Genomic DNA, 228989 nt, shown 5'->3' with positions numbered 1-228989 from the left:
CACTGTTCGTGCCCTTTCAGTCGAAATGGAACAGGGCACGGGATGTGAGAAATTGCCTCCCTGCGCTGGCATGACCCAGATCAGGTTCGACGGTCGAGACTTGGAGAAGTCTCCTCTCAGCCCGGCTCACCGGACTCCCGTGTTCGCACTCAGTGTAGCCCCAGCCGGGACGACGCACGTCCCCGGCCGGCAGCGGAACCGCTCGCTACTTCTTGAGGGCGCGGATCACGCGCGACCACGCGTGACCGGCCACCCACACGAAGGGGATGCCGACCGCGAGCAGCGTGATCAGGTTCGGGCGGAAGCGCACGCCGAGCTCGTCCGAGATGTAGGCGCCGAACGGGATCGCGACACCGCCGCCGCCCGCGCCGCCGGGAGCGTCCTCATCCCCGGCGCCGCCCGCTCCGAAGCCGAACTGGACCGCGGCGACGGGCACGATCGTGGTGCCGTCGACGACGACGGGCTCGCCGTAGACCGACTTGATGCCGGAGCCGCTCACGGTCTCGGCGAGTTTCAGCGAGAAGTTCGTCATGAGGCCACGGTAGCGCTCCGCCGCCCGGGTGAACAGGGCGCGCGCTCAGTCGCTCACGTACTTCGGGTTGCGGCCGTCGCGCTCCTCCTCGTCGGCGTCGCGTGAGCGCCGCACCAGCGACGCCGGGCCGATGGCGCCGCGGCCGAATCGGGCACTCACCGCATCCAATGTCCGCTCGGTCTCGCGCCACTCCTCGTCCGGATCCCAGAGGGCGATCGCGTCGCCGCCGGCGTCGAGCAGCTGCTCCGCCCGGACGCCGATGAGCCGCAACGGCGTCTGCCGCACGTCCAGCCCGAGGAGGTCGAAGACGTCCCACGCCTCCTCGAACAGCCGCCGTCCCACGTTCGTCGGCTCCGCCAACGTGCGGGAGCGGGTGATGGTGCGGAAGTCGGCGAACCGCACCTTGATCGACACCGTGCGGGCCACCATCCCGTGCGTTCGCAGCCGCTCGCCGACGCGGCCCGAGAGCCGCAGGAACTCGCGGCGCAGCACATCCAGGTCGCCGACATCCGTGCCGAAGGTGTTCTCATGCCCGATGCTCTTCTCGCGCGACTCGGTGACGACCCGCCGCGGGTCGCGTCCGTTCGCGAGCTCGTGCAGGCGACGACCACTCGCGTCCCCGACGGCCTTCTGGAGCACGTGCAGCGGCGCGTCGGCGAGGTCGGCGACGGTGAGCAGCCCCATCCGCTCCAGCGACGACTGGGTGCTCGCCCCCACGCCCCACAGCGCGCCGACCGGGAGCGGACGCAGGAAGCTCAGCGTCTCGGACCGCGGGATCACCAGCAGTCCGTCCGGCTTGGCCCGCCCCGAGGCCAGCTTCGCCATGAACTTCGTGGCGGCGACGCCGACCGAGCAGGTGAGCCCCGTCTCCTCCTGCACGCGGGAGCGGATGAGCTCCGCGATCCGGCGTGGCGAGCCGAGCAGGCGGCGCGCCCCCGAGACGTCGAGGAACGCCTCGTCGATGCTCAACGGCTCCACCAGCGGCGTCACCTCGTGGAAGATCTCCATGACCTTCGCGGAGTACTCGGTGTACCGCTCGTAGTGCGGCGGCAGGATGATCGCGTTCGGGCAGAGACGAATCGCCTGCGACATCGGCATCGCGCTGCGGACGCCGTAGCGACGCGCCTCGTACGTGGCGCTCGTGACCACGCCGCGCCCGCCCGCGTGCCCGACGATCGCGGGCTTGCCGCGCGCGTCCGGACGCTCGAGCAGTTCGACCGAGGCGAAGAACGCATCCATGTCGACGTGCAGGATGGCGGCCTCCGAGTCGTCGACGTCGGCCGCGCTCACCTGCCGCTGGCTGCCGTCCGCTCGTCCCACACCCCCAGCTTCTCACCAGCCGCCGACATGCGCGCGAACGGGGATACGTTGGAGCAATGGAATTCAGGTACCTCGGCAACAGCGGACTCAAGATCTCGGAGATCATCTACGGCAACTGGCTCACCCACGGATCCCAGGTGGAGAACGACACCGCGACGCAGTCGGTGCGCGCGGCCCTCGACGCCGGCATCACGACCTTCGACACGGCCGACGCGTACGCCAACACCGTCGCCGAGCAGGTGCTCGGGGATGCGCTGAAGGGCGAGCGCCGCCAGTCCCTCGAGATCTTCACCAAGGTCTACTGGCCGACCGGCCCGAAGGGTCACAACGACGTCGGGCTGTCGCGGAAGCACATCCTGGAGTCGATCGACGGCTCGCTGCAGCGCCTCGGAACCGACTACGTCGACCTCTACCAGGCGCACCGCTACGACTCGGAGACGCCGCTGGAGGAGACCATGCAGGCCTTCGCGGACGTCGTCCGGCAGGGCAAGGCGCTCTACATCGGCGTGAGCGAGTGGACGGCCGACCAGCTGCGCGCCGGACACGCGCTCGCGAAGGAGCTCGGCATCCAGCTCATCTCGAACCAGCCGCAGTACTCGATGCTGTGGCGCGTGATCGAGAAGCAGGTCGTGCCCGCATCGGCCGAGCTCGGGATCTCGCAGATCGTCTGGTCGCCGGTCGCCCAGGGCGTGCTCACCGGCAAGTACAAGCCGGGACAGGAGGCGCCGGAGGGCAGCCGCGCCGCCGACGACAAGGGCGGGGCGGACGCGATCCGCAGCTTCCTGCGTGAGGACGTGCTCACGGCCGTGCAGGGGCTGCAGCCGATCGCGGACGAGCTCGGCATCACCATGGCGCAGCTCGCCGTCGCCTGGGTGCTGCAGAACCCGAACGTCGCGGGCGCGATCGTGGGCGCATCCCGCCCCGAGCAGGTGAAGTCGAACGCGGAGGCTGCCGGCGTCAGGCTGTCCGGCGACGTGCTCGCGCGCATCGACGAGGCGGTCGGCGACGTCGCGGAGACGGACCCGGCGCTCACGACGTCGCCGTCGAAGCGCCCCGCGTAACGCGGGGCGCGACGCGCGTCGCGCTGCGCTGCGCTGCGGCATCGAGTGGTGAGTGGATGCTCGAATCCGTGCGGGATTCGAGCATCTGCTCACCACTCGTGCTCTGCAGAGCTGGGTGGAGGCTCGCACGATCGTCGGAGAAAGGGTCCGGAATCTCCGACGCAACGAGAGCTCGGGGTCAGACGAGGGCGGCGACGAGGGGGCGCAGCCAGTCGCGGAAGGCGACCGAGTCGTCGCGCATCGTGGCGCTGATGGCGACCGTGTGGGGGCCGACGATCCAGGCGCCCTTCTCCGCGAGCGGCAGCACGTCGATGTCGAGGCGGAAGTACCCGGCCTGCCGCCGCAGTTCGTGCTCGCGCTCGTGCACCACGTCGACGATGTCCGCCGCCCGCTGCGCGTGGTTCTGCGCGCTCGACCGGACGTACTCGGCGTGCCGCTCGGCCGCCCATCCGGCGGCCGCGTCGTAGTGGGTGATGATCGCGTCCTGCAGGTCGATCGCCCGGTCGAAGGCCTCGAAGTGGGGAGGCTGCAGCAGCGGCGCCGTGAGCCGGCGGTGCCGGTCCGCCGCCACCTCGAACCACGCCTGCCACTGGCGCGCGAGCGGGTCGGACGCGTCCGTCCCCTCCGCAGGCTCGTCGCCGTGCGGCTGCGAGCGGGCCGGGCCGCCCAGCGGCACGGGTCGCGTCCGCATGCGGCGGTCGGGCCCCCCGGTACGCTGCGGCCGGAGCGCCGGCGAGACCGCCGGGTCGAGCGCCGGGAGGGTCGGGCGGACGCGGTCGGACAGTCCCGCGAGGTCGCGCACCGCGAGGGCCATCAGCAGGTCCCACGGGCAGTCCTCCGTGACCTGCCATCGAAGGGTGCCCTCGACGAACATGCCGACATTCTAGGTTCGCCCGGGCGGCGCAGGTAGTGGCAGCCGAACCGGCTCAGTCCCAGACGGCGCCTGGGGACGCCCAGGAGAAGTCCCGGAGCCGTCGCGCGGGTCCCCGGACGCGTCAGTCGCTCAGCGGCTCCTCCGCGACCAGCAGCGCCGCCGGGATCACGGCGCGCTCGAACGGACCGCGGCCGTCGCGCCGCCGCTGCGGCTCGAAGAACGAGACCGTCCACGTCGTGAAGCCGTCCGCCGGACCGTACACATTGCGCAGGTTGCGGTCGCCCGGCGCCACGATGACCCCGGTGGGCTCCCCCACCCAGTCGTCCGCCGCGGGCTGCTCCCGCTCGCGCACGTACACCTGCACGCCCACGCCGAGGCCCGGGATCCCGTCCGTCGACGGCCCGTCGGCAGGCCGCCCCTCCTTCGCTCCACGCTTCCGCATGGCTCCATGCTCGCACTCCGGCGCCTGAGGAAGCTCCGAGAGCACGCGGCACGACGGGTGGGCGTCAGTGCGACGTCGTCGGCCGCGCACTTCCCCCCGCGCCGCGGGCGGGGTCGAGGAGGCGGCGCAGCGTCCACCGCTCCGCGACCGTCCACGCCGTCGAGGTGAGGATGTACACCGCCGCCGCCAGCGGGACGAACGCCGCGAACAGCACCGTCACGTACGGCAGGAAGGACAGCGCGCGCACCATCCCGGCCGGCGCGGCCGACCCTTCGGGCTGCGGCAGCGTGAGCACGCGGCGCGACACCGTGGTCACGACCGCGATCAGGGCGAGGACGCCGACGTACACCAGCATGGCGGGCCAGACCCCTGCCCCCGCGCCGGTGAGCCCGACGAAGCTCGTACCGAGCGGAGCCCCGAACGCGTGCTCGCCCAGCAGCGCGTTGGCGTGCCCCGCGATCGTGGCGTGCGTGAAGATCGCGTAGACGAGCGTGACGACCGGGATCTGCGCGAGCAGCGGCAGCATCCCGGCGAACGGGGAGACCTGCTCGGCCCGGTACAGCTCCATCGTCTTCTGGGCGAGCGTCTCGCGGTCGCCGGAGTGGCGCCGCTGCAGCTCGGCCAGCTGCGGGGCGAGCCGGCGCCGCGCGTACTCGGCGCGCACCTGGCTGACGCCGACCGGGATGAGGAGGACGCGGACGAGGACGGTCAGCATCGCGACCGCGAGAAGTCCGGAGAGTGTGCCCGCGAACGGGGCGACGGTGGCCGAGAGGCCGGTGACGAGGCCGTAGGCGCCGTCGAGGATGGCCGCAATCGGCGGCCAGGAGAAGAAGTCCATGGTGTGAGTGATCCCTGCGAGTCGTCGGAGTGAGGACGCGTCTGGTCACGGGGGCGCCGTGGACCCGCAAGGGCCCGGCGCGCGCTACGCGACCGGCAGGGAGAAACCGGGTGCTCGGGGACGCGGCCGTCCGCCGGCCGCCGGATCCGACGGCCCTTCGGCGAGCCAGCCCGCGGCCGGCTCGACCGGCCGCGACCACACCGGCCGCACGCGCAGCGAGGCGGCGAGGGCCGCCACGGACCGCACCGCGGCCGCGGCGAGCACCGCGACGAGCCCGAGCGCACCCGCGACACCGGCCAGGGCGACGAAGCCGGCGGTGCTGCCGCCGACGTGCCCGAGGCCGAGCGAACCCACGCCGGACGCGAAGGCGCGTCCGAGGAGTTCGAGCAGGGCTGTCATGGTGACGACCGTAACAGAGCGCGGGCGCGCAGCCCAGAGCGTTCGCGCCCGGCGGACGCGTGTCGCACAGCCGTCGGCGCGCCGGCCGCCCCCTCGCGCCACGAGATCCGGGCGCGTGCGTCGGAGATTCGCGCGCGTGCGTCGGAGATCCGGCCGATCCTGCGCGGAATCTCCCGCTTCAGAGCGTTGCGTCGGAGATTCCGACACCACCTTCCGACGATCGCGCATGCCGCCATGCGCCCGCGGGAGCGGCGAGTCGTGAGCACATGCGCGAATCTCGCCCGGATTCGCGCATCCACTCACGACTCGGCGCCAGCTGGCCCCGGGGGCAGTGCGCCCACGGCGAGGCATGGCGGTGGAAGGATGGACGCATGACTCGAGTCGCGATCATCGGTGCCCATGGAAAAGTCGCCCAGCAGCTGATGCGGGTGCTCTACGACCTCGGCGACGACTTCGTCGGCGTCGTCCGGAACGACGAGCACGCCGACGACGTCTACCGCCTCGGCGGGGAGGGCGTCCTGCTCGACATCGAGCACTCCGACGCGGCAGCCCTCGCCGGCGCGATCGAGGGCTGCGATGCCGTCGTGTTCTCGGCGGGCGCCGGTCCGGGCTCCGGCATCGAGCGCAAGCGCACCGTCGACTTCGGCGGGTCGGTCCTCGCGCAGGAGGCCGCCCGCCAGGCGGGGGTCCGACGTTTCGTGCAGGTCTCCGCCTGGGGCGTCGACGCACCCGTCGACGACTCCGACCCGGTGTGGAAGGCCTACGTCGAGGCGAAGCGCGACGCGGATGCGGCGCTCCGCGACTCGGGGCTCGACTGGACCATCCTGCGCCCGGGCGGCCTCACCACCGACGAGGGCACCGGACGCATCACGCTCGACGACAGCGTCCCGCGCGGCAGCATCGCCCGCGAGGACGTCGCGCGCCTGATCGCCCTCGCACTCCACGAGCCGGCCACGATCGGACACCAGTGGGAGGTCGTCGGCGGCGACACCCCCATCGAGGATGCCGTGCGGGCGCTGGTCGCCTCCGCGTAGGCTTGCGGGCGTGACGAGCGACAGCGTGACGAGCGATCCGTCCCCGTACAGCGCGAAGCCGTGGGTGTCGGGCTATGCGCCCGGCGTCCCCGCCGAGGTGGAGGTGCCCGAGGGGTCCCTCTCGCACCTCATCGAGGAGTCCGTGAGCACCTACGGGCGGCATGTCGCGCTGGAGTTCTTCGGCGCGACCACCACCTACGCCGAGCTGGGCGACCAGATCTCGCGCGCGGCGGAGGGCCTCCGCAAGCTCGGCGTGTCGAAGGGCGACCGGGTCGCGCTCGTGCTGCCGAACTGCCCGCAGCACGTCGCCGCGTTCTACGCCGTGCTGCGCCTCGGTGCGGTGGTCGTGGAGCACAACCCGCTGTACACGCCGCGGGAGCTACGGCACCAGTTCGAGGACCACGGCGCGACGGTCGCGATCGTCTGGGACAAGGTCGCCGCGACCGTGCAGGAGCTCCCCGCCGATCTCGGCGTCACGACGATCGTCTCCGTGGATCTGACCCGTGCGATGCCCGCCTCCAAGCGGTTCGCCCTGCGGCTGCCGGTGCCGGCGGCGCGCAAGGCACGCGAACAGCTGACCGCGAAGGTGTCCGGAACGATCACATGGGACTCGCTGGTCGCCTCCCGCCGCATCAAGGCGTCGGTGCCCCGGCCCGAGCGCGACGACCTCGCGCTCATCCAGTACACCTCCGGCACGACGGGACGCCCGAAGGGCGCGATGCTGAGCCACGGCAACCTCACCGTGAACGCGGCGCAGTCCCGCGCCTGGGTGCCCACCATCGAGCGCGGCACCTCGGTGGTCTACGCCGTCCTCCCCCTGTTCCACGCCTACGGCCTGACCCTCTGCCTCACCTTCGCGATGAGCATGGGCGCGCGTCTCGTGCTCTTCCCCAAGTTCGACCCGGACCTGGTGCTGGATGTGGTGAAGAAGCATCCGGCGACCTTCCTGCCCGCGGTCCCGCCGATCTACGAGCGGCTGGTGCAGGCGGCCGACAAGCGGAAGGTCTCGCTGTCGGGCATCGAGATCGCGATCTCCGGGGCCATGAGCCTGCCGCAGGGCATCGTCGACCTCTGGGAGGAGAAGACCGGCGGGTACCTCGTCGAGGGCTACGGCCTGTCCGAGTGCTCCCCGGTCCTGATGGCGAACCCCGTCGGCGCCACCCGGCGTGAGGGCACGGTCGGACTGCCGCTGCCGAGCACCGAGCTGCGCGTGGCCGACCCGGACGCCCCGTCGTCGGACCGCCCCTTCGGCGAGGAGGGCGAGCTGCTGGCGCGCGGACCGCAGGTGTTCAGCGGCTACTGGCGCAAGCCGGACGAGACGGCGCAGGTGCTCACCCCGGACGGCTGGTTCCGGACGGGCGACATCGTGACGATGGATGAGGACGGCTTCGTCCGCATCGTTGACCGCATCAAGGAGCTGATCGTCACCGGCGGCTTCAACGTCTCCCCCACCGAGGTGGAGGACGCGCTGCGCTCCTTCCCCGGGGTCGAGGACGTCGCCGTGGTCGGGCTCCCGCACCGCCGCGGCGGCGAGGATGTCGTGGCCGCGGTCGTCATGGAGAAGGGCGCCTCGTTCGACGAGGAGGCCATCCGCGCCTACGGCCGGGACTGCCTCACGCCGTACAAGGTGCCGAAGCACGTCGTGCAGGTGGACGAGCTCCCCCGCTCGATCGTCGGCAAGGTGATCCGTCGCAAGGTCCGCGACCAGCTGCTCGCAATGCAGGCGAGCTGACACGCGACCGGACGGGCGCTCAGCCCCCGATCGGGAACACCAGCAGCGAACCCGTGGCGGTCGCGACCGTCTTGCCGGAGCCGTCGGTGATGACGCCGTCCGCGAAGGCGACCCGGTTGCCCGGCTTCGTGACCGTCGCCGTGCAGGTCAGCTGCCCGGTGTGCGCGTAGACCGGGCGCAGGTAATTGACCTTGATCTCGATGGAGGTGTAGGCCTGCCCCTGCGGCAGCGTCGTCTGCACCGCGCAGCCGAGCGCGGAGTCGAGCAGCGTGCACATCAGTCCCCCGTGCACCGTGCCGATCGGGTTGTAGTGCGACTCGTCGGGGTCGCACACGAACGTCGCCGTGCCGGGTTCCGCCGTGACGAGCGTCATGCGCATGAGCTCCGCGATGGGAGGCGACGGCAGCTCCCCGCGGATCATCGCCCGGAGGTAGTCCAGGCCGCTCATGGTGGGCATCACGGCGACGCCGGGCGCCGGGTCCTCCCAGACGACGGTGCGGGTGCGTTCGGTCAGGTCTTCCTGCATGAGGACATCCTGTCGCACCCGGTCAGGCTCCGGCGAGCCGTGCGAGCCGTCGGCGCGCCGCCAGCTCGGCCTGCGTCTGCGGGCCGAGCAGCACCCGCGCACCGCTGAGCACGGCGCCCGTCGCCGAGTGCAGCGGCAGCATCCGCTCGACCGGCGTGGATGGCAGCCCCAGCATGGCGCGGTGGCGCGGCTCCAGCGTCGACACCGCCGCCCGGAACAGGATGCGGTACGACGGCCGCAGCATGCGGCGGAGCGGCGCCCGGCGGATGAAGCGAACGATCTCCTCCACCTCGGGGCCGCCTCGCAGCTCCCCCGCATCGGTGATGGCGTCGATCTCGCCACGGAGCGCGGCGGCCGTTCGAGGCGCATCCTCGACGCCCATCAGCTCGGCCGCCGTGGCCCACTCGTCGACGTAGCCGTCGGCGCCGCCGGGCAGCTCGCCGCCCCACTGCTCGTGCGCGGTGAGGAAGGCGTCGGTGAAGGCGAGGTGCACCCACCGCGCCAGCTCCGGGTCGTTGGCGGAGTACGGACGCGTCACGCCGTGGCCGTCGACGAATGTACCGGTGACGCGGCGATGCAGGGAGCGCACCATCTCGGAGCCCGCCACGGCCTGGTCGCGGCTGCCGAAGGTGACGGTGTGGATCCACTGGATCGTGCCGGCCAGGCGCCCCAGCGGGTCCTCGCGATAGCGGGAGAAGTCGCGGACGCCGGCGAGAGCCCCGGGATGCAGCGCCTGAAGCAGCAGGGCCCGGACACCGGCCACGAGTGTGGGCATGCCGCCGTGCACGGCCCAGGATGCGCTCCCCGGTCCGAAGAAGCCCGCGTCCTCGCCCTCCTCCAGCCGGAGGATCCACGCGGGCACCTCGTCGGAGCGCCCGGCGAGCGTCTCGATCAGCCGGGAGCGCAGCGGGGTGAGCACCCGGTCGGCGGCCGTCCCGGTCATCGCGGCGGACGCTCCTCGGGCCCGCTCATACGGTCGCCTCCAGGCCGAGCCCGTCGATCAGCTGCGCTCCGGGCAGGTCGGCGAGGAGACTCCCGGGCAGCAGGATCTTCGAGCGCCGGACGCCCGAGCCGATGATGACGACGTCACGCTCGGCGACGCGGGAGTCCACCAGCACCGGCCAGCCGTCGGGCAGCCCGATCGGCGTGATGCCGCCGTACTCCATCCCGGTCAGCTCGACGGCGCGGTCCATCGGGAGGAAGGACGCCTTGCGCACGTCGAGCATCCGCTTCACGGTGTTGTTGACGTCGGCGCGTGTCGTGGAGAGCACGACGCAGGCGGCGATCCGCTCGACGCCCTCGCGCTTGCCGCCGACGACGACGCAGTTGGCGAGGTCTGCGGGATGCAGGCCGAACCGGTCGCGCGTCGCCGCCGTGTCTGAGACGTCGGGGTCGATCTCCACGACGCCCACCTCGTCCAGCCGGCCCAGCGCGTCGAGCGCCGCGAGCGTGGACGGTGCGAGCAGGTCGGGACGGGTGGATGCGGGGGCGGTGGTGAGCCCGCCGAGAGTGAAGGCGCCCATGCGCCTACTCTGCCCGCGCCGGCTGTGAGTCGGCGAAGAACGCGGTGGTGAGCCCGGCGGCGTGCGCCGCGCTCACCCGCGTCGTCCGTTCGACGACGAACCGCTGATCTTTACTCGGCGGGGGTCGCGCTCGCGCGCTCCAGCACCAGCTCGCGGACGCGGGCCGCGTCGGCCTGGCCGCGCATCGCCTTCATGACGGCTCCGATGACCGCACCGGCGGCCTGGACCTTGCCGTCGCGGATCTTCGCGAGGACATCAGGCTGGGCCGCCAGCGCCTCGTCGATCGCCGCGATCAGGGCGCCGTCGTCGGAGACCACGGCGAGGCCGCGGGCGTCGACGACCTGCTGCGGGTTGCCCTCGCCGGCGATGACACCCTCCAGGACCTGCCGGGCGAGACGGTCGGTCAGCGTGCCCGCGTCGATCAGCGCGGCCAGTTCGGCGACGTGCTGCGGGCTGACGAGCGTGCCGGCCGGGACGTTCTGCGCGTTGGCCAGGCGGGCGATCTCGCCGGTCCACCACTTGCGAGCGGCCGCGGGCGAGGCGCCGGCGGCGATGGTCGCCTCCACCTCGTCGAGCAGGTCGGCGTTGGCGACGTCCTGGAACTCGAGGGCGGTGAAGCCCCACTCGGCGGTCAGCCGCTTGCGGCGCAGCGACGGCTGCTCGGGGAGCGTGCCACGCAGCTCCTCGACCCACTCCCGGCTCGGGGCCACCGGCACGAGGTCGGGCTCCGGGAAGTACCGGTAGTCGTCGGCGTCCGACTTCGGGCGGCCGGCGCTGGTGGTGCCGGTGTCCTCGTGCCAGTGCCGGGTCTCCTGCACGATCGTGCCGCCGGCGTCGAGGATCGCCGCCTGGCGCTGGATCTCGTACCGCACGGCGCGCTCGATCGAGCGCAGCGAGTTGACGTTCTTGGTCTCGGTGCGGGTGCCGAGCTCCGTCGAGCCGCGGCGGCGGAGCGAGACGTTCGCGTCGCAGCGGACGTTGCCCTCCTCCATGCGCGCGTTGGAGACGCCGAGCGCCTTCACGATGTCGCGGATGGCGCGCACGTAGGTGCGTCCCACCTCTGGAGCGTCCGCCTCGGCGCCCTCGATGATCTTGGTGACGATCTCGACCAGCGGCACACCGCCGCGGTTGAAGTCGACCAGCGAGTAGTCGGCGCCCTGGATGCGGCCGGTGGCGCCGCCGACGTGCGTCAGCTTGCCCGCGTCCTCCTCCATGTGTGCGCGCTCGATCTCGATGGTGAGCTCGCGTCCGTTCTCCAGCTCGATCGTGATCGCGCCGTCGTGGGCGATGGGCTCGTCGTACTGCGAGGTCTGGAAGTCCTTCGCGAGATCCGGGTAGAAGTAGTTCTTGCGCGCGAACCGGCTCGACTCGGCGATGTCGCAGCCGAGGGCGAGACCGAGGCGGATGCTCGACTCGATCGCCTTCTCGTTCACCTGCGGCATGCCGCCGGGGAGGCCGAGGCAGGTCGGGCAGGTGTTCGTGTTAGCGCCGGAGCCGAACTCGTTGGCGCAGCCGCAGAACATCTTGGTCTTCGTGTTCAGCTCGACGTGGACCTCGAATCCGAGCACCGGCTCGAACAGCTCCAGAGCCTTCTCGTAGTCCATCAGCTTCTGCGCGGTGGCGTTCGCCATCAGACCGCTCCCTCTTCGCTCGCGAACATCTCGGTGGCGCTCAGATCGGGCGCCTGGCTGAGCAGCGTGCCGCCCCACTTCTCCTCCAGCAGGCGCTCCAGCGCCGCGCCGTAGGTGTAGAGGCGGGCGTCCGCGCGGGCGGGCGCCATCAGCTGCATGCCGACGGGCAGGCCGTCCTCGGGCGCGAGCCCGATCGGCAGGCCCATGCCCGGGACCCCGGCGAGGTTCGCCGGGATGGTGGTGATGTCGTTGAGGTACATCGCCATCGGGTCGTCGATCTTCTCGCCCAGCTTGAACGCGGTGGTGGGCGCGCTCGGGCTGACCAGCACATCCACCCTCTCGAAGGCGGCCTGGAAGTCGCGCTGGATGAGCGTGCGCACCTTCTGGGCGCTGCCGTAGTAGGCGTCGTAGTAGCCGGCGCTCAGCGCGTAGGTGCCGAGGATGATGCGGCGCTTGACCTCCGGGCCGAAGCCCGCGTCGCGCGTGGCCGCCATGACCCGCTCGACCGTGACCGGCGGGTCGGAGGGGTCGACGCGGAGGCCGAAGCGGACCGAGTCGAAGCGCGCCAGGTTGCTGGACGCCTCGGCCGGCAGGATCAGGTAGTAGGCCGACACGGCGTACTCGAAGCTGGGGGCGCTGACCTCGACGATCTCGGCGCCGGCGGACTCCAGCAGGGCCAGCGCCTCGTCGAAGCGCTGCTTCACCCCGGCCTGGAAGCCGTCGCCCGCGATCTCGCGGATGACGCCGACACGGACGCCGGAGAGGGCTCCGTCGCGGAAGCCGGCGCGCGCGGCGTCGGCCATCGACGGCCAGGTGTCCGAGAGCGACGTCGAGTCGAACGGGTCGTGCCCGGCGATCACGTCGTGCAGGAGGCCCGCGTCCAGCACCGAGCGGGACACCGGCCCGACCTGGTCGAGCGAGCTGGCCAGCGCGATCGCGCCGTACCGGCTGACGCCGCCGTAGGTCGGCTTCACGCCGACCGATCCGGTCACGGCTGCGGGCTGGCGGATCGAGCCGCCGGTGTCGGAGCCGAGGGCCAGCGGCGCCTCGAACGCGGACACCGCAGCGGCCGAGCCGCCGCCGGAGCCGCCCGGGATGCGCTCGAGGTCCCACGGGTTGCGCGTCGGGCCGTAGGCGGAGTGCTCGGTGGACGAGCCCATCGCGAACTCGTCCATGTTGGTCTTGCCGAGCGGCACGAGGTCGGCCTCGCGCAGCTTGCGGACGACGGTCGCGTCGTACGGCGGCAGCCAGCCCTCGAGGATCTTCGACCCGGCGGTGGACGGCATGTCCTGCGTGGCGAGCACGTCCTTGATCGCGATCGGGACGCCGGCGAGCGGGCCGAGCGGCTCGCCCGCCGCGCGGCGGGAGTCGATGTCGGCGGCGGTGCGCAGCGCGGCGTCGCCCGCGACGTGGAGGAAGGCGTGCACGTCGGCGTCGACGGACTCGATGCGGTCGAGGTGCGCGCGGACGGCCTCCACGGAGGAGACCTCGCCGGCGGCGAGGCGGGTCGCCAGCTCGGAGGCGGCGAGACGGGTGAGGTCGGTCATCGGGCGTTACTCCTCGTCCAGGATGGTCGCGACCTTGAAGCGGTCGCCCTCACGGGCCGGGGCGCCGGACAGCGCCTGCTCGACGGTCAGCGACGGGCGCACCTCGTCGCTGCGGAAGACGTTCGTGAGCGGCAGCGGGTGGCTGGTCGCGGGCACGTCGGGCCCTGCCACCTCCTGGACCTTGGCGACGGACTCGACGATCTGGCCGAGCTCCTTCGTGAGGCTCTCGAGCTCTTCCGGGCTGAGGTCGATCCTGGCGAGGTTCGCCAGGTGCGCGACCTGTTCGGCGCTGATGTCGCCTGCGCTGGTTTCAGACAAGGTGCGTCTCCGTGGGATTCGGTGAGATGGGGGCGCGCTCGCGATCGCGAGGCCGCCGTATCGATTCTAGGGCGAGGACTCTAGGACGAGCCGAACAGTCCGTGTCCCAGCCGGGCCACGGCCTGGTACGCCTCCTTGTAGGTGCGCGGCACGGATGCGCCGGGCTCGCCGTAGCGGGCCATGAGCAGGCCGACGAGGCCCACGCCGGGCGGGCTGAGCGGCCGGTCCTCGTCCTCGGGCGCGGGCGCGTCCGCCTCCGGGTTCGCGGGCAGGTACTGCGGATGCGTGTCCGGCCACGTGCCGGGCTGCCGCGGTGTGGTGCGGTTGATGGCGTTGTCGATGGTCCGCGCGCCGCGATCGCGCTCGGTGAGGTGCTTCATCCGGAACTTCCGGCACAGCGTCGCGATCACCGCGGCGTGGTGCATCTCCTCGTGGATGATCGTGTTGCGCTCGGTGTAGGCCGAGATCGCGATCGCCGGCACGCGGACGCCGAGCCGGTCGAACGCGAAGCCGTTCTCCCCCGGTCCGCTGTCGTCGGGCGGCGTCGCCGGCCCCGGCGGCACATGGTCGTACGTGCCGCCGTGCTCGTCGAAGGTGACCAGCAGCATCGTGTTGAGCGCGTTCGAGCCGGTCGCACTGCGGGAGGAGCGGATGGCCGAGTACACGCGGTGCAGCAGCAGGTCGCCGGCCCGGACGTCGGAGATCGCCCCGCCGACGACCTCGCCGCCGTCGACGTCCGCGGCGGTCATCGGGCCGCCCGGCGGGTGCATGTCGTTGTGGTCGTAGAGCAGCCGCGGCTCGACGAACGCGTAGTCCGGGAGGGTGCCCTCGGCCACATCCACGTAGAACTGCGACATGGTGCGGAAGTGCGACTTCCAGTACGGCTGCAGGGCGGGAGCGTGGATGAAGCCGGTCAGCGAGATGAGCTGGCGGTCGTCGTAGTAGACGCGCCAGCTGCGCCCCGCCTCCTCCAAGCGGTTGAAGATCGTGGGCGCGTCGTTCTTCGGGTCGAACCACTTGCGCAGGCCCTCCGCCCCGCCGTTGTCGACGTAGCCGTGCGAGGTGGACGCGTTGAAGAACGAGCGGTTGCAGAACGTCTGCGAGGGGACGGCGCAGTGCCAGTCGTCGTAGACGGCGAACTGGCGGGCCAACGTGGAGAAGACCGGCAGCATGTCCGGGCTGAACCCGCCCATCACCCGGCGGTAGTCGTCGAGCGCGGGCTCGCGGCCGGCGTCCTTGCGCAGCACACCGACGTAGTCGCGGACGAAGCCGCGCATGGTCGGGCGCGCGCCCGGTTTCGGCGCGTTGTAGGGCGGCTGCAGCTCGCGCAGCCGCTCGTCGGCGTTCGACGGCGGGTCGACGACCTCGTAGAGCTGCGTATTGACCCGCGGGTAGACCTCGCCCGGGTCGGGCGACGGCTGCCGCATCACGAAGTCCGTGGTCCCCTGGTACACGTGGGCCGGGATGTCGGGGCCGCCGGCCGGGTCCGGGTTGCTGTAGTCGCCGAAGGCGAGACCCTCGAACCGGGCGCCCCTCGGCAGCGTGTCCTCGTCGTAGAGGCGGCCGAGCAGGTTGTCGAAGGAACGGTTCTCGTACATGAGCACGACGAGGTGATCGAAGCCCGGTCCGCCGCCGCGCGGGGGCAGCGGCGGGTACTCCTCGCCGGACTCGTCCGCCGTCGGCGACGACGAGCCCGCGGCCGCGCCGAACGAGGCGCCCGCAGCGCCCCCGGCCGCGCCGCCCGCGACGGCGCCCGCCGCGACGAGACCCGCGCCCTTCAGGAACGCTCTACGGCTGGCGCCGCGCGCCGCAGCGCCACCTGCCGCAGCGTCACCCGTCGCAGCGCCGCGCGCCGCAGCGCCACGCGCCGCAGCGTCGTCGGCGACGTCGTCGTGCCCGGCACCCTGCTGAGCGCTCCGGTCGTCGTCCTGTCGCATCCCCTCCATTATGGGACGCGGCGCCGACACCGGCTCCGGCGCCCTGGGGCCAGGCTCAGCGGGCGGACGCGGTCTGAACGGTCGAGCCGCCCGATCCACCGCCCGTGAGCACGAGATCGCCGCGGTCGATGCCGATCATCGCGAGGTTGCGCATGCACTCCGTGCCCGCGGTGAAGTACTCGTTGTGACCGGACGATCCGGAGAGCGAGGCGCCGGTGAGGGGGTCCGTGGCGCCGTCCACGCCCATCCGCTGGGCGCCGTAGGCCGGCGACCCGGGGTCGCTCCCGAAGAAGGCGCTGTCGACGATCGGGTCGAGCGGCGCCTCGCCGACGAAGACGTTCCCGCCGGTGACCGACAGCCCGGCGACCGACTGCGCGGCGCTCCCCGGCGAGCCCATCAGCGCCAGCGCATCCACCGACACGCTGTGCCGTTCGAGAGCCATCAGCGCCGCGGTGGATCCGTACGAGTGGGCGAAGAGGCTCAGGTACGGCTGATCGGCTCCGCGGAGGGCGCGGATGCCCTCCAGGGTGCGCTCCAGGCTGTCGGCGCCCTGGGTGGCGAGCGCCGTGCCGCCGATGTTGGTGAGGACGGGCGTCTGGTAGCCGATCCAGGCGACGACGGCCACGCCGGGAGCGCCGCCGTTGCCGCGCGGGCCGAGGACCCGGCGCAGGAAGCCGGTCTGCAGGTCGTACTGCTCCTGTGCCACCTTCGCCCAGGCCTCGATCTGCTCGCCGACCGACATGTACATGCCCGGCACCAGCACGCTGACGTAGTGCGCCGTGCTGAGGTCGCCGACGACGATGGCCGCTTTGGCGTCGGGCGACGGGTCGAGCGAGACCAGCGTCCGCTTCACCCCGTCGTGCTTCGAGAGGGACTTCGAGACGTTGTCCAGCGTTTTCAGCTGGCGCTGGAGCGCGACGCGCTCGGTGCGGCCGTGCTCGGACTTCAGCGTCGACGTCACCCGCGAGATGGTCTGCGTGAGGTCGATGGTGTTGGCGCGGCCGCGGACGTCGTACGGAACCCCCTCGAGGTTGCCCACGACGTGCGGCGCCGCCTGGATGAGCATCTTCTGCTTGGCCGGGTCGATGAGCTTCCACAGCCTGCTCACGTCGGCGGGGGCCGGATGCTGCTTCAACAGGTTCTCGAGCTTCGCCCGGTTGGCGTCGATGAACGACGGCAGCGCCGACGCCTCGATGCCGCTGACGGCGGAGAGCACCGAGGCGGATGCGCCACCGCCCGTGGGGGCCGTCGGCACGTCGGACACCGAGCCGGAGACCGCGGCAGGAGCGGAGGACACCGCCGCCGTGATCGACATCGAGGGCGCGGGAGCGGCGTCCGCAGGCAGCACGAAGGCCCCGGTCAGTCCGGAGACTACCGAGGTAACAGTGAGTACAGCTGCAAAGCCGACCAGCACTCCGTCCGGGTCCCTCCGAGAGCGAGCGAGCTAAGCCCTATGCATGTGCGGCGCGTGCGCCCGGGGGAGCGCACGTCTTGACTCTACCCATGAATGGGTGGCGGACGGCGGGCCGTTCTACCCCCGATTCAGGGGGAGAATTCGAATCCTGTCCACAGGATGACGGACCGAGAGACTCATGCGTCGAGCGCTGCGGGCCCCTGCTCGACCAGGATGCGGAACTGAGCCGCATCGATCACCCGCACGCCGAGCTCCTCCGCCTTGGCCAGCTTGGAGCCCGCGCCCGGTCCGGCGGCGACGAAGTCCGTCTTCTTGGACACGCTGGATGCCGCCTTGCCGCCGGCCGCGATGATCGCCTCCTGGGCACCCTCGCGCGTGTAGCCGTCGAGCGAGCCGGTCGCCACGACGGTCAGGCCGGCGAGCACTCCCCCGGCCTCGTCGGCATGACCCGGTCCCGGGTGGCCGGGCGTCGCGAACTGCACGCCGTCCGCCGCCCATCTCTCCACGATCTCGCGGTGCCAGTCCACCTCGAACCAGGCCAGCACGGCGTCCGCGATGATGCCGCCGACACCATCCACCGCGGCCAGCTCATCGCGGGACGCGGACCGGATCGCGTCGAGCGACCCGAAGTGGTTGGCGAGGGCACGCGCCGCCACCGGCCCCACGTGCCGGATGTTCAGCGCGACCAGGATGCGCCACAGCGGCTTCTCCCGCGCCGTCGAGAGATTGCTCAACAGCTCGACGGCGCTCTTCGAGGGGACGTACAGCTCGTTCCCGGCGAAGACGTCGCCGTCCGGCTCGAACGGCCCGTCCTTCTTCTGCCGCCGACGGCGGAACGGGGTGTCTACCTTCTCCTCCCCCGAGTCGGTCAGTTTCGGCAGGCCCGTCTCCGAATCCCGCACCACGACCTCGATCGGGAACAGGTCGGCCAGGGTCAGCCCGAACAGCCCCGCCTCGGTCGGGAGCGGCGGCGTCTCCGGGAACCGCGGCTGCGTCAGCGCGGCGGCCGCGACCTCGCCGAGGGCCTCGATGTCGAGGGCGCCGCGGGAGCCGATGTGCTCGACGCGCCCGCGCACCTGCGCCGGGCAGAACTCGGCGTTCGGGCAGCGCAGGTCGATGTCGCCCTCTTTCGCCGGCGCGAGCTTGGTGCCGCACTCGGGGCAGTTCTCGGGCATGACGAACTCGCGCTCGGTTCCGTCGCGGAGCTCGACCACCGGGCCCAGCACCTCCGGGATCACGTCACCGGCCTTGCGCAGCACGACGGTGTCGCCGATCAGCACGCCCTTGGCCTTCACGACCTCCTGGTTGTGCAGGGTGGCCTGGCGAACCTCCGAGCCCGCGACCCGCACCTTCTCCATCACCGCGAACGGCGTCGCGCGGCCGGTGCGGCCCACGCTGACGACGATGTCGAGAAGCTTTGTGTTCACCTGCTCCGGCGGGTACTTGTAGGCGATGGCCCAGCGGGGTGCACGGCTGGTGGCGCCGAGCTCGTCGTGCAGCGCCAGCTCGTCCACCTTGATGACGATGCCGTCGATCTCGTGCTCGACCGCCCCGCGGTGCGCGCCGTAGTACTCGATGAACTCGTCGACCTTCTTGACGTCATCGACGACCCGGTAGTGCGTGGAGGTCGGAAGCCCCCAGCCCTTCAGCAGCTCGTAGATCTTCGACTGCGCGTCGACCGGCGGGTTCTGCCATGCCCCGATTCCGTGCACCAGCATGTGCAGGCGGCGCAGCCGGTTGCGCATCAGCTCGAGCTGCGCCGGGTTCTTGCCCTCGGCCTTCTGCCGGAGCGAACCGCTGGCAGCGTTGCGCGCGTTCGCGAACACGCGCTCGCCCGCCTCCTGCTGGTGCGCGTTCAGCTCCTCGAACTCCGCGACCGGGAAGAACACCTCGCCGCGGACCTCGACGAGCGCGGGCGGCTCGTCGGTGGCCAGCCGGTTCGGGATGGCGGGGATCCACCGGATGTTCTCCGTCACGTCCTCCCCCACGACCCCGTCGCCCCGGGTCGCGGCCGAGACCAGCACGCCGTTCTCGTAGCGGAGGTTGATGGCGAGGCCGTCGATCTTCAGCTCGCAGAGGTAGTCGACGCGACGGCCGGCGTCGCGCTCCACGCGCGCCGCCCACGCTTCGAACTCCTCCAGCGAGAAGACGTTGTCGAGGCTCAGCATCCGCTCGGCGTGCTCCACCGGTGCGAACAGCGTCGTCTGCGCCCGGCCGCCGACGGTCTGGGTGGGGCTGTCCTGCGACTGCACTTCGGGATGCAGCCGCTCCAGCTCTTCGAGGCGCCGCATCATGCGGTCGTACTCCTCGTCGCTGACGAGCACCGTGTCGCGCTCGTAGTACGCGTCGCGCAACTCCAGGATGCGCGTCGTCAGCTGCTGCGCCTCGGCCCGCGCGTCGGCGGACTGGTCGTCGGTCGTCGTCTCGATCGCCACATCCTCAAGCTTATTCGGGACCCCCGACGCCGGGAGGTCAGGCCGTCCGCACCCGCACCGGGATCGACCGCCGGCTGAGCACCGCCGCCACGAGGAAGCAGGCGGCGCCGAGGAACGTGCCCAGGTTCGCCCAGAGCAGGCTCACCGGGTCCCCGCTGTCCGGGATCGTGTACGCGCCGACGGCGGACAGCGCGAAGAGCACCGACCCGAACAGGTTGAGCCAGGTGCCGTGCCAGGTGCGCGCCCGTGGATCCCAGAGCCGCTCCCGGTCGACGGTCGCCGCGACGGCGAGGCCGCTGGCGATGAGGAAGCAGATGGACCCGAACGCGTCCGGCCGCCAGCCGTCGCCGACCCGCGCGGAACTGTTCGCCGCGACGATCAGCGCCTCGGTCGTGCTGACGTTGAAGAACAGGGTCCCGAGGAACTGCACGGCGGCCGCCCACCAGTCGTACCGGTCCGGCCTGCTGCCGCCGGTGCGGGGCGGTCGCCGGCCGCTCAGGGCGAGCTGGATGAACGCAGCGGCCGTGAAGAAGAGCGCACCGACGAAGAAGGTGAGATCGGTCGCGACCGCGCCGACGGCGAGCTGGTAGGCCGGGACGGCGCCGACGAGGAAGAACAGCGAGCCGATGGCGAAGCCCCACGCCTCGCGCCTCAGTCGGATCGCCTTCTCAACCGGCATGCTCGGAGCCTAGAGGCCGGAGCGGCTCGTGGGCAGGCAGGAGTTCGCGCGCAGTGCGCGGTGCAGCGGTCGCCGGGAGGTCAGACCGGGACGGCGGAGACCGTGCGGTCGATCGTGGTCTGGCCGAGCACGCGGGTGCCGACGTAGACGACCGCCGTCTGACCGGGCGCGACCCCGTTCAGCGGCACATCCGGCCGAACGACCAGCTCGCCGTCGCGCACCTGCGCCACCGCGGGCACCGGATCCGCGTGAGCGCGGACCTGCACCTCGCACGCGAACGGAGTCTCCGGCTGCGCGGGAGGAAGGCCGGCCCAGGTGAAACGCGAACCGGCGATCTCGGCGATGTCGAGCGCCTCCCGCGGACCCACCACGACCTCGTTCTCCTTCGGCCGCACCTCGAGTACGAACCGGGGACGACCGTCCGGCGACGGGTATCCCACGTTCAGCCCCTTGCGCTGACCGACCGTGTAGGCGTGCGCGCCCTCGTGGGTGCCGAGGCGGTTGCCCTCGCGGTCCACGATGTCGCCGGTCGCCGTGCCGACCCGCTCGGCCAGCCAGCCGCGGGTGTCGCCGTCCGGGATGAAGCAGATGTCGTGCGAGTCGGGCTTGTTCGCGACACTCAGGCCGCGCGCGGCCGCCTCGGCGCGCACCTCTGCCTTGGACGGCGTCGCGCCCAGCGGGAACATCGCGTGGGCCAGCTGCTCGGAGGTCAGCACGCCCAGAACGTACGACTGGTCCTTCGCCCAGGCGCTGGCCCGGTGCAGCTCGCGATTGCCGTCGGCGTCCGTGACGATCGCCGCGTAGTGGCCGGTGCAGACGGCGTCGAAACCGAGGTCGAGCGCCTTCTCGAGCAGCGCCGCGAACTTGATGCGCTCGTTGCAGCGCATGCACGGGTTGGGGGTGCGCCCGGCGGAGTACTCGGCGATGAAGTCGTCGACGACGTCGAGCTTGAAGCGCTCGGAGAAGTCCCACACGTAGTACGGGATGCCGATGATGTTCGCCGCGCGCTGCGCATCCATCGAGTCCTCGATCGTGCAGCAGCCGCGGCTGCCGGTGCGCAGCGTCCCCGGCATGCGCGAGAGCGCCAGGTGCACGCCGACGACGTCGTGCCCCGCCTCGACGGCGCGCGCCGCCGCCACCGCGGAGTCCACTCCCCCGCTCATCGCCGCCAGAACCTTCACCCCGCGATTCTACCCGGCGCTCGCGGCACGCTCCGCGGCCCCTACATTCGTGCCGAATGCAGGCTCAGCGCGCGCGGAAGGCGACATTCGTGCCGAATGTCCGCCCACCGTCTCCCACGACATTCGTGCCGAATGCAGACTCAGGACGCGCCGAAGGCGACATTCGTGCCGAATGTGCGGGCGCTAGCGCCCCAGGCGCGGCGCGCGCTCGGCGAGGCCGGCGCGCGACGCTTGCTCGTAGGCGGCGGGGAGCGCCGCGAGCAGCGCATCCACGTCGGCCTCGGTGGAGGTCCGGCCCAGCGTGAACCGCAGTGCCCCGCGCGCCTCGTCCTCGCCGCGGCCCATCGCGAGCAGCACGTGCGACGGCTCCGGGATGCCCGCCTGGCAGGCCGACCCCGTGGAGACCGAAACACCCGCCATGTCGAGCAGGAACAGCAGCGAATCGCCCTGCGCGCCCGGGAACACGAAGTGCGCGTTCCCCGCCACACGTTCCGGCCCCGGCTCCGGCCCGGACAGCACCGCTTCCGGCACCGCTGCGCGCACGCCGCGGATCAGCCGGTCGCGCAACGCGGACACCCGCGCGGTCTCGACGGACAGCTCCGCGGCCGCCGCCTGCGCCGCGACGGCGAACGCCACCGCGGCCGCCACGTCCTGCGTCCCGCTGCGCACCTGGCGCTGCTGCCCGCCGCCGTGGATGAGCGGAACCACGGTGGATGTACGGCTCAGCACGAGCGCGCCGATACCGACCGGTCCGCCGATCTTGTGGGCCGAGACGCTCAGCGCATCCACCCCCATGCCCGCGAAGTCGATCGGCAGGTGCCCGTAGGCGGCGACCGCGTCGACGTGCACCGGGACGCCCGCATCCCGCGCCACCGCGGCGAGCGCCTCGACGGGCTGAACCGTCCCGACCTCGTTGTTGACCGAGAGGAACGTCAGCAGCGCCGCGTCCGCCGGCACGTGACCCGGCACGACGATGCGCCCGTCCGCGTCGAGCGTCAGCCAGGACGCCTGCGCCCCTTCCGCGCGCTCCAGCCACTCCACCGTGTCCACTGTGGCGTGGTGCTCGCCGCCCGGGACGAGGATGCGCGGGCGCGACACGCCGTCGTTGCGCGCCCAGAACATCCCCTTGACCGCGAGGTTGATCGCCTCGGTGCCGCCCGAGGTGAAGACGACCTCGATCGGGTCGGCCCCGAGCGTCTCCGCGACCCGCTCGCGCGCCTCCTCGAGCATCCGCCGCGCCTGCTGCCCCTGGCTGTGGATGCTGGAGGGGTTGCCGACGACGCCCATGGCCTCGGTGTAGGCGGCGATCGCCTCCGGGCGCATCGGCGTGGTGGCGGCGTGGTCCAGGTAGACCGGCACGGTGTCCTCCGAAGCTGAGTCCGAGCGTGTGTCACTACTCTAGATCGCATGACCTCGACCGATCCCCTGCGCAACCTGGGCGTCCGTGTCGGGCCGCACGGGGGTGAGCTCCGGGTCTTCTCCGCCAGTGCCGATGCGATGGAGCTGTGCCTCTTCGACGCGGCCGACCCGAACTGGATGGTCAAGGCGGTCCCGATGACCCGGGATGCGAACGGCGTGTGGGTGGGCCGCTCGCGGTCGCTGACGGTCGGCACCCGCTACGCCTTGCGTGTGTCGGGCCCGAACGCGCCCGCGAACTCGTTCGACCCGGAGGCTCTGCTCATCGACCCGTACGCGCGCGGTCTCGTGCGTGTCGGCTCGGACGGCTGGCGCTCGGTCGTCGTCGCCGACGGCTTCGACTGGGGCGAGGCGCGCAAGCCCGGCACGGAGCTCGACCGGACCGTGATCTACGAGGCGCACGTCAAGGGCATCAGCAAGCTGAACCCCGACATCCCGGAGGAGCTGCGCGGCAGTTATGCCGGGCTGGCCCACGAGTCCACGATTCGCTACCTCAAGGAGCTGGGCGTCACCGCCGTCGAGCTGCTCCCGGTGCACGCGTTCGTGTCCGAGCAGCGTCTCATCCAGGAGGGGCTCACCAACTACTGGGGCTACAACACCCTCAACTTCTTCACCCCGCACATCCCCTACGCCTCGCGCGCCGCGCAGGCCGCCGGGCCCGAGGCGGTGCTCGCCGAGTTCAAGGGCATGGTGAAGCTGCTGCACCTCGCGGGGATCGAGGTGATCCTCGACGTCGTCTACAACCACACGGCCGAGGAGGGCATGGAGGGTCCGCGCACCAGCTTCCGCGGCATCGACAACGCGACCTACTACCGGCACGACGACACCGGGGCGTACATCGACGTGACCGGATGCGGCAACACCGTCGACTTCGGGAACCCGGTCCCCCAGCGGCTCGTGCTCGACTCGCTGCGCTACTGGGCGAACGAGATGCAGATCGACGGGTTCCGGTTCGACCTCGCCGCGACGCTGGGCCGCGGGACCGACGCCTCGTTCCACCGCGACCATCCCCTGCTCGTCGCCGCGCAGTCGGACCCGGCGCTGCAGGGCGTCAAGCTGATCGCCGAGCCGTGGGATGTGGGGCTCGGCGGCTGGCAGACCGGCAACTTCCCGGGCCCGACCGGCGACCACGCCGGATGGTCCGAATGGAACGACCGCTACCGCGACCGCGTCCGCAACTTCTGGCTGGCCGACATCGCCGAGGCGCGCCGCAACGGGCAGGCGCCGGTCGGCATCGGCGGATTCGCGACCCGGCTCGCCGGGTCGTCGAACACGTTCTCGCCGGACCGCGGCCCGCTCGCCTCCGTCAACTTCGTGACCGCGCACGACGGCTTCACGATGGCCGACCTCACCGCCTACGACGTCAAGCACAACCTCGGCAACGGGGAAGGCAACCGGGACGGCACCGACAACAACCGGTCCTTCAACCACGGGGTGGAGGGTCCGACGCACGACGAGGGCATCCTGCTGGCGCGCGCCAAGGCCATCCGGAACCTGATGGGGACCCTGCTGCTCTCGGCCGGTGTGCCGATGATCACCGCAGGCGACGAGTACGGGCGCAGCCAGCGCGGCAACAACAACGCCTACTGCCAGGACAGCGAGCTGACCTGGCTGAGCTGGCTGCGCACGCGGGAGCAGCGGGAGTTGCACGAGACCACGAAGCGGCTGCTGCAGCTGCGACGCGAGAACCCGGCCCTGCGCCCCGTCCGCTACGCGGTCTCCGGCCAGACCACGCCGAACGCCAGCCACATGGACTGGTACGACGCCACCGGTCAGCGGATGGACGACGAGGACTGGAACTCGCCCGAGAACCGCACCCTGCAGTACCTCGCGGCGTCGACCCCGGTCACCGAGGAGTTCAACCGCATCCTGCTCATCGTGCACGGCGTGGAGGACGACGTGGAGGTGTCGCTGCCCCTGGCGCCCGGCGTCACCTCGTATCAGCTGCTGTGGGATTCGGCCACCGAGGTCCCGATCACGGAGGAGCCGACCGAGTTCGCCCCCGGCACCACACGGCTGGTCGGCGGCACGTCGATGCAGCTCTACCGGGCGAACGGCCCGCGGGTGGAGGAGCCGGAGGCGACGGTCTGATGGCGCGGCCGAAAGCGGCGGCGGGAACCCCGGCGACGGTCGCGCTGACCGCGGCGGGCATCCCGTTCACCGCGCATCCGTACGAGCACGACCCGGCGGCGCCGTCATTCGGCCTGGAGGCCGCCGAGGCGCTGGGCGTCGAGCCGGACCGGGTCTTCAAGACGCTGCTCGCCGACACGGACCTCGGGCTCGTGGTCGGCGTCGTGCCGGTCACCGGGATGCTCGACCTCAAGGCGCTCGCGGCATCCGTCGGCGCGAAGCGTGCGTCCATGGCGGACCCGGCCGTCGCGGAGCGCCGCACCGGCTACGTCGTCGGCGGCATCAGCCCGATCGGCCAGAAGACCCGGCACGTCACCGTGGTGGACGAGACGGCTCAGCTCTTCGACACCGTCTTCGTCTCGGGCGGAAAGCGGGGCTTCGACATCGAGCTCGCACCCGCCGACCTCCTCGCCGCGACGGGCGCCGCGTACGCGCCCATCGCCAAGTGACCGCCCCGGCCGCGGTGACCGTGCGGCGCGCGACGGTCGCCGACGCGCACGCGATCGCCGTCGTCCACATCGGCGCCTGGCGTGAGGCCTACGCCGGTCACATGCCCGCCGAGTTCCTGGCCCGGATGGACGTGGAGCAGAGTGCCCGGAACTGGACGGCCATCCTGCAGCGCGGCGACACGGACGCCTTCGTGGCCGAACGCGACGGCGAGGTGATCGGCTGGGCGACCGCCGGCTCCGGCCGCGACGACGACCCGCCGCGCCCCCGCGAACTCGAGGGCATCTACATCCTGGCGAAGGCCTACGGCACGGGAGCCGGTCAGCAGCTGCTCGACGCCGCCATCGGCGACGCGCCCGCCTACCTCTGGGTGCTCGACGGCAACCCCCGCGCCGAGGCCTTCTACCGCCGCAACGGCTTCACCCGGGACGGCGCGACGTCCTCCCACCCCGCCGGCTCCGCCACCCTCCCCACCGTCCGCCTGACCCGCTGACCCCGCACCCCGACGCGCCTCCGTCGAGTACACGAAAAGTGCACGCGACACGCCGGTTCAGCGTGCACTTTTCGTGTACTCGACGGAGGGGCGGGGGCGGGGGTCAGGAGGCGGCGGCGACGAGGCCGAGTTCGGCGGGAGTGAGCAGGAGGTCGTTGACCGGGACCACGCGGACCGTGTAGCCGAACGAACCGGCCCAGCCGAGACGGACCGTGCCGACGAACTCGTGCGGCACGGACGCGTCGTGGGTGCCCGGCACGCTGTCATCGACGGTGAGGGCCTGGCGGTGCACGTCGACCAGCTCGTCGCCGTCCTGGCTGCGGCCGTAGACGACCTGCACCTCGACGTCGCCGGGCTCCAGCCCGTTGAGGTTGACGAGGGCGCGGACGTGCAGCTCGTCTCCCACCTGCGGCACCGCATCCACCCCGCCCGCGTCGACGTGGGCGACGGCGACTCCCGGCCACGCCGCCTCCACGCGCTGCTTCCAGTCGGCCAGCGACCGGGCGTCGGCGAAGTCGTTCTCGGTGAGCCGGTTCTCGTAGCCGGCCGCGGGCAGGTAGAGCCGCTCGACGTACTCGCGCACCATCCGCTCGGCGGACAGCGGCGACGACAGGGTCGACAGCGTGTGACGGATGCGCGACACCCAGGCGGTCGGCACACCGTCGCCGTCGCGGTCGTAGAACCGCGGCGCGATCTGGTGCTCGATCAGGTCGTACATCGCCTCGGCCTCGAGCGCGTCGCGCTCCGCGCCGTCGCCGGCCGCGTCGGCGGACGGGATCGCCCAGCCGTTCTCGCCGTCGTAGAACTCGTTCCACCAGCCGTCGAGAATCGACAGGTTGAGCGCCCCGTTGAGCGCCGCCTTCATGCCCGACGTGCCGCAGGCTTCGAGCGGCCGCAGCGGGTTGTTCAGCCAGACGTCCGTGCCCGGGTAGAGCAGCTGCGCCATGCCGATGTCGTAGTCCGGGAGGAACACCATCCGCTCGCGGATGTCGGCCTCCGAGGCGAACTGCACCAGCTTCTGGATGAGGCGCTTGCCCTCGTCGTCGGCGGGATGCGACTTGCCCGCGATCACGAACTGCACGGGACGCGCGGGGTTGGTGAGGATCCTCCGCAGCCGCTCCGGGTCGTGCAGCATCAGCGTGAGCCGCTTGTAGGTGGGCACGCGCCGCGCGAAGCCGATGGTGAGGACGTTCGGGTCGAGCAGGTCGCTCATCCACGCCGGCGCGATCCCGCCCGGGTTCTGCTCCTCCCAGGCCGCGGCGAGCCGGCGCCGCGCATCCTGCACCAGCTGCTCGCGCATCCGGTTGCGGACGCCCCACAGGTCGATGTCGGTCACCGCCGACGAGTTCGCCCAGTCGGCGTGCGTGGTGTCCTCGGTGCCGAGCCGCTCGAGCGCGAGCGCGCGCAGCATCGGGTCGGTCCAGGTGGGCGCGTGGACGCCGTTGGTGACGGAGTCGATCGGCACCTCCTGCGGGTCGAATCCCGGGTACAGCCCGTTGAACATGTGCCGGGAGACGTCGCCGTGGAGCTTCGACACGCCGTTCGCGTGCTGGCCCAGCCGCAGTCCCATCACCGCCATGTTGAAGACGTCCGGCGACCCGCCCGGGTAGTCCTCCGCGCCGAGCGGGAGCACCTGGTCGGGCGTCACGCCCGGCAGCAGCGAGGTCGAGAAGTACCGCTGGACCAGCGACCGGTCGAACCGGTCGATGCCCGCGGGCACCGGCGTGTGCGTCGTGAACACCGTTCCCGCCCGCACCACCTGCAGCGCCTGGTCGAAGGTCAGGCCCTCGCCGATCAGGTCGGAGATGCGCTCGAGGCCCAGGAACCCGGCGTGCCCCTCGTTGGTGTGGAACACCTCCGCCTCCGGGGCGCCGGTGAGGTCGGTCCACGCCTTGACCGCGCGGACGCCGCCGATGCCGAGCAGCAGCTCCTGGAGGAGGCGGTGCTCGCCGCCGCCGCCGTACAGCCGGTCGGTGACCGAGCGCAGACGCTCCTCGTTGTCCGGGATGTCGGTGTCGAGCAGGAGCAGCTTGACGCGGCCGACCGCGGCCTGCCAGATGCGGGCATGCAGCACGCCGTCCGGGAGCGCGAGCGAGACCTGCACGGGCGTGCCGTCCGGGTTCCGGAGGACGCTCAGCGGCAGCCCGTCCGGGTCGAGGACCGGGTAGCTCTCCAGCTGCCAGCCGTCGGGCGTGATCGCCTGCGAGAAGTAGCCGGAGCGGTAGAACAGACCGGCGGCGACCAGCGGGACGCCGAGGTCGCTCGCCGCCTTGAGGTGGTCGCCGGCGAGGATGCCGAGACCGCCGGAGTACTGCGGCAGGGTCGCCGCGATGCCGAACTCGGGCGAGAAGTAGGCGATGGTCTGCGGCGCGCCGTCGCCGAGCGACTGGTACCAGCGCGGCTCGCTGAGGTACGAGTGCAGGTCGTCGCGGATGTGGTTCGCCCACTCGACGTATCCGGGATCCGCGGCGAGCTCGGCGAGCCGCGACGGCTCGACGGCGCCCAGGAGCGCGATCGGATCGTGCTTGACCTGCTGCCACAGTTCGGGCGAGATGCGGGCGAACAGCTCCTTGGTGGGCTCATGCCAGGACCAGCGGAGGTTGCCGGCGATCTCCTCCAATGCGGAGAGGTTTTCAGGGAGGACGGCTCGGACGGTAAATCGACGGATGGCCTTCACTCGGTCCACTGTAAACGAGCCTCATGACGCGCGGGTTAATGAGTGTACGTTCGGGAGCGTGGTGAAGAACGCAGCGACCAGGTCAGCAGCCGCCGCGCCCGAGGCGGCCACGGCGACATCCCCCCAGGCCGTGACGCCTGCGGCGGGCACGAAGTCACGGGGCAAGCAGGCGACCCCGCCGGCACCGGTGGCCCAGCCGCCTGCCGCCGCGGCGCCCAGCGAGAGCGAGCCGTACGAGCCCCTGCTCCCCCGCATCCCGATCCTGGAGCTCTCGCCCCAGGTCGACGAGGGGCTGTGGGCGGCGACGGCGTTCAGCGGGGAGGTGATCCCGTTCCGTGCGACCGCCTTCCGCGAGGGGCACGACAAGATCGGCGTGGACCTCCTGCTGCTCGACCCCTCCGGCCGGCAGACCGAGCACCACATGCGTCCGCTCACCCCCGGCACGGACCGCTGGGAGGTGGAGGTCCAGCTCGAGCAGACGGGGCTCTGGCGCTACCGCGTGCAGGCGTACGCCGACGAGTACGCCACCTGGCGGCACAACGCCGAGGTCAAGGTGCCCGCCGGGATCGACGTCGACCTGATGCTGCGGATGGGTCACGACCTGCTCGCGACCGCCTCCAAGGACAAGCGCCGCAGCACCGCAGAGCGGCGTCACCTCTCCGAGGCCGCCAAGGTCGTCGCGGACGAGAAGCGGACGGTCGACGAGCGGTTCCAGGCGTCGGTGGATGCGCGCATCCAGCAGGTGCTCACCGAGCGTCCCGTGGTCAGCCTGCCGTCGCTGTCGCCCACCCGGGCCATCCAGGTCGAGCGCACCCGCGCCGGTGTGGGCAGCTGGTACGAGTTCTTCCCGCGCTCCGAGGGCGCCAAGAAGCTGCCCGACGGGTCGTGGCAGTCCGGCACGTTCCGCACCGCGGCCAAGCGCCTCCCGGAGATCGCGGCGATGGGCTTCGACGTCGTCTACCTGCCCCCGATCCACCCGATCGGCCGCACCTTCCGCAAGGGTCCGAACAACACGCTCGACGCCGGCGAGAACGACCCCGGCTCGCCGTGGGCCATCGGCAGCGCCGAGGGCGGCCACGACGCCATCCACCCGGACCTCGGCACGGAGAAGGACTTCACGTTCTTCCTCGGCAAGGCGAAGCAGGCCGGTCTCGAGGTGGCCCTCGACCTCGCTCTGCAGGCGTCGCCCGACCACCCGTGGGTGACGACGCACCCGGAGTGGTTCACCACCCTCCCGGACGGCACGATCGCCTACGCGGAGAATCCGCCGAAGAAGTACCAGGACATCTACCCGATCAACTTCGACAACGACTACGAGGGGCTGCGCCAGGAGGTGCTGCGCATCGTGCGGCACTGGATGTCGCTCGGCGTCCGCATCTTCCGCGTCGACAACCCGCACACCAAGCCGCTGCACTTCTGGGAGTGGCTGATCCACACGGTCAACGCGACCGACCCGGATGTGGTCTTCCTCGCCGAGGCGTTCACGCGGCCGGCGCTCCTCCGCACCCTGGCGAAGGCCGGGTTCCAGCAGTCGTACACGTACTTCACGTGGCGGAACACCAAGGAGGAGCTGGAGGAGTTCCTCGACTCCCTCGCGCACGAGACCGCCGACTACCTGCGGCCGAACCTGTTCGTGAACACCCCGGACATCCTCACCGAGTACCTGCAGTTCGGCGGCCAGCCGGCCTTCAAGATCCGGGCGGCCATCGCGGCGACAGCGGCGCCCACCTGGGGCGTCTACTCGGGCTACGAGCTCTTCGAGAACGTCGCACGTCCGGGAGCCGAGGAATACATCGACAACGAGAAGTACGAGTACCGCCCGCGCGACTACGCCCGCGCCCAGTCGCAGGGCCGCTCGCTGGCCGGGTACCTGACCATGCTGAACAGCGCGCGCAGCGAGCACCCGGCCCTCCGGCAGCTGCGGAACCTCAGCATCCACTGGAGCGACGACGACAGCATCCTCGTGTACTCGAAATACCTCGACGGCCGCTTCACCCGGAGCGGCAAGGCGGATGCGGTGATCGTCGTGGCCAACGTCGACCCGCACTCGGTGCGGGAGACGATCGTCCACCTCGACCCGACCGCCTTCGGCATCCCCGTCGGCGCGCAGTTCGAGGTGAAGGACCGGGTGACGGGGCAGCGCTGGACGTGGGGCACGGACAACTACGTCCGGCTCGACGCCTTCACGGAGCCCGTCCACATCCTGTCCGTCCGCCCGCTCTGACCGCCCGAACGAGACTCACTGCCCGAACGAGACCCACCGCCCGAACGAGAACCGAGGAGTAGCACCATGTCCCCCATTCCCGAAGGCGCGGCCGCCGTCGACCTGCCGACGCTCGACGACACCCTGCTCGCCACCATCGCCGCAGGCAGCCACCACGACCCGCACTCCGTCCTGGGCCAGCACCAGGTCGCGGCTCCCGGCGTCGCCGACCCGGTGACCGTCATCCGGGCGCTCCGCCCGCTCGCCACCGAGGTCTTCGCGGTGCTCGCCAACGGCGCCCACGTCGAGCTCGGCCACCTCGGCCACGGCGTCTGGCAGGGCGTCGACATCACCGGCCCCGGCGCCTACGAGATCGAGGCCCGCTACGAGGACGGCAGCACCTGGACCGCGGACGACCCGTACCGGTTCCTGCCCACCATCGGCCAGCTCGACCTCCACCTGATCGGTGAGGGACGCCACGAGACGCTCTGGACGGCGCTCGGCGCCCACGTGCGCGACCTCGGCGGCGTTGTCGGCACCTCCTTCACCGTCTGGGCGCCGCACGCCCGCGCTGTCCGGGTGGTCGGGAACTTCAACGGCTGGGACGGCACGCTGTACGGGATGCGCAACATGGGCGCCTCCGGCGTCTGGGAGCTGTTCGTCCCCGGCATCGGCGAGGGCGAGATCTACAAGTTCGACCTGCTCGCGCAGGACGGCCGCTGGGTGCGGAAGATCGACCCTCTCGCCCAGTTCGCCGAGGTGCCGCCCGCGACCGCCTCCAAGATCACGGTGAGCCGCCACGACTGGGCGGACGACGAGTGGATGCAGCAGCGCGCGCAGACGGACCCGCACGCGGGCCCGATGAGCATCTACGAGCTCCACTTCGGCTCCTGGCGCCCCGGCCTCGGGTACCGCGAGGCGGCGGACCAGCTGATCGACTACGTCGGTGCCCTCGGCTATACGCACGTCGAGTTCCTGCCGCTCGCCGAGCATCCCTTCGGCGGGTCGTGGGGCTACCAGGTCACCGGCTACTACGCCCCGACCAGCCGGTTCGGCTCCCCCGACGACCTCAAGTACCTGATCGACCGGCTGCACCAGGCCGGCATCGGCGTCATCCTCGACTGGGTGCCCGGCCATTTCCCCAAGGACGACTGGGCGCTCGCCCGCTACGACGGGCAGCCGCTCTACGAGCACCCGGACCCGCGGCGTGGCGAGCACAAGGACTGGGGCACGTACATCTTCGACTACGGCAACTCGCAGGTGCGGAACTTCCTGGTCGCCAACGCGCTGTACTGGCTGGAGGAGTTCCACGTCGACGGCCTCCGCGTCGACGCCGTGGCCTCGATGCTCTACCTCGACTACTCGCGCAACGACGGCGAGTGGGAGCCGAACATCCACGGCGGCCGCGAGAACCTGGAGGCGATCGGGTTCCTGCAGGAGGTCACGGCCACCGCGTACAAGCGCAACCCCGGCACCGTGATGATCGCCGAGGAGTCCACCAGCTACCCCGGCGTCACCGCCCCCACCTCGTCCGGCGGCCTCGGCTTCGGTCTGAAGTGGAACATGGGCTGGATGCACGACGCCCTGCAGTACATCCACCAGGACCCGATGTACCGCGGCTACCACCACAGCGAGATCACGTTCTCGTTCGTGTACGCGTGGAGCGAGAACTTCCTCCTGCCGATCAGTCACGACGAGGTCGTCCACGGCAAGGGCTCGCTGCTGACCAAGATGCCCGGCGACCACTGGCAGCAGCTTGCGAACGTGCGGGCGTTCCTCGCGTTCATGTGGGCGCATCCCGGCAAGCAGCTGCTCTTCATGGGGCAGGAGTTCGGCCAGCCGTCGGAGTGGAGCGAGGAGCGCGGGCTCGACTGGTGGATCCTCGACCAGCCGGCCCACCAGGGCCTCTGGAACCTGGTCTCCCAGCTCAACGCCGTGTACCGCGACAACCCGCAGCTGTGGGCCCTGGACAACGACCCCGCCGGCTTCGAGTGGCTGGACGGCTCGGACGCCCAGGGCAACGTCATCGCGTTCCTGCGCAAGGACCGCGACGGCGAGCCGATCGCGATGCTGTTCAACTTCTCCGGCAACCCGCACAGCGGCTACCGGATGGGGCTGCCGTTCGCCGGCGAGTGGGAGGAACTGCTCAACACGGACGCCGAGGCGTACGGCGGTTCCGGCGTCGGCAACCTCGGTGCGGTCACCGCGGTGGACGAGCCGTGGATGGGCCGCCCGGCATCGGCGGTGCTGACGCTGCCGCCGCTCGGGGCGCTCTGGCTCAAGCCCCGGCGCTGACGCGCCCGCCGTCCACGGACCTCAGCCGCGCGAGTCGATCCAGGCCGCGTAGCCGAGGCCGTCGACGGCGTGCTCGGGAACCAGGTTGCGGCCCGCCCGCCAGGTGGATCCGAGCGCGCCGCCCAGCCGGACGGGGAGGATGTAGCGGCGGGTCCCGCTGGCCTGCTTCCACTGCTCGGCGAGCGAGCGGGCCGTCTCGACCTGCGGACCGCCGACGTGGATGACGCTGTCGGGCTCCCCCGTGCCCTCTGCGGCGTCGACCAGCACCCGGGCGACGTCGGTCACCGCGATCGGCTGGAAGCGGGTGCCGGTCGGTGCAAGCAGGGCACCCATCGGGCGTCCGCGGTCGAAGATGGCGGTGACGAAGTCGTGGAACTGGGTGGCGCGGACGATCCGCGTGTCGAGCGCCGAGTCCAGGTACGCCCGCTCCTGGGCCGCCTTCGCCCGGTAGTAGCCGTACGAGGAGTGGTCGACGCCCACGACGGAGAGCAGCACCGCCCGGTGCACGCCGAAGCGCGCGGCGGTGTGGACGAGGTTCTGCGCACCCGTCGCGAAGACGTGCGCGGCCTGCTTGCCGACCGCGTTGACGGTGTCGACGACGACGTCGACACCGTCGACCGCCTCCTCCAGCCCGTCGCCGGTGACCAGGTCGGCCGTGACGTAGGCGGCGCCGGCGACGTATTCGTCGGCGTCGTCGTCGGGCACGCGGCGGGCGGCAACGACGACCTCGTGCCCGCGGTCGATCGCTTCAGCGGTGACGGCGCGCCCGGCCAGGCCGGTGCCTCCGACGACGAGCACACGGGACATGCGCGATCACTCCTGAGCGAGAGTCGAGTGGGGGGGAGCCGCCGACCGCCGCCCGGAGAGCGGGCTCAGTACAGCAGCGAGGCCAGCCTAGCCCGCGCCTTGCCCACGCGGGGGTCGTCCACACCCACGATCTCGAAATACTCGAGCAGGCGCGTCCGCACCGCCTCCTTGCCCGCGGCGTCGAGCGACGGGAACACGGTGAGCAGGCGGTCGAACGCGTCGTCGACGTGCCCGCCGGAGATGTCGAGGTCGGCGACGCCGAGCTGGGCGTCCGCGTCGAGCGGCGCCTCCGCGGCGGCGCTCCGGAGCTCGTCGGCCGTGTGGCCGGCCAGGCGCGCGAGCAGGCTGACCTGCGCGAGACCCGCGGCCGCCATCGTGTCGCGGGGATCCTGCGCCAGAGCGGTCCGGTAGGCGCGGATCGCACCCTCGTAGTCGCCGCGCTCGATCGCGTCGTAGGCCTCCGCGTGCAGCGGCGGCAGCGGGGGCTCCGGCGCGGCCTCCGCGGCTCCGTCCGGCTGCTCGGCGGCATCCGCGCCGCCCTCGACGGCCACCGTGTCGGTGACGCCGTTCTGCGCGGCCAGCTGCAGCAGCTGCGCGAACACGTCGCGCAGCTGCTCCTCTGGGACGACGCCCGAGAACAGCTGCACCGGACGGCCCGCGATCAGGGCGGCCACAGTAGGCACCGCCTGCGCCTGGAACGCCTGGGTGAGCTGCGGGTTCGCGTCCACGTCGATGCGGACGACCACGAGCCGCCCGCCGAAACCGCCGACGACGCGGTCGATCACGGCGGAGAACTGCGCCGACTGCTCGGCGCGCGCGGTGACCAGGTCGACCACGACGGGGACGCGCATCGACAGGTCGATGAAGTCGTTGAAGTTCGCGTCCGTGCCCTCGAAGTAGAGGCTCGGCAGCGTCAGCTCGCCTCCCGCGGCCGGCTGACCGGACGCGCCGCCGTCCGCCGACGGCGCGGGCCGGTTGACGAGGGAACTCAGGTCGACGGCCCCGCGCAGGTTGGTGGGCGGGGGCGGGACGTTGCTCATTGATCCTCCTGACGTGCGTACTGCGGCACGAGAATCAAGGATACTCGCGAAGCGTCCGGCGGCTACGGGATCTGCTTGGCGGCGATCATGCCCTGGGCGAACCCGAGGAGCGTGATCTTCTCCTTGGAGCCCACCGGCGGGACGTAGAATGCGAGCTGGTAGCCGAAGGTCGACTCGATGCCCGTCTTCGACGACGCGACGCCGCTCAGGGCCGCCGACGTGTTGCCCGCGCTGACCTCGGCGCCGGCCTCCACGACCTTGAGCACCTGCGACTCCTGGAGGTCCGTCCAGACGATCGCGCCCGAGTCGTTGGTCGCCATCGCGACATCCGAGCCGCTTCCCGGAGCGGTGGTGAACGTCAGCGAAGCGGTCGCCGGCACGGCGGCCTTCTGCTTCGCCTTCCAGTCCGCGCCCACCTGGGTGCGCAGCGTGTCGCCCTCCGCGTTGAAGAGCGAGGCGTACTGGCTCTTGTCGCCGTTCATCAGGATGTCGCCGTACGCAGCGGACACCTTCTCCGGAGGGAGCGCGAGCAGCTTCGAGTCCGGCGGGACGACGGCGGAGCCGATGCTGGCGGGCGCGAGGTTCGGCACCTTCGCCTTCGGCTCCAGCGAGACCGCGTACTCGACCTGGTAGTTGTCGCGCGGCGTCTCCTGCACCATGGTGAGGGCGATCGGGGCCTGCGCGTTGCCCTTCGCATCCTTCGGGCTCTGGATCACCGCCGCGACGGTGCGCGGCCAGGTGTCCGTCGCCTGTGGCAGTGAGAGCACGATGGGGCTCGCCGGGATGGCCGGGAGCGCCGGCTCGTCCGACTTGTGTGCGCGGATGGCGTAGTTGGCCTCGCGGAGCTGGAGGGCCGGCCCCATGAACCGGACCTTGGCGAGATCCGCGCTGGCCTTCGCGTCCGCCTGGGCCGCCGACTCGGAGATGCGCTTCACGATGCGCTCGAGCTGCGGCACGGTCACGGCGGGCGGGAGCTGGTCCTTCGCGTTCGGCGCCTCCGTCGCGAGCGGCGTCGCGGTCTTCGACGGCGTCGTCGCGGCGTCCGTCCCGGCCGTGCAGCCGGTGAGGGCCAGGGCGCCGGCCAGGGCGACGGGCAGCATCACGCGGGCACGACGGGTGGAGCGGCGTCCGCGGGGCGTGGCCTCGACCATGGCGGTGGGCTTGTACTTCGGGGCCTTGGGCAGCTTGGGCATCTTCGGTCCGCTCTTCCGGCGGGGGCCGCGCGAGCGGCGGTGGGTGTAGAGGCCCCAGAGATAGAGGGCGATCCCGATCACCAGCAGGATGAGACCGCCGATGATCAGCGGGAACGCCCACGGCGTGCTCGAGTCGACCGGCCAGGTGACGCTGACGCGGGACGGCGCGGACTTCTGACCGTCCGACGCGACGATGACGCTCACGTCGTCCGGGATGTTCATCCGCGTGACCTGGGCGGCGTCGCCGTCGAACTCCTCGAGCCAGAGATCGCTCCCGGCCGGATTGGGGCCGGCGGCCGAGGACGTGGTCTCCGAGGAGCCGGAGCCGGCGGCCGCCGTTGCGGTGGGCGACGGCGTCGGGGCCGGCGTGGCGGTCGAACCGCTGCCGGAATCCGAACCGTCGGTGGCGGAGGTCGCCGGCTTCGCCGTCACGGCCTTCGTGGAGAGCTTCCCCGTGGCCTTCTGATAGCCGACCGCGACGTACTTCTGGCCGCTGAGCCAGGCCTTAACGTCCGCTGTACGGCCGTAAGCGACGACCTGCTTCGCGGCGTCGGGGGCACCGGTCACGGTGAGCGTCTGCTGTCCGGGATGCGCGTTCAGCACCGACCCGTCGATCACCAGGTAACGGGGGTCGCCGGACACGGTGGCGGCGGCCTGGATGCGGCTCGGCGGGGCGAAGACGGTCCGCTGCGCGATGCCGGCCACGATCATGACCGCGGCGACGACGAACGCGACGATGGCGAGTACGAAACGCAAGCAGAGCTCCTCATGTGCCGATTCGGGGGGCAGGCACAGTGACCTGACGATACCGGACGTGCCTGAAAGGCAGCTAACCCTTGTCTGGACGCTCGCGCATCCCCCCGTGCGGGCGCAGACCGCTGAATTGTAGGATCGACCCGGCGCGCGCGCAGCGGGTCCACCCGAAATCCCCAGGAGCAATCACAGTGGCGACCGACGATTCCACCTTCACCCAGGTCTTCCGAGGCTACGACAAGGACGAGGTCGACAAGGCCCTCCAGGAGCTGCGGCGCGAGCTGATCAAGTCGAACACCCAGGCGGCGGACTCCGTGAAGGAGATCAAGCGGCTTCAGGCGCGCATCGACGACCTCAACGCCGAGATCGAAGAGGTCGGCAGCCCGACGTACTCCGGACTCGGCACCAAGCTCGAGAACACGCTGCGGGTCGCCGAGGAGCAGTCGACCCGGCTGATCGCCCAGGCCGACATCGACGCCGAGAAGCTGCGCGCCGGCGTCGCCGCCGAGATCGACAAGATGAAGAAGGCGGCGGCCGCGCAGGCCGAGCGCATCCTCGCCGACGCCCAGGCCCGTGCCACCACGCTGCTCGAGGATTCGCAGATCGAGTCGGGCGAGCTGCTCACCAAGACCCGCGCCGACAAGGAGACGCTGCTCAACGACGCCATGCGCGAGGCCGCGGCGATCCGGGGCGCCGTGGCGACCGAGGCCGCCGAGCTGCGCGCCACCAGCAAACGCGAGGCCGCCGCCGTTCGCGCCGAGGCCGACCGGGAGGCCGCGGAGCTCAAGGCCGTCGCGTCCCGCGAGGCGGAGCGCGCCCGCGCCGAGGCCGCCGAGCTCGACCGCACCATCGCGGCACGCCGCTCGGAGCTCGAGACCGCTCTCGCCGAGGACCGCGCCGCCTTCGAGCGCGAAGCGGCCCAGACCCGCCTGGAGCTCGACCGCCGTGTCGCCGAGACGGCCGATCGCCTGGCCGCCGAAGAGGCCGAGACACGGAACGCGCTCGCCGCCGAGGCCGCTCAGGCGCGCGCGGACCTGGCCGGCGAGGTCGAGGAGCAGCGCGCCGAGCTGGCCGCATCCGTCGCGCAGACGCGCGCCGACCTGGAGCACGAGGAGAAGACCCGCCGGCTCGCCCTCGCCACCGAGGTCGAGCAGACGACGAAGGCCCTCGCCGCGGAGGTCGAGCAGACCAAGGCCGCCCTGGCGGCGGAGGTGGAGCAGGCCCGCTCGGCGCTGGACGCCGACGTCACCTCCACCCGCAGCGCGCTCGCCGACGAGGTCGAGCGCACCAAGGCCGAGCTGGCCGACGAGGTCACCCGCACCCGCTCCGCGCTGAACGAGGAGGTGACGCGCACCCGTTCGGAGCTCGAGACCCAGGTCACCACCACCCGCTCGGCGCTCGAGAACGAGGTCGCCTCGACCCGCGCAGCGCTCGAGAACGAGGTCACGACCACGAAGTCCGCCCTCGCCGAGGAAGTGGAGCGCACGACGAAGCAGCTGGAGGACGACCGGCTGCAGACGCGGACGACCCTCGAGAAGGAGACGACCGAGACCCGCGCCGCGCTCGAGGCCGACCGCGCCGAGACGGCCGCCCGCCTCGCGGCGGACCGCGAGCAGACCGCCAGCGAGCTCGCGGCGGAGGTCGAGCAGACCCGGGCACGCCTGGCCGCCGAGACCGACCGCCGCCGCCGTGAGCTCGACGCCGAGGCGACGGAGCTCCGCGCCGAGCTGGCCGCCGAGGTCGACGCCGCGCGCACCGCGCTCGCCGACGAGCTCAGCCGCGAGCGCAGCGCCCTGCAGGCCGAGCTCGCGTCCGAGCGTGCGCGGCTGGCCGCCGAGGTCGAGACGACGACCTCCGCGCTGACCGCCGAGGTCGAGCAGACGAAGTCGGCCCTCGAGACCGAGGTCACCACGACGAAGGCCGCCCTCGCCGCCGAGGTCGAGCAGACCAAGAAGGAGCTGGAGACCGAGGTCGCCACCACGAAGGCCGCCCTGGCCGACGAGGTCGAGCGGACGCGCGCCGAGCTCGCCGCCGAGGTCGAGCAGACCACGACCGAGCTGGCCGCCGAGGTCGAGCAGACGAAGTCGGCCCTCGAGACCGAGGTCACCACCACGAAGTCGGCCCTGGCGGCGGAGGTGGAGCAGACCAAGAAGGCCCTCGCCGCGGAGGTCGAGCAGACCACGAGCGCCCTGACCGCGGAGAAGGAGCAGACCCGTAGCCGGCTCGCCGAAGACGTCCGGAGCACCGCAGCCGAGCTCGCGGACCAGCGAGAGTCGACCGCCAACGAGCTCGCCGACCAGCGCGAGCAGCAGCGCCTCGAGCTGGAGCGGGAGGCCGAGCGGACGCGCGTCGCCCTGGCCGACGAGGCGCAGCAGACGCGCGCCGCGCTGGAGAAGGAGACCGCGGAGGCGCGGGCGGAGCTCGCCCGCGAGGTCGCCGAGGCGCGCACGGCCCAGGATGCCGAACTGGCCGAGAAGCTGGCCGCATTCGAGCAGGAGGCGGCGTCCTCCCGGGCGGCGCTGGAGGCGGAGCTCACCGCACTGCGCAACGCCACACTCGAAGAGGTCGAGAACCGGACCCGCGAGGTGGAGCAGGCGCGCATCGACCTCGACGTCGAGCTGCGCGCGCGCCGCGACGAGGCGGAGAAGGAGTACCTCGCCCGGCACCAGGAGGCGGTGGCGCAGACCCAGAAGTACCTGGACGAGGCGAACGTCCAGCTCGCCGACGCCGTGAAGCGCACCGCCCAGGCGCGCTCCGAGGCGGAGGCCTTCGAGACGGAGGCCCGCCGGACCGTCACCGAGGCGCGCAAGGAGGCGGAGGAGACCGCCTCCGCCGTCATCCGCGACGCCGAGGAGCGCGCGGCCGCCCTGCTCGCCGAGACCGAGGAGCGCACCGAACGCCTCGTGGCGGACGCGGAGGAGCGACTGGCGCAGATTAGGATTGAGCGCGAGGCCGTGGCCGGGTACTTCGAGAACCTCCGAGGCGTCCTCCAGCAGGCCGAGAAGGTGACCGCCGACCGCGACTGACCCCAGGGGGAACACGTGAAGATCCAGAACCCGTTCCGCCTCGGTCTCATCGGCACCCTGGGCGTCGGGCTCGGAATCCTCATCCTCAGCGCCGTCACCAGCCTGGCGACGATCATCACGTACATCGGCGCCGCGCTCTTCCTCGCGCTCGGCATCGAGCCGCTCATCTCGTTCCTCGAGCGGCGCCGGTTCCCGCGCTGGCTGGCCCTGGTGGTCGCGCTCGTCGTCATCATCGGCGCGTTCATCGGGCTCATCTGGGCGATCGTCCCGATCGCGGTCGACCAGGCCTCCCAGCTCGTGCAGAACACGATCTCCTGGGTCAACAGCGGCGCCGCCGAGAAGTGGTTCCTCAGCCTGCAGCACCAGTTCCCGTCGATCATCAACCAGCAGAACATCGACGCCGTCACCGAGTGGCTGCAGAAGAACCTCCCCGACATCACGTCCAAGGTGCTGCAGACCGGAGTGGGCATCATCCAGGGTGCGTTCGGCGTGATCATCGTCGTCATCCTGACGATCTACTTCACCGCATCCCTGCCCAGCATCAAGCGCTCCGCCTACCAGCTCGTCCCGGCCTCGCGCCGGGCCCGGTTCGCCGACCTGGGCGACCAGATCACCGACTCCGTCGGCAAGTACGTCATGGGCCAGGTCTCCCTCGCCCTCGTGAACGGCGTGCTCAGCGCGATCTTCCTGACGGTGATCGGGGCGAAGTTCCCGATCCTGCTCGCATCCATCGCCTTCTTCTTCTCGCTGATCCCGCTCGTCGGCACGATCACCGGCTCGGTGATCATCGTCGCGGTCTGCTTCCTCTCCGGACCCCCGACCGCCATCGCTGCCGCCATCTACTACCTGATCTACATGCAGGTGGAGGCGTACGTGCTCAGCCCGCGCATCATGAACCGCGCCGTGTCCGTGCCGGGCGCGCTCGTGGTCGTGGCGGCCCTCGCGGGCGGCACGCTGCTCGGCATCCTGGGCGCGCTGGTCGCCATCCCGTTCGCCGCGGCCATCCTGCTCATCGTCAAGCAGGTCGTCATCCCGCGCCAGAACGAGCTCTGAGACGCCCTCAGCGGCTCGCTAAGCGCCCGCGGGCCACTCCGTCGGCAGCGGGAGGGCCGACGGGTTCACGCGCTCCACGATCTCCGTGAGCACGCGACGGGTCTGGTTCTCCCCCACCCAGAGGTGCTTGCCGCCCTCCACGGTCACCAGTTCGATCTGCGGCAGCGGGGCGAACTTCTCCGCGGCCGCGGCCGGACGGAGGAAGTCGTCGTGCTCCGGGATGAGCGCCACCAGCGGTCGCTCGTCTCCCGCCCACGCCTCCAGATGCTCCGGCTTGGCGCGGTGGAGCGGCGGGGAGAGCAGGATGACGCCGTCGACCGGGCAGGCGCGGCCGTACATCAGGGCCAGCTCCGTGCCGAACGACCAGCCGACGAGCCAGGGATGCGGCAGGCCGCGGTCGCCGACGAAGGCCATCGCGGCCTCCAGGTCGTAGCGCTCCCCCACGCCGTCGCCGAACGACCCCTCGCTCCGTCCGCGCGGCGACGCGGTGCCCCGCGTGTTGAAGCGCAGGACGGCGATCCCGGCGAGTGCCGGGAGGCGGGCAGCCGCCTTGCGCAGGATGTGCGAATCCATGAAGCCGCCCGCCGTGGGCAGCGGGTGCAGCGTCACCAGGGTCGCGACCGGCTCACGGTCGAGCGGGGTGGCCAGCTCGCCCACCAGGGTCAGCCCGTCCTGCGTCCGGAACTCGACGTCCTCGCGGCGGGCGGGGAGCTCCACGCCGCCCCGGATCTCGATGGTCGTACCCTCGCTCGTCATGCGATCCTCCAGCAGGACTCGTGCCAGTGCCGTCGTGCGGCCAGGTCGGGGGCGTCGCCCAGCACGCCGTCGGCGCGCCAGGCGACCAGGTGCGACGTCCCCGGCGGGATATCACGGCCGCAGCCCGGGCAGACGTACGTCTTCTGCGCCTGCGCGGCCGACACCGGCTGCACGTTCCAGGTCACGCCGCGGCGCGTCTCGGTCCGTCGCCAGCCGGAGAGCAGACGCTCCAGGCTGTCCGGCTCCTCCGCCGGCCGGCCGCCGGAGCGGCCACGGGGACGGTTCGAGCGCGGCATGCGTCAAGTCTAGGCGGGTCCGCCCGGAGAGCGGTCAGTACCAGCCCTGGGACTGCCAGACGCCCCACGCACCGCACGGCGTGCCGTAGCGCCCGGACACGTAGCCGAGGCCCCACGAGATCTGCACCGATGCGTCGGTCTGCCAGCCGGGGCCCATCTTGCTGCCCGGGAGCGCCTGAGGGATGCCGTACGCGCCGCTCGGGTTGGAGGCGTTGACGCGCCAACCGGACTCGTGGTTCCACAGCTGGACCAGGCAGCCGTACTGGTCGTCGCCCCAGCCGCGGTCGTGCACCATCTGATAGGCGATCGCCTGCGCGGTGCCCGGCGACGGGATGGGCGCCGACGGCGCGCCGCCTCCGCCGCCGCTGGACGACTTCTTGGACGCCGTGGGCGTCGGGGTCGGCGTCGGAGTGGGCTTCGGCTTCTCCTTCACCGTCACCGCGTCGCGGGTGATGGTGAGGGCCGCCGAGTCCGGCGCGGTGAGGTTCTGGGCGGGAGCACCGTCGTAGCGCTCCGTCGTGGGGATCTGCTGCAGCGACTCCGCGTAGGCCGGCGTCGTCGTCGCGCCGGAGAAGGGATCCACCACGTTCACGAGCGCGAAACCGACGGCTGCGGTGAACGCGAAACCCCACACCGCTGCTCGCGACCGGATGTGCGGACGGCGGGACCGCTTGAATGCGACGCCGACCGGGTTGGCCGGAGTCAGCGGCACGATCTCTGCTGCTGCTGCTTCTCGTCTACCCACGATCACAGAACGATAACGGAGATCGTCGGAAAACCCAAGATTCCGCCCCCGCACTCAGCGAACCGCCAGCATCACGTCGGTCACGCTGTCGAGCAGCAGATCGACCTGCACCTCGCGGTATCCGCCCCGCTGCTCGCGGAACGTCACGGTGCGCACCTCCTCGACGCTCATCGGCCGTCCGTCCTGGAAGTAGCGCACCAAGCGGTTGGCGAACCGGTCGACGTCGTTGCGGTTGTAGCCGAGCGTGAGCAGGCTCACCCGGTCGAAACGCTGCCCGAGCGGCCGGTCGAGCCGATTCAGGATGACCTGCGCGGTCGTCCGCGCCTCCTCGAACCACGCGGCGTCGCCCTGGCGCGCTCGCGCGGCCTCGCGCTCACGGGCCGAGAACGCGTCCTCGAGCCGCTCGAGCGCCGCATCCACATGGGTCGTGGAGTAGCCGCCCTTCGTCATCGCGAACGCGGTGTGCCGGATGTCGGCCGCGGTCAGGTCCGGCGCCGACGCGTCTCCGTCGTAGGCACGGCGCGCCGTCGCGAGGAACTCGTCCACCTGTTCGACGTCGTAGCCCGGCTTCGACTTGGGGCTGCGGGGGAAGGTGCTCACTCCCCCATTCTGTCATCGGAAGATGAGGAACAGGACGTAGGTGGCCGCTGCCGACGGGAGGATGGAGTCCAGCCGGTCGAGGAATCCCCCGTGCCCCGGCAGCCACGAGCTCATGTCCTTGATGCCGAGGTCCCGCTTGATCAGCGACTCGGCGAGGTCTCCGGCGGTGGCCGTCAGGAGCAGGACGACGCCGAACACCACGCCGAACCACCACGGCTCCCCGAGCATGAACACCGAGAGCAGGATGCCCGCGATGATCGCAGCCGCTGCCGCGCCGGCGAAGCCCTCCCAGGTCTTCTTCGGACTGATCGTGGGCGCCATGGGGTGCTTGCCCCAGGAGAGTCCGCTCACGTAGGCGCCCGTGTCGACCGACACGACCAGGATCAGGAACGCGAGCACCCACCACTCGCCGCCGGGCTCCGCCAGCAGCAGGATGACGAAGCTGGCGAGCAGCGTGATGTACAGCTGCACGAACACCGACCACAGCAGGTCGCGCCCCAGTGCGGCCGACCCGCGCCGGGCGGCGGGGACCACCGCCTCCTCGATCAGCCGCCACACGACGACCAGGACGATCCCCGCGGACAGCGAGACCAGCTGGCCGCCCGAGTGCAGGAAGAACGAGACCGGGACGATCCCCGCGGCCGCCAGGATCGACGGGATGCGGGGCACGCGCCGCCCGGAGACGCGGAACGCCTGAACGAGTTCGAAGGTGGCGAAGCCGGCCATGGCCACGCCGAACACCAGGAAGAGCTCCTTGATGAAGATCAGGCTGACCAGGACGAGCGCGCCGACGCCCAGGCCGATGACGATCGCCAGGATCAGGTTGCGGCCCGTGCGCTCCGCGATCCGCTCCTGGGTCGCGTCGAGCTGAGCCTTGCGCGCCTGCACCTGACGCTCGAAGTCGGCGCGGGTGGCCTGCACCTGCGCCCGGAACTCCTCCCGGGATCGCGCCTTTCCGCGCGGTACCGGGTCCGGCGCGCCGGGACTGCTGTCGTCGCTCATCGGCTAGACCTCGAGCAGCTCGGCTTCCTTGCGCTTCAGAGCCTCGTCGACGGCCTCCACGTGGGTGCGGGTCAGCGTCTCGAGCTCCTTCTCGCCGCGCGCCACCTCGTCGTCCCCGACCTCGCCCTTCAGCGCGTCGAGGTCGTCCTTGGCCTTGCGGCGGATGTTGCGGAGCGCGACCTTGGCGTCCTCGCCCTTGCTGCGGACGATCTTCACGAACTCCTTGCGGCGGTCCTCGGTGAGCTCCGGGAGGGTGACGCGCACGATCTCGCCGTCGTTGCCCACGTTGGCCGACAGGTTCGGCATGTTGACGATGGCCTTCTCGATGTCCTTGAGCGCCGACTTGTCGTACGGCGTGACCAGCAGGACGCGGGCCTCGGGGTTCTGGAGGCCGGCCAGCTGGGCCAGCGGGGTCGGCGACCCGTAGTAGTCGACCAGCACCTTCTGGAACAGAGCCGGGTTGGCGCGGCCCGCGCTCACCGTGCCGAAGTCGTCCCTCGCAGCATCCACGGTCTTGCTCATGCGCTGGCGGGCATCGGAAATCACATCCGCGATCACGGTGTCTCCTTATACGTAGGTGGGTCGGTGTCTAGTCTATTGCGCGGCCACCCGGCGTCAGCCGAGCAGTGTCCCGATCTCCGCGCCGAGGAGGGCGGCGGTCACGTTGCCGGCGGGCTCGATCCCGAAGATGCGCATCGGCATCCCGTTGTCCATGCAGAGGCTCAGCGCCGTCGAGTCGACCGCCTTGAGGTTCTGCTGCAGAGCCTCCTGGTGACTGATCTGGTCGATCTTCCTCGCGTCCGGGTTCGTGCGCGGGTCGTCGTCGTACATCCCGTCGACACCGTTCTTGGCGACCAGCACGACGTCCGCGCTGATCTCGAGCGCCCGCTGGGCGGCCACCGTGTCGGTGGAGAAGTACGGCAGTCCGGCGCCGGCGCCGAAGATGACGACCCGGCCCTTCTCGAGGTGCCGTTCGGCCCGCCGCGGGATGTACGGCTCGGCCACCTGGGTCATGGAGATCGCCGACTGGACGCGCGTCTCGGCGCCCGCCTGCTCCAGGAAGTCCTGGAGGGCCAGCGAGTTCATCACCGTCCCGAGCATCCCCATGTAGTCCGCACGGCCGCGGTCCATGCCGCGCTGCGACAGCTCGGCTCCGCGGAAGAAGTTGCCGCCGCCGACGACGATGGCGATCTCGACGTCCTGCGCGGCCTGCGCGATCTCACGCGCGATGCTGCTGACGATGTCCGGGTTGACCCCCAGCTGGCCTCCGCCGAAGGCCTCGCCGGAGAGCTTCAGAAGGACTCTGCGCCGCTGTGAAGGATGTCTCTGAGTGGCTGCCGACATGCGTGATCAACGTCCTTCCGTCTGTGGTTCTGGTTAAAGCTAGTGGGTGCCGCGCACAGAAAAGGAGTCCGGATCGTTGTCACGATCCGGACTCCTTCATGGTCTGCTACGCGCCGACCTTGAACCGGGCGAAGCCGGACACGGTGAGACCCGAGTCCTTCAGCACCTGGCTGATGGTCAGCTTGTTGTCGCGGGCGTACTCCTGCTCGAGCAGGGCGACCTGCTTGAAGTAGGCGCCGAGGCGACCCTCGATGATCTTCGGGAGCGCGGCCTCGGGCTTGCCCTCATTGCGCGAGATCTCCTCGACGATGCGACGCTCGTTCTCGACCTCGTCGGCCGGGACGTCCTCACGGGAGAGGTAGGTCGGGTTCGCGAACGAGATGTGCTGCGCGATGCTGCGGGCGGTCTCCGCGTCGTCGCCGGCGTAGCCGAGCACGACACCGACCTGCGGGGGCAGGTCCTTGGAGGTCTTGTGCAGGTAGATCGCGAAGTGCTCGCCGTTCACGACGGCGATGCGGCGGAGCTCGACCTTCTCGCCGAGGATGGCGGCCTCGTCACCGATGAGCTCGGCGACGGTCTGGCTGCCGGCGGGGGCCGCGAGGGCCTCCTCGACGGTGGTCGCACCGGCCGCGGCCGCTGCGTCGAGCACCTTGTCGGCGAGGGCGATGAACTTGTCGCCCTTCGCGACGAAGTCGGTCTCGCACGCGAGCTCGATCATCGTGGCGGTGCCGTTGCCGTTGTCCTTGGCGGCGACGAGGCCCTCGCTGGTGGAGCGGTCCGCGCGCTTGGCGTTGCCCTTCGCGCCCTTCAGGCGCAGGATCTCGGTGGCCTTCTCGATGTCGCCATCGGCCTCCTCGAGCGCCTTCTTGGTGTCGACCATGCCGGTGCCGAGCTGCTCACGGAGAGCCTTGATGTCGGCGATGCTGATGTTTGCCATGTTCTGACTGGAACCTTCTTCTTCTCGAAGACTTCTGGTGGGGAGGATTACTCGGACTCGGGCGCAGCGGCGGCCTCGGCGGCCTCCGCGTCGGCCTCGCCCTCGGCGACGACCTCGGCCGAATCGGCCTTGGCCTCGGCCAGGTCGGCGTCAGCGGCCTTGGTGGTCTCGGCGCTGGACTGCACCTCGTCGGACGAGGTCTGCAGCAGCTCCTGCTCCCACTCGGCGAGCGGCTCGGCCGGCTCGGCGCCCTCCTCGGGCTTCTGGTGACGCTGGATGAGGCCCTCGGCGGCCGCGTCGGCCACGATGCGGGTCAGCAGCGTGACGGAGCGGATCGCGTCGTCGTTGCCCGGGATCGGGTACTGGACCTCGTCCGGGTCGCAGTTCGTGTCGAGGATGCCGATGACCGGGATGCCCAGCTTCTTGGCCTCGTCGATCGCGAGGTGCTCCTTCTTGGTGTCGACGACCCAGAGCGCGCTCGGGGTCTTCGACAGGTTGCGGATGCCGCCCAGCGACTTGTGGAGCTTGTCCAGCTCGCGCTTCTTGATCAGCAGCTCCTTCTTGGTGAAGCCGCTGGTGGTGCCCTCGAAGTCGAGCTCCTCGAGCTCCTTCATGCGCGCGAGGCGCTTGGACACGGTCTGGAAGTTGGTCAGCAGACCACCCAGCCAGCGCTGGTTCACGTAGGGCTGGCCGACGCGGGTCGCCTGCTCGGCGATCGCCTGCTGGGCCTGCTTCTTGGTGCCGACAAAGAGGATGGTGCCGCCGTGGGCGACGGTCTCGCGCACGAAGTCGTACGTCTTGTCGATGTACGCGAGGGACTGCTGCAGGTCGATGATGTAGCTGCCCGAGCGCTCGGTGAGGATGAAGCGCTTCATCTTCGGGTTCCAGCGGCGGGTCTGGTGTCCGAAGTGGACGCCGCTGTCGAGCAGCTGGCGCATGGTGACGACGGCCATTGCCGTTCTCCTTTTGGTTGCGGTTGTCTGCGACGGCCGGCGGCCGCCACTCCTGGTGCCCCGCGCGCATCCGCACCCGTCCCGCTCGCGCGGCGCTGCCGTTGAGGGAGATGGGAGACCAATGGATGCGCGTGCCGCCCTCAGCGAGGGCGTCCCGTGCAGGGTTGGTTCCTGCTCAGGATTGCGGGCACGCGTAGTCACCCCGACGAGCGGAGTGCTCCGAAGAGTCTAGCAGCAACCGGGACTAGGCGGAGTCTCCGCTGGAGCGCACCTGGACGCCGCGTCCACGGCCCCCGGAGTTCTTGAAGAGCGTCTCGGCCTGCTCGAGCGCCATGCCGTTCGTCTCCGGGATCTTGAAGAACACGAAGAAGAACGAGAGGGCGGCGAAGAGGGCGTACATGCCGTACGTGAACGGCAGCGAGAAGTCGGCCATCGGCGGGAACGAGATGGTCACCAGGAAGTTCGCGATCCACTGCGCCGCGGCCGCGACGCCCAGGGCCTTCCCGCGGATCCGGCTCGGGAAGATCTCGCCGAGGAGCACCCAGACGAGCGGACCCCACGAGGCGCCGAAGCACACCACGAAGATGTTCGCCGCGATGAGGGCAATCGGTCCCCACGGGTTCGGGAGGCTGACGGCGCCGTCGTGCTTGACCGCGAAGGTGAACGCGAGCGCCATCACGCCGAGCGACAGCGCCATGCCGACGGATCCCGTGAGCAGGATCGGGCGGCGGCCCACCCGGTCGACGAGGAGGATGGCGACGATGGTCACGACGACGTTCGTCACCGAGGTGATGACCGTGATGAGCAGCGAGTTCTTCTCGGTGAATCCGACCGCCTGCCAGAGGGTGGTCGAGTAGTAGAAGATCACGTTGATGCCGACGAACTGCTGGAACACCGACAGGATGATGCCGATCCAGACGATCGGTTTGAGGCCGAACCGGTTGCCCGCGAGCGTCGCCTTCGCGCCTTCGCGGTCCTCTTTGATCGCGTTCTCGATGTCGCCGATCTGACGGTCGAGGTCGCCCTCCGGCACGAGGGTCGCGAACACCGCGCGTGCATCGTCGCGGCGGCCGTTCGCCAGCAGGTAGCGCGGCGACTCGGGGAGCGTCAGGGCGAGGATGCCGTAGACCACCGACGGGATGACGCCCACCAGGAACATCCACCGCCACGCCTCGAGGCCGAGCCACAGCTCCTTGGACGCGGAGCCCGCGATTCCCGCGAGCAGCGCGTCGGAGAGCAGCGCGACGAAGATACCGATGGTGATGGCGAGCTGCTGGAGCGACGCCAGGCGGCCGCGCGACTGTCGCGGCGAGATCTCGGCGATGTAGGCCGGGGCCACGACGGACGCGATGCCGATGCCGAGACCGCCGACCACGCGCCAGAGGGCCAGGTCCCAGGCGGAGAAGGCGAGGCCGGCCCCGATCGAGCTGACCAGGAAGAGGACCGCGCCGAGCAGCATGACCTTGAGGCGACCCCAGCGGTCGGCGAGCCGGCCGGCGATGAACGCACCGACCGCGCAACCGAGCAGCGCGATGGCGACGATGAAGCCTGTGATGAAGGCGTTGAGCGCGAAGTTGTGCTGGATCGAGTCGACGGCGCCGTTGATCACCGAGGAGTCGAAGCCGAAGAGGAACCCGCCGACGGCGGCCGCGATCGCCAGGCCGGTGACCCTGCGCCGCATCTTCGCGGTGGGCTGCGGCACGTTCTCGTCGCTCGTGGTGCCTGTGTTCCTTCGTTGTTCAGACATGTCATCCCTTTTCGGTTGTCGTCGCCTCGCTGTCCGCGCCGTCCGAGGAGGGCGCGAGGGCGGAACTCACGGTACGCCCCGAATCGCTCCCGCAGAACCGTCGGCCCCGCGTGCGCTCACACCTGCACGGATGTGCGGGTTCTCCACAGATCCGCTTCCTGCGTCTCTCATGCGACCCGCCGAGCGGGAGAGTCGGTGAGCCGGGAGGTGCCCGGCGCGGATGCGTCGCGGGTGCGTCGCGGGTGCGGAGGGACGATGTCGAAGGGTGAGCAGCGGAGGGATGCGGTGGTCGAGCGGCTCCGTCGCCTGCCGGGTAGGGGTCGGCGGTGGATGGGCGCCCTGGTCTTCGTGGTGGTGGCACTCCTGCTCGGGAGCCTCGGTCGGGCGGCGGCCGCGTCGGACGCGGGCGCGCCAGGCGCAAGCGCGTCGTACGCGGGCGACCTCGTGCACGCGGGACGCTCCGCGGCCCGAGCCGCCGGCTCCTGGCCGTGGCCGGTCGAGCCGCACGCGGTGAGCGGCCCGTACGCCGCGCCTGCCACGCGGTACGCGGCCGGCCACCGGGGCATCGACCTGGAGGCGTCCTCCGGCGTCGTGGTGTCGGCTCCCGCCGACGCGGTGGTCCGGTTCTCCGGTGTGGTGGTGGACCGGCCCGTACTGACCCTGGACCACGGCGGCGGCGTGCTGTCCAGCTACGAGCCGGTCGCCTCCGAGCTGGTTCCGGGCACCTCGGTCGCCCGCGGTGCGATCATCGGCACGGTGGCGGCGGGTGGTCACTGCGCCGAGGCGTGCCTGCACGTCGGCGTCCGCGTGGACGGGGAGTACGTGTCCCCGCTGCTGTTCTTCGCCCGGGTGCCGCCCGCCGTGCTGCTCCCGCTCGGCGGTCCGTGAGCGGCGGGTGATCGCGCAGCGGTGGGCGGTCAGGCGCACCGTCGGCGATGAAGCGCGCGAGTGGGCGATCAGGCTCACCGGTAGGCGATCGAGCCCGCGTGTGGCGGTCAGGCGCGCGGGTGCGCGATCCGGTAGGCCTCTTTGAGCCGCTCGGTGGAGACGTGCGTGTAGATCTGGGTGGTGCCGAGGCTGGCATGGCCGAGCAGCTCCTGGACCGCACGGAGGTCGGCTCCCCCATCCAGCAGGTGCGTCGCCGCCGTGTGCCGGAGCGCGTGCGGGCCGGACGGGCCCCGGCCGGGCACATCCGCCAGCAGTCCGGCGACGAGTTCGTAGACAGCACGGCTGCCCAGCCGTGACCCGCGGCTGCCGAGGAACAAGGCGGGCCCCGACCGCGGCACCGCGAAGCGCGGCCGGCCGCCGTCGAGCCACGCCCGCACGGCCCGCAGGGCCGGCACCCCGAACGGGACCACCCGCTCCTTGGAACCCTTCCCGACCACGCGGAGCGTCAGCCGTTCGAGGTCGACGTCGTCGATGTCGAGTCCGGTGAGCTCGGACACGCGGATCCCCGCCGCGTACAGCACTTCGATCACCGCGACGTCCCGCAGGGCGCCGGGCTCCCCGTCGTCCGCACGTGCCGCCAGCTGCTCGAGGATCCCGTCCATCTGCTCGCGCGTGATCACCCGGGGAAGCGTCTTGTCGGCCTTCGGCGCCCGCAACCGCGCCGCGGCGTCCGCTCCTTCTGCGCCCTGGGCCGTGCCGGTCTCGCCGCCGGCCCGTGCCCACCAGGCGCTGAAGCCCCGCGCCGAGGCCGACCGCCGGGCGAGCGTCGCCTTTGCGAGCCCGCGCTGCGACCCCTCCCAGAGCCAGTCGCGGTAGAGGTCGAGCGTGAGACCGTCGGGCGACGAGACCTTCCGCGTCTCCGCGAACGCGGCGAGCGCCGTCAGGTCGGCCCGGTAGGCGCGGACCGTCTGCGGCGAGTAGCCGCGCTCCACCCGCAGGTGGCGCTCGTAGGCGTCGATCGCGTCGGACAGGTTCACCGTTCAAGCTTCGCCCTCCCGCCCGCCGCACGAGGTAGCGACGCGCTGGGCAGCGACGCCCTGCGTAACGACGCACGGTGTGCCCTCACCCGCTCCTCTCCCCCACCAGGACCCAGCCACCTCCGCTCTCCCGCGCCCTCCCTGCGAGGTCGAGGCGCCCGAGGACGGCAGCGACCGTGGCGAACGGAAGGGCCGCCCGGGCGGCGATCTCGTCGGCCGAGGCGCGGCGTGTCCGGGAGAGGTGCGCGACGATCGCCCCCTCCGACCCCTCAGCCGCGCCCTCTCCCGCTGGCGCCCCACCCTCCGGGTCGTCACGGGGTCCCGTGCCCAGTGGATCCGCCAACTCGGCCATCTCCTCCACCGTGGTCACGCAGGTCGCCGCGTACTCGCGGATCAACCGGTGGCATCCCGCCGACGCGGGCGAGAGGATGCTGCCGGGCACCGCGCCGAGCGGACGTCCCATCTGAGCCGCGTGCCCGGCCGTGTTCAGCGACCCCGAACGGTGTCCCGCCTCGACGACCACGGTCGCGCCAGCCGCGGCGGCGATGAGCCGGTTGCGCATCAGGAACCTCCAGCGGGTGGGGGCGGAGCCGGGCGGCAGCTCCGCGATCAGCAGTCCGTCGGCGGCGATCCGGCGCAGCAGCTCGCTGTTGCCGGCCGGGTAGAGCCGGTCGGCTCCCCCGGCGAGGAAGGCGACCGTGACCCCTCCACTGAGCAGCGCCGCCCGGTGCGCCGCGGCGTCGATCCCGTAGGCGCCGCCGGAGACGACGGCGAACCCGCGGTCGACGAGTCCGGCGGCGCTCTCCATCGCGACGTGCTCGCCGTACTGCGTGGACGCCCGCGCGCCGACCAGTGCGATCGACCGGTCGAGCGTCCGCAGTCGCCACGGGTCTCCTCTCACCCACACGGCGACGGGCGGTCCGTCGTCGAGGGCGTCGAAGCCGTCCGGCCAGAGCGGTGAGTCCGGCGTGATGAGCCGAGCGCCGATCTTCTGGGCGCGCTCCAGCGCCCGCCGGGCTTCGTCGAGCGACAGCCGCGGACGCCACCGTGACAGCGACTCCGCCAACCGCCTCTCTACGCGTGCGTCGAGCCCGCTCGCACCGGTCGCGTGGCTGCTGTCCTGTGGCCCGCGGTCGATGTCTGTGAACGGAACGGCCCGGATCTGCCCGTTGTGCGGGCCGACCGAGGCGCCCGACCCGTGCATCCGGTCGAGCAGCGTCCGCGCACCCTCCCCGTCGACGATCGCCCGAAGCAGCCCGAGCGCTCCGACGGCGTCGATCGCCCGGCCCGCGTCGAGGTCGCCCGGCTCGATCGCGGTGCTCAGCGCCGCACGGGCGAACCGTTCGACGAGTGCGTCGGAATCGAGTGCCTCGTCCTCGTGGTCGGGTCCGCCTCGCACGGGCCCCACCAGGCGCGCGAGTTCCGACGTGCCGATGCCGGGGATCCCGGACCGGGGGCCGCGGCGCAGCTCTCGCGTCGAGGCATCCGCCCCCGCCGGCGCGTCAGTCTCAGGCGGCGTCATCGGCTTCTCCACCGCGAGCTCCCGCATATGCTCCGCCACCGCGCACTCCTCGCATCCGCCGGTCATGCGCCGATCCCCCGCCGCAGGAAGAGCGCCCGTCCCACGTGGTCGACGTCGGGCGACGATGTTGCGTCCAGGTCGGCCAGTGTCCACGCCAGCCGCAGGGTCCGGTCGTATCCGCGCATCGTGATCGCACCCCGTTCCAGCGCGCGGTCGAGCGGCGCGATGGCGGAGGCGCCGAGGCGGTGATTCGCACGCAGCCAGCTCCCCGCCACCTCGGCGTTCCGCGCCCATTCCGTCCCGCGCAGACGTTCCGCGGCGCGCGCCCGCGCGGCTTCGACGCGTCGCCGCAGCTGCGCACTCGTCCGCCGGGTCGCTCCCTCATCGGACGCCGACCGGAGGACTGCCAGCCCCATGGTGCGGACGGTGAGCCGGATGTCGACGCGATCGAGCAGCGGACCGGAGAGCCGCGCGAGGTAGCGCCGGCGGGCCATCGGCGAACACGTGCACTCGGCATCCGACGATCCGTAGCGCCCGCACGGGCACGGGTTCGACGCGAGGACCAGCTGGAAGCGCGCCGGGAAGGACGCCGCTCCGCTCGCCCGGTGGATGGTGATCCTGCCGTTCTCGAGCGGCTGACGCAGCGCGTCGAGCACCGAGGGCGGGAATTCGGCCGCCTCGTCGAGGAACAGCACCCCGTGGGTGGCCCGCACGATCGCGCCGGGTGTGATCCGCCCGCTTCCGCCGCCGACCAGCGCCACCGCCGACGCCGTGTGGTGGGGCGCCTCGAACGGCGGACGCCGGACGAGGCGGCCCGCCGCACCCGGTCCGGCCAGGGACCGGATGCAGGTGGCCTCCAGCGCAGCGTCGTCCGAGAGGTCGGGCAGCAGAGAGGGCAGACGTTGCGCGAGCATGGTCTTGCCGGCCCCCGGCGGCCCCACCATCGACAGGTGATGGCCGCCGGCCGCAGCTGCCACCAGCGCCTCCACCGCCTCGTCGTTGCCGGCCACCTCGGCCATGTCGGGTTCGGGCGCCTCCGACACGGCGGCCGCCTTCGCGGCCACCGGCTCCTCGTCCACCGGCTCGAGGCCCGCTCCGTGCCGGATCGCCGCCGCCCTCAGGCTCGTGACGCCCACGACCTCCAGGCCGTCGACCAGGCGCGCCTCATCGAGGTTGCCCGCGGGGACCAGCACCGTCGCGAAGCCGGCGTCCCTCGCGGCCAGCACGGCCGGCAGGATGCCGGGCACCGGCCGTACGCGGCCGTCGAGGCCGAGTTCTCCGAGGTGCACGGCGCTCGCCGCCGCCTCGCGGGGCACCGCTCCGGCCGCGGCGAGGGCCGCGATGGCGATCGCCAGGTCGAAGCCTGACCCCTGCTTCGGCAGCGCCGCGGGCGACAGGTTCACGGTCAGCTTCTTCTGCGACAGCGGGCAGCCGGCGTTGACGGCCGCGGCGCCCACGCGTTTGCACGATTCGCCGAGCGCGGTGTCCGGCAGCCCGATCAGCACGAACGACGGCAGGCCGGCCGAGATGTCGGCCTCCACCTCGACGACGTGACCACGAACGCCGTCGAGTGCGATCGCGAAGGTGCGTGCGAGAGCCATCAGGCGATCCCGGTCAGGTGCTCGACCACCGGGCGCTCGCTCCACGCGTCGGTGACCGCGACGGCGTCGATCCGCACGCCGGTGGACCCGGGTTCGCGCTCGCGGCACCAGGCCGCGGCGAGCCGCCGGAGCCGGGCCGCCTTGCGAGCGGTGATCGCCTCGAAGGGATGCCCGAACTCCAGGGACGAACGCGTCTTCACCTCGGCGAAGACCATCGTCGATCCGTCGCGCAGGATCAGGTCGAGTTCACCCGACGGACATCGCCAGTTGCGGTCCACCAGGGTGTAGCCGCGCTCCTGCAGCCAGTCGGCGGCCACCTGCTCGCCGCGCCTGCCCAATTCGTCTTTCTGTGCCATGTGTACCTCCGCATCCAGCCTCGTGGGGCGGTGCGGCGGAGGGACGGCGGGCGGCGAATCTGTGGAGAAGAGGCGGCGGACCGTCGCTGTGAGCGAATCGGCCGCGACGACGACTACTCGTCGAGGGCGAGCTCCTTGGGCAGCTCGAACTCCTTGGAGGAGAGCTCCTCGATGTTGACGTCCTTGAACGTCAGGACGCGCACCGACTTCACGAACCGATCGGCGCGGTACACGTCCCACACCCAGACGTCGTTCATCGTCAGCTCGAAGTAGAAGTCGTGCTCGGTGTCCCGGCGCACGAACTCCACCTCGTTCGCGAGGTAGAAACGGCGCTCCGTCTCGATCACGTACTTGAACTGCGAGACGACGTCCCGGTACTCGCGATACAAAGCCAACTCGACCTCGCGGTCGTAGTCGTCGAACTCGTCTTCATCCATCGTCCGTCAAGTCTATGCCGGATGGGACGCGAGCGCTCCGGGGCGGCCGAACCCGGACATGCGCGCGGCCGGTCGGCCTACTCGGCGAGGTCGAGGAGGGCCGGCTGCTTGAGCCAGGTCAGCCGGTGCAGTGCGCTCGGCCCGAGCTCCGCGATCGCCGCGAAGTGCTCGGGCGACGAGTAGCCCTTGTTGCTCGCCCAGCCGTAGCCGGGGTACTCGAGGTCGTGCGCGATCATCATCCGGTCGCGGTGCACCTTCGCGATGACCGACGCCGCCGCGACCGAGGCGCAGTCGCGGTCGGCCTTGATGCGCGTCACGACTTTCGCCGGCCGCATCAGCGCCGGATTCAGGTAGTCGTAGTTGCCGTCCAGGATGAGGGTGCTCTCGTGGACGAGTGCGCCCTGCTCCTCGAGCTGCGCGAGCGCACGGGCGCCCGCGAGCCCCAGGCAGCGCATGATCCCCAGCGAGTCGACCTCTGCTGCGGTGGCGAGACCCACGGCGTGGTTCATCGCCCACTTGCGGCACAGCGGGTCGAGGGATTCGCGGACCGGCTCCGGCAGCAGCTTCGAGTCGCGCAGCCCCGGTGGGATGCGCTTCACCGCGGTGTCGATCACGACCATCCCGACGGCGACCGGGCCGGCGAGCGCACCGCGACCGACCTCGTCCACCGCGACGATCGAGGTGACCCCCTGGCGGTAGAGCGCCTTCTCGAACCGCAGCGACGGCGACACCGGGGTCATCATCCGCTCTTCACTCCTCCGCGCCGAACTCTCCGACCGTCCCAGGATAAGCGCTCGCACGCGCCGCGACGTCCACGAAACGACAGAGCTCCCGGTCCGAGGAACGGACCGGGAGCTCGTGAAGCCGTAGGGCGCGGAGACGCTCAGTTCTCGCGCTTCTCCTTGATCTTCGCCTTCTTGCCGCGCAGCTCGCGCAGGTAGTAGAGCTTGGCGCGACGGACGTCACCGCGGGTGACGACCTCGATCTTGTCGATGACCGGCGAGTGGACCGGGAACGTGCGCTCGACGCCGACCTGGAAGCTGACCTTGCGGACCGTGAAGGTCTCGCGGACGCCCTCGCCGGAGCGGCCGATCACGACGCCCTGGAAGACCTGGATACGAGAGCGGTTGCCCTCGATGATGTTCACGTGCACCTTGACGGTGTCGCCGGCGCGGAAGTCGGGGATGTCCTGCTTGAGGGACGCGGCGTCGACCTGGTCGAGGATGTGCATGGCTGTTCGCTCTCTGTACCCGCCACAGGTCGGGAACGGACTCGGGGCCGGCTCCGATCCGGAGCGTCGGCCGTCTGGGTTCGATAAGTGGGTGTCGCGAGAAGTGCTGGCTCCCCCGTGGCAGAGCGTGGCCGCGGCACAAGGATCAATTCTGCCATGCGGCGGCCCGCTTTACCAAAGCGGGCTGTTCCGCAGCCGGTTCACTCCCGGTCGCGGCGCTCCTCGATGACGATGTACTCCCCGTCGTCGACCACGTCGCGCGGCGTGTTCTCGGTCGGCCGCGGCTGCGCGATCCGCTCGTACGCGGCGAACGTCTGCTGCACGCGAGCACGCGTCTCGGTGAGCAGCTCCCAGACCGTGAGCCAGAAGATCGCGAGGAAGAGCAGCACGCCGACCACGGCGAGCCATCCGGTGGCGCCGGGCGGGAAGAAGCCGAAGCCGATGATCGAGAGGTGCCAGAGGGCGAAGAGCCCCGCATCCCACCAGGACACGGCCCGCCGTTCGCGTACGCTGCGCCGCGCCATGACGATGCCGCCGACGACGAGCATCGCGATGAAAAGGATGGGGCAAAGCACCAGCAGGCCGAGGAACGACCAGCCGCTCCCCTCGTGGAAGGCGGCCCAGCCGATCAGCACCCACACGGGGAGCACCACGGCGGAGGGGAAGAGCCACCAGTAGAACGCCTTGCGGATGATCACGGCATCAGCGTACTCGCGCGTGCCTGTGCCGCGGCTGCGGGTTTACCCCACGCTCACCTGCGAGACTGGAGCGGTACGACGTGGAAGGAGATCCCGTGATCGAGCTGAGGACGCCCGCCGAGATCGAGCAGATGCGCCCGGCCGGCGCGTTCGTCGCTGAGGTGCTGGCCGCGACGGCGGCGGCCGCACGCCTCGGCGTCAACCTGCTGGAGCTCGACGCGCTCGCCCACGACCTCATCCGCCGCCGGGGCGCCGAGTCCTGCTACATCGACTACCACCCGTCGTTCGGCGCCAGCCCGTTCGGCAAAGTGATCTGCACCTCGGTGAACGACGCCGTCCTCCACGGTCTCCCCCACGACTACCGCCTGCAGGACGGCGATCTGCTAACCCTCGACTTCGCCGCCGCGGTAGACGGCTGGGTCGCCGACTCCGCGGTGAGCCTCGTGGTCGGCACGCCGCGCGACGAGGACCTGCGCCTCATCGACACGACCCGCAGGGCACTGGCGGCGGGCATCCAGGCGGCTCAGCCGGGCGGCAGGATCGGCGACATCTCGGCCGCCATCGCCGCGGTCGCGCACGCCGAGGGGTACTCGATCAACACGCAGTTCGGCGGCCACGGCGTCGGGCGGACGATGCACGGCGACCCGCACATCTCGAACGACGGGCGTGCCGGACGCGGGTACCCCCTGCGCCCCGGACTCGTCATCGCGATCGAGCCCTGGTTCCTGGAGACGACGGACGAGATCTACACCGACCGCGACGGCTGGACGCTGCGCAGCGCGGACGGCTCGCGCGGCGCGCACTCCGAGCACACGGTGGCCATCACCGAGGACGGCCCGCTCGTCCTCACCGCCCCCTAGCCGACGCGATCAGGACAGCAGGTCGGGGCGGACGGCGCGCGTCCGCTCGAGCTGCTGCTCGTGCCTCCACGCGTCCACGGCGCCGTGGTTGCCCGAGAGGAGCACGGGAGGCACCTCCAGCCCCCGCCACACCGCCGGCTTGGTGTAGCTCGGGTACTCGAGCAGACCGTCCTCGTGCGATTCCTGCACCAGACTCTCGGGATTGCCCACCACGCCGGGGATCAGCCGGCCGATCGCCTCGATCATCGCCATCGTCGCGACCTCGCCGCCGTTCAGCACGTAGTCGCCGATGCTGATGAGGCGCACGCGCGCCCGGCTAGCCGCGTGGTCGAAGACGCGCTGGTCGATGCCCTCGTAGCGGCCGCAGCCGAACACGAGGTGCTGCTCCTGCGCGAGCTCGCGAGCCGTGCGCTGCGTGAACACCTCACCCGCCGGCGACGGGAACACGACGACGGGATCGTCGGCACCGTCGAGGATGGCGTCCAGCGCTTCTCCCCAGGGCTCCGGCTTCATGACCATGCCTGCCCCGCCGCCGTAGGGCGTGTCGTCGACCGTCCGGTGCCGGTCGTGGGTGAAGTCGCGCAGGTCGTGCACGCCCAGCTCGATGAGCCCGGACTGGCGGGCCTTGCCGAGGAGCGAGATGTCGAGCACATCGAAGAAGGTCGGGAAGATCGTGACGATGTCGATGCGCATCCCTGAATTCTAAGAGGTGGACCTCAAGCGGGGACGACGGCGAGCTCCCGGTCACGGGGCACGAGCGGCGTCGCGACGGCCGGGCAGAGGGCGACGACGGCGAAGGCGACCGGGAAGCCGACCCAGCCGATCAGCGCACCCACGGCCGGGCCGACCACCGAGGCGGCGAGGAACTGCCCGGTGTTCTGGGCGCCGAGCGCACGTCCCGACCAGAACGGGCCGGCGATCTCGGCGACGGACGTGTAGGCGAGCCCGTTGTCGGCCACCGTGACGATCGCGGCCACGACCAGGATGACCGCGGCGGCGGCCGAGCCGAGCGCCGATGCGGCGGCCATCAGCAGCATCACGCCCACCGCGCAGAGCGACACCCAGCGGAGCGGACGCAGGTGGCTGCCGACGCGGTCGCTGAGCACGCCGATCCCGATCCGCCCGATGGCGCCGGCGAACTGGCTGACGCCGATGACGATCCCGGCGGCGAGCGACGTGAAGTGGAGCTCGGCGACGAGCCACACCAGCCCGAACGTCGACACCGTGAACTGCGGCACCACCAGGAGCATCGAGACGCCGTGGATGCGCCACAGCAGCGACGTCTCGCGGTAGGGGCGCCAGACGGCCTGGGGATGCGCGTCGGCGCCGCCTGCCGCACTGCGCGGCGGACGCGGAGGATCGACGATCCCGACGGCGCACACGATGGCGGACACGCCGCACAGCACGGCAGGCACGACGAGGGCCGCAGCCACTCCCCCGTTCGCGGCCAGCAGTGGGACGCTCACGGCCGCGATCGCGACGCCGAGCGGCTGGCACATCTGACGGATGCCCATCGCCAGACCGCGGCGCTCCTTCGGGAACCAGCCGATCACGACCCGGCCGCTCGCTGCGTTGGGGCTGGCCGACGCCATGCCGCCCACCAGGAACAGCGCGCCGAGGGCGAGGTAGGAGTCGACGAACATCGCCGCCACGGCGGCCACCGCGGTGACGGCGAGGCCGGACGCGATCACCCAGCGCTCCCCGATCCGGTCGCTCAGCGCGCCCCACGCGATCAGTGTCAGCACGAGGCCGAGGGTCGGGGCAGAGGCGAGCAGTCCGGCCTGGGCGAGGCTGAGTCCGCGCTCCGTGTGCAGCAGCGGGATGAGGAACGCCGGGGTGGAGACGAACACCGTCGAGCTGGCCTGCGCGAGCACCCCGAAGCTCAGCATCCACCACGGGTGAGGACGGCGGGCGATTCGGCGATCCATGGGTATACCCTAGCGGTATACCGGCTTGGTATACCGAGAGGAGGATGCATGCCCGAGCAACCGCAGGTATACGCCACGCTGCGCGCGCAGATCCTCGACCTCGACCGCATCCCCGGCTCACGCCTGACCGAACGCGGCCTCGAGACGGAGCTCAGCGCGTCCCGGACTCCGCTCCGTGCTGCGCTCATGCGGCTGGAGTCCGAAGGCCTCGTCGTGCGCGAGGGCCGGGCTTGGGAGGTCTCCCCCATCGACCTCGGGGAGATCGCCCGGCTCAGCGAACTCCGGGATGCACTGGAGACGGGTGCGGTCCGGCTCAGCAGCTCCCGCGCGACGCATGACGAGATCGCCGCGCTCGCGGACGAACTGGACGCCTACGACACCGCCCTCCCCGCCGACGAGGCGGTGCGAGCCGGCACCGACTTCCACGTGCGGCTCGCCGCCCTGTCGGGCAACCACTTCTTCGCGGATGCGGTGGATGCGGCCATGACCCGGCTGGCGCGTGCCCGCTGGCTCGTCGCCCGGAGCGAGGAGGCGTGGCAGGAGCACCGGGAGATCGTGCGGGCGCTCGCCGCGCGCCGCCCGGACGACGCCGCAGAGCTCATCCATCGCCACATCGTCGCGACGCACGACGGCCTTGTCACCGCCCTGGATGCGCAGGCGCGCAGCCTGCGCGGCCGCGGACTGGCGATCGTGTCCTGACGCGCGGAATCGTCAGCAGACGCGAAGAAGGGCGACCCGGTCGGGTCGCCCTTCTTCAGCGTGCGGGTGTTGCGGTCAGTCCTCGTCGGAGGACGTCTCGGTCGTCTCGGCGTCGGACTCCGATTCCGCATCGGCCTCCGGCTCCGCCTCCGCGTCCGGCTCCGGCTCGTCGTCCGGCAGATCCTCGAACAGGCCCGCCGGAGGCGTCAGCGTGACGGTCCCCGCAGCGAGGTCGACCTCCGGCACGATCGCCTTGACGAACGGCACCAGGACCTCGCCATCGGCGGTGGCCACGGCCAGCAGATCCTGCGCCGGCAGGTGATCGACGCGGGCGACGCGTCCCACCGTGACGCCGTCGCGGACCGCGTCGAGCCCGACCAGCTGGTGGTCGTACCAGGCGTCCTCCTCCTCGGGCAGCTCCTTCACGTCCTGGCTGACCCACAGGATCGCCTTGACGAGGGTCTCGGCCTCGGTGCGGTCGTCGACCCCCTCGAAGAATCCGACCGGGTGGCCGTTGTACCAGCGGAGCTCGCGGAGCTCCAGAGTCTTGCCGTGCCACTTGGAGGCGGTGGGCACCTGCAGGGTGAACACCGCGCCCGGGACGAACCGCTTCTCCGGCTCGTCCGTGAACAGTTCCAGCTTGAGCGCGCCCTTGAGGCCGTGCGCCTTGGTCAGGCGCCCGACCCGCAGCTCGGTCTGACCGGGCCGGGGGGCGACCTCCTTGCGGGGCAGTTTGTGGTCGGCCACCTCAGTCGTCGACGACGTCGACACGGACGCGCCGGCCATCGGCCAGCGCGGCCACGAGCGTGCGGAGGGCCTTCGCCGTGCGGCCGGAGCGGCCGATCACCCGGCCGAGGTCCTCGGGATTCACGCGAATCTCGAGGACCTCGCCACGCGGGGAGCTCTTGGCCACGACGTGGACGTCGTCAGGGTGATCGACGATCCCCTTGACCAGGTGCGTGAGCGCGGGTGCGAGCAAGACGTCAGGCCTTCTCGTCGGACGCGTCGTCGGCGATCGCCTCGGCCTCGGCGACGACGTTGGCCTCGGCGGCCTCCTCGCGCTCGACCTCGGCCTCGACGACGGCCTCCGCCTCGGCGGTGACGTCGGCGGCCTTGTCGGCCTTGGGCTTGAGGACCGGCTTCTTCTTGTCGTCGGCGACGAACTCGGCCTTGCCCTCGGCGACCTTGACGGTGCTCACGGCGTTCTTGTCACCCTTGTAGCGACCCCAGTCGCCGGTCAGCTTCAGCAGGGCGAGGACCTGCTCGGTCGGCTGGGCGCCGACGCCGAGCCAGTACTGAGCGCGGTCGGAGTCGACCTCGATGCGCGAGGGCTCCTCGGTCGGGTGGTACAGACCGATCTCCTCGATCACACGACCATCGCGCTTGGTGCGCGAGTCGGCGACGACGATGCGGTAGTACGGAGCGCGGATCTTGCCCAGGCGCTTCAGACGGATTTTGACGGCCACGATTCTCCTGTGTGAGTGGATGAGTTGTGTCGAACTGACTGCCGTGGGCGTGGGGGCACACTCGGCAGGAGGTCTAATGTTCGTCCCACGCGCCGGATAGAGGGTCGGGCACGTCGAACTCAACTAGCTATTCTGTCAGATACTGCGCTGCTTTGAACAATCGGACGGACGGGACGACCGCATGCAGATCGAATTCTCGGAGTCCGAGCGCTCCACTGTCGGCATCGAGTGGGAGCTCGCGCTCGTGGATGCGTCCACCGGCGACCTGGTCCAGCTCGCCGACGAGGTGCTCCGGGAGCTGGGGACGCCGGACGGCCGCGAGCATCCGCAGATCACGCACGAGCTGCTGCTGAACACCGTCGAGCTGGTCAGCCGCGTCCACAACACCGTGCCGGCGGCGATCGCCGACCTGCAGGAGCTGATCGGGCTGGTCCGGGGGGTGACCGACCCGCTCGGCGTCGAGCTGATGTGCGCGGGGACGCATCCCTTCGCCCAGTGGTTCGACCAGAAGGTGACGCCGAACGAGCGCTACGACCGGCTGCTGGACCGTACGCAGTGGTGGGGCCGGCAGATGATGATCTGGGGCGTGCACGTCCACGTCGGCATCGACTCGGTCGACAAGGCGCTGCCGATCGTGAACGGGCTGCTCACCTATTACCCGCACCTGCAGGCCCTCAGCGCCTCCAGCCCGTTCTGGGCGGGAGCACGGACCGGGTACGCCTCCAACCGTGCGCTGATGTTCCAGCAGCTCCCGACCGCGGGGCTGCCCTGGCAGTTCGGCACGTGGGCGAACTACGAGGAGTACGTGCAGGACCTCGTGACCACGGGGGTGGTGGAGGACCACTCGGAGGTGCGCTGGGACATCCGTCCGTCGCCCAAGTGGGGAACGGTGGAGATGCGCGCCTGCGACGGACTGTCGACGGCGGACGAGGTGGGTGCCGTCTCGGCGCTGATCCACTGCCTCACCGACCGGATGTCCGGCCAGCTGGAGCAGGGCGTCGAACCGGTGACGCTGCAGCCGTGGTTCGTGCGCGAGAACAAGTGGCGCGCGGCACGGTACGGGCTGGATGCGGAGATCATGGTGGCGCCGGACGGCAGCGAGCGGCTCGTGTCCGACTCCCTGCGCGAGCTGGTCGACGAGCTCCAGCCGGAGGCCGAGCGGCTGGGATGCACGGACGAGCTGGCGACCGTGCTCACGATCCTCGACACCGGCGGCAGCTACCAGCGTCAGTTGGCCGTCGCGGAGGCGAACGGCGGCAGCCTGCAGGCCGTGGTGAGCTCGCTCACGCACGAGCTGCGCAGCGGGCTCGGCCGCTGACCGTACGGCTCCTGCTCATGGCGGCCAGAGCCCATCCATAGGATGCGCGCGTACGGTTTGTGCATGCTCGCCCGACGCCCCCTCGCGACCGCCGCGACGGCCCTGACCGCCGCTCTGGTGGCGCTCAGCGCGCTCTCGGGCTGCGCGAGTGCGAACAGCGGTGCGGGCCTGGTCACCGGACGCACGACCACCGCGTCGGCCACGCGGGTCGCGGTGATCGGCGACTCGATCGAGTCCGGTCTCGGGCTCGAGCCGGAGGAGGCCTGGCCCGCCCTCGTCGCGGCGGACCGGGGCTGGCGGCTCGACAACCTCAGCGTGCCCGGAGCGGGATTCGTGGCGCAGGGGTCCAACGGTGCGGACTTCTCCGCCCAGGTCGACACGGCCATCGCCTCCGACGCCGAACTGGTGCTGATCGGCGCCTCCGACAACGACCTCGGAACCGATGTCTCCGAGGTCGCGGCCGCGATGGAGAAGCAGGTCGCGCGCCTCCACTCGTCTCTCCCGGATGCCCACATCGTCGGGTTCAACGCCCTCTCCGGCGAGGCCGGCGACGACGAGCTCGCCCCCTTCGACGACGCTCTCCAGAAGGCGGTGGAGGGCGTCGGCGGCACCTGGCTCGACCTCGGCCAGCCGTACCGCGACGGTGCGGGGCTGGTGCAGGACGACGGCGAGCACCCGACCCTTCCCGAGCAGCAGGCGATCGCGGCCGTCGTCGAGACCAGGCTCGGGGCGTGAGCTTCCGCCCAGGCAGCTTCTCCTATCGTTGATCACGTGACGACCCGACGCTCACCCCTGGCCTCTGTCGCCGCGCTCCTGGCCGCCGCCCTCCTGGGCGTGTCGCTCGTCGGCTGCATGGCCGCGACCCAGGCCGCGCCGACGGCGGAGCCCGTCCCCGTACCCAGCCCGACGTCCACGCCGCGCCCGGTGATCGCCGCGGCGATCGGCGACTCGATCGCGATCGGCAACGGCGTCCCCGCCGAGGATGCGTGGCCGCTGCTGGTGGCGCAGCGGTTCGGCTGGACGCTGAGCGACTTCGGCGAGAGCGCAGCGGGGTTCACCGTGCCCGGGCTCAACACGCACACGTTCGACGACCAGGTCAGCGCCGCCATCCGCGTCCACCCCGACGTCGTCCTGGTGGGCGCGACGCGGAACGACCTCTTCGCGCCCACGAGCACCCTCAAGGCGGATGCCACGGCGGCCCTGCGCCGGCTGCGCACCGCTCTTCCGGACGCCCGGATCATCGGCGTCAGCGCGCTATGGGGCTCGGAGCCAGCGCCCGCGCAGGTGGCGGTCATCTCGGCGACCGTCCGCGACGCCGTGCTCGACGTCGGGGGGTCCTGGGTCTCGCTGGGCCAGCCGTTCAGCGGCCGCGACGAGCTGGTCCTCGCGGACCACGTGCATCCCACCGTCGCCGGTCAGCGGATGCTCGCCACGACGATCGCGAACAGCATCGCCGCGCAGACCTTCCCGCGGTGATCGCCGCTGAGGCGCTCGATCCCGCAGAGAGTTACCACCGTGCCGACACGCCGTGAAGCGAGTCACAGCTGGTTCGCAGCTTCCACCGTCTAGCCTCGCACCCGTGCGCATCCATACCCGACGCCGCCTCCGCACCCGCCTCGCCCTCGTCGCGCCCGCTGCGGTGACCGCAGCGCTGCTGGCCCTCGCGGGATGCTCGGCACTCCCGTCGGTGCGGCCGGTGGCGGGCCAGGTGCAGCCGGCGCAGGGCACTCGGCCCACCGCCGTCGCTGCAGCCGGGACGGGCGCTCGCCAGGGGACGACGGGGACCGTCGACGCGGTCGCGATCGGCGATTCGATCGCCTTCGGCAAGGGCGTCGCGCCCGATCAGGCGTGGCCCGCCCTCGTGTCCGCCGCGCACGGCTGGAAGCTCACCGACCTCGCCGTCTCGGGCTCCGGGTTCGTGAAGCCCGGCTGGAACGGGACCACGTACCGGCAGCAGGTCGACGCGGCGCTGCGCCTGCAGCCGCAGGTCATCCTCCTCGCCGCCACCCGCAACGACCGCGAGCAGGATCCCGCGGCCGTGACGGCCAACGCCGACCGGATGCTGCGCGAGCTGCGGGAGCGTTTCCCGCACGCCACCATCATCGGCATCACGGGCGTCTGGGGATCGGACCAGCCGCCGGCCACCATGACGCACGTCGACGAGATCGTGGGCGACGCCGTGCGCGACGTCGACGGCACCTGGCTCGACATCGGCTTCCCGCTCGTCGGGCACCCGCAGCTGCTCCAGGCGGACGGCATCCACCCGAACGCGGCGGGTCAGAAGATCGTGGCGCAGACGATCGAGTCGAAGCTGCGTCCGCTCAACCTCGCCCTCTGACGGCGACGAGCACCACCCCGGCGGGCGCGCGCGAGGCGGCCCGGGCGCCGGGAGTCAGCGGCCGAGGAACTTCTGCAGCGCGGCCATCTCCTCCTCCGAGGGTCCGCCCTGGGGAGTTGCTGCTCCCCCGCCGAGGCCGAAGCCGCTGCCGCCCGCCTGAGCGCCGGCGCCGGGCTTGACGCCGGCCGCGAGGGCGGCGTTCTCCGCCGCGCGCTTCGCCGGGTTGCCCGAACGCGAACCGCTCTTCTTCTTGTTCTTCTGCTGCTTGCGGCCGGCGTAGGACGCGCCGGGGATCGGGCCCATGCCGGGCACGTTCGGCACGCCGCCCTTCGCGACCGTCTTCATCATCTTGGCCGCCTGCTCGAACCGGGTGACCAGCTGGTTCACCTCGGTGACCGTACTGCCGGAGCCCTTCGCGATGCGCAGCCGGCGCGAACCGTTGAGCAGCTTGGGGTTGGTGCGCTCGGCCTTGGTCATCGACTGGATGATCGCCTCGGTGCGGACGATCTCCCGCTCGTCGAAGTTGTCCAGTTGCTGCTTCATCTGGCCGGCGCCGGGCAGCATCCCCATCATCTTCTTGATGGAGCCCATGTTGCGCAGCTGCTGCATCTGCTTGAGGAAGTCGTCGAGCGTGAACGAGTCGGTCGCGAACTTCTCGGCGACCTTGCGCGCCTCCTCCTCGTCGAAGGCCTCCTGGGCCTGCTCGATGAGGGTCAGGATGTCGCCGAGGTCGAGGATGCGCGACGCCATGCGGTCCGGGTGGAACGGCTCGAAGTCGTCGAGGTTCTCACCGGTCGACGCGAAGATGATCGGGCGGCCGGTCACCGAGGCGACCGAGAGGGCCGCACCACCGCGAGCGTCGCCGTCGAGCTTGGAGAGCACAACACCGGTGAAGTCGACGCCGTCCTGGAACGCCTTGGCGGTCGCCACGGCGTCCTGACCGATCATCGCGTCGATGACGAACAGCACCTCGTCGGGGTCGGTCGCTTTGCGGATGTCGGCCGCCTGCTTCATCAGCTCGGCGTCGACGCCCAGACGGCCGGCGGTGTCGATGACGACCGTGTCGTACTGCTTGGTCTCGGCGAACTTCAGCGCATCCTTCGCCACCTTGACCGGGTTGCCGACCCCGTTGCCGGGCTCCGGCGCGAACACCGGAACACCGGCCTGCTCGCCCACGATCTGCAGCTGCGTCACGGCGTTCGGGCGCTGGAGGTCGGCGGCGACCAGGAGCGGCGTGTGGCCGTCCTTGACCAGCCACTTGCCCAGCTTTCCGGCGAGCGTCGTCTTTCCGGCGCCCTGGAGGCCCGCGAGCATGATCACCGTCGGCGGGCGCTTCGCGAACTGCAGACGGCGCTGCTGGCCGCCCAGGATGGCGACGAGCTCCTCGTTGACGATCTGCACGACCTGCTGGGCCGGGTTGAGGGCCTTGTTGACCTCGTCGCTGAGGGCGCGCTCGCGCACCTTCGCCGTGAAGTCCTTGACCACCGGCAGGGCGACGTCCGCGTCGAGCAGTGCGCGGCGGATCTCGCGCACGGTGCCGTCGACGTCGGCCGGCGACAGCTTGCCCTTGGTGCGCAGGTTCTTGAAGGTGTCCGCAAGACGGTCGGAGAGCGAGCCGAAAGTAGCCATGATCCTGTCATTCTACCGGGCCGGGATGCGGCCTCGCCGCGTTACGGCTGGGTCTCGACCGAGACCACGTCGCCGCGCACGTCGAACGACACGGTGAGCAGCGCATCCGACTCGTCCGGGGCGATCGAGTAGTCGAACGTCGCGAAGACCTCGTCCTCGTCGGAGTGGTCCACCTGGATCACGACGCTCAACAGCTGGAGCGAGCGCAGCACATCGATGGCGATGTCGCCCGAGTTGTAGACCAGCAGGTCGAGGAGGCTCTCCCCCAGCTTGTCGACGTGCTCGTCGATGTAGCTGGTCGTCGCCGACTGCCGCGAACTGAGCTCGGCGACCAGCGCGTCCCGGGCGCGGGCGTCGAAGCCCTCGAGGGCCTGGATGAGCGCGGCCGCCGCATCCACCGCGAACTCCGGCACGGCGCTCTCGTCGTCGGCCAGCAGCTCGACCTCGACGGCCTGGTCGCCCATCTCCACCGTGTCGTCCCAGGCGAGGCCGCCGCTCGCGGTCTCGTCGATGATGCCGAAGAAGTCGTGCTCGATCGCCATGTCGCCGCCCCTATCCGACCAGCTGCTGCGCGAAGACGTGCGGGGTGAAGCCGGTGAGGTCGTTGATGCCCTCGCCCTGGCCGACCAGCTTGATCGGGATCCCGGTGCGCTCCTGAACGGCGAGCACGAAGCCGCCCTTGGCCGAGCCGTCGAGCTTGGTGAGCACCAGGCCGGTGACGCCCGCGTGCTCGAGGAAGGCCTCGGCCTGGGCGAGCCCGTTCTGGCCGGTGGTCGCGTCGAGGACGAGCAGCACCTCGGCGATCGGCGACTGCTTCTCGACCACGCGCTTGATCTTGGAGAGCTCGTCCATCAGGCCGCCCTTGGTCTGGAGCCGCCCCGCCGTGTCGATGATGACGATCTCGGTGCCGTCGCGCTTGGCCTTCTCGACCGTCTGGAAGGCCACGGACGCCGGGTCCTGGCCCTGCTGCTGCGGCCGGACGATTTCGGCGCCCGCGCGCTCCGCCCACGTCGCCAGCTGCTCGACGGCGGCGGCGCGGAACGTGTCGGCCGCGCCGACCACGACGGAGCGGTCGTAGGTGCGCAGGAACTTGGCGAACTTGCCGATGGTCGTCGTCTTGCCGACGCCGTTCACCCCGACCACCAGCACGATGGCCGGACGGTCGCTCAGCTTGAGCGTGGTGTCCAGCTTCGACAGGCGCTCCTCGAGCGTCTCCCGCAGCATCCGCTGCAGGTCGGCCGGGTCGGTGGTGTGGTACCGCTCGACCTTTGCCCGCAGGTCGTCGACCACGGCCTCGGTGACATCCGGACCGAAGTCGGCGGTGATCAGCGCCGTCTCGAGGTCGTCCCAGGTGTCGTCGTCGATGGTCTTCTTCGCGAACAGCCCGCGGAGGGCGCCCGACAGAGACCAGGGGGTGCGGTCAGCCATGACGATCAGCCTAGCCGCGCGGATGTACGGTGTGCTCATGTACGCGCTCGTGGAGGTCTCGGCGGAGCTGGCGGAGCAGCTGGTGGCGATCGAGACCGGCGGCGAGGATGCGGTGCACCAGGCCCGCACACGCGTCCGGCGGCTGCGCAGCATCCTCGCGGTGTTCCGGAAGGCGTTCGACGAGGAGGAGCAGCGCCGGATGCGCGCCCGGCTCAAGCGGCTGGGGCACCGGCTGGGCGATGTGCGCGACCTGGATGTGCGGGCCCGCGACCTCGAAGGACTCCTGAGCGAGCAGACGGATCCGGCCGTCGCCGACGCGGTGGAGGCGATGGCGGCCCGGGCCCGCGCCCAGTACGGGCGGGCGCTCGACGACCTGCTCCGGCATGTCCGGAGCCGGGGTCACCGCGAGCTGCTCGCCGACCTGCAGTCGTTCGCCGCCGCTCCCCCGCTGAGCGAGGACGGCTCGGCGCATCCGCACCGGGTCGCACGGAAGGGTCTCCGCAGGGCCGCACGCCGGGTGCTGCGCGTCGAGGGTGAGCGCCTCGAGGAGCGGCACGCCGCGCGCAAGGCGGCCCGTCGGCTCCGGTACGCGGCGGAGGCGGTGGCGGACGACCTGGGCGGCGACGCCGTCCGGCTCGCCGAGGCGGCGGAGGAGCTGCAGGATGCGCTGGGCGAGCACCGCGACCTGGTCCTCCTGGCCCGTCACCTACGGGAGCACGCGGAGCTGGACGGCCTGCCGGCGGTCAGGGCCGGCGTCGAGGCGCTGGCGGAGGACTGCGAACGGCGTGCGGCCGAGAAACTCGCCGGGCTGGACGAGAAGCTGGGCGCGGTGGAGGCGGCGGCCGAATTCTGAGCCTGCGCTCGTGCCCTCGGCCGGGCCGGCCGCTGGGCTAGCTGGCCCGTTCCTGCTCCTGCTCGCGCTCCTGGGCGACACGCTGGCCGACCACGGCCGACACGCCGTCCTGGCGCATCGACACGCCGTACAGGGCGTCGGCGATCTCCATCGTGCGCTTCTGGTGCGTGATCACGATGAGCTGGCTGCTCTCGCGCAGGTCCTCGAAGATGGTGAGCAGCCGGCCCAGGTTCGCGTCGTCGAGGGCCGCCTCCACCTCGTCCATGATGTAGAACGGGCTGGGCCGGGCCTTGAAGATCGCGATGAGCAGCGCGACCGCCGCGAGCGACCGCTCGCCGCCGGACAGCAGGGACAGCCGTTCGATCTTCTTGCCCGCGGGCTTCACCGAGACCTCGATGCCGGTCGTCAGCAGGTCGTCGGGGTTGGTCAGGCTGATGCTGCCCTGGCCGCCCGGGAACAGGATCGGGAACACGCGCGTGAAGGCCGCCTCCGTGTCGGCGAACGCGGACTCGAAGATGGTCTGCATCCGCTCGTCGATGTCCTCGATGATCGTGAGCAGGTCTTTGCGGGTGTTCGTGAGGTCGGTCAGCTGCTCGGTGAGGAACTTGTGCCGCTGCTCCAGCGCGGCGAACTCCTCCAGCGCGAGCGGGTTCACGCGGCCGAGCTGGGCGAGCTTCCGCTCGGCGGCCGCGAGGCGCTTCTGCTGCTGCTCGCGGGAGAAGGGGACGGTCTCGGGCTCGGTGTCGGCGTCGGCGGTGTCGCCGGTCCCGTCGGCGTCCTCCTCGGCGGCTGCGCCGCGCGCGACGTCGACCGGCACGGGGACAGCCGGGCCGTACTCGGCGACCAGCACATCCTCCACGAGCCCCAGTTCGCTTCCCGCGCGTTCGAGCAGGCTCGAGAGGTGCAGCTTCTTCTCGTAGATCTGCAGCTCCAGGCCGTGCACCGACTCGGTGATCGCCTGCAGGCGCTGCCGAACGGCGTTCTCGTCGCGGCGCAGCGTCGCGAGCTCCTCGTTCTGGCTGGCGCGCTCGGCCTCGGCCTGCGCGAGTTCGAGGCGCGCCTGTGCCACCGAGCGGTCGACCGACGCCAGGACGGCCGGGAGGGCGGAGATGACGCTCTCCGCGGCGTCCAGCTGGCGGCGGCGGATCACGGCCCGCCGTGCCGCCTCCTCCGCGGCGGCCCGTTCCGCCTCCAGGCGACGCGCCAGCGCCTCGCCGCGTGCCTGCTCGGCACGCACGCGCTCCTTGGCCGTCTCGACCGACAGGCGCGCCTCCACCTCCGCCTCGCGGGCGGCGTCGAGCTCGGTCGCGAGCGCGTCCCGGGCGCTGACGTCGAGGATGGGGCGCGGACGGGAGCGCGCCGCCTCCAACTCGGCCTTCGCCTTGTCTGCCGCCTGCTCCGCCTCTGCCACCCGCTCGCCGGCCTGCTCCAGCGCCCGGCTGAGCCGATCGAACTCGGCCTGCGACGCCTCCAGCTGCACCTTCAGCCGGTTCAACTGCTCGGTGCGGGCCGCTAGCTTCGCGTCGAACTCCCGCAGAGTCGCGAGAGCCGCCTGCGACTGCTCCTTGGCGACCTGCAGCACTCCGCGCTGCTCCGCGAGGGCGAACTTCGCGCGGTCGCTGAGCGAGGTGACCTCGGTCAGGCGCTCCTGGGCGGCATCCCGGTCTGCGATCAGCTCGATGCGGCTCTGCTTCGCGCCGGAGCCGCCGCGGAGGACATGCTCGGTGAGCACATCCCCGCTCTTCGTGATGATGGTCACGGGTCCGCCGAGCGACCGGGTGCGGAACGACTCGAAGGCGTTCTGGGCCGCCTCGAGGTCGTCCGCCACAGCGGTGAAGGCCAGGATGCCGCGCACGCCCTCGGGCGCGTCCACCACGCTGGTCGCGGGGACGACGCCGCTGATCCCGGACAGGTCGACGGAAGCGGCGGGGGCGTCCGCGACGACCACCTCGACGCGTCCCAGGTCGTCGGCGGCCGCGTGCGCGACCGCGGACCGGGCGGCGCCGCGGTCGTCGGCGAGCACGGCGTCGGCCAAGGTGCCGAGGGCCGCTGCGATGGCCGCCTCGAAGCCGGGATGCACGCGGACGTGCTCGGCGACGAGCCCGCGGACTCCCGGCAGCCGGGCGGAGACCAGCGCGGCGGAGCCGTCCTTCTGGTCGAGGGCGAGCGAGAGGGCGCTCGTGCGGGCAGCGAGGGCGTCGCGTTCGCGCTCCAGCGTGTGCAGCTCCTCGCGCAGCCGCTCGATCTCGCCCTCCGCCTCGAACACGGTCGCCTGGGCCAGCTCGTACGCTTCGTCGAGGTCGCCCTCGCCCACGTCGGCGGTCGCCGCCTCCGCCTCACGGGCGGCGAACTCCGCGCGGGCGCGCTCGCGGCGCTCGGTCGCGGCGTCCAGTGCGTTCTGCTGCCGCAGCACCTCGCCGCGGACGGCGGCGAGCCGCTGGGCGGCGGCCTCCGCCTGGCCGTTGAGCTTCGAGATCTCCAGGTCGTGGCGGGACACGAGGGCGCTCTGGGCGGCGATCTCCTCGTCGACCGCATCGAGGCGGGCGCGCGCGTCGCGGGTCGCCGCCTGCGCCGCGGTCCAGGCGGCCTCCGCCTCCGCGACCACCCCGCGCAGCCGCTCCACCTCGTCGCGGGCGTCCTGCACGTTCTGCGGGGTGACGCTGGGGCCGGAGTCGGGTGCATCCCCCTGGCTGCCGAGCAGGGCGACCCGCTGGTTGGCGAGGGTGAACAGGCTGCGGAGCCGCTCCTGCACGGACTCGAGGGCGAAGGCGGTGCTCCGGGCGGTGTCGACCGCGTCGCCGACCTGCGCCTGCTCCAGCCGGGTGCGGCGCAGCTGCTTCTGCTCCAGCTGCTCCTGCAGCACGATCTGCTCGCTGTGCCGCTCCGACTCCGTGCGGCTGTGGTCGTCGAGGGTGCGGCGCAGGGTGACGACCTCGTCGGCGAGGAGCCGCGCCCGCGCATCCCGGACCACCGCGGCGATGGACTGCGCCTCGCGTGCGATCTCGGCCTGGTGCCCGAGCGGCTTCAGCTGCCGGCGCACCTCGCCGGCCAGGTCGCTCAACCGGGTCAGGTTGGCCTGCATGGCCTCCAGCTTGCGAAGGGTCTTCTCCTTGCGGCGACGGTGCTTCAGGATGCCGGCCGCCTCCTCGATGAAGCCGCGGCGGTCCTCCGGGCTGGCGTGCAGCACCGCATCCAGCTGCCCCTGCCCGACGATGACGTGCATCTCGCGGCCGAGGCCCGAGTCGCTGAGCAGCTCCTGCACGTCGAGCAGCCGGCAGGACTGCCCGTTGATCGCGTACTCGCTGCCGCCGTTGCGGAACAGGGTGCGCGAGATCGTCACCTCGGAGTACTCGATCGGCAGGGCGCCGTCGGAGTTGTCGATGGTGAGCTGCACCTCGGCCCGCCCGAGCGGACCCCGGGTGGCCGTGCCGGCGAAGATGACGTCCTCCATCTTGCCGCCGCGAAGCGTCTTGGCGCCCTGCTCGCCCATCACCCAGGCGAGCGCGTCGACCACGTTCGACTTGCCGGACCCGTTGGGCCCGACGACGCAGGTGACGCCCGGCTCGAAGGCGAAAGTCGTCGGCTGCGCGAACGACTTGAAGCCTTTGAGCGTCAGACTCTTCAAGTACACGCAGGCGAATTTACCGGACGTTCACGCCGCCGCCGCGCCGGAGCGCCGCACTACTCCCCCGTCGAGTACACGAAAACTGCACGGTATCCCGGAGGATTCCGTGCAGTTTTCGTGTACTCGACGGGGGGGCGACCCGCCGGGAGGGACAGGCGTCAGGCGACGCCGAGGTAGGCCTCCTTGATGGCGGGGTCGGCGAGGAGCTCCTTGCCGGTGCCCGCGCGGGTGATGTAGCCCGTCTCCAGGACGAAGCCGCGGTTCGCCCGGGCCAGCGCCTGGTTGGCGTTCTGCTCCACCAGCAGAACGGTCGTGCCCTGCTTGTTGATCTCCGTCACGATCGAGAAGATCTGGCGGATGAACTGCGGCGCCAGACCCATCGACGGCTCGTCGAGGAGCAGCAGGCGCGGGTTCGACATCAGCGCGCGGCCGATGGCGAGCATCTGCTGCTCGCCGCCGGACATCGTGCCGCCGACCTGCGTCTTGCGCTCGGCGAGACGCGGGAACAGCGCGAACACGCGGTCGAAGTCCTCGCCCATCTTGGAGCGGTCCTTCCGGCCGAACGCGCCCATGTCGAGGTTCTCCAGCACCGTCATGCCGGGGAAGATGCCCCGGCCTTCCGGCGCCTGCGAGATCCCGCGGACCACGCGGATGTGCGCCTTCATCTTGGTGATGTCCTCGCCGTCGAAGAGGATCGACCCCTTCGACGGGTTGAGGATGCCGGAGATCGTCTTCATGGTCGTCGATTTGCCGGCGCCGTTCGCGCCGATGAGGCTCACGATCTCGCCCTCCTCCACCGAGAAGGACATGTCGTGGATGGCCTCGATCCGGCCGTAGGAAACGCTGATGTTCTTCAGCTCAAGCAACGTCATCTTCGGGCTCCCCGAGGTAGGCGGCGATCACGCGCGGGTCGTTCCGGATGGCTTCGGGGGTGTCGTCGGCGATCTTGCGCCCGAACTCCAGCACCACGATCCGGTCGGTCACACCCATGACCAGCTTCATGTCGTGTTCGATCAGCAGCACCGTGTAGCCGTCGGCCCGGATGGTGCGGATGAGCTCCATGAGCTCCTCCTTCTCGGCCGGGTTGAAGCCGGCGGCCGGCTCGTCCAGGCAGAGCACCTTGGGGTCGGTGGCGAGCGCGCGTGCGATCTCCAGGCGACGCTGGTAGCCGTACGGCAGCGAGCGGGACAGCGAACCGGCGTGGTCCGCGATGCCGACGAACTCGAGCAGCGCCATGCCGCGCTCGATGGACGACTTCTCCTCACGCGTGTGCCGCGGGAGGCGCAGGAGCGCACCCGGGACCGACGTGCGGTGCCGCGCATCCAGGCCGACCACCACGTTCTCCAGCGCCGTCATCTCGCCGAACAGGCGGATGTTCTGGAACGTGCGCGAGAGGCCGAGGCGGGTGATCTGGTGCTGCTTGCGGCCCTTGATCGTCTGGCCCTCCAGCAGCACGTCGCCGCTGGTCGGCTTGTAGACGCCCGTCATCGCGTTGAAGCAGGTCGTCTTGCCTGCGCCGTTCGGGCCGATCAGGCCGAGGATCTCGCCGCGGCGGATGTCGAACGTGACGTCGTCGAGGGCGGTCAGACCGCCGAACTTGACCGTCAGGTTGCGCACCTCGACGATGTTCTCGCCCACCTCGACCGCGATCTCGCGATCCGGGGCTGCGGCCTCCGCGACCTCCAGGTCGATGCCTGCGGCCTCCAGCTCCTCCTCGTTGACGCCGAGGGCGGGCTCACCCTCCGGCACCGTGTTGCGTGCGTCCGTCATCGTGCGCCTCCCTTCGCGCCGTCTCCGTCGAGCGAGCCCTGGTCGACCACCGGCGTCGCCGCCGTCGGCGTCCCGGGCCGCCCCTTCGCCGCCTCCGCCACCCGGCGGTAGGCGTGCCTCCCGTACGCGAGCAGCTTCTGCCGCGCCGGGAACAGGCCCTGCGAGCGGAAGATCATGATCAGCACGAGCGCGATGCCGAAGATCAGGTACTTGTAGTCCGCGATGACGGTGAACCGCAGCGGGATGTACGCCACGATCGCACCGCCGAGCATCGCGCCGACCTTGTTGCCCGCGCCGCCGAGCACGACGGCGGCGAGGAACAGGATCGACGTCTGCACGTCGAACTTCTGGTTGTTGACGAAGCCCACCTGGCCGGCGAACAGCGCGCCGGAGAGGCCGCCGACACCGGCGCCGATGGCGAACGCCCACACCTTGTACTTGAAGGTCGGGACGCCCATGATCTCCGCGGCGTCCTCGTCCTCGCGGATGGCCACCCAGGCGCGCCCGACTCGGCTGCGCTCCAGGTTGCCGACCAGCAGCAGGATCACGATGATGACGGTGATCGTCAGCCAGTACCACGGCACGCCGTTGGAGTTGGAGAAGATCGGGATGCCGTCGGCGTTCTCCCCCGGCGGGTGCCCGACGTTCTGGAATCCGACCTGGCCCTTCATCGCCGGGATGATCGTCGCGAGGATGCGGACGATCTCACCGAAGCCGAGCGTCACGATGGCCAGGTAGTCGCCGCGCAGACGGAGCGTCGGGACGCCCAGGATGATGCCGAAGGTCATCGTCACGGCGATGGCGACCGGGATGGTCCACAGGTACGGGATCTTCACGAACGGCGAGTCCGGGCTGGTCAGCATCGCCGCGGTGTACGACCCGACGGCGAAGAAGGCGACGTACCCGAGGTCGAGCAGACCCGCGTAGCCGACCACGACGTTCAGGCCGATCGCGATGAGCGCGTAGACCGCCATCGAGAAGCAGGCCAGCGCCCAGTCGTTGCCCGGGGCCGTGGTCAGCGGGAAGAAGTTCAGGTACGGGAGCGCGTAGGCGATGGCCACCACGATGAGCAGCCAGGCCCACTGCACGGGGCGGGGCAGGTTGTTCCAACGGTCGCGGAGCTGAGCGAACGGGCCGTTGCTGCGCTTGGCGCGCGCCGCCTCGAAGGCGTCGACCGCCTGCTCCTCACGACCGTCGGGCAGAACCCGGGGTCCTTCTGTCATGCTCATGCGCGGCTCCTTCCGAGCGAGGTGCCGAGGATGCCGCTCGGCTTGACCAGCAGCACCAGGACGAGGACCACGAAGGCCACGACGTCGGTCCACTGCGAGTCGCCGAGGAGGATCTGGCCGTAGTTGCCGATGACGCCCAGCAGCAGGCCGCCGAGCAGCGCGCCGCGGACGTTTCCGATGCCGCCGAGGACCGCTGCGGCGAAGGCCTTGACGCCGAGTACGAAGCCGCCGTTGTAGATGACGCCGGAGGGCACCAGCATCACGTAGAACAGTGCGGCCGCACCGGCGAGGATGCCGCCGGTGATGAACGTGATCTGGATGATCCGCTCCTTGTTCACGCCCATCAGGGTCGCGGTGTCGGGGTCCTGCGCGACGGCGCGGATGCCGCGACCGGTGCGGGTGCGGCGGATGAACCAGTCGGTCGCGACCATCAGCACCACCGAGGCGATGACGATGATCAGCTGCTGGCTGTTCACGATGGTGCCGAACACGTCGAAGATCGGCTGCGGGATGAACATGGTCACCGCCGGCTCCGCGTTCGCGCCCCGGATCAGGAAGATCAGGTACTGGATCGTGAACGACGCGCCGATCGCGGTGATGAGGAACACCAGGCGTGGCGCGTTCCGCCTTCGCAGCGGCCGGTAGGCCACGCGTTCGAGCACCCACGCGGTGACGCCCGAGGCGAGCATGCCGACGAGGAGGGCGAGTATCAGGTCGCCGATGATCGCCGCGGGGCTGAGGTTGGGGGCGCTCGGACCGAAGCCGAGCGAGGTGAGGGTGATCACGACGCCGTAGGCGCCGACGATGAAGACCTCGGAGTGGGCGAAGTTGATCAGGTTCAGCACACCGTAGACCAGCGTGTAGCCGACGGCGATGAGGCCGTAGACAGCGCCGAAGGTGAGCCCGTCGAACGTGGCGCTCCAGAAGTTCTGGACGAGCGCGTTGACGTCGAAGTTGATCCAGGAGCTGTCGAGGGCGGGATGGAGGAGGAGGGTTTCGAGCATTCGAGCATCCAGGGTTCAGTGCCGGGTCGCCGTCGATCCGGTCGGTAGCGAGCGTAGTCGAAATAGCGGGGGTGCCGCGGGCCGGGGCCCACGGCACCCCCGGGGTGTCGCTCTCAGCCGATGGTGCCGATCGGCACGATCTTGCCGTTCTCGACCTTGTAGCCGTAGACGGCCGGAGCCTGCAGCTCACCCGTGGAGTCCCACTTGTAGTGCTTGCTCAGTCCGTCGGCGTCGTAGTCCTTCACGAACGAGAGCAGGTCGGCGCGGGTCGTCTTGCCCTTGTCGATGCCCGACAGGAGGACGGTGGCGGCGTCGTAGCCCTCGATCGAGTAGGTGCCCGGCTCGGCGCTCGCGAGCTTCTTGTAGGCGGACTCGAAGTCGGTGATCAGCTCACCCGGGATGCAGGGGCAGGTGAAGTACGCGTTGCTGGACGCGTCGCCGGCCAGCTTGATGAACTGGTCGTCCTTCACACCGTCCGGGCCCACGAAGGTGCCCTTGTAGCCCTTGTTGACCAGCTGCTGGTCGAACGGAGCACCCTCGGCGTAGTAGCCGGCGTAGTAGACCGCGTCGGGCTTCGCGTTGATGATCTTGGAGATCACCGCGGAGAAGTCCTTCTGGCCGGTGGTCACCTTGTCGGTGCCGACGAGCGCGTCGCCGAGCGCCTTCGAGGTCTGGGTGCCGAGGCCGATGCCGTAGTCGGAGTCGTCCTGGACCAGGTAGACCTTCTTGGCCTCCAGCTTGTCCGTGAGGAACTTCGCTGCGGCCGGACCCTGCACGGCGTCGTTGCCGAGACCGCGGAAGAAGGTCTTCCAGCCGTTCTGCGTCAGGCCCGGGTTGGTGGCCGACGGGGTGATGTGGACCAGGCCCTGCTGCTCGAAGATGTTGCCGGTGGCCTTGGACTCACCCGAGAACGGGAGGCCGACGACACCGACGATGTCGGCTTCGTTGACCGCCTGCGTGACCGGACCGGTCGCCTTGTTCGGGTCGCCCTCGGTGTCGAACTTCTTGAATCCGACCTGGCAGCCCTTGTTGGCCTCGTTGTGCTGGTCGATCGCCAGCTGGATGCCGTTGTAGATGTTGATACCGAGCTGGGCGTTGGGGCCCGTCTCCGCGCCCACGTAGCCGATGGTCAGGCCGGCAGGACAGGTGGCCTTCCCGTCTCCGGCGGGGAGCACCGCGTCCTTGGGGACATCGACCGACGTGATCGCCGGGATGTCGACCTTGGACGAGTTCCCGTTGGTGGATCCTCCCGTGGACGGCTGGTTCGCACATCCCGCCAGGAGCAGTGCGACTGACGCTGCAACAGCCGCACCGATGGTGACTTTCTTCCGTAGCATCTCTTGCCTCTCGACGTAAATCCGTCACGAACCTGCGTTTTCGCTGGTTCGTGCCACGAATATGTGTGCTGAGAATACAGTGCTCGCAACCTTTTGCAACCGCGATCGGCGCGCAGATTTACACGATCGAAACCAAACTGTTCGCGCGCTTCACACCGCGACGGCCGCGCGGATAGGCTGATCCCCTGCCCGGACCGGCGCGAGGAGGTGTCCCCGATGCGTGTGACGCGGCTGCACATCCCCGACGCGCTCGGCACCCGGGAGTCGGCCGCCTTCGAGGAGCTCGTGGGCGTGCTGAACGGCATCGTTGTCGACCTGTGGGGCGACGACGACTTCGTAGAGACGGCCGAGCAAGCGCTCGCGGCGCACCGCGAGCAGGACTACGTCGAGCGCATCGTCCACGTGGCCGTCGAGGAGGGCGCGATCGTCGGCCGGGTCGAGGCGATCTTCCCGCTCGAGGAGGACTCCGAGACGGTCTCGCTGCTCGTCGACGTGGCGCCCGCCCTCCGCGGCCGCGGGATCGGCACCGCGCTGCTCGAGAAGGGCGAGGAGCTCGCCGCCGAGGGCGGCAGGCGGGTGATCTCGACCTACACGGAGCACCCGGTGCGCACGCTCGAGGGCGCGGACCGTCTGGTCCGGGCGCCCGCCGGGACCGCCGGCCTCCCGCGCGAGTCGCCGCACGTGCGGTTCGCGCTGAAGCACGGGTACACGCTCGGCCAGATCGAGCGGTCGAGCGAGCTGCACCTCCCGCTCCCTCCCGAGCGCGAGGCGGGCCTGACCATGACGCTGAACGGCTTCCGGCTGGTGTCGTGGTGGGGCGCCGCGCCGGACGACCTGCTGGAGCGGTTCGCGGCGATGAAGGCCCGCATGTCGACCGACATCCCGCAGACCGGCATCGCCGTCGACCCGGAGGACTGGGACGGCGAGCGGGTCCGCTCGCAGGAGCGCACCCTGGTCGCGCGCGGCGAGCCTCTGCTGGTCACGGCCGCCGTGCACGAGGAGACGGGCGAGATCGCCGCCTACACGGAGCTGGCAGTGCCGGCCGACGGCACGAAGGCGGAGCAGTACGACACGCTGGTCGCCCGCGCCCACCGCGGCCACCGGCTCGGCACGGCGGTCAAATTGCGGAACATCCAGGAGCTCGGACGGCGTGCTCCGCACATCCGCCGCATCCTCACCTGGAACGCCGACGAGAACGACCCGATGCTGGCGATCAACCGGGCGTTCGGGTTCCGGCCGCACGCCCTGACCGGGCACTGGCAGAAGACGCTGGAGTAGTCCGGCCTCCGCCCGGCTGCTCCCGCCGCGAGGCGGTGCTCAGTGCAGCGCCACGGAGTAGCCGCCGACGAATTCGCGGCGCTCCGACGTGAGCGTGAAACGGAGCAGATGCCACGCGCCGCCCGGCCCGCCGAGCCCGCGCGCCACGGATTCCGCCTCGAGGCGGCGGAGATCGAGCAGGCGAGTGAACGCCTCCGGCAGCGCCTTCTCCAGCGGCGCGTCGGTCTGCAGACCCGCCTCCCCGACACGGTCGGGGCCGAGTTTCTCGATCAGCTGACGGGCGCCGCCCGGCCGGGCGAGCATCGCGGCCAGCTCCCCGCTCCGGCCCCCCAGCCGCTGCAGCAGAGCCCGCGACCGCACGATCGTGGTCCGGCCGTCCTCGCGGAAGGCGGTGAGGAGGTGGGCGGTGCCGCCGAGGTCCACGCCGGCCCGCACTTCCTTTACGTCCGGCGCCTCGATCCCTGCCACATCATCGGGTGGGAGGAACCCCTGAAGCAGCGGCAGCACGGCCGTTCCCCCGTGCGTGACCTCGAGCGTCGCGCCATCCGGGACCAGGCCGCCCAGGCCCATCAGCAGCGGCTGCAGATCCGCGTCGGGCGCCAGGATGTCGAGGTTCCGCTGCCCGATGTGCCGGTTCTCGTTGACCAGCAGCGGCCCCTGGTAGTCGTCGGCGGGGCACGTCGCGCTCGCGATCATGCACCAGTGCCCGAAGGCGCCCTCGCCCACGGTCCAGGGCGCGTCGAGCTCGACGACGGCCACCGACCCCGGACGGGTGCGGTCATCCAGCTTGTCGACCATCCTGCCGCCGACGAAGTGCTGCTCGTAGTAGGGGTCGGAGGCGTTGCCCGCGCCGATGAACCCGGGTTCCACCACCCAGACGCGCACGTGCACGCCGACCGCGGGCAGCAGCCCGAGATTCCACACGCGGACGAACACGCGGTAGCTGCGCCCGGCCTGAGCGGTCGCCTCGAGACGGTACGGATCGAAGGGGCCGGGATAGGCGGCGTCCAGGAGCAGGATGTCCGGCGACTCCCAGCACACCGTCGGCGGCCAGAGCGGTCGCTGCCCGCGGTCCCCCGGCGACATCGCGCGTATCAGCAGGTACGGGTAGACGTCCTCGCGGCGCGGCCGATGCTCCTTCGAGATGGACCGGGCCAGCTCCTCCCACTCCCGGGCGCGGCCGGGATCGGGCTTCCAGCCCGGGTCCGGGTCGGGGAAGTCCGGCTTCCGCGGCGGCGCGCCGACCGGGTCCTCGACGGTGCCGGCCTGCTCCGCCAATTCTTCCGGCGTCAGTTCGGGATGCTCGGGCGGCCTCGGCTGCCGATCGTCGTCCATGTCATCCCTCCCTCAGCCAGCGGCGCCACTCGTGGTCGGTGAACGGTTCGTGCGGCTTCGACGGCAGGCAGGCATCCGGTGTCTGCGGCCCGGGCGGCGGCACCACGTCACGCGTCAGGTAGTGCACGGCGAGATCGCGCGTCGGATCGTACAGGCGCGTCTCGGCCGGCGGATCGCCCGCGACGAAGGGAGGTGCGTCGGTGTCGGGATGCAGGAACTGCGGCGGCGTGCAGGGCTGGGTGTACGCGAAGCCGGTCGTGTCGGTGGCGTACTCCCACTCCCCGCGGGTGGGATGCGCGGCATCCCGGCCCAGCCCGTGGCGGTCGAAATCCCAGCAGTGCCAGGCGTAACCGCGATCGCTGTCGAGGTTGAAGTCGCTCTGCGGGAACTCGTCGCCGGGCTCCCCTGCCATGATCGTGACGAGATACGTGCTGTAGTCGATCGGACCGCCGAGATGCTTGTCCTGCGGAAGCAGGTCTTCGAGCTCGGAGAAGGTCTTGCCCGGCGACCCGGCATCCGACAGGCGTTGACGCGCCTCGTCGCTGCCGGCCAGCGCCGACAGCAGCAGCCTGCTGTCCTGCATGACGAGATACGGACCGACATGGGTCGCAGCGTCCTCCCGGGGAACGCCGTCGCCCGCTTGGTTCACCAGCGGGTAGCGCCACGGCGCCACCCACTCGCTCGGCTTGAACTCGGTGGAATCGCCGGCGTACGGCAGACGATGGGTCAGTCCGAGAGCGGACGTGATGTCGATGTCCGAGACGTCGTCCGGGTCGTCGCGCACGATGTTGCGCGGGTAGCCCCGGTCGATCCCGAACGAGGCGCCGGAATGCAGGCGTCCCGAGGGCTCGGTGATCACCATGGCCTGCACGCCGACCCCGGTCGGGTCGTCGAGGGCCGATGCGATGCTGAAGGATCCGCTCGCGGCGCCCAGCGTGACCAGGCCACCGTCGATCTCGTCCGGTTTCGGCATCAGGAAGCCGGACATGACGAGGGCGCGCCGGGCGAGGAGATATAGGTTCCACAGCGGCACGACGAGTCCGTAGTACAGCGCCTCCCGGGCCGGGAAGGTGAGCGGGTCGAGGATGAGGCCGGGCAGGATCGTCGCGAGCCACAGGGCGACCTGCGCCAGGTACACGGCCCACGCGAACAGCGCGAGGAGCAGGTCGAGCAGGGTGAACGAGTCGTCGTCGTCCACATCCGCGCCGTTCGAGTCGCTCACCCCGCTGCCGCCGCCGCCCGGAGGCGTCGGGAACGAGTGGTCGGTGAACACGTCCGGAGGTTCCGGCGCCTGCGGGCTGAGCCCGTCCTTGCAGGTGATCTTGAGGTATCCGTAGACGATCGTCCACATCTGCGCCATGGCGTCCGCGTTGGGACGGCCGTCCGGATGGCCCTGCGCATCGGTCTCCGAATACGGCGGATCCTGGCTCAGGATGCGCGGGCCGTCCGGATGGACGAGAGCCATCGCATCCGTCAGCGCCTGGACGAGGTGGTCGGGCAGACCCTCGGTGTCCTGGTCGAAATGCGCGCGCCGGTGCGCGGCCCCGTTCGGTCCCTGCGAGGTGTCGTAGGCGGGGAATCCGGTGAAGTAGTCGAACCGCGGGCCGTCCGCCCGGCCGGCGTAGGGAGCGTCACCCCGGTGGACGAACGCGACCCGGAAGTGCAGCGCGCTCAGGCCGAACTCGCCGTACAGAGGCCCGCTGTTGCCCGCGTCGTAGTTCTGGCTGTCGATGTGGCTCTCGACCAGGTGATGCCGCTGCCAGTGGTCCCGGTACGGTCCGCCGGTCTTCGCGTTCGTGAACGCGTGGCCGGTGACGTCGGTGCCGCAGTGCGTCATCCACCCCACCGCGAAGGCCACGCGCGCCTCCGCGTCGTGCCGCTCGTCGTCGGTGGTCGCGGCAGCCAGTGCGTCCGAGGCCTGCCGGTAGAGCACGTGGGCGAACTGGTAGGTGCGCCGGTAGTGGAAGGTGTCGGCCCAGTAGAAGTCGGCGTTCCCGTATCCCTGCGGTGCTCCGGAGGTGAGCACTCCGAACCAATCGCCCATGGTCGCCAGAAGCCCCTTGAAGGCGGTCATGACGGCCGACGTCAGCTCATCCACGATCTGCCCGAGCTGAGCGGACAGCCCGCCCGTCAGCTGGGAGGCGAGCTGGGAGTTGTTCGTGGAGATCGGATCGATCCACTTCTCCCACTTGGCGACGAACTCCTCGTCGACCACGTCCCACACGTCGATCACCCACTGGATGACCTGGCGGATGACGACGCCCTTGGTGCCGGCGAAGTCCGGGAGCATGTAGAAGAGGTCGGGGCCGAGCGCCCCGAGGGCCAGGTAGTTCCGCCAGGTGTGGCAGAGCTCGCCGACGCGCTGGGCCTCGGCGCTGTCGACGCCCCACCCCGGCGGGACCTGACCCGCTCGGAGCCGTTCGGCGGTCTGGTGGGCCACCTCCATGTGCACATACCAGCCGGGCATGGCCGCCCCCTTCAGCCAGCGCGCACCGGCCGGCGCGTGCTGAAACGCGCTCAGAGTAGCCCCGTCGTGCCGAGCGTGGCTAGGCGGCTGTCACGCCTCGCAGCCGCTGGCAGTGCGGGCAGAAGTGCGACCCGCGGTTCATGAACTGCTCGCGCACGATCGGCGTGCCGCAGCGCGGGCACGGCTCGCCCTGGCGGCCGTAGGCGTTGAGGCTGTGCGAGAAGTAGCCCGAGTTGCCGTTGACGTTGACGTATTGCGCGTCGAAGCTCGTGCCTCCCTCGGCCAGCGCCTTCTCGAGCACGTGACGGATTTCGGCGAGCAGGGTGCGCACACGGGCGCGGCTGAGCGAGGCTGCCGGCTGGGCGTAGTGGATGCGCGCGGCCCACAGCGCCTCGTCGGCGTAGATGTTGCCGATGCCGCTGATCAGCGTCTGGTCGAGCAGCGCTCGCTTGATGCCCGTGTTCTTGCGCGCGAGAGCCGCGGCGAAGCGGGCGTCGTCGAAGGCCGGATCGAGCGGATCGCGGGCGATGTGGGTCACCTGGGTCGGGATCAGCGGTTCGTCCGTCCCGAGACCGCCGTGGGCTCCGTCGTCCGTCGGCACCAGCGCGTCCACGGCCATCGAGCCGAAGATCCTCTGGTCGACGAAGTGCACCCACAGCTCCCCGTGCTCGGGGCTCTCGATGTGCAAGCGGATGCGCAGCAGACCCGCCTCGACCGTGCCCGGCTCCCGGAGCAGGATCTGGCCGCTCATCCCGAGGTGAGCGACGATCGCGCGGCGGGGTGCTCCCTGCAGCGGGATCCAGAGGAACTTGCCGCGGCGCACCGGCCCCTCCATGACGCGGCCGGTGAGCAGCGTCTCGAACGCGCCGGCGACCGGGTCGTGCCGCTTCAGCGAGCGAGGCTCGAAGACCTCCACACCGAGGATGGTCGCGCCGGTGACGGCGGGCGCGAGGCCCGCACGGACGACCTCAACCTCGGGGAGCTCTGGCACGTTTTCTCGTCAGTTCCGTCCAGGCGCTGAGCGCCGCGGCCATCTCGGCCTGCTTCTTGCTGGTGCCCTCCCCCGTCGCCGTGACGAGGCTGCCGACGGCGACCGTGGCGTGGAAGGTCTTGGAGTGGTCCGGCCCGGTGTTGGTCACCGTGTAGACCGGCAGCCCGGCGCCGCGGTGGGCGGCGGCCTCCTGCAGGCTGGTCTTCGGGTCCATGGCGGCGCCGAAGCGCTCCGGGTCGTCGAGCAGGGGCTCGATCAGGCGCAGGACCAGCGCGGTCGCGGCATCGCCGCCCGCGTCCAGGTAGGTGGCGCCGATCAGCGCCTCCACGGTGTCGGCCAGGATGGACGCTTTCTCGCGGCCGCCGCTCTGATTCTCGCCGCGGCCGAGCTTGAGGTACTCGCCGAGGCCGATGCCGCGGGCCACCTCCGCCAGCGCGACGGAGCTCACGAGGCTGGCCCGGCGTTTCGCGAGCTCGCCCTCGTCGAGGTCCGGGTTCTCGCGGAACAGCTTCACCGTGACGGCCTGCCCCAGGATGGAGTCGCCGAGGAACTCGAGGCGCTCGTTGTTGGGGATGCCGCCGTGCTCGTACGCGTACGAGCGATGGGTCAGCGCAAGCTCGAGAAGCTCGGGGTCGATGTCGACCCCGAGCTTCTCGAGAAGTGTGCTGCGGTCAGGGTTCTCTCCGACCACGGTGCTCACCGTGACTGTGTTCGTCGCTGCTGGGCGACGATCAGACGTCGGCGACCTTGCGGCCCTTGTACTCGAGGAAGAGGGCGGTGCCCGCAGAGTCCTCGACGACCTTCGCACGGTGCGGCAGGCTGTAGGTGACCTTGCCGCCCTCGATGGTCTTGACCAGCGTGGGGGCAGTGGCCTTCCACTGCGAACGGCGGGCGTGGGTGTTGGCGCGCGACTGCTTCCGCTTGGGGACGGCCATGACTATCTCTTCTCTGTGTTCGTTCCGCGAGGGTTCGGTCGGGGTTCATCGGTGTCGGAAGCCTGGAATCCGGCAAGCGCAGACCAACGAGGATCGATGGTCTGGGTGGGCTCGCGATCCGGTTCATCCGCCAGCCTCTCCCCGGTCTCGGGGTCGAGACCCGGGCAGTCCGGCCGGCACACCGGCTGGAAGGGCAGTGACAGCACCACCGCATCCCTGATCAGAGGTTCAAGATCCACGTGGTCGTCGTGAACCTCATAATCGAAAGCTTCGTCAGAAGGATACGCGAAAAGTTCTTGGAAATCGACTTGGACGGACTGCTCGATGTCGGTGAGGCAGCGTCCGCAGACGCCGGTCGCGGTCGTCACGGCGTCCGCGGTCGCGAGGATCCCCTCGTGCATCGACTCCAGACGGAGGTCGAGATCGATGGTCTCGCCCTCCGGGACGCTGATCAGCCCCTCGCCCAGTTTCTCCGTCACGGGGATGCTGATGCGCTGCTCGCGCATGGCGCCGGGGTGGCGGATGAGGTCGTACACATTGATGGCGTACGGGGAGTTCTTCGTGGTCACGAGGAACTATTTTACGCGGCGCTCCGGGGTCGTGCGGCGGAAGGCCAGCCCGCTGGCAGCAAGGACACAGGAATCAGCGCGGCCTTGAGCCGCACGCCCGCGCCGGCCTGAGCCTCCAGCGCCGCGATCACGGCCGTAAGGTCGTCCGCGAGACCGCCGGCCCACCGGCGGGCCGGGGGCCCGTAGGCGTCGCGCTCGAGCTCCGCCAGCAGACGGCGAACGGCCTCCTCCCCTGGTGTCCCCGCCACCGCCGCCTCCACCCGGCCCGCGAAGACGCGCGGCGTCTCGGTGGGCGGAGCTGTCCAGCCCAGGTCGCGGACGGTGTCCCGCAGCTCCTCCCACACGATGGTCGCTCCGCCCCACTCGTCGGTGAGCTCGCGGAGCCGCCGGCGCCGCCGCATCCGGCGCCAGGCGGCCGGCACGAGCAGCACGGCGATCACCAGGATGCCCACGCCGATGCCCGTGGCGATCGGCTGCGCGCTCGACTGCGGTGTGAACGACGCGGAGCCCGACGGGTTGGCCGGGTCGGTGGGGACGAGCGCGCGCGGCGCCGCGCCGGAGGTCGACGCCGATGTGGGCGGCGGTGCGGCGGGGTCCGTCTGCGGACGCGTGTAGTCCGGCACCGTCCCGCGGCCCACCGTCGGCTCGAACGGGACCCAGCCGACGCCGGCGAAGTACAGTTCCGGCCAGGCGTGGAGGTCGTCGCTCGTCACCGTGTACTCGCCGGGGTTCGTCGCGGTCCCTCCGCTGGTGGCTCCCGGCAGGTAACCCTCCGCGACCCGCGAGGGGATGCCGAGGGTGCGGGCCATGAGGGCCATGGCGGACGCGTAGTGGACGCAGTATCCGCTCTTGACCTCGAGGAACCGGGCGATGACGCGCGAGCCGTCGCCGTCGAAGCCCTGCTTGAGCGGCGTCTGGGTCGAGTAGACGAAACCGTTGTCGCGGAAGTAGTCCTGGAGCGCGACGGCCTTGTCGTACTCGGTGAGCGCATCCTTCGTCGCCGTCAGGGCCGTCTGCTCGATGATCGTCGGGAGGTTCGGCGGGAGGAAGAGGTCGCGCTGCACGTCCGCCGGCACGAAGCCGCCCGCCGCTTTGAGCTGGTCCGCGGTCGGCTCCAGGACCAGGCTGGTGGCCGTGTATCGCTGACCCTGCGTCGTCGCGTTGATGCCGCCGATGGTGAGGTCGTCCGGGTCCCACGACCAGGTGCCGCTGAGTCCCTTCACCGAGCGCACCGGCGCCGGGGCGGGCAGCCAGCGGCTCGTCATGTTGTCGATGGCCACCGTCGTGGTGATCTTGGTCGTCTTGACCGTGTCCGACAGTCCGGCCACCGGGCCGATGGTGGCTCCGTCCGAGAGCCGGCTCGTGTCGCGCTCGCGGTGCTTCCAGACGGAGCCGGTGAACTGGTCCAGCGACGCGAGTTTGAGGTACTGCCCGTTCGCCGACGTGGTCGTGTACGTGAGAGCCCGGACCGCCGCCGGGCGGCGCAGGTCCTTTCCCAGATCCACGAGCGGAGTAACTGTGCCGCCGATCGAGATGCCGCCGGCGGTGAACGAGGTGGCGCCCCCCTGGTCGAAGCCGGGTGCGGTGCCCGCGAGCACGACGGCGATCGCGACCGCCGACGCGCCGACGGACAGCGCGGCGCCGGGGCGCGGTGTGGCCGAACGCCGGGTGCGGATGTCACTGCGCAGCAGCCAGAGGTAGGCGGCGGCGGATGCGGCGAGGGCGAACGGATCGAGGCCGTCGCCGAGCAGCGCGCCGGGCACGACCAGTACGGCCGCCACGGCCAGGGCGGTGAACGCGGGCGTCCGGACGGCCACGGCGAGGGTGTCGAGCATGAGGGCCAGCAGGCAGCCGCCGCCGACCACGAGGAACAGGAACTCGGGCAGCGGCTCGGCGGGCGTCCCCTGCTGGTAGATGGACAGCATGGCCTGCTGCAGGGACTGCGACCATGCCGAGACGGTGGCGGGCGTCGGGATGAGGCCGAGCAGGCCGGTGCCGCGCCCGAACGCGATCGTCATGATCGCCGCCGACTCCACGACGAGGAGCACCGGGACGACGCCGCGGGGCACCCCGAGACTGCGGAGACCGGCGCCGGTCGCGAGCACCGCCGCCGCGGTCCCGACGAGGGCGAACCACCAGCCCGGTCCCTGGATCAGCCCGACCAGCGCGTAGCTCAGGGCCAGCACCTGCAGCATCAGGGCGCCGGTGATGCGCCAGTAGCCGACCCGCCGGCGTGCGGCGACGCGCGGGACCGCGAACGCGAGGGATTCAGTCACCACCGGCCACCACCCGATCCCGTTGCCGGTGGAGGGCGCGCTGCCAGCATTCGGCGGGGTCGTCGCCGGCCTCGAACCGGACGCAGAGCCAGCCGGCGTCGGCCAAGACCTCTGCGGCCTCCACAGGGGTGGATGCGGCGATGAAGGCGACCGCCGGGTCCCCCATCGAACGCAGGGAGGCGAGAGCGCCGAGCTCCGGGAGCGGCGAGCCGGCGAGCACGGCGAACACGGGCACGGGACGGCCCGCCTTGCGCAGGCCTCCGCCCAGCTCCGCGACGGCGTCGTCTCGCCCGTGGCCGGACGACTCCACGCCGGCGAGGTCGGCGAGCAGCATCCGGTCCGCGCTTCCGGAGTCGTACGTCGCGGTGGTGGAGCCCAGCGTGCCGGTGCGGCCGGCGCCGCTGCGGCCCGAGAGCTGCCGGTCCCCCGTCTCCACCACACTGACGACGAATCCCTCGTCGAGCAGGTGGACGCCGATCGAGGCGACCAGATCGACCAGCGTCTCGAACTCGTCGGCGGCGGACGGGGTGTGCGCGCCGAGCGCGCGGGTGTCGATCAGCATCCACGCCTCGGGATTGCTGCGCTGCTCCTCCTGCCGGACCATCAGCTGGTCGTGACGGGCGGTGGCGCGCCAGTGGACGCGCCGCAGCGGGTCGCCGGGGCGGTACTCGCGCGCGATCAGCTCGTCGGCGCTCGGGATGCTGTGGCGCAGCAGCTCGTGCTCCGTGCCCTCGCTGTGGGCCACATCCAGCTCGCCGCGGGACAGCGGGACGACGCGCGGGGTCACGAGCAGCTGGCGCGGCTGGCCGATCGCGTACTCGGCGTACGCGACGCCGAACGGGTCGGTGCGGCTCACGACGAGCGGGCCGACCGCGTGGGCGCCGCGGCGCTCCGGGATCACATCCTGACGCAGCACGACGGTGTCGCGGCCGAGGCCGCCGTCCGGCTGGTGCGCGCCGAGCCGCGGGAACGCGGCGGACGGCTGCACGCCGACCACGGCCGGCGCCGACTCGCGCCAGCGTGCCGCCGGGCTGGGCCGGGCCGACTGGTTCCGGGCGGTCGTGACGATGGTGGTGCGCTCGCCCACGGCGACGACGTCCGGGTGGAAGCTGCGGGTGACGGTGAGCCGCGGCCGGTCCACCGTTACCGAGATCATCGCGGCGAGCGGCAGGACGGTGAGGAACACGCCGACGAACAGCACGTCGGTGCGGCCGAACAGCGCCGAGGCGACCAGCGCGACGACACCGACGGCGCCCAGCGTCCACCCGCGCGCGGTCGGGCGCGGCCGCTTCAGCGGCGAGGAGGCGCGACCGCGGACCAGCACGCTAGCGTCCCGAGCGGCCCAGAGTCGCAGTACCCACGGCGCCGGGCTGCTGCGCGGATCCGGCGGAGCCCGATCCGACCGGGACCGGCGTCGAGGCGACGATCCGGCGCACGATGTCCGCGATCACGGGCGCGCTCTCGTGGTGATGGCCGAGCGCGCGGCTGGTGGGCAGCAGACGATGCCCAAGTACGGGGACCGCCAGGGCGTCCACGTCGTCGGGGAGCACGAAGTCCCGGCCGGCCAGGGCGGCCATGGCCTTCGCCGCGCGGATGAGCTGCAGCGTGGCGCGCGGGCTGGCGCCCAGCCGCAGGTCGCGGTCCTCGCGGGTGGCCCGCACGAGGTCGACCGCGTACTGCTTCACCGGCGTCGACGCGAACACGTTGCGCGCGGTGATCATCATCGCCCGCAGCTCGTCGGAGGTGACGACGGGCCGGATGCGCGAGAGCGGGCTCGACGTGTCGCGCGTCGTCAGCATGGCGAGCTCGGAGCCCTCGTCGGGGTACCCCATCGCGATGCGGGCCATGAAGCGGTCGCGCTGGGCCTCCGGGAGGGCGTAGGTGCCCTCCATCTCCACCGGGTTCTGCGTGGCCACCACGATGAACGGTGCGGCCAGCGGATAGGTCGAGCCGTCGACGGTGACCTGCCGCTCCTCCATGCACTCCAGGAGCGCGGACTGGGTCTTCGGGCTGGCGCGGTTGATCTCGTCGCCGATGACGATGTTCGCGAAGATCGCACCCGGCTTGAACTCGAAGCGCCGCTCCGCCTGGTTGTACACGGACACGCCGGTCACGTCGCTCGGCAGGAGGTCCGGGGTGAACTGGATGCGGCTCACCGTGCAGTCGACCGACTTCGCCAGCGACTTGGCCAGCATCGTCTTGCCGACGCCCGGGACGTCCTCGATCAGCAGGTGCCCCTCGGCGAGGAGGACGACGAGCGCCGTCTGAACGGCCTCGTGCTTGCCGTCGATGACGGATTCGACGTTCGCCGTGATCTGCTCGGCAGCGCGCTGCAGCTCGTCCAGGTCCATGAGCGCGGCCGCGCCGGTGTCCTCCTGGGGCGCCACAGAGGACTCGGTGGGCTGGCGCGTCGCGTAACTGTTCATTGCCCTCGGCTCACGTCTCTGGATTCACGTCTGTGGGGTCACGTCTCTTGCAGGTACTCGTGCACGACCGGCGGCACGTACGGGCTGACGTCCCCGCCCAGGGCGGAGACCTGCCGGACCAGCGAGCTGGAGACGTGCGCGTTCGCGGGGTTCGGGAGCAGGAAGACCGTCTCGACGTCGGCGAGGTGACGGTTGACGATCGCCATCGGCGTCTCGTAGGCGACGTCCACCTGCGAGCGGATGCCCTTCACCAGCACGTGCGCTCCCACGTCGGTGCAGTAGTCCACCAGGAGCCCGACGGACCAGGAGGCGATGACGATGTTGCCGACGATGCCCGCATCCTCGATGGACCGCTCCAGCAGGGCGACCCGCTGCGCGATGGGCAGCAGTGCGGACTTGTCCGGGTTGTGGACCACGACGACGTGGACCTCGTCCCACATGCCCGCCGCACGCTCGATCACGTCGAGGTGCCCGAGCGTGACCGGGTCGAACGATCCAGGGACAACGGCGATCCTGTTCATAGACCTTCAGACTATCCCGCGGATCCCGGCATTTCGTTGTGAATCCGTTACCAAGCAGTTCGCGGCCCCCGCACGTCACGATCGGCGGCCGTTCCCGTCTTCAGAGGTGAGACAACGCATCCGCACCCGGGAGAGGACCACGACGTGACGACCACCGCGGCGGCCGCCGAGCGGCGCGCATCCATCGGCTCGCCGGGGCACCTGCGCGCGGCCGTGCGCGACTACGGCGTGCTGGGCGTGCTGGCCCGCTCCGCTGTCATCGCCGCCGCGTGCTGCCTCATCGTCGCCCTGGCCTCACTGTCCCGGGCGACGATGCAGCCTGACGGGCGAACTCCGCTGGTCATCGCCGCGGTGTTCGCCGCGTGCTTCGTGGCGAGCGCCCTCGTGGCGGTGGTCGGCAGCCGGGCGGTCCGGCGGCGGGCGGAGCGCGATTTCGCAGTGTTTCGCGAGCGGGGCTGGGTGGCGGCGCAGGTGCCGCTCGATCTCGGCGACGGCCGAGGGAGCGCGCTCGGAATCCTGACCCATCCCGGCTTCGACGAGATGGAGACGGAGGAGAGCGCGACGCGGATCGAGCGCCGGCTCGCCTCGCTCAGCCCGACGGCACGGGTGGTGACCGTGCACCGATTGCGTGTGGCCGCGCGACGGACGCGCCCCGTCGGGGGCTTCGTGCCGGAGTTGCCGCCCGAGACCCTGCTTACGAACCTCCTCGGTGATCGCCGCCGCGTCGTCGTGCTGCCCGGCGATCCGCGTCGCGGGATGCGCATCCTGCCCTGCGGGCCGTCGTCCCGCTGACCCGGCGACGTGCTGACCCGGCGACCGCGCCGAGCGGTCAGGACTTGCCGAGGAAGGCCCGCTCGCTCTCGTCCAGCCGGCGGGCGAGCGCGGCGCGCAGCGCGGGATGCTCGGCGAGCCCCGGGTCGGACTCCAGTGTCTCCTCAGCCGCGACCCGCGCCTCCGCGATCAGTTCGCCGTCGGAGGCCACGCGCAGCAGGCGCAGCGACGACCGGCCGCCCGACTGGCGGCTGCCGAGCACATCCCCCTCGCGACGCAGTTCCAGGTCGACGTTCGCCAGCTCGAACCCGTCCAGGGTCGCGGCGACCGCCTCCACGCGTTCCCGGGCGAGGGAGCCCTGCTCGGCGGCGGTCACCAGCAGGCACAGTCCGGGGATGTCACCCCGGCCCACCCGGCCGCGCAGCTGGTGCAGCTGGGAGACGCCGAACCGGTCGGCGTCGAGCACCACCATGGCGGAGGCGTTGGGCACGTTCACGCCGACCTCGATGACCGTGGTAGCGATGAGCAGGTCGATGTCGCCGGCCGCGAAGGCGCGCATCACCTCGTCCTTGTTCTCGGAGGGCAGCCGGCCGTGCAGCACGCCGATGCGCGCGTCCCCGAACAGCGGATCGGCGCGCACCTGCGCGGCGACCGCCTCCACGTTCGCGGTGGGCCGCGGCGGTGCGCCGTCGGGCTGCTCCTCGTCGGGCTCCGGCTCCTCGCCGTCGTCCTCCGCATCCTTGCCCGAGATGGCCGGGCAGACGACGAAGACCTGGCGGCCCTTCCCGATCTCCTCGGAGGCCCGCTCCCAGATCCGGCGCTCCCAGCCCGGGCGGTCGGCGAGCGGGACGACGAAGCTCTCGATCCCCTGCCGTCCGGCGGGGAGCTGTGCGATGGTCGACACGTCCAGGTCGCCGAAGACGGTCATGGCGACCGTGCGCGGGATGGGCGTGGCGGTGAGCACGAGGACGTGCGGCGGAGTGCCGCCCTTCGCCCGCAGCGCCTCCCGCTGCTCCACGCCGAAGCGGTGCTGCTCGTCGACGACGACCAGACCGAGGTCGAAGAACGTGACCGCGTCCCCGAGCAGCGCGTGCGTGCCGACCACGATGCGCGCCTGGCCGGACACCGTGCGCAGCAGGGCGCGCTTGCGCTCGGCGGCGGACAGCTGACCCGTCAGCAGGGTCGGCATCAGCTGGGCGGAGAGATCGGGACCGAGCATGGCGGCGATGGAGCGCAGGTGCTGCGCCGCCAGCACCTCGGTCGGGGCGAGCAGGGCGGACTGACCGCCGGAGTCGGCGACCGCGAGCATGGCACGGAGCGCGACCAGCGTCTTGCCGGACCCGACCTCGCCCTGCACCAGCCGGTGCATCGCCGCCGTGCCGGCCAGGTCGCGCTCGATCTCGCCGCCCACGACGTCCTGGTCACCCGTGAGGGCGAAGGGCAGCGCCGCGTCGAACCGTTCGAGCAGGCCGCCGGGCACCGCCTTCCGCGGGGTGGCCGCCACCTCGCGCGTCGCCGCGCGCTGCTGCAGGAGCGCGGCCTGCAGCACGAACGCCTCCTGGAACCGCAGCGTGTCCCGGGCGCGCTGCCACTGCGCATCCTTCTGCGGCCGGTGGATGCCCTCCAACGCGTCGCGGAACGGCACGAGCCCGCGCTCCACGACTACGGAGTCGGGGACGGGGTCGGGCACGTCACCCAGCGCGTCGAGCGCCAGCCCGACCGCCTTCTGCACCTGCCAGCTCGCGACGGTGCCGGTCGCGGGGTAGATCGGGATCGGGGTCATCGCCCAGTCCTTCGCCGCGGCGCTCCCCGGGACCACCGCGTTCTCCGCGTCCGGTTCGAAGAGCTCGTAGTCGGGATGCGCGAGCTGGAGCGCTCCGCGGTACGCCGACACCTTGCCGGCGAAGATGCCCCGGACGCCCGGCGTCAGCTCGCGCGACCGCCACGCCTGGTTGAAGAAGGTGAGGGTCAGGATCCCCTCGCCGTCGGAGATCTTGACCTCGAGGATGCTTCCCCGCCGGGCGCGCATGGGCCGCTCCTGCACCCGCAGCACCTCGGCGATGATCGTGACGTTCTCGTCAAGCGGCAGGTTGGCGAGGGCGGTGAGCTCGCCGCGCTTCGCGTAGCGGCGGGGGTAGTGGCTGAGCAGGTCGGCGACCGTGCGCATCCCGAACGCTTTCTCGAACGCGGATGCGGTGCGGCCCCCGAGCACGCCGCTCAGCCGCGAGTCGAGGCCGACGGCGCCGGCGTCGACTCCGGAGCCGGCCGGGGCGGAGGCGGAGGTCATGACTCGATCGTATGCGTCTCCCCCGGCACTGCGCCGTCGGTCTGCGGTGCGGTGGGAAAGGGACGCCCGCCGGACCCTGTGGAGGGATCCGTGCCGGTGGGTCGCTGCTCGGTCGACCGCTCGAGTTCAGCCAGCTCGGCGGCGACGGCCCGTGCGTCCGGTCGCTCCTCCTGGAGCCGTCGCTGGACGGCCAGCGCTTCGGTCGTCCGTCCCAGCGCCCGCAAGGCTCTGCCCACCGCCCACTGCGCGGCGAAGCGCTGGTCGGGCGTGCCGTAGAGCTCGGCGGCGCGCACCGCATCCTCGAAGGACACCAGCGCGGCCGCCGCGTCGCCGTCGGCGAACCGCGCCCAGCCGCGCAGATCGAACAGCACGGCGCCGAAGCGCAGCAGCCGCGGATCGCCCGTCCCGGCGAGATCGGCGAGCCCCTCCTCGACCCACTGCTCGGACCGCGGGGCGTCCGCCTCGGCGAGGGTCAGCGCGGTCTCCAGCGCGAGGCCGGTGTCGCCGTCACGGCGGGCAGCGCGCAGGGCCGCCTCCAGCAGCGGCACCGCCTCCTCCAGCCGGTCGGCGGCGAGGCGGAGGCGGCCCCGCTCGAGGAGCACGCGCACCTCCAGGACTCCGGAGGCCGGCTCCAGCGAGTCGAGAAGCGCCTCGCCCTCCTCGATGCGCCCCTGCAGACCGAGGGCGCGCGCTCGCTGCGTCTCCAGCTCTGCGCGGACGACCTCCGACCGGTCCGAACGGGCGACGGCGTCGGCCAGGCGTTCTTCGGAGGCGATCGGGTCACCGGGGAGCCACAGGCGGTCGAGCTCTGCCTGCTCCAGGCGTTCCTCCATTCTCATATCTTGGCGGGTGCATCCTCCGCGACGCTAGGCTCGGGGGGCTATGACCCGAATCGTCTCCGGTTTCGCCGGATCGCTCACCCTGCAGGTGCCGAAGAGCGGGACGCGCCCGACCTCCGACCGCGTGCGGGAGGCCGTGTTCTCGGCCCTGGAGGCGCGGGATGCTCTCCACGAGGCGCGGGTGCTCGACCTGTACGCGGGCTCGGGAGCCCTGGGCCTCGAGGCGGCGAGCCGGGGCGCGACCTCGATCGTGCTCGTGGAGCGGAGCCCCGCGGCGGCGCAGGTGTGCCGGCGCAACGCGGCCGCGCTGACCGCTGCCGCCCGCTCGAGCCGGCACCACGGGCCCCCGCCGTCGATCGACGTGCGCGCCGCCTCCGTACAGTCGTACCTCGGGCAGGCGAGCGGGCCGTTCGACGTCGTGTTCATCGACCCGCCGTACGAGGTCGGCGAGGAGGAGCTGGCGGCCGTATTGACCGCGCTGCAACCGCTGCTGTCGGAGGACGCCGTGGTGTGCGTCGAGCGCAGCGCCCGCGGGCCCGAGCCGTCACTCCCCGACGGCCTCGTGCTCGAACGCCGCAAGGACTACGGCGAGACCGCGATCTTCTGGGTGACGCCGGGTCAGCCCTGACCGCCGTCCCACTCCAGGTACGGGTCCCATCCCCCGCGTTCGCCGAACGGGACACCGTCCACCAGCAGGCCCTGGCCCTCGCGCACGACGCCGACGCGGCGGAATCCGCCCGGGAGTTCCGTGCCGGGCGGGAAGGCAGCGAAGAGCCCGTGATCCTCGCCGCCGCGGAGGGCCGTGGCGGCATCCGGGCCGAGGGTCGACGTGTCGAGGTCGATCGCGACCCCGCTCGCCTCCGCGACGCGGCGCGCGTCGAGCGCGAGGCCGTCGCTCAGGTCGAGCATCGCCGTCGCGCCGGAGGCGGCGGCGCGCGGCCCGTCCGCGATGGGCGGCCGCGGGCGGAGTTGCGCGCCGACGGTGTCCGGATGCGCGGCCGCGACGGAGGCGAAGCGGTCCGCGTCCGGCTCGCCCGACGCATGCACCGCCTCCGCGAAGAGGACTCGCAGACCGGCCGCCGCCTGCCCGAGAGCGCCGGACACCGCGACGATGTCGCCCGGCCGCGCACCGCTGCGCAGCACCGGCGTCCGGCCCTCCAGGTCGCCGAAAGCGGTCACCGCGAAGGTCAGCGTGGCGGAGACGGACAGGTCCCCGCCGACGACTCCGCAGCCCGGGGCGAGCTCGGCGCAGGCCTCGCGGAAGCCATCCGCCACGCCCTCCAGCCACGCCACCGGGGTCTCGGGAGGCGCGGCGATCGCGACGACGAGCGCCGTCGGCACGGCGCCCATGGCGGCCACATCCGACAAGTTGGTCGCGGCGGCCTTCCAGCCCAGGTCGACCGGTCCGGACCAGGCGAGACGGAAGTCCGGTCCGTGGACCATCATGTCGGTGGTCACGACGAAGCGGCCGTCCGGTGCGGCGAGCACGGCGGCGTCGTCACCGGGGCCCACCAGGGTCGCCGACGACTGTGGGAGCCGCGGGAAGATGCGCCGCAGCGCCTCCCGCTCGGACGCCTGACCGAGCGTGATGGCGGACGCGTCGCTCCCAGAGATTCCCATGATCTGAAACGGTAGCCTGAAACCGATGAACTCCCGTCGCCGCGCCCTCCCGGCCCTGCTGCTCGCCGGAGCGGCACTCCTCCTCGCCGGCTGCACGCCGACCGTCTCCCTCGACCCGGCCGCCGACAGCAATGCGCCCGGCTGCGCGGAGATCAGCGTCCGCCTCCCCGACACGGTCGCGGACGAGCCGGCGCGCGAGACGGACGCCCAGGCGACCGGCGCGTGGGGCGACCCGGCCGTCGTGATCCTGCGCTGCGGCGTTCCGCCGATCGGACCGACGACGAAGCCCTGCGTCAACGTCAACGGCGTCGACTGGGTGCTGATGACCGACCCAGCGGCCAAGACGATCGTCTACCAGACGTTCGGGCGCACCCCGGCGACCGAGGTCATCATCGACCACGTCTCCGGCGTTTCCGACTCGTCGGTGCTGCCCGAGTTCGCCAGCGCGATCTCCACAGTCAAGCAGACCCAGAAGTGCCTCTCCACGCTCGACACGGACCCGGGCTCGACCCCGACGCCCGCTCCGACCGCGACGACAGCCCCCTGATCGCCGCACCGGCGCGCCGACAGCGCCCGGATTCTCCGAGAGGTGTCAGGCGGCGGCGCGGGCCAGTGCGACCTGGATGAGCTCATCGATCAGCGCCGGGTAGCTGAGTCCCGACTCCTGCCAGCAGCGCGGGAACATCGAGATGGGCGTGAAGCCCGGCATCGTATTGATCTCGTTGACCACGAACCCGTCCGCGGTGAGGAAGAAGTCGACGCGGGACAGCCCTTCGGCGCCGATCGCGTCGAACGCACGGATGCCGAGGTCCTGCATCTCCGCGAGCTGGTCGTCGGTGAGGTCCGCCGGGCAGACCAGGTCGATGCCCGGAGCGTCGAGGTACTTGGCTGCGAAGTCGTAGAAGTCGCGGCCGGTGAGCACGATCTCGCCGGCGACGGACGCTCGCGCGGGCTCCCCCGGACGACCGCCGAGGACGGCGATCTCGACCTCGCGACCCGCCACCATCGACTCGATCAGCACGCGGTCGTCCTCGGCGAGGGCGGTCGCCATCGCCGCATCCAGCTCGGACCAGTCGGAGACCTTCGTCACCCCGACGCTCGAACCGGCTCGGGCCGGCTTCACGAACGCCGGGAGCCCGAGCGGGCGGACGGCGTCGCGCACCTCGTCCGGACGGGTACCCCACTCGTAGGCGGTGACCGTGCGCCACGGTGCGACCGGGATGCCCGCCTGCTGGAGCACGGTCTTGGTGAAGTGCTTGTCCATCCCGAGCGCGCTGGCGAGCACGCCGCTGCCGACGTACGGCAGGCCGACGAGCTCGAGCATGCCCTGAAGCGTGCCGTCCTCGCCGAAGGGTCCGTGGAGGATCGGGAAGACGATGTCCACGTCGCCGAGCGACGAGCGGGAGCCGTCGGGGTTCACCACCGACAGTGCCCGGCTGGATGCGCTGTCCGGCCAGAGGATGCGCGTGCCGTTGTCGTCGACCTCCGGCAGCTTCTCGGCGTTCAGCGCGAAGCGCGCCGCGTCGTCCGGCTGGAGGGTGAAGGCGCCGTCGTGCGTGATCCCGATCGGAATGACGTCGTAGCGGTCCCGGTCGATCGCCTCAAGGACGCCCGCCGCCGTCGCGCAGCTGATCGAATGCTCGCTTGAGCGACCCCCAAAGAGAAGCGCGACCGCGACCTTGTCCGTCATCCAATGTCCTTTCGCCTTGCGGCTCGTCCGAATCCGTCGTGAGATGCGGTGCGATGTCCTTCGGATCGAGCGTACCGGCGAGCACCTGGCTGACCTGACGGACGATCGGCATTTCGACCCCCCGCGCCTCGGCGAGGGTGAGGATAGGCGCCACCGAGGCGAGCCCCTCCGCGGTCTGGTTCATCTGCTTCACGACGTCGTGGAAGCCGTAGCCCTGCCCGAGGAGCCGCCCGGCGGTGTTGTTGCGGCTGAGGGAGGACTCGCACGTCGCGATGAGGTCGCCGAGGCCTGCGAGGCCCGACAGCGTCTCCGCCTTCGCGCCGTACGCGACGGCGAAGTCCGTCATCTCGACCAGTCCGCGCGTGATGATCGAGGCCTTCGTGTTCTCACCGTAGCCCACGCCGTCGACGATGCCGATCGCGACCGCGATCAAGTTCTTGAGGACGCCGCCGAACTCCGTGCCGATGACGTCAGTGTTCACGAAGCTGCGGAAGTACCGGTTGGTCGCGGAGATCGCGACCGCTTGTGCGGTCTCGAGGCTCGAGGAGGACACGACGGCCGCCGTCGGCTGCTCGCGCGCGATCTCGAGCGCCAGGTTGGGACCCGAGGCGACCGCGATCCGGTCCTGCTCGATCGGGAGCCCCTGGGCGATGACCTCGCTCATGCGCAGGCCGGTGCCCTTCTCGACGCCCTTCATCAGGCTGACGACGACGGTCTCGGGCCCGAGGAACGGGATCATCGCCTCGAGATTCGACCGGAGGGTCTGGCTCGGGATGGAGACGAAGACCTGTTCGGCGTCGCGCATCGCCTCCCCCAGCCGGGACGTGGCCCGCAGGTTGCGCGGCAGGTTGATGCCCTCGAGGTAGTCGCTGTTGCGCTTGACCTCGTTGATCTCGCGCGCGAGCTCCGGCCGGCGCGCCCAGAGCACGACGTCGGAACCGCCGTCGGCGAGGATCTTCGCGAATGTGGTCCCCCAGCTGCCGGCGCCGAGCACGGCGATCCGGCGGGGACGGGCGACGGGAGCCTTCACTGCCTTAGCCATCGAAGCGGCCGGTCTCCTTCTGGTTGTGCTGGGACGGGTCCCACCGCTCCGCGGGAGCCTTCTCGCCGCGCAGATCCTCGAGGAGTGCGGTGATCGCATCCATGATGACGGCGGTCGCCTCGGTGAGCGTCGCATTGTCGAGCGGACGTCCGCGGAAGGCCGACAGGTCGACCGGGTCGCCCACCTTGACGTCGATGGTCTTACGCGGGAACCAGCTGATCTTCTTGGCGTAGCGCGCCATCACCTGCTGGGTGCCCCAGTGCGCGATCGGGATCACCGGGATGTCGTGCTCGAACGCCATCCGCGCCGCGCCGGTCTTGCCGCGCATCGGCCACATGTCGGGGTCGCGGGTCAGGGAGCCCTCGGGGTAGATGACGACGATCCGGCCCTCGTCCGCGACCTTCTGGGCGGCCTCGAGCGGGGCCGACCCCCGCGCGCTTCCGCCGCGCGCGACCGGGACCTGACCGGACCTGCGCAGGAACCAGCCGACGACCGGGACCCGGAACAGGCTCTCCTTCGCCAAGAAGCGCGGGAGTCTGCCCAGCTTCCAGGCGACGATGCCCATCATCACCGGGTCGATCTCGCTGTAGTGGTTGGGCGTCAGGATGAACGCTCCGGTGCGCGGCAGCTTCTCGCCGTCGACGATCTTGAACCGGGCCAGCAGGTAGCCGATGGGGAGCAGGATGCCTGCCAGCACCCAGAAGATCGAGGGACGGCTCTTCTCGGATCGCTGCTTCTTCACGGGCGGATCGGTTGCTGGCACCATCCCATTATCCGTGACGGGCATGGCGCTCGGCGCATGCGGGTGTGTGCGGCGCTCTCATGGCGCGACCGTGACGGGCCGCAGATCGAGCTCCGGGATGCCCGCGAAGTCGTCCGGATTGCAGGTGTGCAGCGGCAGATCGCGGGAGATGGCCGTCGCGGCGATGAGGGCGTCGAACGCCCGCGCGGTCGGCTTGCGGCCGGCCTCCCGCAGGGACTGGGCGACCCGCGCGAACGCTCGGGCCGCCGAGGTGTCGAACGGGATCGGGTCGAAGTCCGCCTCGGCGAGCTGCAGGTGCGCCTGGCGGGCCGCCCGCTCGCTCTCCGTGGCGGCCACGAGCGGCCCCACGGAGAGCTCGGCGAGGGTGATCGCGCTGATCGACGGGATGTCGGGCAGCTCGGACGGATCCGCCACCCGCGCCAGCAGGATGAGCGTCGACGTGTCGAGGAGCCCCGGTTGCATCACCACTGCTGCTCCACGACCGCGTCGACGTCCGCCCGCAGCGCGCGGGGGTCGACCGCGGGCAGCGTGCGGCGGGCATCGATCAGCGCGGACAGGGCGCGCCCCGGCGCCGCCAGCGGAGAAAGCTCCGCCACGGCGGCGCCGTCGCGCGTGATGGTCAGGTGTTCGCCGCGAGCCACCCTGTCGAGGATGTCGCCGCCATGGTTGCGTAGATCTCTCACGCTGACAGTCTCCATGGTGGGAGTGTATCACCGGTGAGACAGGGTGGGATCTGTGGAAAAGTACCGGGTCGTGGCCGGCTGTGAGCGGATTCAGCCTTCCATCGTGAAGTCGGCTCCCAGCAGCTGGAGCTTCGTGATGAAGTTCTCGTAGCCGCGGCTGATGATGCCCACGTTGCTCACGGTCGAACGCCCCTCGGCGGTCAGCGCCGCGATGAGGTGGCTGAAGCCGCCGCGGAGGTCGGGGACCTCGATGTCGGCGCCCTTCAGGTCGACCGGACCCATGATGACCGCGGAGTGGTTGAAGTTCCGCTGGCCGAAACGGCACGGGTGGCCGCCGAGGCACTCCTTGTGCACCTGGATCTTCGCGCCCATGTCGATCAGCGCATCCACGAAGCCGAAGCGCTGCTCGTACACGGTCTCGTGGACGATGGAGACGCCCTCGGCCTTCGTCAGCGCGACCACCAGCGGCTGCTGCCAGTCGGTCATGAAGCCCGGGTGGACATCGGTCTCGATGACGACCGGCTTGAGCGGCCCGCCCGGGTGGAAGAACCGGATGCCGTCGTCCTCGATCTCGAAGGCGCCGCCGACCTTGCGGAAGACGTTGAGGAAGGTCAGCATCTCGGGCTGGCGGGCGCCGCCGACGAAGATGTCCCCGCCGGTCGCGAGCGCCGCGGCCGCCCAGCTTGCGGCCTCGTTGCGGTCGAACAGCGCGGTGTGGCTGTAGCCGACGAGCTTGTCGACGCCCTCGATGCGGATCACGCGATCGGTGTCGACCGAGATGCTCGCGCCCATCTTCTGCAGGACGTTGATGAGATCCATGATCTCGGGCTCGATCGCCGCGCCCTTGAGCTCGGTGATGCCATCGGCACGCACCGCGGTCAGCAGCACCTGCTCGGTCGCGCCGACGCTCGGGTACGGGAGCTCGAGCTTCGCGCCGTGCAGGCCGTTCGGGGCGGTCATGCGGATGCCGCTGGGCAGCTTGTCGACGACCGCGCCGAACTTGCGCAGCACCTCGAGGTGGTAGTCGATCGGGCGGTCGCCGATGCGGCAGCCGCCGAGGTCGGGGATGAACGCCTCACCCAGGCGGTGCAGGAGCGGGCCGCAGAACAGGATCGGGATGCGGCTGGAACCCGCGTGCGCGTCGATGTCGGCCATGTGCGCCGACTCGACCGCGCTCGGGTCGAGCAGGAGCTCGCCCTCCTCCGCGCCGTCCGTCACCTTGACGCCGTGCACCTCGAGCAGCCCGCGGACGACGCGGACGTCGGAGATGTCCGGGACGTTCCGCAGCACGCTGGGGCCTTCGCCGAGGATGGCCGCGACCATCGCCTTGGTGACGAAGTTCTTGGCGCCGCGGACCTCGATGCGGCCCCGCAGGGGGATGCCGCCGTTGATCGTGATGCGGTCGCCCTTGAGGCCGACGCGTGCTCCAGCTGCCTGGGCGTCCTGAAGGAGTGAGTTCAAAGTTTCACCGGGAGGGTCGTGGGCCGCCAGCTCGCGCGGCCCGATTCGTATTCGGAGATGAGCGCCTCGTCGCGCAGGGTCAGGGCGATGTCGTCCAACCCTTCGAGCAAACGCCAGCGAGTGTAGTCGTCGATGTCGAAAGACACCTGGACCTCACCGACGGTCGCAGTCTTGGCAACCAGATCCACCGTCGCGGCTATTCCCGGCCGGGCCTCGATCGCCTCCCAGAGGCGCTCGGCGTCCTCCTCGGTCACGATGCCCGTCAGAAGGCCCTGTTTGCCCGCGTTGCCGCGGAAGATGTCGGCGAAGCGGGGGCTCAGCACGACCCGGAATCCGAAGTCGCGGAGCGCCCACACGGCATGTTCGCGTGACGAACCCGTGCCGAAATCGGCGCCGGCGACGAGCACCGTCGCACCCTGGTACTCGGGCCGGTTGAGGATGAAGTCGGGGTCCTGCCGCCAGGCGTGGAAGAGGGCGTCCTCGAACCCGGTCTTGGTGACGCGCTTCAGGAACACCGCCGGGATGATCTGGTCGGTGTCGACGTTGGAGCGCCGGAACGGGACGGCGGTTCCGGTGACGGTCTCGAACTTCTCCATCAGGCGCCCACCTTCTCTCCGATGCGCGCATCCGTGCCGCCATCGCGCGGCGTGTCGTCGCCTTCGCGCTCCAGGTCCCAGGGACTCGAGAGGGTTCCGCGGATGGCGGTGGCCGCCGCGACCAACGGCGAGACGAGGTGGGTGCGGCCGCCCTTGCCCTGGCGGCCCTCGAAGTTGCGGTTCGAGGTGGATGCGCAGCGCTCCCCCGGCGCCAGCTGGTCGGGGTTCATGCCCAGGCACATCGAGCATCCCGCGAACCGCCATTCGGCGCCGAACTCCTCGACGATCTTGTCGATGCCCTCGGCCTCGGCCTCGATGCGCACGCGGGCGCTGCCGGGGACGACCATGACGCGCACGCCGTCGGCCTTCTTTCGGCCTTTGATGATCGAGGCGAAGGCCCGGAGGTCTTCGATGCGGCTGTTCGTGCACGAGCCCATGAAGACGGCGTCGACGGGGATGCGCTTCATCGGGGTGCCGGGCTGCAGGTCCATGTACTCCAGCGCGCGCTCGGCGGCGGCGCGGGCGTTCGGGTCCGCGATCGCGGCCGGGTCGGGGACCGCCTGGCTGAGCGAGACGCCCTGGCCGGGGTTGGTGCCCCAGGTGACGAACGGCTCGATGTCGGCGGCGTCGAGGTAGACCTCGGCGTCGAAGACGGCATCCTCATCGGTCTGCAGGGTCTTCCAGTAGGCGACCGCTTCGTCCCAGTCGGCGCCCTCGGGGGCGTGCGGACGGCCCTTCAGGTAGGCGAAGGTCGTCTCGTCGGGGGCGACCATGCCCGCGCGGGCTCCGGCCTCGATGGACATGTTGCAGATCGTCATCCGGCCCTCCATGGAGAGCGAGCGGATGGCGCTGCCGCGGTATTCGAGCACGTAGCCCTGACCGCCGCCGGTCCCGATCTTCGCGATGACGGCGAGGATGATGTCCTTCGCGGTCACGCCCGGTCGCAGCTCGCCCTCGACGGTGATCGCCATGGTCTTGAACTGCTTGAGGGGCAGCGTCTGCGTGGCGAGCACGTGCTCCACCTCGCTGGTGCCGATGCCGAACGCCATCGCACCGAAGGCCCCGTGCGTGGAGGTGTGCGAGTCGCCGCAGACGACGGTGATGCCGGGCATGGTGAGCCCGAGCTGGGGGCCCACGACGTGGACGATGCCCTGCTCGACGTCGCCCAGCGAGTGCAGGCGGATGCCGAACTCCTCGGCGTTCCGGCGGAGCGTCTCGATCTGCGTGCGGCTGGTGAGGTCGGCGATCGGCTTGTCGATGCCGATGGTCGGGGTGTTGTGGTCCTCGGTCGCGATGGTGAGGTCCGGCCGGCGGACCGGACGGCCCGCCATGCGGAGGCCGTCGAAGGCCTGCGGACTGGTGACTTCGTGCACCAGGTGCAGGTCGATGTAGATGAGGTCGGGCGAGCCGTCCTCGCCCTTCGCGACCAGGTGGTCGTTCCAGACCTTCTCGGCCAGCGTCAGCGGCCCCGAGGATGTGGGTCCCGAGTGTGTGGGGACTGTGGGGGTGCTCATGTCGTGCGAACTCCTTAGCGTGTGAACGGATCAGCCGTCGACGGACTCCGCGGCGAGGGTGGCCTGATGTCTAGGACTCGCCGCGGCGGCTAAGGAGGAGAAGACCCGCGTACACGAGAGACAGGTTATCACCGGCAGCGCCGGGCCTCCGGTCAGGACAGCTCCACGCGGACCCGCAGGTCGCCGAGCAGCATGTCGGCGCTCCCCCGGAGCCGGACCGGCTCACCGGGCTCGGCCCGGGCGCCGTCGACGACCACGCCGTTGGTCGAGTGGAGGTCGGTGACCGTGAGATCGTCGCCGTCCGGGGCGAGCGCGGCGTGGGTCTTCGACACCGTCGACGTCGGGTCGTCGAGCACGACGAGTTCGGCGTCGGGGGCGCCGGGAAGGGCGGCGTGCGACGGGTTGCGGCCGAGCAGCAGGGTGCGGCCCACCGGGACGGCGTGGCCGCCCGCGAGCACGAGGCGCCAGACCGGCCGCGGCTGCTGCGCCGGGGCCGCGGGGCCGGCACCGGGTGCGGCCGGGAGGCCGGGAGGCGGTGTGAACGCGGGAAGCGGGCGGCCGGGCGACGCGGACGGCCCGGTTCCGGGGGCGTCCGACGGGCGCGGCGGGATGAGTCCGGGCGGAGGCACGATGAACCCGCTGTCGTCCATACGGCCACTATACGGAGCGGCCTGCGGCCCGGCGGTCAGGCCCGGCGCGGGCGGCGGTACCGGAACGCGGCGAGCCGGGCGCGCAGCGGCCCCGCGGCCTTCGTCGCCTCGGACAGGGCGCGGTCCGTTGCACCCCAGGCCGTCTGGACGCGCTGCTCCGCGACGTCCGTGCCGTCGAAGACCGCCGCATCCACGTGCCGTGCCAGGTCGCGGAGGCCGCCGTCGGGTACGGGAAGGCTCTGCGCCGCGGACTGCTGCTCGAGCGAGGATGCCGCCTGCAGCCGGGTGGACCGCTCGGGGATGGTGAGCCCCAGCTCCGCGTAGCCGTCGGCGAGCTCGTCCCAGGCGCCGGCCGCCCGGCGGTCCGGCGGACCCGTCGTCTCGCGCCTCCGCCGTCGGCGGCGCTTCAGTGCGGCGATGACCAGCAGCGGCACGAAGTACGCGAGCAGCGGGATGCCGATGACCCCCAGCACGACCCAGACCCAGACGGGGATGCTGAATCCGGACGTCTTGTCCTTGGGGTCGTTGTCCTTCGTCTTGACCGGCGTGAGCAGGTCCTCGGCGCGCGGGTCGGCCGGCGGAGGCTGGCGCACCTGCGGCTGCGGCTCGAGCTTCGGCTTCGTCGTCTGGTTCTTCGGAGCGTCCGTCTTGGTCGGGGTCGGGAAGAACGGCACCCAGCCGACCCCGTCGAACGCCACTTCGTCCCACGCGGTGACGTCGTCGCCGGTGACCGTCGTGGTGCTGCCGGTGACCTTCGGCGCGAAGCCCATGACCACGCGGGTCGGATAGCCGAGACGGCGGGCCATGAGGGCGAAGGCGCTGGCGTACTGCTCCTGGTCGCCGACCATCGGCGACTTCGAGAGCAGGTCCGTCATGCGGTCCGCCCCTTCGCCGGCGCGGGACGGCACGGGGTCGGAGGCCCGCCCGTGGCTCAGGTACCCGAGCGATTTCAGCGACCGCTCGATGTTCCGCAGCTTCTGGATCGCGGTGTCGGCGGAGCCGGCGTACTCCTCCGCCTTCGCCGACACGACATCCGGGACGTTGGTGACCGGCGGCAGCGTCAGCTTCGCCGGCGGCACCTTCGCCAGGGCCCGGTCGTTGGGGATCTTCTGGGCGGTCGCGCCCACCGTGTAGCTGAGTCCGTCGCGCACGCCGCTGGTGACCGCGGCCGTGCCGGTCGCCGTGTTGACGCGCACGGTGGTGGTCGGGTCCTGGCCGGTGTGGGCGTCGAAGGTCAGCCGATCGGTGTACCCGAGGGTCGGCAGCCAGACGTCGGAGTAGCCCAGGACGTCGATGGAGGCGGTGGATGCGATGCCCGGCGTGAACAGCGGTGGCCGCGGGATGGTGCTGCCGAGCAGCTCGAACGCTCCGGACGCGTCCGTGTCGCTGCCGGGGGCGGCGACGGACCACACGATGCCGTCGTAGCTGTCCATGGTCGCCAGCCGGATCACCTGGCCCTGACGGAGTCCGGTCACCGTGAAGAGCTTCGTCTTCTGCAGGTCTTTGGTGTACTTGCGGAAGCCGGCGAGCGGACTCGGGTAGTCGAGCGGATCGAACGGCGGCGTGATCTCGTCGCGCACCACGAAGCGGGAGGCCGCCGGCGGGGCCAGCACTGCGCCCGCCAGAGCGCCGACGAGCACGGCGCCGAGCACGACGGCTGCGCCGCCCAGCAGCCGGCTGCGGCGGACGGCCGTGTCGGTCTCGACGCGATCCCGCGCGAACCGGCCGCGCCGCCAGGCGAGCCAGACGAGCGCCACGCCCGCGAAGAGGACCCCGCGCACCCCGGCGAAGAACGGATCCCTCGTGCCGAGCAGGATGGCCGCCAGCAGAAGCAACGCAGGACCGACGAGCAGGACGGCGGCGCGCCCGACCGGGGCGCGCCGAGAACCCCGGCGCGGCAGCCACCGCACGGCGAGCGAGACGGACACCAGGGCGACGAGCCACCCCGCGACGTATGGCACGACCGCCACGTACGGCGGCGCCTCGAGCGGCGCCTGCAGGGTCACCGCATCCGACCATCCGAAGACCGCGCCGAGCACGAGACCGGAGAGGCTGTCGAGGGACGGCAGCACGCCGAAGAGCGCCTGTCCCGGCAGCGCCAGCGGCGTCCCGAGAAGGAAGTAGGCGGCCAGCGCGATCACCGCGGTGAGCAACCAGGAGAGCCGCAGCAGCCGGCCGAGCAGCGCGACCCCTCCCCCGACGAGGATGCCGCCGACGGCCGCGGACGCGAACGCGTAGTGCCCGAAAGCGGGCTCGAACCCGGCGACGGCGATGAGGCTCAGCGCGACGAGCACGGCCACGTCGATCCACGTCGTGCGGGAGAGGCTGTCGAACACGGGCGCGGTCGGGGCAGCACGCGCCGCACGGCTCGCGCCAGCGGCTCCTGCGCCGGCGCGGCCCGCGCCGCCCTGGGTCGCCGCGGTCATCGGCCGGCTCGCTTCAGCAGGGTCGGCAGCTCCGGCAGCGTTGACACCGTGATGAGCATCGATCGCCCCAGACGCGTGAGCCGGGGTTCGGCGGCCTCGTCGACGCGGATCACGATGGTCTCCGTGTCGCCGCCCCAGAGGGCGGCCGCCGCCCGCAGCTCCGCCGCCTCCGCCTGCGAGCCGACCACCGTGACGGCCAGGCTGGGCGCCGCGATGCGCAGCGTCGCCTGCCGCAGGAACTCGCGCAGGCTCGGGTGCGCCCCATCGACCGGCTGGATGCGGCACGAGTCGTCGAGCAGCGCCGTCGGCGTCTCGACGCGCATCGTGCCGCCCTGCCACAGCGCGCGGATCTCGGTCTCCTCGCGGATGACCTGGCACCCGATCGACGCCATCACGGCCACGCCGAGCTCGAACTCGTCGTCACTCGCGAACCGCGACCGCTCCGCGTCGAACGCGAGCAGGAGCTGCGAGCGCCGGGTCTCCTGGTACTGCCGCACCATCAGCTGCCCGGTGCGCGCCGAGGTGCGCCAGTGCACGTTGCGGATGTCGTCGCCGGGCTCGTAGGTGCGGAGCGCGTGGAAGGCGAGGTCGCTGTCCGTGATCAGCTTGGTCGTCTGCCCCTCGAGGTCGCGGACGAGACCGCGGGCGGTGGCCGCGAGGCGCACCGTGCGGGGGTGCACGAACAGCTCGATCCGGTCGGTCCACTGGTTGGTGCGCCGGAGCAGGCCGAGAGCGTCGCCGCGGACCGACAGCGCGGGTCCGGCGAGGATGAGCGCACGGCGCGCGGTGGGGACGGCGAACAGCTCCTCGGTCTCGGCACCGGGCGCCAGCCGCGGGATGGTGAAGTCGGCCTGCCCCTCCCCGACGGGCAGCTCCATGCGGGTCGGCAAGACGGGGCGCGAGCCGCTGTTGGCGACGGTGAGACGTCCGAGCGCCCGGTCGCCCGCGACGACGCGGCGCGGGTTGAGCTCGATGCCCACCCGGTAGGTTGACCGGCCGAAGACGAACGCGACGGCGATCACGAGGGCGGCGACCAGGGTCGCCCCGATGTACGCGAACTCGGCCCAGCCGAGCCACGCGGCGAGGACCACCGAGACGACCGCGCCGCCGAGGACGATCCAGCCGAGCGTGCTCACGACCGCGACCACCGGGAGGACGCGCCGGCCGATCGCCCGGCCGGCGGGAGCCACCCGGTCGGAGACGCTCCGCGTCACGCGCGCGACGGCCGCGCCGACCTGATCGGCCGCGATGCGGGCCTGGTCCGACGCGGACGCGCGGCGGCGCCGGGCGCGTGCCGGGCTGTCGGTGGTCATCGTGGTCCTCTCGGCGGGAACGTTGAGATCTCGGCGGCGGCCGCTCAGGCGGCGCGGTACGCCGGGGGCGTGGCGGAGGCGACGGCGCGCTCGACGATGTCGGCGGCCGTCACGCCGGCGAACTCCGACTCCGGGTCGACGATCACGCGGTGCGCCAGCACCGGAAGCGCGAGGTCGCGGATGTCGTCCGGGGTGACGAACGTGCGGCCCGAGGAGATGGCCCAGGTCTTGGCCGCCCGGGCGAGCGCCAGCGCGCCGCGGATGCTCACGCCGAGCGCCGCATCCTTGTCGTCGCGGGTCGCGGTGACGATCTCGCTCAGGTAGCCCATGACGCTGGCGTCGGTGTGCACCTCGGACGCCAGCTGCGCCAGGGTGGACACGGAGTCCGCCGCGATGATCGGACGGACCGCCGACGCCCGCGACCGGTTCGACGAGTCGAGCAGCAGGTCGACGGTCGTGGCGTGGTCGGGGTATCCCAGCGAGGTCTTGATCAGGAAGCGGTCGAGCTGCGCCTCGGGAAGCGAGTAGGTGCCCGCCTGCTCCACCGGGTTCTGTGTTGCGATGACCACGAACGGCGCACCGACCGGGTGTCCGACGCCGTCGACCGTGACCACACCCTCCTCCATCACCTCGAGGAGCGCCGACTGCGTCTTGGGGCTCGCCCGGTTGATCTCGTCGGCGAGCACCACGGTCGCGAAGATGGGGCCGGGGTGGAACTCGAACCGGCCGGTCGACTGGTCGTAGATCGTGACGCCGGTGACGTCGGAGGGCAGCAGGTCCGGCGTGAACTGGATGCGCGACTGCGTGCCCTCGACGGTGTTGGCGAGCGCCTTCGCGAGCACGGTCTTGCCGGTGCCCGGCACGTCTTCCAGCAGCACGTGGCCGCCGGACAGCATCGCGGTGATCACCAGGCGGATGCTGTGCTCCTTGCCGAGGATCGCCTTGTCGACGTTCGCCACCAGCTGCGCGAACGCGCCGGCGAACCAGTCCGCCTGCTCCTGTGTCACTGCCACTGCTGCTTCTCCTTCTTCCGGCCGGTCATCCCGGCCCTCACTTCGACCAGTCCTGCACGCTGCTCTGAACGCCGTCCACCACGACGTACGCTCCCGGGTAGCCGCACCACGGCTCGATACTGCTGTTCGGATCGCCGTGGTAGTGGCCGTACCCGTTGCTGTCGGTCGAGATCGACCGCGTCGACAGCGTCCCTCCATTGCAGTGCACCTGCATCGACACCGTCCGGTTCTTCGGGAAGTCGTGGATGGTCACGTCGTACGTGTAGCTGTGGACCCATCCCGGCTTGAGGTCGCCCTTCGAGAGGTCGACCGACGGCGACGGGGGCGGCGGGTCCTTCACCTGGACGGTGTTGGACGTCACCGGCGTCCCCTTCTTCCCGCCCGGGTTCTCGGCGTAGACCTCGAACGAGTAGTTTCCCGCTCCCCTGTTGTTGGCGGTCGCGCTCGTACCGGTGGTGCTCTGCCAGCTGCCGCCGCTCAGCCGGTAGTAGTAGGTCGCCTTGCCGCCGCCTGTGCCGCTCGGGTCGGAAAGGGCGTTCCAGCTCATCGTGAGATCACTCGGGGCGTTGCCGCTGCTCCGGATGGTGGCTCCGCTGACCTTCGACGGGGTGCCGTACGGGGTGACCGGCGTGCTCCCCGCCGACTGCTCGCTCCACCCGTCGGCGTTCTGCGCACGGACCGTGAACGAATACGGCTTGCCGTTGGTGAGCCCGTCGATCGTCACATCCCCCGCCGAGGCGGTCGTCACTGAGTGGGTGCCGTCCGTGACCTGGTAGGCGGTGATGGGCTTGCCGTTGTCGGCCGGCGCCTTGATGGAGACCGTGACCTGGCCGTCACTCGCGCGCGGGTTCGACGGTGCGCTCGGCTTCGAGGGAACGTCGTGGATGGTCACCCGGAGCTGCCCGATGGCGGAGGCGGTGCGCTTCGGATCCTTGGTCGCGTCCTCCACGTGGTACAGCACGTTGACCGAGCCGATGGCGGCGCCGGACGACGCGCTGACGCTGATCGACGAGCCGGTGTGCGTCACCGTCACCCCGGAGGGCGCGCTCTGCGCGGTCGCGTCGGTGATGGTGAGCGGCTGCCCCGGGAACGGATTCACCCACTGCGCGTCGCTGGAGGCGCCGTCGAGGGTCGCCGTCTGGCCGCGCTTGACCTCCTCGGTCTGCGGCGGGTTCTTCTGGGTGGCGACCGGCCGGCTGGAACTGACCACCTGCACGTTCACCGTGCCGGTGATGGTGTGGGTGCCGGAGCTGACGGTGACGGCGATCGTCGCCGCCTCTCCCGCCTGCACGCCCAGCGGCGCGGAGAGCGTGAGCGTCGACCCGCTGAGCGATGACTGGATCCGGGGGTTCGACGACGTGCCGCCCGCGTAGGTCAGCTTGTTCAGGATGTCGGGGTTCGGATGGAAGCTCGACGCCCGCAGGTCGACCGACAGGGGCGCCTCGCCCGGCTCGATCTTCTCGCTGGGCGACGTGAACGTCGGCGCGACGTCCGACTGGTCCGGCTCGCCGACGGTGATGGGCAGCACGAGTGTGGTCACGCGGTCCGCGGTCTGACCGGCTTCGCGTCCGTCGTTCACCTTGAAGGTGATGGCGGCCGGTCCCCGGTATCCCTTCGCGGCGGTGAACGTCAGCGTCTGGTCGTCGCCGTACGACGGGCCGCCGGCACTGTTCGTCGCGCTGACGCCCGACGCCCCGGTGAGCTTGTAGCCGCGTCCGGAGGGCACGGTGAGGATGTCGGAGAGCTTCCAGCTCTTGGAGCCGTCGGCCTGGACGATCTGCTGCGGCAGCCCGTCTTTGAGGCGCGGCGGCGCCGTCGCGTCGCCCTTCGGCGGGACCACGATGAACGCGGTGCCCTTCAGACCGGTCACCGTGTCGGTCAGCGTGTAGGCGATCGCGAGCCGCTGCTCGCCCGGCTTGACCGAGACCGTGCCGTCCTGGGCCACCTCGGCCGCCGAGGCGTTCGGTCCCGCGACGTCGACCTTCAGGTCGTCCACGAGCCCGGAGGGGTTGGTCGCGCCGTCCAGCACGTTCACCTTCACGCTGCTCTTGTTCGCGACCTCGTCGGGCTCCAGCACGTGGTCGATCGCCGTCGGGGGAACGTCCTTGGCGTTCGGGGTGACGGTGGCCTGGATGAACGCACTCGCGACACCGCCCTGGCCGTTCGTGATCTGGTAACGGACGACGAACGAGCCCTCCTCCTTGGGCGCGGTGACGAGGACCACCTTGCCGTGGACGGAGGCCTTGAGCCCGTCGTCGACCTGCAGCAGCTTCTTCTGCAGCGCGATCGCGTAACCGTTCGGGTCGGAGTCGTTGTCGAGCACCGGGACGGAGATCGTCCGGCCGGGCTTCACCTGCACGGGGTCGTTCACGGCGATGGGAGGCCGCACCTGGCTGGGACGCGGGATGACCGCGATCGAGACGGTGCCGGTCGCGGTCTTCCCGTACGTGTCGGTGAGCTGGTAGGTGAAGGTGTCGGTCCCCGCCGAGTCCGGGTAGGCCTGGTAGGTGAACGACCGGCTGGTGGAGTCGGAGATGCGTCCCAGCGTCGGCTGGGTCGCGAGCCCGGACAGGGTCACGGAGTCGCCGTCCGGGTCGATGCCGTCGAGGGGGACCTCCACCGGCACGGAGGAGCCGGCGAAGGCGCGCACGGTGAGGGGCTGGGGCTGCGGCGCCCGGTCGGAGCCCTTGTCGGGTGCGCCGACCACGAAGGTGACCGTGGCCTGCGCCTTCTGCCCGTACTTGTCGGTGATGCCGTAGACGACGTTGTACTGCCCGGGCGCCGTCGGCGCCTGGTAACGGACGCTCTCACCGCTGACGAAGGCGGTCGCGCCCTGGCCCGCTCCGCTCGCGTCCCGCAGCTGCGCATCCAGGGTGAAGGGGGCGTTGTCGGGCGAGTAGTCGTTGTCGAGCACCGGGACCGTGGCCACGTCACCCGCCCGCACCGGCACCTGGTCGTCGACGGCGACGGGCGGCTGGTGCTGCACGAGCGGCGGGACGGGGACCACGGTGATGCCCGCTGTCGCCTCGTTGATGCCGTCCGAGACGACGTAGGTGAGCTGCACCTGCTGCGTGAGCACGGTCGGCGCCGTCACCTTGACGACCGCGTTGTCGAGCACCTCGACGTTGAGGTCCTGTGCGCCCGCGCCCACCGCGACGGAGCGGACGGCCAGCACCCGGCCGGACGGCGAAACGTCGTTGTCCAGGACGGCGACCGAAGTCGGCTCCCCCGGACGCACGTACGCCTTGTCGGTGACGGCGATCGGCGGCGCCTCGCTGGCGCCCTGGGCCGCGATGTCGACCCGGGCGAGACCCGTCGTGGTCCTCGGGCCGGCGCCCAGCGTGTACACGAGGTAGTACTCGCCCGGAGCGTTGCTCTTCACCGTGACGGTGCCCTTGGTCGCGTCCGCCGTCACCTGCGCCCCGGACCCGTCGAGGCTCGCGCCGACCAGGCTCAGCGGCTCCCCCGACGGCGACTGGTCGTTGTCGAGGGGATGCAGGACGACCGGCCGACCGGTGAACCCGTCGGCGAAGTCGGTGACCGCTACTGGGTCGAGGGTGCCCGCTGGTTTGACGGTCACGATGAGGCTGCCGGTCGTCGAGGCGCGGCCGTCCGAGACGGTGACCCGCACCTCCTTCGACCCGGCCTGCCCGGTCTTGCTCGTGAAGGTGACGTCGCCGTTCGGCTTGAAGCGCACGTCGTCCTCGGTCGTCGCCGTCGCGGCGACGAGGCTGAGGTCGTCGCCGTCGGGGTCGATCCAGTCGTTCAGGATGTTGTACTCGACCGACTGCCCGACCTCGGTCTGCGCCGTGCTCGACCGGGTGGATGCGGGAGCCGCGTTCTCCGCCGGCTGCTTGAGGGTCGCATCCACCTGGGCCGAGGCCGTGCCGCCGCGGCCGTCATCGATGGAGTAGCGGAACGAGATGGTGCCGCTCAGCCCCTCCTTCGGCGTGAACTGGAGGGCACGGCCGCCCTCGACGGTCTGCAGGACGCCCTGCGCCGCCGGGATCGCCGATACGTCGGAGATGGTCAGCACGTCGCCGTCCGGGTCGGTGTCGTTGGCGAGCACGTGCAGCACCGTCGAGCGCCCCGGGCGCACGCCGTACGCGTCGTTCACCGCGATCGGCGGCCGGTTCACGTCGCTGCGCTGCGCGAGAGTGTCGGCGAAGGACTGCACGACCGGCTTCTCCTCGCCGGTGTCGCCCTGCACGGTGGTGTCGTTCGGTTTCAGCTGCGCCCAGTTCTGCACCAGCCGCATGTTCGAGGAGACCACCCAGGCGTTGCCGTCGCGGAGGTTGTTGAGGGCGATGACGCCGTGGTTGACGCGGAACTCGAGGTCGTCGCCCTGCACCGGCTGATCGATGTCGATGCCGATCGGCTTCTTGCCGTCGCAGGCGTAGAGGTACCGTCCGGACCCGGACCAGGCGCCGTAGGAGCACTGCCCGAGCCGTACGGGAGCGGACACCGCGCTCTGACCGCCGCGGGAGGTCGCTCCGGCGGGAATGGCGGTCGCGGTGCCTCCGCCGAGCGGCACGCTCAGGAGGCCGTTGTCGGTCGCGACGAGCACGGCCGGCCCGTCGTCGCCCGGCTGCTGCAGCTTCAGCCCCTTGGCGGGCAGCGCCACGACCGTACCGTCGCCGCCGATCACCCGGTTGCGTTGCGTGTCGAGCACGACCGGCTTGTCGCCGACCGCGGTCAGCTGGAACGCGCCGGGAACCGGGAAGTCCCGGGTCGCCGGCTCCGCACCGGGCCGGTCGACCGAGATGAGGCGCTTGCCCTTCGGCGCGACGACGAACGTCTTCCCGGACTTGGACACCACCAGGCGCGCCCCACTGCCCGCCTTGGCGACCGGCTTGGTCTTGGCGCGGTCGAAGTCGAGGCGGCCGGACGCGTCGAGCACCCAGAGCGAGCCGTCCGGGGCCAGCACCGAGAACGTGTCGCCGCCGTAGCCGACCTGCGAGTCCTGCGGGATCTGGATGCGGCCGCCGAGCGACACGAACGCCGGGTCGATCCGGTCGACCGTGCCGTGCGGGAGATCGGTCAGGAAGTACGACGAGCCGTCCTGCAGCACATCCAGGTCGGAGCTCGCCCCGGTGACCGCCGCATCCAGCTCGTCGATCTGGTGGTTGAGCCGCCCGCCGAGGAGCTTCTCACCGTTGGTGACCCAGACGTCGCGCGTGTCGAGGTCGACCGCGTTGACCGGGAAGCCCTTGTGGAGCACCGCCACCGTCAGCGGGACGCCGACCACGACCGCGAGGGCGGTGGTCACGGCGAGCGTCTTCCGCTGTCGGAACCACGTGCTCAACGAAACCAAGACTCTGCTATCCCCCGGGCCGGACAAATCGCGTAAACGCTAACACGACCCCCTGACGCGTCCGGAATGGGGAGCACTCCCCATTCCCGCCGGGCCACGCGTCTGCGCGTCAGTCGTCCGCCCCACCATCCTCCGCCTCCGCGGGTTGGTCAACACCGGCGGAGGGATGCGGCGCGGAACCACCTTCGCCCGCGGGACGGTCGAGCAGCGGGAGGTCCTCGACACCGACCAGGCGCGTGGTGACGGCGTACTCGACCAGCCGCGCGCGCCGGTTCGTGGCGAGCTTGCCCCGGCCGCCGCGGAGCCCCGCCACACCCAGCTTGTCGAGCTTGTCGCACACGTTGTCGAGCTTGCGGTTGAAGGTGGTCATGCTCCAGCCCAGCCGCTCCGCCGCCTCGGCGGAGCTCGGGATGGTGCCGCGGCCCGGGACGGTCTGCGTCAGGACGCCCTCCGCGAGTGCCACGATGAGCTGCCGCTGGCTCGTGGTCAGCGTGACCGGGAGCACCGTGGTGGAGCCGCCGGAGGCATCCACCCGCACGGCGGTGTCGAACCAGTCCTCGTCGCTCGAGATGGTGAAGTCGTAGGTGGTGGCGCCGGCGCTGAACATGACGTGCATGGTCTGGAACACGATGGGCAGCTTCGCGCCCGGGGCGAGCCACGCCTGCATCGTCCCGGTCGCATCGGTCACCGTCGCGGTCAGCAGGGTTCCGACATTGCTGAGCCACCACATCCCGAAGTCGTGGCCGACCGTGAGGAAGCGGCGGTGCAGGTACGGGTTGTCGTCGATCGTGAGCTCGGCCTCGCGACCGATGCCGAACTTGGTGCCCGGATCGACCGCGTAGTGCTCGCCGCAGAACTCGATGGTGAGCGGCCGCGCCTCGGCCGTCACGTGGAGCACGCCTTCAGCGGCTGGGAGGTGCGCCCCGCCCGGACCGTCTGGATGTCGATGCAGACCGGGACACCGGGCGTCGCACCCGTCACGGTCACCGTCGGCTCGCCGACCACCGTCGGCCCGTTGGTCGTGCCCTCCTGCACCCAGGTGAACTGGTCGCTCTTCTTCGCGTCCTCCGTCTTCCAGACGAAGGTCGCACTGGCGCCGTCCGGCGAGCGCACGGCGGACACGAGCACGGGCGGCGGCACCACGGTGACCGCGATGCTGCTGTCGTCGCCGGCTCGCGGGCCGGAGGACGGCGACGAGGACGCGGGTGCCAGCACGTTCGCCAGCACGGCCGCGGCGATGCCGAGGACGATCACGGCTGCAGCCCCTGCGCCGATCCAGGCGAGGAGGCGACGCCGCGGGTCGCGGGCGGGCGCATCGTCCCGCGGGTCGGCCGGGGTCTCGTCCTCATCGGCCGGGGTGGATGCGGTCGCCGGCCGGGCGCGCAGGACGGTGTGCTCGGGGACACCGTGCGGCGCGGCGGATGGGACGTCCCTGGCCGGCGCATCCGGCGACACCGGCACGACACCGCGGACCCGGGTCGCCGCCGGTTCGGCGGGCGCGGGCGGCTCGGCGCGCTCCGGTTCCGGCGCCGCGATCCGCGGCGCCGCCGGCTGCGCCTGGATCGTCGCCACGGACCGCGCACGGGTCTCCTGCTCGTCGCCCGCGACCGGCGCGGGACGGGAGTCGCCGATCGTGAGGTTCGGCACGTCGATGCTGGTGGGGGCGAGCCCCAGCTCGAGCTCGATGCGCTGCAGGGCGCGGGCGAAGTCCACGGCGGTCTGGTAGCGGTCCTCGCGGCGCGTCGCCATTCCCCGTCGCAGCGTCGCCGTGAGCGACGACGGGACGTCGGCGCGGTCCAGCGGGGTGATCATCCCCCGCTCGATGCGACCCATCAGATCGAGGGTGCCGTTCGAGCGCCCGGGCACCTCGAACGGAGTCCGCCCGGCGAGCAGCGTGTGCACGGTCGCGGCGAGCGAGAAGATGTCGCTGCGCACATCCGGGTCGGGGTCGTCCGCGAACATCTCCGGCGGCGACCACGGCACGCTCAGCCCGACGCTGCGACTGCCCGACGTGGCGGTGTCGGACGGCGACCCGCGCAGCTCGGAGAGGGTCGTCGTGTGCACCGGCAGCTCCTCGAGGGCGGACGCGATCCCGAAGTCGGTCAGTGCCGGCCAGCCCAGCGAGGTGGTCAGGACGTTGGCGGGCTTGATGTCGCGGTGCAGGATGCCGGCAGCGTGCGCCGTCGCGACGGCGCTGGAGAGCCGGACGCCGGTCCGCAGCGCGTCCTCGACGCCGATCCGTTCGCGCTTCAGGCGGTCGGCGAGCGACGGCCCGGAGCAGTACTCCATGACGAGGTAGGGCCGGTCGTCGCCGGCGACCCCGGCGTGGAAGATCGTCACGATGTAGGGATGCGCGGATAGTCGCGCCATCACGTTGGCCTCGGCGACGAACCGCGCCCGGGCGGCCTCATCGACGCCGTCCGTCAGCAGCACCTTCACCGCGACGCTGCGCTTCGGCAGCTCCTGCTCGTACAGGAACACATCCGAGAAGCCGCCGGAACCCAGCAGACGGATGAAGTGGAAGCCGTCCAGCTCGGGCGGCTGCGACGCCATGCGCCTCATCCGGCGGCCTCGACCGTCAGCGTCGCGCCGCTCCCGAGGTCGATGACCGTGCCCAGCACCACGGTGGTCGGCTCGCCGCTGCGCAGCTTCTGCGGCGCGTTGCCGGGCAGCACGATCATGGTGCCGTTGCGCGAGTGCAGGTCGGTCACCACGACGCTGTCCCCCTCGACGGCCACCGCGACGTGGGAGCGGGAGATGTCGTCCTCGGCGCTGGTCAGGGTGACCGGGCGCGCACCGCGGAGCGACGGCACGGCGGTCGCGCTCGGCGCCCGCCCCACGACGACCGGGGTGGAGAGGGGCTCGCGGCGGCCGTCCGAGAGCAGCACCGCGAACGCCTGGCGCTCGGGGACGGCATCCGCCGCCTCGGGCGTCGATGCGTCGCCGGATGTCCCCGACCGTCGCGGAAGGTCGCCGCTCATCACGGTCAGGCCGTCATGGTCGCCCTCCAGCCGGTTCGCGGCGGGCGGGAAGGAGTCGGTGATGAAGCCGGGCAGGTCGATACGGCCCGGAGCGGCCTCCTCCTCGTCGGGACGCACGGCGGCGTCCTCGACGCTGCGCACCATCGTGGCGCCGAACAGGTGGTCGTAGCCGGTGCTCGCGTCGGAGGACTCGGGGGCCGACTCGGCGACGGGAGGCGCCTCGACCGCCGCCAGCGTCGCCTCCGCGAGCGTCGCCTCCGGTACCCGCGTCTGCAGGTCCGGCTCGGCCGCCACGGCCTCCACCGGGCCGGTGTCCCGCTCGCGCTTCGGCGGAGCGGCCACGGTCGCGTGGATGTCGTCGGCCGCCTCGGAGGCCGTCCACGTCACCCCACGGGCCATGACGACGCCCTCGGCGAGCGGCAGGCCCGCGTCGGCGCTGTCTCCGAGCGCGACGGCCGTCAGCCCGATGAGCTGCGTCTCCACCCACGACGACACCCCGGTCGCGCGGACCTCGCGCCGGCCGTCGCCGTCCGAGACGGTCGCGCTCGCCGTGCCCCGCACCGCGAGCAGCACGGTCGGCGTCGAGGTGTCGAGCAGGGCGAACGCGGGCGTGCGGCTCAGGCCGCCGGCGACGAGCGCATCCAGAGTCTCGGCGAAACCCGCCCGGACCGCGTCGATGAGCTCCCGCAGTCGCGCGCCGCTCGACTCGGCGACGAGCAGCGCCCGGCCCCCCGCCGCGACGACCGCCCACTCCCCTGCTGCCGCCTGCTGCACTTCGAACACGGACGAACTACTCCCTCGGCTGCGTGTCTTCGAGCTCGCGGCCGCTTCCGCCGTCCGCGCGGTCACGCGTGTCGACGGGGGCCGGAGCGTCCTCCCCGGTCACCGATTCAACCACGATGACGGTGATGTTGTCGTGGCCGCCCGCCTCGTTGGCCGCGTCGACGAGGGCCGCTGCCGGGTCCTCGGGCGCTTCGGCGAGGATCTCGGCGATGCGCCGGTCGCTCAGCTCGCGCGTCAGCCCGTCGGAGCACACCAGGAAGATCTGGCGGCCCTGCTCCGGGATGAGCGCGCTGTCCGTGTCCACGAAGTCCTCGGCCCCGAGCGCCCGCGTGATGACGTTGCGCTCGGGATGCACGGCCGCCTGCGCCTCGGAGATCAGCCCCGCATCCACCAGCTCCTGCACGGCCGAGTGGTCGACGGTCAGCTGCCGCAGCTCCCGCCCGTCCCAGGAGTAGACGCGCGAGTCGCCGACGTTCACGACCATCCACTGCTCGGCGGCCAGCTCGGGCACCCGGACGCGCACGATGCCGGTGAGCGTGGTGCCCGCGACCGCCGCGCCGGACTCGTCGGCGCCGGACAGGGCGCGGACGGCCGCGTTCGCCTCGTCGATCGCCCGCACGACCTCGTCGGGCGTCGGCCGGGAGCCGGGCTGCAGGGTGCGGGCCAGGCTCTCGACCGCCGTGCGGCTCGCGAGGTCGCCGCGCGCGTGGCCGCCCATCCCGTCCGCCACGACGAACACCGGGTCCTGCGCCAGAGCGCTGTCCTCGTTGACGTGCCGGACCGCACCCGTGTCGCTGCGGACGCTCACGCCGACGAGAGAGCTCATGTGCGGGGGTCCTCCTGGGTGCCGTCGACGGCCGCGTTCTCGGTGTCGTCCTCTTCGGTGTCGTCGCCGTGGATGGCCGCGGCGACGGTGGTGCCGCTCATCCGCAGCTTCACCAGACTTGCAATCGTAGCGACAACCATCGCACCGACGATGACCGCGAGGGACGTCCAGGTGCTGATGTCGGGCGCCCATTCGATGTGCTCGCCGTTGTTGATGAACGGCAGCTCGTTCTCGTGCATCGCATGGAACACGAGCTTCACGCCGATGAAGGCGAGGATGAACGCGATCCCGTACTTCAGGTACACCAGCTTGTCGAGCAGGTGGCCGAGCAGGAAGTACAGCTGACGGAGGCCCATCAGGGCGAAGACGTTGGCGGTGAAGACGATGAACGGGCTCTGGGTGATGCCGAAGATCGCGGGGATGGAGTCCAGCGCGAACAGGAGGTCGGTCGTCCCGAGAGCCAGGAACACGATGATCAGCGGCGTGAACATCCGCCGCCCGGAGACCGTCGTCCGGAGCTTGTTGCCCTCGTACTGCGTCGACACCTTCAGGTGACGGCGGGCGAACTTGATGAACCAGGAGTCCTCGGCGCCCTCGTCGTCGTGCTTGCTGAAGGCCTGGTTGAACGCCGTCCACAGCAGGAAGGCGCCGAAGATGTAGAAGATCCAGCTGAAGCTCGCGATCAGGCCCGCGCCGAGGACGATGAAGACGCCGCGGAAGATCAGCGCGAGGATGATGCCCACCATGAGCACCTCCTGCTGGTACTTCCTGGGCACCTTGAACCTCGCCATGATGATGACGAAGACGAACAGGTTGTCGATGCTCAGGCTGTACTCGGTCAGCCAGCCCGCGAGGAACTGGCCAGCGTGCTCCGCATCCCCGATCACGAGCATGAGCAGGGCGAAGATCAGCGCGAGGGCGACGTAGAACGACACCCAGAGAGTGGACTCGCGCGGGCTCGGGATGTGCGGCCGCTTGTACACGTAGAGCAGGTCGAACGCCAGGATCAGCAGCAGGACGATGAACGACGTGATCTCGAACCAGGCGGGCAGGGCCAGATGCATGGAAACCTCTCGAAGGGCGCGGGCTACGGCCGAAAGTCTCTCCCGCACCGTACGGTGCCGCTGCGCCCGGGTCCGCCGTCGTGACGGGCCGTGATGACGTGCACAGCGCCGGCCGTCGCTCCGCGTCGCCGCGGGCGGGGCCGTCCGGGATACTCCCCTTCGCTGGAGCAAGCCTAGCGGGACGGGCGGCCCGGCGTAGTGTTCGGCTCGAAGATCGGGAGGAGCAGCGTGGAGCGGGAGTCGTTCGACAGCTCGGTGATCGCGTCCGCCGGATACGACCCGGCGCTGCGGACGCTGGAGGTGCAGTTCGTCTCCGGCGAGGTCTACCGGTACTTCCTCGTGCCGGCGAGGGTCTGGCGCGACCTCCGGTCGGCGGAGTCGGCCGGTGCGTACTTCAACGCCGAGGTGCGCGACCACTACCCGGAGGAGTGGATGCCGGGTGCGGCCACCCGGTGATGTGGGCGCCGCCCGCGACCGGCGGGTAGGCTCGGGGATGCGGATACGGCGGGAGAGCGCCGGGAGGGACCGGTCCTCGCACCCGTATCGGTGTGTGAATGACAGAGGGGACCGCGCATGACGCGATCGACCGAGACCGTCGACGTGGTGCGACGCAACAACGTGCGGGAGTACGGGAACCCGGCCGGACGTCCGATCGTGTTCGCGCACGGATTCGGCTGCAGCCAGGAGGTCTGGCACGCAGTCATCCCGTACTTCTCGGACGACTACCGCGTGATCGTGTTCGACCATGTCGGCGCCGGACACTCCGATCTCGCTGCCTACGACCGCGCCAAGTACGACTCGCTGCACGGGTACGCGGACGACCTGCTCGAGATCGTCGAAGCTTTCGACCTCGACGACGTCGTGCTGGTCGCGCACTCCGTGAGCGCGATGATCGGCGTGCTCGCCGCCAACCGCTCCCCCGAGCGCTTCGGCCGGCTCATCCTCGTGGGCCCGTCGCCCCGGTACACCGACGACGACGGCTACGTCGGCGGCTTCACCCGTCCCGACATCGACGGGCTGCTCGACGCCCTCGATGTCAACTACCTGGGCTGGTCGGAGACGATCGCACCGATCATCGCCGGCAACGTCGACCGGCCGGAGGTGGGGGCGGAGCTCACCGCCAGCTTCTGCCGCACCGACCCGGTCATCGCCGGGCACTTCGCCCGGGTGACGTTCCTCTCCGACAACCGCGCCGACCTCGCCGCCGTCAGCGTGCCGACCGTCGTGCTGCAGTGCTCCGACGACGCGATCGCGCCGGAGGCCGTCGGGCGGTACGTGCACGACGCCATCCCCGGCAGCGAGTTCGTGCAGCTCAGCGCGAGCGGGCACTGCCCCAATCTGTCCGACCCCGAGGAGCTCGCCCACGCGATCCGGAGCCGCCTTCGATGACCGACCCGACCGCGACCTCCGTGCCGCCGGTCTCGCCGGACGAGCTGTACGACCGGGCCCCCTGCGGGCTGCTGACCCTCACCGAGGCGGGCCGCATCGTGCGGGTGAACGCCACGTTCTCGGCCTGGACCGGCATCACGCCGGAGCAGCTGACCGGCACCCCGCTGAGCGACCTGCTCGAACCGGGTGCGCGGATCTTCTACGAGACGCGCTTCGTGCCGATCCTGCACCTCGAGGGCGAGGTGCGCGAGGTGGCGCTCGCCTTCCGCACGACGCGGGATGCGGCGCTGCCCGTCCTCGTCAACGCCGCGGTCGACCGCGGCGGTGCGACGCCGCTGGTCCACGTCGCCGTGTTCGATGCCAGCCGCCGGCAGGACTACGAGCGCCAGCTGCTGACGGCCCGGCGGATCGCCGAGAGCTCGGAGGCGCGCACGCGCGTGCTGCAGAACGCCACGACGGCGTTCGGCGAGAGCGAGACCGTGGAGCGGCTGGCGCAGGCGCTGGCGGAGAGCGCCCGGGAGGCACTCGGAGCCGCTGCCGCCGCCGTCTTCCTCGACGACCACCATCCCCGGGTCGCCGGAGGGACGGTCCCGCTCGACCCCGACCTGCTGCCCGGCGGCGTGCCGCCCGAGGCCCTGGCCGCCGACGGCATCCTCACCTGGACGGTGCGCGACGGCCAGCAGCATCCCGACGCCGCCTCCGCGTTGCGGGCGGCCCGTCTGGACACGATCCTCACCGTTCCGCTGCTCCAGGCCGGCACGCCGATCGGGACGCTGGCCTGCTACTTCTCGCGCCCTCCGGAGCTCGACGACCACGCCACCGACCTGCTCCGGTCGCTGTGCCGCCAGGCGGCGCAGACCGTGGCCCGGCTCCGGCTGCAGGCGCAGCTCGCCGCCATCGCCCTGCACGACCCGCTCACCGGGCTCGCCAACCGGGTGCTGCTGCGGACACACATCGCGGCCAGCGTCACGGCGGCGATCGAACGTCAGGAGCCGCTCGCGCTCATCTTCGTCGACCTGGACGACTTCAAAGCGGTCAACGACGACCTCGACCACACCGCGGGTGACACGGTCCTCAAACTGATCGCCGCGCGTCTCAGCAGCGCGGTCCGCGGCGACGACCTGGTCTGCCGGTACGGCGGCGACGAGTTCATCATCGTGTGCCGCGACACCGACCACGAGCGTGCCGCAGCCATCGCGGAGCGCATCCGGGTCGCCATCAAGCAGCCCCTCCACGACGACGGCTGGACGCGCACCATCACCGCGAGCGTCGGAGTGACGGTGCACACGCCCGGGCACTCGCGCGTGCTCGACGGCCCGGAACTGCTCCGCGTCGCGGATAAGGCGATGTACCGGTCGAAGGACCGCGGGAAGGACCAGGTCAGCGTCATCGCGCTGTGAGAGGGCCCGGGCCGGCGCCACCGCTCGAGCGGGAAAAGGCGCTCCCCTGAAAATGAAGAGAAGCGGCTGCTCAAGGCCGCGAGGAAACTCTCGCTCAGAGCTCCCGAATGTGTAACAACGAGCGGATGTTGAGTTGGCGTCGTAGCGACGCATCTTCGAGCCCATCCACGACGACAGAGCCACCGACCCATGTCGCTCCGGACATCTCCACCAGACGCTTGCACGCCCTCGCTTGTGCGCCTGTGGCGATCCAGTCGTCGACGAAAAGCACTCGATCGCCTGACTGCATCCGTGACCGACGGACACCCAACTCGAGGTGACGGTCCCGATAGTCGGGTGCAGTCGAAGTTCTCCACCACGCATCACTATCCGCCGAGGGAGATGGGTTCTTTCGAACCTCTGCGAATCCGACGCCGAGACTGTTCGCCGTCAGGACACCGAGCAGGCTACCTCGCGATTGCGTTCCCATCACGAGATTAGGCTCCTCGGTCTCGAAGAGGCCGCCTAAGGCGCCACCGAGGTCACCGAGAATCGACGCATCGCGCCACCAGCCGGTCACATCCGCTCTGTAGTCGGGATCGGTTCGATCTCCAAGCCACCGAAAAGTCGCTATCAACCGGGGACGAAGGTCTGACACCAGCGAATCATCGCATATGCATCGGGTGGCCCAAACGAGAAGGCGGGGGATGAAGTCGAATGTCGCCGAATCGCTGCCACGAACCCGCTTTGCGACACCAGCGAGCGTCAAAGAAAAAAGCCCGCTTCCCTGTGTTTTCAAGGGAAGCGGGCTGTTGGTGACCCCAGCGGGATTTGAACCCGCGTTACCGCCGTGAGAGGGCGACGTCCTAGGCCGCTAGACGATGGGGCCGTCTGGCAACTAGAAGATCATGCCACAGATGGCGGGTGCGTGCCAAAACGGGACGGGCGTCCCGGGCGCGTCGCGAGGGGCTCCCCTGCCCTGCGTGCCGCCCGGTCACGCCAGGACGCGCAGCGCCCCGGGCACGACCGTCACCTCGATGGGCAACGGGCCGATGCGCTCGCCGTCGGCGTAGGCGATCACGTCCGCCGCCTCGATGCGGACGCTGGTCACCGGCAGGATGGTCACCTCCGGCAGGTCGGTGTGCTCGCCGCGGAACACCTTCGGGAACATCCGCAGGAACCGCAGCCGCGACATCCGCTCGACGATGAACAGGTCGAGGCGGCCGTCGGCGAGGTCCGCGTCCGGCACGATGCGCATCCCGCCGCCCAGTGAGCGGTTATTGGCGACGGAGACCAGCATCGCGCGCACCTCGATGGTCCGGCCGTCGGCGTGGATGCGGTAGGCGCGCGCCTTCAGCGTGGCGAGCTCGCGCAGCAGTGCGACGACGTAGCGGCTCCGGCCGCGCGGACGCGTCATCAGGTTGGCGCGCTCGTTCACGGTCGCGTCGAAACCGGCGGAGACGACGCACCCGAACCAGGTCGTCAGCTCGCCGTGGCGGATGGTGCCCGCGTCGATGACCCGCGGCTCCCCCTCCAAAGCGGCCAGGAGCCGGTCGATCGCGGCCTCCGTGTCGTCGACGGGGATGCCGAGGCCGTCGGCGAGGTCGTTCCCGGTTCCGCTCGGGACGATGCCCAGCGGCATGCCGGTCTGGGCGACCAGGTCGATCCCGAGGTTGGCCATGCCGTCGCCGCCGACCACGACCAGCGCGTCGGCGCCCTCACGCAGGACCGCGGCGGTCTCGCGGCGCAGGAGCTCGATGTTGGCCTCGTCCATCGCAACGACGCGGTGGCCCGCCGCGCGCAGGCGCTCCACCACGCGCGGGCCGACGTCCCGTCGATGGCCGAAGGAGGCCATCCGGTTGACCGCGACGACGACGGCCCGCGAAGTTGCAGTCACAGTGCACGATGATGGCACATGCGCGCTCGCGGGCCGCGACGGCGCGGCCGCCCGGCGGTTCGGCCGCTCGGCGGTTCGGCTACTCGGCGGTTCGGCTGCCCGGCGGTTCGGCTGCCCGGCGGTTCGGCTACTCAGAGGCGCAGCCGGCGGAGCAGTTGCGCGTTGAGCGCCACCACGATGGTGGAGAGCGACATGAGCACCGCACCGAATGCGGGCGACACGACGATGCCCGCGCCGATGGCGACGCCGGCCGCCAGTGGCAGCGCGATCACGTTGTACCCGGTGGCCCAGCCGAGGTTCTGCAGCATCTTGCGGTAGGTGGCGCGGGAGAGCGTGATGACCGCGGCGACACCTCTCGGGTCGCTCGACGCCAGGACGACCCCCGCCGACTCGATGGCGACGTCGGTGCCCGCGCCGATGGCGATGCCGACGTCCGCCTGCGCGAGCGCCGGGGCGTCGTTGACGCCGTCGCCCACCATGGCGACGCGCGACCCGTCCGCCTGCAGCCGCGCGACGGTGCCGGACTTGTCACCCGGCAGCACCTCGGCGAAGACCTCGTCGATTCCGAGCTGGGCGGCGACGGCCGTCGCCACCGCGCGCGAGTCGCCGGTCAGCATGGCCACGCGGACGCCGCGCTCGCGCAGCGAGCGGACGGCCTCCTGCGACTCCGGACGGACGACGTCGGCCAGGGCGATCACGCCGAGGACGCGGTCCGCTGCGAGCACGTAGACGACGGTCTGACCGGCGGCCCCCGCTCTGTCCGCCGCCTCGGCGACGACGCCGGAGACCTCGAGCCCGCGCTCGGCGAGCAGCCGGGGCGCTCCGACGGTGACGGTGCCCTCCGCGCCGACGACCGCCGAGGCGCCACGTCCGCCGAGCGCCTCGAAGTCGGACACCGGAACAACGGAGAGACCGCGGCTGCGCGCCTCGCGCACGATGGCCGCGCCGATCGGGTGCTCCGCCGGCGCCTCGACGGACGCGGCGAGCGCCAGGAGCCGGTCGTCGTCGCCGTCGGCGGCGGACACCGCGACGACGCCCTGCCTGCCCTCGGTGAGGGTGCCGGTCTTGTCGAACAGGACGACGTCGATGCGCCGCGCGTCCTCCATCGCATGCCGGTCCCGGATCAGCAGGCCCTTGCGGGCGCCGAGCGCGGTCGAGATCTGGGCGACCAGCGGGATCGCGAGTCCGAGGGCGTGCGGGCAGGCGATGATCAGCACCGTGACCACCCGCTCCAGGATGAACGCTGGATCGCCGGGGCGGATGATCGTCCAGGCGATCAGGGTGACCACCGCGACGGCGAGCGCCACGTAGAAGAGCCACGCCGCCGCGCGGTCGGCGAGCACCTGCGCGCCCGACTTGCTGGCCTGCGCGTCGGCGACGAGCTTCATGATGCCGGCGAGGGCGGTGTCACCGCCCGTGCGCCCCACCCGGACCACGAGGGATCCGCTGCCGGAGATGCTTCCGGCCACCACCTGCTCCCCCGGACCCCGGGTCACGGGCTTCGACTCGCCGGTCAGCAGCGACTCGTCGATGTCGCTGCGGCCGTCCACGATCTCGCCGTCGGCGGGCACGGCGGCGCCCGGACGGACCCGCACCAGGTCGCCGACGCGGAGGTCGCCGACCGGGACGGTCTCGGGCTCCGCGTGCGGATCGGGAACGCGCTCGGCGGTGTCCGGCAGCAGCTTCGCGAGCTCGCCCAGCGCATCCTGAGCGCCCATCACCGCGGACATCTCGATCCAGTGGCCCAGCAGCATGATCAGGATGAGGGTGGCCAGCTCCCACCAGAAGTCCATCCCGGGGAGGCCGAGGGTCACCGCGACGCTGTAGCCGAAGGCGACGACGATGGCGAGGGAGATGAGCGTCATCATGCCCGGCTGCTTCGCCCGGAGCTCGTCCACCGCCCCGCGGAGGAAGACCAGACCGCCGTAGAAGAAGATCACGACGCCGAAGACGGCGGGAATGTACTGGCTGCCCGGGAAGCGGGGGCCCGAGAGGCCGAGGATCTCCTGCAGGCCCTGCGAGAAGACGAGGGTCGGGATGGTCAGGACGAGCGTCAGCCAGAACTTGCGCCGGAAGATGGCCGGGTCGTGGCCGGCGTGCCCGGAGTGGTCGTGGCCGCCGTGGCCCGCATGGTCGTGGTGACCCGCGTGGTCGTGAGCGCCGTGACCCTCGTGTCCGGTGTGCTCGGCGTGCTCATGACCCGCGTGAGCCGAATGATCGTGACCGGCGTGCGCCGACTGGTCGTGCTCCGCGTGGTCGACGGCGGTGTGCTCGTTCATGTCGTCCATATCGCCTCCAACAGTACCCCCCAGGGGTATATTCCTCAACCGCCCTGCGCTTGCGTGCGCATCCCATCCGGTATTTCCTAAGAGCCATGAGACTCACGAAGTTCGAACACGCCGGTCTGCTCCTCGAACAGGACGGCCGCAAGCTGTTCATCGACCCCGGAAGCTTCACCTCTCCGCTGACGGACACCGCGAACGCGGTCGCCATCGTCATCACCCACGAGCACCCGGACCACTGGACCCCCGAGCAGCTGAACCGCGTCCTCGAGCTCTCCCCCGACGCCACGATCTACGCGCCGGAGGGCGTCGCGGCAGCCGCCACGGACTTCGAGATCACCGTCGTCCACCCGGGCGACACCGTCGAGGCGGAGCCCTTCACGCTGCGCTTCTTCGGCGGACGTCACGCCGTCATCCACGAGAGCATCCCCGTCGTCGACAACGTCGGCGTGCTGGTCGACGACACCCTCTACTACGCGGGCGACTCGTTCTTCGTGCCGGAGGGGGTCGAGGTCGACGTGCTCGCCGCACCGGCCGGCGCACCGTGGATGAAGATCGCGGAGACGATGGACTACGTGCTCGCGGTGAAGCCCAAGCGGAGCTTCCCCATCCACGAGATGGTGCTCTCGCGGGCCGGCAAGGACATGGCGAACGGTCGTCTGCAGTGGGCGACCGAGCAGAACGGCGGCACCTTCTACGCGTTGGAGCCCGGCGACTCCCTCGACCTGTGAGCCCGGCGCGACCGTGAGCTCCCCCCGCGAGCAGGACCGGCCGGCGGTCGTCTGGTTCCGCGACGACCTGCGCATCGCCGACAACCCGGCGCTCCACGCCGCCGCGGAATCCGGGCGTCCGGTGATCTGCGTCTTCGTCTGGGACGAGGAGACGCCCGACCTGCGCTCGCCCGGCGCGGCGAGCCGCTGGTGGCTGCACCACAGCCTCGCGGCCCTCGCCGAGTCGCTGCAGGGCATCGGCGCCTCCCTCACGCTCCTCCGCGGTGCGTCCGAGTCGACGATGGCGCACCTGCTGACGGAGACGGACGCCGCGGCGGTGTTCTGGAACCGGCGCTACGGCGGGGTCGAGCGCCGCATCGACGAAGCGGTGAAGACCGCCGCGCGCGACGCAGGTCTCGAGGCGACCAGCTTCGGCGCGAACCTGCTGTTCGAGCCGTGGACGATCCGCACCGGCCAGGGCACCGCGTTCTCGGTGTACACGCCCTTCTGGCGCGCCTGCCTGGCGGCCCCCTCCCCGCGCAAGCCCGGCCCGGCGCCGCGCTCTCTGCGGGCCGGCAGCCTGCCATCGGGCTTCGGTACGGTGGAACTGGACGACCTCGGACTGCTGCCCACCCACCCAGACTGGGCGGGCGGCCTCCGCGAGGCGTGGATCCCGGGCGAGAAGGCCGCGCACGACCAGTTGCGGAGCTTCCTCGCCGACGACCTGGCCGCATACAAGAAGGAGCGCGACGTGCCCGGCGTGGACGGGACCTCCCGTCTTTCGCCGCGTCTGCGCTGGGGCGAGCTGAGCCCGCACCAGGTCTGGCACGCGACGAACGAACGGCGCGACCACTCGACCGCCGAGGGCGCGTCGACCTTCCAGGCCGAACTGGGCTGGCGCGAGTTCGCCTATCACACGCTCTTCGAGCATCCCGATATCGCGACCGTGAACATCCATCGTGAGTACGACTCCTTCCCGTGGCCCCGGCTGCATCCGTCCGCACTGCGGGCCTGGCAGAAGGGTCGCACCGGCGTGCCCCTGGTGGATGCCGGAATGCGGGAACTGTGGACAACCGGCGTCATGCACAACCGGGTGCGCATGGTGACGGCGTCGTTCCTCATCAAGAACCTGCTCATCGACTGGCGGCACGGCGAGCAGTGGTTCTGGGACACGCTGGTGGACGCCGACCCCGCGAACAACCCGTTCAACTGGCAGTGGGTCGCGGGGAGCGGCGCGGACGCCGCACCCTACTTCCGGGTGTTCAACCCGGAGCTGCAGCGCGAGAAGTTCGACGGGCGGGGCGACTACGTGCGCCGCTGGGTGCCGGAGTGGGACACCGGAGAGTATCCGGAGCCGATCGTCGACCTCAAGGAGACACGGCAGGCGGCGCTCGCCGCATACGACGCGGTCAAGCGCTCACGCTGAACGGGACGGGCTCAGCGCCCGTGCTCGGCCAGGATCTGGTCCACGTCGATCTGCCGCAGCAGGGCGTCCCAGTCGATCGAGCGCGCCTCCTCGGCGAGCTCCTCCTCGGCGAGCACCCGGCCGCTGCGCTCCACGACGATGCCCTCGGGCAGCATCCGGTTCAGCTCGGCCAGGATGGCGTCGTCGACGGCCTCCGTGTCGAAGTCGGCCCCGACCCGGGCGAGGTAGTCGCCGGAGACGGTGTAGGAGACGATCCCGGTTTCGATGCGGCTCATGCTCCGCATGTTAGCCCGTCCGGAGCCCGGCAGGTCAGATCCCACGGTCGGTGCGCGCGTACAGTGCCCGGCATGACCGATCGACCGGACGACACCGCAGTGCCCCGCGACGCCGACGACCTCGCCGACGCCGTGAGCCACCTGGGCAACACCGACACGGACCGGCTGGAGGCCGTGGCCGAGCACAACGAGTCGCTCGAGGAGCGCCTCCCGGACGACGCGGACCTGCCGCGCACGCACCCCCCGGCGGCCCCCTCCCCGGAACAGGGGTAGCCCCTCTCCCCTGTCCCCGGCTGGGGACTGGGGCGCGCGCTCTCCGCTCTGTACGGTTGCCGGGTGGGTGGACGGTGGATGCGCGAGCGCGAGGTCGGCACGCTGCTGACGCGCCTGCCCGAGGGGTGGAGCGCATTCCGCTCCGCGGCCGCCGCATCCGGCGCCCCCGCTACGGACCCCGACCACCTCGTCGTCGGTCCGGGCGGCGTGTTCGTGGTTCGGACGAGACGGCACCACCGGGCGCGCCTGACCGTCGACGACCGCTCGCTGGTGGCCGACGGCGTCAGGCAGCCGTCCCTGCGCGATGTCGAGCTGCAGGCCTCCCGTGTTCGCGGCCTCCTCTTCCGGGCCGGAGTGGAGACGCCTGTGCTGCCGGTGACCGTCGTGGTCGGCGCGCGCGAGCTGCGGATGCGCGCGATGCCCGCCCGGGCGGCCGTCCTCCGGTCGGAGAATCTGCTGCGCTGGCTGACGCACCGGCCGGCGTGCGTGGATACGGCGACGGTCGCGCGAGCCGTGGCGTTGTTCGCGGACCCGGCGAGCTGGCAGCCGCTGACGAAGCGCGACGATGAGCGCGTGTTCCCGCTCAGGCCGGTTCGGCGCTGGTCCGCATCGTCAGTGTGAGGGCGCCCTCCGCCTCCACGAGTTCGAGCGTCACCGTCACCGCGGCGAGCTCGGACAGGGAGTGCAGGTGCGTGCCGCCGCACGGGATCTCGATCACGCCGTCGGGCAGCTCGGCGCGCCAGCGCCGGCGCTCGCCCAGGCCGTGACCGTCGCCGTCGCGGGCGATCCCGACCGGCGCGCCGGTCGCCACCCACTCCGCGAGCAGGCCGTCGATCGTGGCCGAGAGCTCGTCGAGCCGGGCGGGCAGCTCCGCCGCGGCGAACCCCTTCTTGCGCAGGCTCTTCCCGATCCGGTACTCGTCGGTCGAGCCGTCCGGCAGGATGCGGGAGCTGGTGATCGCGAGCTGGTCGAAGTCGGGCCGGCCGCGACCATCCACCTTCACCTCCTTGGTCCAGAGGGGGCTGAGCGCCTCGTTGAGCGCCAGGGAGGCGAGGTGGCAGGCGGTGTGCCCAGTGGACAGGGCCCGGCGGTGCTCGGCGTCGGCGGAGACGGCGACGGTCGCGCCCTCCTCGAGCCCGGTCGCATCCTCGACGAGGTGGCAGACGACGAACGCCCAGCCCTCGGTTCCGGTGCGCACGGGCGCGTCGCCGACGAAGAGCGAGCCGCCGTCGGTGGCGCCGACCACCGCATCCACGATCGGGTAGGTGCGGTCGCCCAGGACGAGCTCCCCGGTGTCGGCCGGCTGATCCGGCCAGACCGGGTCGACGGGATGGAACGCGGTGCGGTCGAGCAGCACGGCCGTCCGCCCGTCGGGGAGGGGCTCCAGATGCACGACCGTCCCGGTCGCGGTGAGGTCGCCGTCCGGGTAGGTGACGACGGTGTCGGTGCTGGGGAGGCTCATCCCTCCAGCCTAGGGTCCGGCGGCCGGTGGCGACGCGACGGCCGGATACGGCAGCATGACGGTATGGCGAACACCGGCGACCAGCCCTGGCAGCGCGTTCCGATCGACCCGCAGAGCGTCGACGCCCCGCTCTCGCGCGCGGCGGTCTTCCTGATCGTGACGGTCGAGGACACCGCCGAGGCGCTCGCCACGGCGAAAGGGGTCCTCGGCGGGATCACCGACCAGGTGAAGACCGTCGGCTTCCGCGACCTCGGCGCCCGGCTGTCATGCAACGTGGGCATCGGCGCGGACTTCTGGACGCGGCTCACCGACACCGTCCCTCCGCGGGAGCTGCACCCCTTCCGCGAGATCGCCGGGCCGGTGCACACCGCCGTCTCGACGCCGGGCGACCTCCTGTTCCACATCCGCGCCGAGCGCGGGGACTTCACCTTCGAGCTCGAGCGCCAGCTCCTGAACGCCCTCGGCGATGCCGTGCAGGTGGTGGACGAGGTGGTCGGCTTCCGCTACTTCGACGCGCGCGACCTGCTCGGCTTCGTCGACGGCACCGCCAACCCGGCAGGCGGCGACATGGCCGCGGCGACCTGCGTCGGCGACGAGGACCCGGAGCACGCCGGCGGCAGCTACGTCGTCGTGCAGAAGTACCTGCACGACCTGTCGAGCTGGAACCGCCTGCCCGTGCCGTCGCAGGAGGGCGTGATCGGCCGCACGAAGGTCGAGAACATCGAGCTGCCGGACGCGGAGCACGGCCAGAAGTCGCACAAGACGCTCGCGACCATCGTCGACGAGGCCGGCGTCGAGCACGAGATCCTCCGCGACAACATGCCGTTCGGGCGCCCGGGCCACGGCGAGTTCGGCACGTACTTCATCGGCTACTCGCGGGCGCTCTGGGTGATCGAGCGGATGCTGCAGCGCATGTTCGTCGGGGATCCGGAAGGCAGCTACGACCGTATCCTCGACTTCTCCACGGCGGCCACGGGGACCACGTTCTTCGCGCCGACGCGCAGTTTCCTGGAGTCCCTCGGCGACTGACCGCGTCATGTGACGAAGGCTTTCGCAACAGGTCGTCATCTTCATGGCGCCCGCGGTCCGGCGCGCGGTACAAACGGTCGATCATGTCGCGCATCTTCACGAGCAAGTTCAACCCGGGCCGCGCCCGCTGGGAGCTGGTGGTCAGTCCCCAGGGCGACGTGTACGCCTTCCCGCTGACGCTGCCCATCGCCCAGCGGCAGGTTCTGGGCGGCCATCGGCGCTACCTCGTCGGGAGGGTCGCGAAGGGCACCCAGTCGTGGACGGCCGCCGGTCCGTCGGGACTCGTGTACGGCACGACGTTCCCGTCGCTGCCGTCGGCGCTGGAGGCGATCGCCGACGAGGCGGACCTGGCGCCGGTCCCCTGACCCGCGCGGGACCGGTCAGGCGGCGGACTTCAGGAGGGCGTCCTCCAGCGCCACCCACGGCAGCATCGCGCACTTGACGCGCGTCACGTACTTGGAGACGCCGGCCAGCGCGACGGCGTCGCCGAGCAGCTCCTCGTCGCCCTCGAGCGCACCCTTCGAGTGCATGAGCTCGCGGAACGCCCCGATGGACGCCGCGAGGTGCTCACGGTCGGTCTCCTGCACCAGGTCGCTCAGCAGCGACGCCGAGGCCGTGGAGATCGAGCAGCCGTGACCCTCCCATCCGATCGACAGGATGCGCCCGTCGGCCGCGGTGCGCACGCCGACGGTGACCTCGTCGCCGCAGGTCGGGTTGAACTGGTGCGACGAGGCCGCCTCGTCGCCGGCGAGCCCGAACCCGTGCTTCTCACGGGCGTGGTCGAGGATGACCTGCTGGTACAGGTTCTGCAGATCGCTCATCGGGCGGCTCCGTCCGTCACGCCGAAGAAGCCGCGGGAGTCGGCGATCGCCTGGACCGCCGCATCCACCTCGTCGGCCGTGTTGTAGAGGTAGGTGCTGATGCGCGTGCTGGCCGTCGCGCCGAACCGGCGGTGCACCGGCTGCGCGCAGTGGTGGCCGACGCGCACGGCGATGCCGCGGTCGTCGAGGAACTGGCCGACATCGTGCGCGTGGATGCCCTCCACCACGACGCTCGCCAGGCCCACGCGCGGGACGTCGGGCCCGGGACCGAGGATGCGCACGCCCTCGAGTTCGCCGAGGCCGGCCAGCAGCCGGCGCCCGAGCGCCTCCTCGTGCGCGGCGATCGCATCCATGCCCACCGCATCCAGGTAGTCGACGGCTGCGGCGAGAGCCACCGCCTGCGAGACGCGCTGCGTTCCCGCCTCGAACCGCTGCGGCGCCGGCAGGTACTCGGCGCCCTCCAGCGTCACCTGCGTGATCATCGAGCCGCCGGTGAGGAACGGCGGGAGCGCGTTCAGCAGCTCGCTGCGCCCGTAGAGCGCTCCGACTCCGGTGGGTCCGAGCATCTTGTGGCCGGAGAAGACGGCGAAGTCCACATCCAGCGCCGGGAGGTCCACCGGCAGGTGCGGGACGGACTGGCAGGCGTCGAGCACCACGAGGGCGCCCTGCGCGTGGGCCAGCGCCACGAGCTCCGCGACCGGGTTGATCGCTCCGAGCACATTGGACACGTGCGAGAAGGCGACGACCTTGGTGCGCTCGCCGATCAGGTCGGCGGCCTGGTCGAGCCGGAGCGCGCCGTCGTCGGTGAGCCCGATCACCCGGAGCGTCGCGCCGGTGCGGGCAGCGAGCTCCTGCCACGGGATGAGGTTGGCGTGGTGCTCCGCCTCCGTCACCACGATCTCGTCGCCGGGTCCCAGGCGGAAGCGCTCGGCGGCGGCGCCACCCCGTCCGAGGGATGCGTTGGACATGCCGTAGGCGAGCAGGTTGATGCCTTCGGTCGCGTTGGAGGTCCAGACCAGCTCGTCGGGTTGCGCGCCGACGAAACCGGCGACGCGTGCGCGGGCGTCCTCGAACAGCTCGGTCGCCTCCCCGGCGACGGTGTGGGCTCCGCGGTGCACCGCGGAGGTGTACCGCTCTGCGAACGCGCGCTCGGCGTCGAGCACCTGCCGGGGTTTCTGCGAGGTCGCGCCCGAGTCCAGGTAGACGAACGGGTGCCCGTTCACCTCGCGGGAGAGGATCGGGAAGTCCGCGCGGAGGGCGGACGTGTCGAGGACGGTGTCGGTGCGCATACGAGCGTCAACGTTAGCGGTGCCCGCTTCAATCCCGCTGGGTGTTGCGCATCCGCGCGCTTCCCTCTCCGGCAGGGGCGTGGGTAGGCTGCTTCCGGCCCCCGAACAGGGGCAGACGATCCGATGGCGAAGGTGCTCTCATGTCGACCACTCCCCCCACCTCCTCCCGCTTCCGCCGCGCGCTCCTCGGCGCCGCCGGAGCCCTCGCGCTCGTGCTCGGCGTCGGCCTCGCCGACGCCCCGGCCGCGCTCGCCTGGGATCCGGGCCCGGGCTCCGGCCACGGGAGCACGGCGCTCGCGCCGCGGACCTCCTTCGAGATGGCCCCGGACGGCTCGAGCGGGGCGACCCAGGGCGGCGAGGGCATCCCGAATATCGACTCGGTGAAGAAGACCATCGCCACGTACTACGGCGACCCCGGCACCGGCATCGCGAACAAGACCGCATCGCCCTACATCAGCGAGCTCGACGGCATCCTGGCGAAGCAGGAGGCGCAGCTGCAGGCGGGCTACGACCGGGCGGTGAAGCACGGCCAGAAGCCGGCGATCGTGCTCGACACCGATGACACCACGCTGTGGACGTACGACATGGAAGTCGCGGACATGCACTTCACCTTCAACCCGGCCGAGCAGAACGTCTGGGTGCAGGACCAGCGCTTCCCGGCCACCCCCGGGATGGTCGACTTCGCCAACCGGGCCGCCGCGATCGGGTACACGGTCTTCGGCCTGACCGGGCGCAACGACGACCAGAAGGCCGCGACCCTCGGCAACCTCGCGAAGGTGGGCTACACCGCCTTCACCGCCGACCGCTTCTACACGAAGTGGACCGGGAAGGGCGCCTCACAGCAGCCGTCGTACGTCACCTGTGCCGCCGCCAGCTGCACGACCGTCGAGTACAAGGCGCTCACGCGGAAGCACATCCAGGACCTCGGCTACACCATCACGCTCAACGTGGGCGACCAGTGGTCGGACCTGCAGGGCGGCTACGCGCAGGAGGCGCTGAAGCTCCCGAACCCGACGTACTACCTGCCGTCGCCCGACCTGCCCGGCGTCACGGAGCCGAAGCTCGCGCCCCGCACGCACTTCACGATGGCGCCGGACGGGTCGAGCGGGGCGACGCAGGGCGGTGAGGGCATCCCGAACATCGACTCGGTGAAGAAGACCATCGCCACCTACTACGGCGACCCCGGCACCGGCATCGCGAACAAGACCGCATCGCCCTACATCAGCGAACTCCGCGGCATCGTCCAGCGCCAGCTGCCCGTGCTCGCGGCGACCTGCTTCGTCGAGAAGAAGCTGCACAAGAACCCGGCGATCGTGCTCGACACCGACGACACCACCCTCTGGACGTACGACATGGAGGTGGCGGACATGCACTTCACCTTCGACCCGGTCGAGCAGAACGTCTGGGTGCAGGAGCAGCGCTTCCCCGCGACCCCGCACATGACGACGCTCGCGGCCGTCGCGCAGAAGGCCGGCTGCACCCTGATCGGCCTCACCGGACGGAACGACGACCAGAAGGCCGCGACCCTCGGCAACCTGGCGAAGGTCGGCTACACGGGCTTCACCGCGCAGAACTTCTACACCAAGTGGACGGGCGTGGGCGCATCCCAGCAGCCCTCGTACATCACCTGCGCGACGCCCAAGTGCACGACCATCGAGTACAAGTCGCAGACGCGGGCGCACATCGAGTCCCCCGCAGGCGGCCGGTACGACATCGTGGCGAACTACGGCGACCAGTTCAGCGACCTGATCGGCGGTCACGCCGACCGCACGGTCAAGCTGCCGAACCCCACCTACTACCTGCCGTGACCGACGTCCGCCCGGCCGTGCCCCGGTAGGCTCGGGGCATGGTCGAGCGGACGAACGGTTCCCCCTGGTTCTTCATCGTGGGGATCGTGCTCGTGGTCGTCGGACTCGCCGGTCCCCTGCTGGTGGATGCGGCGACGGGCGACGTCCAGTGGCTGATCCGCGGCGCGGGTGTGCTGGTCGCGATCGGCGGCGGCGTCCTCATCGGGTTCGGGGTGCGACGCCGGCAAGGGCGGTAGCCGCGCCTGGGTTTTCCTAACCGGGCCTGACCGCTTCCCGCCTCCGGGCGCGCCGGGGGCTACGCTGACGTGCCATGAGCACGCTCACCTCCCCCGACGGAAGCACCATCGCCTACGAGCTCGACGGGACGGGCTCCGTCCTGGTGCTCGTCGACGGGGCCATGTGCTTCCGCGACGCCGGCCCGATGCGCGGGATCGCCGCGGCACTCCGAGACCGCCTGACCGTCGTCCTCTACGACCGACGGGGCCGCGGGGCGAGCACGGACGCGCTCGCCGACCCGTCGGCGCGGGCCACGGCGGTCGCCCGCGAGATCGACGACCTGGGCGCCCTCATCGACGCGGCGGGCGGGCGCGCATCCCTGTTCGGGATGTCGTCGGGCGGCGCACTGGCGCTCGCGGCCGCCGCGGCCCTCGGCGCCGACCGGGTGCCGCGCGTCGTCGTGTACGAGCCGCCGTACCTGCCCGACCCGATGCTCCCCTCCGCCGAGGCCTACACCCGGCAGCTGCTCGCGGCGCTGGCGACCGACGACCGCACCGCCGCGGTCGAGCTGTTCCTGCGGCGCGTCGGCGTGCCGGAGGCCGGGATCGAGGGGATGCGGAACGCGCCCGGCTGGGACGCCACCCTCGCGCTCGCGCCGACGCTCGGGTACGACGACGCCGCGATGGGCGACAGCCGGGTGCCGGACGAACTGCTGCAAGCGATCTCCGTCCCCGTGCTGGGACTCGCCGGCGACCAGACGCCCAACTTCCTGCGGCTCGGCGCGGAGGGCGTGGCCTCCGGGGCGCAGAACGGCTCCTTCGAGCTGGTGGCCGGCCAGACCCACGACGTGTCCGGCGAGGCGCTGGCGCCGCACCTGCTCCGCTTCGTCACCGACTGAGGAGACGGAGGACGGCCCCGGCCGGCACGAAGTGCGCCGTCCGGGGCCGTCCCTTAAGCGGTGTCAGCCGCGCGCGGTCGCGCCCTCGCGCTCCGGCTCACGCGAGAATCCGCGGATCGGGCTCACGGCCTGCTCGGCCTCGTGGTCCGGTCCGAGCGCGATGCCGGTGCGGTCGCGCAACAGGAGCGTCGCGAGCAGGCCGAGCAGCGTCATCCCGGCCAGGTACCAGGTGACCGAGAGCGTCGTGCCCGTCGCCTGCACCAGCGCGGTCGCGATGGTCGGGGCGAACGCCCCGCCGAGGATCGCGCCGATCGCGTACGAGATCGACACCCCCGAGAAGCGGATGGACGCCGGGAACAGCTCCGAATACAGCGCCGCCTGCGGCCCGTAGGTGAAGCCGAGACCGATCGTGAGGATCGCGAGGCCCAGGAACAGAAGGAGCACGTTCCCCGTATTGACCAGCGGGAACAGGGCGAATACGCCGACCAGCTGCAGGATCCACCCGACGATGTACGTCGTGCGGCGGCCGATGCGGTCGCTCAGCCAACCGGCGAACCAGGTCGCGGCCAGCCACGTGATGGCCGACGCGGCGACCGCCCACAGCACCGGCCCGCGCTCGAGCTTGAGCGGACCCTCCGGGTTGGTCGCGTAGTTCTGGATGTAGCCACCGGTGGTCATGTAGCCCACCGCGTTGTTGCCCGCGAAGACGAACGCCGCGACGATCACGAGCAGGGCGTGCTTGCGGAACACCTGCACGATCGGCATGCGCGTGCGCTCACGACGCTCGGCGATCTCGGTGAACACCGGGCTCTCCTCGACCCGGCGGCGCACCCAGTAGCCGATCACGATCAGCACGACGGAGAGCAGGAACGGCACGCGCCAGCCCCAGGCCACGAAGGCGTCCCCGGGGGCGATGACGGTCATCAGCGCCATTGCGCCGGAGGCGAGCAGCAGGCCGAGCGGAACGCCGATCTGCGGGGACGCACCGAACAGGCCGCGGCGGGCGGTCGGTGCGTGCTCGACGGCCATCAGCACCGCGCCGCCCCACTCGCCGCCCGCGGAGATGCCCTGCAGCACACGCAGCAGGATGAGCAGGATGGGCGCGGCGATGCCGATCGCCTCGTACGTCGGCAGCAGACCCACCAGCGCCGTCGCGAGGCCCATCAGGATGAGGGTCACGACGAGCACCTGGCGCCGCCCGTAACGGTCGCCGAAGTGGCCGGCGAGGAAGGCGCCGAGCGGCCGGAACAGGAAGCTCACGCCGACGGTCAGGAACGACAGGACGGTCGCGAACTGCGGGCCGGCCGGCGCGAAGAACAGCTGGCCGAAGACGAGTCCGGCCGCCGAGGCGTAGATGAAGAAGTCGTACCACTCGACGGTGGTGCCGATCACTGTGGCGAAGACGACGCGGCGGCGGTCCGCTTGCGAGCGGATGCTGCCGGTGGGGGTGAAGGGGGATGTGCTCATCGTTGTGTACTCCCGGGGTGCGACATCGTTGTCCGGAGCGGCGCTCCGTGCGGCAATGATATACGATTTCGGATCCGACGCAACGGGTAGCTGACCGCATCCCCCTCCGTGCCTCAGCCGATCGTGTCGAGCTCCGCGATCGCGTCCTGGGGGAGCGCGAGTCCGGCGCCTGCGATGTTGTCGCGAAGGTGCGCCACGGACGAGGTGCCCGGGATCAGCAGGATGTTCGGCGAGCGCTGGAGCAGCCAGGCGAGGGCGACGGCGAGCGGCGTGGCCGACAAGCGCTGCGCGACCGAGGCCAGCACGTCCGACTGGAGCGGGCTGAAGCCGCCCAGGGGGAAGTACGGCACGTACGCGATGCCCTGGCTCGCGGTCAGCTCGATGAGCGCGTCGTCCTCGCGGTTGGCGATGTTGTAGAAGTTCTGCACGGTGACCACCGGGGCGATGGACTGCGCCTCGGCCAGCTGTGCGGCATCCACCGTGCTGAGGCCGAGGTGGCGGATGAGCCCCTCTCGCTGCAGGTCGGCGAGCGCGCCGAACTGCTCGGCCAGCGAACCCGGCTCGGGACGCTGGAAGCCGCCGACCCGGAGGTTGACGACGTCGAGCGCCTCCAGCCCGAGCGAGCGGAGGTTCTGGTGCACTTGGTCGCGCAGCTGCTGCGGCTCGCGCGCGTGGGGCCAATTGCCCTCCGCGTCGCGCTCGGCGCCGACCTTGGTGACGATGTGCAGGTCGTCCGGGTACGGGTGGAGGGCTTCGCGGATGAGCTCGTTGGTGATGTGGGGGCCGTAGAACTCGGCGGTGTCGATGTGGGTGATGCCCGCCTCCACGACCGCGCGCAGCACGGCGATGGCTTCGTCGCGGTCGGCGGGCGGTCCGAAGACGCCCGGCCCGGCGAGCTGCATGGCGCCGTACCCGACGCGGGTGAGGTCGAGGTCGCCGGCGCGGAAGACGCCGCCGGGGAGGTCGGTACGAAGGGACTGGTCGGAGGATGTCATGCCTTCACTCTGCGCCGGTCACGATCGGCCAGGCAGTGCCGCCGCGATCCTGGGGGCACGAGGACCTGGATGCGGTGATCCGGCGATCCTAGACTCTCGCCGTGGCCTCCTCCCGCTCCGAACCGAACTCCCTCGGCGAGTACCTCCGTGCCCGGCGCGAGCTGGTCGACCCGGCGTCCGTCGGTCTCCGCGTCACCGGCGTCCGGCGCACTCCCGGCCTGCGCCGCGAGGAGGTCGCCACGCTCGCCGGCATCAGCGCCGACTACTACCTGCGGCTGGAGCAGGGGCGCGACCGTCATCCCTCCGCCCAGGTGCTCACGGCGCTCGCGCGCGTCTTCGATCTGGACGCGGCCGCGACGGCGTACCTGCTGAGCCTCGCCGATCCGCAGCCGACCAGGGCGCGCCGACCGCCGCGCCGCACCGTGCCGGCCGGCATCCTGCAGCTCCTGGACGTCATCGACCTTCCGGCCTTCGTCGAAGACAGGATGTTCGACGTCCTGGCCGCGAACCCCTTGGCGACGGCCCTCTCCCCCAGCCTCCGGCCGGGCGCCAACCGGCTGCGCTCGGTGTTCCTCGACGAGGACGAGCGGGCGCTGTACCCGGAGTGGGAGCAGGCGACGGCGGGAATCATCGCCTCCTTCCGCGCCTCCATCGGCAGCGATGTCGACGATCCGCGCATCGCGCAGCTGGTGGGCGAGTTGTCGCTGAGCAGCGACCACTTCCGGCGCCTGTGGGCCCGCCACGACGTGAAGGGGCTCGGGGGCGGCGCGTCCCGGCTCGACCATCCGCGGGTCGGGATGCTGGAGCTCCGCCGCGAGAAGCTGCCCGTCGGCGACTCCGGCGGTCAGCTACTGGTGATCTACCACGCGTCGCCCGGGTCTGCCTCCGCCGCCGCGTTGCAGGCGCTGCGGGATGAGGTGGCGGCGGACGGCGCGGCCCCGACCGTGACCACGGCCTCGGCGGGTCGGTTGCGGGCGAAGTAGGGCGCGGTACCGCCGCGGATCAGCCGCTGTCCGGGGCGCATGCCCCCTGGTGCGAGAGCGGACCCGTGCAACAGAATGCGTGCATGAGCGCGACGCCTCGCGTGATCCGCACGCCGGACCAGAGGCTGCGGGTCTTCGTCAGTTCGACCCTCAAGGAGCTCGCCCCCGAACGCCGGGCGGCGCGGGCCGCCATCGAGCGCCTGCACCTCGCCCCCGTGATGTTCGAACTCGGCGCCCGCCCGCACCCGCCGCGCGAGCTGTACCGCGCCTACCTCGAGCAGAGCGACGTCTTCGTCGGCCTGTACTGGGAGCGGTACGGCTGGGTCGCCCCCGAGGAGCAGGTCTCCGGTCTCGAGGACGAGTACAATCTGTGCCCGCCCGAGCTGCCCCGGCTGATCTACATCAAGGATCCGGCACCGGGACGGGAGCCGCGGCTGTCGGAGCTCCTCGACCGCATCCGCAACGACGACCGGGCGTCGTTCAAGTACATCGAATCGCCCAAGGAGCTGCAGGTGCTGCTGGAGGCCGACCTGGCCATCCTGCTCGCCGAGCGGTTCGAGCTGAGCCGCGTCGCGACAGCGCCCGCGCAACCGGCCGTCACCGAAGCGCCGGCCGAGCCGCCGGCCCTGCCCGCTCCCCTGACCCGACTCATCGGGCGGGCGGCGGATGTGGAGGCGATCCGCGGGATGCTCGCGAGCGGCGCCCGGCTCATCACCATCACCGGCCCCGGCGGCATGGGCAAGAGCCGGCTGGCGCTCGCCGCGGCCGCCGATCCGGGCGACCGATCCCCTGACGGCGCCGTCTTCGTCGATCTCGCCCCTGCGCGCGACGAGAACGGGGTCATCGGCGCGCTCGCGCAGGCGCTCGGCGTGCGGGACACCGGGGACGCCCCTCTGGCCGACAAGGTGACGACGGCCCTCCGCGACCGCCGCCTGCTGCTCCTGCTCGACAACTTCGAGCAGGCGCTCCCGGCGGCGCCGGTCGTGACCGCCCTGCTCGCGGCCGCTCCCGGCACGGCGGCGATCGTGACCAGCCGCTCGCTCCTCCGCGTGGGCGGCGAGCGCCGGTACGAGCTCGGACCGCTGCCCGCCGACGATGCCGCCGCGCTGTTCGTGGAGCGGGCGCACGCCGTCCGCCCCGACTTCGAGATCACCCCGGAGAACGCCGACGACGTGGCGCGGATCTGCACGGCGCTGGACGGCCTCCCCCTCGCCCTCGAGCTGGCGGCCGCGCGCGTTCGTGTGCTTCCGCCCCGCGAGCTGGCGCGACGGCTCGACCGCCGCCTCCCCCTGCTCGTCGGCGGAGCACGCGACCTGCCCGAGCGGCAGCGCACCCTGCGGGCGACGATCGACTGGAGCGCCCAGCTGCTCGACCGTCCGGAGCGGGCGCTGCTCGCCCAGCTGGGCGTCTTCGAAGGCGGCTTCTCGCTGGAGGCGGCAGAGGCCGTCGCTGCGGCCGTGCCGGTGGACGGTGAGGTCGTGGACGTGCTGCCCGCCCTGGCCGCGCTGGTCGACAACAGCCTGGTCCGGCAGCACGAGGACGCCGACGCCGCACGGTTCTCCCTGCTCGCCACGGTGCGCGAGTACGCGCTGGAGCAAACGCAGCAGGACGGGACGCTCGACGCGGTGCGCGACGCCCACGCGGCGTTCTACCTCGCCCTCGGCGAGCGCGCCGACGCCGCCCTCGAAGGCGCCGCCCAGCACGACTGGGTGGTCCGCCTCGGGGCGGATACCGGGAACCTCCGTGCCGCCGTCCGCCACCTGCTCGACCGGCGCGACTGGCCGGGCGCTGCCCAACTCGCCTGGAGCCTCTACGTCTACTGGTGGATCGCCGGTCTGCTCGGCGAGGTGCGTGGCTGGATGGACGAGGTCCTCGCCGCCGACGAGCCGCTGGACGACCGCACCCGTGCGATCGCGCTGTACTTCACGCAGGCGATCACGTTCTGGCAGGACCCGGCCGGGACGGTGGCCGAGAGCCTCACCGAGAGCGCCGACCTGTTCCACCGCACCGGGGTCGACGACGGCGAGGCGCTGGCGCTCATCTCGCTCGCGCTCGCGGTACTCGCCTCCCCCCACCCGGACCCTGCCGCCGCCGACGACGCGATGGCGAGGAGCCTCGACCTCTTCCGGGGCTCCGGCGACCGCTGGGGCGAGGCGATGGCACAGGTGATGCTGGGGCGCGTGGCGCTGCTCCGTCAGCAGGTGGATGCGGCGCTCGCCCATTTCGAGCAGAGCCTGGAGCTGGCCCGCGACAACGGGGACGAGCTCGGCGTGACCATCGCCCAGCATCACCGCGGGTGGGCGCGTCTGCTGCTCGGCGACGCGGCCGGGGCCGCATCCGACTTCGCGGCTTGCCTCGCCCTGTCGAACCGGCTCGGTCATGCGGAGGGGATCGCCTACGGTCTCGAGGGAATGGTGGCGGTCGCTGCGCTCGCCGGCGACGCCCGACGAGCCGGCCGGCTCCTCGGCGCGTCGCGCTCGCTGCGGGAGCGGACCGGTCTGCACAACGTCCCGGCGTTCTCCTTCCACCAGCTCTTCGTCGACCGGATGCTCGCCGCGGGCGGCACGGCCGGAGTCGATGCGGAGACGTTCGAGGCGGCGGTCGCCGAGGGACGGTCGCTCCCGGCGGACCAGGCGGTCGCCGAGGCGGAGGGCCTGAGCCCGTGACCGACCGCGTGCACCCGTTCACGCGTGTCGTCGGCGCGATCATCATCCCGTTCCTGGTGGCCGCCGTCGTGCTGCTCTACCCGCTGGCCGACACCACGGACAAGCTGTTCGCCTGGACGATCCGGCCCCCGATCACGGCGATGCTCCTCGGCAGCGCCTACGTGGGCGGCATCGTGTTCTTCGTTCACGTGGTGCGTCCCAACCGCTGGCACGCCGTCCGTCACGGCTTCCCCGCCGTGCTGCTGTTCGCGACACTGCTCGCGGTCGCGACCTTCCTGCACTGGGACCGCTTCCACTTCGGGCACCTGTCGTTCATCGTGTGGGTGACGCTGTACGTGACGACGCCGTTCCTCGTGCTCGCCGCCATGATCGTCAATCGCGGCGAGGACCCCGGTCGCGCCGTCGCCGAACCGGATACGACGCTCCCGCGGTGGCTGCGCATCCTGCTCGCCCTGATCGGCCTCTGCTCGCTGGTCGTCGGGCTGGTGCTGTTCGTCGCCCCCCAGCTCGCCATCTCGATGTGGGCGTGGCCGCTGACACCCCTGACCGCCCGGGTCTGCGGCGCCATCCTGACACTCCCCGGCATGGTCAACGTGTGGATGCTCGGCGACGCGCGCTGGAGCGCGTTCCGCCAGATCTTCCAGGCGCAGCTGGTGAGCCTCGCCGCGATCCTCCTGGCGCTCCTGCTCCGCGGCGGCGAACTGCTATGGTCGCGCCCCTCCGCCCCGCTGCTCGTGTGCGGTCTGGCGGGCGCGTTCGTCGTGTACCTCGCCCTCTACGTCTGGGCGGAGCGGCGGCGGGTGACGGCGGCGCGCTGATGGCGGCGCCGCCGACCTCGTTGGCTCAGGAGCCGGCGGACCAGGGGTCGAAGAGGGGAACACCGAAGGCCTCGAAGTCGCGCACATTCCGGGTCACGACCACCAGATTTGCGACTTCGGCCGTCGCCGCGATGAGGGCGTCGCGCTCCGGCCGCGGATCGGGAACGTGATACGCCGCCGCGACCCCCGCGATCTCGTGGTCTACTGGCAGGATTCGCTCCCCGAAGGTCAGTTGCACGTCGTCCACCCACCGTCGCAGATCCGCACCCTGCGCAGGGTCGGAGTGTTCCTTCTGCGCTGTGCCCAGCTCGATCTCGAACATGGTCATCGCCGAGATGTACAGCGAGTACGGGTTCTGCAGTTCCAGCCAGCGGATGACGGCCGGGTCCGCCCGATCGGGGCGCCGAGTGGCCGAGAGCGCGACCGTGTCCAGGAGCCACTTCACAGGTCGATCGCTTTCGATTCGATGTGGGCCGGCGGGAACTCCATGTCGAAGTCTCCTCGCTCGTCCTGTCTCAGCATGTCGACGATGCTGCGGACTCCACCGGTCAGCTGCTGATACTCCGCGTAGGTCAGCAGGACGAACGACGGCTCACCACGATCGGTGATGATGAGCGGCTCCGTGGTGGCGCTCCGCTTGGCCGCCGAGGTGTCTTGGTTGAACTCCCGCGCCGTGATGATGGCCATCCCGCCTCCTCCGATGTAGCTACGTAGGATCATACCCGCCAGCCTGAGCGCGCGCCCCGAATCGGTCGGGCTATGAAGGCATTTGCGAGCGCGCGCCTGGCCGAGGTGTACAGGAAGATATACGATCCACTCGGGGCCTTCCGCCCCCTCCTCCGATGTCGAAGGGACTCCGAGTGCTCGATCGCCCGACCATCCAGGCCATCGCCGACGAACTCGCCGCCGCCGAGCGCGACCGCACGACCGTCCCGCTTCTGACCGCGCGCCACCCGGACATGACGGTCGAGGACTCCTACGCCGTCCAGCGCCTCTGGGTCGAGCGCGGGCTCGCCGAGGGGCGCAGACTCGTCGGCCGCAAGATCGGCCTCACCAGCAAGGTCATGCAGCAGGCGACCGGGATCACCGAGCCCGACTACGGTGCGATCTTCGCCGACATGGTCTACGAGACCGGGTCCGTCATCCCGTTCGAGCAGTTCTCGAACGTGCGCATCGAGGTGGAACTCGCCTTCGTGCTCGCCGAGCCGCTCGCGGGCCCCGACGTCACCCTGTTCGACGTGCTGGATGCGACCAAGTACGTCGTCCCGGCGCTCGAGATCCTGTCGTCCCGCATCGAGATGCAGGGCCGCACGATCGTGGACACGATCTCCGACAACGCCGCGATGGGCGGCATGGTCGTCGGCGGCCGCCCGGTCGCGGTGGATGCCGTCGACCTGCGCTGGGTCTCGGCGCTGCTCTACCGCAACGAGACGATCGAGGAGTCGGGTGTCGCCGCGGCCGTCCTCGACCATCCCGCCACCGGCGTCGCCTGGCTCGCGAACAAGCTCGCCCAGCACGGCACGCGCCTGGAGGCCGGGGACATCGTCCTCGCCGGGTCGTTCACGCGCCCGATGTGGGTCGAGCGCGGGGATACCGTCCACGCCGACTACGGAACCCTGGGAGCCGTGACATGCCGATTCGTCTAAACCCGACGCCCACCTTCGCCGACCGCCTGAAGCAGGCGGATCGCACCCTGTACGGGATGTGGTCCTGCGCCGGCAGCCCGCTCGTCGCGGAGATCTGCGCGGGCAGCGGGCTCGACATCGTGCTGATCGACGGCGAGCACTCCCCCGTGAACCTGGAGTCGATCCTGGCCCAGCTGCAGGCCGTCGCGCCGTACCCGGCCGTGCCGGTCGTCCGCGCTCCGTTCGGCGACACGGTGATCCTCAAGCAGCTGCTCGACCTGGGCGCGCAGAACATCCTCGTGCCGATGGTCGACAGCGTCGCGCAGGCGGAGGCGATGGTCCGCGCCGTCCGCTACCCGCCGCACGGTGTGCGCGGCGTGGGCAGCGCGCTGGCCCGCTCGTCGCGCTGGAGCCGCATCCCGGACTACCTGGCACGGGCGAGCGACCTCGTGTCGCTGACCGTCCAGATCGAGACGACCGACGGACTGGAAGCGGCCGCGGACATCGCCGCGGTCGACGGTGTGGATGCGCTGCTCGTGGGCCCCGCGGACCTGGCCGCGTCGATGGACCTGCTCGGCCAGCAGAACCACCCCGACGTCGTCGCCGCCGTGGAGCGCGTGATCGAGGCCGGCCTCGCGGCGGGCACACCGGTCGGGGTGAACGCGTTCGACCCGGCCACCGCGGAACGCTACGCCGCGGCGGGCGCCGCCTACGTGCTCGTCGGAGCGGACGTGACCCTGCTCGCCCGAGCCTCCGAAGCACTCGCCGACCGCTTCGTCGGGGCCTCCCCCGACGCCCCGGCTGCCGCATCCTATTGAGCACATTGCACGCCCTGCACGGATCGTATATCATTTCGAATACGGTCCACCCGACCGATCCCCGACGTTGAGGAGCCACCACCCGTGACGGACATCCCCCGGCCCGGCAAGATCATCGCGGTGCACCTGAACTACCGCTCGCGCGCTGCGCAGCGCGGCCGCACCCCCGCCCAGCCCTCCTACTTCTTCAAGCCGTCGTCCTCCGTGGCCGCCACCGGCGGCGAGCTCGAGCGTCCGGCCGGCACCGAGCTGCTGGCCTTCGAGGGCGAGATCGCCCTCATCGTGGGACGGGCGGCCCGCCGCGTCTCCCCCGAGGACGGCTGGTCCGTCATCTCGGGCGTGACCGCTGCGAACGACTTCGGCCTCTACGACCTGCGCGCCGCCGACAAGGGGTCCAACGTCCGCTCCAAGGGCGGCGACGGCTTCACCCCCCTCGGCCCGGACGTCCTGCCGGCCGGCGAGCTCGACCCGGCCGCACTCCGCGTCCGCACCTGGCTGAACGGGGAGCTGGTGCAGGAGGGCACGACCGACGACCTGCTCTTCCCGTTCGGCCGGCTCGTCGCCGACCTCTCGCAGCTGATGACCCTGGAGCCCGGCGACGTGATCCTCACCGGCACCCCCGCCGGCTCGTCCGTCACGGCGCCCGGTGACACGGTCGAGGTCGAGGTGGATGCGCCCAGCGCCCCGGGCGCGCCGAGCACCGGCCGCCTGGTGACGCACATCACCGAGGGCACCATCCCGTTCGGCGACTTCGGCACGAAGCCCAGCGTCGACGACCTCCAGCGCGCCGAGGCCTACGGCACGCAGCCCGAACCCGCCTGGACGCTCACCGACGAGCTGCGCGCGAAGCTCAACAGCGTCGCCACCGCCACCCTCAGCTCGCAGCTTCGCAAGCGCGGCCTCGACAACGTCTCCATCGACGGCCTCACCTCCACGCGGCCCGACGTGCGCGTGGTGGGCACGGCCCGCACCCTCCGTTACGTGCCGAACCGCGAGGACCTCTTCCGTTCGCACGGCGGCGGCTACAACGCTCAGAAGCGCGCGTTCGATGCGGTCGGCCCCGGCGAAGTGCTCGTCATCGAGGCGCGCGGCGAGCGCGGCAGCGGCACCGTCGGCGACGTGCTCGCCCTGCGCGCGCAGGTCAACGGCGCCGCCGCGATCGTCACCGACGGCGGCGTGCGCGACCTCGCCGTGGTCGCCTCCCTCGACATCCCGACCTACCACAACGGCCCGCACCCCGCGGTGCTCGGCCGCAAGCACGTCCCCTGGGACACCGACCTCACCATCGCGTGCGGCGGCGCGACCGTGCAGCCCGGCGACGTGATCGTGGGCGACGCGGACGGCCTCCTGGTCATCCCGCCCACCCTGGTCGAGGAGGTCGTCGCCGACGCGATCGAGCAGGAGCGCGAAGAGGAGTTCATCGCCGAGCAGGTCGCCGCGGGCCACCCGGTCGACGGGCTGTTCCCGATGAACGCCGAGTGGAGAGAGAGGTACCGCGCATGGTCGACGCAGCACTGAAGCAGGCGTCCCCGAGCAAGTCGCAGCTCGCCTACGACTTCATCCGCACGCGCATCGACGACGGCCGGTACGTCTCCGGGTTCCGCCTGGTGCTCGGACAGATCGCCGGCGAGCTCGACATCAGCGTCGTCCCGGTCCGGGAGGCCATCCGGCGGCTGGAGGCGGAAGGGCTGGTGACGTTCGAGAAGAACGTCGGCGCCCAGGTCGCCCTGCTGCAGGAGGCCGAGTACACGTACACGATGGAGACCCTCGCACTCGTGGAGGGCGCGGCGACCCGGATGTCCGCTCCCCTGCTGGACGGCGACCACATCGAGCGCGCCCGGATGATCAACCGCGAGATGATCGCGTGTCTCGACGACTTCATCCCCCACCGGTTCACGCAGCTGAACCAGGAGTTCCACGCGGTGCTGTTCGAGGAGTGCCCGAACCCGCACATCCTCGACCTCGTGCACCGCGGCTGGAACCGCCTGACCGTGCTGCGCGACTCCACCTTCAGCTTCGTGCCCGGCCGCGCCCGCGAGTCGGTCGACGAGCACGAGCAGATCCTCGCTCTGATCGAGTCCGGCGCCGATCCGCTGGACATCGAGCTCGCCGCCCGCAGCCATCGGCTGGCGACCCTCGATTCGCTGCACGCGTACCAGAGCGAGCACAAGCAGCAGCACTGACCGCATCCACCGACAGGAGGCCGCGCATGGCGCAGCACCACATCCCCGAGAACCTTCCCGACCGCATCCAGCACTTCATCGACGGCCGCTTCGTCGACAGCGTATCGGGCAAGACCTTCGACGTGCTCGACCCGGTGTCGAACGAGGTCTACGTGCAGGCGGCCGCCGGGCAGAAGGAGGACATCGATCTCGCCGTCGCCGCGGCCACCCGCGCCTTCCGCGAGGGTCCATGGCCCCGGATGAAGCCGCGCGAGCGCGCCCGGGTGCTGAACCGGATCGCCGACGCGGTCGAGGCTCAGGATGCGCGGCTCGCCGAGCTCGAGACCTTCGACACCGGCCTGCCGATCACCCAGGCGCTGGGGCAGGCGCAGCGCGCTGCCGAGAACTTCCGCTTCTTCGCCGACCTCATCGTCGCGCAGGCGGACGACGCGTACAAGGTGCCCGGCAGTCAGCTGAACTACGTGAACCGCAAGCCGATCGGCGTGGCCGGGCTCATCACGCCCTGGAACACCCCGTTCATGCTGGAGAGCTGGAAACTCGCCCCGGCTCTCGCGACCGGGAACACCGTCGTGCTGAAGCCCGCCGAGTTCACGCCGCTCTCCGCGAGCCTGTGGGCGGAGATCTTCCGGGCGGCCGGCGTTCCCGACGGCGTCTTCAACCTCGTCAACGGTCTCGGCGAGGAGGCCGGGGATGCGCTGGTGAAGCACCCGGACGTGCCGCTCATCTCGTTCACCGGCGAGAGCCGCACCGGCCAGATCATCTTCGCGAACGCCGCGCCGTTCCTGAAGGGGCTCTCGATGGAGCTGGGCGGCAAGTCCCCCGCCGTCGTCTTCGCCGACGCCGACCTCGACGCCGCCATCGACTCGACGCTGTTCGGCGTCTTCTCGCTGAACGGCGAGCGGTGCACGGCTGGTTCGCGCATCCTCGTCGAGCGTCCGGTCTACGACGAGTTCCTCGAGCGGTACGCCGAGAGGGCGAAGCACATCGTCGTCGGCGACCCGCACGACCCGAAGACCGAGGTCGGCGCGCTCGTGCACCCCGAGCACTACGAGAAGGTCATGTCGTACGTCGAGCTCGGCAAACAGGAGGGCCGGCTGCTCGCGGGCGGCGGCCGCCCGGAGGGCCTGGACCACGGCAACTACGTGGCGCCGACCGTCTTCGCCGATGTCGCCCCCGACGCCCGGATCTTCCAGGAGGAGATCTTCGGACCGGTCGTCGCCATCACCCCGTTCGACACCGACGACGAGGCGCTGGAACTCGCCAACGGCGTGCGCTACGGCCTCGCCGCGTACATCTGGACCAGCGACCTGGAGCGCGCGCACACCTTCGCCCAGAACGTCGAGGCCGGAATGGTGTGGCTGAACTCGCACAACGTCCGCGACCTCCGCACGCCGTTCGGCGGGGTGAAGGCGTCGGGCCTCGGGCACGAGGGCGGCTATCGATCCATCGACTTCTACACCGACCAGCAGGCGGTCCACATCACGCTTGGCCCCGTCCACACCGCCCGGTTCGGCGCCACGGCGCACCAGCCCGAGGAGGCCGCCGAGGCGGCCGAGGACGCCGGCGACGCCTGACCTCCCCGTACCGACCCACACTCAGCGCAGAGAAGAGCACCACCATGACCATCACCCCCGGCGCGCCCGAGCCCATCGTGACCGCAGCCGATCCGATTCCGGCCCCCACCGACCGCATCCCGACGCCGAAGGCGACTCCGCCGGACGTCGTCCGCTGCGCGTACATGGAGCTCGTCGTCACCGACCTCGCGGCCAGCCGCGAGTTCTACGTCGACGTGCTCGACCTCGTCGTGACCGAGGAGGACGAGAACACCGTCTACCTGCGGTCGTTCGAGGAGTTCATCCACCACAACCTCGTGCTGAGAAAGGGCCCGGTGGCGGCCGTCGCGGCGTTCTCGTACCGCGTGCGCACGCCCGAGGACCTGGGCCGCGCCGTGGAGTTCTACACCGAGCTCGGCTGCCGGGTGGAGCGTCGCAGCGAGGGGTTCACGAAGGGCATCGGCGATTCGGTCCGCGTCGAGGACCCGCTCGGCTTCCCGTACGAGTTCTTCTACGAGGTGGAGCACGTGGAGCGTCTGGCGTGGCGCTATGACCTCTACACGCCGGGTGCGCTGGTCCGGCTCGACCACTTCAACCAGGTCACACCGGACGTCCCGCGTGCCGTGAAGTACATGGAGGACCTCGGCTTCCGCGTGACCGAGGACATCCAGGACGAGCACGGCACGACCTACGCCGCGTGGATGCGCCGCAAGCCCACCGTGCACGACACCGCGATGACCGGCGGCGACGGCCCGCGGATGCACCACGTCGCGTTCGCCACGCACGAGAAGCACAACATCATCGCCATCTGCGACAAGCTCGGGGCTCTGCGCCGCAGCGACTGCATCGAACGGGGGCCGGGCCGTCACGGCGTCTCGAACGCGTTCTACCTGTACCTCCGCGACCCGGACGGTCACCGCGTGGAGATCTATACGCAGGACTACTACACGGGCGACCCGGACAACCCCGTCGTCACCTGGGATGTGCACGACAACCAGCGCCGCGACTGGTGGGGCAACCCGGTCGTGCCGTCCTGGTACACGGAGGCGTCGACCGTCCTCGACCTCGACGGGAACCCGCAGCCGCTGACCACGCGCACCGACGACTCCGAGATGGAGGTCACGATCGGGGCGGACGGCTTCTCGTACACCCGCAAGGAGGACGAGCCCCGGGGCTTCAAGCTCGGCGCTCAGGTCTGACGGGCCCGGGCCCGGGAGCCCTTCTGCCGCTGTTCGTCACGTTTGCGGCCGTTCGCGCACACGCGGACGCGACGAATCGGCGCAGTCGTCCGGGCCGAGCCGCGCTCACGCGTCGGGCGACGCGACCGCGAGGCGGAAGCGCGGTTCGGCGGGCTCGCCGTCCAGCGCGAGGCGGCTCAGGATGTCGCCGAGCGCTGGACCGAACTTGAAGCCGTGGCCCGAGAACCCGGTCGCGACGACCACCGGGCCGACGCGGTCGAGCACGAAGTCCTCCGACTCCGTGCTGTCGTAGAGGCAGCTGATGCCCTCCGGACGCGTGGCGTCGACGCCGGGCACCCACTCCGCGACGTACTCCTGCAGGCGGCCGAGCCGTGTGGGGTCGATGGTCCGGTCGCGCCGGTCGGGGTCGACGGCCGGTCCGGTTCCGTGGAAGCCCACCTTCACACCCTCCCCCGGAGTCAGCAGCCCGTAGACGCTGGGCGAGCCGTCGGCGGTGGGATGGTGCACGAAGCTCGGCCACCTGCTCTCGTCGTGCGCGGGACCGGGCCGCAGGGGGAAGTGCGCCGGCTGCTCCTCGGTGACGGTGACCGTCGGGATCGTGACGCCGTTCGCGGCCAGCCAGGGACGGACGAGCTCGGGCGTCCACGAACCGGCGGCCACCACGACCCGGTCGGCCGTGTGCGTTCCGTCGGAGGCGGTCACGGCCACAGCGTCACCGTCCGGATCGATCCCGGAGGCCCGCACGCCGAACCGTAGTCGCGCGCCGGCAGCCTCCGCAGCGTCGAGCAGCGCATCCACCGCGTCCGCCGCACGCAGCCGGCCACCGCCCGGGCTGAACAGCACCCTCTCCTCGAAGCGCAGCCCCGGCCAGCGACCGGCCGCCTCGGCGCCGGTGAGCCACTCGTAGGGCAGCTCGGCCGCATCCTGCGCCTCTGCGATCGCCGAGAGCGCCTCGGGGTCGCCGTGGTCGACGGCGCCGGTGCGGTCGAAGATCCGCCGCCCGGAGGTCCGCTCCAGGTGCTTCCAGCCGTCCAGGGCGCGGACGGAGAGCGCCACGTAGTCCTGCTCGGCGTACCCGTGCCGGAAGATCCGCGTGGCGCCGTGCGACGATCCGCGGTCGTGCCCGCGTTCGAACGCCTCCAGCAGGAGGACAGATGCGCCGGCGCGCGCCAGCGACCAGGCAGCCGAGGCGCCGACGACTCCGGCGCCGATGACGATCACGCTGGGGGCCATCCCGCCACCCTATCGGTGGGGCCGGACCCGCCGCGGTCGCAGCTAGTGCGACCCGAGCTGCGAGTCCACCAACGAGTACCCGCCGTTGGGGTTGCGCGAGGGCTCCGGCTCGCCGAAGCGCGGGTTCGCCTTGCCCGGGAGGCTCTCCACCGGCACGTGCAGGCGGCGCGCCGTGACGGCGGCCACCAGAGCCGCCGCGAGCAGCAGGGCACCGGCCGCGACGAGCAGCCAGCCGACGGCGTCACCCCGGGTGAGCAGCACGACGCCCCACGGCCCGGTCATCCACGCCCCGGCACCCGCAAGGATCGCGAGTACCACGAGGAGCACGACCCTCCGGCGCCGCCGCTGAACCTTCTCGAACTCCGCCATCAGTGCGCTCATACGCCACCCCCTGTCCGCAGCCTAGTGGCGCGGCAACCGTGTCAGGAAGCCTCGACGACCTCGAACCGGTTCCCGTCCTGATCGTGGGCGGCGAACATCGCCGGGACGCCGGGCCATCGCAGCAGCTCGCCGACGGTGACGCCCTGGCGCTCCAGGGCGGCGTGGGCGACCCCCGCATCCCGCGCGGCGAAGCGCACGCCCGTCTCGACGCCGGCGGGCGCCTCGTCGCTCGCCCGCACCAGCGAGACCGAGACCGGGGACCCGGGAGGCGCGAGCATGATCCAGCGGCCGCCCGTCTGCGGGAGAGGCGCATCCACCCGGACCTCGAACCCGAGCACGTCGCGATAGAAGGCGAGCGCCCGGTCCTGATCCGCGACCGGGATGCCGATCGTGCTGACGCCGACGATGCCGGCTCCGTCCGTGTCCGTCATGGCCGACATCCTGCCGCATCCGGTGCTGCCGCATAAGCCAGCGGTGACGGCACGGCGATGCCGCACATCCTCACCCGCGAGTGACGATGTGCGGCATCCCGTGTGCTGCTGCCGACCGGCTCAGTGCCCCGCGTCGCCGTGCGTGCGCGGGTTGACCGGGAGCGTCGGCGCGACCGGGTGGTCGTACGTCACCGAGCCGCTCGCGGAGCCGCCGCTCTTCTTGGCCACCACCGGAGCGAGGGCCGGGTAGGCCGGCGCCACGATCGACGCGCCGCCGCAGCTCGTGAGACCCGCCACCTCTGGCGCGAGCACAGACGTGCCTCCGACCAGGGTGACGTTGGTCGCCCCCAGGAAGAAGATGTCGTCGAGCGTGCGCTGCGGCACGCAGCCGCCGAGGGTGATGAAGAGCGGAGAAGCGCTCTTGCCCGACCAGGCGGACGCACCGAGGGCGTCCGGGAAGTTGAGCCCGTTGGCCAGGATGACGCGGTTGCTGCTGGCGAACGCCGTCTCGACGATCTGCTGCGACGAGTCGAAGCGGTCGACGCCCGCCAGGTGCAGCACCGTGCCGAAGTGCGCGAAGTCGGCGACCAGGGACGGCGACATGACGGCCGAGCCGCCGATGACGACGATGTGGGTCGTGCCCAGGTCGTGCAGCAACTGCGCCGTCGCCGGGTCCACCGAGGTCGCGTTCCCGTTCACCAGGAGCAGCGGTGCGTGGAGGCTGCCCGCCGCGCCGCCCGCGCTCAGCGAGTCGGGGAAGTTGAGACCGGTCGACACGTACACGGTCGGCGCCGAGGTGAAGCTGTGCCGGATGACCGCCTGCGACGTGCCGAACCGGTCGCCGCCGTAGACCCGCTTGACGTCGGTCGAGAGCCCGCGCAGCGTGGTGAGGACGTCGTCGCTCACCACGGCCGGTCCGCCGACCACGACGATGTGAGCGGGATGCAGCCGCGCGATCTCGTCGGAGACCGACGCGGGCAGGTAGCCGGGAGCGGTCAGGAGGAGCGGGCCGGAGTCCTGCGCGGCGGCGGGCCCGCCCGAGAGCGCGTCGGGGAACGAGATGCCGTTGGCGACGTAGACGGTGCCGACGGTCGCCGGGTCGGGGTAGGCGGCCTTCGACACCTCGACGGAGGTGGCGAACCGGTCGCTGCCGGCCGTCCGGTTCACGGTGACCACCCGGAGGGTGTAGGTCTGCGTGACGGACTCGCCGTTGCTCGGCACGGTCGCCGTCAGGTCGAAGGTGTACGAGCCGGGGGTGGTGGCCGTGCCGGAGATCGTGTCGCTGTTCAGCGTCAGACCCGGAGGAAGGGACCCGTTGGTCACCGCGAAGGTCAGCGGCGACGCGTCGATCGACCAGCTCGAGATCTGCTGCGAGTAGGGCGAGCCCGTCGGGACGACGCCGGAGACGCTGCCGAGGAACGACACCGGCTCCCAGAGGCCGGTCACCGCAGCGCCGGAGCCGTAGATCACGGTGTTCGTGAAGACGTCGGCCACGATGTCGGTGGTGAGCACGTACGCGCCCAGGGTGCTGCTCCAGGTGCGGATGGCGCCGTTCTCGGTGTTGATGCGGAACACCTGGTTGGCGTTGCGTCCGATCACCGTCTGCGTCGTCGGGTCGATCCCGAGGGCCGAGACGCCGTGGCCGAAGCCGCTGGGCACGGCGATCGGCGAACCGAGCGCCTTGCCGGCGCCGTCCACGACCATGACGCTGTCGGAGTCCAGGGATCCGAGGTACGCCCGGTGGTGGTCCGCGTCGACGGTGAGCGCCAGCGGGGCCGCGGGGAGCGGCACCGTGCCGGTGACCGACCCAGCAGCCTCGTCGACGAGGACGACCGACGGTCCCGCGGCGTTCACGACGTAGAGCAGGCCGGCCTGGGAGTCCACGCCGATGCGGAAGGCGGTGCCGCCGACCGTGATGGCCGTGCCGAGGGCGAGCGTCGTCTCGTTCACCGGGACGACCGTGCCGAGGGTCCCCGTCGTGACGAACACCTTCCCGGTCGTGTGGTCGACGACGAGGTCGCGGGGGTTGCCGGGGATCGGGACGGAACCCGTCACGGAGTTCGTGCGCTCGTCGATCCGCGACAGGACACCGGTGGCCGGGTCCAGCGTCCACACCAGGGCACGGGTGGCGTCGGCGTCGATCTGCCGGTTATTGGTGTTGGGGAGGCTGACCGTGTCGACGGTGCTGCCGTCCATCTCGTTCAGGATGGCGACGCCGCTGTCGATCGCGGCGAAGGCCTGGGCCGTGTACGAGTCGATGGCGACATCGGTGACCGAGATCCCGATGGCGGCCGAGAACGCCACCTCGTAGGAGGCGGTGCCCGGCGTGGCCGATGCGGGGAGGCTGACGGCGGCCACTCCGGCCATCGTCAGAGCGGCGACGGCGACGCCGGCGACGACGCGATGGCGGCGGCGCGGCGGAGCCGTCTGCGAGTGTTCGGGGATACGGACGGCGGCGGCGCGATCACGCACGGGCGGCTCACTTTCGAATGCGGCCCGCTGTGATGATGCGAGCATCCTGCTCAGTCAAAACCATCCGGCCGGTTTCGCTCTACCCCAGTACGAGGGGCACCCCCTGCGGGGCTCGCTCTCTTGCCGTGCCGGCTCTCCCGGCATTGGATGGGCCCGACGAAGGGAGATCCATGTCCACGGATCAGTATCACGAGCCCCCGAGCGAACTCAGCGCGGAGACACGGACGTTCGCACGGATGTGCGCCAGCCTCTCGGAGGAGGCGGAGGCGATCGGCTGGTACGAGCAGCGCATCGCCGTTGAGCAGGATGAGGTCGCCCGCGCGATCATGCTCGACTCGCTGGCGGAGGAGTACAAGCACTTCAGCATGGAGCTCGAGTTCCTGCTCCGGGCGAAGCCCCAGTGGCGCGAGACCGCCCAGGGCATCCTCTTCCAGGACGGCGACATCGTCCAGCACGGCGAGGAGGCCGAGGAGGCCGCCGAGGACGCACCCGCTTCGTGACCCACGCCTGAGCAGCACGTCGTGCGCCCCTCCTGTCGGGAGGGGCGCACGACGTGCTGGGATGCGCGCTACTTCGTGATGCCGGCGAAGAACGCGGCGCCGTTCGGCGTCCCGACTCCGGTGGCCGTGTCGTAGCCCTTCGTGCTGTGGAGGGTCTGGTTCGGCTCCTCCTGCGTGCGCAGGCTGTAGCTCAGACCGCCCGCAGCGCTCTCGCTGTCGACATAGTTGACGCGCAGCACCGACGGCAGCGGGGACTGCACGGTGGTGCCGAACATGTCGGCCTGGTCGACGTCGTAGAACGCCGAGCCTCCCGCCGAGTACGCCGCGTAGATCCGCGGGTTCAGGAACCCGAGCGGCGCGCCGGCCACCTGGTTCGCGACCGCCGCCATGCCCGCGGTGAGCGGAGCCGCGACCGACGTGCCGCCGATGCGGTACTCGTCGTAGTAGGTGCCGTTGCTGAACGCCTGGGTCTGACCGACGAGGAGGCCCGTGTTCGGATCCGCCAGCGCGCTGATGTCAGGAACCAGGCGTCCCGACGCCGCACCCACGGCCGCCGCCTGGTAGGCGGGCTGCGCGAAGATGCGGCTCACGCCACCGCCACCGCCGCCGTTGAACGTGCCGGGCAGCGGCGACGCGAAGGTGCCGTCGAGCTCGTACGGGGCGCTGGACATGTGGTCGGTCGGCGTCGGGTTGACCGCGTCGAGCCCGGTCTGCCAGCCGACCTCGAACGAGCGCTTCCAGCCGGTGTTGTTCAGCGGGGACGCCGGGTCGTCGATGGCCGCGTACGTCAGGCCCGACGGGGCGGCCGTCGGAACGACGGAGGCGGAGCTGCCGCCGACCGCCGTCACCCACGGGCTGTCGGCGTAGAAGTCCACCGTCGGCGTCCCGAACGAACCGACCTCGTCGCCGCTGTCGCCGCTGGAGACGAACACGCCGACCCCGGTCGCTGCGGCCTCGATGAAGGTGTTGTTGAGGCTGTTGATGAAGCCCTGCGGCACCGCCTCACCGGCGAACCCGTAGCTGATCGAGAGGATGCTCGCCAGGTGCTTGTCCACGATGTCGTTGACCGAGGCGTCGAAGTCCTGCCGCGCGTTCGCGGAGGCGACGTACAGCAGTTCGGCTCCCGGGGCCGTCGTGTGGATGGCCTCGGCGTCGAGCGTCTCCTCGCCGTAGTAGTCCCCCGGCACCTGCTGCGGCGTGTCCGGGTGCTTGTACACACCGGGCGCGACCAGCTGGGTGATCTTGGGAGCGGGCAGGTTGTGGAGGCTGCTGTACTTCGTCACGTCCTGGACGAGCGTGGGGCTCGCGTTGGCGCCGACGAAGGCGACGGTCTGGCCGGAGCCGTTCGCGGCGACCTGGTCGAGGCCGTACAGCCCGCGCACCTGGGCGGGCGTGTAGCCGCACGGAGCGATGGGCTTCGTGCTGGTCCCGTACGCCGGGGCGTTCGGCATGGCCACCGTCTTCTCGCCGTACCAGAGCGAGCAGGGCTGCCCGGCGCGGAAACCGGCCGAGGGGGCGCCGTGGTTCTGCTTCGGGCTGTTGCCGTTGCCGTCGGTGCTCGTCGGCTGGATAAGCGACGCGCCCTGGTCGAGCCCGGCCACGCTCTCCACGATGCCGGCCAGCGACGCCGGGACGGTGACGGCCGACTCGGGTGCCCGCAGGGTGGTCCCGAACGCGCTGTACTCGCCGAGGGTGACGCCGAACGCGCTCTGCGCCTGGGCGACGGTTCCCTCGGCCGACACGTAACGGTTGTTGCTGGGAGTGTCCACGATGCTGAAGCCTGCGCTGCGCAGGAACTGCTGCACCGCCACCACGCTCGACTGGCTCGGCGCGAACTTCTGCCGGAACGCCTGCGGCGTGAGGAACTTGCGGTAGCTGGACGAGCCGGGGGTCGAGACCGCGAGTGCGGTCTGCGCCGCGGCGGAGGCGTTCTGCCACGGGAGGTATACCCGGAGGTCGACCGTGTCGGTGGCGGGCGCGGCGGAGCGGAGCGCCTTCGCGTTCGCCCACGCCGGCTGACTGCCGGGCAGGGCACTGCGGCCTGATGCCGCAGCGGCCGGTGTCGCGGCTGCCGCGACAAACAGAAGGGCCGCGCCGGCGGTGACGGCTGCGGCCCTGAGGGTTCTCGATGTGGTGCGCACGGATGTCCTTTCATCGATGCGGGATTGCGCTAGTGGCGCAGGTCAATCCAACGCCCTCACACGAGCCGGAACAACAATGCGGCCCCTGAGAGTCCGTACAGGAACGCTGCCGCCCGTCCCCCGCATCCGCCGAGGTGCACGTCGTTGTGCCCGACACGCCGCGCGGGTGCGCAACAAGGTGCACTTCGGCGAAGGGAGGGTTTCCGGACAGCAGAAAACCCCGGTCAGGACCGGGGTTTCGACGGGATTTCTACTGCTGGGGTACCTGGACTCGAACCAAGAACAACTGAACCAGAATCAGCCGTGTTGCCAATTACACCATACCCCACTGCTTCGGACCGCGGCCCGGGCACGAGAACCAACTCTAGCCTACCCGCGGCGCGGACTACAAAACGGCGGCGCCGTCCAGCGCGAGCCCGATGAGGTCGCGGTTGACGGCCGCGGCGACGACCGCGCCGGAGCCTGCGGCGACGATCAGCTGCTGCGGTCCGGGCGCCGTCGTCTCCCCCGCCGCGTACACGCCGGGCAGCGAGGTGCGGCCCTGCGCGTCCGTGACGAGGTAGCCCTCGTCGTCGCGGTCGAGGTCGAGGGCGTCGGCGAACGCCAGCGCCGGCGACCACACCGGGCGGATGAACCCGCCGGCCCGCTCGATCACGGTTCCGTCCTCGAGACGGACGCCCGTCATGACGCCCTTCTCACCGACGACGTCGTCGATGCGGCGACGGTCGACCCGCACGCCGAGCTGGGCGAGCGTCCGCTCCTCGTCGGCGTCGACGGCCTCGGCGGCGTTCGTGAAGACGATCAGGTCGTCAGTCCACTGGGTGAGCAGCAGCGCGCGCTCGGCGAGGTCGGGCGTCTCGCCGATCAGCGCGAGCGGCTGCCCGGCCGACTCGAAGCCGTCGCACTCGATGCAGCTGTGCAGCTGGGTGCCGTAGTAGGCGCGCAGGCTCGGGATGGACGGCATCGTCTCCGTGACGCCGGTCGCGATCACCACGGTGTCCGCGACCACATCGACATCGGCGCCGCCGCGAACGCCACGGCCCGTCACCCGGAAGCCGTCGCCCTCCACGGAGACCGCGCTCACCTGGGCGAAGACCACTGAGGCGTTCTCGTAGGCGTCGACCTCCTCGCGACCGAGGCGGCGGAGCTCCAGCGGCGACACCCCGTCGCGGGTGAGGAAGCCGTGCGCCAGCAGCGTCGCGGCGTGGCGCGGACGGTTGCCGTCCACCACGAGCACGCGCCGGCGCGCCCGAGCCAGGTTCAGTGCGGCCGACAGCCCTGCCGGACCACCGCCGATGACGACGACCTCGACCGACGCCCCCGACGCCCCCGACGCCCCCGACACCACCGACGCCTCGGACCCCGCAGCCCCCGGCATCCCGCTCATCCTTACGCCAGCGCCGCGGACAGCCGGTCGAGCCGCGCGACCGTCTCCGCCTTGCCGAGGATCTCCATGGACTCGAACAGCGGAGGCGACACCCGGCGGCCGGAGATCGCCACGCGCAGCGGGCCGAACGCGACCCGCGGCTTCAGCCCGAGCCCCTCGATCAGCGCGTCGCGCAGCGCGGACTCGATCGCGTCGTGCGTCCACTCGGCCTCGGGCACCAGCTCCAGCGCGCCGAGGGAGGCCGCGAGCACCTCGCCGGCGTTCGCCGGCAGGGAGGCGCGGGCGTCGTCCTCGACGACGAGCGAGGCTGCGTCCGTGAACAGGAAGCCGAGCATCCCGGGCGTCTCGCCGAGCAGCTGCACGCGCTCCTGAACGAGCGGCGCGGCCTCGGCGAGCACGGCGTGCTGCTCGGGCGTCAGCGGCTCCTGCACGACACCGGCGGCGGCCAGGTACGGGATGGTGCGCTCGGCGAAGTCGGCGACGTCGAGCAGGCGGATGTGGTCGCCGTTGATCGACTCCGCCTTCTTCAGGTCGAAGCGCGCCGGGTTCGGGTTCACGTTCTTCACGTCGAACGCGGCCACCATCTCCTCCAACGAGAAGACGTCGCGGTCGTGCGTGAGCGACCAGCCCAGCAGCGCCAGGTAGTTGACGAGCCCTTCGGGGATGAAGCCGCGGTCGCGGTGGTGGAACAGGTTCGACTCCGGGTCGCGCTTGGAGAGCTTCTTGTTGCCCTCCCCCATGACGTACGGCAGGTGGCCGAAGCGGGGCACGAAGGTCGTCACGCCCGCGTCGATCAGCGCGTGGTACAGCGCGATCTGGCGCGGCGTGGACGACAGCAGGTCCTCGCCGCGGAGCACGTGCGTGATGCCCATCAGCGCGTCGTCGACCGGGTTCACGAAGGTGTACAGCGGATGCCCGTTCGGGCGCACGACGACGAAGTCGCTGAACGACCCCGCCTTGAACGTGATCTCCCCGCGCACCAGGTCGTCGAAGCTCAGGTCGTCGTCCGGCACCCGGAGACGCAGCGCCGGCTGCCGGCCCTCCGCGCGGTACGCCGCCTTCTGCTCGTCGGTGAGGTCGCGCTCGAAGTTGTCGTAGCCGAGCTTCGGGTCGCGGCCGAGCGAGACGTTGCGCGCCTCGATCTCCTCGGCCGTGGCGAAGCTCTCGTAGATGTGGCCGGACTCGCGCAGCCGCTCGACGAGGTCGCGGTAGATGTCGTACCGCTGCGACTGGCGGTAGGGCCCGTCCGGGCCGCCGACGTCGACGCCCTCGTCCCAGTCGAGGCGCAGCCAGCGCAGCGCCTCGAGGATCAGCTGGTAGCTCTCCTCGCTGTCGCGGGCCGCGTCGGTGTCCTCGATGCGGAAGATCAGCTTGCCGCCGGTGTGCCGGGCGTAGGCCCAGTTGAACAGGGCCGTGCGGATCAGCCCGACGTGGGGCGTGCCGGTCGGCGACGGGCAGAAGCGCACGCGCACATCGGCGCCGGTGGCTTCGGAGAACGGGTGAGCGATCGAGTCAGACATACGACTCCGATCCTACCGGTGGGGCTACTTCGGGGCGCGCACCGGATTGACCAGCGAACCGACGCCGTCGATCTCCACCTCGACCGTGTCGCCGGCCTTCATCGGGCCGATGCCCGACGGCGTCCCGGTGAGGATCACATCCCCCGGCAGCAGCGTGAACACGCTCGACGCGTAGGCGATGATCGACGGGATGTCGTGCACCATGTCCGAGATCGGCGCCTCCTGCTTCAGCTCGCCGTTGAGGCGCGTGCGCAGCACGGCGTCGGGCGCCAGGTCGGTCTCGATGACGGGCCCGAGCGGGCAGAAGGTGTCGAAGCCCTTGGCGCGGGTCCACTGGCCGTCCTTCTCCTGAAGGTCGCGGGCGGTGACATCGTTGGCGACGGTGTAGCCGAAGATGTGCTGGGCGGCGTCCTCGCGGCGCACGTTGCGGGCGATCGTGCCGATCACCACGGCCAGCTCTCCCTCGTAGTCGACGCGCGACGACTGCGGCGGGACGACGATCGGGTCGCCGAGGCCGATGACCGAGGTGTTGGGCTTCAGGAACAGCAGCGGCTCTCCCGGCGCCTCCCCGCCCATCTCGGCGGCGTGCTCGCGGTAGTTCTTGCCGACGGCGACCACCTTCGACCTCGGGATGACCGGTGCGAGCAGCGAGCCGACCTTGCCGAGCGGAACGCGCTCCCCCGTGGTGTCGAAGCCGACGAACATCGGGTCCCCGGCGAGCACGACGAGGGCGTCGTCGTCGACGATGCCGTAGTCGATCGCCGGGGTGCTCTGGCCGTCGCGGGTGTGGCTGAATCGTGCGATCTTCACGCGTTCGAGCCTAGCGCCGTGACGATGCGGGTGAGCGCGGGCGTCGGGATGCCGTGGCGGTCGCCGATCCGCAGGAGCGCGCCGCCGATCGCGTCGAGCTCGTTCGGCGCGTCGGCCGCGAGGTCCTCCTGCAGCGAGGTTCGCATCCCGCCGGGAACGCTCCGCAGCGCGCGGATGAGATCGAGCTCCGACGCCGGGACGCCCTCGGCCGCCGAGCACGCGACGACCTCGGCGACGACCGCCTCCGTGAGCTCCGGGTCCTCGCTGAGCGCCGCACCGGCGGGCTGCCGCCAGTACGAGGTGAGCAGCGCCAGCGATGCGAGCAGCCGGAACTTGGCCCACAGCACCTCGGCCTCGGTGCCGCCGACCCGGACGCTCGGCCCGGCCGCGGCGAGGGCGCCCACGGCTGCGAACCCGGCCGCCGCCTCCGGCGCCTCGATGCGGACGAACGGGCTCCGGTGGTCGATCACGGTGGTGGATGCGCGCAGCGCGGACACCGCGACGGACGCGCCCGCGACCGGGACGCCGGGCAGCGCCGCCCGCAGCGGAGCCATGTGTTCGACGCCGTTGAGGAAGGACACGACCTCGGCGGGGCGTGCGGCGACGATGCCGGGCAGCACATCCTGCAGCCCGTACGCCTTGGTCGCCAGGATCACGCTCGCGCCCGCAGGCACCTCCGTCTCGGCGCGCACCGGCCGCACGGCGTCGCCGAACAGCTCGCTGCGCACCTCGATGCCGTCGCGGCGGATCGCCTCGACGGTCGCCGGGCGCCCGACGGCGACGACCTCCTCGTCCGCGCGCTGCAGCAGCCAGGCGAACAGCCCGCCGACGGCGCCCGGCCCGACGACCGCGAAGACCATCCCTTACGCGTCCAGGCGGTACATCCAGTTGTGGCGGTCGCGCTGACGGCCGTACTGGATGTCGGTGAGCTCCTGGCGCAGCGACATCGTCAGCTCGCCCGGAGGGGCGGTGATGTCGCCGACGGTGAAGGTGTCGGACTTCAGCTCGCCGATCGGGGTGATCACCGCGGCCGTGCCGCACGCGAACACCTCGACGATGTCGCCCGACTCGACGCCGTCGCGCCACTCGTCGATCGTCACGCGGCGGCGCTCGACGTTGTGACCGCGGTCGCGGGCCAACTGGAGCACCGAGTCTAGGGTGATGCCCTCCAGGATGCTGTCGGAGTCGGGGGTCACCAGCGTGCCGTCCTTGCGGACGAGCACCACGTTCATCCCGCCGAGCTCCTCGATGTACTTCCCCTCGACCGAGTCGAGGAACAGCACCTGGGCGCAGCCGTGCTCGTAGGCCTCCGCCTGGGGCAGCAGGCTCGACGCGTAGTTGCCTCCGGTCTTCGCCGCGCCCGTTCCGCCCTTGCCGGCGCGCGACCAGTGGTCGGAGAGCCAGATGGACACCGGTGCGACGCCGCTCGGGAAGTACGCGCCGGCGGGGCTCGCGATCAGGTAGTACGCCACCTTGTTGGCGGGGCGCACGCCGAGGAACGCCTCCTTGGCGAACATGAACGGCCGCAGGTACAGGCTGGTCTCCGGAGCGTCCGGCACCCAGTCGCCGTCGACCGCGATGAGCTGCTTCAGCGAGTCGAGGAAGTGCTCGACGGGCAGTTCGGGGAGGGCCAGGCGGTACGCCGAACGCTGCATGCGGGCGGCGTTCGCCTCGGGGCGGAAGCCCCAGATCGAGCCGTCCTCGTGGCGGTACGCCTTGAGGCCCTCGAAGATCTCCTGCGCGTAGTGGAAGACCGCGGCGGAGGGCTCGAGCTGGATCGGACCGTACGGGGAGACCCGCGGCCGGTGCCAGCCGCCCTTGGCCGACCAGCAGATGTCGACCATGTGGTCGGTGAAGAAGTTGCCGAAGCCCGGGTTGGCGAGGATCTCCGCGCGCGCGGCGGCGTCGCGCGCCGCCTCGTTGCGGGTGACGTTCCAGAGCAGGCCGGAGGTCTCGGTGGGGCCGCTGGTGAGAGAGATGCTGGTCGAGGTCATGACAGGTCCTTTGTGCGACGGTGGATCAATTCTGCGCCACTCGGGCGGCGATGGCGTCGCCGATCTCGGCGGTCGTTCGCGCAGCGCCTGTGCGGGCGGCGAGGTCGGCGGTCACCGCGTGCTCGACCCGCTCGGCGAGCTCCGACTCGCCGAGGTGGCGGAGCAGGAGCGCGGTGGAGAGGATCGCGGCGGTGGGGTCGGCCTTCTGCTGGCCGGCGATGTCGGGGGCCGATCCGTGAACCGGCTCGAACATGCTCGGAAAGGCCCCGGCCGGGTTGATGTTGCCCGAGGCCGCCAGCCCGATGCCGCCGCTGATCGCGGCCGCGAGGTCGGTGAGGATGTCGCCGAAGAGGTTGTCCGTGACGATCACATCGAATCTAGCAGGATCCGTCACCAGGAAGATGGTCGCGGCGTCGACGTGGAGGTAGTCGACGGTCACACCGTGGTGCTCGGCGGCGACCGCATCCACGATCCGCTTCCAGAGCGAGCCGGCGAAGGTCAGCACGTTGGTCTTGTGCACAAGGGTGAGCTTCTTGCGCCGCCGCTCCGCCTGCTGGAACGCGTAGCGGACCACGCGCTCGACGCCGTAGGCGGTGTTGACCGACACCTCGTTCGCGACCTCCTGCGGCGTTCCGGCCCGGATGGCCCCGCCGTTCCCGACGTACGGTCCCTCGGTGCCCTCGCGCACCACGACGAAGTCGACCTCGCCCGGGTTCGCGAGCGGGCTGGCGATCCCCGGGAAGAGCGTGGTCGGACGCAGGTTGACGTAGTGGTCGAGCGAGAAGCGGAGCTTCAGCAGCAGCCCGCGCTCGATGTTCGCCCCGGCGAGCCGAGGGTCGCCCGGCGTTCCGCCGACCGCGCCGAGGAGGATGGCGTCGTGGGTGGAGATCGCCTCGAGGTCCTCGTCCGTCAGCACGTCGCCGGTCGCGAGGTACCGGTCGGCCCCGAGCGAGAAGTGCGTCTTCTCGAACGCGAGGCCGCCGTCCGCCGTCACCGCGTCCAGCACCTTCACCGCCTCGGCGATGACCTCCGGACCGATCCCGTCACCGGGGATGACGGCGAGCTTGACGGTACGCGACATGGGACTCCTCGCTGATGGATGCGGAACCGGTAGGTACTGCCACCCTATCGCCGCGTCCCGGGTCCGCCCTCCGGCTCAGGACCGCACGTGCCGGAGCGTCACGAGCGCGACGACCGCCGCGGTGGCGACCAGCCCGATCCCGATGACCGCCGTGACGCCGACCCCGCTGTCGAAGGCGGCGCGCGCCGAGGCGAGCAGCTGCTCGGCGAGCGGCCCCGGGAGAGCGCCTGCAACAGACACGGCGCCGCCCAGGGTCTCCCCCGCCGCGTCCGCCTGCGCGGCCGTCAGGCCCTCGGGCACGACCAGCGCCGCACGATACGACGCCGTGATCAGCGTGCCGAGCGTCGCCGTGCCGAGAACCGCACCCAGCTCGTAGGCGGTCTCGGAGACCGCCGACGCTGCGCCGGCCTTCTCGACGGGCGCGGTCGAGATGACGAGCTCGTTCGAGACGGTCTCGGCCGCTCCGATCCCCGCACCGAGGAGCACGAAGGATGCGAGCAGGATGCTCCAGGGCGCCCCGCCGCCGGTGAGTGCGACCAGCAGGTACCCGCCGGCCGAGAGCGTGAGGCCGCCGGCGATCACGAACCCCGGCCGCACCCGCCGGGCCACAGGGACGACCAGCAGTCCGGAGACGATCATCGTGAGGAGCCCGGGGAGCAGCACCAGCCCGGACTGCAGCGGCGTCAGCCCGATCACGAGCTGCAGGTGCTGCGAGACGAAGAACAGGAACCCGACGAGCGAGATCACGCTGAGCAGGTTGACGACGACCGCCCCGCTGAACGCCGGCCGCGTGAAGAGCCGCATGTCGAGCATCGGCACGGGACGCCGGAGCTGCCGGCGCACGAACAGCGCGCCGGATGCGATGCCCACGACGATCGCCGCCACGGAGAGCGCAGAGAACCCGTCGACCGCGAGCGTCTTGATGCCGTAGACGATCGGCGCCATCGTCAGCAGCGAGAGCACGATGCCGAGCGCATCCACGGGCCCCGGAGCCGGATCGCGCGACTCGCGCACCAGCAGTGGGGCGAGCACCAGCAGCGGGATGAGCACGGGCACCGCGAGCAGGAAGACGGAGCCCCACCAGAAGTGCTCCAGGAGGAGCCCGCCGACGATCGGGCCGAGTGCGGACCCGGCCGCGAAGCCGGCCGCCCAGATGGCGACGGCGAGCCGGCGCTGCTCCCGGTCGGAGAAGATACTGCGAAGGAGCGACAGCGTCGACGGCATGAGCATCGCGCCGAACACACCCAGCGCGGCGCGCGCCGCGATCAGGAGCTCGGCGCTCGGCGCGAACGCCGCCGCGGCCGAGACGGCGGCGAAGCCGGTGGCGCCGATCAGCAGCAACCGGCGGCGGCCGATGCGGTCTCCCAGGCTTCCCATCGCGACGAGGAGCCCGGCGAGGACGAGCGGGTACACGTCCACGATCCAGAGCATCCCGGTCGCGCTCGGTTCCAGGGCCTCGGAGATCGAGGGCAGGGCGAAGCTCAGCACCGTGTTGTCCACCGACACCAGCAGGGTGGGCAGCATCAAGACGGCCAGAGCCGCCCACGCACGACCGCCCGCGCGCGCCGGGACGTCGTGAGGCGTGACGGGACGGGTGACGGTCGAGGACATGCGTTTACTGTACCGTCTGGACGGTACAGTAGTCAACGTGTCCGGGCTACCATGGCCACATGCCGAGTGACGCGCCCGCCCCCTCCCGCTCCGCACGCGACCGCATCCTCGACGCCTTCGAGGAGCTGCTCGCCGAGCAGAGCGAGCGGGCGGCGACCCTCGACGCCGTCGCCGCCCGGGCCGGGGTGTCCAAGGGCGGCCTGCTGTATCACTTCGCCTCCAAAGAGGCGCTGGTCGACGGCGTGCTCGACCGCTTCTCCGCGCTCGTCGACGAGGACGTCGAGCGGATGCGGGCCGCGGAGGCCGGGCCGGTGGACTACTTCCTCCGCACCTCCATCCCGACCGACTCCCGCTTCGAGCGTGCCGTCATCGCGGTGGCCCGCCTCGCCCAGGCGGCGGACCCTCGCGCCCGGGACGCCCTCGCCGACGCCCAGCGCGTGTGGCTGGGCGCGCTCGAAGAGTCCGTGGGCGATCCTCTCGCTGCGCGCATGGTGATGCTCATCGGCGACGGGATGTACTACAACACCGCGCTCCTGCCCGCCGCGAACACGGTGCTCCGCGACGAGACCGACGTGGACCAGCTCATCGCGCTCGTGCAGAGGTTCGCGCACCCCGCCGAGTAGCGGCTCGGGTCGCCGGTATCACTCGACGGCGGCCAGCAGCCGGGCGAGCGACCGTGCGGTCCGCTCGTCCCCGGCGGCCTCGACCGCGCGGCGCAGGTCGTGCACCGCCTCCGCCGACCGGCCGGAGAGCCGCAGCAGCTCCGCCCGGGCGGCGTACGCCTGGGCGGCGGCAGGTCCGCGGAAGAGTTCCGGATCGGCGGCCAACGCCGAGAGGGCGACCTCCGGTCCGGCGTCCGGGCTGTGCCCCAGTGCGACCACCCGGCCGAGCCGCGCGGCGGGACTCGGCCACTGCCGCACCAGGCCGTCGTAGAGCCGGACGATCGCGGGCCAGTCGGTGGCCTGCCAGGTCCGGGCGATGGCATGGAGCCCGGCGATCCCGGCCTGCAGCGCGTACCGGCCGCCTCCCGCCAGCGCCGCCGTCGCGAGTGCCTCGGCCTCCGTCATCAGCGGGACGTCCCACCGCGAACGATCGGCGTCGCGCAGAAGGGCGAACTCGTCGTCCGCGGTCAAGCGCGTGGCCTGCCGCGCCTCGGTGAACAGCAGCAGGGCGAGCAGTCCGGCGCTCTCATCCGTGCGCGCGATGCGGTGGGCGTCGCGCGCGAGAGCGACGGCGTCGGCGCGCAGGGCGCGGTCGGCGGTCAGGTGCCCCACCGTGTACAGCAGGTAGATCGTCGCCAGCGCGTCGGACATCCGATCGGCGACATCCCGCGGGTCGTCGAGCGCGAACCGCACGCCGGCCGAGTGGATGCGCTTCTTGGCCCGCGTGAGGCGTGCGGCCATCGTCGCCTCGGGAACGAGGAACACCTCCGCGATCCGTGCCGTCGGCAGGCCGCAGACGAAGCGGAGCGCCAGCTCGACGCGGGCCTCCGCCGAGAGGTCGGGATGCGCGACCAGGAGGATGAGCTCCAGCCGCTCATCGCCGGTGAACACCATCCCCTCCCCTGCGTCGTCGGACGTCGCCCGCTCCGTGCGGGCCAGCTCGGCGGCGAGGGCGGGCGCGGCCCGGTTCGCCGTCTGCTCGCGTCGCAGCGCGTCGAGCGCGACGCGGCGTGCGACCGTCGTGATCCACGCCGCCGGGTTCGTCGGCACACGGCCGCGGGCGGCCTCCTCCAGGGCGCGCGCGAAGGCCTCCTGCACGGCGTCCTCCGCGAGCAGGAGATCGCCGGTCGTGCGCGCGACGGCGCCGAGGATGCGCGGGGCCTCCTCGCGCCAGGCGGTTTCGAGCTTGCCGATGTCGGGCCTGCCCCCGGACCCGCCAGGCTGGCCCGGGCCGCCGGGGGCGCGCTCCGCCCCGGCGCGCTCCACCGGAGCACGCGGGGGCGGGGCGGCCGGCGTCACTCAGCGCACCGCGTCCAGCACCAGCACCGGGTACAGCTCGAGCCAGCCCTGCGTCGGGCACAGCGCGGCCAGTTCGCGCGCCTGCTGCGGGCTCGCCGCCGTGAAGCTGTAGAAGCCGGTGATCACCTCGCTGGTCTCGCCGAAGGGGCCGCTCGTGTACACCGGGTCGCCGCCGCCGTTCGGCTCGATGCGGGTGGCGCGGCTGGCCTCCTGAAGGGCGCTGCTGGCGACGATGCGCTCACCGGCGGCCGCGACCGCCTCCTGGAAGGCGGCGTGACCGGCCATGCCGGCCTGCCACTGCTCGGGCGTCATCTCGTCGGGATTCCAGTTCGGCTCGCGGATGAGCAGAACGTACTCGTCGGACATCGTGGTCTCCTCGGTTCGTAGGGATATCGACATCCCTACGACGCAAGTCAACCGCCGGAATCGACAGCCCGGAAGAAATATCTTCCGGGCCGCCTCCTCATCACGCCTCGGTGATGTCGATCTCCTGCATCAGGTCGGCGTCGATCGCCAGGCGCACCTTCTCGAGCAGGCCGTCCGGCACCCGCGAGTCGACCGTCAGCACGCTCAGCGCCTTGCCGCCGGCGGAGGTGCGGGCGATCTGCATCCCCGCGATGTTGATGGCGGCCTCGCCGAACTCGCGCCCGTAGACCGCGACGATGCCGGGGCGGTCGTCGTAGACCATGACGACCAGGTGCTCGGCGACCGGCACCTCGACGTCGTAGCCGTTGATGCCGACGATCTTCTCGATCTGCTTCGGACCGGTCAGCGTGCCCGAGACGGAGATCTGCGACCCGTCGCTCAGCGCGCCCCGGAGGGTGATCAGGTTGCGGTACTCCTCGCTCACCGAGTCCGTGATGAGCCGTACCTCGATGCCGCGCTGGTCGGCCAGCAGCGGCGCGTTCACGTACGACACCGTCTCGCTGACGATGTTGGTGAAGATGCCTTTCAGTGCCGCCAGCTTGAGCACGCTCACGTCGTAGTCGGCCAGCTCGCCACGCACCTCGACGTCGACGCTCGTGACCGGGCTGCTCGCGAGGCCCGAGAACACCTGGCCGAGCTTCTCCACGAGCGGGATGCCGGGACGCACGTACGGGTCGATGACGCCGCCCGCGACGTTCACGGCGTCGGGGACCAACTCGCCCGAGAGCGCCAGCCGCACCGACCGGGCGACCGAGACGCCCGCCTTCTCCTGCGCCTCGTCGGTGGAGGCGCCGAGGTGCGGCGTGACGACGACGTTGTCCAGGGCGAGCAGCGGCGAGTCCTGCGGCGGCTCGGAGACGAACACGTCGAGGCCCGCGCCCGCGATCGTGCCGGTCGTGAGGGCGCGGTACAGCGCATCCTCGTCGATCAGGCCGCCGCGCGCGACGTTCACGATGAAGGCGGTCTTCTTCATCTGGGCGAGCTGGTCGTCCGAGATCATGCCCGTCGTCTCGGGCGTCTTCGGCATGTGGATGGTGATGAAGTCCGACTGCGCGAGCAGCTCGTCCAGAGTCACCAGCTGGACGCCGAGCTGCTGCGCCCGGGCGCTGGTCACGTAGGGGTCGTAGGCGACCACGTTCGTGCCGAAGGCCTGCAGGCGCGCGGTGATCAGCGCGCCGATGCGGCCGAGCCCGATGATGCCGATCGTCTTCTCGTACAGCTCGACACCGGTGTACTTGGAGCGCTTCCACTGACCCTGCGCCAGCGCGCTGTGGGCGGCCGGGATGTGGCGGGCGAGGCTCAGGATGTGGCCGACGGTGAGCTCCGCGGCCGAGATGATGTTCGAGGTCGGAGCGTTCACGACCATCACGCCCGCGCTCGTGGCGGTCTTGATGTCGACGTTGTCGAGGCCGACACCGGCACGGGCGATGACCTTCAGGGCCTTGGCGGCGCCGATGACCTCGGCGTCGACCTTGGTGGCCGAGCGCACCAGGATGGCGTCGGCGTCGGACACCGCGTCGAGCAGAGCCGGCCGGTCGGTCCCGTCCACCGAGCGGATCTCGAAGTCGGGCCCGAGGGCGTCGACGGTGGCGGGCGAGAGTTCTTCGGCGATCAGGACGACCGGCTTTGTCACGTGGCAGTTCCTTCGAGGTGCGAGGGCTGGCTTGGGAAGAAGTGCGCCACGGTCGGTGGGGCGCGGAACGGCTTAACTCTAGCGGTCGGCCATCGGCGCCTTTCGCCGCGTTACGCCGGGTGTGGGTGCTCTCCGGAGGTGCTCGCGGGAGAGGATGGGGCGGTGACCCTTCTCGAGACAGCGCAGCTCATCGTCCGCATCCTGCTCGCGGTGGTGTTCGTCGCGATGGGCGCGCTGCACTTCGTCCCGGGACCGGCACGCGGGATGGCGGCGATGATCCCGCCGGCCCTGCGGATCGTCTCCCCGCGCACCCTGGTCGCCGTGACCGGGCTGTGCGAGATCGCGGGCGGGATCGGGCTGCTGGTGCCCGCCACACGGGTGGCCGCGGCGATCTGCCTCGCGGTGTTCCTGGTGGCCGTCTTCCCGGCGAACGCCTACGCCGCCGGCAAGACGGATCGGTTCGGCGTCTTCGCGACGCCGCTCGTGCCCCGCGCGATCCTCCAGGTGGTGCTCATCGCGGCCTGCCTGTTCTGCGCGGTCTGACGGATGCGCGCAGCGGCCGTCAGCGCGGGTCGCGGGCCGACTCGACCGCCGCGGCGACGACCGCCGGGTCGGTGATGTCGTAGGCCGCCTCTCCCCCGCCCGGCCCGCTCGGGCCGCCGGTCACGGTCGTCCGGGCGGACAGGTGGACCGCCGCCACCCCGGAGGCCGCCAGCGACGCGATGTCGTCGACGCGGACTCCGCCTCCGGCCATCACCTGCAGCCGCCCGGCGGCCTGGCCGACGAGTTCCCGGAGACTCGGGATGCCGTCCACGCTGCGCGCGGCGCCGCCCGAGGTGAGCACGCGGTCGACGCCGAGGTCGGCGAGCTCTTCGACGGCCGTCAGCGGGTCGGCCACCACATCCAGCGCGCGGTGGAAAGTGACGTCGAGCCCTTCGGCCGCGTCGACGAACCGGCGGACCGCTTCGCCGTCGACGGTGCCGCGCTCGTCGAGCGCGCCGATGACGACGCCGCCGGCGCCCGCCTCGCGGGCGAACCGGATGTCGGCGACCGTGATCGCCACCTCGTCCGCGTCGTAGAGGAACCCGCCGCCGCGCGGACGGACCAGCACGTGGACGAAACTCTCGCGCCCGCGTCGCCGGGCCACCTCCACCGCGGCCCGGACCAGGCCGCCGGACGGCGTGAGGCCGCCCATCGCGAGCGCGGTGCACAGCTCGACCCGGTCGGCGCCCTCCGCGAGGGCGACCCGCACGCCGGCGATGTCCTGGACGGCGATCTCGACGGCGATGCCCATCGCTGCTCCTCACGCAGAAGGGTGCCGCACGCGTCGCGTGCGGCACCCTGAGACTACTGGGCGGGACCCTGCGGCCGAGACCGCGGGTTCTCCCGGGAGATCGCTGCGATCAGCGAGCGACCTCGCCGTCCACGTAGTCGTCGTCGTTGGAGGCGTTCCACGCGAAGAGCTTGCGCAGCTCGCGGCCGGTGGCCTCGATGGGGTGCTGCTCGCCCTTCTTGCGGAGCTCCAGGAACTCGGGAGCGCCCGCGTCCTGGTCGGCGATGAAGCGCTTCGCGAAGGTGCCGTCCTGGATGTCGGACAGCACGGCCTTCATGTTCTCCTTCACGTGCGGGTCGATGACGCGCGGGCCGGAGACGTAGTCGCCGTACTCGGCCGTGTCGGAGACGCTCCAGCGCTGCTTGGCGATGCCGCCCTCCCACATCAGGTCCACGATGAGCTTCAGCTCGTGCAGCACCTCGAAGTAGGCGACCTGCGGCTGGTAGCCGGCCTCGGTGAGGGTCTCGAACCCGTACTGGACGAGCTGCGAGACGCCGCCGCAGAGCACGGCCTGCTCGCCGAACAGATCGGTCTCGGTCTCCTCGGTGAAGGTCGTCTTGATGCCGCCGGCGCGGAGGCCGCCGATCGCCTTGGCGTAGGAGAGGACCAGAGGCCAGGCGTTGCCGGACGCGTCCTTCTCCACGGCGACGATCACGGGGACGCCACGGCCGGCCTCGTACTCGCGGCGCACCGTGTGGCCCGGGCCCTTGGGCGCGACCATGATGACGTCGACGCCCTCGGGCGCCTCGATGTAGCCGAAGCGGATGTTGAAGCCGTGGCCGAAGACGAGGGCGTTGCCCTCCTGCAGGTTGTCCTTGATGTCGTCGGCGTACAGGTGACGCTGGACCTGGTCCGGCGCCAGGATGACGATGACGTCGGCCCACGCGGCGGCGTCGGAGGCGCTCAGGACGCGGAAGCCCGCCTCCTCGGCCTTGGGCTTCGACTTCGAGCCCTCCTTGAGGCCGATGACGACCTCGACGCCCGAGTCGCGGAGGTTCTGCGCGTGCGCGTGACCCTGCGAGCCGTAGCCGATGACGGCGACCTTCTTGCCCTGGATGATCGACAGGTCCGCGTCGTTGTCGTAGTAGATCTCAGCCACTTGGTGCTTCTCCTTGCTGGTTCGGTTCGTGCTTGCTTAGTTCTTTCGTCGCCCGGAGGGCGAGCTAGTTCTTGAAGACGCGCTCGGTGATGGACTTGCCGCCGCGGCCGATCGCGAGCAGGCCCGACTGGGCCATCTCCTTGATCCCGTAGGGCTCGAGCACCTTGAGCAGCGCCTGCGTCTTGCCGCTGTCGCCGGTGACCTCGATGACGAGGGCGTCCGTCGCCACGTCGACGACGCGGGCGCGGAAGAGGTTCACGGCCTCCAGCACCTGCGACCGCGTGGAGTTGTCCACCCGCACCTTGATCAGCAGGTGCTCGCGCTGGACGGACTGCGACGGCTCGAGCTCGACGATCTTGATCACGTTGATGAGCTTGTTGAGCTGCTTCGTCACCTGCTCGAGCGGCAGGTCCTCCACATCCACGACGACCGTGATACGCGAGAGGCCGTCGACCTCGCTCGTGCCCACCGCGAGAGAGTGGATGTTGAACCCGCGCCGGGCGAACAGCCCCGCGACACGGGTCAGCAGACCGGGCTTGTCCTCCACCAGGAGGCTCAGAACGTGCGTGCTCACGGGTCACTCCCCTCCGAAGGACGGACTGTGGTCGCGGGCGTACTGCACGTAGCTGTTGCTGACGCCCTGCGGCACCATCGGCCACACCATCGCGTCGGCGCTCACCACGAAGTCGATCACCACGGGGCGGTCGTTGGTCTCGAGCGCGAGCTTGATCGCGGCGTCGACCTCCTCCTCCTTCGTGACGCGGATGCCGAGCGCACCGTACGCCTCGGCCAGCTTCACGAAGTCGGGCACCCGCACGGTGTCGTGGCCCGTGTTGAGGTCGGTGTTCGAGTAGCGGCCGTCGTAGAACAGCGTCTGCCACTGCCGCACCATCCCGAGCGACGAGTTGTTGATGATCGCCACCTTGATCGGGATGTTGTTGATCGTGCAGGTGGCGAGCTCCTGGTTGGTCATCTGGAAGCAGCCGTCGCCGTCGATCGACCACACCACGCGGTCGGGCTGGGCGACCTTGGCGCCCATCGCCGCCGGCACGGAGTAGCCCATCGTCCCGGCTCCGCCCGAGTTCAGCCACGAGTTGGGACGCTCGTACTTGATGAACTGGGCGGCCCACATCTGGTGCTGGCCGACGCCCGCTGTGTAGATGCCTTCGGGCCCGGTCAGCTCGCCGATCCGCTGGATGACGTACTGCGGTGCCAGCAGGCCGTCGCTGGTGGGCGTGTACCCGAGCGGGAACTCCTCGCGGAGGCCGTTCAGGTACGTCCACCACTCGATGATGTCGGGCTTCTGGGTGCGGGTGGCGTCCTGGAACGCGGCGGTCAGATCGACGATGACATCCTTGGCATCGCCGACGATGGGGACGTCGGCGGTGCGGATCTTGGAGATCTCGGCCGGGTCGACGTCGACGTGCACGATCTTCGCGTTCGGTGCGAACAGCGAGGTGTTGCCGGTCACCCGGTCGTCGAACCGCGCGCCGAGCGACACGATGAGGTCCGACTCCTGGAGCGAGAGCACCGCGGGCACCGTCCCGTGCATCCCGGGCATGCCGAGGTGCTGCTTGTGCGTGTCCGGGAAGGCGCCGCGCGCCGTCAGCGTGGTGACCACGGGCGCCCCGGTGATCTCTGCGAGCTCGAACAGCTCCTGCGACGCGCGGGCGCGGATCACTCCGCCGCCGACGTAGAGCACCGGCTTCTTCGCCTCGGCGAGCAGCTGGGCCGCGGCCAGCACCTGCTTGCCGTGCGCCTTGGTGATCGGCCGGTAGCCCGGCAGGTCGACCTTCGGCGGCCAGTTGAACGGAGCGGAGTTCTGCTGCGCGTCCTTGGTGATGTCGACGAGCACGGGGCCCGGGCGGCCGGTCCCGGCGATGTGGTACGCCGCCGCGATCGTGGCCGGGATGTCCTCGACGTCCTTCACCAGGAACGAGTGCTTGGTGATCGGCATGGTGATGCCGACGATGTCGGCCTCCTGGAACGCGTCCGTGCCCATCAGCGTGGAGAACACCTGGCCGGTGATGAACACGACCGGGACGGAGTCCATGTGCGCGTCCATGATGGCGGTGACCAGGTTGGTCGCGCCGGGTCCGGAGGTGGCCATCGCGACGCCGACCTTGTTGGCCGCGACCGCGTAGCCCTCGGCCGCGTGGCCGCCGCCCTGCTCATGGCGGACCAGCACGTGGCGGATCCGGGTCGAGTCCATGATGGCGTCGTAGATGGGGAGGATGGCGCCGCCGGGCAGGCCGAAGACGTCGGTGACGCCGAGGAGCTCGAGCGTGCGGACGACCGACTGCGAGCCGGTCAGGATCTCGGGCGACGCCTTGCCCGGCGTCGCGGACGGCAACACAGTACTGGGGGTTGCATCCGTGGACATGCCTGTATCAGTCCCTTACGTGCGAATAGTGATGGATGGTGCTGGCGCGGGGCCCTCTCACCCGGTGACGGCTCCTTCTGCTGCGGAGCGCACGAGCTTGGAGAACTTCGCGAGAACGCCACGGGTATAGCGCGGAGGAAGAGGCGCCCAGCCTTCACGGCGGGCGGTCAGCTCTGACTCGTCGACAAGTAGGTCGAGGGAGCGAGCCGCGATATCGACCCGTATCAGATCACCATCGCGCACGAAGGCGATGGGACCAGCGTCCACCGCTTCGGGTGCTATGTGGCCGATGCACAGGCCGGTTGTGCCGCCTGAGAATCGTCCGTCCGTCAATAGTAGTACATCCTTGCCGAGCCCTGCGCCCTTGATGGCGGCGGTGATGGCGAGCATCTCGCGCATCCCGGGCCCGCCCTTGGGGCCCTCGTAGCGGATGATGACCACGTCGCCGGCCTTGATGCTGCCCTCGGTGAGGGCGTCCATCGCGGCGCGCTCGCGCTCGAACACGCGGGCGGGGCCCTCGAACACCTCGGCGTCGAAGCCGGCGGTCTTGACGACGGCGCCCTCGGGGGCGAGCGAGCCCTTGAGGATGGTGATGCCGCCGGTCGGGTGAATGGGGTTGTCGAGCGAGCGCATGACCTCGCCGTCCGGTGCGGGCGGGTTGATCTCGGCCAGGTTCTCGGCCACGGTCTTGCCCGTGACGGTGAGGCAGTCGCCGTGGAGCAGGCCCGCGTCGAGCAGGGCCTTCATGACCACGGGGACGCCGCCGTGACGGTCGACGTCGTTCATGACGTACTTGCCGAACGGCTTCAGGTCGCCGATGTGCGGCACCTTGTCGCCGATGCGGTTGAAGTCGTCGATCGTGAGGTCGACCTCGGCCTCGTGCGCGATCGCGAGCAGGTGGAGCACGACGTTGGTCGAGCCGCCGAACGCCATGGCGACGGCGATCGCGTTCTCGAACGCCTCCTTGGTGAGGATGTCGCGCGCCGTGATGCCCTTCTTGAGCAGGTTGACCACGGCCTCACCGGAGCGGTGCGCGTAGTAGTCGCGGCGGCGGTCGGCCGAGGGCGGAGCGGCGGAGCCGGGGAGGCTCATGCCGAGCGCCTCCGCGACGGACGCCATCGTGTTGGCCGTGTACATGCCGCCGCAGGCGCCCTCGCCCGGGGCGATGGCGCACTCGATGCGCTTGAGGTCTTCTTCGCTCATCTTGCCGGCCTTGCAGGCGCCGACCGCCTCGAAGGAGTCGATGATCGTGACGTCCTTCTCCGTGCCGTCGGAGAGCTTCACCCAGCCGGGTGCGATCGAACCGGCGTAGAGGAAGACCGCCGAGAGGTCGAGGCGGGCCGCGGCCATCAGCATGCCGGGGAGCGACTTGTCGCATCCCGCGAGCAGCACGGTGCCGTCGAGGCGCTCCGCCATCATGACGGTCTCGACCGAGTCGGCGATGACCTCGCGCGAGACGAGCGAGAAGTGCATCCCCTCGTGGCCCATCGAGATGCCGTCGGAGACCGAGATGGTGCCGAACTGGAGCGGGTAGCCGCCACCGGCGTGCACGCCCTCCTTCGCGCCCTGCGCGAGGCGGTCGAGCGAGAGGTTGCAGGGCGTGATCTCGTTCCAGGAGGACGCGATGCCGATCTGCGGCTTCTCCCAGTCTTCATCGCCCATTCCGACGGCGCGGAGCATCCCGCGGCTGGTGGTGGCTTCGATCCCGTCCGTGACGACGCGCGAACGCGGTTTCCAATCGACTTCTGGCATGGGTCAACTCTAGGACGTCTCGAATGCCGCTCCGACCATGTGTCCCGCGCCTGGGGAGAGCTCGTGCGGCCGTCAGTCGGTGGACGAGTTCACGTGCGCCTCACGCGCCTGCGCCAGCAGGCCCAGCAGCGTCGCGATCGCACGCTCGTCGGCGACCCGGTACTGCGCGGCGGTCTCGCCCGCGCCCACCTTGATGCCCACGTCCCCGCGCTCCGGACGCAGCACGGCGAAGCCGTCCTCGTCGGTGACGTCGTCGCCGGCGAACAGCACCGCGGTGGCCTTCGTGTACTCGCGGAGCCGCTCGACGCCGTCGCCCTTGTTCGCGCCGCGGACCGAGAACTCGATGATGTCCTTGCCGTCGCGGATGGTCAGCGCATCGCTGACGCCCGCGGCCGCCTCCCGCGCGCGGGCCACGACCGTGCGGCCCTCCGCCGGGTCGACCTGCCGGTAGTGCACGCCGAAGCCGACCGGCTTGATCTCGAGCTTGGCGCCCGGGATGCTGTCCACCAGCTCCTGCAGCACACCGCCCAGGCGCTCCAGCGTCGCCTGCTCGTCGTCGGTCAGGTCGAGCGAGACGCCGTCGCGGCCGAAGCGGATCTCGACGCCGTGCGACCCGACCAGGAGCGCATCCTCGTCCGCCTCCGCCTCCGTCACCGTCTCGAGGCTCGTGAGCGGCCGCCCGGAGACGTACGCGACCCACGTGCGCGGCAGGTGCTCCAGCCGGTCGAGGGCGGCCTTCGACTCCGGCAGGGCGCGGGCGCCGCGCGGCACGTCGACGAACGGGGCGAGAGTGCCGTCGAAGTCGAGCGCGAGCAGCAGCCGGTCGGCGCGGGCCAGTTCCTGCAGCGCGCCGACAAGTGCGACGGCGGCGGCGGGCGGACGGTGGGAGGCGGTGTCGGTCATGCGTCCTTCAAACAGGAGTCGGGCAAACAGGAGTCGGGCGAAGGGAGTCGAGCGGCGGGGAGGCGGCGGACGGCTCAGCGCCGGTTGACCGGCGGGTCCTGGAGCGGGTGGTCGCCGTGCGCGCGGCGCGTGAGCGCGTCGAGGAACGACGCCGACCAGCGGGCCACGTCGTTGGTCAGCACCTTCTTGCGCAGCGCCCGCATGCGACGGGTGCGGTCGCGCTTCGGCATCGCCAGCGCCTGCAGGACGGTGTCCTTGAGCCCTTCGATGTCGTGCGGGTTGATCAGCAGCGCCTGGCGCAGCTCGTCGGACGCCCCGGCGAACTCGCTGAGCACCAGCACGCCGTCTTCGTCCACCCGGGTCGCGACGTACTCCTTGGCGACCAGGTTCATGCCGTCGCGCAGGGCGGTGACGAGCATGACGTCGGCGGCGAGGTAGAGCGCCACCATCTCCTCGCGGGGGTAGCCGTGGTGCAGATACGCGACGGCGGTGTGGCCCAGCGTCGAGTAGTCGCCGTTGATGCGGCCGACGGTCAGCTCGATCTCGTCGCGCAGCTGGCGGTAGGTCTCGACGCGCTCGCGGCTGGGGCTGGCGACCTGGACGAGCGTGACGTCCTCGGCCTTCACGCGCCCCTCCTCGAGGAGCTCGCCGAAGGCCTTCAGCCGGTGGCCGATGCCCTTCGTGTAGTCGAGGCGGTCGACGCCGAGCATGATCTTCTCGGGGTTGCCGAGCTCCTCGCGGATCTCCTTGGCGCGGGCCTGGATGTCGGGCCGGCGGGCGAGCTCCTGGTACTGGTCGGCGTCGATGGAGATCGGGAACTGGCGCGCCAGCACCGTGCGGGCGAGACCGCCGCGGCGGTCGGTCGTCACGTGACGGTGCGAGCCCGCCTCCGGGTCGTCGGTGTCGATCGGCACCTCGATGATGGGACCGCGGGTCTCGTAGCCCTTAAGCCGCCGCACGGCCCGCGAGAAGTTCCCCGCATCCGCCACGCGCTGGAACCCGATCACGTCGGCGCCGAGCAGTCCGTCGATGATCTGACGGCGCCACGGAAGCTGCGAGTAGATCCCGTACGGCGGGAACGGGATGTGGTTGAAGAACCCGATCACCAGATCCGGCCGCAGCTCGCGCAGCATCGCCGGCACGAGCTGCAGCTGGTAGTCGTGCACCCAGACGACCGCGCCCTTTGCGGCCACGTCGGCGGCGGCCTGGGCGAAGCGGCGGTTGACCCGCACGTAGCTCTCCCACCACTCCCGGTGGTAGCTCGGCTGCGCGATCACGTCGTGGTAGAGCGGCCAGAGGGTGTCGTTGGAGAAGCCCTCGTAGTACTCCTGCAGCTCCTGCTCGGAGAGCGGGACGGGGTGGATGTTGATGCCGCCGGCCTCGAACGGCTCCACGTCCTCGTCCGCAACGCCGGCCCAGCCGATCCACACGCCGTCCTGCGACCGCATCACGGGCTCCAGCGCGGCGACCAGACCACCGGGCGACGGGCGCCAGTCGGCGTTGCCGCTCTCGTCGAGCACGCGGTCGACGGGGAGCCGGTTCGACACGATGATCAGGTCGTACGTGTCGCCCTCCGGTCCGGCGGTGGACGTGGAGGCGGTCGGTGCAGGCGTGGCGGTGATGGTGGGTCAACTCCCTCGAGAGGTCGGGACGTGAGACACCAGCCAGGGTACCAGCGTCCCTCCGCCAGGCCCCGGGGCCGCACAGGTCAGGCCGGCGTCACTGCGCCCTCCCGAGCAGCTGGACCAGCCGGTTCGCGTACTCGGCGTAGCCGGCGGCGGTCGGATGGAAGACATCGGCGCCGGTCGTGTTGAGCCAGGGCTTCGCATCGCCGACCTCGTGACCGGCGAAGTCGACCGGGAGGAAGGTGAGCGGCTTGCCCGCCGCGCGCTGGTCGTCGACCGCCTGCCGGATGACCTCGTTCAGCCCCAGCGTGGCCGCGTTGATCGCCGCGGAGGTCTGGAAGTCCGGCGCACCCGGAGCCGAGACGTCGTAGAGCAGCGTGTACCCGGTCACCACGATGCGCGCGTTCGGAGCCGCCTGCGCGATGGCGCTGTAGACCGTCTGCAGCCGGTCGGGCAGGACATTCAGCAGCGAGAGCGCGGCCGTCACCTCGTTGCGGCAGGCGGCGGCCTTGCCGGCGGCGCAGTCCCCCGCGATCTCGGCCACGCCCAGGTCGTTCCCGCCGATGCTGACGGTGACCAGGTCCGTGCGGTCGTCGAGCGCGATCAGCTGGTGCTTGAGCAGGTCGGAGGTGGTCGCGCCCGCGCACGCGGCGTTGACGACGAGGTCGATGCCCGCCTTCCGCGCGAAGACGGACGGGTAGCCGTTCGCGCTGAGACGGCACTTCCCCTGCTCGGCTCCTCCGCCGAACCCGGCCGCGTAGGAGTCACCCAGCGCGACGTACCGCGTCGCCGGCGTCAGCGGCTCCTTCGGGAAGGGGTCGGGCGTGGCGGTCGGGGTGGGAGCGGCCGTCTGGGCGCGCGACGCGGCGTCCGGAGTCTCGGCGCCGCTTGGTGCCCCCGAGCAGCCGCTCAGCACGAGGGCGACGGAGGCGGCGGCCGCGACGACGACGGCACGGAGCAGGCGGGAGGCGCGCAGCGCGCGGCGGTCTCGGGATGCTTCGGGTCGCATCCCCCAGACTCTAGCCCGCGACCCTTGGGGAACGCTCAGATGTGCTGTGCGTGCCGGGCCGGCCGGCGCGGCGTCAGATGCGCTCGGTGAGCGCCAGCAGGATGGCGGGGACGGAGGCGGACAGCCGCTCCGTGAACGTCCGCTGGTCGTCGGCGAGCACTGCGCGCGCCTCCCCGTTGGCGCACAGCTCCGCGATCACGCGTACCGCCTCCTCCGGGTCGATGGTGAACCGGCGCCGGGCGCTGCTGAGCGCCTCCACGACGATCTCCGTCAGGTCCGAGAAGAACTCGTCGTGGTAGCGCAGGTAGTCGGCGGCGATCGAGTGGTCGCGCAGCGCCATCAGCTGGAACTCGGCCTGCACGAGCCACCAGCGGCGGTCGTCGGACTGCAGCTCGAGGATGCGCGTGATGGTCTGGATGACTTCCTGGTCGCCGAGGTCGGCGCCGTGCTCACCCACGAGCGGGGTGAGGAACTGCGCGACGCCGGAGTTCAGCTGCTCCAGCCGCATCGTCTTCTCGCGCTCCATGAGGGCGAAGAACAGCTCCTCCTTACTGGAGAAGTTCGAGTAGAACGCACCCCGGGTGAAGCCGGCGGCCTCCGCGATCGTCTCGACGCTGGCGGCGCGCACGCCCTGGTCGGCGAAGACCTCGAACGCGGCGTCGAGCAGCCGGGCCCGGGTGCGCCGCCGACGCGCGGATTCGGCGGGCGCGTCCTCGCGTCCGTCGGCCGGGACCGCCTCACTGAGAGTCGTGCTTTCCAAGCTGAAACCTTCCTGAATCCTACTTTCGATACAGCAGTGTATCCGATACGGTTCTGTACGGATACAAGGATGTATCGAATCCCTGTCGTCGCTTTCGGTACTCACCCACTGGAGAACCCGTGTCATCGCTCCTGTACTCGGTCGGCCGGTGGGCCTACCGCGCCCGCGCTCTGGTCGTGATCGTCTGGATCGGCCTCCTCGCCCTCCTCGGCGGCGGCGCCCTGCTGTTCAACCAGGGCACGGACAACAGCTTCAGCATCCCGGGTACCGAGTCCCAGGAGGCGCTCGACACGCTCAGCCGCACCTTCCCGCAGGTCAGCGGCACGTCGGCGCAGATCGTCGTGGTGGCGCCCGACGGCACGACGGTCGATGACAGCGACATCAAGCAGCCCATCGAGGACACGGTGGATGCGGTCAAGGACATCCCGGGCGTCTCGGGCGTGAGCTCGCCCTACTCCGCCCAGGTCAAGAACCTCATCTCGGACGACCGCTCGGCGGCGATCATCACGGTCCAGCTGAAGGGCCAGATGACCACGGTCACCGACGACACCAAGACGGCGATCAAGGATGCGGGCGCCGACCTGGCCAAGCAGCTGCCGGACGGTTCGAAGTCCGCGGTCGGCGGTCAGCTCTTCTCGCAGAACCTGCCGACGCTCTCCGCGGTCGAGCTCATCGGCGTCGGGATCGCGCTCGTCGTGCTCATCGTGACCTTCGGATCGTTCCTCGCCGCCGGGATGCCGCTGCTCACCGCGCTGCTGGGCGTCGCGATCTCGATGTGCCTGATCTTCATCGCGACGCTGTTCGGCTCGATCTCGTCCACGACGCCGATGCTCGCCCTCATGCTCGGCCTGGCGGTCGGCATCGACTACTCGCTCTTCATCATCTCGAGGCATCAGGGCCAGCTGAAATCGGGGGTCCCCCCGGAGGAGTCGACCGCGCGGGCCGTCGCGACGGCCGGCTCCGCGGTGCTGTTCGCGGGCATCACTGTGATCATCGCGCTCGCCGGGCTCGCCGTCGCGGGCATACCGTTCCTGACGACGATGGGCATCGCCGCGTCGGTCGCGGTCTTCGTCGCCGTGCTGGTCGCCCTGACCCTGACGCCCGCGCTGCTCGGCTTCGCCGGGGCGCGGCTCACCCCGGGGCGGCGGAAGGCCGCCCGGGAGGCGAAGCGGGCGGCGGCAGCCTCCGCCGGACGGGACGACGCCGACGACGCCGGCGCTGACGCCGGCGCTGACGCCGGCGCTGTCGCCGGCGCTGTGGCCGACTCCGGCCCCGCCGAACCGACCTCCGCCGCTCCGTCCTTCACCCACGCCGCGACCGCCGAGATCCCGCCCGGGTTCTTCCGCGGGTGGGTCCGCGTGGTCACGCGCATCCCGATCGTCACCGTCGTGGCCGTCGTCATCGCGCTCGGCGTCGCCGCGCTGCCCGCGCTCCAGCTGCGGCTGGCGCTGCCGGACGCCGGGTCGCAGCCGGAGGGCAAGCCCGCACGCATCGCCTACGACCTGGTCTCCGAGCACTTCGGCCCCGGCTACAACGGCCCCCTCATCGTCACCGGGTCCATCATCCAGAGCACGGACCCCGTCGGTCTGATGACCAAGATCGGCGACGAGATCGCAGAGCTCCCCGGCGTCGCCTCCGTGCCGCTCGCCACTCCGAACGCGACCGCCGACACCGGGATCGTCCAGGTGGTGCCGACCACCGGCCCGAACGACCAGAAGACGGCCGACCTGGTCGCCGAGATCCGCTCCAAGCACCAGCACTTCCTCGACGAGTACGGCGTCGACCTGAAGGTCACCGGCAACACGGCCGCGCAGATCGACGTGTCGTCGCGGCTGGCCGGGGCGCTCCTTCCCTTCGGCGTGCTCGTGGTCGGGCTCTCGCTCATCCTGCTCACGATGGTGTTCCGGTCGATCGCGGTGCCCATCAAGGCGGCCCTCGGCTACCTGCTGTCCGTCGGCGCGGCGTTCGGCGCGGTCACGGCCGTGTTCGAGTGGGGCTGGCTGTCGGATGTCATGCACGTCGACAAGACGGGCCCGATCATCTCGTTCATGCCGATCATCCTGATGGGCGTGCTGTTCGGCCTCGCCATGGACTACGAGGTCTTCCTGGTCAGCCGCATCCGCGAGGACTACGTGCACGGCGGCAACGCGCGCCGCGCCATCCAGAGCGGGTTCGTGGGCTCGGCGAAGGTCGTCACGGCCGCGGCGATCATCATGATCTCCGTCTTCGCGGCGTTCGTGCCGGAAGGCGACGCCTCGATCAAGCCGATCGCGTTGGGGCTCGCCGTGGGTGTGTTCGTCGACGCCTTCATCGTCCGCATGACGCTCGTCCCCGCCGTGCTCCAGCTGCTCGGCGAGAAGGCGTGGTGGATGCCGCGCTGGCTGGACCGTATCCTGCCGTCGTTCGACGTGGAGGGCGACGGCCTGCAGAAGGAGCTGGAGCTGGCCGACTGGCCGGAGGCCGGCGCCCGCGACGTCGCGGCGGCCGAGGGCCTGGGCGTCAGCGCGCGCTCGCGGAAGCTGGTCGGCGACGTGTCGTTCCGGCTCGGCGACGGCGAGGTGCTGGTCGTGCACGGCGGCGATCGCACCGCGGCGCTCGCGCTGCTCATGGCCATCACGGGCCGCACGCGCATCGACGGCGGGACCGTGAAGGTCGCCGGCTTCGTGCTGCCCACGCGCGGCGCCGCCGTCCGCTCGCGCACCTCCATGGTGCGGCTGGACACGGCCGAGACCCCGGTGGACGACCTCCGCCGCGCCCTCGCCAGCCGCCCGCAGCTGCTCGCCCTCGACGGCGTCGACGGCGTCACCGACCCGGTCGAGCGCCGGCGCATCCGCGCCGAGCTGACCGCCGCCCTCAGCCGGGCGCGGGTCGAAGAGCGCCCGTTCGTCCTGGTGGTGAGCTGCGTCGATCCGTCCGGCCTCGACGACCTGCTCCCGGAGGCGGTGGAGCCCACCGCCGTCGACCTCGACGGCGAGCCCCGCGGCCGCCGCACGCGTCCGGACGCCGCCACCGACCTCACCGACACCGACCGCGCCGAGCACGGCGCCCACCTCGAGAAGACCAACGCCTGATGACCACGCCAACATCCTCACTCCGCCGTCCCCGCTCCCTGTTCTCGCTGGAGCGGATGCGCTCCGACAAGCGCGTCACCTGGCTGACGATCGTCGGCATCCTGCTCGTGCCGATCGTCATCGGCGGCCTCCTCGTCTGGGCGCTGTGGAATCCGACCGAGCGCCTCCACGACGTCAAGGCGGCGGTGGTGAACCTCGACCAGCCGGTGAAGGTCAACGGACAGACGGTACCGCTCGGACGTCAGCTGTCCGCCGGGCTCCTCGACAGCGCGAACGACAACTTCACCTGGGTGCTGAGCGACAAGAAGGATGCGGACAAGGGCCTCGCGAGCGGCGAGTACGTCTCTGTGGTGACCATCCCGGAGAACTTCTCGAAGGCGGCGACCTCGACCGCCGGGGCGGCCGCCGACGCCACGCAGGCGACCATCGACGTGCGCACCAGCCCGGAGTCGAAGCTGGTGGACCCGGCGATCAGCCAGGCGGTCACGACCACGGCGACCTCCGTGCTGAACAAGCAGCTCACCTCCACATACATCGCGAACGTCTACGTCGGCTTCAACACCCTCGGCGAGCAGCTCGGCAAGGCCGCGACCGGAGCCGACCAGCTCTCCGGCGGCCTGGTGCAGCTGGCGAGCGGCACCCACCAGCTGGCCGACGGCGCCGCGCAGCTGTCGACCGGCGCATCGTCGCTGGCGAGCGGCATCTCGCAGCTGTCCGACGGCACCTCGGGCCTGGCCGATGGCCTCCAGCAGCTGTCGGGCGGCGCCGGTTCGCTGGCCGGTGGCCTGACGACCCTGCAGCAGAGCACCTCCGGCCTGCCGGCGCAGACGCAGCAGCTCGCCGCCGGCGCTGCGGGCGTCTCCGCCGGCGTGCAGAAGACCGCGGACGGGCTCGGTGAGCTGTACAACGGCTGCGTCGCAGCGCACGGCGCGCTCGACCCGACCTGCGAGGGCATCGCGCAGACGCGTGCCGGCATGACCACCCCGCAGGGCGGGAACCCGAGCCTCACCGGCCTGGCCTCGACGGTCGCGGGCGGCACGCAGCAGCTCGCGGCGGGGATGCCGGCGCTCACGAACGGCATCGCCCAGTCGGCGTCCGGGGCGCAGCAGCTCGCCTCCGGCACCGCCCAGTCGGCGTCCGGCGCGCAGCAGCTCGCCTCCGGCGCCTCCCAGTCGGCGGACGGTGCGCAGCAGTTCGCGACCGGCGTGCAGCAGCTGAGCGACGGCATCCCGGCGCTCGCCTCCGGCGCCGACCAGTCCGCGTCGGGCGCCTCCTCGCTCGCTACGGGCCTGCACTCGGCGGTGAAGCAGCTCCCGAGCTACGACACCAGCGAACGGAAGAGCCTGGCGGATGTCGCCGCGCAGCCGGTCACGCAGAAGGCGTCCGGCACGACCGCGTTCGGCACCTCCAGCATCCCGCTGTTCGCCTCCGTCGCGCTGTGGCTCGGCGCTCTGGCGACGTTCCTCGTGCTGCAGGCGCTGTCGCGCCGTGCGCTGCTGACCGCGCGCGCCGCCGGGCTCATCGCGCTCGACGGGTTCGTCCCGGCGGCGGTGCTCGGCGTGGCGCAGGGCGTGCTCGTGTCCGCGGTCATGGCTCCCGCCCTCGGGCTGGACGTGGGCCACTGGTTCGGCTTCGCCGCCCTGGCGGCGGCGGCCGGGATCGCGTTCGCCGCCGTCAACCACGGCCTCGTGGCGCTGCTCGGCGGCGTCGGGCGGTTCCTGTCGATGCTGGTCGTGGTGGTGACGCTCGCCTCCGGCATCGTGTCGACCGCCCCGACGTTCTTCGATGCGGCACTGCCGTGGCTGCCGACCTCCCCCGCCATCACTGCCCTCCAGGGCGCGATCGACGGCTCGGCGGATGCGTGGCGCGGCCTGGGCGGGCTGCTGCTGTGGGCGGCGTTCGGCTTCGCCGTCGCGCTGATCGCGGTGGCCCGCCGCCGCGTCGTCAACGCCGCGCAGCTGCTCCCCGCCGAGTAGCCGCGGGCCCCGCCCCGCGCGCCGCGATCGAGGGGCGCAACACGCCGTTATCCCGGCGGGATAACGGCGTGTTGCGGCCCCTCGATGACCGGCCGGGCGGGCGCGCAGCTACAGCGTGGCGGAGAGGGCGAGCGTCGCGAGCACGACCGTCACCGGCGCAACGATCAGGCCGAGGAGCATGTAGCGGCTCCAGCGGATCTCCACGTCGAACGACGTCAGTCGCTGGTGCCAGAGCAACGTCGCGAGCGACGCCCACGGCGTGATCAGCGGACCGGCGTTCACGCCGATCAGGAGCGCGGCCAGCCGCGCCGGACTCGTCGCGACGGGCTCCAGAGCGAGGTACGCCGGCAGGTTGTCGATCGCGTTGGCGCCGACCAGACCGGTGAGCGAGAGCCGCAGCAGGGCCAGCGGGGACTCGCCGGTGCCCGAGATGACCGCCATGATCGTCCCGAGCCCGGCCGAGTGCAGCGCCTCGATGAACAGGAACAGCCCGGAGGCGAGCAGCACCAGCTGCCACGGCAGCAGCCCGAACCGCACGACCGACCGGCGTCGCACGAGGAACAGCGCGATGAGCACCAGGGCCGCGATGCTGGTCGGCAGCCAGACCGGCAGGCCGGAGACGAGCAGCGGGATGAGCGCGACGACGACCGCGGCCGACACCCAGAACAGGATGGGGTCCTCGATCCCGTCCTCCTCCCCGGTCTCGTAGCGCACGAGCAGGAACTTGCGGGCGATCACGAACACCACGATCATCGGCACGATCATCGCGACCAGCGCCGGGGCCAGCATCAGCGCGGCGAACGCGGCCGGGGTCGGATCCCCCATCGCGTGCTGGGCCAGCAGGTTCGTGAGGTTCGACACGGGCAGCAGGAGCGACCCGGCGTTCGCCATCCACACCGTGGTGAGGGCGAACGGCAGCGGGTTGATCCCGGCGTGACGCGCCATCACGATGACGACCGGGGTGAGCAGCACGGCCGTCGTGTCCAGCGACAGGAAGATGGTGCTGAGCGCGGCGACCAGCACCACCAGCAGCCACAGCACCCAGGCGCGTCCGCGCCCCCACCGGGCGGTCTGCTGCGCGAGGATGGTGAAGACGCCGGCCTCGGCGGCCAGTTCCGTCACGACCGTGATGGCGATCACGAAGAGCAGGATGGGCCACACGCGGTCCCACAGTTCGACGGCCTCCGGGACGGGCAGCAGGCCCGTCGCCACGGCGATGCCGCCGAGCACGAGGAGCACGGCGCCCACGATCGCGGTGCGCATCCTCCTCCTCCCGGTCCCGACTGTGGAAGCGTACGCTACGGGGCGACACCGAAAGGAACGGCATGCGCAAGTACCTCTTCAACGGGGCCGTGATCAGTGCGGCGATCGGCCTGTGGACCACCATCCAGTCGTCCAAGAGCGGGCCGCGCGACTGGCGCATCCCGCTGATGTGGATCAACGCCGGGATCTCGCTCGCGCTGGCCGTCGGCGCGGTGCTTCAGGAGTCCAAGGAGGCGTCCGAGCGCGAATCCCACCCCCTCGGATCCCGAAAAGGGCGTTGACCCGCTGATTTCCGGGAAATTCTCCGGCGTGTTGCGCGGTCTCACAGCGCGCGTGTCCAGGACACTTGTATTCGAAGGTGAACCTGGAAGGGGTGCGCGATGTTTGGTCGTAGGCGGCACGCTGCAGCGGTGCCGGCGGCGCCGGTCCCTCAGCTGACGGATGCCCAGATCCTCGAGCTCGTGCACACGAAGGTGGCCGAGCTGATCGGCGAGAAGGGCGAGTGGACGGTCGTCCGCCGCGCCCAGGACGACACCGACACCATCTTCCACTCGATCCTCGCCCAGTCCGTCTCGGTCGGCATCGCCGCCGCCATCGCGGAAGCGCGCCGTCGCCTCGAGGCCGGCGAGTCGCTCACCGAGCCGCAGCACCTGGCCGCCGCGGTGACCGACCAGCCGGCGACCGAGAGCGCCGCCGTCGTGGAGCCCGTCGCCGCCTCCGTCGCAGTGGATGCGGACGCCGCGATCGCAGAGCCCGCCCCCGCCGTCGCCGAGACGCCGGTCGAGGCCGAGCCGGCCGCGTTCGGCTGGGAGCCCGCTCCGATCACCCAGTGGACCGACCTGCGCAAGCCTGTGACCGGCGAGTTCCCGCTCGTCTCGCACCGCTCGGCGGCCTGACCACCGCTCAGCCCAGTACCGCTCAGCCCAGCGGCGCCCAGTCCTTCGGCCCGTCCGATCCCGCCGGGTACTCCTCCAGCGGCACGCGGCCCTGGCGCCACGCGTCGAGCACCGGCTCCACGATCCGCCAGCACTCCACCGCCGTGTCGGCCCGAACCGACAGCGACGGGTCGCCGTCGAGGATGCCCTCCAGGACTTCGCCGTAAGCCAGCAGCGCTCCGGGGCCGAAGTCGGCGGTGAGCGTCGTGCGCTCCAGCTCGTACGGGTCGTCGGTGCCGTTGATGTTGAGTTCCAGCTCCATCGAGTCCGGTGCGAACATCAGCCGCAGCTTGGCCGGCTCCATGGTGCCCTTCAGCCCGACCGGCATCTGCCGTGCGGGCGCGAACGTGATCACCATCTCGCGCCGCCGGCCGCCGAGCGCCTTCCCGGAGCGGAGCGTGAACGGGACGCCCTTCCACCGCCAGGTGTCGATCTGCAGCGTGACCTCGGCGAGCGTCTCGGTCTCCCGCGACGGGTCGACGCCCTTCTCGTCCGCGTAGGCGGGCAGCGTGCGTCCCTCGATCTCCCCCGCACCGTAGCGGGCGCGGCGGCTGGAGGCGACGGGGTCGTCGCCCCACACCTTCGTCGCGCGCAGCACCAGCTGCTTGGCGTCGCGGAGGTCCGGCGCTCCGAGCGTGGACGGCGGCTCCATGGCGAGCACCGCCATCACCTGCAGGAGGTGGCTCTGGATCATGTCGATCAGCGCCCCGGCGCCGTCGTAGTAGCCGGCGCGTCCCTCCAGCGCCAGCGTCTCGTCATAGATCACGTCGACGCGCTCGATGTGGAGGCCGTCCCAGATGGGTTCGAGAATGCCGTTGGCGAAGCGCACGCCGAGGATGTTGAGCACGCTGGAACGGCCGAGGAAGTGGTCCACGCGGTGGATCTGGTCTTCGGGCACGAGCTTGGCGAGCTGCGCGTTCAGCGCGATCGCGCTCTCCCGGTCGGTGCCGAAGGGCTTCTCGAGCGCGAGGGTGAGGCCCTTCGGCAGCTCGAACGTGCCGAGGGCCTGGCACGCCTTCGCGGTGACCGCGGGCGGGAGGGCGAAGTAGAGGGCGGGCACGCCGTCCGCGCTCCCGAGCAGCTGCTTCAGGTCGTCGGCGCTCGTCGCGTCGGCCTTCACGTACCGCGTCCCGTCGAGCAGCCGCTCGACCGCGTCGCCCTTCGCCTCGACGGTCGCGAACGAGGTGCGGACGATCTTCTTCCACGCGTCGTCGTCGAGGTCGGCGCTGCTGGAGCCCACCAGAGCGAACGCGCGATCCGGCTGATCGGTGAGCAGTTGTCCGATGGCGGGGAGCAGGAGCCGTGACGTGAGGTCGCCGGATGCTCCGAGAATCACAAGAGTGTCCACGGACTGCGTCATGCCCATCACAGTACGGCCATACTGGGAATATGTCGCTCCCCATCGAGGATTACGCCCTGATCAGTGACTGCTTCACCGGGGCCCTCGTCGGGAAGGACGGAAGCATCGACTGGCTGTGCCTTCCGCGCTACGACTCGCGCTCCATGTTCGGGGCGCTGCTCGGCACCGAGGACCACGGACGCTGGCTGGTGGCCCCGACCGACGCGTCCGCGACCAGCACCCGCCGGTACGAGAAGGACACGATGATCCTCGTCACGCGGTGGACCACCCCGAGCGGGGAGGTCGAGGTCACCGACCTCATGCCGATGAACGACCACCGCGCGGACATCATCCGGCGGGTCCGCGGCGTCAGCGGCACCGTCCCGATGCAGCAGGACCTCCGCATCCGCTTCGGCTACGCCACGGCGATCCCCTGGGTGCGCCAGGAGAAGAAGGAGCACCCGCACGCGCTGATCGCGGTCGCCGGGCCCGACGCGATCGTCGTCCGCGGCACGGAGCTGCGCCCGGCGAACCATTCCCACCAGGGCTCCTTCTCCGTGCACGCCGGCGAGACGATCGACCTCGTGCTCACCTGGTTCCCGTCGCACCGCGACTCTCCCCCGGCGCTCGACGTGGAGGGCGCCCTCCAGCACACCCGCGAGTGGTGGGCCGAGTGGGCGAGCGGGTACGCGCACGAAGGGCCGTACCGCGATGAGGTCGTGCGCTCGCTGCTGCTGCTCCGCGCGCTCTCCCACCTGGAGACCGGGGGCATCGTGGCCGCCGCGACCACCTCACTGCCGGAGTCGTTCGGGGGGCAGCGCAACTGGGACTACCGCTACGTGTGGCTGCGGGATGCGTCGCTCACCATCGGCGTGCTCCTCGCCCACGGCTACAACGACTACGTCGACCACTGGCGCGACTGGCTGCTGCGCGCCATCGCGGGCGACCCCGGCGACGTGCAGATCATGTACGGCCTGGCGGGCGAGCGCGATCTCGACGAGCGCATCATCGACAGCCTCCCCGGATACCAGGGGGCGCATCCGGTGCGCGTCGGCAACGGTGCGTCGACCCAGTTCCAGGCCGACGTGATCGGCGAGGTCATGCTCGGCCTCGACCGCGGGCGTCGCGCCGGCAACCCGGAGACGCGCTTCTCGTGGGCGCTCCAGCGGGCGCTGATGGGATACCTGGAGCAGCATTGGCGGGACCCCGACCACGGCATCTGGGAGATCCGCGACGAGCCGAAGCAGTTCACGCATTCGCGCGCGCTGGTGTGGGCCGCCTTCGACTGCGCCGTCCGCGCGGTCGAGGACTACGGCCTCGAAGGCCCGGTGGAGCGGTGGAAACGCGAGCGCGACGCGATCCGCGCCGACATCGAGGCGAACGGCTGGGACCCGCACCGCGGAACCTACGTTCAGCACTACGGCTCGACCGAGGTGGATGCGTCGCTGCTCCAGCTGGCGCAGGTCGGCTATGTCGCAGCGGACGACCCGCGGATGCTGGGCACCGTCCGCGCGCTCGAAGAGGACCTGCTGCGGGACGGGCTGCTGCTCCGCTACCGCACCGAGAGCGGGGTGGACGGGCTGCCCCCGGGCGAGCATCCGTTCCTCGCCTGCTCGTTCTGGCTGGTCGAGCAGTACGCCCACTCGGGGCGCCACGAGGACGCGGTCCGGCTCATGGATCGGCTGGTCGGCCTGGCGAACGACGTCGGTATGCTCTCCGAGGAATACGACGTCGAGGGCCGCTCCCACGCCGGGAACACCCCTCAGGCGCTCACCCATCTCGCCCTGGTCCGCGCGGCGGACGCGATCGGGGGCGTCCCGCTGTGAGCCCCGCCCCCGCCGCCGATGCGGGCACGCTCGAGCAGACCGGAACCGACGAACTGCTCCAGCTGGGCTCGCCCTGGATCACGATCGTCTGGAACGACCCCGTCAACCTGATGAGCTACGTCACCTACGTCTTCCAGACCTACTTCGGCTTCCCGCGACGGGAGGCGGAGCGGCTGATGATGCTCGTGCACAACGAGGGCCGCGCGGTCGTCGCGACGGGCACGCGCGAGGAGATGGAACGGCACGTCGAGGCGATGCACGACTACGGCCTCTGGGCGACGCTGCGGAAGGCCGACGAGTGATCCCGTTCCACCGGCGGAAGGACGGGCGCGTGTCGGCGCGGTTCCGCGCGGACGAGGCGCAGCTGCTGCGCTCGCTCGCCGAGGAGGCCGTCGAGCTGGCGCGCGCGTCCGCCGCGGACGACGGCTCCGCCGATCCGGCGCTGCGGCGCCTGCTGCCCGACGCGTATCCGGACGACCCGGAGGCGTCGGCGGAGTTCCGCCGGTTCACCGCCGCGGGGCTGGCCGAGCGCAAGGAGGCGGGCGCGAGGACGCTCATCGACAGCCTGGGCGAGCCCGCCGCCGGCTCGGTGGTCGTCGTGCTGGACGCGGAGCAGGCGACCGCGTGGCTCCGCACCATCACCGATCTGAGGCTCGTCCTCGCGGCGCGACTCGGCATCCACGAGGACGGCGACGAGGGCGACGTGCACGACGACGAGTCGGCCATGCAGCGCGCGGTCTACGACTGGCTGGCCGCCGTGCAGGAGTTCCTGGTGCTGGCGGTGCGGCCGCGGCGCTGACCGCCGGGCGCCGAACGTGGCGCGCTGACGGTCGGCGCTGACCGCTCAGACCGGGTAGCGCACCGCCGCGGCCGCCGCTCCCCCGCCCGGCACATCCTCGGCCCGCAGCGCGTACACGGTCGCCTTCGACCCGAGCGCGCGGCGCAGGATCTCGTCCACCACGCCGTAATCGCCCGGGACGTCCTCGTCGGCGAAGGTGATCACGCCCGTCTCGTCGTCGACCCAGCCCGGAACGCGCCGGTCGATGTCGAAGACCAGGGACTCGACGGCGCCGAACGTCGCGGCGCGGGCGATGTCGCTCAGGTCGACCAGGGCGGTGCCCGCCGCGATCCGTGCCTCGTACGCCTCCCGCAGCGCCCCCACCTTGCTCGCGTACAGCCGGTCGAGCACGCCCCGGGCGGCGGCGGCGAGCTCTTCGTCCGTCTTGTCCTCCGGGTTGCCGGAGATCGTCTCGGCGACCAGCCGCGGGTACTCGACCGCGCCGCGGAAGATGCCCGCAAGCGGCTCGGCGGCGGCGAGGATGAGCGGCTCCGACGAGTTCGCGAGGAGCGGCCGGAGCGCCCGGTCGATCGCCTGCACGTACTCCAGCATCCGCACCTTCTGGCCTTCGGAGCCCTGGATGCGCCCGTCCGGCGAGCGGCCGCTCACCGAAGCCAGCCCGACGGCCGAGGCGACGTCGTGCGGCATCCCGGGCACGTCGATCCGCTCGGCCGGCCGGTCGGGGGTGATGTGCAGGAGGCGGACCGAGTTGCCCGCGAGCGCCAGGATGAGCGCCGACTGCGGGAAGGTCAGCGCGCGCAGCAGCGGCTTGACGTAGAAGCGGTCCGAGATCTCGCAGGATGTGCCCAGCCGGTTGGGGAGCCGGAAGGTCTGGGCCATATCGCCGTCGAGGAAGACGGCCAACGAGCGCGATTGGTAGCGCCAGAAGTCCCGGTCGTCGAGGATGCGCTCGCCTTCGGTGTGCACGGCTCGGATGCGGGCCCGGTCCACCTTCAGCTCCTCGAGGGCCCGCGCGGCGCTCGCGAGGTGGTTCTTGAGCTCGATCCTCGCCCGATCCGCCTCGGCGGGCGTCGTCCCCGTCGGCAGGTAGATGCTCACGCACCCGGGCTGCCGGAGTGCGGCGATCCGTTCGACGTCGGCCTTGGTGGGAATGTCCTTGTACTCCACGTGTGGTCCTCCTTGCCCCAGCGGTGCGGCGCGGTCGGTCGCGGTGGGGCAAGTCTGGCCGCACCCCGGGTGCCTTCACAAGACTCGTATTGACTTCCGCGCGTAGAGCGCCTACCGTCTTTTGAACCGGTTTAGATGACGTCGTCGATCGGATGTTCCGACCGTCGGCGCCCCACGATTCGAGGGGTCGCAACGATGCGCAACCGACTACTGACCATGCCCAGGGCGGCACTCGCCCTGTTTATCGGGGCGACGCTCGCCGCCACCGCCACCGCTCTTCCCGCCCAGGCGGCGAGCCCATCCGTGCACGCCGCCGGGACGGCGGCTGCGGACGCTCCGGCGAAGCTCACCAAGCTGGCGCACCTCGACTTCCTGCTCGACGACGTGCCCCTGCTCGCGGGCGTCCCCGGGCACACGACGTACCGGGCGGCCGACGAGCCCACCGCGCGCGCCCCGTGGGTCTACGCCGACCGCCAGACCGACGGCTCCTTCCGCCGGGTGGGCGGCGGACCGATCACCGACCCGGCCCGCGGTTGGTATGCGCAGGGCGCCTACGACGCCGACGACATCTCCCGCGCCGCCGTCGTGTATCTCCGCGACTGGAAGCAGAACGGCACCGCCACCAGCCGGACGAGCGCGTACCAGCTGCTGCGCTCGCTCACGTACCTGCAGACGGCCGACGGACCGAACGCCGGCAACGTGGTGCTCTGGCAGCAGCACGACGGGACGCTGAACCCGTCCGCCATACCGAAGGAGCTGCCCGACCCGTCCGACTCCGCCGAGTCGTTCTGGCTGGCGCGCACCGTGTGGGCGCTCGGCGAGGGCTACGCCGGCTTCCGCTCCGCAGACCCGGCCTTCGCGTCGTTCCTTGCCGACCGGATGCAGCTCGCGCTCGGCGCACTGCAGCGCCAGTCGCTCGCGCAGTACCCGACGACCCAGGTGGCGAACGGCGTGACCGTGCCCGGCTGGCTCATCGTCGGCAGCGCCGGCGCGACCGCGGAGGCCGTGCTCGGCCTGAGCGCCTTCGTGGCCGCGCAGCCCGGCGACACGGCCGCACGCACCGCCCTGGCCCGCTACGCCGAGGGCGTCCCGCGCCTGCAGAGCGGCGGGACCGGCCAATGGCCGTTCGGCGCCCTGCTGCCCGAGGCCAACTCCCCCACCTTCTGGCACGCCTGGGCCGGGATGGAGCCCGCGGCCCTCACGGCCGCGGCGCAGACGCTCGGCGACAGCGCCCTGCAGCGCGCCGCCTCCACCGACCTCGCGCAGTTCACCGCGCAGCTGCTGGCCACCGGCGGTCCGGACAACGGCTGGACGCCGACCCCGGCCGACCGCACCCAGATCGCGTACGGCGTCGACTCCCGGCTCGAGGGACTGATCGCCGCCTCGGACGCGACCGGCGCCACCGGGCTCGCCGCCCTCGCGGGCGCCGAGGGCGCCTGGTACTTCGGTGCGAACCGCGCGGGTGTCCCCGCCTACGACCCGGCCACCGGTGTGTGCGTCGACGGCATCGCCGCCGACGGCACCGTGAACCGCAACTGCGGCGCGGAGTCCGTGATCCACACCGAGCTCAGCATGCTCGCGCTGGACGCGCATCCCGCCATCGCCCGCGCCGCCACCTCCCTCACGCGCACCACCGCGACGAACGGCCTCACGGTCGTCGAAGCGGAGAGCGGGACGACGACCGGTCCGGTCACCACGGCGACCCCGCCCTCCGCCTGGACCGGCTCGGCCAACTGGTCGGGCGGCGCGTACCTGCAGGCCGGCAGCGGCTCGACGGTCACCATCGCGCTCCCCGCCGGTCACCCGGTGGCGCGCATCCTCCCGATCGCCGACCTCGGCCCCGGAGGATCCGGCACGACGAGCTGGTCTGCCGCAGTAGGGAGGTTCACCCTCCCGCTCGGCCGCACCGACAACGTGCGCCCCGGCGAGCAGGGCATCGCCCCCAGCCCGGTGTTCCTGCTGCCGCAGACGCTGCCCGTCCCCGTGCCCGCGCAGGCGACCTCGGTGACCGCGAAGGTGAGCGGAACGGCACGCCTGGACGCGCTGCTCGTGCAGCCCGTCGTCTCCCACCTGGGTCTCGCGGGCACCACCTCCCTCGACGTCTACGTGAACGCGACGAAGCTCCCGCTCCCGCAGAAGATCGCCGCGACCGGCCCCGTGACCGCGACCGCCTTCGACGCGACGGGCCACCAGGTCGGGCGCGCCCAGACCGTGGGCGCGCACGGCTTCATCGTCGTGCCTCCGGGCGGCTTCACGACGGTGACCCCGCGATGAGCCCGTCCGCCGTCACGATCAACGACGTCGCCCGCGCCGCCGGCGTGAGCAAGTCGCTGGTGTCGCTCACCCTCAACGACCGGCCGGGGGTCAAGAGCGAGACGCGGGAGCGCATCCTGCAGACCGCGAAGGAGCTCGGCTGGACGCCGAACCCCGGCGCGCGCGGGCTCACCACCCGCCGCGCCTACGCCCTGGGGCTGGTGCTGCGTCGCGAACCGCGGACGATCGAGGTCGACCCGTTCTTCGCGGCGTTCATCGCGGGCGTCGAGACCGTGCTCTCGGAGCGCGGCAACGTCCTCGTGCTGACCGTGGTCCCCGATGCGGCCGCCGAGGAGCGCGCCTACGCCCGCCTCGCCGCGGACAAGCGCGTCGACGGCTTCCTCCTCACCGACCTGCTGGCCGAGGATGCGCGCATCCCCCTCATCGAGCGCCTCGGCTCGTTCGCCGTCTCGCTCGGCGCCCCTCCCGGCGGCAGCCCGTTCCCGGTCATCAGCCGTGACTACGACAGCGGCATCGACGAGCTCGTCGCCCACCTCGTCGGCCTCGGCCACCACCGCATCGCGCACGTCTCCGGAGACGAGCGGATGCTGCACGGCCTCCGCCGGCGCGAGCGGTTCGAGGAGGCCGCCCGCGCGGCGGGACTCGAACCGGTCGTCGTCCCCACTGACTTCTCGCCCGAGCAGGGAGCGTCCGCCACAGCGGCCCTCCTCGACGGCGAGGACCGCCCGACCGCGATCGTCTACGGCAACGACCCGATGGCGATCGCCGGGATGGGCGTCGCTCACGAACGCGGGCTCGACCTCCCCGGCGAGCTCTCGGTCACCGGGCTGGACGGATCCCACATCGGGTCGTTCGTCTATCCCTCCCTCACCACCCTCGACAACGACCCGGCAGGCTTCGGCCTCGCCGCCGCCACCGCGCTGCTGCGGCTGGTGGAGGACGGCGAGGCCGCCGACGTCGCCCTGCCGCCCGCCCGGCTCGTGGTGCGCGCCTCCACGGCGCCGCCCGCCCGCTGAACCCCACCCCATCGAAAGGCACACCATGCGAAAGAACACACTGCGAAGAGGCAGACTCGCCGCATCCCTCGTCACCGCCGGGCTGATCGCCGGCACGCTCGCCGCCTGCGGATCGAGCGGCGGCGGTGCCAGCGACGCCATGAAGGCGCACGGGCCGATTACCATCTGGTACTCCAACAACGCCCAGGAGGTGCAGTGGGGCAAGGCCATGGTCTCGGCCTGGAACTCCGCGCATCCCAAGGAGCAGATCAAGGCGCAGGAGGTGCCGGCCGGCAAGAGCACCGAGGAGGTCATCGGCGCCGCGATCACCGCGGGCACCACGCCGTGCCTGGTGTTCAACAACCTCCCGGCCGCAACCGGTCAGTGGCAGAAGCAGGGCGGCCTCGTCGACCTGTCGAAGTTCTCCGACGGCGCGAAGTACATCGAGGCGCGCAGCGGCGACGCCGCGAAGCAGTACAAGTCCTCCGACGGCGACTACTACCAGATGCCCTGGAAGCAGAACCCGGTCATGATCTTCTACAACAAGGCCATCTTCCAGAAGGCCGGCCTCGACCCGAACAACCCCGACCTGTCGACCTACGACAAGTTCCTGGCGGCCGCGCAGAAGATCAAGTCGTCCGGCGCCGCGCCGTACGCGATCTACCCGGCGCCGACGAGCGAGTTCTTCCAGGTGAACTTCGACTACCTGCCGCTGCTCGCCGCTCAGACCGGCGGCAAGACGTTCATCGAGGACGGCAAGGCCACGGTCACCAGCCAGGACTCGCTGGATGTCGCGAACTTCTGGAAGCAGATCTACAGCGACGGGCTCGCCGGCAAGGAGCAGTACCAGGGCGACGCCTTCCAGGACGGCAAGTCCGCGATGGCCATCGTCGGACCGTGGGCGATCGCCTACTACGGCGACAAGGTGCAGTGGGGCTCGGTCCCCGTCCCGACCAAGGACGGGAAGCCGGCCGACGAGACCTACACGTTCCCGGACGCGAAGAACATCGGCATGTACACCTCGTGCAAGAACCAGGGCACGGCGTGGGATGTCATCAAGTTCGCGACGAGCAAGGAGCAGGACGGCAAGCTGCTCGACGTGACCGGCCAGATGCCGATCCGGACGGACGTGGCGACGACGTACTCCGACTACTTCGACTCCCACCCGGCGTACAAGGAGTTCGGTGCGCAGAGCGCCCGCACGGCCGATGACCCGACCGGCACCAACACGATCGCCCAGATGCAGGCCCTGCGCGACGCCTACACCAAGGCGGTCGTGAACGGCAGCGGTTCGGTCGAGGACGCGTTCAAGGCGGCCGCCGACAAGATCGACAAGCTGCAGGCGCAGAAGTAACCATGAGCACCACATCCGCTCCCCCGGCGGCGGGCACCACGCCCGCCGCCGGCGCGCCCCGGCGGCATCGCGCGCCGCTGGTGCAGCGCGTGCTCGGGAGGAACCCGCTCGGCTGGCTGTTCAGCGCGCCGTACATCGTGTTCGTGCTGCTGATCTTCGCGTTCCCGCTGTGCTTCGCGGTGTACATCTCGTTCTTCGACTACTTCTTCGCCGCCCCCGGCGCGACGGTGGACCGGCCGTTCGTCGGACTGGACAACTACATCCAGGCCTTCACCGATCCCCAGGTGCTCCAGTCGTTCGTCAACGTCGGGATCTTCCTGATCATCAACGTGCCGCTCACCGTCGTGCTGGCGCTGCTGCTCGCCTCCGGGCTCAACAGCATCGTGCGGTTCCGGACGTTCCTGCGGGTCAGCTACTACGTGCCTTACGTCACGGCCAGCGTCGCGATCATCGGGGTGTGGCTGTTCCTGTTCGGCCAGAACGGCCTGGTCAACAACATCCTCGGCCCGCTGGCGCCCAGCCCGAGCTGGCTGTCGAGCCCGGTGCTCGCCATGCCGACGATCGCCATCTACGTCACCTGGAAGGGCCTCGGGTTCTACATCCTGCTCTACCTGGCGGCGCTGCAGAACGTCCCGACCGAGCTGTACGAGTCGGCGGCCACCGACGGCGCGGGCAAGGTGCGGCAGTTCTTCTCGGTGACCGTCCCGGGCGTGCGTCCGGCGACCGTGCTGGTGCTGCTGCTCGCGACGATCACCGGCGCCAACCTGTTCACCGAGCCGTACCTCCTCACCGGAGGCGGCGGCCCGGACGGCCACTCGGCCAGCCCCGTGCTGCTCATCTACCAGCAGGGCATCCAGCAGGGCCACCCCGGCTACGCCTCCGCGATCGGCGTCGTGCTGGTCATCGGGGTGCTGATCATCGGATGGCTCCAGAACCGTTTCGCAGGAGGGAGGGACTGATGACGCAGACGACTCCGCCCCCGGCATCCGCCGCCGCGGTGCCCCAGCCCCGCAAGCGTCGCCGCGACTTCGCTGCTCCACGGCGACTCAGCCGCGGCCAGGCGATCCTCCAGGGGATCGTGCTCACCATCGGAGCGTTCGCGTTCCTGTTCCCGTTCTATTACATGCTGGTCGGGTCGCTGCAGACCTCGCCGGATACCAGCGTCGCCGGTGCGTTCCCGAACCCGGGCAACCTGACGCTCTCGAACTACGCCGACATCAACTCCCGAATCAACCTGGTCTCCGGCCTGGTGAACTCGGGAATCTTCACGGGCGGCGTGCTGCTCGGCACGGTGGTCTTCGGCGTGCTGGCCGGGTACTCGCTCGCGATCCTGGAATGGCGTGGGCGGGGTGTCACGTTCGCGCTGGCGCTGCTGGTGCAGACCATCCCGTTCCAGCTGCTGATGATCCCGCTCTACGTGCTGATCGCGCGCAACTACGGGCTCGCGGACAACTACCTGGGGATGATCCTGCCGTTCGCCATCAACTCGGCGGCGGTGCTCATCTTCCGGCAGTACTTCCTCCAGCTGCCGCGCGAGCTGTTCGACGCGGCGCGGGTGGATGGCGCGGGCGAGTTCACGCTTCTCTGGCGGATCGCCCTCCCGCTCGTCCGCCCGGCGCTGGTGACCGCGCTGCTGCTGACCTTCATCGGCCCGTGGAACGAGTTCCTCTGGCCGTTCCTGATTACGAAGGAGGCGAGCCTGCAGCCGCTCGCCGTCTCGCTGGCGAACTACATCTCGACCGTGGCCGGATCCACCGCCAACCCGTACGGCGCCATCCTGGCCGGCGCAGTCGTGCTGGCCGGCCCGGTGGTCGTGCTGTTCATCGTGTTCCAGCGCTACTTCACCTCGAGCGACCTCGGCTCGTCCGTTAAGGGATGAGCCCCACGAAGGAGACCATGGACACCGTCCGCATCCCGGCCGGGCACGACGCCCTGCTGGCCAGCTACAGGGAGGCGCTGGCGCACACCAACGCCCTCACCGACCGCATCTCGACCGACCAGTTCTCCGCCCACTACCCGGAGCGGCCGGACTGGGCCATCGGTCCGTTCGGCCGGGACGACGCCCTGACCTTCCGCCTGGAAGGCCAGTGGGACGACCCGACGGGGGTGGGATGGACGAGCGACTCGATCTTCAACCCCACCGTGATCGAGCGCGGCGACGAGCTGCACCTCTTCTATCGCGCATCCCCGCGGAAGGAGTCGACGGCCAGCCGGATCGGCCACGCCGTGCGCCGGGACGGGGTGTGGCACGACTCGCCCCTCAACCCGCTGATCTACCCGACCTTCTCGAACGAGGTGCTCGGCTGCGAGGACCCGAAGGTGTACGCCGTCGACGACGGCTACGTGCTGTTCTACAACGCCATCTGGCGGCGCGACGACGGCTCGGTCGCGGTCGACATCATGTCCGCGGTCTCGCAGGATCTCGAGCACTGGGAGAAGCGCGGACTCGTGGTGCCGTACGACGTCTCCGAGTACTGGGCGAAGGGAGCGGTGATCCCCCGCGACGAGCATGGCCGCGCGGTGCGCATCGGCGGCGAGTACCTGATGTTCCTGTCGGAGGGATGCGGCGGCCGCCCGATGGTCGGCCACTCCGCCGACGGTCTCGACTGGAGCTTCGCCGAGCAGCCGTACCTCGACCTGACGCCGCTCTCCGGCTCGCTCTTCGAGGTCGCCTGTGCGGCGGTGGACGGCGACCGGATGGTGCTCGACTTCTTCTACGCGGACGAGCACGGCGACTTCGCCGCGGCGCAGGCGCTCTACCGGCTCGACGACCCCTTCACGCAGCGCGCGGTCAACCGCGGCGGGTCGCTGGCCTGGGGCGGCCTCCAGAAGATCGGCGGCCGCTGGTCGTTCGCCCAGGGCTGGGACGCACCCCGTGACAGCCGCGAACTGTACTTCTACCGGGAGGTGGACGCATGACCCCGTTTCCGTATCGGCTCTCGCGCGCCGGGGTCGTCATGACGCCCGCCGCCGGCGACCCGCTCGAGGCGGAGGGCGTGCTGAACCCCGCCTCCGGCCGCGGCCCCGACGGTGAGCTGTACCTCCTGCCGCGCCTGGTCGCCGAGGGCAACGTGTCGCGCGTCGGCATCGCCCGGGTGGTCGTCGAGGACGGCGTCCCAGTGGCCGTCGAGCGGCAGGGCGTCGTGCTCGAGCCCGACCGCCCGTTCGAGCGCGGGCGCAGCAACGCCGGCGTGGAGGACCCGCGCACCACGTTCATCCCGTCGCTCGGGCTGCACGTGATGACCTACGTCGCGTACGGGCCGCTCGGGCCGCGCACCGCCGTCGCGGTGTCCGACGACCTGCGCGCCTGGCGCCGGCTCGGACCGGTCTCGTTCGAGTACGACGACGCGCTGGGCATCGACCTGGCCCTGTTCCACAACAAGGACACCGTGTTCTTCCCGGAGCCGGTGTCCGCTCCGGACGGCACACCGTCGCTCGCCGTGCTGCACCGGCCGGTGTGGGACCTCGGTGGCATCCGGCCCGGCGAGGGCGAGCATCCGCCGTCGGGTGAGACCCGTCCGAGCATCTGGATCGCGTTCATCCCCCTCGATGCCGTGCAGAGCGATGTGCGCGAGCTCGCGCGCTGGCGGCAGAACCGCTTCCTGGCGGGGCCGGAGTTCCCGTTCGAGGAGCTCAAGATCGGTGCCGGCCCCGCGCCGCGGCGGGTCCCGGAGGGCTGGCTGCTGCTGCACCACGGCGTCACCGGCCGGCTGGAGCCGGGCGTCGACCAGCAGAAGAACGTCAACTACGCAGCGGGCGCCATGATCCTCGACGCGGACGAGCCGTGGAAGGTGCTGGACCGGACCCGCGAGCCGCTGCTGTCAGCCGAGACGGAGGATGAGCGGAGCGGCATCGTGCCGAACGTCGTCTTCCCGACGGCCATCGAGACGGTCGACGGCCGCGACTGGGTGTTCTACGGCATGGCGGACTCCAAGATCGGCGTCGCACTGCTCGAACGGGAGGAAGGAGCCGCCTGAGCACCCCTTCCGCGTCTGCGGACCGGGGCGCACAGTGGACCCCATGGACATCGCACTGCTGGGGCTCGGCCGCATGGGCCGCGAGCTCGTCACGCACCTGATCGACGCGGGTCACACCGTGACCGCCTGGAACCGGTCCCCGGAGCCGACGGAGACGGTCGGCCGACGCGGCGCGCGCATCGCGGGCTCCGCGGCCGAGGCGGTGGACGGCGCCGACGCGGTCGTCACCGTGCTGTTCGGGCCGGACGCGGTTCGCGAGACCGTGATCGACCCGTCTGTGCCGATCCCGTCCGGCGCGCTGTGGATCGACGTGACCACGGTGGCACCCTCGGACGCCGACGAATTCGGCGCCTGGGCGTCGTCCGCGGGCGTCCGCTACGTCCACTCCCCTGTCGTCGGCTCGCTCGCCCCCGCGCGCGCCGGGAGCCTCGCGGTCCTGATCGGCGGCGAGCACGACGCGGTCCGTCAGGCTCGGACCATCGTCAGCCTGTGGGCCGATCCGGACAAGATCCGGACATTCGACTCGCCTGCCAAAGCGGCCGCCGCCAAGCTGGTCGCGAACCTCGCCCTGGCGGTCTCCATGGAGGCGCTCAGCGAGACGCTGCGGCTGGGAAAGGCGGGCGGACTCTCCACGGCCGAGGTGCTCGACGTGCTGCCCCTGACCTCGATCGCGCCGATCGCCGGGATGAAGGGACCGGTCGTCGCGTCCGGCGACTTCGACGACACGCAGTTCTCCGCATCCCTGCTGGCCAAAGACCTGCGCCTGATGCTGGCGACGGCGGACGTGCCGCTCCCGGCGGCCGCGCTGGTGGCCGCGGAGCTCCAGCGCGCGATCGACGCCGGGCAGGGCGACAAGGACTTCTCGGTCATCGCCCGCGACCGGTGAGGATGGCGTCCGCCCGGCACGACCCGCGCTGAGCGACGCGCCGCGAACGTCTGAGGGGTGCTCGAAGACGCTGCAGGCTTTCCATGCTTTAGCCTGTGGATCGTGACCGACCTCCGCACGCGGCTCCCCGCCGCCCGCCCCCAGGCGGAGGCTGCGGGCGCCACGTTCCGGCCGGAGATCCAGGGTCTCCGGGCCCTCGCGGTGCTGGCGGTCGTCTTCTACCACCTGTGGCCGGAGCGGCTCACCGGCGGCTACGTCGGTGTCGACGTGTTCTTCGTCATCTCCGGGTACCTGATCACCTCGCACCTGTTCCGCGACTTCACGCGCACCGGCCGCGTCGGACTGGCCGCCTTCTGGGGGCGCCGGATCCGGCGGCTGCTGCCCGCGTCCCTCCTGGTGCTGGCCGTGTCCTGTGTCGCCGTCTACCTGTGGGCGCCCGTCACGACCTGGGAGGCGTCGGCGCGGCAGATCGCCGCCAGCGCGCTCTACGTGCAGAACTGGCTGCTCGCCGCGAACGCCGTTGACTACTCGGCCATGAACGACAGCGCCACCGTCGCTCAGCACTTCTGGTCGCTGTCCGTCGAGGAGCAGTTCTACGTCGTCTGGCCGCTCCTGCTGCTCGCCCTGTTCTGGCTCGCCGCCCGGCGGCGCTCGACGGCGTCGGCGGAGCCGCGGGGGCCGTTGAGGCCCACCGCCGCGCGCCGGGTCTTCGTTCTCGGGCTGCTGGCGGTCACGGTGCTCTCGCTCGCGTACTCCATCTACGACACCTCGGTGAACCAGGCTGGTGCGTACTTCGTGACCCCGACGCGGGTCTGGGAGTTCGGCGCGGGCGGTCTGGCCGCGCTGCTGGCGGGTGAGCGCCGCTACAGCGGCCTCGCTGCGACGCTGATCGGCTGGGCGGCCGTCTGCGCCCTCGCGTTCAGCATCACCGCCTACTCGTCGGCGACGCCCTTCCCGGGCTACACCGCCGCGCTGCCGGTGCTCGCGACCGTGGCGCTCATCCTGGGCTCTGGTCGCGCGCGGCCGGATGCTCCGGGATGGTGGCTGTCGCGCCGGCCGGCGCGCTTCGTGGGCGACATCTCCTACTCGCTCTATCTGTGGCACTGGCCGCCGATCGTCATCCTGCCGTTCATCCTGGGTCACCCGCTCGGCTGGAAGACCAAGGTGCTCATCCTCCTCGCCGCGATCGCCGCGGCCTGGGCCACCAAGGTCGTGGTGGAGGATCCGGTGCGTCGCGGACGTCTGCTGCGCGTCGCCTGGCGGCCGTTCGGGTTCGCACTGGCGGGCGGCGCCGCGGTCGTCGCCCTCGCGGTCGTCCTGGTCGCCGTCCCCGCCGCCTTCAACCCGGTGGCGGCGGCCTCGGCGTCGGGCCCGTGCCACGGGCCGGCCGCGCTGATCCCGTCGAACGCCTGCTCGCCGGTCACCGGCCAGGATGCGAGCCGCTCGGCGGTGAGCATTTCGAAGGAGCAGCCGCTGTGCCTGCCGGGCTTCGAAGGCTCGGAGCTCGTCACCTGCTCGTACGGCGCATCGCCTGCGAAGGCGACGAAGAAGGTGGCCCTCGTCGGCGACTCGCACGCCGCGGCCTGGGTTCCGGCGCTCGACGCCCTCGGCAAGAAGCGCGGCTGGCAGATCGTCACCTACACGAAGACCTCGTGCCCCGCGACGATGGCTCTGCGCGTGCTGCCGAACGAGACCACCGACGCCAACCAGTCGGCATGCCACGCCTGGGTCGAACGGCTGAACGCCCACCTGAAAGCGGATCACTCGATCAGCGCGGTCTTCACCGCCGCCTTCTCGTCGGCCTACACCTTCGCCTCCCCCGCCGGCCGCTCGCTGGCCGATCCGGCGATCGACGGGTTCCGCGACGAGTGGGCTGCCTGGCGCGCGGCCGGCAAGGACGTGTATGTCTTCGACGACGTGCCCCGCACGCAGGGCTCCTCCGTTCCCACGTGCATCGCCGAGCACGCCGCCGACCCGATGGCCTGCGCGGTGCCGCGGGCCCAGGCTCTGCCGCCGACCATGTCGATCACCCAGGCGGCGGCCGACGCCGCGCGAGCGCATCAGGTCACCCACCTCTCGATGCGCGACCGGTTCTGCGATCAGCAGTGGTGTTACCCTCAGGTCGGCTCGGTCATCGTCTACCGGGACTTCTCGCACCTCAGCGAGGAGTACTCGACGGCGTTGGCCCCCTACATCGACGAGCAACTGGGAGGCTGAGTGCAGCGGCGGCGCGGAATCGTTCGCCTCGCCCGCGGGCTCATCGCCCTCCTCGTCGCCTGCCTGCTGGTGACGGGATGCACGGCGACGCCACCCGGCATCCGGTTCGCCGCCTTCGGCGACTCGATCACCGCATCCACCGACCGTCTCGGCCTGCCGACGCACTGGACGTGGGTGGCGACGGCCTCCACGGGCGATGTGCACGACGTGGGAGGCTACCGGCACTACGGCGACACGACCGCCGACATCCTCGCCGGCACCCAGCCCATCCCGGATGCGGACGTCGCGGTGGTCATGGCGGGCACGAACGACGCCCCGGTCGACGGCGAACCCGACCCGCGCACGCTGACCAACATCGAGAAGATCTTCGACAAGGCGGGAGTCCCCCGCCGCATCCTCTCCGCGGTCGCGCCGCGCGACGACGACCGAGCCGCCGAGACGCTGCGCCTCAACGAGGAGCTCCGCTCCCTCGCCGCGCGCTCAGGGTGGACGTGGGTCGACCCCTGGACCGACGTGCGCACCCCGGACGGCCGCTGGCGCCCCGGCACCACCGTCGACGGCATCCACCCCACCCCCGCGTCCGGCCACGCCGCCGGCGTGGTCCTCCGCGCCGCGATCGTGAGGGCCGCGCCTGCCGCCGAGTCGTGAGCAGATGCGCTAATCCAGCGCGAATTGCAGCAACAACTCTCATCTCGCCGGGCTCTTGAGCGCGAGACGCCGGCTCCCGTAGGGTCGAGGCGACGAGGGAGCAGCCATGGGGGATCGTCCGCGAGCGCGGGCAGCGCGCATCGGTCGCGCGCTCGCCGCCGCCGGGCGCCGCCTGCTCGACGCCCTCATGACGATCGGCAGCTCGCTCTTCGGCTCCCGTTCCGGCGACCCGGAGGCCCGCCGCCTCTACGAGCGCCGCGATCGCGACTATCGCCCGTGACCGCTTCACGGCCCACAAAGAGAAAGGCCCGGAATCCGCTGGATTCCGGGCCTTCTCACTGGTGCGCCCCCAGGGACTTGAACCCTGAACCCATTGATTAAGAGTCAATTGCTCTGCCGATTGAGCTAGAGGCGCATCCGATCCGGTTTCCCGAACCGAGGCTCAACACTAGCATCCGATCCGGGTCCGTTGCCAATCGAGGATCGCTCGCTTCAGGTGCGGTCTTTCCGGGGCATCACGATCTCTTTGATGATCAGGATGATGCCCGCCGAGATCGGGATGGCGACCAGTGCGCCGGGCAGGCCGAACAGCGTCGAGCCGGCCAGCGCCGAGATCAGCACCACCGATCCGGGCACCTGCACCGCCTTCCCCATCACCCGCGGGGTGAGGATGTACGCCTCCACCTGCATGTAGACGAGCATCAGCACGAGCACGACCACACCGCTGACCGGCGAGTGGATGAACGCAAGCACCGACATCACCGCGGTGGTCAGCACGGTTCCGATCAGCGGGATGAGCGTGATGAAGAACGCCGCCAGCGCGATCAGGAACGCGCCGGGCACACCGGTGGCGAGCAGTAGGATGAGGCTGTAGGTGGCGTTGAAGAACGCCAGCACGACCATCCCGCTGAGGTATTTGCCGAAGTTCTGCAGGATGCGTTCCGCGTAGCTCTCGAACCGGTCGCGGCGGGAGCGGCGCACCAGGCGGTAGGCGGCCTGCTTCGTGGCGTCGTACGACGCGATGAAGTAGATGGTCAGGATCGCGATGAAGAAGCCGGTGGTGACCGCGTTGAGCACCGACAGCCCGAACCCGACGAGGCCGTTGCCGATGGTCGCCCAGGTCGCCGGATCCTGGGCCTGCTGCGAGATCCAGCCGACCACCTGGCCGAGCACGCCGTTGGTCGCGTCGTTGGTGGAGTCGAACCAGCCCTGGCTGCGCAGCGCCGCGATCTCCTGCGGCACGGCCGTCGCGAGGAAGGAGATCTGCTTGGCGATCAGCGGCACGACCACCCAGATGATGCCGACGAGCACCGCGATGATGAGCAGGATCACCGTGGTGATCGCCCAGCCCCGCCTCATGCCGCGGCGCTGGAACCAGCGGACGAGCGGGTCGAGGCCCACGGTCGCGAACATCGCCAGGAACACCGAGAAGATGATCGACCGGAGGCCGTACAGCATGAGGCCGGTCGCGACGGCGCCGATCGCGCCGAGCGTGATGAGGAAGCCGAACAGCAGCGGGCTGCGCCGCAGGACGGACGCCGCCTCCGGCTGCGCCGGGCCTGCTCTTCGCGCGGGTGGACGGGTGAACCGCATGCCGCCTCCGCTCCGCCCTCCGGGGCCAGGTCGAGCGTATTGGGCGCGGCTACCCCGCAACAAGGGCCGGGATCGGCCTACTTCTTGCGGGTGGTGAGCTCATCGGTCAGCTGCCGCAGCCGCGCCACCATCTCGTCGTCCTCGAGGTCCGGCCCGACCTCGTCGGCCGGCTCGCTGACGATCTGGCTCGCCGGCCCGATCAGCACCTCCACCGGTCCCACATCGCCTTGCGCGGTCCTGCCCGGCACGAACACCGTGTCCGCGATGTCGCGCCGGGCGAGCGCCCGCGAGTACTCCAGTAGCGCCTCCGCCAGCGCATCGCCGGTGTAGAACGCCGTCCCTGCATACACGATCCGTCGCATGCCTCCATCGGTACTCCCCGCTGGGCCGCCCGCCAAGCCCGTCCGCCACGCCCTCGTGGAAAGCCGTTCGCTCCGACACCCGCCGCGTCCCGTCGCCCCACCAGTAGGCTCGGTGCCGTGACCGACACCGCGACGCCCGACCTGACCGCCGACCTCGACCTCGCGCTCCGTCTCGCCGATGAGGCCGACCGGATCTCCCTCGGCCGGTTCCGCGACCGTGACCTGCACGTCGAGACGAAGCCGGACCGCTCCCCCGTCACCGAGGCCGACCTCGCCGTCGAGCGGGCGATCCGCGACACCCTCGCGGCCGAGCGGCCGGACGACGGCATCCTCGGCGAGGAGTACGGCACGGAAGGCGACGCGTCGAGGCAGTGGATCGTCGACCCGATCGACGGCACCGCCAACTACCTGCGCGGGGTCCCCGTCTGGGGAACGCTGATCGCCCTCGCCGTCGACGGCGTCCCGCGTGTCGGCGTCGTCAGCTCGCCCGCCCTCGGGCGCCGCTGGTGGGCGGTCACCGGCGGCGGTGCGTGGACGACGGATGCGGCGGGCGCCGAGCCGCGCAGCATCCATGTGTCGGGCATCGCGGACCTCGAGCACGCGTCGATGAGCTTCCAGAGCATCGCGCAGTGGGATGAGGCGGGGTACCTCGACCGGCTCATCGCCCTGACCCGCAGGATGTGGCGCGACCGCGCCTACGGCGACATGTGGTCGTACATGCTGCTGGCGGAGGGGCTCGTGGATGCGGTGGGCGAGTTCGGTGTGAAGACCTACGACCTCGCGGCCCTCATCCCGATCGTCGAGGAGGCAGGCGGCCGGTTCACGTCGGTGGACGGCACCCCTGGCCCCGGGAACGGCTCGTCGCTCGCCTCCAACGGCCTCATCCACGACGCCCTCCTCGACGCGCTCGCCTGAACGCGCGGGCCCCCGCGGGACCCGCCCGGCCGGGTCTCCCCCGCGACCGTGCCGCTGCCCTAGGCTGACCCGGTGAGCGCACCGACACCCGCACCCGCACCTCCTTCAACCGCCACGGCGGAGCCGCTCGTCCACATCGCGAACTTCCGCATGGACTTCGGGCGCACCACCGTCATCCGCGACCTCTCGTTCGACATCCAGCGCGGCGAGACGTTCGGGTTCCTCGGCAGCAACGGCTCGGGCAAGACGACGACCATCCGGGCGCTGCTCGGCATCTACCAGCCGACCGCCGGGACGCTCCACATCGACGGCCGCCCGTTCAGCCCGGAGGCCGGCGAGCGGCTCGGCTACCTGCCGGAGGAGCGCGGACTTTACAAGAAGGAGTCCGTGATCGACGTCATGGTCTACTTCGGCCGCTTGAAGGGACTCGGCGCCGAGCAGGCCCGCCGCTGGTCGCGCGAGTACCTGGAGCGCGTGGGCATCCCCGAGAAGGAGAAGGTGCGCCTCGACAAGCTGTCCGGCGGTCAGCAGCAGAAGGTGCAGCTCGGCGTCACGATCATGAACGAGCCGGAGCTGCTCATCCTCGACGAGCCGACCAAGGGCTTCGACCCGGTCAACCGGCGGCTGCTGATGGACATCATCGACGATCAGAAGCGCGCGGGCTCCACGGTGATGATGGTCACGCACCAGATGGAGGAGGTCGAGCGCCTCTGCGACCGCGTCATCCTGCTGAAGGACGGCACCTCGCGCGCCTACGGGACCGTCGAGGAGGTGCAGGAGCAGTTCGGCGGCACCATCGTGCACCTCGACCACGAGGGGGATCTGCCGCCGTCGCCGGCCTACCGCGTGCTCTCCGACGTGGGCGGCCACGCCCAGCTGGAGCCGGCGGACGGCGCGGACCCGGCGACCATCCTGCGCGACCTGGTGGATGCGGGCGTGCGGGTGTCGCGCTACGCCCCGACCCGCAAATCGCTCGACGACATCTTCGTCGAGGTCTACGGCGCCGAGAGCCGGGAAGAGGACTGAGAGCATGGCCCGTCACAACCTCCGGACCGTCATCGGCTTCGAGTTCCGCCGCACCATCACCAAGCGGCGTTTCTGGGCGGTCACGCTCATCATCCCCATCCTCGTCTTCGGGCTGGGCGGCCTGATCATCGCCTCCAACGTGTCGACCGCCAACACCGCGGATCAGCAGAAGAACGCCCGGTTCGAGTTCCTCTACTCGGATGCGTCCGGGCTCGTCGACCCGGCGATCGCCAAGCAGTTCGGCGGCACCGAGATCGCGTCGCAGGCCGAGGGCGTCGAGGAGGTGCAGATCGGAGGGACGCCCGCGTACTTCGCCTATCCCGCCGACCCGGCGAAGCAGACGGTCCGCGTCTACGGCGAGGACGCCGGGGTGTTCCAGAACAGCAAGTACTCGGCGGTGGCCGAGTCGCTGCTGTCGGCCAGCGTGGAGCAGAAGCTCGACGACCCGACGACCGTCGCGGTGCTGCGCGGCGACGTGAAGACCTCCACCACCACCTTCGCGGGCGGCAAGCGGGCGCCCGGGTTCGAGGCGATCCTGCCCGCGCTGCTGTTCCTCGCCGCGTTCTTCGTCGTCATCGTCTTCCTCGGCAACCAGATGCTGAACTCCACACTGGAGGAGAAGGAGAACCGCGTCACGGAGATGATCCTCACGACGATCAATCCGACGAACCTGCTGCTCGGGAAGGTCATCTCGCTGTTCGCCATCGGGTTCATCCAGCTCGCGGTCTTCGCGCTGCCGATGCTGATCGGCTACCTGTTCTTCCGGAACCAGCTGCAACTGCCGGACTTCGACCTGAGCGGGCTGGTCTTCGACCCGCAGAAGATGATCGTCGGCTTCCTCATCCTGATCGGCGGCTTCGCCCTCTTCACCGGCACGCTGGTCGCCGTCGGCGCGATCATGCCGACGGCGAAGGATGCCGCTCCCGTGTTCTCGGTGGTGGTGTTCGCGGTGGTGATCCCGCTGTACGCGTCCGGCTTCGCGATCAGCTCGCCGCAGTCGCCCATCGTCCAGCTGCTCGCGTACTTCCCGTACACGGCCCCGATCACGGCGCTCATCCTGAACGCGTTCGGCTCGCTGCCGCTCTGGCAGGCGGTCATCATCATCGTCGAGCTGTTCGTGCTCGCCTACATCGTGCTGCGCATCGCCGTGCGGCTGTTCCGCTACGGCTCGATCGAGTACTCGAGCAAGGTGCGGGTGCGGGATGTGCTGGGGCGCCGCCCCGACAGCGCGACCCCGCAGCGGGCGGGCCGCCCCTGATGCGCGCGGTCGTCGTCGCGCAGCCGGGCGGACCGGAGGTCCTGGCGCTCGCCGAGGTGCCGGACCCCGTCCCGACCGCGCGCGAGGTGCGCATCCGCGTCGTCGCCGCCGGTCTCAACGGCGCCGATCTCAGCCAGCGCCGCGGCTTCTACCCGCCGCCCGCGGGCGCGCCCGAGTGGCCGGGACTGGAGGTGTCCGGGATCATCGACGCGCTCGGCTCCGAGGTCGCCGGCTGGAGCGTCGGCGACCGCGTGTGCGCCCTCCTCTCCGGAGGCGGCTACGCCGAACTCGTGACGGTGGATGCGGGACTCGTCCTCCCCGTGCCGGATGACGTCGACCTGGTGGAGGCCGCGGGACTGCCGGAGGTCGCCGCCACGGTGTGGTCGAACGTCGTCGACCTCGGACGGCTCGCCGAGGGCGAGGCGCTGCTGGTCCACGGCGGCTCCAGCGGGATCGGCACCATGGCCATCCAGGTCGGGCGCGCCCTCGGGGCGGAGGTCATCGCGACCGCCGGCAGCGACGAGAAGGCGGCCTTCTGCCGCGAGCTCGGGGCACACGCGGCCGTGAACTACCGCGAGCAGGACTTCGTGGAGGCCGTCCGGGCGTTCACGGACGGACGGGGCGTGGACGTCGTGCTCGACATCGTCGGCGGCGCCTACATCGCGCGCGACCTCGACGCCCTGGCCACGGGCGGCCGCATCCTGTCGATCGCCGTCCGCGACCGCGAACCGGCGTCGGTGGACATGGGCCTGCTGATGCGCAAGCGGGCGAGCATCCAGGGCACGACCCTCCGCGCACGCCCACTCGAGGAGCGCGTGGCGGTGATCGCGGGGGTGCGGGAGCAGCTCTGGCCGCTGCTCTCCGACGGGCGCATCCGGCCGGTGATCGACTCGGTGTTCCCGCTCGAGGACGCCGCGGCCGCCCACCGGCGGATGGAGTCGTCGGCCCATCGCGGCAAGATCCTGCTCCGCGTCGGAGACGTCGGCGGTCGATGAGAGGATCGGGAGCATGACCGACGCGCCCCTCACCGACGACGCCCTGCTCGCGCTTCCGAAGGCCGAGCTGCACCTGCACATCGAGGGCACGCTCGAGCCCGGGCTGGCGTTCGAGCTCGCCGCCCACAACGGCGTCACCCTGCCGTACGCGTCGGTCGAGGAGCTCGCCGCGCGGTACGACTTCGACGACCTGCAGTCCTTCCTCGACCTCTACTACGCCACCATGGCCGTGCTGCTCACGCGCGCCGACTTCGCCGAGCTGACCCGGCGCTACCTGCGCCGGGCGCACGCTCAGGGGGTGCGGCACGCCGAGCTGTTCTTCGACCCGCAGGCGCACACCGCGCGCGGGGTGGCGTTCGACGACGTCGTCGACGGGATCGGCGACGCGCTCGACGAGGCTGAGCGCGAGTTCGGGATGACCGGCTCGCTCATCCTCTGCTTCCTGCGCGACCAGCCGGTCGCCTCGGCCGAAGAGGCGCTCACCGCGGGATTGAAGCGCACCGACCGCATCGTGGGCGTCGGGCTCGACTCCGCCGAGGTCGGCTACCCGCCGTCCCTGTTCGAGGGCGTCTACGCCCGGGCGCGCGCGGCTGGGCTCCACGCCGTCGCGCATGCCGGCGAGGAGGGACCGCCGGAGTACGTGCGCGAGGCGCTCGACCTGCTGCACGCCGAGCGGATCGACCACGGCATCCGCTCGATCGAAGACCCGGAGCTGGTCGCACGGCTGGCCCAGGAGCGCATCCCGCTCACGGTGTGCCCGCTCTCGAACGTGCGGTTGCAGGCGACGCCGGACCTCCGCGACCATCCGCTGCTGCGGCTCGACGCCGCGGGTGTGCGCGTCACGGTCAACTCCGACGATCCCGCGTACTTCGGCGGCTACGCGGGGCAGAACTTCACCGCGGTCCGGGATGCGCTCGGCCTGACCGAGGACCAGGCTCGGCGCTTCGCCCGCACCTCCATCGAGGCGTCCTTCGCATCGACCGAGCGCAAGGCGGCCCTGCTCGCCGAGGTGGACGCGTGGCGGCCATGAGCGGACCGCAGTTGTTCGTCGCCGCCGATGGGCGCTCGGTGCGGTTCTTCGACACCGGCGGAGCGGCGGAGGCGCCGGTGCTGGTGTGGCACCACGGCACCCCGCAGACCGGGGCCGTCATCCAGCCTGTGGCGACCGCCGCCGCCGCTCGCGGGCTCCGGGTCGTCTCCGTGACGCGGCCCGGCTATCCCGGCTCCGATGTCCGCCCCGGCCGTTCGGTCGCCGATGCGGCGGCCGACGTGCTCGCCGTCCTCGACGCGCTCGGCATCGACCGGTTCGCGACCGCCGGAGCTTCCGGCGGAGGCCCGCACGCCCTCGCCCTCGCCGCGCTCGCGGGCCCCGACCGTGCCCGGGCCGTCGTCACGCTGGCGGGCATCGCCCCCTACGACCGCTCCCCCGACTGGTTCTCGGGGATGGCCGCCCCCGGCGGGCTGCAAGCCGCGCTGTCGGGCCGTGAGGCGCGCCTCGCGTATGCGGAGACCGCCGAGTTCGACCCGGACTCGTTCACCGCCCGCGACTACGAGGTGCTCGAGGGCGAGTGGGGCGCCCTGGGGGCGGATGCGGGCGCCGGCGCCGGCGAAGGGCCGGACGGCGAAGCCGACGACGACCTGGCCTACGTGTCGCCGTGGGGCGTCGAGCTCCGGGCGGTCAGCGCTCCGGTGCTCCTCATCCAGGGTGGAGCCGACCGCGTCGTGCCCGCGCCGCACGCCGCCGCGATGCTCGAACGCCTGTCCAACGGGGAGCTCTGGATCCGTCCGCGCGAGGGCCATGTGTCGGTGCTCACCGCCTTCGGGACGGCTCTGGACTGGGCGCGGCCGGCACTATGACGCCCCGTCAGCCGCAGAAACGCTTATATTCACGGGATATAAGCGATATCGTGGTGACATGACCTCCACCGTGGCTGTGATCGCGGACATCGTCGGCTCGCGCAATCTGCCCAGCCGCTCCGATGCCCAGGATGCCGTGCGCGCTGCCTTCGCCCGGGCGGACGGCCGGTTCGCCCCCGAGCAGGCACTCTGGGCGACGGTGGGCGACGAGTTCCAGGCCCGCTACGCCGACCTCGGCGCAGCGCTGGGCGCGACCGCTCTGGTGCGCCTCATCCTGCCGGACGGCATCGACTGCCGCTTCGGCCTGGGCGTCGGGGAGGCCACCGAGATCGAGCCGTCCCCCTCGGGCGCGGCGATCCAGGACGGCTCGGCGTGGTGGCGCGCGCGGGACGCGATCGTCACCGCGCACCGCCTGCAGGACCGTGGGCAGCCGACGGTCCGCACCTGGCTGGTGGCGGAGGACCCCGGCTTCACCGCGGCGGTGGATGCGCTGCTCCTGCAGCGCGACCACACGATCTCCCGGATGAAGGCCCGCGAGCGCCGTCTCGCGGCCGGTCTGCTCGAAGGCCGCACGCAGAAGGAGCTCGCCCAGGAGGAGCGGATCGCGCAGTCCGCTGTCTCCCAGACGCTGCATCGTTCCGGCGCTGCTGCGCTGGTCGCCGGCATCGAACTGGTCTCGGAGGCTCCTCCCGCGTGATCTCGGCCGTCCTCCTTCTGACCATCGGCGCACTCGACGCCGTCCTCGGCCTGGCGAAGCTGGGCCGCGGAGGTCGTCCCGACGGGCCCGCAGGCGTCTGGGGCGCCGTCATCGCAGCCTTGGTTGTGCCCTTCGCCGGGTGGCTCGTGCTCGGTACTCCCCTGGTGTGGGCGCTCGTGGTCGCCCTCTGCGGGCTGCTCTGGCTCTGGGCGGAGGTCCGCTTCCTGCGACGTCGCGGCCACGTCGCCTTCCTCACGGCGGCCATCCTGAGCGTCCCCGTCGTGGCCGTCGCGGTCGTTGCGGAACGCCCGACGCTCGACGACTCGGCCGCCGCCCGGCTCTTCGCCGACGCGATGACGACGGCGGCCTTGCCCCTCTCGCTGTCGCTGGTCATCGCGTGTGTCGCGGGGGCTCTCGTGCTCACGCGAACCGCCAACGTCGTCTGCCGTGCCGCGTTCGGCCGCGCGATGACGACGGACCGGGCGGCCGCGCCGAGCGCTCCCGCACCCCGGCGCTGGTCGGTGGCGTTCGGGACACGCGAGGTCGCGTCCGTCGCCGAGGACGCCCCACCGGCCGACGAGCCCGTCTCGACCGCCTCCACCCTGCGCGGAGGCCGGGTGATCGGCCCGCTGGAGCGCATTCTGATCGTCGCCCTCGCGCTGGTCGGCGCCGAGGCGGTCATCGTCGGACTGCTGGCCGCCAAGGGCATCGTCCGCTTCCCCGAGATCAGCGCCGACGGACGCGGCGGCTCCAAGGCGGAGGAGTTCCTGATCGGCAGCCTCGTCAGCTGGACGATCGCGGGGCTGGTCGCCGCGTACCTGGTCGTGCAGCGAATTACCTGATATCCGCCCGATATCAGCGAAATCGCGGGAACTCAGTCGCGGCGATACCCGCTGGTGGCCGCCTCGTACGTCGTGTGCCGGCGCTTGACCGACGGCTCAGCGGGCTGCGGCACCTGCGTGCGCTCCAGCGCGTGCAGGACGAGCGCCTCGACGAGGCGGGCGACGCTCGTCCGCCGCTGCTGCGCGATGCGCACGAGCGCGGCGTACTCGGCCTCGCTCAGGTGGATCTTGAGCGGCATCCCACCGGGCGCATGGCCGGGACCCAGCGTGGTGGGGGCCGTGATGTCGGCATCGGTCATGCGTCGAGTGTGCACAGTACGGACCGGCCGTCGCTAGACAGCGTTGTGCGACGGGCACTGTCTAGCCTCGCCCGACGCGAGGGGTGCATCCTGCCGCCGAAAGGGCAAGGAGGTGCCGAAATGTCTGAAGTCAGAGCGACCGGCTGGGTCGGTTGGGCGTATTTCGCGGCGGTCATGCTGTTCATCGGGGCCGGGATCGACCTGTTCTACGGGATCATGGCGATCATCGGGCCGAACACGGCGTACTTCGTCGGCTCGGGCGGGGGCGTCGCCTCCTTCAACGTGGCCGCATGGGGGTGGTGGTCGCTGATCATCGGCGTCCTGCTGCTGCTCGCCGGGCTCTTCCTGCTCCGGGGAGCGATGTGGGCCCGGGTGTTCGCGGTGATCATCGCCGGTGTCAACGCGATCACGCAGCTCATGTCGCTGCCGGCACAGCCGTGGTGGTCCATCGTGATGGTCGCCATCGACGTGCTGGTGATCTACGCGGTCACCGTCCACGGGCGCGAACTGCGGGACTGAGCCACACCGACCTCACCAGCGCACGCCGACGCAACGCCCGAGAGGACGCCGCATGACAGCAACGACCGCCCGGACCGTGGCGGGATGGACGCTCGTCCCGCTCGCGCTCGCGCAGTTCATCTGCTCGTTCGCCGGCTCGAACATGAACGTCATGCTCAACGACATGAGCAAGGACCTGGGCACGACGGTCGCGGGCATCCAGCTGTCCATCACGCTGTTCCTGCTCACCATGGCGGCGCTGATGGTGCCGTTCGGCAAGCTGACCGACCTGCTCGGGCGCAAGACGTGCTTCCTGCTCGGGCTGGGGATCTACGGCGTCGGCGCGGTGCTGAGCGCCCTGGCGCCGGGACTCGGGCTGCTCATCCTGGGCAACTCCATCCTGGAGGGTGCCGGAACGGCGCTGCTGATCCCGCCCGTGTACATCCTGGTGACGCTGTACTGGAAGGACATCCAGGGCCGCGCGCGCTCGTTCGGCCTGGTCAGCGCCGCGGGCGGCGTCGGCGCGGCCACCGGTCCCCTCATCGGCGGCTGGATCTGCAGCGCGATCAGCTGGCGCGCCGCCTTCCTGTTCCAGGCGCTGATCATCGTGGTGATCATCCTTTTCGCGCTGGCCCTGAAGGACCCGCTGCCCGCTGATCCGACGCGTCCCTACGACACCGTGGGCGCCGTGCTCTCCGGCGGCGGCCTCGTCGTGTTCGTGGCCGGCATCCTGGCGATCGACAGGACGCTGTGGCTCGCGCTGCTGCTGCTGGTCGTCGGCGCGGGGATCATCGCGGGCTTCTTCGCCTGGATCCGCCGCCTCGAGCGCCGCAAGAAGGAGCCCCTGCTCTCCACCGCGCTGTTCCGCAACCGGGTCTCCAACCTGGGGCTCGTGACGCAGAACTTCCAGTGGCTGCTGCTCATGGGGATCTCGTTCCTCGTCTCCAGCCACCTGCAGGTGGTGCGGCAGTACGACGCCATCGAGACCGGGGTGATCTTCACCGCGGCGACCGTCGGCATCCTCGTCTCGTCGCTGGCGGCGGGACGGCTCGTGCGGCTGGTGGCGCAGCGCACGCTCATCCTGACCGGCTTCCTGGTCACCGCGGTCGGCGTCGTGCTGCTCCTGCTGGTGGGCGCGCTCCCGGGCGGCTGGCCGTTCGTCCCCGGGCTCCTGGTGATCGGCCTCGGCATCGGGGTGATGCTGACCCCGAGCGTGAACGTGGTCCAGTCCGCCTTCGGCGAGGACCAGCAGGGCGAGATCTCCGGCCTGTCGCGCAGCATCTCCAACCTCGGCTCGAGTTTCGGCACGGCCATCGTGGGCACCATCCTCGGCTTCGGCGTCGACCAGCGTGCTGGTGGCTACGTGCTCGCCATGGCCGCACTGGTGATCGTCGCGATCGCCGGTTCGGTGGTCACCGGTTTCCTCCCCGGGAGCCGCGCGCCGCAGCACGCCGGGGCAGGAGCGGCCGCTCCCCCGAGCGCCGCCTGATCCATCCACATCACGCAGCCGTGCACCGGGCGCGGCCCATCACGAAGGGACAGCACCATGACCGACCAGCCGTATGTCGCGATCGCCGCGCAGTACGCGAGCGAAGACGAGGCCGTCACCGACTTCGACGCGCTCCACGAGCACTACAAGGGATCCGGCAAGCACACCGACTTCGACGCTGCCGTCGTCGTCCGCGACAAGGAGGGCAACGTCTCGATCCCGAAGCGGGACGACGGCGACAAGCACCACGGCGGCCGCAAGGGTCTCGCCATCGGGCTCGCCGGCGGACTCGTCGTGGCCCTCTTCCCGGCGGTGGCGCTCGGCGGCGCCCTGATCGCGGGCGGCGTCGCCGGCGGCGGCATCGGCGCGCTCGCGGGACACATCAAGAAGAAGTCGTCGGCCGAGGACCTGAAGTCGATCAGCGAGACGCTCCACGCGGGCAGCTCGGGCATCGTCGTCGTCGCCTCCCCGGCGCAGGCCGACGAGGCCGAGAAGCTGCTCGTGCACGCGACCGGCATCACCCGAAGGGAGATAGCGGTGGACGACGAGAAGCTCGACGACGAGGTGGCCGACGCTAGGGACTGATCGAGTGTTCGGCGGCCGAGCCGGTCGCCTCAGAGTCAGGCGGTGGAGGCGCAGCTGCTCCGCAGCTTGATGGCGAGCACGATCCACAGGCCGTCAAGGGCGATCAAAATGACGATGCACGCATTCATTGCCACCCAAAGCGCAGCATCGTTGGGCAGCAGCATGGAAGGGTCGAACCCGTGGGCCTCAGCTCGGGTGGCCGCCCAATCGTCGACCACGGACCACAGTGCGTAGGCCACCGCAAACACGACGTTCACTCCGGCGAGCACGACACTGACCCAGAGTCGCAGCGAGCGTAGAGAAGCCGCATTCGTTGGGCTGGGCGGACGGAGCCCTGCCGTGACCTGGTACGGGTCGCTCATGGCACTCACTCTAGGGCCCGGCGACGCCCGATCCATCAGGCCCACCACCTGGACGTCAGCCGAGGGACTCGATGTGGGTGCCGACCTGACGGACGAGAACGCCTCCGGCGAAGAACCACTCCTCGTCTTGCACTGTCGGACTGGTCCAGAGTTGGGCTCCGGTGCGGCGATCGTATGCCGTGCCTGCGCCTCCCCCGTTGATGCTGGCGGTGTTCAGGTACGTGACCTCGGGACCGAACAGCGGCCACTGGAACGAATCGTGGTCGGCGATGGGCGTCGGTGCTCCCGAATCGCGGTCGACCGAGCAGGTCGCCGGGCCCAGCACCAGAGCCAGCGAGTTCCTTTCCGGGTCGGAGACGACGTCGCGGCCGCCGTTGGCCCAATACCAGGGTTCCACGCCGCAATGGGTGATGTCGCTCCGCATCTTCACCTCGCCGGTCATGATGTCGATGCGGACGAGGGTGGACGGCGAGGTCAGAACGAGGTCACCGGAAGGAGTACCGATGGCGCCGCCGGCGAGCCAGCCTGGACGACCGGTCGTCGCCCTGGCCTCGGAGATCGAGTCGCCCAACTCGAACGGCATCGACCACAGGGTCTCCCCGGTCGTCTGGTCCAGCGCGGCGATCGTATGAGGAGTGCCTTCGGTCAGGTCACGGTACTCGATGATCACGCGGCTCATCGGGATGTGCGCCGCGCTGACGGACTGATGGCTGAGAGCGCCCGTGTCGAGGTCGAGCAGACTGTTCATCCAACCGCTGGTCTGGCCGGTGGCGAGGTATTCGATCGGCACGAGACCCGAGCCGTAGAAGTTCGGGACCGAGAGGGACGCCTTCGTGGCTGCCAGCGGGGTCGTCCACTTCGGATTCGAGAGGTCCGTCGGGTCGACTCGCTCGATGTGGTAGCTCACCGGCTCGCCGGACGCGTCCAGGATCGGCTTGGTCCAGATCATGTCGCCGCTGTCGTCCCAAACCGGTGTCAGCTGCCAATTGGGGTACGAACCGAAGTCGGTCGGAAGCGTTGCAATGGTTCCACCTGTCTTCAGGTCGATGATGTCCCGGGGACCACCGCCGCCGCTTTCGTCGACGAAGAATGCACGGTTCGACGTTCCGAGCACCGACAGGAACGTCCCCATGCCCGCGTCGCCCTCCCATTTCCACTCGCGCGACCACAACACGGAACCTTTGACGGTGTCGACCATCGCGAGCACGGTGTCACCGTGCCCGACCGTGCAGCCGGCCCTCGACTCCATGCCCATGTTCGACCCGATGGTGAACAGGGCGAGACCGTCGGCGATGTTGTAGACGTAATGCTGCTGGCAGGTGCTGGTCTGGCCGGGCAGATCCAGGCTCCACGACGGATGTGCAGGCAATGAGCGGACATCCTCCGCCTGAATGGGGGTGGATTGCACCTGGATCGCTCTCGGGGCAGCCGTGGGAGTCGGGGTCGGGGACGGCGTGGCCGAGGGCGTCGCGGTGGGCGTCGCGGTCGGGTTCCCCGTGCCGACCGGCGCCGGTGCCGAGTCGAACCGGATCACACCGGTCAGGGCCAGCGCGGCCGTGCCGCCGGCGAGGACGATCGCCACCGAGGCGAGAACCGAGGTCACCAGAATGTGGAAACGGCGACGACGGCGTGGCTCGTCTGCGACCACATCGAGCAGCAGTTGCCGGATGGCGTCGCTGCGTTCCGGGGTGAACTCTGTGGCGCTCATCGGGCACCTCCTTCAAGGATGGGCTCGTCGTTGGCGAGAGGGGACGCGAGCTCGGCCAGGCGTTTGCGGGCCCGGGAAAGCCGAGACTTGACCGTCCCTTCGGGGACACCCAGCGACTGCGCCGCCTGAGCGGTCGTCAGCCCCTCCATGATGCAGAGGGTGATCACGTCCTGATCCTGTCTGCTGAGCCTGCTGAAGACCTCGCGTACCTGCCGGTCACGCGCGGAGCCGTCGATCGCATCGTCCACCCGGCCGGCGTGGTCATCCTGCGGGCCGGGCATGGGGAGCTTGCTGAGCGCTGAACGGTACCGGCGCAGACTGCGGTGGTGGTTGCGCACCGTGTACGTGGTGGTCACAAGCAGCCATCCGATGATCGAGCCGTCAACGACCCGCACCGCGTCCCTTTTACGCCACGCCTCGAGGAAGACGAGCGCCGTCACGTCCTCGGCGTCGTGGCGCTGCCCGAGAAGGCGCAGCGCATGGCCGAACACGCGGTCCCGGTGCCGGTCGAACAGCGACGCGAACGCCGGACCGTCCCCGCCGCGCGCCGACGACCAGGCCGCAGCCTCGTCGAAATCATCCTCGCTCACACCCTCTATTGTCCGGTCGGTCCCGAACGGTTCCATCCGCCACCGACCGCTGACAGGAGGGCGAGGCCCGAAACGAAATCGGGGCCCTTCCCGCAAGCGGAAAGGACCCCGGCTTCCGCGTGATGACGCGGACCTCGAACAACGCGTAACAGCGACCTGATGGTGGAGATGGGGGGAATCGAACCCCCGTCCACTGCTGTGGTCATGTGCCTTCTACGGGCGTAGCCAGTGAAGTCGCTTTCTCGGTCCCGGAGCTTGTCGCTGGCACCTGCCCCGACGGACCCAGTATCAGTGGAAGTCCCTCTGCGCCCTGATGCTCAACGCAGAAGCAAGTCCCCTAGCTGACGCCAGGATCCGGGTAGGAGACGATTCCCGGACTGACGGTCTCTCAAATGGCGGAGGTGAACTTACGCCGCGAGGGCGAAGTCGGCCTTGGCCGAGACAGTGCTCTTGTTATTGGCACTTATTTTTTCGCATGGATCGTTAACGAGATAACCATGCATCCTCGACCCGCTTCTCACAGTCACGCAGTCAATGTCGAAACCGATCATCCCCATGCGCGGCCTGAAGGCCGGGTCGCTGTCACGCGCTGTTGAGTTGTCCAGATACGGAACCCGCCGACGAGCGGCGAGCTACTCATTCTACAACACCGGGGACGCGGCGATCATTCCGGTCAGGAACCGGGCGTCTGCGGGGCGCCGGGGGTCGACGGCGGACGCGTCGGGAACGCCGCTAGCTTGAGCACGCGCGTGGCCGTCACACCGTCATCGGTGCGGGTGCCGATGATGACGACCTCGTCGCCCTTCGCGAAGTCGGACGCGGTCGCCGGCTGGCCGGGGAGGCCGTAGGCGGTGGCTTTGTCGACCGTCACGGTCACTGTTCCGCCGTTCTGGCGCGTCAGCGTCCAGGTGTCGCCGGAGATGGAGTCGATGGTCCCGCGGACCAGCTCGCGCGACGGGTTGTCGCCGCCGCCCTGCTTGCCGCCCGTGCCGCCGCCGTTGCCGTCTCCCGGTCGACCGGGCAGCCCGGGGACGCCGGGCTGGGCCGGGTGCACCTGGTGCGGCTGGGAGTGGGAGATGAACCGCTCGCCCACCCGCATGGCGACGTTCGCGACCGCGAAACCGCCCGCGGTGATGAGGCCGAGCAGGATGACGATGGAGAGCACGAGGGTCGAGATCGCGAACGCGAGACCGTGGCGCTTGTAGAACGGCTCAGGACCCACCGCACCCGGACCCCCCGCCGGACGCGGGACGCCGGGCGCGTACGGGGACGCCGGCGGTTCGTGACGCGGCGGCAGCGGCTCGGTGGGCTGGGTGTTGCTCATGATCACACCTAAGCAGGTGAGACCCAGCATCGCGCTGGGAGCAGGTTATGGATCCGGCGAGAATCTCAGGACGGCTGGACGAGCACGGAGCAGAGCTTCGCCAGCTCGAGCTCGTCGAGCCCGGCGGCGAGCAGGTACTCGCGCACGCTCCCGTAGCGCTGCTCGATGTGGTCGATGACCGTCTCGAGCGCCTCGCGCGGGCTGCCGCCCAGGATGACGCGCAGGTCGGGGGTCACCTCGACGCCGTAGCCGCGCACCAGCTCCAGCATGCCCTCCAGCCACGGACCTTGGAGATTGCCCTCCGTCACGGCGTAGTCATCGACCACGGTTTCTCGGTCCACCCCGACCGCGAGCAGTGCGAGCGCGATCACGATGCCGGTGCGGTCCTTGCCCGCCGTGCAGTGCACGACCACCGGCTCGTCGCCGGTGTCCGCGATCTCCCGGAGTGCCCGCACGATCACATCGGTGTGCTGGAACACGATCTTGTCGTACAGGTGCACGATGGTCGCGCCGACCGTCGAGGCCGAGGCCCCGGAGCCCTCGAAGACCGGCAGGTGCAGCACCTCCACGTCGAGACCGTCGAGGTCGTCGGGCAGCGCCTGCACCTCGAAATCGTCGCGCAGGTCGATGACGATCCGGATGCCGAGCTCGCGCATCCCCTCGCGCCCCGCCTCCCCGAGCCGCCCGAGCGCGTCGGCACGGAACAGCTTGCCCGGTCGGGTCGCTCCCCCGTCGGCCGGGTAGCCGCCGACGTCGCGGAAGTTGTAGGTGCCGGCGATCGGGATGCGCTGTGCGATCGAGTCCATGGACTCAGTCTCGCACTCCGTCACTCGCCGAGGTGATTGCGGGTGGACATGGCGCGCTCGGCCTCGCGCTTGTCCTGACGCTCGCGCAGCGCCTGCCGCTTGTCGTACTCGCGCTTGCCCTTCGCGACCGCGATCTCGACCTTCGCGCGCCCGTCGTTGAAGTAGATCGACAACGGCACGATCGTGTAGCCGCCCTGCTTGACCTTGTTCTCGATCTTCAGGATCTGCGCCTTGTGCAGCAGCAGCTTGCGCTTGCGGCGCGGGGCGTGGTTGTTCCAGGTGCCGTCCGCGTACTCCGGGATGTGCACGGCATCCAGCCACGCCTCGCCGCCGTCGACGAAGGCGTAGCCGTCGACCAGCGACGCGCGCCCGAGACGCAGCGACTTCACCTCGGTGCCGGTGAGCACGAGGCCGGCCTCGTAGGTGTCCTCGATCGTGTAGTCATGGCGCGCACGGCGATTGGTGGCCACGACCTTCTGACCACGTTCCTTCGGCACAGCACACTCCTCGACTCGACCGGTTCCGCGCACGGCGGGTTCGCCGGGCAGCGGACCAGTCTATCGTGACACGGCCGTTCGCGGGCGGTTCAGACCTTCAGATAGCGCTTGATCGCGAAGTTGGCCGAGGCCGCGGCCAGCACGATGCCGATGACGACCAGGATGGGGATGACCAGCCAGGCCTGCTCCATCCCGACGAAGTTGATCGACTGGATGCGGTCGCTCAGGTAGCCGCGCACGAAGAACTGCACGCCCAGCGCGATCACCACCGACGCCAGCACCGAGCCGATCAGCGCGGCGATCACGCCCTCGATGATGAACGGTGTCTGGATGAACCTGTTCGACGCGCCCACGAGGCGCATGATCCCGATCTCCCGGCGTCTCGAGAACGCGGAGAGCCGGATCGTGGTCGCGATCAGCAGCACGGCGGCGACGAGCATCAGCGCCGCGATGCCGATCGCGGTGTAGCTGGCGGCGTTCAGGATGCTGAAGATCTGGTCGAGGTAGCTGCGCTGGTCGACGACGCTCTGCACCCCCGCCGATCCCGACAGGGTCTCGGTGAGCACGGCGGAGTTGTTCGGGTCCTTGAGGTTCACCCAGAACGTCTGCGGGATCATGTCCGGCGTCACGAAGTCGGCGATCTGGTTGCCCTTGAACTGCTGCTTGAACTGCTCGTAGCCCTGCTTCTGGTCCTGGAAGTAGAACTTCTGGATGTAGGGCGAGAGCTCCGGCGATTCCAGCTGCTTCTTGACGGCCTCGATCGACTGGCCGGTCGCGGCGCCGCCCGCGCAGTTGTCGGTCTGCGTGCACATGTACACGGCGACCTGGGCGCGGTCGTACCAATAGGTCTTCATCTGGCCGATCTGCATCTGCAGCAGAACGGCCGTGCCGACGAAGGTCAGCGAGATGAAGGTCACCAGGATGACGGAGACCACCATCGAGAGGTTGCGGCGGAGGCCGTTGCCGACCTCCGACCAGATGAGTCCGAATCTCATTTCGTCGGCCCCACATTCTGGTCGCCGTCGCGGTCCGCGCCCTCGCGCAGGCCGCTGAGGTCGAGGTTCGCGGTGAAGTTGAGGTGATCCGGCAGCTCCTCCGACGCGGGAGCCGGCGTGACCGGCGCGGTCGCGAACTGCACAGGGGCGGGAACCTGACGGGCCGGCACCGGCTGCTGCGCGGCGGGCTGGACGGGCTGCTGCGCGGCCGGAACCGGCTGCACCGGAGCGGTCTGCTGCGGCACGGACACGGGAGCCGTCGGCGTCGAGGTCGGCGCGTGCGGCCGGGTCATCGGAGCCTCCGCCGTCTGCGGGGCGGGCACCGCGCCGGCGTAGGCCGGCGTCGCGGCGGCGGGCGTCGCGGCGGCGGGCGTCGCAACCGAGATCGGCTCGTCGCGCTCGAGCGGCTGGGCGATCGGCACAGCGGCCGTGAAGCCGTAGCCGCCGTGGCGCTCGTCGCGCACGATCTGACCGCCGACGAGCTCGATCACGCGGCGCTTCATCTGGTCGACGATCGCGGCCTCGTGCGTGGCCATGAGCACGGTCGTTCCGCCGGCGTTGATGCGCTCGAGAACGGCCATGATGCCGGCGCTCGTCGCGGGGTCGAGGTTTCCGGTCGGCTCGTCCGCCAGCAGCACCTGCGGCTTGTTGACGACGGCGCGGGCGATCGCCACGCGCTGCTGCTCACCGCCGGAGAGCTCGTGCGGCAGACGCTGCGCCTTGCCGTCGAGACCGACCATCTTGAGGACGTCCGGGACGGCCTCCTGGATGAAGCCGCGGGACTTGCCGATCACCTGCAGCGTGAACGCGACGTTCTGGAAGACGTTCTTGTTCGGGAGCAGGCGGAAGTCCTGGAAGACGACACCGATGTTGCGGCGGAAGTACGGGACCTTGCGGGACGAGATCGTGCCGAGGTCCTGCCCCAGCACATGGATCTTGCCCTTGGTCGGCTTCTCCTCTTTGAGGATCAGTCGCAGGCAGCTGGACTTGCCCGAGCCGGAGGCGCCGACGAGGAAGACGAACTCTCCGCGCAGCACTTCCAGGTTGATGCCGTTCAGCGCCGGGCGCGCCGTGCCCGCGTACTGCTTGGATACGTGTTCGAACCGGATCATGACTTCTTGAGACTAAGCAGTCCCGGCCCGTTCCGCAGTAGCGACATGCCCGCGCGCGGCAAGCCTGACAGTCTTCGGGGCGCCGGGTGGACGCCGCCGCTGTTACGCCTGGGCTTCCGCTTTGTTGCCCGCGCGCCAGCGGATGCCCGCGGCGATGAAGCCGTCGAGGTCGCCGTCGAACACCGAGCTCGGGTTGCCGGACTCGTATCCCGTGCGCAGGTCCTTCACGAGCTGCTGACCGTAGAGGAAGTAGGAGCGCATCTGGTCGCCCCAGCTCGCCGTGATGGTGCCCGCGAGCTCCTTCTTCTTGGCGGCCTCCTCCTCCTTCTGCAGCAGCAGGAGCCGGGTCTGCAGCACGCGCATGGCGGCGGCGCGGTTCTGGATCTGCGACTTCTCGTTCTGCATCGACACGACGAGGCCGGTCGGGAGGTGCGTGATGCGGACGGCGGAGTCCGTCGTGTTGACCGACTGGCCGCCGGGGCCGGACGACCGGAACACATCCACGCGGATGTCGCCCTCCGGGATCTCGACCTCGGTCGCCTCCTCCATCAGCGGGATGACCTCGACCGCCGCGAACGAGGTCTGGCGCTTGTCCGCCGAGCCGAAGGGGCTGATCCGGGCGAGCCGGTGCGTCCCGGCCTCGACCGACAGCGTGCCGAAGGCGTAGGGCGCATCCACCTCGAAGGTCGCGGACTTGATGCCCGCACCCTCGGCGTAGGACGTGTCCATCACCTTGACCGGGTACTTGTGCTGCTCCGCCCAGCGCAGGTACATGCGCATCAGCATCTCGGCGAAGTCGGTGGCGTCGTCGCCGCCCGCGCCGGAGCGGATGGTCACGATCGCCGCGCGGTCGTCGTACTCACCGCTCAGCAGCGTCTGCACCTCGAGGTCGCCCAGCGCGGTCTGCAGGGACTGCAGCTCGGTGCGGGCCTCGGCGGCGGACTCCTCGTCGTCGGCCTCGTTCGCGAGCTCGACCAGCACCTCCAGGTCGTCGAGCCGTCGCTCGATCGCGGTGATGCGGGCGAGCTCCGACTGGCGGTGGCTGAGGGCGCTGGTGACCTTCTGCGCGTTGGCGGTGTCGTCCCAGAGGTCGGGGGCTCCGGCCTTCTCGCTGAGGTCGGCGATCTCGGCGCGGAGGCGCGGCACATCCACCACCGCGGTGATGTCGTCGAAGGTGGAGCGCAGGTCCGCGATCTGGGAGGAGAGGTCGAGTTCGATCATGTCGCCCTCCAGCCTACCGGGCGGTCGCCGCCGCGGGACGGCCGGGGCCGCACGGGAAAAGTTGTACGGTGTTAACGACATGACTTCCGACGAGCGCCCCTTCCGTTTCCGCTCCGTCGCCCTCGCCGCCTTCCTGCCGACCCTGCTGTTCTCCATCGGGGAGGGCGCGATCATCCCGATCATCCCCGTCGCGGCCGGCAACCTCGGCGCCGGCCTCGCGATGGCGGGCTTCATCGCATCCATGGTGATGCTCGGAGAGCTGGCGGGCGACATCCCGAGCGGATGGGTGGTCTCACGTTTC

Annotated in this window: 209 protein-coding genes, 3 tRNA genes, 1 other RNA gene, 2 pseudogenes and 1 riboswitch (1 of these 216 running past the window's edge); of the genes and pseudogenes, 76 read left to right on the top strand and 139 right to left on the bottom strand. The window is 71.1% G+C overall.

What is annotated here, in order from left to right:
• Positions 1–43: 43 nt before the first annotated feature.
• A riboswitch (TPP riboswitch) is annotated at positions 44–151 on the bottom strand.
• A gap of 54 nt (positions 152–205) precedes the next feature.
• The gene (locus tag J2W45_RS03050; protein ID WP_310128918.1) at positions 206–532 is read right to left on the bottom strand and encodes a spore germination protein GerW family protein; all 327 of its coding nucleotides are present in this window, start codon (positions 530–532) and stop codon (positions 206–208) included.
• Positions 533–577: 45 nt separating this feature from the next.
• Positions 578–1852, bottom strand: a complete 1275-nt coding sequence (locus J2W45_RS03045) for a DNA polymerase IV (protein ID WP_310128917.1) — start codon at positions 1850–1852, stop codon at positions 578–580.
• 56 nt (positions 1853–1908) lie between these two features.
• On the opposite strand from J2W45_RS03045, the gene J2W45_RS03040 reads away from it, so the two are divergent.
• The gene (locus J2W45_RS03040; RefSeq protein ID WP_310128916.1) at positions 1909–2913 is read left to right on the top strand and encodes an aldo/keto reductase family protein; all 1005 of its coding nucleotides are present in this window, start codon (positions 1909–1911) and stop codon (positions 2911–2913) included.
• 178 nt (positions 2914–3091) lie between these two features.
• Here J2W45_RS03040 and J2W45_RS03035 read toward each other — a convergent pair whose 3' ends face one another.
• From J2W45_RS03035 to J2W45_RS03020, 4 genes are all read right to left on the bottom strand, one after another.
• Positions 3092–3787 carry a hypothetical protein gene (locus J2W45_RS03035; RefSeq protein ID WP_310128915.1) on the bottom strand — a complete coding sequence of 232 codons (696 nt, stop codon included), beginning with the start codon at positions 3785–3787 and terminating at the stop codon, positions 3092–3094.
• A 121-nt stretch (positions 3788–3908) separates the two neighbouring features.
• The gene (locus J2W45_RS03030; protein WP_310128913.1) at positions 3909–4229 is read right to left on the bottom strand and encodes a hypothetical protein; all 321 of its coding nucleotides are present in this window, start codon (positions 4227–4229) and stop codon (positions 3909–3911) included.
• A 64-nt stretch (positions 4230–4293) separates the two neighbouring features.
• Complete coding sequence (locus J2W45_RS03025; protein ID WP_310128912.1) at positions 4294–5067, bottom strand: YidC/Oxa1 family membrane protein insertase; 774 nt, start codon at positions 5065–5067, stop codon at positions 4294–4296.
• An 84-nt stretch (positions 5068–5151) separates the two neighbouring features.
• Positions 5152–5466, bottom strand: coding sequence for a hypothetical protein (locus tag J2W45_RS03020; RefSeq protein WP_310128911.1), 315 nt, complete (start codon positions 5464–5466; stop codon positions 5152–5154).
• Between the two features lie 371 nt (positions 5467–5837).
• Between J2W45_RS03020 and J2W45_RS03015 the strand changes: the two genes are divergently transcribed.
• Together J2W45_RS03015 and J2W45_RS03010 are read left to right on the top strand one after the other, a co-directional pair.
• Positions 5838–6500 (top strand): SDR family oxidoreductase, encoded by a 663-nt coding sequence (locus tag J2W45_RS03015; RefSeq protein WP_310128910.1) that lies wholly within the window; start codon positions 5838–5840, stop codon positions 6498–6500.
• A gap of 10 nt (positions 6501–6510) precedes the next feature.
• Positions 6511–8232, top strand: a complete 1722-nt coding sequence (locus J2W45_RS03010) for a long-chain-fatty-acid--CoA ligase (protein WP_310128909.1) — start codon at positions 6511–6513, stop codon at positions 8230–8232.
• A gap of 19 nt (positions 8233–8251) precedes the next feature.
• Here the strand turns inward: J2W45_RS03010 and J2W45_RS03005 are convergent, their stop codons facing one another.
• The 12 genes from J2W45_RS03005 to J2W45_RS02950 form a co-directional block, all read right to left on the bottom strand.
• Positions 8252–8758 carry a PaaI family thioesterase gene (locus tag J2W45_RS03005; protein WP_310128908.1) on the bottom strand — a complete coding sequence of 169 codons (507 nt, stop codon included), beginning with the start codon at positions 8756–8758 and terminating at the stop codon, positions 8252–8254.
• A 22-nt stretch (positions 8759–8780) separates the two neighbouring features.
• Entirely contained in the window at positions 8781–9701 is a 921-nt protein-coding gene (locus tag J2W45_RS03000; RefSeq protein ID WP_310128906.1) for an oxygenase MpaB family protein, read from the bottom strand.
• 25 nt (positions 9702–9726) lie between these two features.
• The gene (locus J2W45_RS02995; protein WP_310128904.1) at positions 9727–10281 is read right to left on the bottom strand and encodes a YbaK/EbsC family protein; all 555 of its coding nucleotides are present in this window, start codon (positions 10279–10281) and stop codon (positions 9727–9729) included.
• A 110-nt stretch (positions 10282–10391) separates the two neighbouring features.
• Positions 10392–11912, bottom strand: a complete 1521-nt coding sequence (gene gatB, locus J2W45_RS02990; protein ID WP_310128902.1) for an Asp-tRNA(Asn)/Glu-tRNA(Gln) amidotransferase subunit GatB — start codon at positions 11910–11912, stop codon at positions 10392–10394.
• Positions 11912–13459 carry an Asp-tRNA(Asn)/Glu-tRNA(Gln) amidotransferase subunit GatA gene (gatA, locus tag J2W45_RS02985; protein WP_310128901.1) on the bottom strand — a complete coding sequence of 516 codons (1548 nt, stop codon included), beginning with the start codon at positions 13457–13459 and terminating at the stop codon, positions 11912–11914. Before gatA ends, gatB begins: the two co-directional genes overlap by 1 nt.
• A 6-nt stretch (positions 13460–13465) precedes the next feature.
• Positions 13466–13777, bottom strand: a complete 312-nt coding sequence (gene gatC / locus J2W45_RS02980) for an Asp-tRNA(Asn)/Glu-tRNA(Gln) amidotransferase subunit GatC (protein ID WP_440743698.1) — start codon at positions 13775–13777, stop codon at positions 13466–13468.
• An 80-nt stretch (positions 13778–13857) separates the two neighbouring features.
• Entirely contained in the window at positions 13858–15714 is a 1857-nt protein-coding gene (locus J2W45_RS02975; protein ID WP_310128899.1) for an alkaline phosphatase family protein, read from the bottom strand.
• A 55-nt stretch (positions 15715–15769) separates the two neighbouring features.
• Complete coding sequence (locus J2W45_RS02970; protein WP_310128897.1) at positions 15770–17062, bottom strand: alpha/beta hydrolase; 1293 nt, start codon at positions 17060–17062, stop codon at positions 15770–15772.
• Between the two features lie 242 nt (positions 17063–17304).
• Positions 17305–19563: an NAD-dependent DNA ligase LigA gene (gene ligA / locus J2W45_RS02965; RefSeq protein WP_310128895.1), complete on the bottom strand. Its 2259-nt coding sequence runs from the start codon at positions 19561–19563 to the stop codon at positions 17305–17307.
• A gap of 37 nt (positions 19564–19600) precedes the next feature.
• Complete coding sequence (locus J2W45_RS02960; RefSeq protein ID WP_310128893.1) at positions 19601–20242, bottom strand: YrhK family protein; 642 nt, start codon at positions 20240–20242, stop codon at positions 19601–19603.
• Between the two features lie 80 nt (positions 20243–20322).
• Positions 20323–21423, bottom strand: a complete 1101-nt coding sequence (gene mnmA / locus J2W45_RS02955) for a tRNA 2-thiouridine(34) synthase MnmA (RefSeq protein ID WP_310128891.1) — start codon at positions 21421–21423, stop codon at positions 20323–20325.
• 183 nt (positions 21424–21606) lie between these two features.
• Positions 21607–22782, bottom strand: coding sequence for a cysteine desulfurase family protein (locus J2W45_RS02950; RefSeq protein WP_310128890.1), 1176 nt, complete (start codon positions 22780–22782; stop codon positions 21607–21609).
• Positions 22783–22830: 48 nt separating this feature from the next.
• Here J2W45_RS02950 and glgX point away from each other — a divergent pair, with 48 nt between their 5' ends.
• From glgX to J2W45_RS02935, 3 genes are read left to right on the top strand one after another with little or no spacing between them, the layout of a single operon-like run.
• Positions 22831–24930, top strand: a complete 2100-nt coding sequence (glgX, locus tag J2W45_RS02945; RefSeq protein ID WP_310128888.1) for a glycogen debranching protein GlgX — start codon at positions 22831–22833, stop codon at positions 24928–24930.
• Positions 24930–25418 (top strand): Cys-tRNA(Pro) deacylase, encoded by a 489-nt coding sequence (gene ybaK, locus J2W45_RS02940; RefSeq protein WP_310128886.1) that lies wholly within the window; start codon positions 24930–24932, stop codon positions 25416–25418. Before glgX ends, ybaK begins: the two co-directional genes overlap by 1 nt.
• Positions 25415–25909: a GNAT family N-acetyltransferase gene (locus J2W45_RS02935; RefSeq protein WP_310128884.1), complete on the top strand. Its 495-nt coding sequence runs from the start codon at positions 25415–25417 to the stop codon at positions 25907–25909. The genes ybaK and J2W45_RS02935 overlap by 4 nt, the downstream gene beginning before the upstream one ends.
• Before the next feature lie 103 nt (positions 25910–26012).
• On the opposite strand, the gene glgP is transcribed toward J2W45_RS02935, so the two are convergent.
• On the bottom strand, positions 26013–28586 hold the full coding sequence (gene glgP / locus J2W45_RS02930) for an alpha-glucan family phosphorylase (protein WP_310128882.1): 2574 nt from the start codon (positions 28584–28586) through the stop codon (positions 26013–26015).
• Between the two features lie 253 nt (positions 28587–28839).
• Here glgP and J2W45_RS02925 point away from each other — a divergent pair, with 253 nt between their 5' ends.
• On the top strand, positions 28840–30810 hold the full coding sequence (locus tag J2W45_RS02925; RefSeq protein ID WP_396427108.1) for an alpha-1,4-glucan--maltose-1-phosphate maltosyltransferase: 1971 nt from the start codon (positions 28840–28842) through the stop codon (positions 30808–30810).
• A gap of 66 nt (positions 30811–30876) precedes the next feature.
• Positions 30877–33084 carry a 1,4-alpha-glucan branching protein GlgB gene (gene glgB, locus J2W45_RS02920; RefSeq protein WP_310128880.1) on the top strand — a complete coding sequence of 736 codons (2208 nt, stop codon included), beginning with the start codon at positions 30877–30879 and terminating at the stop codon, positions 33082–33084.
• A 21-nt stretch (positions 33085–33105) separates the two neighbouring features.
• Here the strand turns inward: glgB and J2W45_RS02915 are convergent, their stop codons facing one another.
• The 3 genes from J2W45_RS02915 to J2W45_RS02905 all read right to left on the bottom strand — a co-directional run bounded on the left by J2W45_RS02915 (position 33106) and on the right by J2W45_RS02905 (position 36880).
• A complete protein-coding gene (locus J2W45_RS02915; protein WP_310128879.1) occupies positions 33106–33891 on the bottom strand; it encodes an SDR family oxidoreductase in 786 nt (261 codons plus the stop codon).
• Between the two features lie 65 nt (positions 33892–33956).
• Positions 33957–34931 (bottom strand): tetratricopeptide repeat protein, encoded by a 975-nt coding sequence (locus tag J2W45_RS02910; protein WP_310128878.1) that lies wholly within the window; start codon positions 34929–34931, stop codon positions 33957–33959.
• A 62-nt stretch (positions 34932–34993) separates the two neighbouring features.
• Positions 34994–36880, bottom strand: a complete 1887-nt coding sequence (locus J2W45_RS02905) for a hypothetical protein (protein ID WP_310128877.1) — start codon at positions 36878–36880, stop codon at positions 34994–34996.
• A 188-nt stretch (positions 36881–37068) separates the two neighbouring features.
• Here J2W45_RS02905 and J2W45_RS02900 point away from each other — a divergent pair, with 188 nt between their 5' ends.
• Together J2W45_RS02900 and J2W45_RS02895 are read left to right on the top strand one after the other, a co-directional pair.
• Positions 37069–39903 carry a DivIVA domain-containing protein gene (locus J2W45_RS02900; protein WP_310128876.1) on the top strand — a complete coding sequence of 945 codons (2835 nt, stop codon included), beginning with the start codon at positions 37069–37071 and terminating at the stop codon, positions 39901–39903.
• A gap of 15 nt (positions 39904–39918) precedes the next feature.
• Positions 39919–40956, top strand: coding sequence for an AI-2E family transporter (locus J2W45_RS02895; RefSeq protein ID WP_310128874.1), 1038 nt, complete (start codon positions 39919–39921; stop codon positions 40954–40956).
• Between the two features lie 18 nt (positions 40957–40974).
• On the opposite strand, the gene J2W45_RS02890 is transcribed toward J2W45_RS02895, so the two are convergent.
• The 10 genes from J2W45_RS02890 to J2W45_RS02845 all read right to left on the bottom strand — a co-directional run bounded on the left by J2W45_RS02890 (position 40975) and on the right by J2W45_RS02845 (position 49336).
• The gene (locus J2W45_RS02890) at positions 40975–41712 is read right to left on the bottom strand and encodes an alpha/beta hydrolase (RefSeq protein ID WP_310128872.1); all 738 of its coding nucleotides are present in this window, start codon (positions 41710–41712) and stop codon (positions 40975–40977) included.
• Entirely contained in the window at positions 41709–42008 is a 300-nt protein-coding gene (locus J2W45_RS02885; protein WP_310128871.1) for a hypothetical protein, read from the bottom strand. Before J2W45_RS02885 ends, J2W45_RS02890 begins: the two co-directional genes overlap by 4 nt.
• A 34-nt stretch (positions 42009–42042) precedes the next feature.
• Positions 42043–42753, bottom strand: coding sequence for an aggregation-promoting factor C-terminal-like domain-containing protein (locus tag J2W45_RS02880; protein ID WP_396427056.1), 711 nt, complete (start codon positions 42751–42753; stop codon positions 42043–42045).
• Between the two features lie 54 nt (positions 42754–42807).
• Positions 42808–43353, bottom strand: coding sequence for a DivIVA domain-containing protein (locus J2W45_RS02875; protein WP_310128869.1), 546 nt, complete (start codon positions 43351–43353; stop codon positions 42808–42810).
• A 12-nt stretch (positions 43354–43365) separates the two neighbouring features.
• On the bottom strand, positions 43366–44355 hold the full coding sequence (locus J2W45_RS02870; RefSeq protein ID WP_310128867.1) for a phosphatidate cytidylyltransferase: 990 nt from the start codon (positions 44353–44355) through the stop codon (positions 43366–43368).
• 3 nt (positions 44356–44358) lie between these two features.
• Positions 44359–44913 (bottom strand): ribosome recycling factor, encoded by a 555-nt coding sequence (frr, locus tag J2W45_RS02865; RefSeq protein ID WP_310128865.1) that lies wholly within the window; start codon positions 44911–44913, stop codon positions 44359–44361.
• A 57-nt stretch (positions 44914–44970) separates the two neighbouring features.
• The gene (pyrH, locus tag J2W45_RS02860) at positions 44971–45699 is read right to left on the bottom strand and encodes a UMP kinase (protein WP_018190705.1); all 729 of its coding nucleotides are present in this window, start codon (positions 45697–45699) and stop codon (positions 44971–44973) included.
• Positions 45700–45805: 106 nt separating this feature from the next.
• Positions 45806–46636 carry a translation elongation factor Ts gene (gene tsf, locus J2W45_RS02855; protein WP_310128864.1) on the bottom strand — a complete coding sequence of 277 codons (831 nt, stop codon included), beginning with the start codon at positions 46634–46636 and terminating at the stop codon, positions 45806–45808.
• 47 nt (positions 46637–46683) lie between these two features.
• Positions 46684–47589: a 30S ribosomal protein S2 gene (gene rpsB, locus J2W45_RS02850; protein WP_310128862.1), complete on the bottom strand. Its 906-nt coding sequence runs from the start codon at positions 47587–47589 to the stop codon at positions 46684–46686.
• A 244-nt stretch (positions 47590–47833) separates the two neighbouring features.
• Complete coding sequence (locus J2W45_RS02845) at positions 47834–49336, bottom strand: sugar porter family MFS transporter (protein ID WP_310128860.1); 1503 nt, start codon at positions 49334–49336, stop codon at positions 47834–47836.
• A 255-nt stretch (positions 49337–49591) separates the two neighbouring features.
• On the opposite strand from J2W45_RS02845, the gene J2W45_RS02840 reads away from it, so the two are divergent.
• Complete coding sequence (locus J2W45_RS02840) at positions 49592–50224, top strand: murein hydrolase activator EnvC family protein (RefSeq protein ID WP_310128859.1); 633 nt, start codon at positions 49592–49594, stop codon at positions 50222–50224.
• Between the two features lie 107 nt (positions 50225–50331).
• Here J2W45_RS02840 and J2W45_RS02835 read toward each other — a convergent pair whose 3' ends face one another.
• The 8 genes from J2W45_RS02835 to J2W45_RS02800 form a co-directional block, all read right to left on the bottom strand.
• Entirely contained in the window at positions 50332–51261 is a 930-nt protein-coding gene (locus J2W45_RS02835; RefSeq protein WP_310128857.1) for a tyrosine recombinase XerC, read from the bottom strand.
• 85 nt (positions 51262–51346) lie between these two features.
• Positions 51347–52822 (bottom strand): DNA-processing protein DprA, encoded by a 1476-nt coding sequence (gene dprA, locus J2W45_RS02830; protein ID WP_310128856.1) that lies wholly within the window; start codon positions 52820–52822, stop codon positions 51347–51349.
• A gap of 23 nt (positions 52823–52845) precedes the next feature.
• Entirely contained in the window at positions 52846–54384 is a 1539-nt protein-coding gene (locus J2W45_RS02825; RefSeq protein ID WP_310128855.1) for a YifB family Mg chelatase-like AAA ATPase, read from the bottom strand.
• Positions 54384–54740 carry a YraN family protein gene (locus tag J2W45_RS02820; RefSeq protein ID WP_310128852.1) on the bottom strand — a complete coding sequence of 119 codons (357 nt, stop codon included), beginning with the start codon at positions 54738–54740 and terminating at the stop codon, positions 54384–54386. Before J2W45_RS02820 ends, J2W45_RS02825 begins: the two co-directional genes overlap by 1 nt.
• 113 nt (positions 54741–54853) lie before the next feature.
• Complete coding sequence (locus tag J2W45_RS02815; protein ID WP_018190696.1) at positions 54854–55177, bottom strand: DUF2469 family protein; 324 nt, start codon at positions 55175–55177, stop codon at positions 54854–54856.
• Between the two features lie 77 nt (positions 55178–55254).
• Positions 55255–55917, bottom strand: a complete 663-nt coding sequence (locus tag J2W45_RS02810; protein WP_310128850.1) for a ribonuclease HII — start codon at positions 55915–55917, stop codon at positions 55255–55257.
• 143 nt (positions 55918–56060) lie between these two features.
• The gene (gene rplS, locus J2W45_RS02805; RefSeq protein WP_310128847.1) at positions 56061–56408 is read right to left on the bottom strand and encodes a 50S ribosomal protein L19; all 348 of its coding nucleotides are present in this window, start codon (positions 56406–56408) and stop codon (positions 56061–56063) included.
• 200 nt (positions 56409–56608) lie between these two features.
• Positions 56609–57106, bottom strand: coding sequence for a hypothetical protein (locus J2W45_RS02800; RefSeq protein ID WP_310128845.1), 498 nt, complete (start codon positions 57104–57106; stop codon positions 56609–56611).
• A gap of 95 nt (positions 57107–57201) precedes the next feature.
• Here J2W45_RS02800 and map point away from each other — a divergent pair, with 95 nt between their 5' ends.
• Positions 57202–57966 carry a type I methionyl aminopeptidase gene (map, locus tag J2W45_RS02795; RefSeq protein ID WP_310128842.1) on the top strand — a complete coding sequence of 255 codons (765 nt, stop codon included), beginning with the start codon at positions 57202–57204 and terminating at the stop codon, positions 57964–57966.
• A gap of 9 nt (positions 57967–57975) precedes the next feature.
• On the opposite strand, the gene trmD is transcribed toward map, so the two are convergent.
• The gene (gene trmD, locus J2W45_RS02790; protein WP_310128841.1) at positions 57976–58659 is read right to left on the bottom strand and encodes a tRNA (guanosine(37)-N1)-methyltransferase TrmD; all 684 of its coding nucleotides are present in this window, start codon (positions 58657–58659) and stop codon (positions 57976–57978) included.
• Between the two features lie 23 nt (positions 58660–58682).
• Positions 58683–59894, bottom strand: a complete 1212-nt coding sequence (locus J2W45_RS02785) for an MFS transporter (protein ID WP_310128840.1) — start codon at positions 59892–59894, stop codon at positions 58683–58685.
• A gap of 48 nt (positions 59895–59942) precedes the next feature.
• Here J2W45_RS02785 and J2W45_RS02780 point away from each other — a divergent pair, with 48 nt between their 5' ends.
• Complete coding sequence (locus J2W45_RS02780) at positions 59943–60593, top strand: GntR family transcriptional regulator (protein ID WP_310128838.1); 651 nt, start codon at positions 59943–59945, stop codon at positions 60591–60593.
• A 75-nt stretch (positions 60594–60668) separates the two neighbouring features.
• Here the strand turns inward: J2W45_RS02780 and rimM are convergent, their stop codons facing one another.
• Genes rimM through rpsP form a run of 3 tightly spaced genes read right to left on the bottom strand, consistent with a single transcriptional unit; the run spans position 60669 to position 62059 of the window.
• A complete protein-coding gene (gene rimM / locus J2W45_RS02775; protein ID WP_310128835.1) occupies positions 60669–61379 on the bottom strand; it encodes a ribosome maturation factor RimM in 711 nt (236 codons plus the stop codon).
• A complete protein-coding gene (locus J2W45_RS02770) occupies positions 61342–61572 on the bottom strand; it encodes an RNA-binding protein (protein WP_090042196.1) in 231 nt (76 codons plus the stop codon). Before J2W45_RS02770 ends, rimM begins: the two co-directional genes overlap by 38 nt.
• Positions 61573–61576: 4 nt before the next feature.
• Positions 61577–62059, bottom strand: a complete 483-nt coding sequence (gene rpsP, locus J2W45_RS02765) for a 30S ribosomal protein S16 (protein WP_310128832.1) — start codon at positions 62057–62059, stop codon at positions 61577–61579.
• 181 nt (positions 62060–62240) lie between these two features.
• On the opposite strand from rpsP, the gene J2W45_RS02760 reads away from it, so the two are divergent.
• The 4 genes from J2W45_RS02760 (at position 62241) to J2W45_RS02745 (ending at position 65715) form a co-directional block, all read left to right on the top strand.
• The gene (locus J2W45_RS02760; RefSeq protein ID WP_310128830.1) at positions 62241–63377 is read left to right on the top strand and encodes a glutamate--cysteine ligase; all 1137 of its coding nucleotides are present in this window, start codon (positions 62241–62243) and stop codon (positions 63375–63377) included.
• Between the two features lie 63 nt (positions 63378–63440).
• Positions 63441–64112 (top strand): SGNH/GDSL hydrolase family protein, encoded by a 672-nt coding sequence (locus tag J2W45_RS02755; RefSeq protein ID WP_310128829.1) that lies wholly within the window; start codon positions 63441–63443, stop codon positions 64110–64112.
• 36 nt (positions 64113–64148) lie between these two features.
• Positions 64149–64853: an SGNH/GDSL hydrolase family protein gene (locus tag J2W45_RS02750; RefSeq protein ID WP_310128827.1), complete on the top strand. Its 705-nt coding sequence runs from the start codon at positions 64149–64151 to the stop codon at positions 64851–64853.
• Between the two features lie 103 nt (positions 64854–64956).
• Positions 64957–65715: an SGNH/GDSL hydrolase family protein gene (locus tag J2W45_RS02745; protein ID WP_310128825.1), complete on the top strand. Its 759-nt coding sequence runs from the start codon at positions 64957–64959 to the stop codon at positions 65713–65715.
• 54 nt (positions 65716–65769) lie between these two features.
• Here the strand turns inward: J2W45_RS02745 and ffh are convergent, their stop codons facing one another.
• Genes ffh through ftsY form a run of 3 tightly spaced genes read right to left on the bottom strand, consistent with a single transcriptional unit; the run spans position 65770 to position 68772 of the window.
• Positions 65770–67344: a signal recognition particle protein gene (gene ffh / locus J2W45_RS02740; protein WP_310128822.1), complete on the bottom strand. Its 1575-nt coding sequence runs from the start codon at positions 67342–67344 to the stop codon at positions 65770–65772.
• 41 nt (positions 67345–67385) lie between these two features.
• Positions 67386–67886: a DUF2004 domain-containing protein gene (locus J2W45_RS02735; protein ID WP_310128820.1), complete on the bottom strand. Its 501-nt coding sequence runs from the start codon at positions 67884–67886 to the stop codon at positions 67386–67388.
• A 10-nt stretch (positions 67887–67896) separates the two neighbouring features.
• Complete coding sequence (gene ftsY / locus J2W45_RS02730) at positions 67897–68772, bottom strand: signal recognition particle-docking protein FtsY (protein WP_310128818.1); 876 nt, start codon at positions 68770–68772, stop codon at positions 67897–67899.
• Here ftsY and J2W45_RS02725 point away from each other — a divergent pair.
• Positions 68771–69625: a CHAD domain-containing protein gene (locus tag J2W45_RS02725; RefSeq protein ID WP_310128816.1), complete on the top strand. Its 855-nt coding sequence runs from the start codon at positions 68771–68773 to the stop codon at positions 69623–69625. The two genes, ftsY and J2W45_RS02725, sit on opposite strands and share 2 nt — an antisense overlap.
• Before the next feature lie 37 nt (positions 69626–69662).
• Here the strand turns inward: J2W45_RS02725 and smc are convergent, their stop codons facing one another.
• From smc to J2W45_RS02695, 6 genes are all read right to left on the bottom strand, one after another.
• Entirely contained in the window at positions 69663–73256 is a 3594-nt protein-coding gene (smc, locus tag J2W45_RS02720) for a chromosome segregation protein SMC (protein ID WP_310128815.1), read from the bottom strand.
• Positions 73257–73408: 152 nt separating this feature from the next.
• A complete protein-coding gene (locus J2W45_RS02715) occupies positions 73409–74122 on the bottom strand; it encodes an ABC transporter ATP-binding protein (protein WP_310128813.1) in 714 nt (237 codons plus the stop codon).
• Complete coding sequence (locus tag J2W45_RS02710; protein ID WP_310128811.1) at positions 74109–75020, bottom strand: ABC transporter ATP-binding protein; 912 nt, start codon at positions 75018–75020, stop codon at positions 74109–74111. The genes J2W45_RS02715 and J2W45_RS02710 overlap by 14 nt, the downstream gene beginning before the upstream one ends.
• Positions 75017–76249 carry a branched-chain amino acid ABC transporter permease gene (locus tag J2W45_RS02705; protein WP_310128809.1) on the bottom strand — a complete coding sequence of 411 codons (1233 nt, stop codon included), beginning with the start codon at positions 76247–76249 and terminating at the stop codon, positions 75017–75019. The genes J2W45_RS02710 and J2W45_RS02705 overlap by 4 nt, the downstream gene beginning before the upstream one ends.
• Positions 76246–77253, bottom strand: coding sequence for a branched-chain amino acid ABC transporter permease (locus J2W45_RS02700; protein WP_310128807.1), 1008 nt, complete (start codon positions 77251–77253; stop codon positions 76246–76248). Before J2W45_RS02700 ends, J2W45_RS02705 begins: the two co-directional genes overlap by 4 nt.
• 113 nt (positions 77254–77366) lie before the next feature.
• Positions 77367–78590: a branched-chain amino acid ABC transporter substrate-binding protein gene (locus J2W45_RS02695; RefSeq protein ID WP_310128805.1), complete on the bottom strand. Its 1224-nt coding sequence runs from the start codon at positions 78588–78590 to the stop codon at positions 77367–77369.
• Positions 78591–78806: 216 nt separating this feature from the next.
• Between J2W45_RS02695 and J2W45_RS02690 the strand changes: the two genes are divergently transcribed.
• Positions 78807–79868 (top strand): GNAT family N-acetyltransferase, encoded by a 1062-nt coding sequence (locus J2W45_RS02690; RefSeq protein ID WP_310128803.1) that lies wholly within the window; start codon positions 78807–78809, stop codon positions 79866–79868.
• A gap of 39 nt (positions 79869–79907) precedes the next feature.
• Here the strand turns inward: J2W45_RS02690 and J2W45_RS02685 are convergent, their stop codons facing one another.
• The 10 genes from J2W45_RS02685 to coaD form a co-directional block, all read right to left on the bottom strand.
• On the bottom strand, positions 79908–81203 hold the full coding sequence (locus J2W45_RS02685) for a hypothetical protein (protein ID WP_310128802.1): 1296 nt from the start codon (positions 81201–81203) through the stop codon (positions 79908–79910).
• Position 81204: 1 nt separating this feature from the next.
• A complete protein-coding gene (locus J2W45_RS02680) occupies positions 81205–83670 on the bottom strand; it encodes a hypothetical protein (RefSeq protein ID WP_310128801.1) in 2466 nt (821 codons plus the stop codon).
• 79 nt (positions 83671–83749) lie between these two features.
• Entirely contained in the window at positions 83750–84661 is a 912-nt protein-coding gene (gene mutM / locus J2W45_RS02675; protein ID WP_310128800.1) for a bifunctional DNA-formamidopyrimidine glycosylase/DNA-(apurinic or apyrimidinic site) lyase, read from the bottom strand.
• Positions 84639–85352: a ribonuclease III gene (gene rnc, locus J2W45_RS02670; protein WP_310134883.1), complete on the bottom strand. Its 714-nt coding sequence runs from the start codon at positions 85350–85352 to the stop codon at positions 84639–84641. The genes mutM and rnc overlap by 23 nt, the downstream gene beginning before the upstream one ends.
• 40 nt (positions 85353–85392) lie before the next feature.
• Complete coding sequence (gene rpmF / locus J2W45_RS02665) at positions 85393–85596, bottom strand: 50S ribosomal protein L32 (protein ID WP_310128799.1); 204 nt, start codon at positions 85594–85596, stop codon at positions 85393–85395.
• A gap of 2 nt (positions 85597–85598) precedes the next feature.
• Complete coding sequence (locus tag J2W45_RS02660; protein ID WP_310128797.1) at positions 85599–86165, bottom strand: YceD family protein; 567 nt, start codon at positions 86163–86165, stop codon at positions 85599–85601.
• 11 nt (positions 86166–86176) lie between these two features.
• The gene (locus J2W45_RS02655; RefSeq protein ID WP_310128795.1) at positions 86177–88441 is read right to left on the bottom strand and encodes a transglutaminase TgpA family protein; all 2265 of its coding nucleotides are present in this window, start codon (positions 88439–88441) and stop codon (positions 86177–86179) included.
• Positions 88434–89765 (bottom strand): DUF58 domain-containing protein, encoded by a 1332-nt coding sequence (locus J2W45_RS02650; protein WP_310128793.1) that lies wholly within the window; start codon positions 89763–89765, stop codon positions 88434–88436. The genes J2W45_RS02655 and J2W45_RS02650 overlap by 8 nt, the downstream gene beginning before the upstream one ends.
• Position 89766: 1 nt before the next feature.
• The gene (locus tag J2W45_RS02645; protein ID WP_310128791.1) at positions 89767–90867 is read right to left on the bottom strand and encodes an AAA family ATPase; all 1101 of its coding nucleotides are present in this window, start codon (positions 90865–90867) and stop codon (positions 89767–89769) included.
• A 38-nt stretch (positions 90868–90905) separates the two neighbouring features.
• Positions 90906–91388, bottom strand: a complete 483-nt coding sequence (gene coaD, locus J2W45_RS02640; protein WP_310128790.1) for a pantetheine-phosphate adenylyltransferase — start codon at positions 91386–91388, stop codon at positions 90906–90908.
• A gap of 144 nt (positions 91389–91532) precedes the next feature.
• Between coaD and J2W45_RS02635 the strand changes: the two genes are divergently transcribed.
• A complete protein-coding gene (locus tag J2W45_RS02635) occupies positions 91533–92180 on the top strand; it encodes a hypothetical protein (protein ID WP_310128788.1) in 648 nt (215 codons plus the stop codon).
• A gap of 37 nt (positions 92181–92217) precedes the next feature.
• On the opposite strand, the gene J2W45_RS02630 is transcribed toward J2W45_RS02635, so the two are convergent.
• Together J2W45_RS02630 and J2W45_RS02625 are read right to left on the bottom strand one after the other, a co-directional pair.
• Positions 92218–94446, bottom strand: a complete 2229-nt coding sequence (locus tag J2W45_RS02630) for an ATP-dependent DNA helicase RecG (RefSeq protein WP_310128786.1) — start codon at positions 94444–94446, stop codon at positions 92218–92220.
• A complete protein-coding gene (locus J2W45_RS02625) occupies positions 94443–95279 on the bottom strand; it encodes a hypothetical protein (protein ID WP_310128785.1) in 837 nt (278 codons plus the stop codon). The genes J2W45_RS02630 and J2W45_RS02625 overlap by 4 nt, the downstream gene beginning before the upstream one ends.
• Positions 95280–95328: 49 nt before the next feature.
• Between J2W45_RS02625 and rsmD the strand changes: the two genes are divergently transcribed.
• Positions 95329–95913: a 16S rRNA (guanine(966)-N(2))-methyltransferase RsmD gene (gene rsmD / locus J2W45_RS02620; RefSeq protein WP_310128784.1), complete on the top strand. Its 585-nt coding sequence runs from the start codon at positions 95329–95331 to the stop codon at positions 95911–95913.
• Here the strand turns inward: rsmD and thiL are convergent.
• The gene (gene thiL / locus J2W45_RS02615) at positions 95904–96905 is read right to left on the bottom strand and encodes a thiamine-phosphate kinase (RefSeq protein ID WP_310128782.1); all 1002 of its coding nucleotides are present in this window, start codon (positions 96903–96905) and stop codon (positions 95904–95906) included. The genes rsmD and thiL overlap by 10 nt on opposite strands.
• A 25-nt stretch (positions 96906–96930) precedes the next feature.
• Between thiL and J2W45_RS02610 the strand changes: the two genes are divergently transcribed.
• Positions 96931–97452 (top strand): DUF3515 family protein, encoded by a 522-nt coding sequence (locus J2W45_RS02610; protein ID WP_310128781.1) that lies wholly within the window; start codon positions 96931–96933, stop codon positions 97450–97452.
• 45 nt (positions 97453–97497) lie between these two features.
• Here J2W45_RS02610 and J2W45_RS02605 read toward each other — a convergent pair whose 3' ends face one another.
• From J2W45_RS02605 to J2W45_RS02520, 19 genes and pseudogenes are all read right to left on the bottom strand, one after another.
• Positions 97498–98595 carry a D-alanine--D-alanine ligase family protein gene (locus tag J2W45_RS02605; RefSeq protein ID WP_310128780.1) on the bottom strand — a complete coding sequence of 366 codons (1098 nt, stop codon included), beginning with the start codon at positions 98593–98595 and terminating at the stop codon, positions 97498–97500.
• Positions 98507–99637 carry an NAD(P)H-dependent glycerol-3-phosphate dehydrogenase gene (locus J2W45_RS02600; protein ID WP_310128779.1) on the bottom strand — a complete coding sequence of 377 codons (1131 nt, stop codon included), beginning with the start codon at positions 99635–99637 and terminating at the stop codon, positions 98507–98509. The genes J2W45_RS02605 and J2W45_RS02600 overlap by 89 nt, the downstream gene beginning before the upstream one ends.
• Positions 99630–100403: a lysophospholipid acyltransferase family protein gene (locus tag J2W45_RS02595; protein WP_396427055.1), complete on the bottom strand. Its 774-nt coding sequence runs from the start codon at positions 100401–100403 to the stop codon at positions 99630–99632. Before J2W45_RS02595 ends, J2W45_RS02600 begins: the two co-directional genes overlap by 8 nt.
• A 54-nt stretch (positions 100404–100457) precedes the next feature.
• Entirely contained in the window at positions 100458–100862 is a 405-nt protein-coding gene (locus J2W45_RS02590) for a type II toxin-antitoxin system VapC family toxin (protein ID WP_310134881.1), read from the bottom strand.
• Complete coding sequence (locus J2W45_RS02585) at positions 100862–101098, bottom strand: type II toxin-antitoxin system Phd/YefM family antitoxin (RefSeq protein ID WP_310128776.1); 237 nt, start codon at positions 101096–101098, stop codon at positions 100862–100864. The genes J2W45_RS02590 and J2W45_RS02585 overlap by 1 nt, the downstream gene beginning before the upstream one ends.
• A gap of 75 nt (positions 101099–101173) precedes the next feature.
• The gene (gene murA, locus J2W45_RS02580; protein WP_310128774.1) at positions 101174–102544 is read right to left on the bottom strand and encodes a UDP-N-acetylglucosamine 1-carboxyvinyltransferase; all 1371 of its coding nucleotides are present in this window, start codon (positions 102542–102544) and stop codon (positions 101174–101176) included.
• Positions 102541–103140 (bottom strand): 3-isopropylmalate dehydratase small subunit, encoded by a 600-nt coding sequence (leuD, locus tag J2W45_RS02575; protein ID WP_310128773.1) that lies wholly within the window; start codon positions 103138–103140, stop codon positions 102541–102543. Before leuD ends, murA begins: the two co-directional genes overlap by 4 nt.
• Entirely contained in the window at positions 103140–104654 is a 1515-nt protein-coding gene (gene leuC, locus J2W45_RS02570) for a 3-isopropylmalate dehydratase large subunit (RefSeq protein WP_310128772.1), read from the bottom strand. Before leuC ends, leuD begins: the two co-directional genes overlap by 1 nt.
• 152 nt (positions 104655–104806) lie before the next feature.
• The gene (locus tag J2W45_RS02565; protein ID WP_310128770.1) at positions 104807–105304 is read right to left on the bottom strand and encodes an FHA domain-containing protein; all 498 of its coding nucleotides are present in this window, start codon (positions 105302–105304) and stop codon (positions 104807–104809) included.
• A gap of 35 nt (positions 105305–105339) precedes the next feature.
• Positions 105340–107730: a transglutaminase TgpA family protein gene (locus J2W45_RS02560; protein WP_310128768.1), complete on the bottom strand. Its 2391-nt coding sequence runs from the start codon at positions 107728–107730 to the stop codon at positions 105340–105342.
• Complete coding sequence (locus tag J2W45_RS02555; RefSeq protein WP_310128766.1) at positions 107727–109043, bottom strand: DUF58 domain-containing protein; 1317 nt, start codon at positions 109041–109043, stop codon at positions 107727–107729. The genes J2W45_RS02560 and J2W45_RS02555 overlap by 4 nt, the downstream gene beginning before the upstream one ends.
• A gap of 44 nt (positions 109044–109087) precedes the next feature.
• A complete protein-coding gene (locus J2W45_RS02550; RefSeq protein WP_310134880.1) occupies positions 109088–110050 on the bottom strand; it encodes an AAA family ATPase in 963 nt (320 codons plus the stop codon).
• Positions 110051–110093: 43 nt separating this feature from the next.
• Positions 110094–113312 (bottom strand): annotated as a pseudogene (locus J2W45_RS18415) (Ig-like domain-containing protein); the annotation flags it as partial.
• A 327-nt stretch (positions 113313–113639) separates the two neighbouring features.
• A pseudogene (locus tag J2W45_RS18410) lies at positions 113640–114314 on the bottom strand (Ig-like domain-containing protein); the annotation flags it as partial.
• Positions 114315–115479: 1165 nt separating this feature from the next.
• Positions 115480–116268 (bottom strand): hypothetical protein, encoded by a 789-nt coding sequence (locus J2W45_RS02540; protein ID WP_396427054.1) that lies wholly within the window; start codon positions 116266–116268, stop codon positions 115480–115482.
• Positions 116256–117923, bottom strand: a complete 1668-nt coding sequence (locus J2W45_RS02535; RefSeq protein ID WP_310128763.1) for a protein kinase domain-containing protein — start codon at positions 117921–117923, stop codon at positions 116256–116258. Before J2W45_RS02535 ends, J2W45_RS02540 begins: the two co-directional genes overlap by 13 nt.
• Before the next feature lie 5 nt (positions 117924–117928).
• Positions 117929–119134 carry an FHA domain-containing protein gene (locus tag J2W45_RS02530; protein ID WP_310128761.1) on the bottom strand — a complete coding sequence of 402 codons (1206 nt, stop codon included), beginning with the start codon at positions 119132–119134 and terminating at the stop codon, positions 117929–117931.
• 7 nt (positions 119135–119141) lie between these two features.
• Positions 119142–119960 carry a PP2C family protein-serine/threonine phosphatase gene (locus J2W45_RS02525; protein WP_310128760.1) on the bottom strand — a complete coding sequence of 273 codons (819 nt, stop codon included), beginning with the start codon at positions 119958–119960 and terminating at the stop codon, positions 119142–119144.
• A complete protein-coding gene (locus tag J2W45_RS02520; RefSeq protein WP_310128759.1) occupies positions 119957–121024 on the bottom strand; it encodes a TerC family protein in 1068 nt (355 codons plus the stop codon). Before J2W45_RS02520 ends, J2W45_RS02525 begins: the two co-directional genes overlap by 4 nt.
• Positions 121025–121252: 228 nt before the next feature.
• Here J2W45_RS02520 and J2W45_RS02515 point away from each other — a divergent pair, with 228 nt between their 5' ends.
• The 3 genes from J2W45_RS02515 to J2W45_RS02505 all read left to right on the top strand — a co-directional run bounded on the left by J2W45_RS02515 (position 121253) and on the right by J2W45_RS02505 (position 123813).
• Positions 121253–121480 carry a KTSC domain-containing protein gene (locus J2W45_RS02515; RefSeq protein ID WP_310128757.1) on the top strand — a complete coding sequence of 76 codons (228 nt, stop codon included), beginning with the start codon at positions 121253–121255 and terminating at the stop codon, positions 121478–121480.
• Positions 121481–121597: 117 nt separating this feature from the next.
• Positions 121598–122413 carry an alpha/beta fold hydrolase gene (locus J2W45_RS02510; protein WP_310128755.1) on the top strand — a complete coding sequence of 272 codons (816 nt, stop codon included), beginning with the start codon at positions 121598–121600 and terminating at the stop codon, positions 122411–122413.
• Entirely contained in the window at positions 122410–123813 is a 1404-nt protein-coding gene (locus J2W45_RS02505) for a diguanylate cyclase (RefSeq protein ID WP_310128753.1), read from the top strand. The genes J2W45_RS02510 and J2W45_RS02505 overlap by 4 nt, the downstream gene beginning before the upstream one ends.
• 792 nt (positions 123814–124605) lie before the next feature.
• Here the strand turns inward: J2W45_RS02505 and J2W45_RS02500 are convergent.
• The 3 genes from J2W45_RS02500 to J2W45_RS02490 form a co-directional block, all read right to left on the bottom strand.
• Positions 124606–124681: transfer RNA gene (locus tag J2W45_RS02500), tRNA-Glu, on the bottom strand.
• A gap of 105 nt (positions 124682–124786) precedes the next feature.
• Positions 124787–125689 carry a diacylglycerol kinase family protein gene (locus J2W45_RS02495; protein ID WP_310128751.1) on the bottom strand — a complete coding sequence of 301 codons (903 nt, stop codon included), beginning with the start codon at positions 125687–125689 and terminating at the stop codon, positions 124787–124789.
• Positions 125690–125820: 131 nt separating this feature from the next.
• Entirely contained in the window at positions 125821–127977 is a 2157-nt protein-coding gene (locus J2W45_RS02490; protein WP_310128749.1) for a heavy metal translocating P-type ATPase, read from the bottom strand.
• Between the two features lie 86 nt (positions 127978–128063).
• Between J2W45_RS02490 and J2W45_RS02485 the strand changes: the two genes are divergently transcribed.
• Positions 128064–128702, top strand: a complete 639-nt coding sequence (locus J2W45_RS02485) for an MBL fold metallo-hydrolase (RefSeq protein WP_310128746.1) — start codon at positions 128064–128066, stop codon at positions 128700–128702.
• Positions 128703–128715: 13 nt separating this feature from the next.
• Complete coding sequence (locus J2W45_RS02480; protein ID WP_310128744.1) at positions 128716–130107, top strand: cryptochrome/photolyase family protein; 1392 nt, start codon at positions 128716–128718, stop codon at positions 130105–130107.
• Between the two features lie 11 nt (positions 130108–130118).
• On the opposite strand, the gene J2W45_RS02475 is transcribed toward J2W45_RS02480, so the two are convergent.
• Complete coding sequence (locus tag J2W45_RS02475; RefSeq protein WP_310128741.1) at positions 130119–130382, bottom strand: hypothetical protein; 264 nt, start codon at positions 130380–130382, stop codon at positions 130119–130121.
• Between the two features lie 72 nt (positions 130383–130454).
• On the opposite strand from J2W45_RS02475, the gene J2W45_RS02470 reads away from it, so the two are divergent.
• Both J2W45_RS02470 and J2W45_RS02465 read left to right on the top strand, forming a co-directional pair.
• The gene (locus J2W45_RS02470; RefSeq protein WP_310128740.1) at positions 130455–130655 is read left to right on the top strand and encodes a hypothetical protein; all 201 of its coding nucleotides are present in this window, start codon (positions 130455–130457) and stop codon (positions 130653–130655) included.
• 63 nt (positions 130656–130718) lie between these two features.
• Positions 130719–131276, top strand: a complete 558-nt coding sequence (locus J2W45_RS02465; protein ID WP_310128739.1) for an NERD domain-containing protein — start codon at positions 130719–130721, stop codon at positions 131274–131276.
• Here the strand turns inward: J2W45_RS02465 and J2W45_RS02460 are convergent.
• Positions 131239–132117 carry an alanyl-tRNA editing protein gene (locus J2W45_RS02460; protein ID WP_310128738.1) on the bottom strand — a complete coding sequence of 293 codons (879 nt, stop codon included), beginning with the start codon at positions 132115–132117 and terminating at the stop codon, positions 131239–131241. The genes J2W45_RS02465 and J2W45_RS02460 overlap by 38 nt on opposite strands.
• Before the next feature lie 63 nt (positions 132118–132180).
• On the opposite strand from J2W45_RS02460, the gene J2W45_RS02455 reads away from it, so the two are divergent.
• Together J2W45_RS02455 and J2W45_RS02450 are read left to right on the top strand one after the other, a co-directional pair.
• Complete coding sequence (locus tag J2W45_RS02455) at positions 132181–133146, top strand: Dyp-type peroxidase (RefSeq protein WP_310128737.1); 966 nt, start codon at positions 132181–132183, stop codon at positions 133144–133146.
• An 83-nt stretch (positions 133147–133229) separates the two neighbouring features.
• Positions 133230–133511, top strand: coding sequence for a hypothetical protein (locus J2W45_RS02450; RefSeq protein WP_310128735.1), 282 nt, complete (start codon positions 133230–133232; stop codon positions 133509–133511).
• A 15-nt stretch (positions 133512–133526) separates the two neighbouring features.
• Here the strand turns inward: J2W45_RS02450 and sufU are convergent, their stop codons facing one another.
• Together sufU and J2W45_RS02440 are read right to left on the bottom strand one after the other, a co-directional pair.
• Positions 133527–133967 (bottom strand): Fe-S cluster assembly sulfur transfer protein SufU, encoded by a 441-nt coding sequence (gene sufU / locus J2W45_RS02445; protein WP_310128734.1) that lies wholly within the window; start codon positions 133965–133967, stop codon positions 133527–133529.
• On the bottom strand, positions 133964–135256 hold the full coding sequence (locus tag J2W45_RS02440; protein WP_310128732.1) for a cysteine desulfurase: 1293 nt from the start codon (positions 135254–135256) through the stop codon (positions 133964–133966). Before J2W45_RS02440 ends, sufU begins: the two co-directional genes overlap by 4 nt.
• A gap of 140 nt (positions 135257–135396) precedes the next feature.
• Here J2W45_RS02440 and J2W45_RS02435 point away from each other — a divergent pair, with 140 nt between their 5' ends.
• The 3 genes from J2W45_RS02435 (at position 135397) to J2W45_RS02425 (ending at position 138178) form a co-directional block, all read left to right on the top strand.
• Complete coding sequence (locus J2W45_RS02435; RefSeq protein ID WP_310128731.1) at positions 135397–137064, top strand: HAD family acid phosphatase; 1668 nt, start codon at positions 135397–135399, stop codon at positions 137062–137064.
• Between the two features lie 38 nt (positions 137065–137102).
• Complete coding sequence (locus J2W45_RS02430) at positions 137103–137300, top strand: hypothetical protein (RefSeq protein ID WP_310128730.1); 198 nt, start codon at positions 137103–137105, stop codon at positions 137298–137300.
• 74 nt (positions 137301–137374) lie between these two features.
• Positions 137375–138178: an alpha/beta fold hydrolase gene (locus J2W45_RS02425; RefSeq protein ID WP_310128728.1), complete on the top strand. Its 804-nt coding sequence runs from the start codon at positions 137375–137377 to the stop codon at positions 138176–138178.
• A gap of 63 nt (positions 138179–138241) precedes the next feature.
• Here J2W45_RS02425 and J2W45_RS02420 read toward each other — a convergent pair whose 3' ends face one another.
• Together J2W45_RS02420 and J2W45_RS02415 are read right to left on the bottom strand one after the other, a co-directional pair.
• Entirely contained in the window at positions 138242–139645 is a 1404-nt protein-coding gene (locus J2W45_RS02420; RefSeq protein ID WP_310128726.1) for an MFS transporter, read from the bottom strand.
• A gap of 113 nt (positions 139646–139758) precedes the next feature.
• Positions 139759–140640 (bottom strand): oxidoreductase, encoded by an 882-nt coding sequence (locus J2W45_RS02415; protein ID WP_310128724.1) that lies wholly within the window; start codon positions 140638–140640, stop codon positions 139759–139761.
• Between the two features lie 101 nt (positions 140641–140741).
• On the opposite strand from J2W45_RS02415, the gene J2W45_RS02410 reads away from it, so the two are divergent.
• The 3 genes from J2W45_RS02410 (at position 140742) to J2W45_RS02400 (ending at position 145107) form a co-directional block, all read left to right on the top strand.
• A complete protein-coding gene (locus tag J2W45_RS02410; RefSeq protein ID WP_310128722.1) occupies positions 140742–141623 on the top strand; it encodes a helix-turn-helix domain-containing protein in 882 nt (293 codons plus the stop codon).
• Between the two features lie 83 nt (positions 141624–141706).
• A complete protein-coding gene (locus tag J2W45_RS02405; protein ID WP_310128720.1) occupies positions 141707–144289 on the top strand; it encodes a DUF4062 domain-containing protein in 2583 nt (860 codons plus the stop codon).
• Complete coding sequence (locus tag J2W45_RS02400; RefSeq protein ID WP_310128719.1) at positions 144286–145107, top strand: hypothetical protein; 822 nt, start codon at positions 144286–144288, stop codon at positions 145105–145107. The genes J2W45_RS02405 and J2W45_RS02400 overlap by 4 nt, the downstream gene beginning before the upstream one ends.
• A gap of 25 nt (positions 145108–145132) precedes the next feature.
• Here J2W45_RS02400 and J2W45_RS02395 read toward each other — a convergent pair whose 3' ends face one another.
• Both J2W45_RS02395 and J2W45_RS02390 read right to left on the bottom strand, forming a co-directional pair.
• The gene (locus tag J2W45_RS02395; protein WP_310128717.1) at positions 145133–145552 is read right to left on the bottom strand and encodes a type II toxin-antitoxin system VapC family toxin; all 420 of its coding nucleotides are present in this window, start codon (positions 145550–145552) and stop codon (positions 145133–145135) included.
• Positions 145549–145794, bottom strand: coding sequence for a type II toxin-antitoxin system Phd/YefM family antitoxin (locus tag J2W45_RS02390; protein WP_310128715.1), 246 nt, complete (start codon positions 145792–145794; stop codon positions 145549–145551). The genes J2W45_RS02395 and J2W45_RS02390 overlap by 4 nt, the downstream gene beginning before the upstream one ends.
• 155 nt (positions 145795–145949) lie before the next feature.
• On the opposite strand from J2W45_RS02390, the gene hpaH reads away from it, so the two are divergent.
• The 6 genes from hpaH to hpaD all read left to right on the top strand — a co-directional run bounded on the left by hpaH (position 145950) and on the right by hpaD (position 152485).
• Positions 145950–146753 (top strand): 2-oxo-hept-4-ene-1,7-dioate hydratase, encoded by an 804-nt coding sequence (hpaH, locus tag J2W45_RS02385; RefSeq protein WP_396427053.1) that lies wholly within the window; start codon positions 145950–145952, stop codon positions 146751–146753.
• Positions 146738–147550: an HpcH/HpaI aldolase family protein gene (locus J2W45_RS02380; protein WP_310128711.1), complete on the top strand. Its 813-nt coding sequence runs from the start codon at positions 146738–146740 to the stop codon at positions 147548–147550. The genes hpaH and J2W45_RS02380 overlap by 16 nt, the downstream gene beginning before the upstream one ends.
• 84 nt (positions 147551–147634) lie before the next feature.
• Positions 147635–149068: a fumarylacetoacetate hydrolase family protein gene (locus J2W45_RS02375; RefSeq protein ID WP_310128710.1), complete on the top strand. Its 1434-nt coding sequence runs from the start codon at positions 147635–147637 to the stop codon at positions 149066–149068.
• A complete protein-coding gene (locus tag J2W45_RS02370; RefSeq protein ID WP_310128708.1) occupies positions 149050–149733 on the top strand; it encodes a GntR family transcriptional regulator in 684 nt (227 codons plus the stop codon). The genes J2W45_RS02375 and J2W45_RS02370 overlap by 19 nt, the downstream gene beginning before the upstream one ends.
• Positions 149734–149759: 26 nt before the next feature.
• On the top strand, positions 149760–151307 hold the full coding sequence (gene hpaE / locus J2W45_RS02365; protein WP_310128707.1) for a 5-carboxymethyl-2-hydroxymuconate semialdehyde dehydrogenase: 1548 nt from the start codon (positions 149760–149762) through the stop codon (positions 151305–151307).
• Between the two features lie 44 nt (positions 151308–151351).
• The gene (gene hpaD / locus J2W45_RS02360) at positions 151352–152485 is read left to right on the top strand and encodes a 3,4-dihydroxyphenylacetate 2,3-dioxygenase (RefSeq protein WP_310128706.1); all 1134 of its coding nucleotides are present in this window, start codon (positions 151352–151354) and stop codon (positions 152483–152485) included.
• A gap of 105 nt (positions 152486–152590) precedes the next feature.
• On the opposite strand, the gene J2W45_RS02355 is transcribed toward hpaD, so the two are convergent.
• The 4 genes from J2W45_RS02355 to J2W45_RS02340 all read right to left on the bottom strand — a co-directional run bounded on the left by J2W45_RS02355 (position 152591) and on the right by J2W45_RS02340 (position 157002).
• Positions 152591–153718, bottom strand: a complete 1128-nt coding sequence (locus J2W45_RS02355) for an FAD-dependent oxidoreductase (RefSeq protein ID WP_310128705.1) — start codon at positions 153716–153718, stop codon at positions 152591–152593.
• 42 nt (positions 153719–153760) lie between these two features.
• Entirely contained in the window at positions 153761–154099 is a 339-nt protein-coding gene (locus J2W45_RS02350) for a hypothetical protein (RefSeq protein WP_310128703.1), read from the bottom strand.
• Between the two features lie 41 nt (positions 154100–154140).
• A complete protein-coding gene (locus J2W45_RS02345; protein ID WP_310128702.1) occupies positions 154141–154530 on the bottom strand; it encodes a VOC family protein in 390 nt (129 codons plus the stop codon).
• A gap of 120 nt (positions 154531–154650) precedes the next feature.
• Positions 154651–157002 carry a cell wall-binding repeat-containing protein gene (locus J2W45_RS02340; protein ID WP_310128701.1) on the bottom strand — a complete coding sequence of 784 codons (2352 nt, stop codon included), beginning with the start codon at positions 157000–157002 and terminating at the stop codon, positions 154651–154653.
• Between the two features lie 170 nt (positions 157003–157172).
• Here J2W45_RS02340 and J2W45_RS02335 point away from each other — a divergent pair, with 170 nt between their 5' ends.
• Complete coding sequence (locus J2W45_RS02335; RefSeq protein WP_310128699.1) at positions 157173–157502, top strand: ferritin family protein; 330 nt, start codon at positions 157173–157175, stop codon at positions 157500–157502.
• 68 nt (positions 157503–157570) lie between these two features.
• Here the strand turns inward: J2W45_RS02335 and J2W45_RS02330 are convergent, their stop codons facing one another.
• The 9 genes from J2W45_RS02330 to J2W45_RS02290 form a co-directional block, all read right to left on the bottom strand.
• A complete protein-coding gene (locus J2W45_RS02330) occupies positions 157571–159643 on the bottom strand; it encodes a S53 family peptidase (RefSeq protein WP_310128697.1) in 2073 nt (690 codons plus the stop codon).
• A gap of 256 nt (positions 159644–159899) precedes the next feature.
• A tRNA-Gln gene (locus J2W45_RS02325) sits at positions 159900–159971 on the bottom strand.
• Positions 159972–160028: 57 nt separating this feature from the next.
• Entirely contained in the window at positions 160029–161021 is a 993-nt protein-coding gene (locus tag J2W45_RS02320) for an NAD(P)/FAD-dependent oxidoreductase (protein WP_310128695.1), read from the bottom strand.
• Between the two features lie 11 nt (positions 161022–161032).
• A complete protein-coding gene (gltX, locus tag J2W45_RS02315) occupies positions 161033–162550 on the bottom strand; it encodes a glutamate--tRNA ligase (protein WP_310128694.1) in 1518 nt (505 codons plus the stop codon).
• Between the two features lie 24 nt (positions 162551–162574).
• Positions 162575–163360: a fumarylacetoacetate hydrolase family protein gene (locus J2W45_RS02310; RefSeq protein WP_310128693.1), complete on the bottom strand. Its 786-nt coding sequence runs from the start codon at positions 163358–163360 to the stop codon at positions 162575–162577.
• Positions 163357–164220 (bottom strand): ketopantoate reductase family protein, encoded by an 864-nt coding sequence (locus J2W45_RS02305; RefSeq protein WP_310128692.1) that lies wholly within the window; start codon positions 164218–164220, stop codon positions 163357–163359. The genes J2W45_RS02310 and J2W45_RS02305 overlap by 4 nt, the downstream gene beginning before the upstream one ends.
• Positions 164221–164223: 3 nt before the next feature.
• On the bottom strand, positions 164224–165354 hold the full coding sequence (locus J2W45_RS02300) for a branched-chain amino acid aminotransferase (RefSeq protein WP_310128690.1): 1131 nt from the start codon (positions 165352–165354) through the stop codon (positions 164224–164226).
• A gap of 25 nt (positions 165355–165379) precedes the next feature.
• The gene (locus tag J2W45_RS02295) at positions 165380–166435 is read right to left on the bottom strand and encodes a 3-isopropylmalate dehydrogenase (protein ID WP_310128689.1); all 1056 of its coding nucleotides are present in this window, start codon (positions 166433–166435) and stop codon (positions 165380–165382) included.
• A gap of 75 nt (positions 166436–166510) precedes the next feature.
• Positions 166511–168046, bottom strand: coding sequence for an MFS transporter (locus J2W45_RS02290; protein ID WP_310128687.1), 1536 nt, complete (start codon positions 168044–168046; stop codon positions 166511–166513).
• A gap of 59 nt (positions 168047–168105) precedes the next feature.
• Here J2W45_RS02290 and J2W45_RS02285 point away from each other — a divergent pair, with 59 nt between their 5' ends.
• A complete protein-coding gene (locus J2W45_RS02285) occupies positions 168106–168669 on the top strand; it encodes a TetR/AcrR family transcriptional regulator (RefSeq protein ID WP_310128685.1) in 564 nt (187 codons plus the stop codon).
• An 18-nt stretch (positions 168670–168687) separates the two neighbouring features.
• Here the strand turns inward: J2W45_RS02285 and J2W45_RS02280 are convergent, their stop codons facing one another.
• The 3 genes from J2W45_RS02280 to serA form a co-directional block, all read right to left on the bottom strand.
• Positions 168688–170007, bottom strand: coding sequence for an RNA polymerase sigma factor (locus tag J2W45_RS02280; protein WP_310128683.1), 1320 nt, complete (start codon positions 170005–170007; stop codon positions 168688–168690).
• Positions 170008–170373, bottom strand: coding sequence for a YciI family protein (locus J2W45_RS02275; protein WP_310128681.1), 366 nt, complete (start codon positions 170371–170373; stop codon positions 170008–170010). It lies immediately after the preceding gene.
• A gap of 100 nt (positions 170374–170473) precedes the next feature.
• Positions 170474–172066: a phosphoglycerate dehydrogenase gene (serA, locus tag J2W45_RS02270; protein WP_310128679.1), complete on the bottom strand. Its 1593-nt coding sequence runs from the start codon at positions 172064–172066 to the stop codon at positions 170474–170476.
• 162 nt (positions 172067–172228) lie between these two features.
• On the opposite strand from serA, the gene J2W45_RS02265 reads away from it, so the two are divergent.
• Positions 172229–172609 (top strand): DoxX family protein, encoded by a 381-nt coding sequence (locus J2W45_RS02265; RefSeq protein ID WP_310128676.1) that lies wholly within the window; start codon positions 172229–172231, stop codon positions 172607–172609.
• Positions 172610–172628: 19 nt separating this feature from the next.
• Here the strand turns inward: J2W45_RS02265 and J2W45_RS02260 are convergent, their stop codons facing one another.
• The 9 genes from J2W45_RS02260 to J2W45_RS02220 form a co-directional block, all read right to left on the bottom strand.
• Complete coding sequence (locus J2W45_RS02260) at positions 172629–173360, bottom strand: copper homeostasis protein CutC (protein ID WP_310128674.1); 732 nt, start codon at positions 173358–173360, stop codon at positions 172629–172631.
• Positions 173361–173469: 109 nt separating this feature from the next.
• Positions 173470–174498, bottom strand: a complete 1029-nt coding sequence (gene ilvC, locus J2W45_RS02255; RefSeq protein WP_310128670.1) for a ketol-acid reductoisomerase — start codon at positions 174496–174498, stop codon at positions 173470–173472.
• Between the two features lie 64 nt (positions 174499–174562).
• Positions 174563–175072 (bottom strand): acetolactate synthase small subunit, encoded by a 510-nt coding sequence (gene ilvN / locus J2W45_RS02250; RefSeq protein ID WP_310128669.1) that lies wholly within the window; start codon positions 175070–175072, stop codon positions 174563–174565.
• A 3-nt stretch (positions 175073–175075) separates the two neighbouring features.
• Complete coding sequence (locus J2W45_RS02245) at positions 175076–176881, bottom strand: acetolactate synthase large subunit (protein WP_310128668.1); 1806 nt, start codon at positions 176879–176881, stop codon at positions 175076–175078.
• Positions 176882–176938: 57 nt separating this feature from the next.
• Positions 176939–178633, bottom strand: a complete 1695-nt coding sequence (gene ilvD / locus J2W45_RS02240) for a dihydroxy-acid dehydratase (protein ID WP_018190576.1) — start codon at positions 178631–178633, stop codon at positions 176939–176941.
• Positions 178634–178705: 72 nt separating this feature from the next.
• Complete coding sequence (gene otsB / locus J2W45_RS02235) at positions 178706–179536, bottom strand: trehalose-phosphatase (protein WP_310128667.1); 831 nt, start codon at positions 179534–179536, stop codon at positions 178706–178708.
• A 74-nt stretch (positions 179537–179610) separates the two neighbouring features.
• Complete coding sequence (gene otsA, locus J2W45_RS02230) at positions 179611–181083, bottom strand: alpha,alpha-trehalose-phosphate synthase (UDP-forming) (RefSeq protein WP_310128665.1); 1473 nt, start codon at positions 181081–181083, stop codon at positions 179611–179613.
• Between the two features lie 172 nt (positions 181084–181255).
• A complete protein-coding gene (locus J2W45_RS02225) occupies positions 181256–182170 on the bottom strand; it encodes an SGNH/GDSL hydrolase family protein (RefSeq protein WP_310128663.1) in 915 nt (304 codons plus the stop codon).
• A gap of 73 nt (positions 182171–182243) precedes the next feature.
• Positions 182244–182930, bottom strand: a complete 687-nt coding sequence (locus tag J2W45_RS02220; RefSeq protein WP_310128661.1) for a TetR/AcrR family transcriptional regulator — start codon at positions 182928–182930, stop codon at positions 182244–182246.
• Between the two features lie 119 nt (positions 182931–183049).
• Between J2W45_RS02220 and J2W45_RS02215 the strand changes: the two genes are divergently transcribed.
• On the top strand, positions 183050–186001 hold the full coding sequence (locus J2W45_RS02215; protein WP_310128659.1) for an MMPL family transporter: 2952 nt from the start codon (positions 183050–183052) through the stop codon (positions 185999–186001).
• Positions 186001–187977 (top strand): YhgE/Pip domain-containing protein, encoded by a 1977-nt coding sequence (locus J2W45_RS02210; RefSeq protein ID WP_310128657.1) that lies wholly within the window; start codon positions 186001–186003, stop codon positions 187975–187977. The genes J2W45_RS02215 and J2W45_RS02210 overlap by 1 nt, the downstream gene beginning before the upstream one ends.
• Positions 187978–188085: 108 nt before the next feature.
• On the opposite strand, the gene J2W45_RS02205 is transcribed toward J2W45_RS02210, so the two are convergent.
• The gene (locus J2W45_RS02205; protein WP_310128655.1) at positions 188086–189240 is read right to left on the bottom strand and encodes an SLC13 family permease; all 1155 of its coding nucleotides are present in this window, start codon (positions 189238–189240) and stop codon (positions 188086–188088) included.
• Between the two features lie 62 nt (positions 189241–189302).
• Between J2W45_RS02205 and J2W45_RS02200 the strand changes: the two genes are divergently transcribed.
• Together J2W45_RS02200 and J2W45_RS02195 are read left to right on the top strand one after the other, a co-directional pair.
• Entirely contained in the window at positions 189303–189521 is a 219-nt protein-coding gene (locus tag J2W45_RS02200; RefSeq protein ID WP_310128653.1) for a hypothetical protein, read from the top strand.
• Positions 189522–189650: 129 nt separating this feature from the next.
• Positions 189651–190136, top strand: coding sequence for a hypothetical protein (locus tag J2W45_RS02195; protein ID WP_310128651.1), 486 nt, complete (start codon positions 189651–189653; stop codon positions 190134–190136).
• A 22-nt stretch (positions 190137–190158) separates the two neighbouring features.
• Here the strand turns inward: J2W45_RS02195 and J2W45_RS02190 are convergent, their stop codons facing one another.
• The gene (locus J2W45_RS02190) at positions 190159–191535 is read right to left on the bottom strand and encodes a glucose-6-phosphate dehydrogenase (protein WP_310128649.1); all 1377 of its coding nucleotides are present in this window, start codon (positions 191533–191535) and stop codon (positions 190159–190161) included.
• Between the two features lie 29 nt (positions 191536–191564).
• On the opposite strand from J2W45_RS02190, the gene J2W45_RS02185 reads away from it, so the two are divergent.
• From J2W45_RS02185 to J2W45_RS02175, 3 genes are read left to right on the top strand one after another with little or no spacing between them, the layout of a single operon-like run.
• Positions 191565–193340, top strand: a complete 1776-nt coding sequence (locus J2W45_RS02185; protein WP_310128647.1) for a glycoside hydrolase family 15 protein — start codon at positions 191565–191567, stop codon at positions 193338–193340.
• On the top strand, positions 193337–193642 hold the full coding sequence (clpS, locus tag J2W45_RS02180; protein WP_396427052.1) for an ATP-dependent Clp protease adapter ClpS: 306 nt from the start codon (positions 193337–193339) through the stop codon (positions 193640–193642). Before J2W45_RS02185 ends, clpS begins: the two co-directional genes overlap by 4 nt.
• Positions 193639–194139 (top strand): DUF2017 domain-containing protein, encoded by a 501-nt coding sequence (locus J2W45_RS02175; protein ID WP_310128644.1) that lies wholly within the window; start codon positions 193639–193641, stop codon positions 194137–194139. Before clpS ends, J2W45_RS02175 begins: the two co-directional genes overlap by 4 nt.
• A gap of 45 nt (positions 194140–194184) precedes the next feature.
• Here J2W45_RS02175 and J2W45_RS02170 read toward each other — a convergent pair whose 3' ends face one another.
• Positions 194185–195306: a baeRF8 domain-containing protein gene (locus J2W45_RS02170; protein ID WP_310128642.1), complete on the bottom strand. Its 1122-nt coding sequence runs from the start codon at positions 195304–195306 to the stop codon at positions 194185–194187.
• Positions 195307–195522: 216 nt separating this feature from the next.
• On the opposite strand from J2W45_RS02170, the gene J2W45_RS02165 reads away from it, so the two are divergent.
• From J2W45_RS02165 to J2W45_RS02115, 11 genes are all read left to right on the top strand, one after another.
• Positions 195523–197580, top strand: coding sequence for a hypothetical protein (locus tag J2W45_RS02165; protein ID WP_310128640.1), 2058 nt, complete (start codon positions 195523–195525; stop codon positions 197578–197580).
• On the top strand, positions 197577–198596 hold the full coding sequence (locus J2W45_RS02160) for a LacI family DNA-binding transcriptional regulator (RefSeq protein WP_310128639.1): 1020 nt from the start codon (positions 197577–197579) through the stop codon (positions 198594–198596). Before J2W45_RS02165 ends, J2W45_RS02160 begins: the two co-directional genes overlap by 4 nt.
• A gap of 40 nt (positions 198597–198636) precedes the next feature.
• On the top strand, positions 198637–199929 hold the full coding sequence (locus tag J2W45_RS02155; RefSeq protein ID WP_396427106.1) for an ABC transporter substrate-binding protein: 1293 nt from the start codon (positions 198637–198639) through the stop codon (positions 199927–199929).
• Positions 199930–199931: 2 nt separating this feature from the next.
• On the top strand, positions 199932–200888 hold the full coding sequence (locus J2W45_RS02150; protein WP_310128636.1) for a carbohydrate ABC transporter permease: 957 nt from the start codon (positions 199932–199934) through the stop codon (positions 200886–200888).
• Positions 200885–201808 carry a carbohydrate ABC transporter permease gene (locus J2W45_RS02145; RefSeq protein ID WP_396427105.1) on the top strand — a complete coding sequence of 308 codons (924 nt, stop codon included), beginning with the start codon at positions 200885–200887 and terminating at the stop codon, positions 201806–201808. Before J2W45_RS02150 ends, J2W45_RS02145 begins: the two co-directional genes overlap by 4 nt.
• Positions 201805–202848 carry a glycoside hydrolase family 130 protein gene (locus J2W45_RS02140; RefSeq protein WP_310128632.1) on the top strand — a complete coding sequence of 348 codons (1044 nt, stop codon included), beginning with the start codon at positions 201805–201807 and terminating at the stop codon, positions 202846–202848. The genes J2W45_RS02145 and J2W45_RS02140 overlap by 4 nt, the downstream gene beginning before the upstream one ends.
• Complete coding sequence (locus J2W45_RS02135; RefSeq protein WP_310128630.1) at positions 202845–203906, top strand: glycoside hydrolase family 130 protein; 1062 nt, start codon at positions 202845–202847, stop codon at positions 203904–203906. Before J2W45_RS02140 ends, J2W45_RS02135 begins: the two co-directional genes overlap by 4 nt.
• Before the next feature lie 43 nt (positions 203907–203949).
• Positions 203950–204792, top strand: a complete 843-nt coding sequence (locus J2W45_RS02130; protein WP_310128629.1) for an NAD(P)-dependent oxidoreductase — start codon at positions 203950–203952, stop codon at positions 204790–204792.
• 102 nt (positions 204793–204894) lie between these two features.
• On the top strand, positions 204895–207009 hold the full coding sequence (locus J2W45_RS02125; RefSeq protein WP_310128628.1) for an acyltransferase family protein: 2115 nt from the start codon (positions 204895–204897) through the stop codon (positions 207007–207009).
• A complete protein-coding gene (locus J2W45_RS02120; protein WP_310128627.1) occupies positions 207010–207657 on the top strand; it encodes an SGNH/GDSL hydrolase family protein in 648 nt (215 codons plus the stop codon).
• 106 nt (positions 207658–207763) lie between these two features.
• Complete coding sequence (locus J2W45_RS02115) at positions 207764–207937, top strand: hypothetical protein (protein WP_310128625.1); 174 nt, start codon at positions 207764–207766, stop codon at positions 207935–207937.
• Between the two features lie 59 nt (positions 207938–207996).
• Here the strand turns inward: J2W45_RS02115 and J2W45_RS02110 are convergent.
• The 3 genes from J2W45_RS02110 to J2W45_RS02100 all read right to left on the bottom strand — a co-directional run bounded on the left by J2W45_RS02110 (position 207997) and on the right by J2W45_RS02100 (position 209612).
• Positions 207997–208072: transfer RNA gene (locus J2W45_RS02110), tRNA-Lys, on the bottom strand.
• 77 nt (positions 208073–208149) lie between these two features.
• A complete protein-coding gene (locus J2W45_RS02105) occupies positions 208150–209250 on the bottom strand; it encodes an AI-2E family transporter (protein WP_310128624.1) in 1101 nt (366 codons plus the stop codon).
• Between the two features lie 77 nt (positions 209251–209327).
• Positions 209328–209612, bottom strand: coding sequence for a hypothetical protein (locus tag J2W45_RS02100; protein ID WP_310128622.1), 285 nt, complete (start codon positions 209610–209612; stop codon positions 209328–209330).
• A gap of 117 nt (positions 209613–209729) precedes the next feature.
• Here J2W45_RS02100 and J2W45_RS02095 point away from each other — a divergent pair, with 117 nt between their 5' ends.
• The 8 genes from J2W45_RS02095 (at position 209730) to J2W45_RS02060 (ending at position 217202) form a co-directional block, all read left to right on the top strand.
• Positions 209730–210527: an inositol monophosphatase family protein gene (locus tag J2W45_RS02095; protein ID WP_310128620.1), complete on the top strand. Its 798-nt coding sequence runs from the start codon at positions 209730–209732 to the stop codon at positions 210525–210527.
• A gap of 150 nt (positions 210528–210677) precedes the next feature.
• The gene (locus J2W45_RS02090; RefSeq protein ID WP_310134872.1) at positions 210678–211553 is read left to right on the top strand and encodes an ABC transporter ATP-binding protein; all 876 of its coding nucleotides are present in this window, start codon (positions 210678–210680) and stop codon (positions 211551–211553) included.
• Between the two features lie 4 nt (positions 211554–211557).
• Positions 211558–212811, top strand: a complete 1254-nt coding sequence (locus J2W45_RS02085) for an ABC transporter permease (protein ID WP_310128618.1) — start codon at positions 211558–211560, stop codon at positions 212809–212811.
• Positions 212811–213806: an NAD(P)H-quinone oxidoreductase gene (locus tag J2W45_RS02080; protein ID WP_310128615.1), complete on the top strand. Its 996-nt coding sequence runs from the start codon at positions 212811–212813 to the stop codon at positions 213804–213806. Before J2W45_RS02085 ends, J2W45_RS02080 begins: the two co-directional genes overlap by 1 nt.
• Positions 213807–213819: 13 nt before the next feature.
• A complete protein-coding gene (locus J2W45_RS02075) occupies positions 213820–214836 on the top strand; it encodes an adenosine deaminase (RefSeq protein WP_310128613.1) in 1017 nt (338 codons plus the stop codon).
• Complete coding sequence (locus tag J2W45_RS02070; protein WP_310128611.1) at positions 214833–215663, top strand: alpha/beta fold hydrolase; 831 nt, start codon at positions 214833–214835, stop codon at positions 215661–215663. Before J2W45_RS02075 ends, J2W45_RS02070 begins: the two co-directional genes overlap by 4 nt.
• 58 nt (positions 215664–215721) lie before the next feature.
• Entirely contained in the window at positions 215722–216360 is a 639-nt protein-coding gene (locus tag J2W45_RS02065) for a SatD family protein (protein WP_310128609.1), read from the top strand.
• Positions 216357–217202, top strand: a complete 846-nt coding sequence (locus J2W45_RS02060; RefSeq protein WP_310128607.1) for a hypothetical protein — start codon at positions 216357–216359, stop codon at positions 217200–217202. Before J2W45_RS02065 ends, J2W45_RS02060 begins: the two co-directional genes overlap by 4 nt.
• 32 nt (positions 217203–217234) lie before the next feature.
• Here the strand turns inward: J2W45_RS02060 and J2W45_RS02055 are convergent, their stop codons facing one another.
• Positions 217235–217501, bottom strand: a complete 267-nt coding sequence (locus tag J2W45_RS02055; RefSeq protein ID WP_310128605.1) for a hypothetical protein — start codon at positions 217499–217501, stop codon at positions 217235–217237.
• Positions 217502–217621: 120 nt separating this feature from the next.
• Here J2W45_RS02055 and J2W45_RS02050 point away from each other — a divergent pair, with 120 nt between their 5' ends.
• The 3 genes from J2W45_RS02050 to J2W45_RS02040 are packed head-to-tail and all read left to right on the top strand — an operon-like array spanning position 217622 to position 220073.
• Complete coding sequence (locus J2W45_RS02050) at positions 217622–218020, top strand: DUF7144 family membrane protein (protein ID WP_310128603.1); 399 nt, start codon at positions 217622–217624, stop codon at positions 218018–218020.
• Between the two features lie 52 nt (positions 218021–218072).
• Positions 218073–219488 carry an MFS transporter gene (locus J2W45_RS02045; protein ID WP_310128602.1) on the top strand — a complete coding sequence of 472 codons (1416 nt, stop codon included), beginning with the start codon at positions 218073–218075 and terminating at the stop codon, positions 219486–219488.
• A gap of 57 nt (positions 219489–219545) precedes the next feature.
• Complete coding sequence (locus J2W45_RS02040; RefSeq protein WP_310128601.1) at positions 219546–220073, top strand: DUF1269 domain-containing protein; 528 nt, start codon at positions 219546–219548, stop codon at positions 220071–220073.
• 35 nt (positions 220074–220108) lie between these two features.
• On the opposite strand, the gene J2W45_RS02035 is transcribed toward J2W45_RS02040, so the two are convergent.
• From J2W45_RS02035 to prfB, 10 genes are all read right to left on the bottom strand, one after another.
• Positions 220109–220435 carry a hypothetical protein gene (locus J2W45_RS02035; protein ID WP_310128599.1) on the bottom strand — a complete coding sequence of 109 codons (327 nt, stop codon included), beginning with the start codon at positions 220433–220435 and terminating at the stop codon, positions 220109–220111.
• A gap of 55 nt (positions 220436–220490) precedes the next feature.
• Complete coding sequence (locus J2W45_RS02030) at positions 220491–222143, bottom strand: outer membrane protein assembly factor BamB family protein (protein WP_310128597.1); 1653 nt, start codon at positions 222141–222143, stop codon at positions 220491–220493.
• On the bottom strand, positions 222140–222733 hold the full coding sequence (locus tag J2W45_RS02025) for an RNA polymerase sigma factor (protein ID WP_310128595.1): 594 nt from the start codon (positions 222731–222733) through the stop codon (positions 222140–222142). Before J2W45_RS02025 ends, J2W45_RS02030 begins: the two co-directional genes overlap by 4 nt.
• 160 nt (positions 222734–222893) lie before the next feature.
• Positions 222894–223288: a transfer-messenger RNA gene (gene ssrA, locus J2W45_RS02020) on the bottom strand.
• Positions 223289–223406: 118 nt separating this feature from the next.
• The gene (locus tag J2W45_RS02015) at positions 223407–224057 is read right to left on the bottom strand and encodes a DUF5666 domain-containing protein (protein WP_310128593.1); all 651 of its coding nucleotides are present in this window, start codon (positions 224055–224057) and stop codon (positions 223407–223409) included.
• A gap of 65 nt (positions 224058–224122) precedes the next feature.
• The gene (locus J2W45_RS02010) at positions 224123–224863 is read right to left on the bottom strand and encodes a tyrosine-protein phosphatase (protein ID WP_310128592.1); all 741 of its coding nucleotides are present in this window, start codon (positions 224861–224863) and stop codon (positions 224123–224125) included.
• A gap of 20 nt (positions 224864–224883) precedes the next feature.
• Complete coding sequence (smpB, locus tag J2W45_RS02005) at positions 224884–225360, bottom strand: SsrA-binding protein SmpB (protein ID WP_310128589.1); 477 nt, start codon at positions 225358–225360, stop codon at positions 224884–224886.
• 89 nt (positions 225361–225449) lie between these two features.
• Complete coding sequence (gene ftsX, locus J2W45_RS02000; RefSeq protein WP_310128587.1) at positions 225450–226355, bottom strand: permease-like cell division protein FtsX; 906 nt, start codon at positions 226353–226355, stop codon at positions 225450–225452.
• Entirely contained in the window at positions 226352–227467 is a 1116-nt protein-coding gene (ftsE, locus tag J2W45_RS01995; protein WP_310128585.1) for a cell division ATP-binding protein FtsE, read from the bottom strand. Before ftsE ends, ftsX begins: the two co-directional genes overlap by 4 nt.
• Positions 227468–227569: 102 nt before the next feature.
• Positions 227570–228688 carry a peptide chain release factor 2 gene (prfB, locus tag J2W45_RS01990; protein ID WP_310128584.1) on the bottom strand — a complete coding sequence of 373 codons (1119 nt, stop codon included), beginning with the start codon at positions 228686–228688 and terminating at the stop codon, positions 227570–227572.
• 79 nt (positions 228689–228767) lie between these two features.
• Between prfB and J2W45_RS01985 the strand changes: the two genes are divergently transcribed.
• Positions 228768–228989: the 5' end (the start) of an MFS transporter gene (locus tag J2W45_RS01985; protein ID WP_310128583.1), read on the top strand. It continues 1044 nt past the right edge of the window; the window shows 222 of its 1266 coding nt (coding positions 1–222); it begins with the start codon at positions 228768–228770; its stop codon lies beyond the right edge, outside the window.

Source organism: Leifsonia shinshuensis, assembly GCF_031456835.1.
Classification (GTDB): domain Bacteria; phylum Actinomycetota; class Actinomycetes; order Actinomycetales; family Microbacteriaceae; genus Leifsonia; species Leifsonia shinshuensis_C.
Note: the sequence above shows the minus strand (reverse complement) of the source record. Positions and strands in the feature narration are given on the sequence as shown.

Coding starts and splice junctions, on each gene's coding strand:
- tsf (WP_310128864.1), bottom strand. CDS start 46,636: ATGGCAAACATCAGCATCGCCGACATCAAGGCTCTCCGTGAGCAGCTC.
- J2W45_RS02975 (WP_310128899.1), bottom strand. CDS start 15,714: ATGCGACAGGACGACGACCGGAGCGCTCAGCAGGGTGCCGGGCACGAC.
- J2W45_RS02055 (WP_310128605.1), bottom strand. CDS start 217,501: ATGACCGATGCCGACATCACGGCCCCCACCACGCTGGGTCCCGGCCAT.
- J2W45_RS02300 (WP_310128690.1), bottom strand. CDS start 165,354: ATGACCTCGACCAGCATCTCTCTCACCAGCGGCCCCACCGAGACCTCC.
- leuD (WP_310128773.1), bottom strand. CDS start 103,140: ATGGAGAAGTTCGAGACCGTCACCGGAACCGCCGTCCCGTTCCGGCGC.
- J2W45_RS02105 (WP_310128624.1), bottom strand. CDS start 209,250: ATGCGGTTCACCCGTCCACCCGCGCGAAGAGCAGGCCCGGCGCAGCCG.
- hpaE (WP_310128707.1), top strand. CDS start 149,760: ATGGCGCAGCACCACATCCCCGAGAACCTTCCCGACCGCATCCAGCAC.
- J2W45_RS02510 (WP_310128755.1), top strand. CDS start 121,598: ATGACGCGATCGACCGAGACCGTCGACGTGGTGCGACGCAACAACGTG.
- rsmD (WP_310128784.1), top strand. CDS start 95,329: ATGACCCGAATCGTCTCCGGTTTCGCCGGATCGCTCACCCTGCAGGTG.
- J2W45_RS02505 (WP_310128753.1), top strand. CDS start 122,410: ATGACCGACCCGACCGCGACCTCCGTGCCGCCGGTCTCGCCGGACGAG.
- J2W45_RS02685 (WP_310128802.1), bottom strand. CDS start 81,203: ATGGACGACGATCGGCAGCCGAGGCCGCCCGAGCATCCCGAACTGACG.
- J2W45_RS02080 (WP_310128615.1), top strand. CDS start 212,811: ATGCGCGCGGTCGTCGTCGCGCAGCCGGGCGGACCGGAGGTCCTGGCG.
- rpsB (WP_310128862.1), bottom strand. CDS start 47,589: ATGGCCGTCGTCACCATGCGCCAGCTGCTCGACAGCGGCGTCCACTTC.
- J2W45_RS03050 (WP_310128918.1), bottom strand. CDS start 532: ATGACGAACTTCTCGCTGAAACTCGCCGAGACCGTGAGCGGCTCCGGC.
- J2W45_RS02705 (WP_310128809.1), bottom strand. CDS start 76,249: ATGAGCATGACAGAAGGACCCCGGGTTCTGCCCGACGGTCGTGAGGAG.
- hpaH (WP_396427053.1), top strand. CDS start 145,950: ATGTCGAAGGGACTCCGAGTGCTCGATCGCCCGACCATCCAGGCCATC.
- J2W45_RS02185 (WP_310128647.1), top strand. CDS start 191,565: ATGTCGCTCCCCATCGAGGATTACGCCCTGATCAGTGACTGCTTCACC.
- prfB (WP_310128584.1), bottom strand. CDS start 228,688: ATGATCGAACTCGACCTCTCCTCCCAGATCGCGGACCTGCGCTCCACC.
- J2W45_RS02715 (WP_310128813.1), bottom strand. CDS start 74,122: ATGACGTTGCTTGAGCTGAAGAACATCAGCGTTTCCTACGGCCGGATC.
- J2W45_RS02015 (WP_310128593.1), bottom strand. CDS start 224,057: ATGAGCAACACCCAGCCCACCGAGCCGCTGCCGCCGCGTCACGAACCG.
- ffh (WP_310128822.1), bottom strand. CDS start 67,344: ATGGCTACTTTCGGCTCGCTCTCCGACCGTCTTGCGGACACCTTCAAG.
- ilvD (WP_018190576.1), bottom strand. CDS start 178,633: ATGCCAGAAGTCGATTGGAAACCGCGTTCGCGCGTCGTCACGGACGGG.
- J2W45_RS02045 (WP_310128602.1), top strand. CDS start 218,073: ATGACAGCAACGACCGCCCGGACCGTGGCGGGATGGACGCTCGTCCCG.
- J2W45_RS02995 (WP_310128904.1), bottom strand. CDS start 10,281: ATGGGCGCCTTCACTCTCGGCGGGCTCACCACCGCCCCCGCATCCACC.
- J2W45_RS02680 (WP_310128801.1), bottom strand. CDS start 83,670: ATGCCCGGCTGGTATGTGCACATGGAGGTGGCCCACCAGACCGCCGAA.
- J2W45_RS03040 (WP_310128916.1), top strand. CDS start 1,909: ATGGAATTCAGGTACCTCGGCAACAGCGGACTCAAGATCTCGGAGATC.
- J2W45_RS02070 (WP_310128611.1), top strand. CDS start 214,833: ATGAGCGGACCGCAGTTGTTCGTCGCCGCCGATGGGCGCTCGGTGCGG.
- J2W45_RS02275 (WP_310128681.1), bottom strand. CDS start 170,373: ATGTCCGACGAGTACGTTCTGCTCATCCGCGAGCCGAACTGGAATCCC.
- rpmF (WP_310128799.1), bottom strand. CDS start 85,596: ATGGCCGTCCCCAAGCGGAAGCAGTCGCGCGCCAACACCCACGCCCGC.
- glgB (WP_310128880.1), top strand. CDS start 30,877: ATGTCCCCCATTCCCGAAGGCGCGGCCGCCGTCGACCTGCCGACGCTC.
- J2W45_RS03030 (WP_310128913.1), bottom strand. CDS start 4,229: ATGCGGAAGCGTGGAGCGAAGGAGGGGCGGCCTGCCGACGGGCCGTCG.
- J2W45_RS02625 (WP_310128785.1), bottom strand. CDS start 95,279: ATGGAGGAACGCCTGGAGCAGGCAGAGCTCGACCGCCTGTGGCTCCCC.
- J2W45_RS02725 (WP_310128816.1), top strand. CDS start 68,771: ATGACGATCAGCCTAGCCGCGCGGATGTACGGTGTGCTCATGTACGCG.
- J2W45_RS02735 (WP_310128820.1), bottom strand. CDS start 67,886: ATGGCGATCGAGCACGACTTCTTCGGCATCATCGACGAGACCGCGAGC.
- J2W45_RS02130 (WP_310128629.1), top strand. CDS start 203,950: ATGGACATCGCACTGCTGGGGCTCGGCCGCATGGGCCGCGAGCTCGTC.
- J2W45_RS02760 (WP_310128830.1), top strand. CDS start 62,241: ATGCAGATCGAATTCTCGGAGTCCGAGCGCTCCACTGTCGGCATCGAG.
- J2W45_RS02335 (WP_310128699.1), top strand. CDS start 157,173: ATGTCCACGGATCAGTATCACGAGCCCCCGAGCGAACTCAGCGCGGAG.
- J2W45_RS02160 (WP_310128639.1), top strand. CDS start 197,577: ATGAGCCCGTCCGCCGTCACGATCAACGACGTCGCCCGCGCCGCCGGC.
- J2W45_RS02590 (WP_310134881.1), bottom strand. CDS start 100,862: ATGCAACCGGGGCTCCTCGACACGTCGACGCTCATCCTGCTGGCGCGG.
- J2W45_RS02785 (WP_310128840.1), bottom strand. CDS start 59,894: ATGGATCGCCGAATCGCCCGCCGTCCTCACCCGTGGTGGATGCTGAGC.
- J2W45_RS02210 (WP_310128657.1), top strand. CDS start 186,001: ATGACCACGCCAACATCCTCACTCCGCCGTCCCCGCTCCCTGTTCTCG.
- J2W45_RS02755 (WP_310128829.1), top strand. CDS start 63,441: ATGCTCGCCCGACGCCCCCTCGCGACCGCCGCGACGGCCCTGACCGCC.
- J2W45_RS02090 (WP_310134872.1), top strand. CDS start 210,678: ATGGACTTCGGGCGCACCACCGTCATCCGCGACCTCTCGTTCGACATC.
- J2W45_RS02040 (WP_310128601.1), top strand. CDS start 219,546: ATGACCGACCAGCCGTATGTCGCGATCGCCGCGCAGTACGCGAGCGAA.
- J2W45_RS02285 (WP_310128685.1), top strand. CDS start 168,106: ATGCCGAGTGACGCGCCCGCCCCCTCCCGCTCCGCACGCGACCGCATC.
- J2W45_RS02440 (WP_310128732.1), bottom strand. CDS start 135,256: ATGCGCACCGACACCGTCCTCGACACGTCCGCCCTCCGCGCGGACTTC.
- J2W45_RS02630 (WP_310128786.1), bottom strand. CDS start 94,446: ATGACCTCCGCCTCCGCCCCGGCCGGCTCCGGAGTCGACGCCGGCGCC.
- rimM (WP_310128835.1), bottom strand. CDS start 61,379: ATGGCCGGCGCGTCCGTGTCGACGTCGTCGACGACTGAGGTGGCCGAC.
- J2W45_RS02390 (WP_310128715.1), bottom strand. CDS start 145,794: ATGGCCATCATCACGGCGCGGGAGTTCAACCAAGACACCTCGGCGGCC.
- coaD (WP_310128790.1), bottom strand. CDS start 91,388: ATGAACAGGATCGCCGTTGTCCCTGGATCGTTCGACCCGGTCACGCTC.
- J2W45_RS02320 (WP_310128695.1), bottom strand. CDS start 161,021: ATGCCGGGGGCTGCGGGGTCCGAGGCGTCGGTGGTGTCGGGGGCGTCG.
- J2W45_RS02430 (WP_310128730.1), top strand. CDS start 137,103: ATGGTCGAGCGGACGAACGGTTCCCCCTGGTTCTTCATCGTGGGGATC.
- J2W45_RS02610 (WP_310128781.1), top strand. CDS start 96,931: ATGAACTCCCGTCGCCGCGCCCTCCCGGCCCTGCTGCTCGCCGGAGCG.
- ftsX (WP_310128587.1), bottom strand. CDS start 226,355: ATGAGATTCGGACTCATCTGGTCGGAGGTCGGCAACGGCCTCCGCCGC.
- J2W45_RS02890 (WP_310128872.1), bottom strand. CDS start 41,712: ATGACGAGCGAGGGTACGACCATCGAGATCCGGGGCGGCGTGGAGCTC.
- J2W45_RS02490 (WP_310128749.1), bottom strand. CDS start 127,977: ATGGACGACATGAACGAGCACACCGCCGTCGACCACGCGGAGCACGAC.
- J2W45_RS02870 (WP_310128867.1), bottom strand. CDS start 44,355: ATGAGCGACGACAGCAGTCCCGGCGCGCCGGACCCGGTACCGCGCGGA.
- J2W45_RS02370 (WP_310128708.1), top strand. CDS start 149,050: ATGGTCGACGCAGCACTGAAGCAGGCGTCCCCGAGCAAGTCGCAGCTC.
- J2W45_RS02295 (WP_310128689.1), bottom strand. CDS start 166,435: ATGTCGCGTACCGTCAAGCTCGCCGTCATCCCCGGTGACGGGATCGGT.
- ftsE (WP_310128585.1), bottom strand. CDS start 227,467: ATGATCCGGTTCGAACACGTATCCAAGCAGTACGCGGGCACGGCGCGC.
- J2W45_RS02085 (WP_310128618.1), top strand. CDS start 211,558: ATGGCCCGTCACAACCTCCGGACCGTCATCGGCTTCGAGTTCCGCCGC.
- sufU (WP_310128734.1), bottom strand. CDS start 133,967: ATGAGCGATCTGCAGAACCTGTACCAGCAGGTCATCCTCGACCACGCC.
- pyrH (WP_018190705.1), bottom strand. CDS start 45,699: ATGTCGGCAGCCACTCAGAGACATCCTTCACAGCGGCGCAGAGTCCTT.
- J2W45_RS02100 (WP_310128622.1), bottom strand. CDS start 209,612: ATGCGACGGATCGTGTATGCAGGGACGGCGTTCTACACCGGCGATGCG.
- J2W45_RS02710 (WP_310128811.1), bottom strand. CDS start 75,020: ATGACGGACGCACGCAACACGGTGCCGGAGGGTGAGCCCGCCCTCGGC.
- J2W45_RS02485 (WP_310128746.1), top strand. CDS start 128,064: ATGAGACTCACGAAGTTCGAACACGCCGGTCTGCTCCTCGAACAGGAC.
- hpaD (WP_310128706.1), top strand. CDS start 151,352: ATGACCATCACCCCCGGCGCGCCCGAGCCCATCGTGACCGCAGCCGAT.
- J2W45_RS02535 (WP_310128763.1), bottom strand. CDS start 117,923: ATGGCGTCGCAGCCGCCCGAGCTGGACGGCTTCCACTTCATCCGTCTG.
- J2W45_RS02840 (WP_310128859.1), top strand. CDS start 49,592: ATGTCGAAGGGTGAGCAGCGGAGGGATGCGGTGGTCGAGCGGCTCCGT.
- J2W45_RS02605 (WP_310128780.1), bottom strand. CDS start 98,595: ATGACGGACAAGGTCGCGGTCGCGCTTCTCTTTGGGGGTCGCTCAAGC.
- gatB (WP_310128902.1), bottom strand. CDS start 11,912: ATGGCGAACGCCACCGCGCAGAAGCTGATGGACTACGAGAAGGCTCTG.
- J2W45_RS02820 (WP_310128852.1), bottom strand. CDS start 54,740: ATGGCACAGAAAGACGAATTGGGCAGGCGCGGCGAGCAGGTGGCCGCC.
- J2W45_RS02825 (WP_310128855.1), bottom strand. CDS start 54,384: ATGGCTCTCGCACGCACCTTCGCGATCGCACTCGACGGCGTTCGTGGT.
- J2W45_RS02200 (WP_310128653.1), top strand. CDS start 189,303: ATGCGCAAGTACCTCTTCAACGGGGCCGTGATCAGTGCGGCGATCGGC.
- J2W45_RS02915 (WP_310128879.1), bottom strand. CDS start 33,891: ATGTCCCGTGTGCTCGTCGTCGGAGGCACCGGCCTGGCCGGGCGCGCC.
- J2W45_RS02600 (WP_310128779.1), bottom strand. CDS start 99,637: ATGGCTAAGGCAGTGAAGGCTCCCGTCGCCCGTCCCCGCCGGATCGCC.
- J2W45_RS02460 (WP_310128738.1), bottom strand. CDS start 132,117: ATGAGCCTCCCCAGCACCGACACCGTCGTCACCTACCCGGACGGCGAC.
- J2W45_RS02560 (WP_310128768.1), bottom strand. CDS start 107,730: ATGACCGCGGCGACCCAGGGCGGCGCGGGCCGCGCCGGCGCAGGAGCC.
- gatA (WP_310128901.1), bottom strand. CDS start 13,459: ATGACCGACCTCACCCGTCTCGCCGCCTCCGAGCTGGCGACCCGCCTC.
- J2W45_RS02305 (WP_310128692.1), bottom strand. CDS start 164,220: ATGGTCTTCGCGGTCGTCGGGCCGGGCGCCGTCGGCGGGCTGTTCGCC.
- J2W45_RS03035 (WP_310128915.1), bottom strand. CDS start 3,787: ATGTTCGTCGAGGGCACCCTTCGATGGCAGGTCACGGAGGACTGCCCG.
- J2W45_RS02470 (WP_310128740.1), top strand. CDS start 130,455: ATGACCGATCGACCGGACGACACCGCAGTGCCCCGCGACGCCGACGAC.
- J2W45_RS02585 (WP_310128776.1), bottom strand. CDS start 101,098: ATGGAGACTGTCAGCGTGAGAGATCTACGCAACCATGGCGGCGACATC.
- J2W45_RS02420 (WP_310128726.1), bottom strand. CDS start 139,645: ATGAGCACATCCCCCTTCACCCCCACCGGCAGCATCCGCTCGCAAGCG.
- J2W45_RS03015 (WP_310128910.1), top strand. CDS start 5,838: ATGACTCGAGTCGCGATCATCGGTGCCCATGGAAAAGTCGCCCAGCAG.
- J2W45_RS02565 (WP_310128770.1), bottom strand. CDS start 105,304: ATGGACGACAGCGGGTTCATCGTGCCTCCGCCCGGACTCATCCCGCCG.
- leuC (WP_310128772.1), bottom strand. CDS start 104,654: ATGAGCACCCCCACAGTCCCCACACACTCGGGACCCACATCCTCGGGG.
- J2W45_RS02245 (WP_310128668.1), bottom strand. CDS start 176,881: ATGTCCACGGATGCAACCCCCAGTACTGTGTTGCCGTCCGCGACGCCG.
- J2W45_RS02910 (WP_310128878.1), bottom strand. CDS start 34,931: ATGAGCAACGTCCCGCCCCCGCCCACCAACCTGCGCGGGGCCGTCGAC.
- J2W45_RS02780 (WP_310128838.1), top strand. CDS start 59,943: ATGCCCGAGCAACCGCAGGTATACGCCACGCTGCGCGCGCAGATCCTC.
- J2W45_RS02520 (WP_310128759.1), bottom strand. CDS start 121,024: ATGCATCTGGCCCTGCCCGCCTGGTTCGAGATCACGTCGTTCATCGTC.
- ybaK (WP_310128886.1), top strand. CDS start 24,930: ATGGCGCGGCCGAAAGCGGCGGCGGGAACCCCGGCGACGGTCGCGCTG.
- J2W45_RS03000 (WP_310128906.1), bottom strand. CDS start 9,701: ATGACCGGGACGGCCGCCGACCGGGTGCTCACCCCGCTGCGCTCCCGG.
- J2W45_RS02140 (WP_310128632.1), top strand. CDS start 201,805: ATGAGCCCCACGAAGGAGACCATGGACACCGTCCGCATCCCGGCCGGG.
- glgX (WP_310128888.1), top strand. CDS start 22,831: ATGACCTCGACCGATCCCCTGCGCAACCTGGGCGTCCGTGTCGGGCCG.
- J2W45_RS02450 (WP_310128735.1), top strand. CDS start 133,230: ATGTCGCGCATCTTCACGAGCAAGTTCAACCCGGGCCGCGCCCGCTGG.
- J2W45_RS03020 (WP_310128911.1), bottom strand. CDS start 5,466: ATGACAGCCCTGCTCGAACTCCTCGGACGCGCCTTCGCGTCCGGCGTG.
- J2W45_RS02345 (WP_310128702.1), bottom strand. CDS start 154,530: ATGACGGACACGGACGGAGCCGGCATCGTCGGCGTCAGCACGATCGGC.
- J2W45_RS02150 (WP_310128636.1), top strand. CDS start 199,932: ATGAGCACCACATCCGCTCCCCCGGCGGCGGGCACCACGCCCGCCGCC.
- J2W45_RS02010 (WP_310128592.1), bottom strand. CDS start 224,863: ATGGACTCGATCGCACAGCGCATCCCGATCGCCGGCACCTACAACTTC.
- ftsY (WP_310128818.1), bottom strand. CDS start 68,772: ATGGCTGACCGCACCCCCTGGTCTCTGTCGGGCGCCCTCCGCGGGCTG.
- J2W45_RS02475 (WP_310128741.1), bottom strand. CDS start 130,382: ATGAGCCGCATCGAAACCGGGATCGTCTCCTACACCGTCTCCGGCGAC.
- J2W45_RS02165 (WP_310128640.1), top strand. CDS start 195,523: ATGCCCAGGGCGGCACTCGCCCTGTTTATCGGGGCGACGCTCGCCGCC.
- J2W45_RS02260 (WP_310128674.1), bottom strand. CDS start 173,360: ATGGGCATCGCCGTCGAGATCGCCGTCCAGGACATCGCCGGCGTGCGG.
- J2W45_RS02555 (WP_310128766.1), bottom strand. CDS start 109,043: ATGACCACCGACAGCCCGGCACGCGCCCGGCGCCGCCGCGCGTCCGCG.
- J2W45_RS02205 (WP_310128655.1), bottom strand. CDS start 189,240: ATGCGCACCGCGATCGTGGGCGCCGTGCTCCTCGTGCTCGGCGGCATC.
- J2W45_RS02050 (WP_310128603.1), top strand. CDS start 217,622: ATGTCTGAAGTCAGAGCGACCGGCTGGGTCGGTTGGGCGTATTTCGCG.
- J2W45_RS02885 (WP_310128871.1), bottom strand. CDS start 42,008: ATGCCGCGCTCGAACCGTCCCCGTGGCCGCTCCGGCGGCCGGCCGGCG.
- J2W45_RS02455 (WP_310128737.1), top strand. CDS start 132,181: ATGGCGAACACCGGCGACCAGCCCTGGCAGCGCGTTCCGATCGACCCG.
- J2W45_RS02810 (WP_310128850.1), bottom strand. CDS start 55,917: ATGACCCCGGTGTCGCCGTCGCTGCGGTTCGAGAAGGCGCTCTACCGC.
- J2W45_RS02380 (WP_310128711.1), top strand. CDS start 146,738: ATGCCGATTCGTCTAAACCCGACGCCCACCTTCGCCGACCGCCTGAAG.
- thiL (WP_310128782.1), bottom strand. CDS start 96,905: ATGGGAATCTCTGGGAGCGACGCGTCCGCCATCACGCTCGGTCAGGCG.
- J2W45_RS02415 (WP_310128724.1), bottom strand. CDS start 140,640: ATGACATCCTCCGACCAGTCCCTTCGTACCGACCTCCCCGGCGGCGTC.
- J2W45_RS02525 (WP_310128760.1), bottom strand. CDS start 119,960: ATGAGCTCTCTCGTCGGCGTGAGCGTCCGCAGCGACACGGGTGCGGTC.
- J2W45_RS02135 (WP_310128630.1), top strand. CDS start 202,845: ATGACCCCGTTTCCGTATCGGCTCTCGCGCGCCGGGGTCGTCATGACG.
- J2W45_RS02355 (WP_310128705.1), bottom strand. CDS start 153,718: ATGGCCCCCAGCGTGATCGTCATCGGCGCCGGAGTCGTCGGCGCCTCG.
- J2W45_RS02115 (WP_310128625.1), top strand. CDS start 207,764: ATGGGGGATCGTCCGCGAGCGCGGGCAGCGCGCATCGGTCGCGCGCTC.
- J2W45_RS02290 (WP_310128687.1), bottom strand. CDS start 168,046: ATGTCCTCGACCGTCACCCGTCCCGTCACGCCTCACGACGTCCCGGCG.
- J2W45_RS02690 (WP_310128803.1), top strand. CDS start 78,807: ATGCGTGTGACGCGGCTGCACATCCCCGACGCGCTCGGCACCCGGGAG.
- J2W45_RS02035 (WP_310128599.1), bottom strand. CDS start 220,435: ATGAGCGACCCGTACCAGGTCACGGCAGGGCTCCGTCCGCCCAGCCCA.
- J2W45_RS02960 (WP_310128893.1), bottom strand. CDS start 20,242: ATGCCGGTTGAGAAGGCGATCCGACTGAGGCGCGAGGCGTGGGGCTTC.
- J2W45_RS02595 (WP_396427055.1), bottom strand. CDS start 100,403: ATGGTGCCAGCAACCGATCCGCCCGTGAAGAAGCAGCGATCCGAGAAG.
- J2W45_RS02075 (WP_310128613.1), top strand. CDS start 213,820: ATGACCGACGCGCCCCTCACCGACGACGCCCTGCTCGCGCTTCCGAAG.
- gltX (WP_310128694.1), bottom strand. CDS start 162,550: ATGTCTGACTCGATCGCTCACCCGTTCTCCGAAGCCACCGGCGCCGAT.
- J2W45_RS02350 (WP_310128703.1), bottom strand. CDS start 154,099: ATGAGCGCACTGATGGCGGAGTTCGAGAAGGTTCAGCGGCGGCGCCGG.
- J2W45_RS02645 (WP_310128791.1), bottom strand. CDS start 90,867: ATGAACAGTTACGCGACGCGCCAGCCCACCGAGTCCTCTGTGGCGCCC.
- J2W45_RS02030 (WP_310128597.1), bottom strand. CDS start 222,143: ATGAGCGCCACAGAGTTCACCCCGGAACGCAGCGACGCCATCCGGCAA.
- J2W45_RS03025 (WP_310128912.1), bottom strand. CDS start 5,067: ATGGACTTCTTCTCCTGGCCGCCGATTGCGGCCATCCTCGACGGCGCC.
- J2W45_RS02225 (WP_310128663.1), bottom strand. CDS start 182,170: ATGCGACCCGAAGCATCCCGAGACCGCCGCGCGCTGCGCGCCTCCCGC.
- J2W45_RS02845 (WP_310128860.1), bottom strand. CDS start 49,336: ATGTCTGAACAACGAAGGAACACAGGCACCACGAGCGACGAGAACGTG.
- rplS (WP_310128847.1), bottom strand. CDS start 56,408: ATGCACATCCTCGACCAGGTCGACGCCGCGTCCCTCAAGCAGGACATC.
- otsB (WP_310128667.1), bottom strand. CDS start 179,536: ATGACCGACACCGCCTCCCACCGTCCGCCCGCCGCCGCCGTCGCACTT.
- J2W45_RS02435 (WP_310128731.1), top strand. CDS start 135,397: ATGTCGACCACTCCCCCCACCTCCTCCCGCTTCCGCCGCGCGCTCCTC.
- J2W45_RS02425 (WP_310128728.1), top strand. CDS start 137,375: ATGAGCACGCTCACCTCCCCCGACGGAAGCACCATCGCCTACGAGCTC.
- J2W45_RS02190 (WP_310128649.1), bottom strand. CDS start 191,535: ATGACGCAGTCCGTGGACACTCTTGTGATTCTCGGAGCATCCGGCGAC.
- J2W45_RS02700 (WP_310128807.1), bottom strand. CDS start 77,253: ATGCTCGAAACCCTCCTCCTCCATCCCGCCCTCGACAGCTCCTGGATC.
- J2W45_RS02695 (WP_310128805.1), bottom strand. CDS start 78,590: ATGCTACGGAAGAAAGTCACCATCGGTGCGGCTGTTGCAGCGTCAGTC.
- trmD (WP_310128841.1), bottom strand. CDS start 58,659: ATGCGCATCGACATCGTCACGATCTTCCCGACCTTCTTCGATGTGCTC.
- J2W45_RS02405 (WP_310128720.1), top strand. CDS start 141,707: ATGAGCGCGACGCCTCGCGTGATCCGCACGCCGGACCAGAGGCTGCGG.
- J2W45_RS03005 (WP_310128908.1), bottom strand. CDS start 8,758: ATGCAGGAAGACCTGACCGAACGCACCCGCACCGTCGTCTGGGAGGAC.
- J2W45_RS02065 (WP_310128609.1), top strand. CDS start 215,722: ATGACCTCCACCGTGGCTGTGATCGCGGACATCGTCGGCTCGCGCAAT.
- J2W45_RS02815 (WP_018190696.1), bottom strand. CDS start 55,177: ATGGATGAAGACGAGTTCGACGACTACGACCGCGAGGTCGAGTTGGCT.